We start from the raw sequence: 229715 nt of genomic DNA on the forward strand, positions 1-229715 counted from the left end.
GCCAAATTCGCTTGGCGCGGGGTGGAGCAGCCCGGTAGCTCGTCAGGCTCATAACCTGAAGGCCGCAGGTTCAAATCCTGCCCCCGCAACCAAATCATCATTATCGAAAAACACCCGTAGCCATAAGCTGCGGGTGTTTTGCGTTTGTGGCTTAACCGAACCGCATCGACGGCCGATACGCCGTGTCTGCCAAGACGGGTGACGCCGGATGGGATCGGTTTGTTACCAGCGTTCCGGCTGTCTCGATTGATGCCTTGCACGGCTGGGGCGTGTTGTGGCCGCCAGTCCCGCCCCTTAGACCGTATTCCCGGCACGTGTATCCCGTGTCTTCACCAAGCTCCAGATAACGCCCGAGGCGATGATGGTGAAGGTGATACCGAGCGAGAGTGAAGCGGGAAACTTTTCGAGACCCAGGAGGTCAGCGATGAAGATTTTCGAGCCGATGAAGATCAGCACGACTGCGAGCGCCGGCTTCAGATATCGAAAGCGATGGATCATCGCGGCGAGTGCGAAATACAGTGCGCGCAGACCAAGGATCGCGAACACATTCGACGTGTAGACGATGAACGGATCGGTCGTGATCGCAAAGATCGCAGGGACGGAGTCGACCGCGAAGATCACGTCGGCGATTTCGACCATGACGAGCGCCATGAACAGCGGCGTCATAAACCAGACCAGTTTGCCGGTCGTGGGATGGGGCTTCTTGACGAAGAAATCCTGACCGTGATGCTCTTCCGTGACGTTAAACCTGCGCCGCATGAAGCCGACAATGGGATTGTTGCCGATCTCGGGTTCCTTGTCGCCGATCAACAGCATCTTGATGCCGGTGATGACGAGGAAGGCGGCAAAGAGATAGAGGACCCAGGAAAAGTTCGACACCAGCGTCGCGCCAAGTCCGATCATGATGGCGCGCAGAACGATCACACCTAGCACGCCCCAAAAGAGGACGCGGTGCTGGTATTTGCGCGGCACTGCGAAGAAAGAGAAGATGAGCGCGATGACGAAGACGTTGTCCAGCGCCAGCGTTTTCTCGACTACGAAGCCCGTTAGGTAGTTCATCCCCTGCTCACCGCCGAGCTGCCACCAGATCCAGCCGCCGAACGCAAGACCGAGCGCGATATACATCGAAGACAGGATCAGGCTCTCGCGGACACCAATCTCGCGGTTGTCGCGGTGAAGAACGCCGAGGTCCAAGGCCAAAAGGGAAACCACGATCGACAGGAAACCGAGCCACATCCAGACGGGCTTGCCCAGCCAGTCTGCGAAGAAGAATGCAAAGTCCATGTGAACACTCCAGCCGGTCGTTCACGGTGGATGCGGCGTCCGACATCGCGAGAGGACCGGCAGCTCTCGCCAGAGGGGCCCGGACAGGGGCACAAGGAGTAAACCGCGGGCGCAGGACCCGCGGCAGCGGATGGAACTGGATCGTGATCAAGAGGGCTTGCGCGTTTCAGTCGGAGCGCCGCGATGGCCTTTCGAGGTCAAAGCCAGTTCCTTCTTCGACCTCCTCTTTGATCAAAGACTGAACTGGCGATCCCATCGTCATTGCGCCAATTGATTGTTGAAATCGTCTCGATAGTGATCGACTATTGAGCATGCCGTTTCGCCCCAGTCTTCGCCAACTCGAATACGTCGTCGCGCTTGCTGAATGCGGTCATTTCGGAAAGGCCGCGAAGCAATGCCATGTCTCGCAACCAACACTCTCCGTCCAAGTGGGGATCGTGGAAGAAAATCTGGGAGTCCAGCTGTTCGAGCGGACGTCGGCAACGGTTATCCTCACGCCGGTCGGGGAACGTTTTGTGCATGGTGCCCGCGTGGCGCTTGCCGCTATGGGCGATCTGCTCGAGACCGTCGCAAAGCACAGCGCAGCGCTTGGCGGCGTCATCAGGCTGGGCACGCCGCCGACTTTCGGGCCGTATTTCCTGCCCAGGTTCCTACCGTCCCTGCATAAACAATACCCCGATCTGAAGATCTACATCGTCGAAGATCGTCCTGCTGCGATCGAAACCGCTGTCGCGGAAGGAACGCTCGACTGTGGCCTCGGCCCCTTGTTCGGCGAGCGGTCCCTGATGTTCGTGCCGATCGGCAGGGAGCGGCTGCTGCTGGGCGTTCCCGCTGACCATCGGCTTGCAAAACGTCGGGCTGTCTCCGTTCAAGAGCTGAAAGGCGAGCGTCTGCTGGCGCTTGGAAGCGGACACCAGTTGCTCGAGAGCGTTCAGCGACTGGCGAAGGCGTCCGGCGCGACTGTCATTGACGACTATGCCGGTACCAGCCTGGACGCGATCCGACAAATGGTGTCGATCGGCATGGGCTGCTCGCTGTTTCCCGAACTCTACGCGCAGGCGGAGTTCCGCAACGCAGAAGACGTTCATCTCCTGGAAATCGAGGGCTGGAGTGAGACCCGTCAGGTCGGCCTTTGTTTCAGGTCAACCAACGGCCGGGTGGCGCATTTTCAGGAACTCGCCAGAAGGGCGACAGACGCTGCATTGGAGCTCGGGATCGGCTGACGTGCCGGCGGTCCCTCTCTGCTCAGCAAGTCATTCCATTGGAAACGAACCTTGCCGCAGGCCAGTCTGAGCTCAGGCGGAACTGCGCGCGACCAGTCGGCACTCCACCTTCAGCTGGTCGTGATTGCTGGTCAGCCCGCCAGCCATATCGGAAAGCAGCTCGACGGCCATTACGCCCATCTCGAACATCGGAAGATGGAAGGTTGTCAGCGGCGGCATCGTGAACTGGGCAATGTCTCTGTTGTCGAAGCCGACGACGGAGACATCCTCCGGGACAGACTTGCCGAGTTCGTTCAGCGCTTCGATACAGCCAAGCGCCATGAGGTCGTTCGCGCAGAATATCCCGTCCGGGGGATCCTTCAGCTTCATCAGCGCATGCGTCTTTTCGTATCCGGACGGCGGTTCCCAGTTGCCATAGTGCACGAGGTCGGGGTCGTAGGAGAGATCGTTGCTGGCAAGAGCCTGCTTGTATCCGCGCAAGCGGTCGCGCGGATTGTCGAGACCTTCCTGGCCGTTGATCAGGGCTATCCGCTTGCGCCCGGCGCTGATCAGCCGTTCCGTCGCCGCCCGGCCGCCGGCGACGTCTCCCGGCAGGATGGACGGAAGCCGACGCTCTTGATCGTAGCAGTTGACCAGCACAGAGGGGACCTTCAGAAGCGGTTCCGGCGGATCGATCTTGCGGGTCAAAATAGTGCCGAAAATGTAGCCGATAAGTGCCTGTCCGTCACAGATCGAAAAGATGCCGCCATCCGGGTCCTCGCCTTTGCGGAAGACGCCAAGTGTGACGATAATCCCGAGTTCGAGTGCCTTTTCGCGGGCACCTTCGTAGGCAAGGGCCATCCATGGATCGGTGGTCAGTTCGTCGACGGCAAAAACGATTACCTTGTTGGCGGGCGCACTGCCGGGTCCGGAACTGGCTGATGACTTGTTCGCGAGACGATAGCCCAACTGATCCGCCGCGTCGAAGACCCGCTTGCGGGTGGCTTCGGTGAACCGGGCGCCGGAACTGCCATTGAGAATGAGGGAAACGGTCGCCTGAGATACGCCTGCCAGCGCGGCCACGTCCATCATCGTCGGTTTCAAGGCATTCTCCATGTCGGACACCGTGGTTTCCGGGGTATGGTGCCGTGTCAGGATCGAAAGTGCCGGACACGGTCGAAGGCTACGGCAACCACAATGAAGGTACCTATGAACATTCCTTGCCAGAATGTCGAGATGCCGAGCAGGATCAGAGAGTTGCGAATAACTTCTATCAACAGTGCTCCAACGACCGCACCGAGCGCATTGCCTTCGCCACCGGCCAGATTGGCACCACCGATGACGGCCGCGGCAATCACCGTCAGCTCCATGCCTTGGCCGAGATTGGTGGTCACGCTGCCGAGCCATCCAGCCATCAGAACGCCGGCGAGCCCGGCGGTGAGAGCCGACACGCCATAGATACTCACCTTCATGCGCCGCACGGGGATGCCGGTCAGGATGGCGGCGTTCTCATTGCTGCCGATCGCAAGCAGATGCTGCCCCCATCGGGTCCACCTGAAGACCAGCGACATTACAAGGGCTAGCGCAGCGAGGACGTACAGGGGGTGGGGTATGCCCAGCGTCGAGCCGCCGCCGACCCAGATCAGCAGGTCGTGGTCGGGGCCGAAATTCCAGATCATCTTGTTGTCCGACAGGACCATGGCCAGGGACCGAGCGGCCGAAAGAGTGCCCAAGGTGACGACGAAGGGTGGCATTCCGGCATAGGCGACAAGCACGCCGTTCAGTACGCCCACAAGGAGGGCTGCAAGCAGCGCAAGAGGAAATGCGAGGAGGAAGGGCATGCCACCCTCCATGGTGACGCTGATCACCATGGCACTCAACACGACGGTTGAGCCGACCGACAGATCGATGCCGCCCGAGGCGATTACGGTCGTCATTCCGATCGCGATGATGCCGACGAAGGCGAAGTTGCGCGCAACATTGAAGAGATTGCGCTCCGTTGCAAAGCTGTCCGTTAGAATGCTGAGCGCGAGGCAGGCAAGGACCGCAGCGATAAAGACCCAGAACAGCTGCCGGCTCGATACGCGTGAGATCCAGCTTCGATGCTCGCTGCGGGCAATCACGTCATCCAATGTGGTCATGGCGATCTCCTTTCAAGCGGCTTCGATGGCGCCGGTGATCAATCCTGTCACTTCTTCGGGCGACGACTGATCGGCGCGTTTGCTGGCGACGAGTTCGCCGCGCCGCAGCACCGCAATCTTGTCCGAAACACCGAAGACGTCGGGCATGCGGTGGCTGATGAGAATGACGCTGATGCCGTGATCACGCAGCCTGCGAATGACATCGAGAACCTCGGCCACCTGGCGGACGGAGATTGCGGCGGTCGGCTCGTCCATGATGACGATCTTGGGTTCGGACAGCAGCGTGCGGGCGATCGCAACCGCCTGGCGCTGGCCACCGGACATGCGGCGCACCAAATCGCGTGGTCTCGTTTCCGATTTCAGTTGCCGGAACAGCTCCGCTGCGACGCGGTTCATCTTGGCATAGTCGATGTAGCGCAGCGGCCCGAGGCTGCGCATGGGCTCTCGCCCCAGGAAGACATTGGAGGCAGCGGAGAGATTGTCGCACAGCGCAAGGTCCTGATAGACGACCTCGATGCCGTGTCGCTGTGCGTCGCGTGGGTTGTGAAAGGTCACCGGTTGGTCATCGACGCGGATCTCTCCTGTCGATGGTGGGAAGTTGCCGGCGATAATTTTGACAAGCGTCGTCTTACCGGCGCCGTTGTCCCCCATCAGTCCCAGAACCTCCCCTGGTTCGACGGTGACACTGACACGCGACAGCGCGTGTATTGCGCCGTAACTCTTTGAAATTGAATGCAATGAAAGCCGTGACACGCTCCGCCCTCCCTCGGCTGATCCCACGATGGCATTCTGTCGGCACCATAGCCTGCACGTTGCCCGCCCGTAAACAGGTATCAATAATGCTTGACTTAATATTATAACCAAATATTAATTATTCAACCTGAAAGCGAAAAGGGGGCGGTGATGCGGTTGCTCGTGACGGGCGCCACCGGAAAGGTGGGCCAAGCCTTCCTTCCCGCCTTCCTTTCCAATCCGCGCTTTGCGAAATGGAATGTCGTCGCGCTCTGCAACAACCGCGCCCTGGAACCCGGTCCCCGTGTCTCCGTCGTGAAGGGGTCCATGGCAGATCCGCAGATTGTCGGGAAGGCGCTCGAAGGTGTGACGCATGTGCTGCACTTGGCTGCCGTGAAAGAGACGCCCGATCAGGCCATCGATGTTGCTCTCAAGGGGCTCTACCTCCTGCTGGAGGGTTTCAGCCGTTCGGCTGCGAAACAGCAATTCATGCTGCTGAGCGGTGATTGTGTCGTTGGGCACATTTTTCATGGTTACAGCGCACCGATCACGGAGCAGTCGCCGAGGCGAGCCTATCGCGGTGTCTATGCCCTGACCAAGGTGCTGGAAGAGGCCATGGTGGAACAGTTCGGGATCCAGGAGGGTCTCAACTGGACCACGCTTCGCGCGCCGTGGATCATGGAAAAGGACGACTTCCGCTACGCCCTAGAGGTCGGTCCTGATCAGTTCGGCGGGCCGCCCTGGTCGGCGATGATGGGAGCGGACGACCTCGACGCGATTAGGAAAAGCCGGGCCGTACCTGCCATGCGGGATGGTCGCGGCGCCTATCTCAAGCGCAGCTTTCTTCATGTCGATGATCTCGTCAATGCGATGATCGCCGCGCTGGACAATCCGGCTGCGTATGGAGAACTGTTCAACGTCGCCATGGACCAGCCGGTCGATTACGGCGCGCTGGCCGGTATCCTGGAGGCTTCCGGCGATCGGCAGCGCCGCGACATCCCGACACCGTTTCACAGCAACTGGCTCGACAATTCAAAGGCCCGGATGGTTCTCGGCTGGCAACCGGAAATCGATGTCGAAGGACTTGTCGAGCGTGCCTGGAGCTACAGGCGTGCAGGAAATGATCCGCGCATCATTTGGTATCCCGGCTGAGCAGGAGGGTTTTGCCGGCGATTTGGAGGAGGAGAAAGGCAATGAAAACAAGATATTTGGCATTCACTGCAATACCTATTCTCATGTTGCTGGCCGGCGAGAGCGCTGCGGAGAGCAAAAAGACACTCGCCATCGTCGTCAAAGGGCTCGACAATCCGTTCTTCGAACAGATCAATCTGGGCTGCAAGAAGTGGCTGTCGGAAAATCCGAAGAGCGAATACGAGTGCCTCTATACGGGACCGGCCTCTTCGGCCGACGAAGCGGGTGAGGTCCAAATTGTCGACGATCTGCTGACGCGCGGTGTTGCAGCGATTGCAATCTCGCCGTCGAACGCGCCGGCCATGGCGAACCGCGTGCGCCAGATCGCGCCGCAAATTCCCGTCATGACCGTCGATGCGGACTTCCTCGAGAAAGACCATGATCTGCGCAAGACCTATCTCGGCACCGACAACTATCTGATGGGTGTGAAGATGGCTGAGCAGACGAAGAAGCTGAAGGCGAAGGGTGGCACGGTGTGTCTGCAACTCGGCAATGTTGGTGCCGCCAACATCAATGCGCGTGCCCAGGGTTTCCGTGACACGATTGCGGGAGCCAAGGACGTGAAGCGGCTGAGCGGACAGAACGGCTGGACTGAAATCGAGGGATGCCCCGTCTATACCAACGACCAGGCGGACCTCGCCAATCAGCAGATGTCGGATGTCTTTACAGCCCATCCCAAGCTCGATGCCTTCATCCTGATCGGCGGGTGGGCACAGTTCGCGCCACAGGCCTATACCCAGGTCACCGACCAGGTCATGAGCAAGCTGAAGTCGAAGGAACTGGTGATCGTGGCGGGGGATACGCTGCCACCGCAGACCCAAGCCTTTCGTGAGGGCCGCAGCCATGCGCAGGTCGGTCAGCGGCCCTTCGAGATGGGCTACAAGGCACCCGACGTGATGATCAAGCTGATCAAAGGCGAGAAGGTGGATGATCCGCTGTTTACCGGCCTCGACATCTGCAACGCCGAAGATCCCGGTTTCTGCAAGACCAACTGACGGCGCCGTGGCGCCCATGGCGCAGACGCTGAAACGGACCCGATAACCGGGCTGAGGCTTTGCATCGCTCGGTTGTCGCCCTTCAACCTGGAGCAGCCCTGGAGGAGTGGGTTGCGGGAGGACAAGATGAAAAGGATTACGATCACGGCCCTCGTGGCCATGGCGACCATGGTGGCTATGCCAGCGGTCGCTGCAGAGAAAAAGGCTCTCGCCTTCGTTGTCAATGCCGCTTCCGATTTCTGGAAGCTGGCTGAGGCAGGGGTCAAGGCGGCGCAGACCGAGCTTCCGGATTTCGAGTTGCAGTTCCGTTATCCCACGCAGGGCACGGCTGCACTTCAGAACGCCCTGATGGATGACCTCGTGGCTGCGGGGACCGACGCAATCATGATCTCGTCGGCTGACCCGAAGAATTCCGTCGATGCCTTCAACCGCATCGCAGCGCAGGTTCCGCTCTTCACGACGGACAGCGATGCGCCGCAGTCGAAGCGCATCGCCTATCTGGGTTCGTCCAATACCCAGGCCGGCATCCAGGCGGGGGAAATCGCGGTCAAGGCGCTCCCCAAGGGTGGTAAATGTATGGGATTTGTCGGCTTTCTTGGCGCTGATAACGCCAGGGAGCGGATCGACGGTTTTCGCCAGGCCGTGAAGGGCAAGTCAATCGAACTCGTCGATGTGCGGGGCGATGACGTCGATTTCGCCCGCGCGCGGTCCAATGTCGACGATGTCCTCGCGGCAAATCCGGACATCACCTGCATGGTGGGCTTTTATTCCTACAATCCACCAAAGATCTACGAAGCGTTGAAAGCGGCTGGAAAGCTCGGGAACATCACGGTGATCGCTTTCGATGAAGATCCGATCACGCTCGGAGCCGTGCGGCAAGGCGAGTTTGCAGGCACGGTCGTTCAGGACCCCTATCAATGGGGCTACCAGGGGATGAAGCTGATGGCGGCGTACCTGAAGGGCGACAAGTCGAAAGTGCCGGCAGATGGATTGATCATCGTGCCGACCAAAGTCATCGACAAGGCGAATGTCGATGCGTTCGAGAAGCAGCTCAAGGCGCGGATGGGCGGGTAATACGCGCCTTGATGCGGCCAGCGCGGATCTTTCGGGCTGCGCGCTGGCCCTCAACGCATTCGAGGTTCACGCCAGATGACAGCTGCCGCCCGCATATCTCTTGATCTCATCGGCATCACCAAGGTCTATCCAAGCGCTGTGGCGCTCAATCAGGTGTCGCTCGGCATCCGGGGCGGTGAAGTTGTCGGGTTGATCGGCGAAAACGGTGCTGGAAAATCCACGCTCATGAAGGTGCTTGGGGGCACGATCGTGCCCGATGAAGGTGAGATCGTCATCGATGGGAAGACGGCGTCCCATCTGACACCCGCCGAGGCCTTGGCCCGTGGCATCGCGTTCGTGCACCAGGAGCTCAACCCATTTTTCAATCTCGATGTGGCGGGCAACGTTCTCCTGGGCCGTGAGCCGCGCAGCCGCCGCTTCGGTTTTATCGACCATGCGGCCATGGCCGAGCGGGTGAAACCACTGCTCGATATGCTGGGCGCTCGTTTTCAGCCATCCACCCAGGCTTCGGAACTTTCGCTGGCGGACCAGCAGCTGATGGAAATCGCCAAAGCGCTCTCGACCAATGTCCGCCTTTTGATCCTCGACGAACCGACATCGAGCCTCACGCTTGCGGAAACCCAACGGTTGCTCGATGTGGTGCGCCGGTTGCGGGCAGATGGAGTGGCCATCCTGTTTATTACCCATCGCCTCGCTGAAGTCGAAGCCGTCGCAGACCGGGTGGTCGGGCTCAGGGACGGTCGAAATGCCGGGGAGCTGCAAAGCGGCAGCATCAATCGAGATGCCATGGTGCGATTGATGATCGGCCGCGATGTGACGCAATTCTACACGCCCCCGCATGTAAGGCAGGGGCCGGTAGTGCTTCGGACACGAAATCTCAGAACCGAAGCCTATCCGCAGGCCCCTGTCGATCTCGAGGTTCGAGGCGGTGAAATTCTCGGGCTTGCCGGTTTGGTCGGCGCAGGCCGGACGGAACTTGCGCGTGCGATCTTTGGCATCGATCCCGTCCAGGGCGGCCGTGTCGAGATGAACGACAAGCCGGTCGCATCCGGATCGGTGCCTGCAGCAATCGCCGCCGGCATCTGTTTGGTGCCGGAAGACCGCAAGGGTGAGGGACTGTTCCTCGACTTCTCTCTTTCTGAAAACGTGGTGATGCCGAACCTTTCGGCGATCGCGACCGCTGGCTTCGTCGATCGCGGGGCCGAAATGAAGATCGCCGATCGATCCCGCAGCCGGCTATCGATCCGTGCGCCGCGGCTCGACCGTGCAGTCAGCGAATTGTCGGGCGGCAACCAGCAGAAGGTCGTGCTGGCAAAGTGGCTCGGGCTCGATCCCAGGTTGATCATTCTCGACGAGCCGACGAGAGGCATCGATGTCGGAGCGAAGGCTGAGGTTTACCGGCTCATGCGCGATCTCGCGGAGGGCGGAGCCGCGGTGCTGATGATCTCGTCCGATATGGAAGAAGTCATCGGCGTCTCGACGCGCGTGGCGGTGATGCGGCGCGGGGCCATTGCCGGCATCCTGTCGCGGGCGGATCTGTCCGAAGAAGCGATCCTCAGTCTGGCGGTCGGATAGGAGATTGGCATGCACAAGAAAGACATCGGCCTTGCCGTCCTCGTTCTGACCGTGGGCGCCATCGTGACACTGGTCAATCCGCGTTTCATTTCACCGGTCAATCTTGCCAACACAGCCAATCTGATTGGACTGTTCGGGCTGTTTTCGATTGCCGAGGCCTTCGTCATCGTCACCGCAGGGATCGAGCTTTCGATCGGCTCCGTCATCGCCCTTCTCGGCGTCATCTTCATCGACCTTATCGCCTCGCATGGCGTTCCCTGGCCTGTCGCCTTTGCGATCGTGCTGGTCCTGTCGGTTGTGATCGGATTGCTGCATGGCTGGCTCATTACACGGCTCAAGCTGCAGCCCTTCGTCGTCACACTCTGCGGTCTGCTGATCTACCGAGGCATAGCGCGCTTCTATACGAGGGACGGGACGGCCGGTTTTACCTTCGGGACGGATCTTCCCATGCTCGAATATCTGTTCGTCGGACGAACAGCGGGCGTTCCCCATTCCGTCATGGCTTTTGCCGTGTTTGCGGTGCTTGCATGGTTTCTCCTGCATCGAACCGTTTTCGGACGTCATCTTCTGGCCGTCGGAAAGAACGAGGAGGCGGCTCGTTATTGCGGGATCAATACAAAGCGCGTGATCGTCACGGCTTATGTTCTCTGTTCCTTCCTGACGGGCGTCTCGGCCATTTTCTTCGCCATGTACACCAAGTCCGTCCAGCCCTCGTCGCATGGGAATTTCTACGAGCTCTATGCCATCGCGGCTGCGGTCCTCGGCGGATTTTCCCTGCGCGGTGGGGAAGGCTCGATCGTCGGGGTGGTGCTCGGGGTCGTGTTGCTTCAGGTCCTCCAGAACCTCGTCAACCTGCTCGGCATTCCCTCATCGCTCAATTTTGCGGTGATGGGTGCGGTCATTCTGGTGGGTGTTATTGCCGATACGCAGTTCCATGCCTATCGGCAAAGGCGACATCATCAGGCGACCCGCTCTGCCTTGGCCGAGGTTTCCCGCATCCCGTCGGCAAACGGATGACGGATAGGTCGTCGACGATCGACACAGAGCTGGTCCCGGATGCTGGAAATGATCAGGGTGGCAGGAGCCTGAAGTCCGCGCCTTCGGGCAGGAGTTGCCCGCCATCGACGACGATGGTGGTGCCGGTCACATAGCTCGCATCGTCGGAGGCGAGAAACAGGAAGGCATTGGCAACGTCGCGCGGCGAGCCGAGGCGGGCGAGCGGAATTGCGTCCTCCATGTTCTTGATGAAGGCGGCGCTACGATGCAGCTGGATCGCTTCCGTCAATATGTTGCCGGGCTCGACGCCATTGACATTGATGCCGTAGGACGAGAACTCCAGCGCCGCTGAGCGAATGAAGCCGTTGATGCCAGCCTTGCTCGCCGCGTAGTGGCCGTGGCCCGGGCTTGTAACATGCGGGCCGGTGATGGATGACGTAAACAGGATACGCCCCGAGCCCTGCTTTTTCATCGGCGTCAGCGCGGCGCGTGCGGCGTTGAAGCATCCGCGCAGATTGACCCCCATCACGCTGTCCCAGTCTTCCGGAGACGTATTCTCGATGAGCTGCCACGGATAGATGCCGGCGTTCTGGACGATGATGTCGAGCCGCCCGTGACGTTCGAGTGTGAACTCGACCGCGGCAACGGCGTCTTCCATCTTCGAGATGTCGGTGTGGACGAAGTCGATGCCGAGATCATCAGCTGCCGCCTTGCCGTCGTCGGCCTCGGAATCAGCCAGCACCAGCTTTGCGCCTTCCTCCTGGAAGCGGACGGCGATTGCCTTGCCGATGCCGCGCGATGCGCCGATGACCAGCGCCACCTTGTCTTTCAATCTGTCTGTCATGCGAGCCTCTGGCGGAGCCTTTGTTTGAACGTATCGAGAAGAACCGCTGCAAGCACCAGGAAGCCGTGGATGACCTGGGTATAGTTTGCCGGCAGGCCCATCAGGTTGATGGCGGTGTTGATGGACGAGAGGAGCAGCACTCCGGCGTAGACGCCGGGCAGCGCACCGACACCGCCCTTGAGGCTGACACCACCGATGACGACTGCCGCAAAGGCGTTGAACAGCAGCCCAACGCCGAGGTTTGCCGTGGCGCCTGATGTGCGTATGGCAAGCAGCCATCCAGCCAGGCCGGCGATGGCGCCTGCCAGTACAAAGGCGATGATCAGGTTGCGGGTGACGCGAATGCCGGCGCGGTAAGCGGCGGTCTCGTTCCCGCCGATCATTACCAGGTGCCGGCCGAATGGCGTCCTGGCCATCAGCACCGAAAAGACCACGAAACAGGCAATCGCAATCCAGGCTGACAGCGGAATGCCAGCCACACGCTCAATAGCGAACCAGCGGATGGCCGGATCCAGATCCTGGGCGGAGCGTCCGCCGGAAACCGCCAGCACGATGCCGCGCACCCAAATGAAGGAGGCAAGCGTGATGATGAAGGCGCTCATCTTCAGTTTCACGACAAGGAAGCCGTTGAAGAGACCGATCAATGCGCCGATCCCGCAGGCAACGAGCAGTGACGCTGGGATCATCAGCCATTGCGGTGAGAGCTTCATCCCCATGCCGATCCCTGCCGAGCAGAAAAGGATGCCGACCGCCATGGCGGCCAAAGCGGCAACGGATTCTACCGAAAGGTCCATATGGCCGGCGATGATCACCAAAGCCAGGCCGATCGACATCACGCCCAGCACGCTCGACGCTCCGATGATGTTTGTGAAAATGCCGATCTGGAAATAGTTCGGGATCAGGGCCGAAAACAGGACAAGCACAACGATGAGCATGAACCAGACGAGGTTATCGAGTACAGATTCTAGACTTTTGCGCGTACGGGGCGTCATGCTGCAAATCCGGACTTGAGGGAAGGAGTCCGGGGTCTTTCAACCCCGGATGAAGGGTTGTTATTCGACGGATTTGATCGAGGCTGTCGGCGCTTTCATGTTGCCCCAGAAGGCCGGGTTGTCGACATTCTCCTTGGTGATCGCGGCACCCGGGATCTTGATGTTCGGCCCCCAGGCTTCCTTCGTCACGACCCCTTTCAGGCCAAGCACATCATAGTCGCCGGCCTTGATTTCCTGCTTGCCGACGATCTTGTCCATGAACATGGCAATGGCTGCCGCCTGGGCATAAAGCGGTTGCTCGACTTCGGTATTGAGCCAGCCCTTGCGGATCAGATCGAGGCCGACGGGAGCGCCGTTCGAGCTCATCATCATGACGTCACCTGGTTTCTTGCCAGCGGACTCAAGCGAGGCGACGGCTGCAACCGAAAGATGGGCTGCATGCAGGAAGATCAGGTTGATATCGGGATTGGCCAGCATCTGATCGGAGACGATCGTCCCTGCATTGCTGGCTTCCCACTGCATGGCGGGCACAGAGATGATGGTCACCTTCGGGAAGGCCTTCATCTTCTCTTCGAAGCCCTTCTGGATATCGAGCGTGTAGGGATCGCCAGGGTCGCCCAGAACCTGCAGGATCTTCCCCTTCACGTCGCCATTCTTGGCCTTGAGCATCGCTTCAGCCTGTTGCGCGGCAACATGGCCGATCTCGATCGTCCCGGCGACCGAGGTGAAGTCTGACACGGTCGAGGTGACCTGACGGTCGAACTCGACGACCGGAATACCGGCCGCACGGGCTGCCTCGATGGATGGTTTCAATGCGTTGAAGTCGACAGCGGCGAGGATGATCGCCGCCGGCTTCAAGGCGATGACGTCGTTCATCTGCGACTGCTGTGCGTCTGTCTTGTTGTCGGCGTTAAGGGTTTTCATCTCGTAGCCGGTCTGCTTCAGAAACATTTCCAAGGCGCTGACCGAGCCTGTCTGGAATTCGTCGAGCAGTGTCGGCACAAGATAATAGACCGTACCCTTGGACTGTGCGGCCGCCGTTGTGAGCATTGAAAGGCCGAGCACCAAAACGCTCAGCAAGCTTAGCATTATTCGTCTCATGATCGTTCTCTCCAGTTTTACGCCGGACCCCTTGTCATTGTTTGCCCACCGGTCCGGCGCCGGTGAGGGTTTGCCCTGTGATCATTTCGATCACTGCATCCGGGCTTGTCTTGGTTCTGTCGACATCGCCGGCGACGACGCCGTGGCGGATGACGACGATGCGGTCTGCGACCTGAAAGGCCTGCTGCATGATGTGGGTGATGATGACGACACCGATGCCCTGGCTGGCGACGTGGCGGATCATGTCCAGCCCTCGACGGGTCTGTTCGACCCCGAGCGCGGCGAACGGCTCGTCAAGCAAGAGGAGCTTGCCACCCCAATGGGCAAAACGGTTGAGCTCGATCGCCTGCCGCTGGCCGCCGGACAGATGCTCGACCTTGGTGCGCATGGAGGGAATGCGGGTGCCGGCACTGGTCAGTGCCTTGGTCGTGATTTCCTCCATCGCACGCTCATCGAGGAAGGGGATGCCCGCGATCTTGCGGGTGATCTCGCGGCCCAGGAAGAAATTGGCGACGACGTCCACATTGGTGCAGAGAGACAGGTCCTGGTAGACCGTCTCGATGCCGGCTGCCTTGGCCTCGGCAGGCGTCTTTGCCTCGAACTCTTCGCCTTCGAAGAGCATCTGACCTGACGTGGGTTGCAGACCACCCGAGATGATCTTCACAAGCGTGGACTTGCCTGCGCCGTTGTCGCCAAGAAGGGCGACCACTTCTCCCTTTCCGATCGAGAAACTGATGCCCTTGAGCGCTTCGATCGCGCCGAAATTCTTGCGGATATCATTCAGGACAAGCAGTTTTTCGGTCATTCGACAGTCCCCTTCTCTGAAGTCTCGAACATCTGGCCGAAGCGCGGCGACAGGACGCCGAAAACGGCTAGCGCGGCTGCGCCTCGGAGTGCCGAATGCTGGCAGTCACTGGCGACGACGACACGTGGATGCGGGCGGCTGGTGCGGGCGGAAACCGAATTGCTCAGGCCGTCGGCCAGTGCGGCAAGCCGCTCGATCAAAGACTGCGGCGCCAGGCCACCGAGCACGACAGTCTCTGGATCGAAAAGGTTTTCGATCGTGCGGATGGCATTGCGAAAGATCGGCGCGATCTCGCGGACCCATTCGGCCTCGGGCAGGCCGCGCCGAGTGAAGGCCTCGAGCGAAAGATAGCGCTCAAGGCAGCCATTGTTGCCGCAGGGGCAGGGCTCGCCATCCGGAACGGCGGGGATATGGCCGATTTCACCGGCATTGCCCCAGGCGCCGCGCATCACTGTCCCGTCATGCATCATCGCGCCGCCAAGGCCGACGCCGAAGAACAGGTAATAGTAATCCGAAATCTGTTGGCCGAGACCGTAGAGCTGCTCGCCGAGCGCCGCTGCCGCCATGTCGTTTTCCATAAAGGCCGGCAGACCTGTCGCCTCTGTGAGGCGGGAATTGATGTCGACGTCTTTCCAGCCGGTCATCGTTGTCGGACCAACGAAGCTGATGGATTCCACGTCGAACGGCCCGGGCAAAGCCAGTCCGGCGCCCAGCAGGCGGCCGCGGCATGGGCTTGCCTTGAGTTCGTCCACCATCTCGCCAATCAGAGCGAAGGCTTCGTCCGGTTTCGGGTTGGACGCGCTGCGGTGGCGGCTCTCGACGACATCACCGCGCAGATTGACCAAGGCAACGTCGATGCCAAGCGGCGTCAGGTGAATGCCGACCGCATGCCCACCCTCCGGATTGACGGTCAGCTTCGAGGGCGGAATACCGCGGCCCCGAGGCTTTTCGCGCACCGAGACGATGAGCTCTTGTTCTTCGAGTTCCCGGACAATGGTAGAGACAGTCTGTACGGTGAGGTGAACCCGTTCGGCAATTTCGCCACGCGTCGTCGGACCAGTCAGGCGGATCGCTTCCAAGACGATCCGTCTGTTGTAGGGCCTTCCGGATTCCTGGTTGGTACCGCGCAGCGCCATTTCGAATGTCTCCGAATGACGAAAGTGTGTCAGCGGTCACGTATTTAGTCAAATGGTTTTCAAAAAAGAAAAATGTGCGCGCGAAGGGCCCGATCGCGCTGACGTTGCAAAGGCTGACCTGACGGTTCGCGCGCTTTCCGCGAAAGAGTTCGCCTCACCCTCGGAGCCAGGAATCATGACCAGCGCCTGATCAACATGAGCACGAAAGCGTCATCCTCCGCCGGTAGGTCGCGCTATGTCACGGGGGTCGTACCCGCAAGGCGGCCGGGTGGGCACGCCAAACGGGAGGCGTTTGGCAAAAGCTATGCCGTCGCCTTCAACGGTTGAGCGAGGGGCGAGAATATCGCCCGGCTGCGATCGACCATGTATGACGCCGTATGCGAAGGGGCATCCCGGGCGAGTTGGATCACCGCTTCCAGGATGAACCTGACTTTTTCCTCGGAATGGAGAACGCTCAGATTGAGCCGGGTGAAACCCGGTTTCTCGATTTCGTTGCCGTTCCGGATCGATTGCCTGATCTGCTCCGAATGCTCGTCATCGATCGACAGGAGGCGGTGGACATAGGGCCCGGCGCAGGCGCAGCCGCCGCGTGCCTGTATACCGAAGCGATCGGAAAGCATGCGGGTGATCAGCTGCTGATGCACATAGCCACCCTTTCCATCCCTGATGCGAAACGAAAAGATCGGCAGTCTCGACATGCTCATCGAGCCCAACAGCTCGATCTGGGGAATGCCCTGCCAAGCCTCGAATGCGCGCGCGGTGAAATTCTCGTTCAGGCTCGCAATTCTCTCGAGGCCGATTGCGTGCTTGACCAAGAAGGCGAGTGCAGCGCGGATATCGCCGATGACGTTGGGGGTTCCGGCTTCTTCGCGCGCTTCGATATTGTCGCTGTAATCGTGGCCCGTCGGGGAGACGAATTTGACGGTGCCGCCGCCTGGCCAAGAGGGTTTTGTAGTGACGACTGCATCGCGTCTGACCACGAGGATACCGGAGGCACCGGGGCCACCAAGGAATTTATGGGGCGATACGACGATGGCGTCGATCTCGGCGCCTTCAGCCGGTGTCATCGTGATTGGGATATAGGGACCTGCGCCGGCGAAATCCCAGAGGATCTTTGCGCCTGCCGATTTTGCGAGCCGGGTGACCGCTTCGATATCCGTCAGGATACCGGTGATGTTCGATGCGGCCGAAAACGAGCAGATCGTCAGAACGTCCCTGCTGTCCTCAAGAGCCTTTTCCAGGAGGATGAGGTCAGGGCCACCACCGCAACCTTCCTGAATTTCGATGATCTCAGCGCCGCTTTCCCGCCAGGGGAGGATGTTCGAATGATGCTCGTAGGGGCCGATGATGACCCGGGCGGGTTTGCCGGTAGTGACTGCATCCTCGACGCCGAGCAACTTGACCAGGCGGTTGATGCCGGCCGTTGCGCCGGATCCGGCAAAGATCACCGCATGGCGGCTGTCGGCGCCACAGCATTCGGCGATAGTGGCACGCGCTTCACGGCGCATGCGGGTCATCATCGCTCCGCAAAAGGACGCTTCCGTATGGCTGTTGGCATAATAAGGCAGGACCTCTTCAAGAACGAAGGTTTCCACCTGCCGGAGCGCCCGTCCTGACGCCACATAATCGGCATAGACGAGATCCTTCAGGCCGTATGGCCCGTCCACCTTGGCGGACGCGCCAATCATTCCCGAGGTCAGTGCTGCAATCGGATCGGCGCCAGCCAGACTGCGACGAAATCCCTGAAGAGCAGTTTCGGGTTCGGTTCGTGGCATGCAGTCAGCCAGCTGGCGCATTGTCGATCTCCTTGACGAGTTGACTGCGATTATAAACTGAAGCAGGGTCTGAATTCTTCACCGTATTTGCGCTGATTTTGCCAGGAACTGTGTCACATGATCGAGAAAGACCTGAATTTCGATGAAATCGATCTACGGATCCTCACGAGCCTGCAACGCAACTCGGCCTTGTCGCAGCGTGATTTGGCAGAGCATGTCGGACTTTCGCAAAATGCATGCTGGCGCAGGCTGCAGCGTCTGCAGGCAAGCGGGATCATCGGCAATGCCCGATCCGAGATCGATCTCGACCTCCTGGGCTTCGATCTGACGGTCATTGTGATGATTCGCACACGCCACCATTCCAAGGAATGGGCTGACGATTTTCGCAGGCATGTCGATCGCCTGCCGGAGGTGATCGACTTTTACAGGATCGGGGGAGATTGGGATTATCTGATCAAGGTCGTGACCCGCGGAATATCCGGGTATGACGCATTTTATCAGAAGCTCATCACGAATTTCGATCTCGCGACGGTGACGGGCTTTTTCGCGATGGAGGCGATCATTCGCAACCGTGCACTGGATCTCAGCCGAATGAACCGGTGAGACCTGGTTCGGTTTCCAGCCATATTTGGCGGCACAACCGATGGATTAACCCGCAGAATGTGCCTAGCCCACCCTAAAGCAGGCTAGGCGCTTTTTATCGTCGCTTAGAGAACCGAGACGTTTTCAGCCTTCGATTTACCGGTCTTGCGATCCTGTCCGACTTCGAAGCTGACCTTGTCACCTTCGCGAAGCGAGCCGCCGCGCTGCAGAGCAGAAACGTGAACGAACACGTCCTGGCCGCCATTCTCAGGCGTGATGAAGCCGAAGCCCTTGTCGTCGTTGAAGAATTTAACCGTACCTGTCGCCATGAGAAACCTGTTTCCTATGTAATCCGCGAAATTGCGATGGGCAAACTATAGCGCCACCGCTTCACTATCAACCCCAGCACCATGAACACCGTGATGCCCGGCCCGTATCAACGCCAAATTTTCTTGCCACCGACTACGCAAAGTATCTTAAGCATTGATATCTCTGGCGAGCAAGCCTGCCGCGACACCTAACTCCGTTATCTTGATCGGATATTGGTCGGATAGCGGGCAATAAGCCGTATAAACCAGGGGGTTGCCCCCGACCCGACGCTGTAAACGATGCTAGAATTTGAGGAAGCCCATGATCAAAAGCACGACGGTTTTCACCAATGCCAGGCTGGCGGACGGCATTCTGCGCGATATTCACGTCGAGTCGGGCCGGATATCTGCGATTGAAGCAGCAGGCTCGGTTACTCCTTCTGCCGAGGTCATCGACATCGGCGGCGAGTTGCTGGTTCCGGGTTTTGTCGAAGGGCACATCCATTTGGATACGAGCTTCTACGGCGATAAATGGATGCCGCATCGGCCCTGCACCAACGGTTTCGATGTGCAGGAGCGGGTCACCTTCCAGGCGGAGAACATGGCCGCCGCGGCGCCGATGGACAAGCGGGCCCGCGATCAGCTCGATCTCTGCATCGCCAATGGCACGCTTTCCATGCGCAGCCACGTGATGGTCGATGGTTCGGTCGGGTTGAAATCGCTGGAGACGATCCTGGCGGTTCGCGAGGACTATAGGGATGTGATCGATATCCAGCTGGTGGCTTTCCCGCAGAGCGGCATCCTCAGGAGCCCCGGCACACCGGCGCTGCTGGACGAGGCCATCGGGCTGGGTGCCGATCTGGTCGGCGGTCTCGATCCAGCCAGTTTCGATCGTGACGTCACCGGCCATCTCGATGTGGTCTTCGGCGTTGCCGAAAAGCACGGCGTCGATATCGACATTCACCTCCACGATGCCGGCAGCATGGGCGCGTTTACCATCGAGGAAATCTGCGCCCGCACGGTGGCGCTCGGCATGCAGGGCCATGTCGCGATCAGCCATGCCTATGGGCTTGGGGATCTCGGCGCTGACGCGGCGCGCAAAATTGCCGCAACGATTGCGAAAAGCGGCGTTTCGATCATGACCAATGCGCCGGGCAACCACAATTTCCCGCCGGTCGCTCTGTTGCGGCGAGAAGGCGTCACCGTGTTCAGCGGCAGCGACAATATTCGCGACAGCTGGTGGCCCTATGGCGATGGCGACATGCTGCACCGGGCGGAAATCATCGGCTATCGCTCGGGCTTTTATACCGATGAGGACCTGAAGGCGGCTTTCGATATCGTCACGTCGGAAAGCGCCAAGGCGCTTTGGATCGAGTCCTATGGCATCGAGGTCGGCGGACAAGCGGATTTCGTGACGCTTTCGGCCGCCAATATTCCGGAAGCGGTGGTCGCGTTCCCCGGCAACAGGCGTGTGTTCAAGGGTGGACGTCTCGTTGCCCAGGGTGGCAAACGGGTCTGATTCGCTTTGAGATCGGTGACGGAGGGCGGCTTGAAACCGTAACTCCGCCGATCGGGATGGCGGGCATGGTGTTCTTCGTCCACATCATGATACCGGTCGAACAGCCGGAGTCGGACAGGCCTTTGCTATTACCGGAGGTCCTGACGCGAATTACCCTGCAGCTCGTTTGATACTGAGAGGAGATTTCATGACATTCAATGCCGAAACCAAGGGCGTTTACGCCATTGCCGCGACGCCGTTTAACGACGATGGTTCGATCGATTTCAATTCCGTCGATCGGCTGACCGATTTCTATGAGGAGAGCGGCTGCACCGGCATTACCATTCTCGGCATCATGGGAGAGGCGCCGAAGCTGGAGGCGGATGAAAGCCGGGCGATCATCAAGCGGGTGGTTTCCCGTGCGAAGGTGCCGATCATCGTCGGCGTGTCGGCGCCCGGTTTCGCGGCCATGCGGTCGCTCGCTCGCTCCTCCATGGACATGGGTGCCGCAGGCGTGATGATCGCGCCGGGGCAGGGCGCCAAGACCGACGACCAGACCATAAATTATTTTGCAGGCGCCGTGGAAGCGGTTGGTGAAGACGTGCCATGGGTGCTGCAGGACTATCCGCTGACGCTCAACACGGTGATCGCAACCAGCGTGGTCGCCAAGATCATCACCAACCATCCCTCCTGCCTGATGCTGAAGCATGAGGACTGGCCGGGTCTTGAAAAGATTTCCAGGCTGCGCGCGATGCAGAAGGCCGGAGAGTTGCGGCCGTTCTCCATTCTCTGCGGCAATGGCGGCATGTTCCTCGATTTCGAGCCGGAGCGTGGCGCCGATGGGGCAATGACCGGCTACGGTTTCCCGGACATGCTGACCGAGCTGGTCGGGCTTTTTGCCGCCGGCAAACGCGACGAGGCGCATGACCTGTTCGACGCGCATCTTCCACTGATCCGCTATGAGCAGCAGCTCGGAATCGGTCTTGCCGTGCGCAAGCACGTGCTCAAGCGCCGCGGCGTGATTGCCTCCGATGCGCAGCGCAAGCCCGCCCAGATGCTGACGCCGGCCGCCAAGTCAGAGGTGGACTATCTGCTTGCACGCCTTGCCCGCCACGACAAGCGCGCAGCACTATGAGATCAGAGGGAGTGGGATACGAGGTCCCACTCCTTTCTCCGCCCATTTTTCGAGGATGAGGCTGGCTGCTGCCTATTGGCCGCATTCCGTGATAGGTCTTGAGCCCCCGAGATTCGATCAGCGACGGAAAAACAGCATGCATTGCAAACTCATCGGCGTTCCCCTTCAGGATGGAGCATCCCAGCTCGGTTGCGAGATGGGGCCGAGTGCGTTGCGCACGGCAGGCCTTGCAGGCGCGCTCGCCGATCTCGGCCATCAGGTCAGCGATCTCGGCAATCTGGCGCTGCCGGCGGTATCGGAGATTACGCATCCCAACACGGCGGTTCGCCGCCTGCCTGAGATCGTCGCCTGGGTCGAACTGCTGACCAAGATCGCCCACCGTGAAAGTGCCGAGGGCATGCCGATCTTTCTCGGCGGCGATCATGCGATGTCGGCCGGTATCGTCGCGGGCCTGGCACGCACCGCGGCGGAAAAGCAGCGCCCGCTCTTCGTTCTCTGGGTCGATGCGCATACGGATTTCCACACGCTGGAAACGACCGGCAGCGGCAATCTGCATGGCGTTCCCGTCGCCTATTTCACGGGTCAGCCGGGTTTCGAGGGTTATTTCCCGCCCCTTACGCATCCGGTCGATCCGGCCAATGTCTGCATGATCGGCATCCGCAGCGTCGATCCGCAGGAGCGCTCGGCGATCAACAAAAGCGACATCACCGTGCATGACATGCGGGCGATCGATGAACACGGCGTCGGTGCGGTGTTGCGTTCGTTTATCGAAAAGGTCGAGGCCGCCGGCGGTCTGCTGCATGTCAGCCTCGACGTGGATTTCCTCGATCCTTCGGTTGCCCCTGCCGTCGGCACCACGGTGCCGGGTGGTGCGACATTCCGCGAAGCGCATCTGGTGATGGAGATGCTGCATGACAGCGGTCTCGTCACCAGCCTCGATCTGGTCGAGCTCAACCCATTCCTCGATGAACGCGGCCGCACCGCCACCCTGCTGGTGGACCTGACCGCCAGCCTGATGGGCCGTACCGTGCTCGACCGCCCGACGCGGCGGTTCTAACGGCTCGTCAGATCAGCATGCTGGCGCCGCGGTCCAGATAGGTATCGAGGAACTGGTCGAGACGCGGATGGCGCGGCTTGGCAAAGACCTCCGAGGGCGGGCCTGAGAACAGCAGCTTGCCATGGTCGAGGAACGAGATCTGCTGGCCGACGGTCGCGGCAAAACCAATTTCGTGGGTCACGACGACCATGGTCATGCCTTCATCGGCCAGATCCCGCATCACTTTCAGCACTTCGCCCGTCAGTTCCGGATCAAGCGCTGATGTCGCCTCGTCGAACAGCATGATCTTCGGCTCGAGTGCCAGGGCGCGTGCGATGGCGACGCGCTGCTGCTGGCCACCGGACAATTGCGACGGGTAATGGCCGGCGCGGTTTTCCAGGCCAACCTTGCGCAGCTGTGCCATGGCCTTTTCCTCGGCGTCGGCCTTCGGCAGCTTCCGAACGATCTTCAGGGCTTCGCTGACATTGCCGAGCGCCGTCATGTGCGGCCAGAGATTGAACTGCTGGAAGACCATGCCGGTTTGCGCGCGCACAGCGCGGATCTGCGCGGCGGACAGGCGTTCGCGCTTGCCATCGGGCTTTTCGAAAAAGCCCAGCGCCTCGCCGTCGATGGTGATCATGCCGCTGGTTGATTCCTCCAGGAAGGCCAGGCATCGCAAAAGCGTGCTCTTGCCCGAGCCGGAAGGGCCGATCAGGCAGGAGACCTTCCCCTCTGGTATTTCGAGGTTGATATCCTGCAGAACGGTCGTCTCTCCGAAACGCTTGACCAGATTGCGGATGATTATGGCGGGTAGGGTCATGCTTTCGAAAACCTCAAACGGGAAAGCCGGTATTCGGCGGCGCGGCCAAGCCGGTCTGTCAGCTCGACAAGTGCCCAGTAGACGACAGCGAGAATGAAGATCGCCTCGAGATAGGCATATTGCTGCGAGCCGATGGCGCTGACGGTGGCCGTCAGTTCCGGCACGGTGATGATCGACAGAACGGCGGATTCCTTCAGCAGGATGACCGAAAGGTTGACCGCCGGCGGCAACACGATCAGCGCCATTTCCGGGATCTGGATGCGGCGGATCGTCTGCAGGCGCGTCATGCCAAGGCAGCCGGCGGCTTCCACATGGCCAACAGGCACGGCGGCAAAGCCGGCGCGGAAGATCTCGCTGTAATAGGCGGCGCTGTAGACGGTCAAACCGATCAGGCCGCAGGGGATCGGGTCCAGCATCAGGCCGACGAACGGACCACCGTAATAGAGAAGAAAGATCTGGATCAGGAAGGGCGTGCCGCGCAGCACTTCGACAACGGAGCCGAGGACTGCGTTGGTCGCAAACCCACCGAAGCGGCGGGCGGTTGCCACGAGAAAGCCGATAACGACGCCACCGGCAATGCCGGCGATCCAGAGCAGAAGCGTGACAAACAGCCCGCTCCCGAGTTCGGGCAGCTTTTCGATGATGACCTGAGGACTGAACATCATGCGGAAGTCCTCGCCATCGATCTTTCCGCGTACCGACCGAGAAGCGCGATCGTCGAGCAGATCACGAAATAGACCAGTCCGGCACTGAGAAAGATCGGGATCGGCTGGTAAGTGCTGGATGCCAGATCCTGCGCCATCTTTGTCAGCTCGATGATCCCGACGACAGACACAAGCGACGATGCCTTGAGGATCATGATCGATTCGTTGACAAGCGTCGGGAGCGTCAGCCGCAGAGCGATCGGGACCTGGATACGCGCAAAGATCTGCAGCGGATTGAAGCCCGTCACCTCAGCTGCCTCGATCAGGCCTTTCGGCACGCTGGAGAAGCCGCCGCGCAGGTTTTCCGCCTGATAGGCGGCGGTGCAGAGCGACAATCCGATGATTGCCGCGACGATGCTCGGCACGTTGAGACCGATCGCCGGCAGCAGCGTGTAGATCAGCAGCAGCTGGACGAGCAGCGGCACGCCGCGGAAGAAGCTGACGAATAGTCGTGCGGGTGCCGAATAAATCGTCTTGCCAGACAGGGTCGCAGCCGAAAGCAGGATCGCGATCACGAATCCGATCGCAATCGAAACCAGGCTGATGCCGATGGTCGACACCGCCGCCTGCAGAAGAAGCGTGAATAGTTTGAACGTCATCTGTCGTCACGTCTCGCCCGGAGGAATGCGGCGGGCGGATGGAGCAGTGGGTGAAGCGGGCAGGACAGGAGCTGTCCTATCCTGCCCGTTCGCAAGGTGTCTTAGAACGCAGGTTCTTTCACTTCGTCCGGTGTATCGAACGTTGTGCCGAACCACTTTTCCTGCAGCTTAGCAAGGCGCCCGTCCTTCTTCATCTTGATGACTTCGGAATTGACGTATTCGACGAGGCTCGCGCTATCGGCGTCCTTCTTGCCGATGAAGCCGAAATAGGCCTTCTTGCCGAAGGCGGGCGTGACAACTTCGAAGACGCCGGCCCGCTGCTTTGCGACGAAGGCGATGTTCGGCAGCGAATTTGCGACGGCAACGATCCGGCCGGCAGCCAGATCCGCATAGGCGTCGTTGAAGGAAACGTATTCGCGGGCGGTCACCTTTGTCGGCAGCGTCTCGGAATATTGCTGCAGCTGAGCAAGCTGCGCGGTCGCCTTGCCGGCGCCGACGGCCTTGCCGGCAATGTCTTCAGGCTTGGTGATCGATGTATCGCCGGCTTTCTTCAAGATGGCGACGGTTGCCTCGGCAATCGGCGCAGTCATCTTGAAGCGTTCCAGGCGTGCCTTGGTGATGGTGGCAGGGCCCGCGACGAAATCGAACTTGCCGGCTTCCAGTGCCGGGAAGACGCCATCCCATGGCAGCTCCACCCATTCGATCTTGACGCCGAGATCCTTGCCGAGTTCTGCGAAGAAATCGACGTTCAGGCCCGTATGCGTACCGGCATCGATAAAGTCGAAAGGAGCAAAGGCGGTTTCCGTGCCGACCTTCATGACGCCGGCCGCCTTGATGCGGGCAAGCGCGTCATCTGCGGCATGGGCGGAAAGTGCCGTGGTTACGAGAAGCGCGGCGCCGACGGCGGCCTTCAGCAGGTGTCTCTTCAGCATTGGTGATGTCTCCACGTTATCGGCAACGCGTGCCGATGGCTGTTCCCGTTTATTGGCTCGGCGGCGTGAACCGGCAAAGCATGGAACAAATAGACAGAGCTTCCGAAACAGAGTCAACGCGGTTTCGCACTGCAATATAGGCTAGGTAAGTGCGAAGATAGCGATCGATCAGCCGATCGCGAGCGCGTCTTTCAAGCCGAGACCCTGCTTCTCCTGGAGGTCGAGATCAGCCTCGATATGATCGATATGGTGCAGCATCAGAGCGGCTGCCCGGTCGCCATCGCCGTCCTTGAGCGCGTCGAGGATCGCGAAGTGCTCGCTGTGGCCGCAGCTCGACACACCTGATCGGCCGTAAAGCGCGATCACCAGTGAAGAGCGGGCTATCAATTCGTCCATGAAGCGCTGGAGAATGGCATTTCCGGCGACCGAAGCCAGCATCAGGTGGAAATCTCCCGAAGCCTTGATCTCGGCGCGTCGTGCAGCCGGACCGCGCTCGGTCATATAGCGCTCCTCTTCCTGAAGCTGTCGGCGGAACTGCTCGATGTCGTCTGTTGTGATACGCTCGAGCGCGGCCGCGACGATGCCGGGCTCGATCAGCCTACGCGAAGCAAAGATCTGCCGCGCTTCGTCGGGAGACGGATTGGAGACGAAGGCGCCGCGGTTTCTCTCCGTTTTCACCAGGCCTTCGAAGGTCAGCATCTGCAGTGCGGCGCGGGCGACGGTGCGGCTGACATCGAACAGCGATCCGACTTCGGCTTCCGAAAGCTTGGTTCCGGGCGCGAGGCGACGGTCGATGATCGCGTTGCGCAGCGCTTCGCGTATCGCCATAGACCGGTCTTCCGGCGTCGTCTCGCTGAGAATGATCTGCTCGCTGATACTCATCACCACATCCCGTTAATCTCCCTTACTCCAGCCACATCGAGATTGCCAGATCGGATGTCTGCGATCCACGGCAAGGATTGCATACGATTTGCGCATGGGATCGGCATCGATCGCATGATTTTTGCGCATTGCACTCAAACGGTTTCATCAGCGCAAACCGATGTTCTCGTGCGGTCAAAGGGTTACCGGAACTGGCACGGCGGATGCATCTCATTTCCCAAGCAGGGAGCACCGCATGAGCAAAGCCGCCGAAATCGATATCGCCTCCGTCACCAAGACCTATGGGACGACGACGGCGGTCCATGCGATCAGTCTCAAGATCCCGGCCGGCACCTATTGCTGCCTGCTTGGCCCGTCCGGCTGCGGCAAGACGTCGACGCTGAGAATGATCGCCGGCCACGAAAGCATCACGTCGGGCGACGTGCGGCTCGGCAACACGGTGGTGACGGACCTTCCGCCCGCCAAACGCGGCACGGCGATGATGTTCCAGTCCTACGCGCTGTTTCCGCATCTCGATCTGGTCGATAACGTCGCCTTCTCCCTGAAGATGAAGGGCGTCGACAAGGATGTCCGCCGTGCCAAGGCGATGGACCTGCTGCGGCTGATGCAGATGGAAGGCTATGCAACGCGCCGTCCGGCCCAGCTTTCCGGCGGTCAGCAGCAGCGCGTGGCGCTTGCCCGCGCGCTGATCACCGATCCGGAAGCGCTGCTGCTCGATGAGCCGCTTTCCGCGCTCGATCCGTTCTTGAAGATCCGCATGCGCGCGGAGTTAAAGAAACTGCAGACCTCGCTCGGCATAACGTTCGTGCATGTGACCCACAGCCAGGAAGAGGCGATGGCGCTGGCCGATATCATCGTCATCATGAATGACGGTCGCATTGAGCAGGCGGCTCATCCGCGCGTCGTGTTCGAAAAGCCGGCGACGGCCTTCGTTGCGAAGTTCATGGGCGATCACAACGTCATTTCCGGTCGCGTCACCAAGAGCGATGGCCGGGAGCTGATGCTGTCCGTGCCGGCCGGTGCCGATTTTCTCGCCGTCGGCGACAATGGCGAATTGACCGATCAGGCCGATATCGCCATTCGCACCGATCATGTCCGGATCGGCCAGCCATCCGAGACGGGCCTCGGTTTTACCGGCTCGATCACCAATATCGAATATCGCGGTTCCTCGGTGAAGCTGTCGGTCAACGGCGCCGGCATCGAGGATTTTACCGCGATCCTCTCCGACACCGATTTCTTCGCCAATCCGGTCAAGGTCGGAGAGGCGATCCCCCTATGCTGGGGCCGGGAGGACGCGATTGTCCTCGGGCGCCTCAAGCACTGATCCCACTCACAATAATCAACTAGAGGAGAACATGGGAATGACTGAAATTCAAAAGACCGCAAAGGGACTTTCGCGCCGCTCGCTGCTGAAGACCGCATCCGCTGCTGCCGGCCTTGCCGCCGGTTCGGGCGCCATTACCGGCTTCCCGACCATCTGGGCGCAGAACCCGATCACGATCCGCCAGTTCGGTACCGGCGTTTCGAACCTCAATGCGATTGCCGAAAAGTGCAAGGCCGATCTCGGCATCACGCTTGAGATGACCGCAACCGACTCCGATGCGGCTGCCCAGCGCGCCGTCACGCAGCCGAACTCCTACGACATTGCCGACATCGAATACTGGATCCTCAAGAAGGTCTATCCGGCAGGCGTCATCCAGCCGATGGATGTGAAGAAGCTGAAATATTACGACAAAGTCGTGCCGCTGTTCAAGAACGGCAAGCTGAAGCCGGACAGCGTGATCGCCCAGGGCACGGCGCCGCATACGGTCGGCTTCGTCGAAAAGGCGGGCGACAAGAAGTTCGCCAAGGAAGAGACCCAGTGGTTCACCATGATGCCTACGATCTACAATGCCGATACGCTCGGCATTCGTCCGGATCTGGTCGGCCGTGAAATCTCCACCTGGGCCGATATCATGGACCCGAAGTTCAAGGGCAAGACGTCGATCCTGAACATCCCGTCGATTGGCATCATGGATGCCGCGATGATCATGGAAGCCATGGGCAACATCAAGTATGCCGACAAGGGCAACATGACCAAGGCCGAGATCGATGCGACCATCGATTTCCTGATTAAGGCCAAGCAGGCGGGCCAGTTCCGCGCCTTCTGGAAGTCGTTCGACGAGAGCGTCAACCTGATGTCGTCGGGCGAAGTCATCATCCAGTCGATGTGGTCGCCAGCCGTTGCCGCTGTCCGCTCCAAGGGCATCGCCTGCAAGTATCAGCCGCTCAAGGAAGGCTATCGCTCGTGGGGCGGCGGTCTCGGTCTTGCCGCCCATCTTTCCGGCGCAAAGCTCGATGCGGTCTATGAATATATCAACTGGTACACATCCGGTTGGGTCGGCGCCTACCTCAACCGCCAGGGTTACTATTCCGCTGCCATGGACACGGCCAAGGAACACATGTCGGCCGACGAGTGGGGCTACTGGATCGAAGGCAAGGCAGCCCAGGGCGATATCGTCGCGCCCGATGGCAAGGTCATGGAAAAGGCCGGTGCCGTGCGCGATGGCGGTTCCTTTGAGGAACGCATGGGTCACGTCGCCTGCTGGAATTCGGTGATGGACGAGGACCGCTACATGGTTCGCCGCTGGAACGAATTCATCGCGGCTTGATCGACATCTTCCTTCCCTCATTCCTGTGCTCGTCACAGGAATCCAGCCAGCCCAAGCCCTTGGGCTGAAGAGGGTCTCTAACCGCGCAGACGCGCGGTTGCTGGATCCCTGTGACGAGCACAGGGATGAGGGTGGGGCACCAACCTTGCCACAGATCCCTTCTCCCCGCCCGCGGGGAGAAGGTGGCGGCAGCCGGATGAGGGGCACCTTTCCGGACCGCTCTTTTTCGAAACGACAGGAGCCTTTTGGTGATGGTGGCAGTGCGATTCCTAGGTGTTGGCGAACCGAAGCCGAAGCGGCAGATCCGCATCCCGCTCGGCCTCGTCTCCTATCTGCAGGCGACGCCGCTGACGCTGATCCTTGGGTTTTTCCTGGCGCTTCCGATCCTGATGATCGTGATCGTCAGTTTCTGGGATTACGATTTCGCCCAGATGTATCCCGACTTTCTGACCATGAACTATGTGGAGACGCTCGGATCCTGGGTCACCTGGAAGACCTATCTCAACACGCTGAAATTTGCGGCGATCGTCTGGGCGATCACGCTGTTCGTCGGATTCTGGGTCGCCTATTTTCTCGCCTTCCACATTCGCACCTCGGCGATGCAGATGGTGCTGTTTCTGGTCTGCACCGTGCCGTTCCTGACATCCAACATCATCAGGATGATTTCGTGGATCCCGGTTCTCGGGCGAAACGGTTTGATCAACAGCGCGCTCGTCAGCGCCGGCATCGTGCCGGAGCCGATCCAGTGGCTGCTCTATTCGGATTTCGCCGTCGTGCTTGCCATGGTGCATCTCTACACGCTGTTCATGGTGACGCCGATCTTCAACACGCTGATGCGGATCGACAAGTCGTTGGTCGAAGCGGCGCGTGATGCCGGTGCCACATCCTTTCAGATCCTCACCAATGTCATCATTCCGCTTGCCAAGCCCGGCATGGCGATCGGCACGATCTTCGTGGTGACGCTGGTGATGGCCGACTTTTCCACCGTGCAGGTCATGTCCGGCGGCCAGAGCGCTTCGGTGGCGTTGATGATGAAGAACCAGATGTCGCTGCTGCAATACCCGGCTGCCGCTGCCAACGCGGTGGTTCTTCTCGTCCTCGTTCTCTTGATGGTCGCGGGCATCCTGCGCATCGTCGATATCCGCAAAGAACTGTGAAGATGGGGGAGCTTTGAGATGCACAGCGACAAGCGCGGCCGCGAATTCTATTTCCTCGCTATTTTCTTCGCCATCTTCGTGCTGTTTCTCTACGGGCCGCTGTCGGCGGTGCTGATCCTGTCGTTCCAGGGACCGAACGGTGGCCTGACATTTCCGTTGAACGGCGTCTCCACCCGCTGGTTCGTCAACCTGTTCGAGACGCAAGCGGTCGGCGATTTCGGCGGTTCGTTCCGCCGTTCCACAGCACTCGGGGTGATGGTGATGATCGTCACCGTCGTCGTGGCACTTCTGGCGGGCCTTGCCTTCCGCCGCAAGTTTGCCGGTGCGACTGCCCTCTTTTATCTGGCGGTGGCCAGTCTCGTCGTGCCGTCGATCATCGTCTCGCTCGGCATTGGTGTCGTCTTCCAGCAGTTCGGGTTCGAACCGTCCTGGTACACGTCTGCCTTCGGCGCGCATCTGACATGGACGTTGCCGTTCGGCGTGCTGATCATGTTTGCCGTGTTCAACCGCTTTTCGCCCTCCTATGAAGAGGCTGCGCGCGATCTCGGCGCCTCGTCCTGGCAGACGTTTTCCAATGTCGTGCTGCCGATGATCGCGCCCAGCCTGATCGGTGTCGGGCTGTTCGGGTTCACGCTTTCCTATGACGAGTTTGCCCGCACGCTGATGACGGCGGGCACGTACAATACGCTGCCACTCGAAATCTACGGCATGACCACCAATGTCACGACGCCGGTACTTTATGCGCTGGGGACGGTGACGACGGTGTTCTCGTTCCTGGTCATTGCCGGAACGCTCGGCTTGATCGTCTATATCAACCGTCGCCGCCTGCGGAGCTGATCCCACACGATGCGCATTCTGATCGTCAACCCCAATACCACCGCCAGCATGACGGCGACCGTCGCCGACAGCGCCGCCCGCGTTGCGAATTCGGCCACGCAAATCCACGCCGTCACATCGTCCATGGGGCCGGTGTCGATCGAGGGCTATTATGATGAGGTGTTTGCGGTGCCTGGCCTTTTGGTCGAGCTTGCCAAGGGTGAAAAGGCTGGTGCCGACGCGGCGATCATCGCCTGTTTCGATGATACGGGGCTCGATGCCGCCCGGGCTCTCGCCCATATCCCTGTTATCGGCATCTGCGAAGCGGCAGTCTCTGCCACCGCTTTCATCGCGCAACGGTTCACGATCGTGACGACCATGGAACGCTCACGCCTCCCGCTCGAACATCTCGTCCATCGCTACGGCATGTCGGGCCGCTGCAAGGTGCGGGCCGCCGATATCCCGGTCCTGTCGCTGGAAGATCCGACATCCAATGCGCGCGAGCGCCTCCGCTTAGAAATCGCGCTAGCCTTGAAGGAAGACAAGGCCGAGGCGATCGTGCTCGGTTGCGCCGGCATGGCCGACCTTACCGCAGAGCTGCGGGCCGAATTCGGGGTGCCGGTCGTGGATGGTGTCGCGGCTGCCGTCAAACAGGCGGAAATGCTGGTGGCACTCGGCCTGTCGACAGCTAAAAACGGCGGCTATGCGACGCCGGTCAACAAGCCGTATGTCGGGCTTCTCGAAGGTTTTGCACCGGGCAGGCTTGCCGCGCGATGACAGGCGCAGCCATCGTCCGGACGTTGACGCTTGTGGAAGTCGAACGCCTTCTCGACTGGGCGGGAGACGAAGGCTGGAACCCCGGGCTTGCCGATGCGGCGGCGTTCCATGCGGCAGATCCCGATGGTTTCTTCGGCTGTTTCGTCGATGGCGTGCTGGCTGCGGGCATTTCCGCTGTGCGGTACGGCAGCGACTACGGGTTTATCGGTCTCTATATCGCGCATCCCGATTCCCGCGGGCTGGGGATGGGCCGGCGCGTATGGGATGCCGGCATGGCCTATCTCGAGGGACGGACGATCGGTCTCGATGGCGTTGCGGAGCAACAGCAGAATTATCGGAGCATGGGGTTCGCGCCGGTCTATGAAACCGCCCGCTGGAGCGGCCGGCTGGAGGGCGCTGCCGTTGCCGGGGTGACCGATGTCACAGCTGATATTTTGCCGGCTATCATCCGCTACGATGGCAGCGTCTTCCCGCAGGTCCGCGAGGCGTTTCTTGCCGAGTGGCTGAAGTCGCCGAGGACTGCAAAGGTCCTGATCGAGGATGAAGAGATCAGAGGCTACGGCGTCTGCCGAAAATGTCGCGACGGGTTCAAGATCGGTCCGCTTTTTGCCGAAGGTCTGAGCGAAGCCGTATCGTTGCTGCGAGGCCTTGCCGTGGAAACCGGAGGCGAGACCATTCACATTGATGTGCCGGCGCCGCAGCAGGCATTTGCCGACTATCTGGCAGAAGCCGGATTCCAAAAAGGTTTTACGACAGCCCGAATGTATCGCGGCTTGCCGCCGTCAGCGCAGACATCCGATGTCTTCGGGGTCACGACGTTGGAACTCGGGTAGAATCCGGGAAGCGAAGCTCGGCGGTCTTGTTGCCTGGCACGTTCTCCGCAGCATCCAGCGACGTGCGGATTCGGATTTTGCCGACGTCGATCACATGACGCATCGCCGACATCGCCTTTTGCGGATCGCGGGACGCGATGGCATGGGCGATGCGCAGATGGTTGGAGGCGACTTCGTCGATCATTTCCGGCGACGCGGCCGGTGACGACAGCTGGAAGGAAATCGCCAGTGCCGCCTCGATCAAAGCGCTTGCCGAACGCATGAACGGATTGCCGGACATGCGGGCGATGGCCAGGTGGAATTCGAGATCCACGTTGGCGATAGATTCCGGCGTGTGGTTGAGATTGTCGAATTTGGCAGCGATCGCGTAAAGCGAAACGATGTCATCGCTCGTTGCCCTCAAAGCCGCCGCTGCCGCCGCTGCCGGCTCAAGCGCGGTGCGCATTTCGGCCAGATGCTCGATGAACTCGTAGTCGAGACTCGTCTCGAAACGCCAACTTAAGACATCCGCGTCGAAGAAATTCCAGCTCGAACTGTCGAGGACGCGGGTACCGACCTTCGCCTTGGCTTCGACCAGCCGCTTGGCGGACAGCGTCTTCATCGCCTCGCGTAACACCGTGCGCGATACGCCGAACCGTGCGGAAAGCTCGGTGTCGCCGGGCAGGAGAGAGCCTTCGGGGAACGTGCCGGAAACGATCCCGCGGCCAAGCCCAGCGACCACCGTTGCGTGGTTGCTACGGCGCTTTCGCCCGTTAATCGTCGTTTCCAGCAAACTCAAACTAGATCTCCTTAAGCCGACTCTCGGCCAATCGCCGGTTTGAATACCAGATGATACCGCGCTGCAACACAATGAACACGAAAAGGAGGATGCCGATGACGATCTTCGTCCACCAGGACGACAGGGTTCCGTCGAATACGATGTAGGTCTGGATCAGTCCCTGGATAAGAATGCCGACGAATGTGCCGGCCACAAGTCCGACGCCGCCGGTCAAAAGCGTTCCGCCAATCACGACAGCTGCAATCGCATCGAGTTCGACGCCGACGGTCGCCAGCGAATAACCGGACGAGGTATAAAGCGTGTATGCGATGCCGGCCAAGCCCGACAGGAAGCCGGACAGAGCATAGATGCCGATCGTCGTGGAGCCAACCGGAACCCCCATCAGTTCCGCCGACTGGATATTGCCGCCGATCGCATAGACATTCGCGCCGAACCGCGTCCTTCCGGCAATGAACCCGCCAATGATGAAGACGAGCAGCATCAAGATCGCAAGCGCCGTCAGTCGCCCGCCGCCGGGAAAGCGGAAGTAGAAGCCCTGGATCGCGTCGATCATCTCGTGGCTGATCGGTACCGACGCCGTGGAAATCAGGTAGGCGGCGCCGCGTGCCAGAAACATGCCGGCCAACGTCACGACGAAAGGCGGAATGCCGAGATAGCGGATCATCGCCCCCATCAGACTGCCGAACAGGGTGGAGATGACGAGAACGGCTAAGAAGGCAGTCAGCGGGTGCAGGCCGAGCGAGCCGACGGCGACGGCCACGAACACGCTTGTGAAGGCGATGACCGAGCCGATCGAGAGATCGATGCCTCCCGACAGAATGACGAAGGTCATGCCGACAGCGGCGATGCCGAGAAACGCGTTGTCCGTCAGCAGATTACCGATCACCCTCGTCGACAGCATGTTCGGAAACTGCAGGATGCAGAGACCGTAGGCTATAACGAAGATGGCAAGCGTCGTGACGAAGGGAAGGTTGCGGGTGTGGATCATCTTGCCGCTCCTTCAACCTTGGAAACCGGGTTCTTGCTGCCTTTCGGCTGCGACCTCAAGAAGCCAAGCATGGTGATGACGGCGGGTGATTGCAGTGTCAGCACGATGATGATGATGCCGGCCTTGATGATGAGGTTGAATTCCGGCGGGAAGCCGGAAACGAGAATGCCGGTGTTGATCGACTGGATGATCAGCGCGCCGATCAGCGACGCTGTGATCGAGAAGCGACCGCCGTTCAGCGACGTGCCGCCGATCACGACCGCGAGGATCGCATCGAGTTCAAGCCAGAGGCCCGCATTGTTGGCATCGGCGCCACGGATATCGGCGGTCACGATCAGGCCCGCGACGGCGGCACAAAGGCCCGAGATCGCATAGACGAAGAACAGCAGGAAGCGGGCCTTCACACCGGCAAGCGTTGCGGCACGGCGGTTGATGCCGGTTGCTTCGATCAGAAAGCCGAGCGCCGAGCGGCGGACCAGCAGGCCGACGAGAAGGCCGGTGCCGAGCCAGAGAAAGATCGGGATCGGAATGCCGGCGAAGGAACCGGATCCGAGCGATGAAAACGTATCGTCATTGAAGGTGAGGATGACGCCCTCTGTGATCAGCTGGGCAATCCCGCGTCCCGCTACCATCAGGATCAGCGTTGCGATGATCGGCTGGATATCGAGGAGGGCAACCAGAATGCCATTCCAGAGCCCGCAGACGAGGCCGATGCCGAGCGATACGACGATGACGACCGGGATCGGATATCCATCGGCAATCAGCGTTGCGGCAACGGCACCGCAGATGGCGATCACGGCGCCGATCGACAGATCGATCCCGCGCGTCGCGATGACCAGCGTCATGCCGATGGTCAAAAGTGCGACCGGTGCGGCGCGCACCAGAATGTCGATCAGGCTGCCGTAGACGCGGCCGTTCTGGACCGAGATCGTCAGGAAGCCAGGCGCAATCGCCGTGATCATCCCAAGAATGATCACAAGCGCGATCAGCTGCGGCGCAAGTCGCTTGAGGCGACGGGTTATCGGGTTCATCAGGCGGCCTCCGTCCGGTTCGGTGCGGCAATCGCCTGCATGATATTGTCGGCGTTGACGTCGCTGCCGGTGAGTTCCGCCACGTGGCGGCGGTCGGAGAGTACAATGACCCGATGGGCGATCGCTGTGAGTTCCTCCAGTTCGGAGGAAATCACAACAAGCGACATGCCTTCGGCACACAGCCGCTCGATCATTTTCAGGATTTCCGCGTGAGCGCCGATATCGATGCCGCGGGTCGGTTCGTCGAGGATCAGAAGCCGTGGTTCCGTCGCCAGCCAGCGCGCGAGGATAGCCTTCTGCTGGTTGCCGCCGGAGAGGAATTTGATCGGGCGCTGGGCATCCGCAGGGCGAATGTCCAGAGATTTGATGAACCCTTCGGCCAGCGCGTGGCGTTCGCGTGACGAGATCGGCTTTGCCCAGCCCTGACGGGCCTGCAGTGCCAGGGCGATGTTGTCGGCCACGGAAAGGTCGCCGATGATTCCATCCGTCTTGCGTTCTTCCGGACAGAAGCCAAAACCGTTGGAGATTGCCGCGACCGGCGAGGAGAGGGCGATCTCCTTGCCGTCGATGCTGGCTGTGCCGCTGTCTGCGCGGTCGATGCCGAAAAGGAGGAAGGCCGTTTCGCTGCGGCCAGACCCGAGAAGTCCAGCGACGCCGACGACTTCACCGGGGCGGATGTCGAGATCGAACGGGGCGACGCTGCCGCGTTTTCCGTAGCCGGCGAAACGGATGGGCGCCTCGCCGGTTGGGGCGACGGTTTCTTCGTGGGCCTGATGCTCGCGGGTGATGTCCTGCAGCTCGCGGCCGAGCATCATAGAGATGAGTTCAAGACGCGGCAGGTCGGCCAGCTCGCGGCTTCCCACCAGTTTGCCATTGCGCAACACGGTGACCCGGTCGGCCACCGCATAGACCTGGTTCAGAAAGTGCGTGATGATGATGATGCCGAGACCTTGTTCGCGCAGCCTGCGCAGCACGACGAACAGCATTTCGACTTCCTGGCTGTCGAGACTTGCGGTTGGTTCGTCGAGAACAAGCACCTTGCCGGAAAGATCGACGGCACGGGCAATCGCGACGATCTGGCGGATCGCGACGGAATAGGAGGAGAGAAGCGCATCGACGTCGATATCGAGGCCGTATCTTGCGAGAAGCGCTTTCGCGCGCCGACGCATCTCGCGTCGGTCGATGAACCCGAAGCGGCTTGGTTGGCGACCGAGGAACAGGTTTTCGGCCACCGTGAGGTTTTCAAGAAGATTGACTTCCTGATAGACGGTGCCGATGCCGAGTGCCTGCGCTTCCGCGACGTTGGCCGGCGTCACGTCATGGCCATCCAGCCGCATCTCGCCGCGGTCACGCGTGTAGACACCTGTCAGGATCTTGATCAACGTGGATTTGCCGGCGCCATTTTCTCCAAGCAGCGCGTGGATTTCACCCCGCTGCAGCGTGAAGTCCACGCCCTCAAGCGCGGTGACGCCGAGAAAGGATTTGCCGACGCCCCTTGCTTCCATGAGCGGGTCATCGAGACGTTCTCGGTCTGTGGCGGAGAACGAATTTTCTGAGGAAGTCTGTATGTCTGTCATGCTCCAGCCCGCATAAGTGGAGGCCGGGACAGCTCTTGAAAAAGCTGCCCCGGTTGAAAACTGCCCGGCTCGGTCGAGAGCTAGATCGGGCGGCGGGAGATCAGTAGCCGAGGCCCTTCTTGGCTTCGTACACCTTCATCGGGTCATCAGAAGCCGTGTACAGCTTCGATTCTGTCTGGATCCACTTTGGTGGTTCCTTCTTGTCCTTCAGGTAGGCTTCGAGTGCGTCGAGCGCGGGGCCTGCCATGTTCGGCGTGAGCTCCACAGTTGCGTTTGCTTCACCCTTCGACATAGCCTGGAAAATATCCGGAACGGCGTCGATCGAGACGACCTTGATGTCGGTGCCCGGCTTCAGCCCGGCTTCCTTGATGGCCTGGATCGCGCCGACGGCCATGTCGTCATTATGAGCGTAAACGGCGCAGATGCCCTTGCCGCCGCCTTCTGCCTTGATGAAGCTTTCCATGACTTCCTTACCCTTGGTGCGGGTAAAGTCACCGGTCTGCGAACGCGCGATCTTGATGTTCGAATGCGAGGCAATAGCCTGTTCGAAACCCTTCTTGCGGTTGATGGCAGGTGAGGAACCGGTGGTTCCCTGCAGTTCCACGACCTTGCAGTCCTTGGAGCCGACATCCTTCACCAGCCAGTCGCCTGCAACCTTGCCTTCAAAGGTCTGGTCAGAGGTGACGGCCGTCAGGTAGAGATCTTTCGGTGCATCGATTTCGCGGTCGAGAAGGATGACAGGGATCTTTTCTTCCTTGGCTTCCTTCAGGACTGCGTCCCAGCCGGTGGCAACGACAGGTGCGATCAGGATCGCATCGACGCCCTGGGCGATAAAGCCGCGGATTGCCTTGATCTGGTTTTCCTGCTTCTGCTGCGCATCGGCAAACTTGAGGGTGATGCCGCGCTTTTCGGCCTGCTGCTTCGTCACTGTCGTTTCGGCAGCGCGCCAGCCGGATTCAGATCCGATCTGCGAGAAGCCGATTGTCAGGGATTTTGCGGAAACGCTCGACGCTAGGCATGCGGTAACAACGGCGGTAGCCGCCCATAGTGCTCTCTTCATCTTAAATCCTCCCAGAGATGATAAGAAAACTGACGGTCGAAGGTTTGGCATATAATCATACTTTTGCAAGACGCAAAATTGCGAAAAATCACGCTTTCGAAACGCGATTTTGCGAGATCCTCATTTATCTATATGATTCCACTCGCTATTTAGAATTCTCCCTTGTTTACGATGATGGCACTCTGAAGCCATCTCGTTCTTGACAGTACGTCCCGTTATCCAATAGTCGTATTAATGACGCATCGGATCGTGATCTGATGGGAGGGGTTGGCGCGGTTTCGGGAGACACTGCGCTTCAATATTATCAGACTTATCGGATGGCAGGGCATATGTTGCGAATTCTTCAGGTTGCGAGCTTGTCTGGCGATGTTCAGGTTGTCGCCTGGAGCGGAGATACTCCGCGCGTCGTCAATGGCGTTTCCTCAACCTACGAGCTTGCCCAGAAGGCCATTGCAGCAGGCCTGAGTCTGGCGCAGCAGATCGAAGCACTCGGGCTTGGTGATGAAGTCGACCTCGACGTTGCCGCGCAGAGCGGACGTCTTGGTCTGCCGGTCTCGCATCCCGATCCAGCCCATTTCATCGTTGCCGGCACCGGCCTCACGCATCTCGGTTCCGCCGATGGTCGCGACAAGATGCACAAGGCAGCGCAGTCGGAAGAAAAGCCGACCGATTCCATGCGCATGTTCCTGATGGGCGTCGAGGGCGGCAAGCCGAAGGACGGCGAAGTCGGTGCTCAGCCGGAATGGTTCTACAAGGGCAATGGAACGCAGCTGCGCGCAACCGGCGAAGATCTCGTTTCTCCCTCGTTCGCGCTCGATGGTGGCGAGGAGCCGGAACTGGCGGCGATCTATCTGATCGGTCCCGACGGCACGCCGTTCCGCCTCGGCTTCTGTCTCTCCAACGAATTTTCCGATCACGTGACCGAGAAGGGCAACTATCTCTGGCTTGCCCATTCCAAGCTGCGCCAGGCAGCGCTCGGACCGGAACTTCTGGTCGGCGAGCTGCCTGATCATGTCGAAGGCACGTCGCGCATCCGTCGCGGTGACGAGGTGATCTTCGAAAAGCCGTTCCTGTCGGGCGAAGCGAACATGTCGCACTCGATCGCCAACCTCGAATACCACAATTTCAAATACGACCTGTTCCGCCAGCCGGGCGATCTGCATGTCCATTTCTTCGGCACGGCGACGCTGTCGGTCTCGCATGGCATCAAGACCGAAGTCGGCGATGTGTTCGAGATCGATGCGGCGCCGTTCAAGCTGCCGCTCGTGAACCGTCTGGGTGTGGCAGCGGAAACGCCTGTCGCGATCAAGGCGCTCTGAGGTGGCCATGACCCCCATTCGTCTCGCTATCGTCGGACTTGGCAAGATTGCCAGGGACCAGCATCTCGGCGCAATCGAAGCGACCGACGGGATCGATCTCGTCGCAGTCGCCAGCCGCAACGCCTCGCTCGAGAATGTCGCGTGCTTTGCCGATATTCACGAGCTGCTGGCCTCCGGCGTCGAAATCGACGCCGTCTCTCTCTGTACGCCGCCCCAGGGCCGGTTCGAGCAGGCAAAGGCAGCGCTTGAAGCCGGCAAGCATGTAATGCTCGAAAAGCCCCCGGGTGCGACGCTTTCGGAGGTCTTTGCGCTGGAAACGCTGGCGAGAGAAAAAGGCCTCAGCCTGTTTGCAACATGGCATTCCCGCGCTGCCGCGGCTGTCGAGCCTGCAAGGGCGTTGATCGCCGAGCGGACGTTGAAAAGCGTTTCGGTCGAGTGGAAGGAAGATGTTCGCCACTGGCATCCGGGTCAGGCGTGGATCTGGGAGCCGGGCGGTCTCGGCGTTTTCGATCCCGGCATTAATGCTCTGTCGATCGTCACGCGGATCATGCCCGAAACGTTTCATCTCGTGCGCTCCGAACTGACCTTCCCGGCCAATCGTGCAGCGCCGATCGCTGCAAGCCTTGCCTTCGAAACGAAAAGCGGCTTGCCTGTGGCGGCCGAATTCGACTGGCGTCAGACGGGGCCGCAGACCTGGGACATCCGGGTCGAGACCGAAGAGGGCACGATCGTCCTCACCCACGGCGGCAGCCGCCTGATCGTCGACGGCGAGGCGCAGATCGTCGAGGAAGATCGCGAATATCGCAATCTGTATCGGGATTTCGTGGCGCTCGTCACCAAGGGTGACAGCGATACGGATTTCTCACCGCTGGTGCATGTGGCGGATGCCTTCATGCTTGGCCGGCGCATTGAAACTGAAGCATTCGAGGACTGAAGATGAGCAATTCGGAAAACGCGCCCTCAAGTGAAATCGCCGAAACCGGAGAGCGCCGCCAGGACGCGCGTAAGCTGCGGTCGCGCGCCTGGTTCGACAATCCTGACAATGTCGACATGACCGCGCTCTATCTCGAGCGCTACATGAACTTCGGTCTCAGCCAGGCCGAACTTCAGTCAGACCGGCCGATCATCGGCATCGCCCAGACCGGTTCGGACCTGTCGCCGTGCAACCGCCACCACCTCGAGCTTGCCAACCGTCTGCGCGAAGGTATTCGCGAAGCGGGCGGCATCGCCATCGAATTTCCGGTGCATCCGATCCAGGAAACCGGCAAGCGCCCGACCGCGGGCCTTGACCGCAACCTAGCCTATCTCGGCCTTGTCGAAGTTCTCTACGGTTACCCGCTCGATGGCGTCGTGCTGACGATCGGCTGCGACAAGACCACGCCAGCCTGTCTTATGGCTGCTGCCACCGTCAACATTCCAGCCATCGCCCTGTCGGTCGGCCCGATGCTGAACGGCTGGTTCCGCGGTGAACGCACCGGTTCCGGGACGATCGTCTGGAAGGCACGCGAACTTCTGGCCAAGGGCGAGATCGATTACGCGGGCTTCGTGAAGCTTGTCGCGTCTTCGGCACCATCCACCGGCTATTGCAACACGATGGGTACGGCAACGACGATGAACTCGCTGGCCGAAGCGCTGGGCATGCAGTTGCCGGGTTCGGCCGCCATCCCGGCGCCTTACCGTGACCGCCAGGAAGTTTCGTATCTCACCGGCCTTCGCATCGTCGAAATGGTCAAGGAAGACCTGAAGCCTTCCGACATCCTGACCAAGGACGCTTTCATCAACGCCATCCGCGTCAATTCCGCGATCGGCGGCTCGACCAATGCGCCGATCCACTTGAACGCGCTCGCCCGCCATACCGGCGTGGAACTGACGGTCGACGACTGGCAGACCTATGGCGAGGAAGTGCCTCTCCTGGTCAACCTGCAGCCAGCCGGCGAATATCTCGGTGAAGACTATTACCATGCCGGCGGTGTTCCGGCTGTTGTCAACCAGCTGATGACGCAGGGCCTCATCAACGAAGATGCGATGACGGTGAACGGTAAGACGATCGGCGACAACTGTCGCGGTGCGATTATCGAGGACGACAAGGTCATCAAGCGTTACGACGAACCGCTGAAGGCACGCGCCGGCTTCCGCGTTCTGCGCGGCAACCTGTTCTCTTCCGCAATCATGAAGACCAGCGTTATCTCGCCTGAGTTCCGCGAGCGTTACCTCTCCAATCCGAACGATCCGGAAGCCTTCGAAGGCCGTGCGATCGTGTTCGACGGTCCGGAAGATTATCACCACCGCATCGACGATCCATCGCTCGAGATCGACGAGCATTCGGTTCTCTTCATGCGCGGTGCCGGTCCGATCGGTTATCCGGGCGCTGCCGAAGTGGTCAACATGCGCGCTCCCGATTACCTTCTGAAGCGGGGTATCAGCTCGCTCGCCTGCATCGGTGATGGACGCCAGTCCGGCACGTCGGGCAGCCCGTCGATCCTCAACGCGTCTCCGGAAGCGGCAGCAGGTGGTGGTCTTGCACTTTTGAAGACCGGCGACCGTGTGCGCATCGATCTCGGTCGCGGCGAAGCCAACATCCTGATTTCGGATGATGAGCTTGCACAACGTCGAAGCACTCTGGACGCCGAGGGCGGCTATCGCTATCCGAAGCACCAGACGCCGTGGCAGGAAATCCAGCGCGGCATCGTCGGGCAGATGGAAACCGGCGCGGTTCTCGAACCGGCTGTCAAATACCAGCGCATTGCGCAGACCGAAGGTCTGCCGCGCGACAATCACTGACCTGAAAAAGGTCGTGAGGGGAGGCGGGGAGCCTCTCCCGGATAATACGGCAGCTTAATTGTGAGCTGCTTGAAACGGAGGAGTTACTTATGAAAATTTTGAAACTCATGACCACGGTTGCAATTTTCGCAGGTGTCGCGCTCGCGTCGCCTGTGTTTGCTGCAGACAAGGGTCTCGTCGGCGTCGCGATGCCGACCAAGTCTTCTGCCCGCTGGATCGCCGATGGCGACAACATGGTCAAGGTTCTGAAAGAACGTGGCTATGACGTGGACCTTCAGTACGCTGAAGACGATATCCCGAACCAGCTGTCGCAGATTGAAAACATGGTCACCAAGGGTGCCAAGGTTCTCGTGATTGCATCGATCGACGGCACGACACTGTCCGACGTTCTGCAGCAGGCTGCCGATCAGAAGATCAAGGTCATTGCCTATGACCGCCTGATCCGCGAAACACCGAATGTCGACTATTACGCGACCTTCGACAACTTCCAGGTCGGCGTTCAGCAGGCAACCTCGCTGGTAAAGGGTCTCAAGGCCGATACCGAAAAGGGCCCGTTCAACATCGAACTGTTCGGCGGTTCGCCGGACGACAACAACGCCTTCTTCTTCTATAACGGTGCGATGAGCGTCCTTCAGCCGCTGATCGACAAGGGCACGCTCAAGGTCGGCTCCGGCCAGACCGGCATGGACAAGGTCGCGACCCTTCGTTGGGATCCGGCAACTGCCCAGTCTCGCATGGACGCCATCCTGTCCTCGACCTATTCCGACAAGAAGCTGAACGGCGTTCTGTCTCCCTATGACGGTATCTCGCTCGGCATCATCTCGTCGCTGAAGGGCGTAGGCTACGGTTCCGGCGACATGCCGATGCCGATCGTCTCCGGTCAGGACGCGGAAGTGCCTTCGGTCAAGTCGATCATCGCCGGCGAACAGTATTCGACGATCTACAAGGACACGCGCGAACTCGCGAAGGTCACCGTAGACATGGTCGATGCTGCCATGAACGGCAAGGAACCGGTTGTCACCGACACCAAGACCTATGACAACGGCAAGAAGGTCGTTCCGTCCTACCTGCTCAAGCCAGTTGTCGTCGACAAGACGAACTGGAAGGTCCTCGTCGATACCGGCTACTACCAGGAATCGCAGCTCAAGTAAGTCTCTGGCCGCGCGGCGCAAGCGTCGCGCGGCTTCCTATTCCAGGAGTTCTCATGCTTGATCCTGTATTGTCGGCGGATAAACCGCCTATTTTGGAAATGCGCGGCATTTCAAAAAGTTTTGGCGCCGTTAAGGCGCTTTCGGACGTGAGCTTTACCGTCAAGGAAGGCGAGATTCACGCCCTTGTCGGCGAAAACGGTGCCGGCAAGTCGACGCTGATGAAGGTGCTTTCGGGCGTGTACCCGCATGGTTCCTACGAAGGCTCGATCCTGTTCGACGGCGAGGAACGCCACTTCCGCGACATCAACGATTCCGAAAAGCTCGGTATCATCATCATTCACCAGGAGCTCGCGCTCATCCCGCTGATGTCGATTGCCGAGAACATCTTTCTCGCGAACGCGCCATCCAAGTACGGAGTGATCGACCGCGATGCTCGCTACATCCGCACGAAGGCCCTGCTCGCCAAGGTCGGTCTCGTTGCCGAGGTGCCCGAAACCCTCATCACCAACCTCGGTGTCGGCAAGCAGCAGCTGGTCGAGATCGCCAAGGCACTCTCCAAGGACGTGCGCCTGCTGATCCTCGACGAGCCGACCGCTTCGCTCAACGAAACCGACAGCGCAGCCCTGCTCGAACTCCTCAAGGAATTCCGCCGCAACGGCATTACCTCGATCATGATCAGCCACAAGCTGAACGAGATCTCGGAAGTTGCGGACCGCATCACCGTGCTGCGCGACGGTCGTACGGTCGGCACGCTTGACTGTCACGAAGGTCCGGTCGACGAGGACGAGATCGTCCGTCGCATGGTCGATCGCGATCTCGAAAGCCGTTACCCGAAGCGCGAGCCGAAGATCGGCGAGGTGATCTTCGAGGTCGACGACTGGTCCGTCCATCATCCGCAGCATTCGCACCGCAAGGTGGTCAAGAACGTGTCCATGAAGGTTCGGGCCGGCGAAGTCGTCGGCATTTCCGGCCTGATGGGATCCGGCCGCACCGAATTCGCGATGAGCGTGTTCGGTCGCGCCTATGGCCGCGATATTTCCGGCACCGTGAAGATCCATGGCAAGCCAGCGGATACCTCGGACGTGCACCGGGCGATCAAGGCGGGCCTTGCCTATGTCACCGAAGACCGCAAACATCTCGGGCTGATCCTGTCTGAGGACATCCGCAAGAATGTCTCGCTCGCGCACCTGGGCGGCGTTTCGTCACGCGGCGTGATCGACGACATCCGCGAAATGAAGGTTGCCCAGGAATTCCGCGACCGTATGCGGATCCGCAGCCATAACGTCTACCAGGAAACCGGCAAGCTTTCCGGCGGCAACCAGCAAAAGGTCGTGCTGTCGAAATGGCTGTTCACCAACCCGGACATCCTGATCCTGGACGAACCCACACGCGGCATCGACGTCGGCGCCAAGTACGAAATCTATTCCATCATCAACGAACTTGCGGATGCCGGTAAGGCAGTCATCGTGATCTCGTCCGAAATGCCCGAGCTCATCGGCATCTGCGACAGGATCATGGTCATGCACGAGGGCGAATTTGTCGGCGAAGTCGCCGGCGAAGAGGCAACGCAGGAAAATATCATGCGCGCTATCATGCGCCGCAAGGGGAGATAATTATGAGCACTCCGCAGGAAGCAATTACCGCTCCCAAGGCGGCGACAGGTTTCTGGAAGGAAAATCTTCGTGACTACGGGATGCTGATCTCGCTGGTCGTGATCGTCATCTTCTTCCAGGTCGCAACGGGGGGCGTTCTGCTGAAGCCGCTCAACATCACCAACATCGTTCTCCAGAACAGCTATATCGTCATCATGGCGCTCGGCATGCTGATGGTGATCGTGACCGGCCACATCGACCTTTCGGTCGGTTCGGTCGCCGGTTTCGTCGGCGCGGTCGCGGCGATGCTGATGGTGCAGTACAGCTTCGACTTTGTCACGGCGAGCATCATCTGCCTCGTACTCGGTGGCGTGATCGGCGCAATGCAGGGCTATTTCGTCGCCTATTTCAGGATTCCGTCCTTCATCGTGACGCTTGCCGGCATGCTGGTCTTCCGCGGGTTCATGATCGCGGTCCTTAGCGGCCGGTCGATCGGTCCCTTCGATCCGACCTTCCAGAAGCTGTCATCCGGCTTCATCCCGGAACTGATCTCCTCGACGGGCGGCCTTTATCTGACGTCCTTCATCATCGGCCTGGTACTGGCCGCCCTGATGGTCTGGCAGAACTTCAGAAGCCGCGCACGGCGTGTCGAGCATGGCGTCGAATCCGAGCCGATGGCTTTCTTCATCGGAAAGAACATCCTTGTCATGGCTGCCATCGGCTATGTCGCCTACCTGATCTCGTCGCACCGCGGCCTGCCCAACGTGCTGATCATCATGGCCGTGCTGATCGTCGCCTACGGCTTCTTCACCAACCGCACGATCATCGGACGGCAGATCTATGCGGTCGGTGGCAATGCCCGCGCAGCCGAACTGTCCGGCATCAAGACCGTGCGTCTGGTGTTCTGGACCTTCGTCAACATGGGTGTGCTGGCAGCGCTTGGCGGCCTCGTCGTTGCCGCTCGCCTCAACAGCGCGACCCCGAAGGCCGGCACAGGCTTCGAGCTCGACGTCATCGCGGCCTGCTTCATCGGCGGCGCCTCGGCTTACGGCGGCGTTGGCAAGGTCACGGGTGCCGTCATCGGCGCCTTCCTGATGGGCGTGATGAACAACGGCATGTCGATCCTCGGCATCGGCATCGACTATCAGCAGGTCATCAAGGGTCTGGTTCTGCTCGGCGCCGTCTGCGTCGACGTCTACAACCAGCGCCGTTGAACCCTCATCACAGAGAGACAGCGAAAGGCGGGAGCTTCAGCTTCCGCCTTTTTTATTGCGACGCCGATGCGCTAAACCCTTATTGAAAGTAGGCGAGCGCCTACGTAATGAGGGCGGCAACACAGACATATTATTGCCGCGATCGGGTCGCCTTAGCTGCCCGGCTCGTTCGGGGAGAAATCCCCGGCAATGCTTCAACAACCGGCATGACCATTGATGTCCACAGATCAGCAGAAGACCGGCCTCCGCGAGACGTTTGAAAACTATCGCGGCTATCTCGTTCCCTTCATCATCCTCGTGGTCTTCGGCTTCACGACGTTTGCGATCTACGATCTGACTACCGAAGTCAGTTATGACGACGTGCTTGCAGCGCTTGCGGCCACGAAGGCATCGTCCATCCTTCTCGCGATCTTCTTCACCGCGCTGAGTTTTGTTGCCCTGACCGGATACGACCTCAACGCACTCTCCTATATCGGCAAGAAGCTGCCACCGGTGCCGGTCGCGATGACCGCGTTCAGCGCCTACGCGGTTGGCAACACAGCCGGGTTCGGTGCCTTGAGCGGCGGCGCGATCCGGTTTCGCGGTTACTCGCGGCTGGGCCTCAGCCCCGACGACATCGGCCGCGTGATCGCCTTTGTCACGCTCGCCTTCGGGATCGGCCTGCTAGGGGTGACTGCGATCGCATCGCTTGTCACGGCGCCTCGGATCGGCAGCCTGCTCGGCATCGGCGAGGGCTGGGTGCGCGGCATTGCGGTTGCGATCATCGTGGTGCTCTCAGCGCTTGTCGTTGCCGGCTGGAATGGCCGCGAAGTGGCATTGGGCAGGCTGAAGCTGCGGCTTCCCGATACGAAAACCTCGTCGCAGCAGTTCCTGATCACGGCGCTCGATATCGCAGCCTCAGCGTCGGTTCTTTACGTGCTTCTGCCGCAGACGGATATCGGCTGGCCGTCGTTCCTGGCGATCTATGCCACAGCTGTCGGAGCCGGCGTTCTCAGCCACGTTCCGGCGGGGCTGGGCGTGTTCGAGACGATCATCGTTGCGGCGCTCGGAAGCACTGTCGATATCGATCAGGTTCTCGGCAGCCTTGTTCTCTATCGGGTCATCTATCACGTGCTGCCGCTTCTGGTCGCGACGCTGTTCGTGATCGGCATGGAGGTGCAGCAGCTTTCCAACCATCCGGTCGCCTCGACGCTGCGCAAGCTGGAATTCCGTCTGGCGCCGCTTCTGCTTGCCGCATTCGCGATGATCGCCGGTGCCATGCTGGTATTTTCGGGCGTCACGCCAACGCCGGATTCGGATCTCGATTTCCTCTATAACTATCTGCCGCTGCCGGTCGTCGAAGGTGCGCATTTTCTGTCCAGCATTCTCGGCATCGTTCTTTTTGCTTCGGCCCGCGGTGTTAGCCAGAGGCTCGACGGGGCGTGGTGGACGGCAACGGCTTGTACCGCGCTGGCTTTGCTGCTCGCCTTCGTGCGTGCGGTCGCGGTGTTTGAAGCGATCTTTCTGGTCATTCTGCTCGCCGGCCTGTTGCTCAGCGCCCGGCAGTTCACCCGTCCGGCGTCACTCCTCCGGCAGGTGCTGACGCCTGCATGGGTCGTGGCGATGCTGGTGCTGGTGGCGGCAGCGATAACAGTTCTTCTGTTCGTCTATCGCGAGGTGGATTACAGCCGCGAGCTCTGGTGGCAGTTCGAGTTTTCGGCAGAAGCGCCGCGTGGGCTTCGCGCGATCCTGGGTGTGGCGATCGTTGCGGGCACGATCGCGATTGCCAGCCTGTTGCGCCCGGCTGCGACCCGCACGGCGCACTCCACGCCGGAGGAGCTGGAGCGGGCGGTCTCGATCGTTCGGCAGCAGGACGTCGCGGACGCGAATGTCGTACGCATGGCCGACAAGCGGTTGATGTTTTCCGCAAACGGCAAGGCCTTCATCATGTACGGCATTCAGGGTCGTTCCTGGATCGCCTTGTTCGATCCGGTCGGCCCGGCGGAGGAAATCCCCGAACTGGTCTGGAGCTTCGTGGAAGAAGCGCGGGCCCAGGGCGGACGGGCGGTGTTTTACCAGATCTCGCCGGCGCTTCTGCCTTACTGCGCCGATGCCGGCATGCGAGCCGTCAAGCTCGGAGAACTGGCGATCGTCGATCTGGAGCGCTTCGATCTCAAGGGAAGTCGTCTCGCCGGTCTGCGCCAGGCAGTCAACAAGGGGCTTCGCGAGGGGCTCGAATTCGACGTTATCGAGCAGGCGGATGTGATGGGCTCGATCAAGGATCTGCGCCGGGTGTCCGATACCTGGCTCGCCGCCCACGAGACACGCGAGAAGACGTTTTCGCTCGGTGCCTTCCAGGATGCCTATGTGGCATCCCAGCCGGTGGCGGTGCTGCGCACGCAGGGAAAGATCGTTGCCTTTGCGACGCTGTCGCTGACCGAAACGAAGCAGGAGGCAACCGTCGACCTTATGCGGTTTGCGCCGGATGCGCCGAGAGGCTCGATGGATTTCCTGTTCGTCCGCTGCATGGAATATCTGCAGGCCGCCGGCTACCGGACCTTCAACCTCGGCATGGCGCCGCTTTCCGGCATGGCACAGAGGGAAGCCGCCCCTGTCTGGGACCGGATCGGCAGCGTGATCTTCGAACACGGCGAGCGCTTCTACAATTTCAAAGGCCTGAAGGCATTCAAAACCAAGTTTCACCCGCACTGGGAACCCCGCTATCTGGCGGTGGCAAGCGTCAGTCCTGCCATTGCGATGGTCGATGCGACGCTGCTGATTGGTGGGGGCTTGAGAGGAGTGGTCGGAAAATGATGATGCTGTCCCGAATTCTCGCCGTCGGCATTCTGCTGGCCGGTGCCGGTTTCGCCTCCGCTCAGCAGCCTGCTTCCGAGCAAACCGGTTCGCAGACGGATGACTACAAGACCGGCATGATCGTCTCGCCGCATATCACTCTGCCCGCCGACAAGGATCTGAAGGCGATGGTCTTCCTGATCTCGAAGGGCGCAGGCTGGGGTGCCGAGGAAGAAAGCCAGGCCAAGGCGCTTGTCGATCAGGGGGCGGCGGTGGTCGGTATCGATTATCCCTCCTACATCGCGTCGCTCGCCAAGGATGACGGCGACTGTATCTACATGGTTTCCGATATCGAAGACCTGTCGCAGCAGGTGCAGCGCCGGATCGGCAATGCCAGTTACCGGCATCCGATCATTGCCGGCATCGGGGATGGCGCAGCGCTTGCGCTCGGCATGATCGCGCAGAGCCCGTTTGCGACGATCTCGAAAGCCATCGCAGTCGATCCGACGGCCGGCATTCCGCTCGAAAAGGTTCTCTGCACCCCCGCGACCAAGGAAAAGGCCGGCGACCGGACGATCTACGGCTTTACCGATGGAAAGCTGCCGGCCGACGTGACGATCGGCTTGACCGATGCGGCCGATGCCGCCGGCAAGGACCACGCCACCAGCCTCAAGGCTGGATGGCCGGATCTTGAGCTTAAGGATGTATCCGCGCCTGCAACTGAAGCGCTCGCTGATCTTCTCGATACTGCGATTGAAGGCGACGGCAATAGCGATCAACTCGATCTGCCAGTAACGGTCCTGGAGACGAAACCGACACTCGACACGATGGCGGTTGTCTATTCCGGCGATGGCGGATGGCGTGATATCGACAGCGAGCTCGGCGGTTATCTGCAGGCCCAAGGAGTACCTGTGGTCGGGGTGGATTCGCTGCGGTATTTCTGGAAGGAACGCACGCCGCAGGAAACGGCGGATGATCTCGTCAAGATCATCGACACGTACCGGCGCCAGTGGAACGTGAAAAACGTGGTGCTGATCGGCTATTCCTTCGGAGCCGACATCCTGCCGGCGACCTTCAACGTTCTGCCGGCTGCGACCAAAGCGAGGGTGAAACAGATTTCGCTGCTGGCGCTGTCGAAAGAGGTCGATTTCGAGATCTCCGTTACCGGTTGGCTTGGTGTTGCCGGTGAGGGCAAGAACGGCGACAGCATTTCCGATATCGCCAAGATCGATCCGCATGTCGTGCAGTGCCTTTATGGTACCGACGAAGACGACGATCCGTGCCCGACGCTGAAACCGCAGGGTATCGAGACGGTCGGCATCGAAGGCGGACACCATTTCGATGAAGATTACGAGGGGCTTGGAAAGCTCATTCTTGATAGCCTCCACAAGCGGCTGACCAAGTAGAAGCCGTTTTCCCGCGAAGAAATCACCTTCCCGTGAGCTGGTTCGTGAGTTGGGGCTTGATTTCTGCGGCTCTCAAGATAAATCTCAGCGCACCAGGACCGGGCCCCTCTGGCAGTTCGCAGGAACTGTGATGTCGGACTGGATTGTTCAACTTCAGGTGCCTGGTGTTTGTGGGGGTCGTCACTCGACCTTGACGGCAATCGAATGGATAGCGGTGAATTTCCGCCCGTAATTCGTCGCCCCTCTCCACGACATGGGTGCTCCGTATTGAAAGATCGGGTACCAAATGATGGAATTCTTTACGCCGGAGGCACTGTCCGCCCTCGCGCAAGTAATCATGATCGACCTTGTTCTGGCGGGTGACAACGCAATCGTCATCGGCCTCGCCGCCGCCGGCCTGCCCAAGGATCAGCGCGCCAAGGCGATCCTGATCGGTATCATTGCCGCCACCGTGCTGCGTATCGGTTTTGCGCTTGCCACGACCCAGCTTCTGCAGATCGTCGGCCTGCTTCTTGCCGGTGGTGTCCTGCTTCTGTGGGTCTGCTGGAAGATGTGGCGCGAGCTGCGCACCCCGCACAGCCATGAGGACGATGCCGAAAATGTCGTCTCGAAGGCCGTCGAGGAAGGCGAGAACGCGTCCGTCAGCGGTGCGCCACGCAAGACCTTCGCCCAGGCTGCCTGGCAGATCGTCATCGCCGACGTTTCCATGTCGCTCGACAACGTTCTGGCCGTTGCCGGTGCCGCACACGAACATCCCGAAGTGCTGATCTTCGGCCTCATTCTTTCGATCGCCTTGATGGGTATCGCGGCAAGCTTCATCGCCCGCCTGCTCAACAAGCATCGCTGGATTGCCTATGTCGGTCTGGTCGTCATCCTCTACGTTTCGCTGGAGATGATCTACCGCGGCGTTCTGGAAGTCATGCCTTACATCAACGGCTGAGTGCACAAGACCCTGCGGCGGTTTTTCCGCCGCGGGGTCCCTCAGGCAAAGCGGGCGCGCAGTCGCGTCAGGCTGGCCTGAACGGGCTTTGAAAGCCCAATGATCGCCCGTCTCGCGGCAGGCTCAACTGTTCTTGCGATGATCATCGCGACAGCCAACAATCCCCCAATCAACAAAGCCAGAATGGCGAAGCGATTGTCCGACGTGCCGAAATTGGCAAAGGCGGCATAGCCGATATTCTGATGCAGAAGGTAAAGCGGATAGGTCAGCCCGCCGAGCGAGATCGCGAGCCCTCTCTTGATCGGCAGTGTCGGCGCGTAGATCGCGATCGTCACGGCCGCAAGCGCCAGCGGCCCCATCGCGGCCAGGCCCGCGGTATTTCTCCCGAAACCGTACAGGGAAATGAATTCCGGCTCCGTTATGAACGGTGCAGCAATGGCCCAGCTGGCTGCGAGGCTGAGCACTGCAAAGCTTGCCCGGGAGTTTTCCAGTCGCGTCCGAAACAGCGCCAATCCGAAGGCAAAATAGCCTGAATACTGGGTGATCAGCAGTTTCTGCAGCACGACGCTTTGCAGCGCTGTCTCGTTCAGCACCGAAATGGCAAGCCAGACCGTGACGATGAGACGCCAGTGCGACTTCAACAGGCCTGTTGCGAGAGCGACGAAGATCCAGCCGTAGAAGATGATCTCGTAGGCGATCGTCCAGTATGCTCCGTCGAGGAAGGGTTGGCCGAATACGCGCGACAGGATCACGAGATGGGCCAGCCATTGCCGCACCGTCGGGGCACTGAGCGCCGGGACCGGCCAGATCGACAGGACGACGGCGGTGATGGTGGCGCAGACGACGAATGTCGGCCAGAGCCTTGCAAACCGTCCAGCGGCAAAATCAAAGGCCGATCGACCTTCTGCCGACATCATGATGACGTAGCCGGAGATGGCAAAGAAGATCAGCAGGCCGATATCGAACCACTTGGCTATCGGCGCGAGCTCCGGAAAGCCGATCCCGGCGCCTTCTCCGGTGATCCGCATGCGAAAACCGTAGTGGAAGAACAGGACGAGCAGGGCCGAGACCAGCCGGAGCAGATCGAGGTTCAAGAGCCGCACAGGCTTTGCTTCCGTCATCACAGCCTCCCGGCAACCGCAACATCGCTACAGCGTATCGCGGCCGCGTTGGGAAAGCGTGAATGAGGCCGGCTACTCTTGCCGCTTTACCGGAATGTGGCTCCCAGCCTCTATCGGGAAGTCCGTTCTCGTCTATAACCGATTGATCGCGGTTATCCGGAGCGGGAGGCTCATGACGGTTTTTCTTTGCAATGCCTGTAGCACATCCTATCCCGATCGTGCCGAATCACCCGCTTCTTGCCCGATCTGCCTCGACGACCGGCAATATGTCCCGGCTTCCGGCCAGGCGTGGGTTTCCGCTGAAAAGCTTGCGCAGGGGCATGCCAATAGCTGGCTCGAACTCGAGCCTGGCCTCCTTTCCATCCGTACCGTTCCCGCGTTTGCTATCGGCCAGCGGGCGCTTCTGGTGCAGACACCGTCCGGAAACATCCTCTGGGATTGTATCGCGCTCCTCGACGACGCGACGAAGACGCTGGTCAAATCGCTGGGCGGGTTGAGCGCCATCGCGATCTCCCATCCGCACTATTACTCAACCATGCAAGATTGGGCCGAGGCCTTCGATTGCCCGATCTATATCCACGCTCTGGACAGCCAGTGGATCCAGCGTCCGTCCGATCACGTCCGCCTGTGGGACGAGGATGCGCTCGTCCTGTCTTCTTCCGCGACGCTTGTCCATGCCGGCGGTCATTTCGCTGGCGGAACTGTGATGCACTGGACAGCGCCGGATGGAACAGGCGTGCTCTTGGCCGGTGACATTGTGCAGGTGACGCCGGGGGCCGACCGGGTTTCCTTTATGTGGAGCTATCCCAACATGATGCCGCTCAGCGCAGCTGAGGTGGCGGATGTCGCGGAACGGCTGGCGGCCTGGCCGTTCGAGCGGATCTACGGAGCCTTCGCCAAACAGGATATCCGCGGCAACGGCCAGGCGATCGTCGCGCGCTCGGCAAAAGACTATATCGCGCGGATTTCAGCCAGCGCAGGTTGACGCTCGTTCATCCATTCCGCGCTGGCTCTGATACCACCCAGCGGGAAGACGTGGATCTGCTCGATCAAGCTTTGCGGGTTGCGAGCCTTGTAGTCGGCGATTTCAGTCAGGAATTCGGTCGGCTCGTAGGGTACCAGGAGTTTGGAGATGTCCATGGCCCGCTTCTGGATGACGCTGATCGACGGGCCGACACCACAGGTGAGGGCGAATTTGATCAGCGTCTGAAGCTTGGTCGGTCCCGCGACGCCGAGATGGATCGGCATGCGGACGCCGGTTGCGGCGATGCGCTCCGCCCACAGGATCACCGGCCGCGAATCGAAGGCGAACTGGGTGACGATGGCAAGCTTCGCATCGGTGCTTTCGGAATAGATCTGCTTGAACTTCAAGGCTTCGTCGACAAGCTTGGTCGTGCCGTCGAGGTCGATATCCCTGTTGCCTTCGGGATGGCCGGCGACATGCAGGCGCTTGAAGCCGTGACGGTCGAAGATGCCGGTTTCGATCAGCTGCAGCGAACTGTTGAGAGCGCCAGCAGGACGCGACAGACCGCCGCCGAGGACGAGCGCCTGGTCCACACCTGCCTCGGTGTGATATCGGCTTACCCAGTCGTCGAGCATGGCGCGGCTCTCGATGCTGCGGGCCGGAATGTGCGGCATGACCTCGAAGCCATCTTCACGCAGCCGTCTCGCCGTCTTCACCATATCGTCGATTGGTGTGCCGTCGATATGGGCGATATAGACCCGAGTGTTTGCGGGCAGCAGCGTCGTGAAGTCGTCGATCTTGGCCGCGGTGCGCGGCATCACCTCGATCGAGTATCCCTCGACCAGGGACTTGAGCGAGGCGGGCTCCGGCGCTTTGTCCTGCTGCCTGCCTCTGAACAAGTTCAACAATGCCATGCCGCTACTCCCACCCTGCCACAATGGCGCTCGCCGCTTTCCGGCGAGCTGACAGAGGTTTCTTCTTGCATGACTTCTGATGCGAGAGATTTCTCTCTGCGTCAACTTCAAGCTCAATTCCGTGATAATGCCGACAGCTGCCGGCATTATCAGTGCATCTTAGGCGTTCAAGCGGCCGAGGCAGCCTTCTTCTTAGCAATACGAGCGCGGATCGATTCGACATCGGCGCGCGGCGTCGCCTTGAACAGGGTCTGGGTGTATTCGTGCTTCGGCGCGGAGAACACCTCTTCGCGGGTGCCGTATTCGACCGCCTCGCCGAAATACATCACCATCACCTCGTCGGCGATGTAGCGCACGACGGAAAGGTCGTGGCTGATGAAGACGTAGGTGAGGTTGAACTCGTCCTGCAGGTCGGCCAGCAGGTTCAGAACCTGTGCCTGAACCGAAAGATCGAGCGCCGAGACGGGTTCGTCGAGCACGAGAAGCTTCGGGTTCATCATCAGCGCACGGGCGATCGCGATGCGCTGGCGCTGGCCGCCGGAGAACATGTGCGGATAGCGGTTGTAGTGTTCCGGACCCAAGCCGACCTTGATCAGCATCTCGGTTGCGCGATCGCGCCGCTCGGATGCCGGCATCGAGGTGTTGATCGCCAGCGGTTCGCCGAGAACGTCGCCAATCTTCTGGCGCGGGTTGAGCGAACCATAGGGGTTCTGGAACACGATCTGCACCTTCTGGCGCATTTCTGATGTCAGGTGGCCGGGACGCGTATCCATCTTCTGGCCGTCGATGATCAGTTCGCCGGCCGTCGGTTCGTCGATGAAGGTGATCATGCGGGCAAGCGTGGACTTGCCGCAGCCGCTTTCGCCGACGATTGCCAGCGTCTTGCCGCGTTCAAGCTTGAAGGAAACGCCCTTGACCGCATGCACGGTCTTTTTCGGCTTCATGAAGCCAGCCGGCAGTTCGTAGTCGCGCTTGATGTCGCGCACTTCCAGCATGATGTCGGTGTTGGTCATATCGGTCATGCATTCACTCCCGAAGGCTGGTCCGGATTGCCGTCGAAAAAGGCGGAGACGGTGGTCAGTCGGTCACCCGTCGCGTTTTCCGGCAGGGCTGCGAGAAGCGCCTTGGTATAGTTGCTCTGCGGGTTCTCAAACAGCGAAAGCACGTCGGCTTCCTCCATCTTGCGGCCCTTGTACTGCACCACGACCCGGTCGGCCGTTTCGGCAACCACGCCCATGTCGTGGGTGATCATGATCAGGCCCATGCCGGTGCGGGTCTGCAGGTCCATGATCAGGTCGAGGATCTGCTTCTGGATGGTGACGTCGAGTGCCGTCGTCGGTTCGTCGGCGATCAACAGCTTCGGGTCGCAGGCAATCGCGATGGCGATCATCACGCGCTGACACTGGCCGCCCGACATCTGGTGCGGAAAGCTGTTCAGCCGTTCCGCTGGGTCCGGCAAGCCGACCAGCTTGAACAGTTCGATGGCGCGGGCGCGGCGGGCTTGTCTGTCGAGGCCGAGGTGGATGCGCAGCACTTCCTCGATCTGGAAGCCGACCGTGAAGCAAGGGTTGAGGCTTGCCACCGGCTCCTGGAAGATCATCGCGATATCCTTGCCGATCAGCTTGCGACGATCGGCAGGGCTCAGTTTCTGGAAGTCCTTGCCTTCAAACAGCATGCGGTCGGCGGTGATCTTCGCCGTCCACGGCAGAAGCCCCATGACGGCCAGCATCGAAACGGACTTGCCGGAGCCGCTTTCGCCGACGATGGCGAGCACTTCGCCCTTTTCGACCGTGATCGAGACGCCGTCGACGGCCCGGAACCAGCCGGTCGCGGTTTCGAACTCAACGGTGAGATTGTCGATTTGCAGAAGCGCCATGATCAGGACCTCTTCAGTTTCGGGTCAAGCGCATCGCGCAGGCCGTCGCCCATCAGGTTGATGGCAAGAACGGTGATGAGAATTGCAAGGCCGGGGAAGGTGACGACCCACCAGGCGCGCAGGATGAACTCGCGTGCTTCGGCCAGCATCGTGCCCCATTCGGGCGCCGGCGGCTGTGCGCCCATGCCGAGGAAGCCCAGCGCTGCTGCATCGAGGATCGCGTTCGAGAAGGACAAGGTCGCCTGGACGATGAGCGGTCCGGTGCAGTTCGGCAGGATGGTGCGGAACATCAGACGGATCGGACCGGCGCCGGCGATGCGGGCAGCGGTGACGTAATCCTTCGTCTTCTCTTCCATGACGGCGGCGCGGGTCAGTCGCACGAAATGCGGCTGCAGGGTGAGCGCGATCGCGATCATGCCGTTGGTGAGGCTGGGCCCCAGGATTGCGACCAGAACCAGCGCCAGAAGCAACGACGGAAACGCCAGGATGATGTCCATCAGGCGCATGATCACCGTATCGATCCAGCCGCGATAGTAGCCCGCGATCAGGCCGACGAGAATGCCGCCGAGCAGCGACAGCGTCGTCACGAACAGGCCGATGAACAGCGAATACTGTGCGCCGTAGATCAGGCGCGAAAGAATGTCGCGACCGACAGGGTCTGTTCCGAGAAGAAAGCTCCAGCTGCCGCCTTCGGCCCATACCGGCGGCCGCAGCACGGCGTCACGATACTGTTCGAACGGTGAATGCGGGGCAATCACCGGAGCGAGGACGGCTACGACGACGAGAGCGATGAAAACGAACAGGCCGATGACGGCACCGCGGTTTTCGGAAAAGTAGAACCAGAACTCCTTGAGCATCTGGCGGCGCATCTGCCCGGTCGTGACGATCTCTGGCGTCTTGGCGGTTATTGCATCTGCCATGGGATTTTTCTCCTTCTTATCTCGGCGGATCAGTGGCGGATACGGGGATTGATGAGGCCGTACATGAGGTCGACGATGAGGTTGACCGTCATGATGATCGCCGCGATCAGAAGCAGGCCACCCTGGATGACCGGGTAGTCGCGACGGAAGACGCTATCGACCATCCACTTGCCGATGCCCGGCCAGGAGAAGATCGTCTCGGTCAGGATCGCGCCCGCAAGCATGACGCCGATCTGCAGGCCGATGGTGGTGATGACCGGGATCATCGCGTTGCGCAGCGCATGCACGCCGACGACGCGGAACGGCGACAGGCCCTTGGCGCGGGCGGTACGCACGTAGTCTTCGGACAGCACTTCCAGCATGGCCGAGCGGGTCTGGCGGGCGATGACGGCAAGCGGGATGGTGGCAAGCACGATCGACGGCAGCGCCAGATGGCTGATGGCCGAGGAGAAGGCACCCTTTTGCCCGGACAGCAGCGAGTCGATCAGCATGAAGCCGGTGACCTGCGGGAAGTAGAACATAAGCGAGATGCGACCCGAAACCGGGAACCACTGCAACGTGCCGGAAAACAGAATGATCAGAAGCAGGCCCCACCAGAAGATCGGCATCGAATAGCCGACCAGCGCGATGCCCATCAGACCCTGGTCAAAGATCGAACCCCGCTTCATGGCGGCGATGACGCCGGCGGGAATGCCGAGCGCAACGGCGATGATCATTGCGCAGATGGACAGCTCGACGGTCGCTGGAAACAGCGCCCAGAACTGGTCGAGGATCGGCTTCTTGGAGACGATCGAGGAGCCGAAGTCACCCGTCAGCACGCCGCCGAGATAATCGAAATACTGGATGACCATCGGGCGGTCCATGCCAAGCTGGGCGCTGATCTGCGCATGCCGCTCGGGCGACATGACGCGCTCGCCGGACAACAGCATGACCGGATCGCCCGGCAGGAGCCGGATGAAGGAAAAGGCGATGATCGAGACCCCGAGGAAGGTCGGGATCAGCACGGCGAGGCGCCGCAGTAGCAAACCAAACATTGTAAGCCTTTGTGGAAGGGGCTCCGGTCGATTTCAGACCGTGTCAAGCCACGAACCGAGCCATTTCGGCGTCGCGCCGCATTTTTGGGCGTCTCATAAGAAAATGCCGCGGGAAACGCAACGCTCCCCGCGGCAAAAAGTTGTGATTAGGCTGGATTACTCAGCGATATCGACGGTCTCGAACGTAAAGTCGCCAAGCGGGCTCTGGGTAAAGCCGGTCACACCCTTTGCCATCGGGACGATAGCAAGCGAGTGATCGAGGGTTGCCCAAGGTGCTTCCTTCTTGAAGACGACCTGCGCCTGCTCATAGAGCTTGGTGCGCTCGGCCATGTCGGACGTGACCTTGGCCTTCTTCACCAGTTCGTCGAACTCCTTGTTGCACCACTGAGCGCGGTTGTTGCCGCCGACGGCGTCACAACCCAGCAGGGTGTCGAGGAAGTTGTCCGGGTCACCGTTGTCGCCGGTCCAGCCGAGCATGGCAGCACCGTCGCGGTCCTTTGCCTTCGAACGCTGCAGGTATTCTGCCCATTCGTAGGAAACGATCTCGACCTTGACGCCGATCTTGGCGAAATCGTCCTGGATGATTTCAGCAGCGCGGCGCGCGTTCAGCATGTAGGGACGCGAAACCGGCATCGCCCAGACCTTCATGGAGAGGTCCTTGACGCCAGCATCGGCCAGCATCTTCTTGGCGGCTTCGAGATCGTATGTGTCGTCCTTGACGGAGTTGTTGTAGGACCACATTGTCGGCGGGATCGGGTTGGTCGCAGGCGTTGCCATGCCCTGGAAGACGGCGTCGACGATCGCGTTCTTGTTGATCGCCTTGTTGAGCGCGATGCGCACTTCCGGCTTGTCGAACGGAGCCTGGGTCGTGTTGTAGGCGAGGTAGGCGATGTTGAGGCCTTCCTGCTCCAGAACCTGGAGGTTCGGGTCCGACTTCATCGACTGGACGTCAGCGGCGTTCGGGAAAGGCATCAGGTGGCATTCGCCGGCCTTGAGCTTCTGGTAACGAACGGCAGCGTCGCTGGTGATCGCGAAGACGAGGTCGTCGATCTTCGGAGCGGTGCCCCAGTAATCGGCGTTCTTCTTGAAGCGGATGATGGCATCCTGCTGGTAGGCGACGAAGGTGAACGGACCAGTGCCAACCGGGTTCTGGTTCAGCTGTTCCTTCTTGCCGTCCTTGTCGAGGCTGTCTGCGTATTCCTTCGACAGGATCGAAGCGAAAGGCATGGCCAGGTTGGCGAGGAAAGGTGCTTCCGGACGGTTCAGCGTCATCTTCACGGTCAGGTCATCGACCTTTTCGATCGACTTGATAAGCTTCGGGAAGCCCATGCCGTCGGCATATTCCCAGGAAGCGCCGTTGATGTACTTGTTCCAGGCGTTCTTCTCGTCGATCTGACGACCAATGGAGAAGATCACGTCATCGGCATTCAGCGCGCGCGTCGGGGTGAAGAATTCCGTGGTCTGGAACTTCACGTTCGGGCGCAGCTTGAATGTGTAGACGGTGCCGTCGGACGAAATGTCCCAGCTCTCGGCAAGACCGGCTTCCGGCTGCGTCGTGCCAGGCTTGAATTCGAGCAGGCGGTTGTAGATCGGGTGGGCCGAAGCGTCGAACGTCGTGCCGGCGGTGTACATGCCGGGGTCGAAGCCTTCTGGCGAGCCTTCGGAGCAATACACGAAGGTCTTGGCGTTCGCAGCGCCTGCGAAAATTGTTGCCGACAGCAGGGCTGTGGCAAGGGCGAGCTTGTATTTCATATCGGTCTCCCAATGACCTTGAGCCGGCTAACTGCCAGGCTAGGCCGTGTTTTGAATTTGATGATACGCTTACGTGCGCGTCAATCCTGCTTGTGTGTCTCACCTCCTGGTCGCAAATCTTTTGTTTGCTGACCGTATTCTTCAGTCTTCGACGGATCTCCGATACCTTTTCGGCACTCAACCCACGTTTTCTCGAATTGACGACGGATTTCCAAGTATTCGGCTTTCATGAGCATGAACTCACGGCGTCGGCCTTATTTACGCAAAATTGTTATCGTCTTCTGCGGTATCCTTGGTCTTCCTGTGACGTCGGGCGCGAGCATAGCGATTATGATGCACTTGTCGAGATACCAAGTTTCACGCGTTGCGTTGCCGAGCGCGGCGTGTTGATTTTTTCAGCCGCGCTTATTTTTTAAGCTGCCGGTCCATTGTCATTGGGCGGGAAACGGTTAGGGTTTGGCGCCTTCAGGACCGAATGCTTGATCGAGGCGCATATTATGACGACCGTAAATTCCAATCTTCCCCACATCTTAACTCTTATCGACCGCAAGACCGAGGTTTTCCGGGAGCTGTCCGACCGCGTCTGGGAGACGCCGGAAACCTGCTACATGGAAACCCTGTCCGCGGCAGCGCATCGGGAAATGCTGGAAACGCAAGGGTTCCGGATCACCGATAACGTGGCCGGCATTCCGACCGCGCTGATCGGCGAGGCTGGGGAAGGTGGACCGGTGATTGCCTTTCTCGGGGAGTTCGACGCTCTTGCAGGGTTGAGCCAGAAGGCGGGCGAAACCGCTTACGATCCGATCACTGCCGGCGCAAACGGCCATGGCTGCGGCCATAATCTTCTCGGTTCCGCCTCGCTTCTTGCCGCAACGGCTCTCAAGGATTGGCTCGAAGCCAACGGAACGCCGGGCCGCGTGCGCTATTACGGCTGCCCGGCGGAAGAGGGCGGGGCTGCCAAAGCGTTCATGGTGCAGTCCGGTGCGTTTGAAGATGTCGATATCGCCATCAGCTGGCACCCCAGCAATTTCGCGGGCGTGCAGCGCGAGACCTCGCTTGCCAATTGCCGGGTCGATTTCACCTTTACCGGGCGTGCGGCGCATGCCGCGGCGGTTCCGGAACTTGGCCGCAGTGCGCTCGATGCCGTCGAGTTGATGAGTGTCGGCGTCAACTATATGCGCGAGCACATGCCATCCGATTGCCGCATCCACTACGCGGTTCTCGACAGCGGCGGCATTTCGCCGAACGTCGTCCAGGCGCATGCCAAGGTCCGCTATGTCATTCGCGCACCCGAACTGCCAGGCCTGCTGCCTCTGATCGAGCGGGTCAAGAAGGTCGCGGAAGGTGCGGCGCTGATGACCGAAACGAAGGTGGAAAGCACGATCCTTGCCGGCGTTTCCAACCTCGTCGTCAACACACCGCTGATGGACGCGATGCAGGATGTCTGGGAAAGCCTCGGCCCGCCGCCTTTTGATGCCGCCGACCAGGAATTTGCGGCCAAGATCCGTGCAACGCTGACGCCGGAGGATATTGCGGCGAGCTGGCGCCAGGAGCGGCTTGACGAACGCGATGTTCCCCTGGCGGATTTCGTGCTTCCGGCGCATGGCGAGCTTCGTCAGATGGGCGGCTCGACCGATGTCGGCGATGTCAGCTGGGTGGTGCCGACCGTTCAGGCCTATGGCGCAACGCTTGCCATCGGAACCCAGCTTCATACCTGGCAGGTCGTCGCGCAAGGCAAGAGCGAGCTTGCCCACAAGGGCATGGTGTCCGTTGCCAAGGCAATGGCCGCCACGGGTCTTGCAGCGCTGGAAAGCGAGCAGCTGCGCGAGGCCGCCTGGGCGGACCTGAAAAAGCGGCTGAAAGGCCAGGCCTATATCAGCCCGATGCCTGCCGGTACCGAGCCGCCGGTCGCCGCAATGACGGTGAAGTGAACATGTAAGCCGTCGTGTCAACTATTTCGAACGGAGAAGTTCTTGGACAGTGTTTTGCGCTGTCCAAGATCGGCGTTTCGCCGTAAGAATGACGCCAAAATCAGTCAGGTGCAGAGGAGGCCCTTCGTGACGGTACAGCCCAATTCCATGGAAGCCCGCGACAAGGCTTATCACATGCACTCCTACACGAACGCCCGCGCTCTGGAGCGCGACGGTGCGCTCGTGATGGAACGCGGCGAAGGCATCTACGTCTACGACAACAACGGCAAGAAATATATCGAAGGCATGTCCGGCCTCTGGAGCGTCGCTGTCGGCTTTGGTGAAAACCGGCTGGTCGAGGCCGCCACGCGGCAGATGAGCAAGCTGCCCTATTACCATACGTTCACATCGCGGGCGAACGGCCCGTCGATCGAGCTTGCCGAAAAGCTGGTGCAGATGGCGCCGGTGCCGATGTCGAAGGCGTTTTTCACGAATTCGGGTTCGGAAGCCAACGATACGGCCATCAAGATGATCTGGTACCGGTCGAACGCCATGGGCAAGCCGGAGAAGAAGAAGATCATCTCCCGGATCAAGGGCTATCACGGCGTGACCGCCGTTTCCGCGAGCCTGACCGGTCTGCCGAACAACCACCGGTCGTTCGATCTGCCGCTGCCCGGCATCTTCCACACATCCTGCCCGCATTACCGCGCCTTCAAGCTTGAGGGCGAGAGCGAGGCTGCCTTCGTCGAACGGTGTGCCAAAGAACTCGAGGACCTGATCCTGCGCGAAGGCCCCGAAACCGTCGCAGCCTTTATCGGCGAGCCGGTGATGGGTGCTGGCGGCGTGATCGTGCCGCCTGCCGGTTATTGGCCGGCCATCCAGGCCATCCTCAAGAAATACGACATCCTGTTCATCGCCGACGAGGTGATCTGCGGCTTTGGCCGCACCGGCAATATGTTCGGAACGCAAACCTTCGATCTGCAACCGGATTTCATGACGCTGTCGAAGCAGATCTCCTCGTCCTACCAGCCGATCTCGGCGCTTCTCATCAACGAGAACGTCTACGCCCCGATCGCGGACGAATCCGCGAAGATCGGCACGTTCGGACACGGCGTCACCGCCGCCGGCCACCCGGTCGCGGCAGCCGTCGCGCTTGAGAATATCGCGATCATCGAAGAGCGCGATCTGGTCGGAAACGTCCGGGCGCTTGCGCCAAAATTCCAGTCGCGCCTGAAGGAACTCGAAGGTCATCCGCTGGCGATCGAAGCGCGCGGCATCGGTCTCATCGGTGCACTCGAACTTGCTCCGCGCGAAGGGTTTGCCACCGGTCAGCTCGGCCCGAAACTGTTTTCGATCATGGTCGAGAAGGGGCTGATCAGCCGTGCGATCGGCGACTCGCTGGCGCTTTGCCCACCTCTCATCATCAACGAGTCTCAGCTGGATGTGCTGTTCGACACATTCGAAGCGTCGCTCGACGTGCTGAAAAAGCAGCTCGACGCCTGATGTCATCAGGAGCCGGGCTAACCTTTGTCCGGCTCCGATTGCCCAAAGCGATGGGGCGCATATATTCGCCTCATGCTTGACCTCTTCCATACCTACTGGCCGCACATCCTGTTCGTGTTTTCGCTCGTTGCCGGCACGGCAGCCGCTATCCATGCGGCCATGACGAAGGAAGAGGTGCGCTCGGCGATTGGCTGGGTCGGCATCATCGTCCTGTCGCCCATCATCGGCGCGTCGCTCTATATGCTTGCCGGCGTCAATCGCATCCGCCGAACGGTCATCAGTGACCGCCGCGCGCTGCTGCAGGGCCGCGAGTGGGCGCATTTTGCCTCCTACGACGCGACAGATGCACTGATCATCAAGGATTTTGGTCACCGGTTCCGCGCGATGAAGACGCTCGGAGACCGGGTTACTTCCCATCACCTCACATCCGGAAATTCCATTCTTTCGCTGGATACCGGCGACGCCGCCTATGCCGCCATGCTGGGTGCGATCCGCAAGGCGAAGAAGAGCGTCATTCTGGAAACCTACATCTTCGATCGGGACAGGATCGGACGTCAGTTTGTCGAGGCCCTGACCGCGGCGGTAAAGCGTGGTGTGGAAGTGCGTGTGCTGATCGATGCGGTCGGCGCCCGCTACTCGGTTCCAAGCGTACTCGGCATGCTGCGCGATGGCGGCGTCGGGGTCAGCGTCTTCAACGGCAACGTCATCGTCGGCTTGCGGCTGCCTTACGCAAACCTTCGAACCCACCGCAAGATCCTGGTCGTGGATGGCCGCGTCGCGTTTACCGGCGGCATCAACATTCGCGAAAGTTTCTCGAGCGAATTCAATGGCGATGGGTTTTCGCTCGATACGCATTTCAAGGTTACCGGGCCATTGGTGGCCGACCTTTTTGCCGTTGCCGCAGCCGACTGGCAGTTCACCACGGGCGAGACATTGGAAGATGATGCGTGGGAGCTTGTCGCGCCCGCGGCGGAACCCGGCAAGGCGGTCATTGCCCGGGTCGTTTCGACCGGACCGGACCGTAGTGTCGAGACCAACCACAAGATGCTGATGGGCGCATTTTCCGTCGCCCGGTCATCGATCCGCATCGTGTCGCCCTATTTTCTGCCGGACCGGGAGCTGATTACCGCGCTGGTTACGGCGGCAAGGCGCGGTGTGCGGGTTGATATCGTCGTGCCCGGCGCGAACAACCTGACGCTTGTCGATCGTGCGATGACGGCGCAGTTCGACCAGATGCTGAAGAACTACTGCCGTATCTGGCGGGCAAGCGGCGCTTTCAATCATTCCAAGCTTCTGACCGTCGACAGCCGCTGGTCCTATGTGGGGTCTTCCAATCTCGACCCGCGTTCGCTGCGGCTGAATTTCGAGGTGGATCTGGAAGTGCTGGACGAGGCTTTTGCGCGAACTTTGGAACGAAGGATAGACTTGATGATTTCCTCTTCGACCGAGGTGACGCTTCACAGCCTGAGATCACGGCCGTTTCCCGTTCGCCTGATCGAGAAAGTTCTTTGGTTGGGATCGCCCTATCTTTAAACCGGCAAGACCGAAGCGCGATATCATGCATCAGAAACGTCCCAACCTTCCGGCCAGCATCCTGGCATCGATCAAGGCCCGCAAGAACCGGGGCGAAGGCGTTCATTCCGTGCATGACAGAGACAGCGGCATGCTGATCGCCTCCTACAACGTGCATAAATGCGTCGGCATCGACCGCAAGTTCGATCCGGCCCGTATCGCTCACGTGATCCGCGAAATCGGCGCGGATGTGATTGCTCTGCAGGAGGCGGACAGCCGGTTTGGCGAACGTCGGGGACTGCTTGATCTTGGCTGGATGGAGCGTGAAACGGGGCTGCTTCCGGTGCCGATCTCCGGCGTCGCCAAGGCGCATGGCTGGCACGGCAATGTGATCTTTTTCCGCGAAGGTCTCGTCCGCGACGTGCATCAGGTCAAACTGCCGGGGCTGGAGCCGCGCGGGGCGCTGATCACCGAACTCGAGATGAAGGATGGCAGCACACTTCGCGTGATTGCGGCGCATCTTGGTCTTCTCAACCGGTCGCGTCAGCAGCAGGCGCGCATGCTGCTCGACATCGTCGGCTCCCGCGACGAGCATCCGACAGTGCTGATGGGCGATCTCAACGAGTGGCGGCTGGGTGACCGCTCGGCGCTCAACACACTCGCTACCGTATTCGGCCTGCCGCCGGCGGTTCCAAGCTTTCCGTCGCGCCTGCCGGTGCTGGCACTCGATCGGATCATGGCGAACCGGCCGGGCCTGATCGAGAGGGTCGTGACCCATGACACGCCGCTTGCGCGGCTCGCGTCCGACCATCTTCCAATCAAGACGGTGGTGAAACTCGGTTCAACGGCTGAAGGATAGCGGCACTTGTCGGTCCTCGGCATCTTTACGCCTGCAGTATCGGCGAATAGGTTCGGTGTCTCGCCTGTTCGTCCCCAAGGATTTCCCGATGACCGATATTGCTATGATCGAAGCCGCGCGCGGCCGTCTTTCCGGCCATGCCCGCCGCACGCCGCTTCTGTCCTCGTCATTTCTGGATGACATCGCCGGGCGGCGCATCTTCGTGAAACCCGAATGCCTGCAGCAGACCGGCTCGTTCAAGTTCCGTGGCGCGTGGTCGGCAATTTCGTATCTTCCGGCGGACGTTCGCGCGAAGGGCGTTATCGCCTTTTCGTCCGGGAACCATGCGCAGGGCGTGGCGCTGGCGGCCAGGATGCATGGCATTCCGGCCGTCATCATCATGCCCGCCGATGCGCCGCGCATCAAAATTGAAAACACGCGGGCCTACGGCGCCGAAGTGGTGCTCTACGATCGCGCCAGGGAGGATCGTGACGAGATCGGCCGGCAGCTTTCCAGCGAAAGAGGCCTGACCCTCATCAAGCCATTCGACGAACCGCTTGTCATCGCCGGGCAGGGGACGGCAGGTCTGGAAATCGCCGAACAGGCTGCGGAAGAGGGGATCACGCAGGCCAGTGTTCTGGTGCCGACCGGCGGGGGCGGCTTCATATCCGGGATTTCGCTGGCGCTCGAAGCACGTGCACCGGGCTTTACCGTGCATCCCTGCGAACCTGAAGGCTTTGACGATGTGACCCGTTCGCTTGCGAGCGGAACGATCCAGAAGAACGCCACACAATCAGGTTCGCTCTGCGACGCGATCGTCACGCCGCAGCCTGGCACGATTACCTTTCCGATCATGTCGCGTCTCTGCGGCCCGGGCATAGTGGTGACGGAAGATGAAGCGCTGCATGCGGTGGCGCTTGCCTTCAACCGTCTGAAGATCGTCGTTGAACCGGGCGGCGCGGTTGCGCTGGCGGCGGCGCTTTTCTATGGCGAGAGCCTTGGCGAGACGGTGATTGCGGTCTGCTCGGGCGGCAATATCGACCCGGACGTTTTCCGCCTGGCGCTCGACAGGTTTGCCGCCTGAGGTCTCGTTTTAGGCCGCAGGCATAATAAACCGTTAACCGGCACGTTGGGGCGTTAAGAAAAAAGTATTTTCCAAGGAACGTGGTGCTCAGGAGAAAGTTATCTCTATCAGCTTGGTAGAGTTAAGCTAAACTACATGGGAAGAGACACAAAACCGGGAGGTTCGCATGCAGCCGATCCAGCATCATACTCGGGCATTCCCTCACCGCGCCGCGGGCGTCGTCAGCAGGTGGCAGTGGGTAGCATATGCAGGCCTTGTGACTGCCGCCTTCGTGTTCATCGGGGCAGTCACGCTCGGTATTCTCGCCTGACACGTATCCGAAATTCAAGGTTTCAATAGCAACGAAGCCTTCCGATCCGCGCCCGGATCGGAAGGCTTATTGTTTCAGCCCTGTGTCGTCGGCAGATAGGCTTCGGCCAGTTCCACCCAGAAATTCGTCCCGATCGGCAAGGCGTCGTCGTTAAAGTCAAATTTCGGATGATGGAGCGGGGGATCGTTCTTGGTTCTTGCGGTGCCTAAGAAGAAATAGGTGCCTGGCCTCTCTGCAAGGAAATAACCGAAGTCCTCGGCGCCCATCATCGGCCGTTCGATTTCTGCAAGGTTTTCCGGGCCGACTACCTTCTTCGCCAGGTCCCTGACAAAGTCCGTCTCCGCTTTGTGGTTGACGGTCGCATCGTAGCCGCGGGTATATTCGATCGTCGCTGTCATGCCGTAGCTTTCCGCCTGGCCAACTGCTACACCGCGGATCCGTTCCTCCAGCTTGTCTCGCACGGCAGGGTCGAAGGACCGGATGGTGATAACCATTTCTGCCCGCTCCGGAATGACATTGCTGGCGATGCCGGCGTTGAAGGCGCCGACCGTGACGACGGCCGGATCGAGTGGATGGATGTTGCGAGAAACGACAGTCTGCAGCGCCATGATGATGCTGGCGCCGGCGACGATCGGGTCTGCGGCATCCTGAGGTTCGGCGCCATGGCCGCCGCGGCCGTTGACGACGATACGGCATTCGTCGACCGCCGCCATGATAGGCCCTTCCTTGACGAAGATCTTGCCGAAGGGCAGGCTCGGGTCATTGTGCAGGCCGAAGACGGCGTCGCAGGGAAAGCGATCGAACAGTCCGTCCTCCATCATAAGCCTGGCGCCGCCGAAATTTTCTTCTGCCGGCTGGAAGATCAGATTGAGTGTGCCGTCGAAGTTTTTGCGCTGTGCGAGTATCTTTGCGGCACCCAGAAGCATGGCGGTATGGCCATCGTGACCGCAGGCATGCATGACGCCCTTGTTGAGGCTGGCATAGTCCGCGCCGGTTTCTTCCTCGATCGGAAGCGCGTCGATATCGGCGCGAATGCCGACCGATCGATCGCTCGATCCGTTCTTCAGGGTCGCAACGATGCCGGTCTTGCCGAGGCCGCGGGTGACGGCGTAACCGAATTCCTCAAGCTTTGCCGCGATATAGTCCGAAGTGGTGAATTCTGAGAGGCCAAGTTCGGGATGCTGATGCAGAAAGCGGCGGGTTGCCACAACTTCGCTCATGTCGTTGGTAAACTTGATCGTCATCGTTCCATCACCCTATCTGCCTGCAAACGCGTCCAAGCTGCTCACTCGTATCGTTCACGTTTAGCAGTGCCATCATCGTTCAGGCAAATGAACAGCCTCGCATTCAGCATTTATTCAGGCTGTTGGCCCTAGAGCCGACAATGTCTTACTGCGTGAGCAGATGCGATAGCGATTGATCCACGATTTGCAATATAAGGATCGCTCTCTATCTCATGCTTCGCATCTTAGTTCGTGAAACGAAATTCATTCAGAAGTTCATCCATGTCCCCTGATATTCAGCCTTCGGCTTCTACCCGCGAAACGGAAAGCAAGCAGATCGATCATAACGATTCGATCCGCGCGACGTATTTTACGGCTGATGATCTTCGGCAATGTGGAGAAACGCTGGGTCGGCAAGGTGCAGCCGATCTGCCGGGCTTCATGAAATTCGAGTTTTTCACGCGCCACGCGGAAAACGAGAAGGAAATTCTGAGGGTCTATCGCGCCGCCGCGCAGGATGTCGATGCGGGTGCTTCGATCACGCCTGCCGCGGAATGGCTGCTCGACAACTATTACATTGTCGAGGAAGCGATCCAGGAAGTCCGCCGCGACTTCCCGAAGAAATTCTTCAAGCAATTGCCGACGACCAAGATCGGCAGCCAGGAAATCCCGCGCGTTCTCTCGCTGGCATGGCTTTATGTGGCGCACACCCACAGCAGCATTTCGCGCGAAACGCTGGCCGAGATGGTCGAGGGTTACCAGACCGACGAGCCGCTCGAGATCGGCGAACTCTGGGCGCTGCCATCGTTCATCCGCTTCGTTCTCATTGAGAACCTGCGTCGTATCGCCAGCCGCGTTGATCGCTCGCGCAACATGCGTCGCCGCGCCAACGATGCCGCCGACGAGATCATTCGTCTCAACGACGAGACTGCCGGTGCCGAGCTCCTGAAGAGCCTCGAAGGCCTTACCGACGACAACACGTTTACCAGCCAGTTCCTCTATCGCCTGCGCAATGCCTCGCAGAATTCCGGCTTTGCCATCGAATGGCTGGAGAAGCGGCTGGTCGCGTCCGGCAAGGCTGTCGAAACCGTGATGCAGGCGGAACAGAGCCGCTTGTCGTCCGGCAACGTGACGATGGGCAACATCATCAAGAGCCTGCGCCTGATCGACGATACGGAATGGAGTGTCTGGTTCGAAGAGGTCTCGCAGATCGACAAGATCTTCCGCGAGCATACGGATTACGAAGCGCTCGATTTCGGCTCGCGCAATGCTTTCCGCAGCCGCATCGAAAAGATCGCCCGCGTTTCCAAGCGCAGCGAAGCCGAGGTGACCCAGGCTGCCGTTGATCTTGCGATCGCGGCTAGGGCGCAAAATCCGGACGAGCGCGAAACCAATATCGGCGCCTTCATCGTCGGGCGCCGCCGCAAGGAGCTGGAGACGGCCGTCGGCTACCAGCCGCCGCTTCTGCAGCGGGCTGTGCGCGCCTACCGCAAGCTCGGCTGGTTCGCCATCGGCGGCCCGGTTATGCTTCTCACCTTTCTGGCGCTCGCCGTTACCGGCTATTTCCTCGTGGCGGCTGCCATTCCGCTGGTGGTCGTCTTCTTCCTGCTTCTGATGTTCGCGCTGCCCGCGTCGGAAGGCGCGACCGGTCTGTTCAATACGGTCGTGACCTATTTCGTCAAACCGGCCCGGCTTGTCGGATACGAATACAAGGAAGGCATTCCGGAGGAGGCGCGCACGCTGGTTGTTGTGCCTTGCCTGATCGCTGACCGCGACACGGTCGATGAACTCGTTCGCAATCTGGAAGTCCATTATTTGGCCAACCCGAAGGGCGAGATCTATTTCGCGCTCCTCAGCGACTGGCGCGATGCCAAGTTCGAGGAACAGGAAGCTGATCTTGAAATCCTCGAATATGCCAAGCGCGAGATTGCAGCGCTGAACACCCGCTACATGGAAGAGGCGGGGACGCGCTTTTACCTCCTGCACCGCCGACGCCTGTTCAACCCGAACGAAGGCGCCTGGATGGGTTGGGAGCGCAAGCGCGGCAAGCTGCACGAACTCAACCTGCTTCTGCGCGGCGACCGCGACACGACCTATCTCCAGGGCGCCAACATGGTGCCGGAGAATGTCCAGTATGTGATGACGCTCGATGCCGACACCCGCCTGATCCGCGATGCGGTGACCAAGCTGGTCGGCAAGATGCATCACCCGATCAACCGTCCCGTCATCGATCCTGATACGCACCAGGTCGTGCGCGGCTACGGTCTGATGCAGCCGCGCGTGACGCCGTCATTGACGACCGGCAAGGAAGCCTCGGTCTTCCAGCGCGTGTTTTCGGTCGGCCGCGGTCTCGATCCCTATGTCTTTGCGGTCTCCGATGTCTATCAGGACCTGACGGCCGAAGGCTCGTTCACGGGCAAGGGCCTCTATCACGTCGACGCGTTCGAGACGTCCCTCAAGGGCCGTATCGAAGAAAACGCCGTTCTCTCGCACGACCTTCTCGAAGGCTCGTTCTCGCGCTGCGCGCTCATCACCGATGTCGAGCTGGTCGAGGATTTCCCGGTTCGCTACGAGGTCGAGGTCTCGCGCCAGCATCGCTGGGCGCGTGGCGACTGGCAGCTCCTGCCTTACATTCTTGAAGCCAAGCGGGGCGTCAGCGCTCTTGGCCGCTGGAAGATGCTCGATAACCTGCGCCGGTCGCTCACCCCGATCGCATGGTTCTTCGCCTCCATTCTCGGCTGGTACTTCATGGATCCGCTCGGTGCGCTGATCTGGCAGATCCTGCTGATCTTCTCGCTGTTCGTGGCACCCACCATCTCGCTTCTCACCAACCTTCTTCCGCGCTCCAGCGACAATGTCACGAGCGCCCATTTCTATTCGGTCTGGTCGGATGTGCGTTCCACCAATGCGCAAGTCGCATTGCGCATCGTGTTCATCGCGGATTCCGCCTGCATCATGACCGATGCGATCGCCCGTTCGCTCTATCGCCTGCTCGTCAGCCGCAAGCTGATGCTGGAATGGAAGACCGCGGCCTCGATCCAGTCGGGCGCCCAGGGCAGCCCCACCGATTACTACCGTGCCATGTGGCATGCGCCGGCGATTGCCGTTCTCTCGGTAATCCTTGCGGCACTTCCGGGCGACAACGCGTTCCTGGTCGGCATTCCGTTCGCCATCCTGTGGATCTTCTCGCCGCTGGTTGCCTGGTATGTCAGCCAGTCCGCTGAGACTGAAGACAAGCTGTTCGTACCGGAAAACGTCTCGGTCGAGTTGCGCAAGATCGCGCGGCGGACCTGGCGCTATTTTGAAACCTTCGTCACGGCCGAGCAGAACTACCTGCCGCCTGACAACTACCAGGAAAAGCCCAATCCCTCGATCGCCAAGCGGACGTCACCGACCAATATCGGCGTCTATCTTCTGTCGATCGTCTCGGCGCGGCATTTCGGCTGGATCTCGTTTACCGAAACGATCGAACGGATCGAGCAGACGCTTGCGACCGTCGAGCGTGCGGACAAGTTCCGCGGCCACATGTATAACTGGTATCACACGGATACCCTGAAGCCTCTGATGCCGCGCTATGTGTCGTCGGTCGATAGCGGCAACTTCGCTGGCCATCTGATTGCCATCTCGTCGGCCTGCCGTGTCTGGGCGGAAGCGCCTTCTGCGCATCTGCAGGGCAATCTCGATGGTCTCGGCGATGTCGTCGGCATTCTCGAAGAAACGCTGAAGTCGCTGCCGGACGATCGCAAGACCGTCCGTCCGCTGCGCCGCCGTCTTGAGGAGCGTATCATCGGCTTCTCAAACGCGCTCGCCGCCGTCAAGCGCGAGCACGAGTTTGCCTCGATCCGCATCATCAACCTGTCGGTGCTTGCCCGCGACATCCAGAAGCTGTCGCACAATCTCGATCATGAGGTGCGTTCCGCGCAGAGCGAGGAAGTGACCAAGTGGGCAGCGTCGCTGGTTGCCGTCTGCGAAGCGCATATCGGCGACAGCACGTTCGACAACGGCAATATCGAGGAACTGCGCGACCGTCTCGCCGTGTTGCGTGACCGTACCCGCAAGATCGCCTTCGGAATGGACTTCAAGTTCCTGTTCCGCAAGGACCGCCGCCTTCTGTCGATCGGCTACCGGGTCGAAAGCAACGAGGTCGACGAGGCCTGCTACGACCTTCTCGCGTCCGAAGCGCGTCTCACCAGCCTGTTCGGGATTGCCAAGGGTGATCTGCCCACGGAACACTGGTACAAGCTTGGCCGTCACGTCGTGCCGATCGGCGCGCGCGGTGCGCTCGTCTCTTGGTCGGGTTCAATGTTCGAATACCTGATGCCGCCGCTCGTCATGCAGGAGCGTCAGGGTGGTATCCTCAACCAGACCAACAATCTGATCGTCAAGGAACAGATGAACCACGGCCGCCGTCTCGGCACGCCATGGGGCATTTCGGAAGCCGCGTTCAACGCGCTCGATCACCAGATGCACTATCAGTACACCAACTTCGGTGTGCCGACGCTGGGTCTGAAGCGCGGTCTCGGCCAGAATGCCGTTATCGCACCCTATGCCTCGATCCTCGCCAGCCAGTACGATCCGATCGCGGCCGTCGAAAACCTGAACGAATTGCGCAAGCTCGGCGCACTCGGCATCTACGGCTTCCACGATGCGGTCGACTTCACGCCGACCCGCGTGCCGGAAGGCAAGCGCTGCGCGGTCGTCTACAACTACTATGCCCACCACCATGGCATGTCGATTGCAGCCGTTGCCAACGTCGTCATGAACGGCCTGCTGCGCGAACTCTTCCACGCCGATCCTGTGATCGAAGCGGCGGAACTGTTGCTGCAGGAAAAGGCTCCGCGCGACATTCCAGTGATGAGCGCCAAGCACGAGGAAAAGCCAGGTACCGGCGGCGGCGAACTGCTGCGTCCGGAAATCCGCACGGTCACCAACCCGGCCACCAAGGACCGCGAACTAGTTCTGCTCTCCAACGGCCATTACTCGCTGATGCTGACGGCGACCGGTTCCGGTTATTCGCGCTGGAACAACCTTTCGGTTTCCCGCTGGAAGGCGGATCCGACCGAAGACCGCTGGGGCCAGTTCATCTTCCTGCGCGACACGACATCCGGCGAGTGGTGGTCCACCACGGCCGAGCCGCGCCGCGCCGAGGGCGAGCAGACCAAGACGGTGTTCGGTGACGAAAAGGCCGAATTCCACAAGACGGTCGGCGAGCTGACCAGCACGGTCGAAGTTATCGTCGGCACCGAACACGATGCCGAGGGACGCCGCGTCACATTGCTCAACATGGGAGATGAGGATCGCTTCATCGAGGTGACCTCCTACATGGAGCCGGTGATTGCCGGCGACGATGGCGATAGCGGCCATCCCGTGTTCTCGCGCATGTTTATCCGCACCGAGATCGGCAAGCGGGGTGACGTCATCCGTGCGTGGCGCAACAAGCGCGATCTCAGCGATCCCGACATGATCGTGGCACATCTTGCCGCCGACAATGCCGGGTCTTCGCGACCGACCGAATACGAGACCGACCGTCGCAAGTTCCTCGGCCGGGGGCGCACGCTGTCGGAAGCAGCCGCTTTCGATCCGGGTGCGTCGCTGTCGAATACCGACGGCTTTACGCTCGATCCGATCCTGTCGCTGCGCCGCACGGTTCGTGTGCCGGCGGGCAAGAAGGTCAGCGTTATCTTCTGGACGATCGCTGCGCCCCGGCGCGAGGATCTCGACAAGGCGATCGAACATTATCGTCATGCCGAAACCTTCCAGAACGAACTGACCCAGGCCTGGACCCGGACGCAGGTGCAGATGCGCCATCTCGGCGTCACTTCGCAGGATGCCGCGGCCTTCCAGCATCTCGCCCGCTATCTGGTCTATCCGGACATGCAGCTTCGGGCCGATCAGCCGACGCTGAAGGCCGGCATGCAGGCACAGTCGGGGCTGTGGCCGTCGGCGGTGTCCGGCGACCTGCCGATCTTCACGCTGCGCATTAATGACGAAAACGACATGCCGGTTGCCAAGGAAGCTATCCTTGCCCAGCAGTACCTGCGCTCGCGCGGCGTTGTGTCTGATCTCGTCATCTTTAACGAGCGGGCAACCGAGGGTGCCCAGGAAGTACAGACGTCGATCGAACACATGTCTGCCCGCATGGGTCAGGAAGGTGGACGCCAGCACGTCTTCACGCTGCGCCGCGACCTGATCGAAGGTGCCGGCGCCGATGGTCTGATTGCCGCGTCCCGCGTCGTGCTTCATGCGCGCAACGGCCGCATCAGCGATCAGTTGAACCGGACCAGCACGATCTTCGCCCCGCCGAAGGATCAGGAGATCGAGGTCGATCGCCGTCCGCTGCTGAATGGCGAGATCTATTCCGCTCCCGTCGAGACCAGCGAAGGTCCGGCCGGAGTTGAGTTCTGGAACGGTTTTGGCGGCTTCTCCGCAGATGGCAGCGAATATGTCGTGCGCCTCAACGGCGGCCAGTCGACGCCGCATCCGTGGATCAACGTCATCTCCAACGACAATTTCGGCTTCCACGTTTCCGCGGAAGGCGCAGGCTTTACCTGGGCGCAGAACTCGCGCGACTATCAGATGACGCCGTGGACCAACGATCTCGTCATCAACCGTCCCGGTGAAGGCTTCTACGTGGCCGATATCGACAAGGGCACCGTGGTCACGCCGTTCGCTGCTCTGTCGCGTCGTCCGGAAACCGTGTTCGAAACCCGTCACGGCCTCGGCTATTCGGTGTTCTCGACCGAGGAAGATGGCGTCAAGCTGTCGCTGACCCAGACGGTGGACCGCAACCGGTCCGCGAAGCTTTCACATATGAAGCTTCGCAACACTGGTTCGGAAACGAAGAAGCTGCGCATCTACGGCTATGTCGAATGGCTGCTGGGCACCAATCCTGCCAAGACCTCGCCATTCATCCTGTCCAGCCGTGACGAGGCGACGGGCACGCTGTTTGCGACCAACCCGTTCAGCATCAACTTCTCGCGCTTTGCCTTCCTCGGCATGCACGAGACACCGTCGGGCTTCACGGCAAGCCGTCGGGAGTTTGTCGGCAAATTCGGTTCGGTTCAGTTGCCGGCAACGGTCGTTTCCGGTTCAAGCCTCAGCGGCTCGCTCGATCTCGACGGCGACCCGTGCGGAGCACTTGCCTACGACGTCGAACTGGCTCCGGGTGAAGAAACCGAAGTCACCTTCTTCCTTGGCGATGCTGCCACGAAGCAGGAGGCGGAAAGCCTTGCACTGGCGCTTCGCGGCGACCGGTTCGAGGATATCCTTGCGGAGAACCGCAGCTTCTGGAGCGGTTTCACCGGCCGCCTGAAGATTTCGACGCCGGACAAGTCGCTCGACAACATGGTCAATCACTGGCTGCCCTATCAGGCACTCGGTTGCCGCATCATGGCCCGTACCGCCTTCTACCAGGCATCGGGTGCCTTCGGCTTCCGCGACCAGTTGCAGGATACGCTCGCGTTCCTGCTGCATGAGCCGTCGCTTGCCCGCAAGCAGATCCTCAATGCGGCGTCGCGGCAGTTCCGCGAAGGCGATGTCATGCACTGGTGGCTTCCCAACACCGGCGCCGGCGTTCGAACGACGATCTCCGACGACGTGGTGTGGCTTGCCTACGCTGTTCACCAGTATGTGTCGGTGACCGGCGATCTCTCGATGCTCGATGAGAAGCTGCCGTTCCTCACCGGACCGATGCTGGAAAAGAACAAGCACGACGCCTTTATCCAGCCGGAGATCTCCAACGAGGTAGCCGATCTGTACGAACACGCAGCACGCGCGCTCGATCTCGCGGTTGAGCGGACCGGAGACCTGGATCTTCCGCTCATTCTCGGTGGCGACTGGAACGACGGGATGAACCGTGTCGGCATTGCCGGTCGTGGTCAGAGCGTCTGGCTCGGTTGGTTCCTGGCGGCTGCGCTTCGAAACTTCCTGCCCTATGCGGAAGCCCGCAAGGATCGTTCGCGTGCCGATCGTTGGAGCAAGCATATCGATACGCTGAAGGCTGCGCTGGAATCGGATGGCTGGGACGGTGCGTATTACCGCCGCGGTTATTTCGACGACGGTTCTCCGCTCGGCTCGGCCAAGAGCGACGAATGCCGCATCGATTCGCTCGGCCAGTCCTGGAGTGTGCTGTCTGGCGAAGGCAGGCCGGATCGTTCCGAGCAGGCTATGAACGCGGTCATGGACAAGCTCGTGGACGAGGATGCGGGTATCATCCGCCTCTTCACCCCGCCGTTCCAGGACACGCGCAGGGATCCGGGCTACATCAAGGCCTATCCACCCGGCGTGCGTGAAAACGGTGGCCAGTATACCCATGGTGCAATCTGGGTCGTGCTCGCGCTCGCCCGGCTGAAGCGCGGCGACGATGCCTGGAAGTGCTTCCAGATGCTCAACCCGATCAACCATGCGCTTGACCGGGATGCCGCCGAAACCTACCGCGTCGAACCTTACGTGGTTGCAGCCGACGTCTATGGTGCCGGCGACTATCAGAGCCGCGGCGGCTGGACCTGGTACACGGGTTCCGCCGGCTGGCTCTACCGTGCCGCGGTCGAAGGCATTCTCGGCATTCGCCGTGCCGGCGACACGCTGTATGTCGATCCGGTTCTGCCGAGCGGCTGGGACGGCTTTACCGCCGAACTTACCCTCGATGGCGTCACCCACGAGATTGTGGTCAAGGACGGCAAGGCGTCGATCGGTGGCGTCGCTGTCGATCCGGTCAACGGCTTGAACCTTGCGGCGCCGACGACCAGCGCATTGCCGGCTCCGCCCGCAGAAAGCTGATCCCGCCGGGCGTCGAACGTCCTGATGGTATCCCAAACAGAAACCCCGCTTCCAGCAATGGCCGCGGGGTTTTTTGTTGGTTTGTGCCCGGTGAGGAGAAGTGTCGGCCGATCCGGGGGAGGGGCGATGTCCTGCTCTGATGTCCACGTATCGTGCCAGCCGATCGGGATGCCGCTCACACTGCGCGGCATGAACAGGTCGGGACGCAACCGCCGCTCACGCGCTTGGTATGGCAAGCACCTGCAAAGCCGCGTACGCAGAAGATCACGCGAAAAAGCGGTGCTCCCGCATTACCTCACAAAAAAACCCCCGCCTCCATTTCTGGAGGCGAGGAGTCTGATGTTCGATCGGTATAAGTGGTCGAGAGCTTAGGCGTGCTCGGCGGGTACCGGGAGCTTGTGGCCTTCCTCGTCCTCGTCGATGACGATGCCGCTGGCGGTGAGGAGCGACGTAAAGCGGCCGCCGCTGCGGCTCAGCTGGTCGTAGGTGCCCATTTCGGCAATCCGCCCACCCTCGAGGAAGATGACCTTGTTGGCGTCGCGGATGGTGGAGAGCCGGTGCGCGATGATGAACGTGGTGCGGTTCTGACGCAGCTTGTCGATCGCCGCCTTCACGCGCTGTTCCGTCTCCACATCAAGCGCCGAGGTTGCTTCGTCGAGAACGAGGATCGGTGCGTTTTTGAGGATCGCACGGGCGATGGCAATACGCTGGCGCTCTCCGCCCGACAGGCGGTTGCCACGCTCGCCGACCGTCGTGTCGTAGCCATTGAGACGCGTTTCGATGAATTCGGCCGCAGCGGCCGCTTCTGCCGCCCGGACGATGTCTTCCCGCGTTGCACCTTCTCGTCCCAGCTGGATGTTGTCGCTGATCGAGCGGTTGAGCAGGCCCGCGTCTTGGAACACGGTCGCGATGGAATGGCGCAGTGACTTGCGAGTGATGGTGCCGATATCGACGCCGTCGATCAGAATCTTCCCCTGCTGCGGATCATAGACCCGCTGGAGGAGATTGATCAGCGTCGTCTTGCCGGCACCGGTCGGGCCGACGATCGCAATCGTTTCCCCCGCTTGCGCGATGAACGATACGTCGTGAACGCCCTGGCTCGTGTTGGAGAAGCCGAAGGAGACGTCGCGGAACTCCACTTCGCCCCGGACCGTATCTCCCAGATCGCGTGCATCCGTCGGTTCGGCGCGCTCCTCGACGGAATCTTCCAGAACGAAGAAATCCTCGAGCTTGGCGCGGGCTTCGAAAATCTGGGTTGCGAACTGGCGCAGAAGATCAAGGCGGCCGATCAGAAGGTTGGCGAAGCCGATAAAGGCGACGACGTCACCGACGCGGATCTTGCCCTGTTGCACCAGCATGGTACCGATCACAAGGATCACGCCCATCGAGACCGTCGATGCCGTGCGGTTGAGGCCGCCGGCCAAAGCCCACCAGTCCAGCACCGGATACTGCGCCTTCAGCAGATCCTTGGTGTAGTTCTTGAGGGCCGAAGTTTCGGCTTCGATGCGGTTGTAGCTGTGAATCACAGAGACGTTGCTGATCGAATCGCTGACATGGCTGAAAACCTGGTGGTAATGGGTTTCGACCGCGGCCTGGCCTTCCTTCGTGCGCTTCATCACGGCAACGCCAATGATCCAGTAGAAGATGCTGAGGATCAGAAGCACGATGCTGAGGCGCCAATCCATCGAGATGGCGGTCGGGATCAGCAGCAGGATTGCAACGGCGGTCGCGAGATGCGTTCGCATGAATTCCAGCCACAGACCGAACAGGCTTTCGGAGGCACGCAGCAGCGTGTGCAGGGCGTTCGACGTGCCGCGCTGGTGGTGCCAGGACAGCGGCATCGAAATGATGCGTCCGAAGGCTTCCGTCAGCAGCGACGCGCGGCGCCCGTGGGCCAGACGGTCGGCCTCGCGTGCAACGAGCACGAATGCGACGGTATTGAAGACCCCGAAGCCCGCCCACAGAAGTAGAACGTTGGTGACGTCACTCTTGGAGGAGATCGCGTCGATGATTCGACCGAACAGAATCGGTTCGGCAATCGTGATGATGGCCAGAATAATGTTGGCGACGACGACCGCGGCGACCCGCCAGCGGTTCTTCGTCAGATATTGCAAAGCTCGGGCGTAAACTTGGAAGAGCGTCAACGGGCGCAACTCCTATTGAAGTGCAGGCATGAAACGATTGGCAGCATAGTTATGGCAAGGACAGGGCGAATCCGAGACGAACCTAGCCGGTGAACTTCTTTTCCGAAAATAATCCAGTGAGAGCAAGGGTTCGCCCGTAGTTAGGTTACCGATGCGGTATGCTGATGCCGATCCTGATCGCTGCGTCAATCACAAGATTTCGGCATGTACGTGGTATAAATGATAACTATGTTAAGCGGGCGGTCGGGTTCTATGCCGGCGTCGGTGTTTTATAAGAATAAAGCCGATCGTCGGGGAGACGGTCTGGGGGCGAATTTGAGCATCCAATTTGTTGTGCAGTTGCTTGTATTGGTTGAAGAGGCACGAACGACGAAAGAAGTGGCGAACAATCTTGCGTCACTCCTCAAAACCTACGGTTTCGAATTCTATGCAATCGTCCTGAGAAAAGGGCAAACGGATCCCGAGGGAATGACCTTGATCTCCCGCTGGCCGGACAGCTGGGTCGAGGTCTATCGCGCGCGCAAATATACCGTCATCGACCCTGTCATGCGGATGCTGAATGCGGCCCATCGCCCGTTCCGCTGGCGCGATTCGATCCTTGCCCTGAAGTCCGATCCGCATCGTTCGCGGATGGACCGGATGATGCAGGAAGCGGGCCGCCATGGTCTCGACGACGGCTACGTGTTTCCGATCCATGGACGCAACGGATTTCTCGGCAACATGATCATCGGCGGCAAACCGATCGATCTATCGCCGACCGAGATCTCACTGTTCGACACGGCCGCCAAGCGCATTTTCTGGAGACTGCTGGAGATCGCCGGCGACGCGACGGCGCTCGAGGCCTCGGCCAGACTGGATACCCAGCTCACCCGTCGCGAGATGGAAGTCATGGCGCTCCTTGCCGACGGCATGACATCGCACGAGATCGCACGGTCGCTCGACATCTCCAACCACACGGTCGATTGGTATATTAACGGCCTCCAGGAAAAGCTGAAAGCGAAGAATCGCCAGCATGTCGTTGCCATGGCATTTCGCCACGGGCTGGTGACCTGAAGCGTCCGTGACGCCGGCTATCGACCAAATAGCCCTTGCCTAATGCGGGAGATGTTGATCTCTTGCGGTGCACCATTCGAGGCACCTGGGGAGGCTTGTCTTGCCGATATCGAAAATTCTCGTCGCCAATCGCTCCGAAATCGCCATCCGCGTCTTTCGTGCCGCCAATGAGCTCGGCATCAAGACGGTGGCGATCTGGGCGGAAGAAGACAAGCTCTCGCTGCACCGGTTCAAGGCGGACGAAAGCTATCAGGTCGGTCGCGGTCCGCATCTGGACAAGGATCTGGGGCCTATCGAGAGCTACCTTTCGATCCCGGAAGTGATCCGGGTTGCCAAGCTTTCGGGCGCCGATGCGATCCATCCAGGTTACGGCCTTCTGTCGGAAAGCCCTGAATTCGTCGATGCCTGCGACGAGGCCGGCATCATCTTCATCGGCCCGCGTCCCGATACGATGCGCCAGCTCGGCAACAAGGTGGCGGCGCGCAATCTTGCCATTTCGGTCGGCGTGCCCGTAGTTCCTGCCACCGAACCGCTGCCTGATGATATGGATGTCGTGGCGAAGATGGCCGAGGAGATCGGTTATCCGGTCATGCTCAAGGCGTCCTGGGGCGGCGGCGGTCGCGGCATGCGTGCCATCCGCGATCCGAAGGACCTCGCCAGGGAAGTCGTCGAGGCCAAGCGCGAAGCAAAAGCGGCCTTCGGCAAGGACGAGGTCTATCTCGAAAAGCTGGTCGAGCGGGCCCGCCATGTGGAAAGCCAGATCCTTGGCGATACCCATGGCAACGTCGTGCATCTGTTCGAGCGTGACTGCTCGATCCAGCGGCGCAACCAGAAGGTCGTGGAACGCGCCCCGGCGCCTTATCTTTCCGAGGAGCAGCGGGCCGAACTCGCTGCCTATTCGCTGAAGATCGCTGGCGCCACCAATTATGTCGGCGCCGGCACGGTCGAATATCTGATGGATAGCGATACCGGCAAATTCTACTTCATCGAGGTCAATCCGCGCATCCAGGTGGAACACACGGTGACCGAAGTCGTCACCGGCATCGATATCGTCAAGGCGCAGATCCACATCCTCGACGGCTTTGCGATCGGCACGCCGGAATCGGGCGTTCCGGCCCAGGAGAACATCCGGCTGAACGGCCATGCGCTGCAGTGCCGCATCACCACTGAGGATCCGGAGCACAATTTCATACCCGATTACGGCCGCATCACCGCCTATCGCTCGGCGTCGGGTTTCGGCATCCGTCTCGATGGCGGAACGTCCTATTCGGGCGCGATCATCACCCGCTTCTACGATCCGCTGCTGGTCAAGGTCACGGCCTGGGCGCCGCAGCCGCTGGAAGCGATCGCCCGCATGGACCGGGCGCTTCGCGAGTTCCGCATCCGCGGCGTCGCGACGAACCTCACTTTCCTCGAAGCGATCATCACCCACCCGAAATTCCGCGACAATTCTTATACGACGCGGTTTATCGACACGACGCCGGAACTGTTCGAACAGGTCAAGCGCGCCGACCGCGCCACCAAGCTTCTGACCTATCTCGCCGACGTCACCGTCAACGGTCATCCGGAAACCAAGGGTCGTCCGGCCCCGTCGGAAAAGGCTGCAAAGCCTGTTCTGCCGTATATCAATGGCGATATTCCCGCTGGAACCAAGCAGAAGCTGGATGAACTCGGCCCGAAGAAATTCGCCGAGTGGATGCGGGGCGAAAGCCGGGCGCTGATCACCGACACGACGATGCGCGACGGCCACCAGTCGCTGCTCGCTACCCGCATGCGGACCTATGACATCGCCCGCGTGGCCGGGGTCTATGCACGCGCGCTGCCGAACCTGTTCTCGCTGGAATGCTGGGGTGGTGCCACCTTCGACGTGTCGATGCGGTTCCTGACCGAGGACCCGTGGGAACGGCTGGCGTTGATCCGCGAGGCGGCGCCCAACATCCTCCTGCAGATGCTGCTGCGCGGCGCAAACGGCGTCGGCTACAAGAACTATCCCGACAATGTCGTGAAATACTTCGTCCAACAGGCCGCCAAGGGCGGCATCGATGTCTTCCGCGTGTTCGATTGCCTGAACTGGGTCGACAACATGCGCGTCTCGATGGATGCGGTGAACGAGGAGAACCGGCTCTGCGAAGCCGCGATCTGCTATACCGGCGATCTCTTGAATTCGGCGCGCCCGAAATACGATCTCAAATATTACGTCGCACTGGCGGAAGAACTCGAAAAGGCCGGCGCTCATATCATCGCGCTGAAGGATATGGCGGGCCTGCTGAAACCCGCGGCTGCCCGCGTCCTTTTCAAGGCACTACGCGAAGCGACCTCGCTGCCGATCCACTTCCACACGCATGACACGTCGGGCATCTCGGCTGCGACCGTGCTTGCGGCTGTCGATGCCGGCGTCGACGTCGTCGATGCGGCGATGGATGCGCTGTCGGGCAACACGTCGCAGCCCTGCCTCGGTTCGATCGTCGAAGCGCTGTCGCGAACAGACCGCGATACCGGGCTTGATCCGGAATGGATCCGCAAGATCTCGTTCTACTGGGAAGCGGTGCGCGGCCAGTATGCGGCGTTCGAGAGCGATCTCAAGGGTCCGGCCTCGGAAGTCTACCTGCATGAAATGCCGGGTGGCCAGTTTACCAACCTCAAGGAACAGGCCCGTTCGCTCGGTCTCGAGAGCAAGTGGCACAAGGTCGCGCAGACCTATGCCGATGTGAACCGGATGTTCGGCGATATCGTCAAGGTCACGCCGTCGTCCAAGGTGGTGGGCGACATGGCGCTGATGATGGTCAGCCAGGATCTGAACGTGGCCGACGTTGAAAACCCGGCCAAGGACATCGCCTTCCCGGATTCGGTCGTGTCGATGCTGAAGGGCGATCTCGGCCAGCCTCCGGGCGGATGGCCGCAGGCGCTCCAGAAAAAAGCGCTGAAGGGCGATCAGCCCTATACGGACGTTCCCGGTTCGCTGCTGGCGCCGGCTGATCTCGATGCCGAGCGCAAGACGATCGAGGACAAGCTGGAGCGCAAGGTCGACGACTTCGAGTTCGCCTCGTATCTGATGTACCCGAAAGTGTTCACCGACTTCGCCCTGGCGTCGGAGACCTACGGTCCGGTCTCCGTGTTGCCGACGCATGCCTATTTCTACGGGATCGCGGATGGCGAAGAGCTGTTTGCCGATATCGAACGCGGCAAGACGCTTGTTATCGTCAACCAGGCGACGAGTGCGCCGGATGCGCAGGGCATGGTCACCGCCTTTTTCGAACTGAACGGCCAGCCGCGCCGCATCAAGGTGCCGGACCGGGCCCATGGCGGAAGCGGTTCGGCTGTGCGGGCCAAAGCGGATATCGCCAATCCCCTGCATTTGGGCGCGCCGATGCCGGGCGTGATTTCCCGCGTCTTCGTGGCGGCGGGTCAGGCGGTCAAGGCCGGCGACGTGCTGGTGTCCATCGAAGCGATGAAGATGGAAACCGCGCTGCACGCCGAAAAAGACGGCACGCTTGCCGAAGTGCTGGTCAAGGCCGGCGACCAGATCGACGCCAAGGATCTGCTCGTCGTCTACGGGGCCTGACGGGTCAAACTGTTGACGGCTCAGGTGCCCGCCGGTCCGTCCGATCCGTCCGCAGGTTGAGCGAGGCGATAGCGCCTCGCCGCCAGCCGCTCGCTGGCGACGATCAGCAGTCCGGCGCAGAAGATCAGTGCGGCACCGGCGGCGACATTGCTTGCGGGAATGTCCTGCCAGATGGCGTAGCCCAGCACGAACGCCCATATCAGCGAGGAATATTCGAACGGGGCAAGCACCGAGACCGGCGCCCGTCGCATCGCCTCGAACAGCGTCGCCTGGGCGGTGCCGCCGAGAATGCCGACGAGCGCCAGAAGCGCACCGCTTTTCAGATCGACCGGCTGCCATGTCAGCACGGCCATGACGAAGGTCATCACCACGAAGAAGAAGTTGGTGAGCGTCATCTGGACAAGGGTCTTCTCGTTCATCGCCGTCTTGCGCAAGAGAACGCTGCCGATGGCCCAGAGGATTGCCGCGAGGAGCGCGAGACCGACCGGGAGCGAAAGTGTCAACCCGGCCGGATTTGCGGCAATCACCACGCCGACGAAGCCGAGGATGATCGCCACCCAGCGGACCGCGGGCACCTTTTCGCGCAGAACCGGAATAGCAAGCAGGGTGGCGACGATCGGATTGGCGTAATAGATCGTCGTCAGTTCGGCCAATTGCAGGGACTTGGCTGCGGTGTAGAAAGAAACCCATGCGGCGAGAAGGATAACGCTGCGCACCATCATCGGCCGCACGATCGGCGAGCGGACAACGCGCGGGATGAAACCGCGTCCCCCGATGACGAGGCAGGCGATCAGAACCGTCAGGCTTCGGAAGAAAATGATCTGCCAGACGCCGACATCGACCACCAGCAGCTTGATCACCGCATCATGAAGCGTGAACACGAAGTAGGAGGTACTGACGAGAAGAATGCCGCTGCCGATGCTGGATTTCAAGAAAGTCACACGCCGGATACCGACGCCTCATATCATTGCATATCCGAATGCTTAAGGCGTTCTGCAGCGATTGCAATCAGCTTCGTCGCGCTACATCCGTCGTTGCTAAGGGGTGACAAGCGTGAACCGGAGACATAAATCGTGAAACTCATGCTGAGCGCGGAAGATTGCAATCTAAATCGATTTAAATAAATCTCAGCGCCTGGAGGAAGCAACCTGATGAACGATTTGTCTTCGCCGGCGGAAGCCAAGACCCGACGTGCTTTCATCACACCGGAGCGGATCGGCGTATCGCTGCTGTTTCTGATGAACGGCTTCATGATCGGTGCCTGGGCGCCAAAGATCCCTGAATTTGCGGCACGTCTGGAGCTGAGCGAAAAGTCGCTCGGCATGATGATCCTGATCTTCGGGCTAGGCTCCATCGTGATGATGCCGATCGCCGGCAGCCAGATCGCAAGGTTCGGATCGAGCATCGTCTCCAAGGTCACCGCGGTCCTGCTGACGCCGACGCTTCTTCTCCTGTCGCTGATTGGCAGCATCTGGAGCGGAGCGGTTGCGTTGTTTCTGTTCGGCGGCCTGATCGGCGCAATGGATGTGGCAATGAATGCCAATGCCGTTGCGACTGAAAAAGGCATGCGCCGCGCGATCATGTCATCCTGCCACGCGTTCTGGAGCCTCGGCGGTCTGCTCGGCGCCTCGACCGGTGGCTTTCTTCTTGAACGGATCGGCGTTCTTCCGCATGCGCTTTTCGTAACCGTCGTCGCCGCCGTCATGATCGCCGTCGCCTGGAAAATGGTGCTTCAGGATGCGCCGCATCCGGAGGAGAGGGCGGCCGGTGCCGGACGCCGCCTGCCGTCGTCACCGCTTCCCTGGCTGCTCGGAATCATGGCGCTGTTCTGCATGATCCCCGAGGGATCCATTCTTGATTGGGGCGCTCTCTACATGCGCAACGAGCTTTCGGCGTCGCTGACACTGTCCGGCTTTGCGTTTGCGGCTTTCTCGTTCACGATGGCGGCAATGCGTTTTGCAGGCGATCTCATCCGCGACCGGTTCGGTGCCGTCAATACGCTTCGGGTCTGCGGCGTCATCGCCATGCTGGGCATGCTGACGATCGGTTTTGCGACCAGTTCGACAATGGCCATTGCAGGCTTTGCTCTCGCCGGCATCGGCATTTCGAACATCGTGCCGATCCTGTTTTCCGCGGCCGGCAATCTGCCGGGCATGGCAGCGGGCGTCAGTTTGTCCGTGGTCACCACCATGGGCTATTCCGGAATTCTCGTTGCACCTTCGGCAATCGGCTTTATCGCTGAGCATACGGGACTTGGCAGCATTTTCGCGGGATTGTCGGTGCTGATCCTGGTGACGCTGCTTCTCTCAAGCCTCGCCCGGCACGCGGACGGAGCGCATCACTAACCCAACTATTCATGGCCGCTGGTTGACAAGCCGGCGGTCATACGCCACCTGAAAGACGGTTTATGCCCCCAGTTAGCCCCAGGGCAAAGGCAACGAGACGATCCCATGAACGCACCGATTGACTATAATCCGAAGCCCCGCCGCGCCACGGTTGCCGTCGATGTCGGCGGTGTGATCGTCGGTGGTGGTGCGCCTGTCGTCGTCCAGTCGATGACCAATACAGATACGGCGGATGTGGATGCGACCGTCGCCCAGGTCGCGGCCCTCTACAAGGCAGGCTCCGAGATCGTCCGCATCACCGTCGATCGCGACGAAAGCGCTGCCGCTGTGCCGAAGGTGCGCGAGCGTCTGCTGCGCCTCGGCCTCGACGTGCCGCTGATCGGCGATTTCCATTATATCGGCCACAAGCTTCTGGCCGATCATCCGGCCTGCGCCGAAGCGCTGGCAAAATACCGCATCAACCCGGGCAATGTCGGTTTCAAGGACAAGAAGGACAAGCAGTTCGGCGACATCATCGAGATGGCGATCCGCTACGACAAGCCTGTCCGCATCGGCGTCAACTGGGGTTCGCTCGACCAGGATCTTCTGACGACGCTGATGGACCGCAATTCCGAAGCCGGTTCGCCGCTATCGGCCCGCCAGGTGATGCATGAGGCGATCGTCCAGTCGGCGCTGATTTCGGCCGAGCTTGCAGAAAACATCGGCCTGCCGCGCAACCGGATCATTCTCTCCGCAAAAGTCAGCCAGGTGCAGGATCTCATTGCCTGCTATTCGATGCTGGCCGAGCGCTCCAACCACGCGCTGCATCTTGGCCTGACAGAGGCTGGCATGGGCACCAAGGGCATCGTCGCTTCGTCGGCTGCCATGGGTTATGTCCTGCAGCACGGGATCGGCGATACGATCCGTGTCTCGCTGACGCCGGAACCGAACGGTGACCGCACCCGCGAAGTGCAGGTTGCGCAGGAAATGCTGCAGGTCATGGGGTTCCGCCAGTTCATTCCGGTGGTCGCCGCCTGTCCCGGTTGCGGGCGCACCACGTCGACGGTGTTCCAGGAGCTTGCCCAGAACATCCAGAACGATATCCGCAAGAACATGCCGATCTGGCGCGAAAAGTATCCGGGCGTCGAAGCCCTGAACGTCGCCGTCATGGGCTGCATCGTCAACGGCCCCGGCGAAAGCAAGCATGCCGATATCGGCATCTCGCTGCCCGGCACTGGCGAGACGCCTGCCGCCCCGATCTTTATCGACGGTCAGAAGGCGATGACGCTGCGCGGCCCCAATATCGCTCAGGATTTCGAAAAGCTGGTGATCGATTACATCGAGAACCGCTTCGGCCAGAAAACCGCCGCCGAGTAAGCGTCATTCCCGGATAGGGATAATTCCTTATCCAGGCTGCCGCTGCCTCTCCTCGCTATTGCCGTATTTCATGGTAAATGAGGGGTACTACGGACGACGGGGAAACTGATTCATATGTTGAAAAAAATTGCTATCGTCGCAGCTTGCGCGACGTATCTCTCTGCCTGCACGACGACCGATCCCTATACGGGTCAGCAGAAAATGTCGAACACGGCTGGTGGCGCTGCCATCGGTGCCGGTCTCGGCGCGGTCGGCGGTCTGTTGATCGGCGGCGGCAACAAGGGCCGCAATGCGCTGATCGGCGCTGCGATCGGTGGCCTCGCCGGTGGCGCCATCGGCAATTACATGGACCGCCAGGAAGCCGAACTGCGCCAGCAGCTGCAGGGAACCGGCGTATCGGTGACCCGCAACGGCGACCGCATCATTCTAAACATGCCGTCGAACATCACCTTTGCCACCGATCAGGATCAGGTGATCCCGCCGTTCTATGCCACGCTCGATTCGGTTGCGATCGTGCTCAACAAGTTCGGCAAGACCTATATCGACGTCAACGGTCACACGGATTCGACCGGCAGCCTGCAGCACAACCAGGCGCTTTCGGAACGCCGTGCCGTCTCGGTCGCCAACTATCTCGGTGGTCGCGGCGTCGATCAGCGCCGTGTCTCGACCATGGGCTACGGCCCGTCGCAGCCGGTCGCTTCCAACGCCTCGCCGGATGGTCGCGCCCAGAACCGCCGCGTCGAAGTCGCGATCGCGCCGATCGAGCAGGGCTGAGTTCGGACAGATGTCGACGAGCCGGTCAGATCCGGCTCGTCAGCAGTTTCACGCCGGCAATGCTGTAGAAGACGGCCATCGTGCCTTCGATCCAGCGCCGCGCGGCCTTGTAGCCGCGAAGCGCGTGGCGGGTCGAAAACAGAACCGCATATCCGGTGAAGATGACCAGGCTCGAGCTCGAGCAGATGCCGACGATCAGCAGGATTGCCGAAGGCGGTGCATCCGCGGGCAGGCCGAGCGAAATGATCGCCAGCCAGCCGAAGATCGCTTTCGGATTGGTGACGTGGATGGCATAGCCGCGCAGCCAGAGTTGCCTTGCCGTATAGGATGTCCTGCTCTCGCTCGATGCGGTCTCGATATCCGGGGTCCGCGCCGAGCGGTATGCCTTCCAGGCGAGATAGATCAGATAGAGCCCGCCGAGAACCTTCATGATTTCGAGCGCGATCGCGTAGGTGCGCAGGACTGCGGCAAGCCCGAGTGCGGCAGCGCAGGCCCAGGTCAGCGAGCCGCAGAAGACGCCGAGTGCCAGGATCACCCCGTTGCGACGGCCATGCGAAATCGCCATCCCGATAATGGCGAAATTGGCAGGTCCGGGGCTTAGGACGGCGATGAGATAGGCGAGATAGGCTGGCCAGATATAGGGCAGGTAGGCGAATACATCCGGCACGCTTTACTCCTCGGGTCTGATCCGGGAGGCTTGCCTTTGTCCCGTCTCGTCAGTTCTGACGGCTGGCGATAAAGCGCGCCGTCTGCTGCAGAATAAATGCCTTTCCACCGTAGGGCGCAAGCAGGTCGACGGCCTCTGCCGTCAGCGCATCGAGCTTCTCTTCCGCCCAGTCTGTGCCATGCATGGCAACCAGCGTGCCCTTGCCGCGGGCGGCGTCCTTCCCGGTCGCCTTGCCCATGGTCTCGGCATCGGACGTGATGTCGAGAAGATCGTCGGCAAGCTGGAAGGCAAGACCGATGACCTGGCCGAATTTTCTGAGGCGCTGACGGTGTTCCACGTCTGCACCGGCGATGATCGCACCTGCCTCGCAGGCGAAACGGATCAGCGCGCCGGTCTTCATCGCCTGCAGCGTGGTGATGCCTGCCTCATCAGGTGCCGATTTCTCCGCAGCCAGATCGAGGGCCTGGCCACCCACCATGCCGCCGGAACCGGCGGCGCGGGCAAGGGCCAGAACAAGTTCCGTCTTTGCCCGGTCCGGAAGTTCCGTCTCCGGTGCGGCGATGATGTCGAAGGCGTAGGTCAGCAGGCTGTCGCCGGCAAGGATCGCGGTCGCCTCGTCGAATGCCCTGTGCACCGTCGGCTGGCCACGGCGAAGGTCGTCGTCGTCCATAGCGGGAAGGTCGTCGTGGATCAGCGAATAACAGTGGAGACATTCGAGCGCCGCGCCGATGCGCATGGCAGCCTGTTCGTTGCCATCAAGCAGAAGCGCACTTTCGCGCAGCAGAAACGGCCGCAGCCGCTTTCCGCCATTGAGCGAGCCGTGGCGCATCGCGGCCATCAGATGGGCCGGGCGCGTGACTTCGTCGGGCAACGTTTGATCCGAAAGAAGCGACACAAGCAGCGCCTCGGTGGCGACTGCGCTGTCTTTCAACCGGCTTTCGAATGCAGGATCGGTCGTGTTCATGCCGGGCTGTTTGGCATGAGGCGACGATACAGGCAATGTCGATTTACCAGCATTGCCGAAGTTTCAGCCGGTGGACTGGCCTTCGAAAGCGCCACCGGCTATGAAACTTTAAACGGGCGGGTAGAAGCACCTTGGATATCGCACCTGAACAGCATGCCGAAGAAGACGAACCCGTGAGGCCGGCGCGCCGTTTTCGCCTGCCTGCCACCACGTGGCTTCGCCGCGCCATCCTGTTCGTCATTGCGCTGGTCGTGCTGCCCTATCTCCTGATCCCGGTCTATGCGCTGCCGTTTACCCGGCCGGTGTCCACTCTCATGCTGTCGGAACTGTTTCTGCTGCGCGGCTATGACCGCCGCTGGGTTGATATCGAGGATATCTCGCCCAATCTCGTGCGGGCCGTGATGATGTCGGAGGACGGCCAGTACTGTTTCCATGGCGGTGTCGACTGGCGCCAGATGCGCGGCGTCGTGCAGGATGCGCTGGATGGCGAGGCAACGCGTGGCGCGAGCACCATTCCGATGCAGACGGCCAAGAACCTGTTCCTCTGGAACGGTCGCTCCTTCATCCGCAAGGGGCTGGAGCTTCCATTGGCGCTCACCCAAGATTTCCTCTGGCCAAAATGGCGGCTGATGGAGATCTATCTCAACGTCGCGGAATGGGGGCCCGGCATCTACGGGGCCGAAGCGGCCGCGCAGTATCATTTCAAAGTGCCAGCCGCCAAGCTGAGTGCCCGTCAGGCCGCGTTGCTCGCCGTCGCACTTCCCAATCCGCATACGCGGGTCGCCAGCAAGCCCGGCCGCGGAATGCAGCGGCTGGCGGGTGTCGTGGAACGGCGCGCCCGCGCATCCAGCGATTACATCAAATGCATTTATGGGTGACGTCAAAACTAAGCGTTAAACGTCCCTCATGTCATCTGTCAGTATCGACGCTGGCGTAAGAGCGCGTCGAGCACGCTTTGTGAGTGCGTTTACGCAGAAAGTGGACCGCCGATGGATGCCAGACTGATTTCGCCCGATCTCCTCAAATACTCGGCGACGCACAATCCAAAACCGCCGCCGCGGCTCGGAACGCGTTACGGACGGCGAGGCGGCTTTCTGCCCGAGCCCGGCAACACGATCGTCTGCCATCTGGAAAAAGGATCGGCAACGCAGGCGCTGCTTGTGTCGGCACGCGCGCGCTATCTCGAGATGCCGGAAGCTGAGCGTTTTCTTTTCACGCCGATCACCAGCCTGCACATGACGCTGTTCCAGGGTGTCATCGAGCATCGCCGCAAGCCTCGCTTCTGGCCGGACGATATGCCGCTCGAAACGCCGATCGAGGACATGACGGAAATCATGGCGGCTCGGCTCGAAGGTTTCTCGACGCTGGATCCGTTCCAGGTCACCGTGAAAAGCGCCAAGCCGTCGGGTCTCGTGGTCGAGGGGAGGTCCGAGAATGATTGCAGGGCGATGAAGGCCTGGCGCGATGCGCTGGCGCGGCTCCTCGGTTATCGCCATCCGGATCACGACGACTATGCGTTTCACATTACCTTTGCCTATGTGATCGAGCGCCTGTCGGATGCAGCGCTGCCGGCCTGGCAGGCGATGCTCGACGAGGTGACTGCTGAGATCAAGCGCGCGGTTCCTGTTCTGGAATTGCGGCCGCCGGCATTCTGCTCGTTCGAGGACATGAACCATTTCCACGAACTGATGATTTTCGATTCCGAGACCTGATGGAAATTGCGCCGATGGAAAAATTCGTCCTCTATATCGCAAATAAGAACTATTCGTCCTGGTCCTTCCGGCCCTGGATTGCGCTGACCGCGGCCGGCGTTCCTTTCGAGGAAGTGCTAATCCCGTTCGATTATCCGGCAGGCAATCCACGCTACAAGACGATCTCGCCCAATGCCCAGGTGCCGGTTCTGCATCATGGCGACGTGCGCGTCTGGCAGTCGCTGTCGATCATCGAATACGCAGCCGAGCTGTTTCCGGAAAGCGGGATCTGGCCGACGTCAGCTGCGGATCGTGCCGTCGCTCGCTCCATCTCGATGGAGATGCTGTCTGGCTTTCGGGCGCTGCGCAATGCCTGCCCGATGAATTTTCGCCGGCCGAAGCGCCGCATCGATCTCCCCGACGGGGTGATGGACGACGTCGCGCGGATCGAAACCATCTGGCGGGAACTGCGGGCAAAATCCGGCGGTCCGTTCCTGTTTGGCGACTTTACCGCAGCGGACGCGATGTTCGCGCCGGTCGTCAATCGCGTTGCGGTCTATGATCTGGTAGACGACGCCGAAACGCTTGCGTATATGGAAGCCATGACGTCGCATCCGGCCTGGCTTTCATGGCAGGAAGCGGCCCTTCAGGAGACAGCAATCGTCGAAGAAGACGAGGCCTGAGGTGTTTCGGCGGGGTTTGCGAAAAAATCCCGCCAATATCCCTGCAGGGACTGGTCAAGCGCCCGGTTGGCATGTATAAGCGCGCCAAATTTCCGAGATCGAGACATGGAATGTTCGGCCTCAGTTCCGGCCGGAAATCCCTGTTTTGCACGAAGTGGAGTAACGAAAATGGCTGTACCTAAAAGAAAAACGAGCCCGTCGAAGCGCGGTATGCGCCGCTCTGCTGACGCTCTCAAGACCCCGACATTTGTCGAGGACAAGAACTCCGGCGAACTGCGCCGTCCGCACCATATCGATCTCAAGACCGGTATGTACCGCGGCCGTCAGGTTCTGACGCCGAAGGAAAGCGCGTAAGCTTTTCTGATGATTGCTTGAAAGGCCGGCTTTGCCGGCCTTTTTTGTTGCGCGCTCGGTAAGGCGCCTTTCTTCCCGCAGCAGGTGCCGTTCAGGTGCTCATGCTGTCGAGACGACCCTGAAGCGCGCGGAGCTGCTCCTTCAGTTCGTCGATGTCCTTGGCTTCCGCCTTCTTGCCCGATGGTGGGGCGGACTGGTGCTGAGGCGGCGTCGCGGCACCGGCAAAGGGCGCGAACATCTGCATGGCCTGACGGAACATGTCCGTATTGCGCCGCACCTGTTCTTCCATCATCTGCATCGGAAGATGCAGGTTCTTGGCGATCGAGTTGTCACCGAACGCACTCGTCATCTGCTCACGCATCTGCAACTGCTGGTCCGTAAACGTCTTCATCGAGTGTTCGAGGAAGGTCGGCACCACCATCTGCATCTGATCACCGTAATAGGAAATCAGCTGTCGCAAGAAGGACACCGGCAGAAGCGTGTTTCCCGTCTTGGACTCCTGCTCGAAAATGATCTGGGTCAGAACCGAGTGCGTGATGTCCTCGCCCGTCTTGGCATCCTGAACCGTAAATACCTCGCCCTTCTTGACCATTTTCGCCAAGTCTTCGAGCGTCACGTAAGTGCTTGTTCCGGTGTTGTAGAGACGCCGGTTAGCGTATTTCTTGATCGTCACGTCACCTTCGGCCTTTGCCATGATTTCCCTCCACTTCGCCATTCGCGCGATTATTAGTGCTTGGCATCTTCTCCCGCCTCGAATGTAAGCTTAAATTGGCGCAACTGACAATCGATTTGTGCGCCGCGATGGATCACCATGCTGCGCAGCAAATCGATGAAAAACCGGGTTTTTCGGGCGAAAACCGGGCGTTTGACAGGGCGCTCAGGCTTTGCCAGTCTCGGTGCCAAGAAACGGAAAGAGGAGACATCATGTTCAATCCATCCATCGTTATCGCAGCCGCAGCACGAACGGCCGTCGGCTCGTTCAATGGCGCATTTGCGAACGTCCCCGCACACGAACTCGGTGGCGCGGTGATCAAGGAGGTGCTGGCGCGCGGTGGCGTGGAGGCGGGTGAAGTGGACGAGGTCATCATGGGCCAGGTCCTTCCTGCCGGCGAGGGACAGAACCCCGCCCGCCAGGCGGCGATGAAGGCCGGGGTGCCGCAGGAGGCGACGGCCTGGGGCGTCAACCAGCTCTGCGGTTCCGGTCTTCGTGCGGTCGCACTGGGCATGCAGCAGATCGCGCTCGGCGACGCCAAAATCATCGTCGCGGGAGGCCAGGAATCCATGTCGATGGCCCCGCATTGCGCGCACTTACGCGGCGGCGTGAAGATGGGTGATTTCAAGATGATCGATACGATGATCAAGGATGGCCTGACCGACGCGTTCTACGGCTATCACATGGGTATCACCGCTGAAAACATCGCCCGCCAGTGGCAGTTGTCGCGTGAGGAGCAGGATCAGTTCGCGGTGTCCTCGCAAAACAAAGCGGAGGCAGCGCAGGTTGCTGGCCGCTTCAGGGACGAGATCGTTCCGTTCCTGATCCAGACCCGAAAGGGCGATGTTCGCGTCGAGAACGACGAATACATCCGTGCCGGTGCGACTTTGGAGGGGATGGCGAAGCTTCGGCCGGCCTTCGACAAGGAAGGCACAGTGACTGCCGCCAACGCATCCGGCCTTAACGATGGCGCCGCCGCAGCGTTGCTGATGACGGAGGAAGAAGCCGGTCGTCGTGGCATTGCGCCGCTCGCGCGCATCGTCTCCTGGGCCACCGCCGGCGTCGATCCGCAGATCATGGGAACCGGCCCCATCCCGGCTTCGCGTCGCGCGCTGGAAAAAGCCGGTTGGAAAATCGGCGATGTGGATCTGATCGAAGCGAATGAGGCGTTTGCCGCACAGTCCTGCGCGGTCACGCGGGATCTGGGCCTCGATCCGTCGCTCGTCAACGTCAACGGCGGAGCGATCGCCATCGGTCACCCGATCGGTGCGTCGGGTGCGCGAATTCTCAATACGCTGCTGTTCGAAATGAAGCGCCGTGGCGCGAAAAAGGGGCTTGCGACGCTCTGCATCGGGGGCGGTATGGGCGTCGCCATGTGTCTGGAAGCGCTCTAGCACTGGGTGGCAGCTGCCCACGTTATCGGCGTGAGCAGCTCCGTTACGCTGACGGCGGCGACGGTATGAAAGGAAGTTTACATGGCGCGTATCGCGTTGATTTCAGGAGGCACGCGCGGCATCGGGGCTGCGATCAGCACTGCCATGAAAGCGGCAGGCTATTCGGTCGCCGCAAATTTTGCGGGCAATACCGAAAAGGCCGCTGAGTTCCACGAGGCGACGGGCATTCCGGTGTTCCAGTGGGACGTGTCGGATTACGATGCCTGCGTAAAGGGCATCGCTGAAGTCGAAACGCAGCTCGGGCCGATCGACGTCCTCGTCAACAATGCCGGCATCACCCGCGACGGCATGTTTCACAAGATCACGCCACAGCAGTGGAAGGAGGTCATTGATACCAACCTTTCCGGCCTGTTCAACATGACCCATCCGGTCTGGCCCGGCATGCGCGAGCGCGGCTTCGGCCGCATCATCAACATCTCCTCGATCAATGGCCAGAGGGGCCAGATGGGGCAGGTGAACTATTCCGCCGCCAAGGCGGGCGATCTCGGCTTTACCAAGGCACTGGCTCAAGAAGGGGCCTCGAAGAACATCACCGTCAATGCGATCTGCCCCGGCTATATCGGAACAGACATGGTGCGTGCCATCCCGCAAAAGGTGATGGACGAAAAGATCATCCCGCAGATCCCTGTCGGACGGTTGGGAGAGCCGGAAGAAATCGCCCGCTGCGTGCTGTTTCTAGCCTCTGAAGAAGCCGGATTCATTACCGGGTCTACGCTCAGCGCAAATGGCGGTCAGTATTTCGCCGGGTAAGCGGATACAAAAAAACCGGCGCCCATGGGACGCCGGTTTCTATTCTGCGACTAAACGCAGGACTTAGCGGCAACGCGCTTCGTATGTGCGGCCGTAACGATCGCGGTAGACGCAGTAACCGTTGCGCTTCTGCGATTCGCCGATAGCGGCGCCAACCAGACCACCGCCGACAGCGCCGACTGCAGCGCCACCCCAGCTGTTGGTCACAGCGCCACCGATAACGGCGCCGGAAGCAGCACCGATTGCGGTGCCCTTTTCAGTGGATGTGCAAGATGCGAGCATTCCGACGAGAGCGCCAACGAGCAAAACTTTTTTCATGTCAATTCCCTTCCCTTGATAACGTGCGGCTTCGCCGCTTTTAGATCCTGCCCATCAGCAGGAGGATGATGATAATCAGTACAACGAGGCCGAGACCGCCGGAAGGACCATAACCCCAGTTCCGGCTATGCCCCCAATTCGGCAGCGCGCCGATCAAAAGCAAAATCAGTACGATAAGTAGGATGGTTCCGAGCATAGGCTTGTACTCCGCTGACCTACCGGCTCGACATGTCCGGTTGGGATTGCCGAGAAAACGTAGCATGGGAACTTTTGTTCCACTCACCACTTGCTTGCCCGTGGGGTGTGGTTAACGGGTTACACTTTCGCCATGCGTCGAAAAGCCGGGTAATGTTCGAAACAGATCGGGAACGCTCCGGAATCTGCAATCGTCGCCGATTCGTTCACGTTTGTTCGAACGAAACTGGCTTGCGTATCGTACGCATGTTGATCCTGGAAATCGTGGTCTCGCCTTGTCGAGGATAACATATCGGCTTGCGTTTATCGTCGAGCATGGCCATCTGATAATGCGATTGCGTTTCCGTGGAGGATCGCATCGGCGGATAAGCAGGAACTGGCTTTGCATTCTCAGCCCATGATTCTCAGCGGCCGCGGCGTCACGGCCGTGCTAGGCCCCACCAATACCGGCAAGACCCATTATGCCATCGAGCGCATGGTTGCGCACGGTTCCGGCGTGATCGGTCTGCCCCTTCGCCTGCTTGCACGCGAGGTCTATACGCGTGTCGTGGAGAAGGTCGGTTATCACAATGTCGCGCTGATCACGGGCGAGGAAAAGATCACGCCGCATATGGCGCGCTTTTCCGTCTGCACCGTCGAGGCGATGCCGCGCGAGACAAAGGCCGCCTTCGTCGCCATCGACGAGGTACAGCTGGCCGGCGATCTCGAGCGCGGGCACATCTTCACCGACCGCATCCTGCATCTTCGCGGACGCGAGGAGACGTTGCTGCTGGGCGCCGGCACCATGCGGCCGATCCTCGAACGGCTGCTTCCCGGGATCACCGTGGTCGAACGGCCGCGTCTGTCGCAGTTGTTTTATGCCGGCCAGAAAAAGATCACCCGCCTGCCGCAGCGTTCCGCCATTGTCGCCTTCTCCGCTGAGGAGGTCTATGCGATCGCCGAACTGATCCGCCGCCAGCGCGGTGGTGCGGCCGTGGTGCTTGGCGCCTTGAGCCCGCGGACACGCAATGCACAGGTCGCTCTCTATCAGGAAGGCGATGTGGAATATCTGGTCGCAACCGATGCGATCGGCATGGGCCTCAATCTCGATGTGGATCACGTTGCCTTCGCTCAGGATCGCAAGTTCGACGGCTATCAGTTCCGCAACCTTAATCCGTCCGAACTGGCGCAGATTGCCGGGCGTGCCGGCCGCCATGTGCGCGACGGAACCTTCGGCGTGACCGGACAGGTCCAGCCTTTCGACGACGAACTGGTCGAGCGGATCGAGGGTCATCATTTCGAGCCGGTGAAAGTGCTGCAGTGGCGCACGAAAAGCGTCGACTATTCCTCGCTTGCCGCTTTGCGTGCCAGTCTCGACCGACCGCCGACCGTGGCAGGCCTTGCCCGCGCGCTTCCGGCAATCGATATCCAGGCGCTCGACTATCTTTCGCGCTACGCAGAAATCCGCGATACGGCGACAACGCCGGAGCGGGTCGAAAAACTGTGGGAGGCCTGCGCTCTGCCGGACTATCGGCGGATTGCCCCTGCGCAACACGCAGACCTCATTTCGACTCTTTTCTCGGATCTTGTGCGCTTCGGCACGGTGAACGAGCAATTCATGGCAGAACAGGTTCGCCGCGCCGACCGGACCGACGGAGAAATCGACACCCTGTCGGCCCGAATCGCGCAGATTCGTACCTGGACCTATGTTTCGAACCGCCCTGGCTGGCTTGCCGATCCGACACACTGGCAAGAAAAGACACGGGAAATCGAGGATAGGTTGTCGGACGCGTTACATGAACGGTTGACGAAACGCTTTGTTGATCGCAGGACATCTGTGCTCATGAAGCGCCTAAGAGAGAATGCGATGCTGGAAGCTGAAATCAGTGTGAATGGGGATGTCTTCGTCGAAGGCCATCATGTGGGGCAATTGGCTGGATTCCGATTCACGCCTATAGCCGGCACGGAGGGTCCAGATGCGAAGGCCGTCCAGGGTGCCGCGCAAAAGGCGCTTGCGCTGGAGTTCGAGGCACGCGCCGCGCGGCTTTATGCATCCGGCAACAACGACCTTGCTGTCGGCTCGGACGGTTCCGTGCGCTGGCTCGGCGAACCTGTCGGCCGGCTTGCGTCGAGCGACCATATCATGCGCCCGCGCCTGATCCTGCTTGCCGACGAGCAGTTGACCGGCAATGCCCGCGAACACGTCGTTGCGCGCATCGAGCGTTTCGTGAACCACCATATCGCGACCGTGCTGAAGCCGCTGGACGATCTGTCGCGCGCTGAAGACCTGCAGGGTCTCGCCAAGGGCCTGGCCTTCCAGCTGGTCGAAAACCTCGGCGTCATGTTCCGGCGCGATGTTGCCGAAGACGTGAAGACGCTCGATCAGGATGCGCGCGCTTCGATGCGCCGCTACGGCATCCGCTTCGGCGCCTACCATGTGTTCATGCCGGCGCTGCTGAAGCCTGCTCCGGCCGAGCTTATCACGCTTCTCTGGGCGCTGAAGAACGACGGCATCGACAAGCCGGGTTACGGCGATCTCATTCCGGCGCTTGCTGCCGGCCGCACATCGGTCGTCGCGGATCCTGCTTTCGAGCGTACCTTCTACAAGCTCGCCGGTTTCCGTTTCCTCGGCAAGCGTGCCGTTCGTATCGACATTCTCGAGCGTCTGGCTGATCTCATCCGTCCGCTGCTGCAGTGGAAGCCGGGCTCCAGCCCGCGTCCGGAAGGCGCCTATGACGGTCGCCGCTTCGTGACGACGACAGCCATGCTGTCGATCCTCGGCGCAACGCCTGACGATATGGAAGAAATTCTGAAAGGCCTCGGCTATCGCGCCGATGCCGTGAAGCCTGAAGAGGCGCAGGCATTCCTGGCTGGCCAGGAGCCAGCTGCGGCTGCCCCTGCCACGCCAACGGCTGCAGCAGACGAGGCCGCACCGACTGCCGAAGGCGATCAGGTCGAAGCAACTGAAGCAACCGAAGCTTCCGCTGAGGTTGCGGCGCCTGCCGAGGCTGCTGCTCCTGCAGAAGACGCTGCGAGTGAAGAAGCTGCGGCGCCTGACGTCGCCGCTTCCATGGAAGCTGAAACCGTTGAGGCACCTGCAACGGCCGAGCCGGACGCTCAGGCCGAGACAGCCGCCTCGACTGAATCTGCCGCTGCCGTCGAACCCGAAGAAGCAAAGCCTGTTCTCCTGTGGCGCCCGGGTGGCGGTCGCGAGAACAGCCAGCGCCAGGGTGGTCGGCCACAGCAGGGTGATCGCCGTGGTAACGGCCAGGGTCAGCGCAATGCCGGTGCTGCCTCAGCAGGCCGCACCCAGGAAGCCCGCCCCCAGGGCGAAGCCGCTCCCAAGGAAGGCCGTCGCGATGGTCGTCGGGATGGCGAGCGCCGTGACGGTGGTCGTCCGAACCGCGACAACAACAACCGTCGGCCTGAAAACCGGGGCGATCGTCCCGAGCGCGGAGATCGTAACGATCGTCCGGACCGTAACAAGGGACCGCAGCCCGCTCGCTTTGAGGCCAAGCCACCGCGCAAGGAAAAGCCGATCGATCCGGATTCGCCCTTTGCCAAGCTTGCTGCTCTCAAGGAGCAGATGAAGAAGTAGGCGAATGGTTGAAAAAGAGCTGCATGCAGGTTCGCGACAGCGCATCGACAAGTGGCTCTTTTTCGCGCGCATGGCAAAGTCACGCTCCATCGCGCAGTCGCTGATCCAGTCCAACTGCATCCGCATAAACGGTGCGCTGGTTTCTCAACCGAGCTATCAGGTCAAGACCGGGGACCGCCTCGACATCAAGCTGGAACGGCGCGATGTGGTTCTGGTCGTCAAGTCCGGTGGTGATCGGCGGGGTCCATTTGAAGAGGCGCGGCTTCTCTACGAAGATCTGACGCCGCCTCCGGAGGAACGCCAGAAGTTGACGGCGTTCGAGCAGGCGCAACGCCTGCCGGGCTCCGGGCGTCCGACGAAGAAGGAAAGGCGTGAGACCGAACGCCTGTTTCCCGAAGCGGGCGAAAACTAGGTTTAGAAAATCCGCCCCCAAGACCCGGTTTTTACGCACGGTTTATTCTTGCGCAGTTGCAGCAAAGGCATTAGGTGACACTCGAAAAGCATGACTTCCTTTAGTGCTGAAGTCTGCCGGCTTTTCGCCTGCCGCACCTTTCGTCGGCAGCATGCCGCAATCTGCGATATTCGGAGTTTCGCATGACATTCGTCGTGACAGACAATTGCATCCGCTGCAAATACACAGACTGTGTCGAAGTGTGCCCGGTCGATTGCTTCTACGAAGGTGAGAACTTTCTGGTCATTCACCCGGACGAATGCATCGATTGCGGCGTCTGCGAGCCTGAATGTCCGGCTGAGGCCATCAAGCCTGACACGGAACCAGGTCTCGACAAGTGGCTGAAGGTGAACTCCGACTTCGCGCAGATCTGGCCGAACATTACCGTGAAGCGGGATCCGCTTCCGGAGGCCAAGGAAATGGACGGCGAAGAAGGCAAGTATGAAAAGTACTTCTCGGCGGAGCCAGGTTCCGGCGATTAAACCTGGATGGTGACGGTGCGCCCGTCACCCGCTCGAATCAGCTGTCTTTTGGTTGGGCACTGTCCGACTGTCACGCGGCTTGCAAGAATAAAAGCAAATTATTGATTTCCGCACTTTTTTGTGGTAGAGCTTACTCACTGTTCCACAAGGTGGCACTCGCGTGCCCGAAAAACATCACGAAAGAAACAGATCGCTCCCCGCGTTCCCCGTGACATTGCAACACTTTGATGTTGTCGTCGCCGTTTCGCGAGTTGGTCTGTTTTTGCGCGCGTTGTCGGATCAGTATGGAGTGACCCGACGGTTTCCCCCGTCTCATCCGGGCCTGACAGACCCGGTTTCCCCAGACCCGATAAAACGGGTGAGTCAAAGGGAGTTTGTGAATCGAATGACGACCCAACTGAAAAAGAATTCTCCCGCACGCCAGGGCTTTAGAACTGGTGAATCGATTGTTTATCCTGCGCATGGCGTCGGCACGATCACCTCTATCGAAGAACAGGAAGTCGCGGGCATGAAGCTCGAGCTTTTCGTGATCGATTTTGAAAAGGACAAAATGCGCCTGAAGGTTCCGGTCGCCAAGGCCTTGAGCATCGGCATGCGCAAGCTCTCCGAGACGGATTTCGTCGAACGTGCATTGAAGGTGGTCCAGGGCAAGGCCCGCGTGAAGCGCACGATGTGGTCGCGTCGCGCACAGGAATATGATGCCAAGATCAATTCCGGTGATCTGATCTCCATTGCAGAAGTGGTGCGCGATCTTTTCCGCGCCGAAAACCAGCCCGAGCAGTCTTATTCCGAGCGTCAGCTGTATGAAGCGGCGCTGGATCGCATGGCGCGCGAAATTGCCGCCGTCAACAAGATGTCCGATACGGAAGCCGTTCGCCTGATCGAGGTCAACCTTGCCAAGGGTCCCAAGCGCGGCAAGACAGTCGAGGAAGATGAAGCTCAGGAAGAAGAAGCAGCCTGATTTGTCTCTGAAAGACAACACCAAAAACCCGGCCTAGTGCCGGGTTTTTTGTTGGAACCTTTACAACACAAGCGCGTTAACCCGCCGGAACGGCGAATTTAATGCTGCATCGTGCTGCGTGTTCTCCGTCCTAACCAATAGCGGGGCGATTGCCTAACCGGTCCAAGACCTCCGCGAGACACTTGAGGGACATCGGCAGAAATTCGCAAAAATCAAGGCTGAAATATCGGTAATCCCGCAATTCAGCGTTTTTTTTGGTTCTGCCCTTTGTCGATCACGGCACCACGGAGAACACTATGACAGCCATGTCCGCAGACCGCACAATGATCAAGATAGCGATGTCGGCTCCGTATCTCGCCCGCGAGGAAGAGCGTGATCTGGCAATCCGTTGGAAAGACCGCCAGGATCAGGGCGCTCGAAACCAGATTGCACTCGCCCACATGCGTCTCGTCATCGCGATGGCGTCGAAATTCCGTGGGTTCGGTCTACCCATGAGCGATCTCGTTCAGGAAGGTTATGTGGGATTGCTCGAGGCTGCGGCAAGGTTCGAACCGGCCCGCGATGTCCGCTTTTCCACATACGCCAGCTGGTGGATCCGTGCCTCCATGCAGGACTATATCCTGCGCAACTGGTCGATCGTTCGCGGTGGTACGAGTTCAGCCCAGAAGGCGCTGTTCTTCAATCTGCGCCGCCTGCGCGCAAAACTTGCCCGCGGCGACTCCAACCTCACGGCCCAGGCCATCCATGAGGAAATTGCCGTCGCACTCGGCGTCAGCGTTTCCGACGTGCAGACAATGGATGCCCGTCTCTCCGGCAATGACTCGTCGCTCCAGGCTCCAACGATTTCCGGTGATGCCGACAGTGGCGAACGCCTCGACATGCTGGCCAGCGGCGAACCACTGCCGGACGAACAGGTTTCGGGCATGATTGATGGCGAGCGTCGCCTGAAATGGCTGCAGGGTGCCCTCACCAAGCTCAACGACCGCGAAAAGATGATCATCCGCGCCCGCAGGCTGACGGATGACGGTGCGACGCTGGAAGCGCTGGGTGCCAAGCTCGGAATTTCCAAGGAGCGTGTGCGGCAGATCGAAAGCCGCGCGATCGAGAAGCTGAAGTCGGCACTCGTCACCGCAAATCCGCAGATGGCGCTTGTGTCCTAAACACACTGTGCCCGCGCCGCTCTGGCGGTCGCGACATCTCGATACGATGCTTTAAAGCGCGCAGGCCCTTGAAACGGCCTTCGCGCTTTGAAGCTTTTATACAAGCCTCATTCGGAAATGATTTTGACCTTTTGGCCCGGTGACAATGTCGCGCCGACCGGAATGGCGTTGATCAGCTTGAACAGGTCCAGCTTGCGGTCGGTGCCCATCATCCGGCTCGACAGCGATGCCATCGTGTCCTGCGGCCCAACGCTCACGACGCGAACGCGGAGCGGCTTCAGCGACGCGATTTCAGGCTGTGTCATGCGGCGGAAACTGTTGCGCAGGATCTGTGCGGTCGTGTCGAGCGCGGGACTGCCCTTCGGAACCGCGGTCAGGAACCGGAAGATCTGGTCGTTGACCTTGATCACGGTCACGTCGAAATCCCAGCGTTCGGCGGATGCGCGTGCGGTCGCGGCCGGGAGGCCGTTGACGGTCGTCTCGCGCACGGTTTCCGGCTGAAGCCCGGCCACCCAGCCGCTGGTCAGATAGTTGGGCAAGCTGCTGGTGTCGCCAGCGGCGACGCCGTCGAAACGGATCGCGGTTTCGCCAGGTCCTGTCGCGAGAACCGCTTCCACCTTGTTGTCGATGCGGAAGTCCGGCGGAACGTCGAAGCGTATTCCAAGGCCCCCGTGCAGGAAGGTCTGGCCGCGGACATAACCCTCCTGGGGGCTGTCGCCATAGAGAAGACCATCGATGCCGGCGAGGAAATAGTCGCGACCCTTATCGCCAACGCCTTCCTGGCCGAAATTGCGGGCATGCCGGCGGGCCAGATCGACGCGCTGCGCGGAATTCGGGTGGCTGGACAGGAAGTCCAGGCTCTGGTCGCTGTCGGGATCAACCGCCGAGTAGCGCGCATAGGCCGCCATCGAATCGAGGAAGCGCGCAGCGGCGTAAGGGTCGTAGCCAGCTTCGCCCAGCATCCGCACACCGATCACGTCCGCCTGCAGTTCCTGCTGGCGCGAAAACGCTGCAAGTCTCAGCTTGCCGCGGGCAAGCGCCTGCTTGCCGGCGATGTCGCTCGACAGAACTTCGGCGACGACCCGGCTGGCGATCACCTCGGCTTCTTCGCGCCGCTGGCGTTCGATGCCGTGGTTGGCGGTGACGTGGCCCATCTCGTGCGACAGCACGGCCGCGACTTCCGAAGCGTCGTTGGCGAGCGCCAGCAATCCGCGGGTGACATAGAGATAGCCACCGGGCAGGGCGAAGGCGTTGATCGCCGGGGAATTGAGGATAGTGATCCGGAAGGACTGCGTCGGATTTTCCGAAACGGCGGTCAGGGCGCCGGCAATCCGGGCGACCAGCCGTTCGGTCTTGGCGTCACGATATTCGCCGCCATAGCTTGCCACGATACGGGGATGCTCGCGTGCACCCATCTGCGCCCGCGGATCGTTCTTCTGAACCTCGTCGACGATCTGCGGCGAGTCTGATGGAGAAACATTCGGCGTGTAGGCCTGATCGAACACGGACTGGCAGCCTGCGAGTGCTGCACTTGCGAGCAACACGACGGCAAAGCGTCTCCAACGGCGCGGTGCGCTGGTCTGCCCGGTCCTGCCGGGTGTCGCGTCCTCGCGTGTTTTGATCCGTGTCTTCTGCACCGTCAGTCCTGTTCACCTTCGCTTCGTACCGATTTTCGCATCGCATGCACAGATAAAAGAGATAGGTTCAGCCGGCGCGTTTGCAATTGACTTCTGATAAACCAAGGCGATGACATCGCCGCAAGACCAAATTGTGGCACTGCGATAACGTTGGTTTTCGCCTGTCTCTATTCGTGACGACGCTCCGTCGACTGGCCTCTATCGGGCGTAGGGAATAGCCGTGTTTGCGGCGGAGTTGACGATGGTACCATCGCCGACGGCGACCACCACGTCGGCAAGCTTCTGAACCTCGGCGCGGTCGTGGCTGACGATCACCACCGTATTGCCGGTTTCGCGGTGCAGGTCCAGAAGCAGCGACGCCATCGACGACCTAAGTTCAGGATCAAGCGCCGCAAACGGCTCGTCCATCAAAAGGACGGTTCTCTTTCGCACCAGCACCCGCGCGAAGGCAGCGCGCTGCCTCTCGCCGCCGGACAGCGTTCCCGGTTTGCGCGTCTCGAATCCTGCAAGCCCGACACGCTCGAGTGACTGCGAAATTCTCGCCCTGTCCTCACGCGAAAGCTTGAGGGACGGATCGACGCCGAGGCCGATATTGGTGACGAGGTCGAGATGGGCGAAGAGATTGTTGTCCTGGAACACCAGCGAGATCGGCCGCTGCGAGGGGTGTGCGCGGGTCACGTCCTCGCCCGCGATCAGGATGCGGCCGGACGCCGGTATCTCGAAGCCCGCGATGAGGTTCAAGAGGGTCGATTTTCCGGAGCCCGACGGCCCGGTCACGGCGGTAATCGCGCCGTCGCTCATGGCGATATCGAAGCTGAACCGTTTGCTGCCGAGTTGCAACGCAGTCTTTTCCAGGCGAATGCCATCAGCCATCGTATCCCTTTCGCCGGCTCAGACTTCCAAGCATCGTCAGCGCCAGACATATCATCCCGAGAAGCAGGGCAAGCCCATCGGCGTCGTTGGTTCGGTAGCTCGACAGCCTGCTGTAGACGAGCCAAGGCAGGGTCGTTAGTTCCGAGGATCCGAACAGTGCCACAGCACCAAGGTCGCCGAGCGAGAGCGCCATGGCAAACGACAGTGCCGTAAGGATTGGACCGATCAGGAAGGGCAGGTCGATCCGCCGCAGTCTCGAAAAGCCTGAAATGCCGAGGCTCGCTGCCAGCCGTGCCGTCTGCCGCCGATGATCCTCGATCGCCGGTTCCAGCACCCGCATCACGAAGGGCAGCGCCATCAGCATGTTGATGACGGCGACCAGTGCCGGGGCAAACCGCGAGACATCGCCAAACGGGCGAAGCAGCAGGAACCAGCCGGTCCCGATCACGACCGGCGGCACCAGTAGCACCAGCGACGACGTTGCGCCAAGCATTGCCGCCAGTCCACGTGCCAGCATGCCGGGATGACGGAGGTCTCTCATGGCAATGCGCGCATGGATGATCGCCAGAGCCACGCTGACGGCCAGCAGCCCTGACAAGAGCGCGATCGACAGGCTTGTATAGGCGGCGTTGAGGAAGGCGGGGCTGGAGGCCAGCCGCCAGAGATCGGCCTTGATGCCGGCTAGGAAGATCGAGGCAAGCGGCAGGACGAGAAACAGCGTCGTGGCAAGGATGGTCGAGCCGTCCCACAGCCTTGCGCCCCATGTGCGTCCATCGAAGCGGCGGGTGGCGCGGCCGGCAGTTACATGCGTGCCGTCGGGGGCGGGGAGAAACGCGAGTGCGGCGAGGATCAGGCCCGTCACGGCGATCTGCAGTACCGCCAGTCCGATGGCACGCGGCGGATCGAAATCGAAGCGCAGCGACTGGTAGATCGCCACTTCCAGCGTCGTCGCCGCCGGCCCGCCGCCCAGAATCAGGACCAGCGTGAAACTGGTGGCGCAGAGCATGAAGATCAGCCCGGCAATGCCCGGCACGACCCGGATGAGAGCGGGCCCCTCGATGAAACGGAAGATCGACAACGGCTTCATGCCGAGGCTGGTGGAGAGCAGCCAGTATTCCGCAGGCTGCCGCTCGAGCGCCACGAGAAACAGGCGGGCGGCCAGCGGCAGGTTGAAGAAGACATGGGCGAGGAGAATACCGGTCAGGCCGTAAATGCTGATCGGCTGCTCAAGCCCCAATGTCGAGAGGAAACTATTGACCGCGCCCTGGCGCCCCCAGATGCCGATCAGACCCAGCGCACCGATCAGAACCGGCAGACCCATCGGCAACGCCATCAGCCGCACGATCCAGATACGGCCGATGAAATGCGGCCGTCTTGCCAGTGACAGCGCCACGGGAAGGGCAAGGCATACGGAGAACAAGGTCGATAGCGCCGCTTGCCACAGAGTGAACTGCAGGATGCGGCCGGTATAGGCCGAGAACAATCGCCCCTGCGTTTCAGGGGCGTCCCAGGACAGCAGGGCCGAGACCGCGATGCCGACGAAAAGCGCGATCGCGCCGAGGCTTATCACCCCGCCCGAAATCCCCCGTCTTCGCTCGGCAGCGGTCAGCAGCATGCCCGGTTCAGCCGATCAGTTCATGCTCATGGCGTTGAGCCATTCGTCGATCCATGCCTGGCGGTTCTTCGCGACTTCGTCAGATCCCATCAGGAATGTCTTTTCCGGCTGAACCAGCTTGCCGAAAGCGTCTGGCAGCGGTTGCGACGTCTTCGTCACCGGCATCATCCAGTTGGTAGTGGGGATCACGTCCTGAAAACCCTGCGACACCATGAATTTGAGGAAGTCACGGGCGAGATCCTTGTCACGGGAGCCCTTCAGCATGCCGGCCACTTCGATCTGCACGTAATGGCCCTCGGAAAACGCGGCCGCCTGGTAACGGTTCTCGTTCTCCTCCACCATGTGATAGGCAGGCGAGGTCGTATAGGACAGCACCATCGGCACTTCGCCCTTGGTAAACAGGCCGTAGGCTTCCGACCAACCGGGCGTGACGGTCAGGATGCGGCCCTTCAGCTTTGCCCAGGCTTCCGGCGCCTTGTCGCCATAGACTGATTTCATCCACAAAAGCAGGCCGAGGCCGGGTGTCGAGGTGCGCGGATCTTCGATCGCGATCTTCTGCGAAGGATCGCCCTCCACCAGTTCCTTCAGGCTCCTCGGCGGGTTCTTGATGGTTTTCGTGTCGTAGACGACGGCGAAATGACCGTAGTCATAGGGCAGGAACGTATCGTCGGCGTAATTGCCGGGAACGCTGATCCCGCCATTGCCGGAGGATGCCTGCAGTCCATGCGGTTCGAATAGGCCGGTCGCCTTCGCCTCCGAAATCAGGTTGGTGTCGAGCCCGAGCGCGATATCGGCCTTGGTCGTCTCACCCTCCAGCTTCAGCCGGGTCAGAAGTGCGACGCCATCGGCGACAGCCACGAATTCGACCTTGCAGGCGCAGGTCTTTTCGAAAGCCGCCTTCACCTTGGGGCCGGGGCCCCAGTCGGCGGTGAAGCTTTCATAGGTGTAGATGGTCAGCACCTTGTCCTCGGCCCTTGCGGCCGGCGACAGGATGATGGTGGCCGAAGCCACGGTGAGCGATAGCAAGAGTTTGCGCATCAACGCCTCCTTCAAAATCAATCTACAAGGGGAATAGGCGCTGAGCGTGAGCCGTCTAATCCCTCCGCCGGTGTTAGCCGGATCAGGTTCCGCGGGTTGGCTGAAAGCCTCTCAGCCGCACGTTACCGCGCAGCACCCCGTTAGAGCGGGACTAGATGTACCGGTGAAGGAATTGTCTGGCAAGTGGTGTCGAACCGCTGCCGTCTTGCGTTCATGGCCAAGGACCGAGGGGCATCGTGCGATAGCAGTCGCGATAGCAAGAAAGCCGCCCGGGGTGCCGGACGGCTTTCTTGCTAGTAGTTCTTTGGCAACAAGGTTCACGCGTTGAGCGCGTAGCCTGACTGGGAGTCGTTGCGGAATATCTTGAGGTCACGCGGCACGATCGCCATGCCGCCGAGACGGTTGGCGATCGCATAGTCGATCGTCTGCTCTACCACATGCGGCATGACGGGCTTGGTCAGAACGCCGAGCGATCCCTCGACGCCGTCTTTCACGTCTTCCGGATTGGCCGTCATGAAGATGACCGTCAGGCCGTATTCGGCAGCGAGTTCGCGCCCGATTTCCGGACCGGTCCGGCCGTCGGAGAGATTGACGTCGACCAGCGCGATATCGGCGTATGCACCGAGCGACAGGGCGTGCTTGCGGGCGCTGGCAAAGCCTGCAACCTTGAGACCCATGCTCTCGACAGTCTCGGCAACATCAAGCGCGATCAGGAATTCGTCCTCAACGATCAGAACGCGCTGTTCCATTGCATCACTCGCCAGCCGACGACGCATCACATTAGTCAGCATTGGACATTCCTAACCGTTTTGTTTCCATCTGGTCGGCATGTCGGCATTCATACCGCACTACGCATTTCGACCACTTGATGGATGCCGAACGTCACCGGGGAATGTTTGTTCCGGCTCGCGACAAATAAAACGGTGGATATTTATTTGTTAAGTATAGGAATTCTTTAACTATCCTTCAATCTGTTCTCGGAGCATCTCAAGCTCCAGCCATTCTTCTTCCATTTTGGCGACACGATCGCGTAGTTTTGCCGTCTCTGCGGCAAGCTTTGAAAACGCCGACGGGTCTTTGGCGAAGAGTTTGGGATCGGCCATCTTCCGTTCGGATGTAGCGATCTCGTCCTGCGCCTTGGCCATGTCCTTGGGGAGGTTTTCCAGCGCGAACTTCTGCTTGAAGGAGAGCTTGCCCTTTGACTTGGTGGCAGCCGGAGCAGTGCTGTCCGTTTTCGCCTTTTCCGCCTTATCGGCGCGGCGCTTTTCGTCGGCCATGCCTTTGCGCTGCTGCAGCATGTCGGTATAGCCGCCCGCATATTCGATCCAGCGGCCATCAGGGGCATCCGGGTCTGTCGGGGCGATCGTCGAAGTCACGGTCCGATCGAGAAAGTCGCGGTCATGGCTGACGAGAATGACGGTGCCGGCATAGCCCGCGACGATTTCCTGCAAGAGGTCCAGCGTCTCGATGTCGAGGTCGTTGGTCGGTTCGTCGAGGATCAGAAGATTCGAGGGTTTGGCCAGCATGCGGGCCAGCATCAGTCGCGCGCGCTCGCCCCCGGAGAGGTTCTTGATCGGCGTGCGGATCTGTTCCGGCTGGAACAGGAAATCCTTCATGTAGCCCGCCACATGCCGCTGTTCGCCGTTGACCAGCAGCGTCTCGCCGCGGCCGTCTGTCAGATAGTGAGACAGCGTATCTGCGGGGTCGAGGTCCTCGCGCTTCTGGTCAAGCGTGGCAATTTCGAGATTGGTGCCGAGCTTGATCCAGCCGCTGTCGGGAGCAAGCTGACCCGTCAGCATCTTGAGAAGCGTCGTCTTACCAGCGCCATTCGGACCAACCAGGCCGATCCGGTCGCCGCGATGAATGCGGGTCGAGAATGGCGCAACGATCGGCTTGTCATAGGTCTTGGTGATGTTTTCCGCTTCCACCACCAGCTTGCCGGACTCGCGCCCTTCGGCGACGGAGGCCTGAACGGAGCCCTGCGGTCCCTTGTGGCCGCGGTAGTCGGCCCGCATGGACTGCAGCTCGCCGACGCGGCGCATGTTGCGCTTTCGCCTTGCGGTCACGCCGTAGCGCATCCAGTGTTCTTCGCGCTCGATCGCCTTGCCGAGCTTGTGCTGCTCGATCTCTTCCTCCTCGAGAACCTGATCCCGCCAGGCTTCGAAATGGCCGAAACCGCGCGACAGGCGGCGGGACGTGCCGCGGTCCAGCCAGACTGTGGCGTTGGACACCTTTTCGAGAAAGCGACGGTCATGGCTGATGACGACGAGCGCGCTGCGGGTCTTGCGCAGCTCGTCTTCCAGCCATTCGATGGTCGGCAGATCCAGATGGTTGGTCGGCTCGTCCAGCATCAGGATATCCGGTTCCGGCGCCATGACGCGGACAAGTGCTGCGCGTCGCGCCTCGCCACCGGAAAGCCTGACCGGGTCTTCCTCTCCTGTCAGGCCGAGATGCTCCAGCAGATAGGTGACGCGGTAGGGATCGTCGCCAGGTCCAAGCCCCGCTTCCGCATAGGCCTGCACGGTTTTGTAACCAGCAAAATCCGGCGCCTGTTCGAGATAGCGGATCGTCGCATTGGGGTGCCGGAAAACCTCACCCGACTGCGCTTCCACCATGCCAGCGGCGATCTTCATCAGCGTCGATTTGCCCGAGCCGTTGCGGCCGACGAGAGAGATGCGGTCGCCGGGCTCCACCTGCAGGGCAGCTCCGTTGAGAAGCGGCGTGCCGCCGAAGGTTAGAACGATATCGTCGAGTTTCAGAATTGGCGGTGCCATGCGGCGTCTATGCTCCGGAAAAATCGTTTGGACGGGCAAGGATCATCGCCCTCCCGTCACGTAAATGGAATTGGACGGGCCCTTCTGCAACGTTGGACACGGTGCGGGAGGAACCGAAGGGCAGCGTGTAATCCTTGAGTGGATAGCGCGCGCCAAGAATGTCGAGGCCTGCAAGGCCTGTGAAACCGATGACGGAAAACAACGTGCCCTTGGGCAGGTCGAGCGTCATCGTGCCGGTGAGAAAGGGCACGGCCTCTTCCTCACCGGATGTCAGGAGAACGTCATGCCCGCGCTCGGCAAGGCTCATCGCATGCAGAAAATGCTGGAGCGCGTGGTCGGACCGTTCGCCGCCCAGCGCGCCGATCAGAATGAGCCGCGTCGCGCCGCGTTCGATCGCTTCGGCCGTCGCGATCTCGCCGTCCGTCTCGTTCTTTTCCGGCGGATAGGTCCGGCGCTCGACATCGGGATAGCGCTCGATCAGGTCTGCGTCGGAGGAATCGAAATCGCCCACCCAGAGCTCCGGCATCACACCCAGCGCCTCTGCATGGCGCATGCCGCTGTCTGCCGCGATGAAGCGGCTTGCGGCAACTGCCTTTTGCAGTCGGTCTGTTACGGTGAGGTCACCGCCGAGCAGGATCGTGAAGGTCGAGTTGGCCATTGCCCATGCCCATATCCTAAAGCGGCTCGCAAGGGAAAGGCGCGTGTCGCACTGTTCGTGCGAAAGCGGTCATTTTTGCTGCCATTGACGGCGGGCGTGGCAGGGATTATTTGAAAAGTCGAAATTCCGTGGTGATTTGGCCGGCCGGCTTGCAGCCACGTAAAAAAAGTCGCTAAAGGGCCGCGAGAAGAGTTTCAAAAACTTCCCACGGGCCGGCTGCGATTCTTCGTGCCGGCTTTTTGTTTTTGGGTTGAAGAGATGCCGATCAAGATCCCCGATACGCTGCCTGCCTTCAACACGCTCGTTTCCGAGGGCGTGCGCGTGATGACCGAAACGATGGCGGTCAGGCAGGACATCCGGCCACTGCAGATCGGGCTTCTCAATCTCATGCCCAACAAGATCAAGACCGAGGTGCAGATGGCGCGCCTTGTCGGCGCCTCGCCGCTGCAGGTCGAATTCTCCCTGGTTCGCATCGGCGGCCACAAGGCCAAGAACACGTCGGAAGACCATCTCCTGTCGTTCTACGAAACGTGGGAAGAGGTGAAGCACCGCAAGTTCGATGGTTTCATCATCACCGGCGCGCCGGTGGAAACCCTGCCATACGAGGACGTCACCTATTGGCAGGAAATGAAGGAAATCTTCGACTGGACCACTACCAACGTGCATTCCACCATGAATGTCTGCTGGGGGGCGATGGCCGCCATCTATCATTTCCACGGCGTTCCAAAGCACGGGCTGAAGGAAAAGGCATTCGGGGTCTATCGCCACCGCAACCTGTCGCCGGCGTCGGTCTATCTCAACGGTTTTTCCGACGATTTCCAGGTACCGGTGTCGCGCTGGACGGAAGTGCGCCGGCAGGACGTCGAAAAGGCCGGCAGTGACCTCGAGATCCTGATGGAATCCGACGAAATGGGCCTCTGCCTTGTGCATGAGAGGGCCGGCCGACGGCTGTTCATGTTCAACCACGTCGAATACGATTCCACCTCGCTCGCCGACGAGTATTTCCGCGATGTCAAGGCCGGCATCCCGATCAAGATGCCGCACGACTATTTTCCGCACAACGACGATACGCTGGCCCCGCTCAACCGCTGGCGCGGTCATGCGCATCTCCTGTTCGGAAACTGGATCAACGAGATCTACCAGACGACGCCCTACGACCTCGAAAAAATCGGCACCGAGTGATCGAGAGAGCCTGACCGATTTTTCTCCTGGCGTCGTTGCGGCTTTGATCGAAATCACGCAGGTTGCCGCAAACATTTGGGAGGTGCGTTATGACGGATCATGAGTTCGAGATTTTCGGGACGACGAAGGCCGGCGAGGCGGTTCACCGAATCACGCTCTCAGGCGGCGGGCTGACAGCCCAGGTTCTCACCTGGGGCTCGGTCATCCAGGATCTGCGGCTTGCCGGCCACGAGCCGCCGCTGGTGCTGGGGTTCGACAATTTCGCAGACTATGAGGCCTATTCGCCCTATTTCGGTGCCACGCCTGGTCGCTGTGCTAATCGCATCGGCGATGGCCGCTTCTCGATCGACGGCACCGAGTATCAGGTGGAGCTCAACGAAGACGGCATTACCCATCTGCATGGCGGATCCGACGGCATTGCCCGGCGCATCTGGTCGATCGTCGATCATGCGGCAGACCGGGTCGTGCTGCAGATCACCGATCCGGACGGACGCGCCGGATATCCCGGCAATTGCACCGTCACCGCGACCTACCAGCTGATGGAAGACGGGGTGCTTTCGGTGATCTACGACACGGTGACCGACCAGCCGACGCCCGCCAACGTCTGCCAGCACTCCTATTTCAATCTCGACGGTCGCCCCGACATTTTCGGCCACGACATGATGATCGCCGCGGCTGAGTTGACGGCGGTGGATGAAAGGATGGTGCCGACCGGCGTCCTGATGCCGCTTGCCGGCACCACGTTCGACCTGAGCGAGATGGGTCCGATCCAGCGGACTGGTGCCGATGGCGAACAGGTGAAGTTCGATCATAACTACTGCCTCTCTGAGGAGAGGACTGCCAAGCGCTCGGTCGCGCTTGCCCGCAGCCTGTATTCCGGCGTGCAGCTCGAAGTGCGCACCACGGAGCCGGGGATCCAGTTCTACGCGGGCTTCAAGCTCGCCTTGCCGGTGCCCGGCATGGAAGGCCGTCCCTACGCGCCTTACGCCGGCTTCTGCCTGGAAACCCAGGTCTGGCCCGATGCAATCAACCACGAGACTTTCCCCAATGCAGTGCTTCGCCCGGGCGAAACCCTGCGCCAGGAAACCGACTACGTGTTTTCGAAGAGCTGAGGCGATGAGGGCTGAGGCTGCCGAAAGGCGGCCTCAGTCTGGCTGCGAGGATGCAGGCAGCCAGCGAATGACGATAATAGACGAGGTACCCTACTGGGTACCAATACCGTTATTCGTTTTTTCGTCTGAAGGGAGAATTTGGAGCGGGCGAAGGGATTCGAACCCTCGACCCCAACCTTGGCAAGGTTGTGCTCTACCACTGAGCTACACCCGCTCATAAACCGTCGACCCGGTGGTAGTCTGGATCGTCGGTGCCGCTCGTTGCCGGCGACGGGCGGTATATGGCCCAGACTTTTTTCAAATGCAACAGGGAAATGACGATCTCGATGAAGAATTTTTCAGGAGCTTCGAAAGCCCCTGCGAAACAAGGGTTTGCGCCAAAGCGTGCATCTTGGCCGGTCCGAACAATCTGTCTATAGTCCGCCATCCTTACCCCGCCGGCCGGGGCCAACACCTCAAGAGCAGCCAAGATCGATCATGCCAAAAACTGCAGAAGACCTGTTCGCCTTTCTCGATAGCCTCGATATTGCCCACAAGACGAAAGCGCATGCACCGGTGTTTACGGTATCGGAATCAGCCAGCCTGCGTGACGAGATCCCGGGCGGGCATACCAAGAACCTGTTCGTCAAAGACAAGAAGGACCAGTTCTTCGTCATCACGGTCGAAGAAAACGCCAGCGTCGATCTAAAGACCGTCCACAAGGTGATCGGTGCGTCCAGTCGCGTCTCGTTCGGCAATCCTGAAAAGATGCTGGAATTTCTCGGCGTCGTGCCGGGCTCCGTCACCGTGTTCGGCGCGCTGAACGACACGGATAACAACGTCACGTTCGTGCTCGACGAAGACCTCATGCGCGAAGAGGTGATCAATGGCCATCCACTCTCAAACGATGCGACGACGTCGATCGGTCGCGACGATCTTATCCGCTTTCTGGAGGCGACGGGCCATACGCCGCTTGTCTTGAAAGTGACGGGCTGACATACGATCTTTGCAATTCAGAGTAAGACATAATGCGCATCGGCCGTGTGCCGATTGGACTTTTTCCGGGAGAACACTTTCATGAGCGGCACGAACAATCCTTATGGTGGCTCCTACGGCGCCGGTAACTACGGTGGCCAGAACGCGACGGTGAACTTCGGTTCGACGCCTGCTGCGGCCCCAGCGCCCGCGGCTTCCTCTGTCCCTGCTGCTGCCGGTAGCTATATCTCGGACACGACGACCGCAGGCTTCGGCAAGGACGTGATCGAGGCATCGCGCAGCCAGCCGGTTCTCGTCGATTTCTGGGCGCCCTGGTGCGGTCCGTGCAAGCAGCTGACGCCCGTCATCGAAAAGGTCGTCAACGAAGCCCAGGGTCGCGTCAGGCTCGTCAAGATGAACATTGACGACCATCCCTCGATCGCGGGACAGCTCGGGATCCAGTCGATCCCGGCCGTGATCGCCTTTGCCGATGGCCGTCCGGTCGACGGGTTCATGGGTGCCATTCCGGAAAGCCAGATCCGCGAGTTCATCGAAAAGGTCGCAGGTCCAGAGGGCATGGACCAGGCGGCCGAGATCGAGGCGGTGCTCGGCGATGCGGAAACCCTGCTCGGACAGGACGATATCCAGGGTGCCGCACAGCTCTACGGCGCCGTTCTGCAGGCCGACCCGGAAAACCCCAAGGCTGCGGCCGGCATGATGCAGTGCCTGATCGGCATGGGCGAAACGGCCCGCGCCGGCGAGATGCTCGCCTCCCTGCCCGAAGAGATGGCTGCCGATCCCGCAATACAGGCGGTCGCCAAGAAGCTGGAGCAGATCGAGGAAGCCCGCAAGCTGGGTGACCCTGTCGCACTCGAGCAGCAGCTTGCCGCCAACCCCGACGATCACGAGGCCCGCGTGAGCCTCGCCAAGATCCTCAACGTCCAGGGCGAACGCGAAAAGGCGGCCGATCACCTGCTGACCATCATGCGCAAGGACCGCACGTTCGACGACGATGGCGCGCGCCGCCAGCTGCTGCAATTCTTCGAGGTCTGGGGCCCGAAAGATCCGGCTACGATTTCCGGGCGCCGCCGCCTTTCGTCGATCCTGTTCTCCTGATTGTGTTGCCGATTGATCGCTAAGCCGGATCGCAGCCTTGCGTTCCGGCGACGATGCCCCACATTAGTTTTATAGGTTTGGCTGAACGGCCAGGTTTGGACAACGGCCAGATTCGGACAGACATTTTTGTCCGGTGAATGTGGTCTGGGAGGTATCGGACCAATGCATGTGGGAAACGCGCGCTATCTGAAGCGGGAGGATCTTCCGGAAACGATCCCGGTCTTTCCGCTGACTGGGGCTTTGCTCCTGCCGGGAGGCCAGCTTCCTCTCAATATCTTCGAGCCGCGTTATCTGTCCCTGTTCGATGCAGCGCTTGCGGGCGACAGGTTGATCGGCATCGTGCAGCCATCATTGATGGAACCGGACGAGCCGCTCGGCGGCGGGCGCTCGGCGCTGTCGTCGATCGGTTGCGCCGGCCGGATCACGTCCTTTGCCGAAACCGGCGATGGCCGCTACATCATTTCGCTCAGCGGGATCTGCCGCTTCAGGCTGCTCGATGAGATCGGTGGCGGCCATCCGTTCCGCAAATTCAGACACGCGCCTTTCCTGTCCGATCTGACCGACGAGGATGACGAAAAAGCCGTCAACCGGCCGGAACTGCTGCGGGTCTTCAAGGCCTATCTCGACGCCAACAAGCTGGAGGCGGACTGGGAAAGCATCGAGCGGGCCGGAAACCGGACGCTGGTGAATTCGCTGTCGATGATGTCGCCCTTCGGTCCTGCCGAGAAGCAGGCGCTTCTGGAGGCACCGGATCTGAAGAGCCGGGCTGATACGTTGATCGCAATCACCGAGATCCTGCTTGCGCAGGGATCCGGGACAGCGAACGTGCTGCAGTAGGGCAAAGGCCGGTCATGGACGAAAAACTCAGCAAGGTGGATCCGAAACTGCTCGATCTTCTCGTCTGTCCGCTGACCAAGGGCAGGCTGTCACTCGATCGCGAAAACAACGAGCTCGTGTCGCAAGGCGCGCGCCTTGCCTATCCGATCCGCGACGGGATCCCGATCATGCTCATGTCGGAAGCCCGCAAGCTCGAGGACTAGCCTTCAGATCGAGCCGTGAGCAACCTTCAGATCGATCGGCCGCTCAGCAGTTTCGGGTTGTCCTTCACCGTCGTTCCGGCGGCCTGACCGATGAAGAAATCCTTGATCTTCGGAAGCCGCTCCACGACGCCCAAGCCGAAATCGCGGGCGATGCGGATCGGCGTGACGTCGTTTGAAAACAGCCGGTTCAGCACATCCGTCGTCACACCCATCCGGAACGTATCGAAACGCCGCCACGACTGGTAGCGCTCGAGCACATTGAGCGAGCCGATGTCGAGGCCGAGGCGATCCGCCTCGACGACGGTCTCGGCAAGCGCTGCCACATCCTTGAAGCCGAGGTTGAGGCCCTGGCCGGAGATCGGATGAATGCCGTGGGCGGCATCGCCGGCAAGCGCGAAGCGCGGTGCGACGAAGGCGCGCGACAGGGTCAGGCTAAGCGGATAGGCCTTGCGACCACCGACCAGCCGGATCTCGCCCAGCTTGTGGCCGAAGCGCCGCTGCAGCTCTTCCTCGAAGATCAGGTCGTCCGATGCCATCAGGCGCTCGGCGGCATCGGTGCGCTCCGTCCAGACCAGCGACGAGCGATTGTTGGTGAGCGGCAGGATGGCGAACGGGCCGGACGGCAGGAAATGCTCTTCCGCCACGCCTTCGTGGTCGCGTTCATGGGCAACCGTCGCGACGATGCCGGACTGGTCGTATGTCCAGTTGACAGTGCGGATACCGGCCATGTCGCGCAGCTTTGAGCGCACGCCGTCGCACGCAACGAGAAGGCGGGTTTCCTCGGTCGAGTCATCGGAAAATTTCACGGTCGTATGCGTTGCGGTCGTCTCGAAGCCGGTGGCGGAAAGGCTGTGACGGATCGATACGCCGAGCCGTTCGGCGGCACCGCGCAGGGCGCGCACCATCGCGACGTTCGGCACCATATGGGCAAACGGCCTGCCTGCCTGGATCGTGCCGTCGAAGGTGAGAAAGACCGGGCGGACCGGATCGGATGTCCGGCTGTCGGTGACGATCATCCGGTTGATCGGCTGGGCGTGCGGCAAGATTTCGTCCCAGGTGCCGAGGATGTCGAGCATCTGGCTGGCGGCCGCGATGATCGCGGAGGCGCGCTCGTCCTTTTCCCAGACACCGGCCGGTGCGGCCTCGACGACCTGGACCTCCAGATGCGGCGTCGCCTGCTTGACCGCGACCGCCGCCGCAAGGCCCACATAACCACCACCCACAACCAGCATGTCCAGCATTGCAAAACTCCCGAGCACGTCAAACACTTCGTGGCGTTTCCATTTGAGCTCGAAACGCTTAGCCTTAGATATAGATCATCAAGTGCCCGCTTCCTACCGCCGGAGTCCGTCTTAATGTCGAGTTCTTCTACCCCAATCGATCCCATCAGCGCACTGCTGACCGTACTCGACCTCGAAAAGCTGGAGGAGAACCTGTTTCGCGGCAGGACCGGCCCCGACACGGGATGGCAGAGAGTGTTCGGCGGACAGGTGATCGGCCAGGCGCTGGTTGCGGCACAGCGGACGGTCGCCAGCGATCGCTTCGTGCACTCGCTGCATGCCTATTTCCTGCGGCCTGGAGATCCGCTGGTGCCGATCATATACCAAGTGGAGCGAATCAGGGACGGGTCGAGCTTCACCACGCGACGGATTGTCGCCATCCAGCATGGGCATGCCATCTTTTCGATGTCCGCTTCGTTCCAGATCGACGAAGGCGGTTACGACCATCAGATGTCGATGCCGCCCGTCGCCATGCCGGAAGAGCTGATGCCGGAAAGCGAATTCAAGAAGATGTTCCTGAAGCACGGCTCCGAAGCCGTGCGCCGCTACTGGTCTCGCGAGCGTCCGATCGAGATGCGGCCGACATCGCTTGCGCATTATCTGTCCAAGGAGAAGCTGGAGCCGCGCCAGGATATCTGGGTGAGGACCACCGGCCCGGTGCCGGACGACCGGACGATCCAGGCGGCGTTGCTTGCCTATCTCTCCGACATGACGCTTCTCGATGCCTCTCTCTATCCGCACGGCACCTCGATCTTCGATCCAACCATCCAGGCCGCGAGTATCGACCATGCGATGTGGTTCCACCGTCCGATCCGTTTCGACGACTGGCTGCTCTATTCGCAGGACAGTCCCAGCGCATCCGGCGCGCGCGGCATGACCCGCGGCGCAATCTACAGTCGATCCGGCGAGCTCGTCGCATCCGTCGCGCAAGAAGGTTTGATTCGTAAAAGAGCAAATGAATAATATTTGGGCATTTTGAGAAAACTGCACAAGTTTTCGCCGAAATTTGGCCGGCGCGTTGCCCGTTATTTGGCGACGTTCTGAAAGGGTCATTCTTATCAATAGCTTAATCTGGCTTCTCAAACTGGCATGACCCTTGAATGTGTCATGTCAGTCGCTGCTCTTGATCAGGCAGTGATCCAGGAGAATCGGCCCCGAGCCGAGCAACAAAGGATGGGAAGCCAGATGAAAATTGTAATGGCCATTATCAAGCCATTCAAGCTGGATGAGGTGCGCGAAGCCCTCACCGCTGTCGGTATCCAGGGCCTTACCGTGACCGAAGTAAAGGGCTACGGACGCCAGAAGGGACACACGGAAATCTACCGTGGGACGGAATATGCGGTCAGCTTCCTGCCGAAGCTGAAAATCGAGATCGCGGTTCCGACCGACCTCGTCGAAAAAGCCGTTGAAGCAATCGCCTCTTCCGCCAAGACCGGCCAGATCGGCGACGGCAAGATCTTTGTCTATTCGATCGAGCAGGCCGTGCGCATCCGCACCGGCGAAACCAATACTGAAGCGCTGTAAGAACGGCTGACAGGGGAGTCTTCAAGCTATGCAATTCACCAAATTTTCCACTCTCGGGCGCCTCGGTGCCGCGGCTGCGGCCTTCGCCGCGCCCGCCGTCGCCTTTGCGCAGGACGCTGCCGCACCGGCAGTCGCTGCCGCGGCCGCGGCCCCGGTTGCCGACAAGGGCGACACCGCGTTCATGTTCATCTGCACGCTTCTCGTGCTGTTCATGCTGATGCCGGGCATCGCCCTATTTTACGGCGGCCTCGTCCGCACCAAGAACATGCTGTCGGTCCTGATGCAGTGCACCGTTGCCGGCGCCGCCATCATGATCATCTGGGTCACCTACGGCTATTCCTTTGCCTTCGGCGGCAGCACCTCCGCCTTCTGGGGTGGTACGGCGAAAATGTTCCTGTCGGGTGTCAACATGGACTCGACGGCTGCAACCTTCTCCGACGGCGTGGTCATTCCGGAATTCATCTTCGTGATGTTCCAGATGACCTTTGCGGCTCTGACGCCTGCACTGATCATTGGCGCCTTCGCCGAGCGCATCAAGTTCTCGGCTTCGATCCTGTTCTGCATCCTGTGGGTTACCTTCGTCTACTTCCCGATCGCCCACATGGTCTGGGACGCAAACGGCCTGATCTTCGGCTGGGGCGCGCTTGACTTTGCCGGCGGCACCGTCGTTCACATCAATGCAGGTCTTGCAGGTCTGATCGGTGCGATCATGGTCGGCAAGCGCACCGGCTACGGCAAGGACATGATGGCTCCGCATTCGATGACGCTGACGCTGGTCGGCGCTGCAATGCTCTGGGTCGGCTGGTTCGGCTTCAACGCAGGCTCCAACCTCGAAGCTTCGGGCGGCGCAATGCTCGCAACGGTCAACACCTTTGTTGCAACCGCTGCAGCCGTCCTCTCCTGGTGCGTCGTCGAAACCTTCACCCGCGGCAAGGCTTCGCTGCTCGGTGCTGTCTCGGGCATGATCGCCGGTCTCGTCGCCATCACGCCGGCTGCCGGCATTGCCGGTCCGATGGGCGCCATCGTCATGGGCCTGATCGTCTCGCCGCTGTGCTACTTCTTCGTTGCCGTCATCAAGAACAAGTTCGGCTATGACGACACGGCAGACGTGTTCGGCGTCCACGGCATCGGCGGCCTGTTCGGCGCTCTTGCCACGGGCATCTTCGCATCCGCCTCGCTCGGCGGTATCGGCTATGCCGAAGGCGTCACGATGGGCGGTCAGTTCATGACCCAGGTCTATGCCGTTCTCGTCACCATCGCATGGTGCGGTATCGGCTCGCTGGTCATCTACAAGATCGTCGATCTCGTCGTCGGCCTGCGCGTCACCGTGGAAGCAGAACGCGAAGGTCTCGATCTCGCGTCGCACGGCGAAGCTGCCTACCACTCGTAAGAGGCTGCAACTGCCTCTCGAAGGCAGCGTCAATCTCTGATGACCATCACTCAAGCCCGGGCCTCTGGTCCGGGCTTTTGCGTTTTGCCAAGCGAATTCCAGCCGATCAATCTTGGTTAAAGTCGCGTTAACCATCGCGGGGGTATTCTGCCTGGAATTGCGTGACCGGCCGAAACCTGCCGGTTCATGAAACAGGCGGTTTTTCAGGACGGCGGGCAGACAAGATGGGCAGAAGCAGTTCGGCGGCTATGGCAAATCGATCCACCCGCCTGGTACTCACGGCCTTTGTCTGGCGACAGGCGCTCGCGCTGACAGGCTTTGGCATTTTCACGCTGCTGGCGCTGGCGGTGGCAGCCCTTGCCACGTGGAATGTCGCAGATCCGAGTTTCTCCTACGCCACCGACAACCCGCCTGCCAATATCCTCGGCTTTTCGGGCGCAGCCTTCGCCGACCTGATGATGCAGTTCCTCGGACTTGCGAGCATCTTTGCGCTGCTTCCAATCCTTGCCCTGGCGCTCGCTCTGATTTCCGGGCGTCGTTACGATCGCATTCCGGCGCGGCTTGCAGCATGGGGCGGCGGTACGCTTCTCGCCTCGGCGACGCTCGGCTGCTTTCCGGCGCCGGCGACCTGGCCGATCCCGAACGGCATCGGCGGCGTCATTGGCGACATGATCCTGCGCTTCCCGGCTCTCTTCGTCGGCGCCTATCCGACGGGCATGGTCGCAACCGTACTCGGCTGCATCTTTACCATTCCCTGCATCTGGCTGATGCTGTTTGCGTCCGGCTTTGTCGGCGAAGCCGTCGAGACGGAAAGCGATGACGACGATGCGCCCGTGGCCGCCGTCTCCGCGCGCAACCGTCAGGAAGAGGATGAGGACGGCGACGACAATGGCCTCTTCGGGGGCTTCCTGGCGTTCGGCGCGCTGGCACATTACTGGTATATCGCTCAGGCACGCCTGCGCCGGTTGACCGGTGCCAAGCCGCGGTCGCGCGTCGGTTTCGACCAGCCCTACGATTTCAACGACGATGAATTCGGCACTCTCAACGAGCCGGTGCGTGCAAAGCAGGACTCTGCCGGTGGCAGAGGCCGGATGGAGCCGTCGCTCGATGGCGCACCGGAGCGGGTCCTGTCGCCGCGCCGGATCGTCTCGGCACCGCCGATGTCCTCCAATGACGAGGATGACGACGATGATTCGTCGCTCGATACGGCAGACAATCCACGTCGCCCGGCCGGGATCCTTGCCGACCACGATGAGGATTTCGCGGCCGCGCGCGGGTCGAAATCTGCTGGCAACGGCTCTCCGCGCGTCGTCCCGGCGGCACCGCCTCCCAAGCCCAGCGCCCGCGTCGGTCGCGATGCGCAGGGCTCGTTCATCTCTGCCGACGGGTTCCAACTGCCCTCCGTGCACCTGCTTGCCGAACCAAAGGCGATTGCCCGCGATGCTTCGCTGTCGGCTGACGCGCTGGAGCAGAACGCCCGCATGCTGGAAGGCGTGCTGGAGGATTTCGGCGTCAAGGGCGAGATCATCCACGTCCGCCCGGGCCCTGTCGTGACACTCTACGAACTGGAACCTGCGCCGGGCATCAAGTCGTCCCGCGTGATCGGACTTGCCGACGATATAGCCCGCTCCATGAGCGCCATTGCTGCCCGTGTCGCGGTCGTTCCCGGCCGCAACGCGATCGGGATCGAGCTGCCGAACCGAATTCGCGAAACCGTCTATCTGCGCGAAATGATCGGCTCGAAGGATTTCGAAACCAGCAAGGCAAAGCTTGCCATGGCACTCGGCAAGACGATCGGGGGCGAGCCTGTTGTCGCCGATCTCGCCAAGATGCCGCATCTTCTCGTGGCCGGTACCACCGGTTCGGGTAAGTCGGTTGCGATCAACACGATGATCCTCTCGCTTCTCTACCGCTACACGCCGGAGAAGTGCCGCCTGATCATGATCGACCCGAAGATGCTCGAACTTTCCGTCTATGACGGCATCCCGCATCTCCTGTCTCCGGTTGTCACCGATCCGAAGAAGGCTGTCGTTGCGCTCAAATGGACCGTCCGCGAGATGGAAGAGCGCTACAAGAAAATGTCGAAGATCGGCGTGCGCAATATCGACGGGTTCAATTCGCGCGTCGAGCAGGCGATGGAACGCGGCGAGGTTCTGACCCGTACCGTCCAGACTGGTTTCGATCGCCAGACCGGCGAGGCGGTTTACGAGACGGAAGAGTTCGACCTGCAGCCGATCCCATATATCGTCGTCATCATCGACGAAATGGCCGACCTGATGATGGTAGCGGGCAAGGATATCGAAGGCGCTGTCCAGCGTCTGGCGCAGATGGCGCGTGCGGCCGGCATCCATGTGATCATGGCGACGCAGCGCCCCTCGGTCGATGTCATTACCGGCACGATCAAGGCCAACTTCCCGACCCGTATCTCTTTCCAGGTCACGTCGAAGATTGACAGCCGTACCATTCTCGGCGAACAGGGTGCCGAACAGCTGCTGGGTCAGGGCGATATGCTCTATATGGCGGGCGGCGGTCGGATTCAGCGTGTCCACGGGCCTTTCGTCTCCGATACCGAGGTCGAAGAGATCGTCGCCTACTTGAAAACTCAAGGGTCGCCCCAATATCTCGAAGCTATCACGGCTGATGACGACGAGGATGGCGAGGGCGCAGGACCTGCCGGCACTTCCAACCTCTCGGACTCGGACGATCCTTACGACCAGGCGGTGGCGGTGGTGCTCAAAGACGGCAAGGCCTCCACATCCTACATCCAGCGCCGTCTCGGCATCGGCTACAACCGTGCGGCATCGCTGATCGAGCGGATGGAGCAGGAGGGCCTGATCGGCCCGGCCAACCACGCCGGAAAGCGCGAGATCCTCGTGCCGACCGAAGCGGATGTACTGGATCGGTAAGGCCGGTAAAGCGGTCTTCAGGGGTTCGTGATCCGGCGCAAGCGGCCATCAAGACGCCGTGTTTCCACAACAGAAACACGGAAGGAGACCAGAATGACAGAACAAAAGACCACTCTTTCCAAAAGCGTGACCGGACTGCTCGGCCGTCGCCAGTTCTCGCTCGGCCTTGCCGGCGGTGTTGCCGGGCTGCTGGTTGCGGGAGCGGCAAAGCCCGTTCTGGCGCAGGCCGCAGCCGGTGCCTCGGCTCAGCGGATCGCCGACCATTTCTCGTCGGTGAAGACGATGATGGGCGAGTTCGTTCAGTTCGGGCCACGCGGCGAACAGACCGGCGGCAAGTTCTTTATCGAGCGCCCCGGCAAGCTGCGCTTCAACTTCGAGGATCCGTCGCCGCTGCGCGTGATTGCCGATGGCCGCAACGTGGTCGTGGGCAACGTCAAGCTCAAGACCTGGGATATCTACCCGCTGTCGAAGACGCCGCTCAGCCTGCTCTTGTCCGAGCGCATCGATTTGACATCCGCGACCGTGCGCAGCGTGCGTGAAGAGACCGACCTGACGACGATCGTGCTCGGCAACAAGTCGATCTTCGGCGATTCGACCATCACCATGATGTTCGACACCAAGACCTTCGACCTTCGCCAGTGGACGATCACCGACGCCCAGAACAAGGATACGTCCGTGATGGTCTATAACGTCCGCAACGGCGTGGCGATGGACGAGAGAGTGTTCACCATCCCCTACGATCAGGTGAAGTAAGACCCATCCGCCGAGACAGATCGCTTTTTGAGGGCTGCGGAAACGCGGCCCTTTTTGCTTTTCCTGCTTTGCGAAATTGCCTAGAGGTGATGCCCATCAGCGAGGGCAGGCATGACATTCTCCATCACCACCTGGAACATCAACTCGGTCCGGCTTCGCATGCCGATCGTGCAGCAGTTCATTACCCGCAACCAGCCGGACATTCTCTGCCTGCAGGAGATCAAGTGCCAGGAGCCTGAGTTTCCCTACCAGCCGCTGAGAGACCTCGGCTACGAGCATATCATCGTGCATGGCCAGAAGGGCTATCACGGCGTCGCCATCGCCTCGAGGATCCCGCTGTCGGAAGATCACCGCCAGAATTACTGCAATGTCGGCGATGCCCGGCACATCTCGGCGCTTTTCGGGACGGGTACCCGGCGCATCCGGGTGCATAATTTCTACGTGCCTGCGGGAGGCGACGAGCCGGACCGGACGATCAATCCGAAATTCGGCCACAAGCTGGATTTCGTCGAAGAGATGAAGGTTTTGCAGGCCGATGCGACGCCCGGCATTTCGTCGATCCTCGTCGGCGATCTGAATATCGCGCCGCTGGAGCACGATGTGTGGTCGCACAAGCAGCTTCTGAAGATCGTCAGTCACACGCCGGTCGAGACTGAGGGCATGAAGGAGATCATCTCCAAGGGCGGCTGGCTCGACCTGATGCGCCAGTACACGCCGGAGCCGGAAAAGATCTACACCTGGTGGAGCTACCGCGCCAAGGACTGGGAAGCCGCCAACAAGGGTCGCCGTCTCGATCATATCTGGTCATCGCCGGACCTTGGCCCGTTTCTCGACCGGATCGAGGTGCTGAAGGAAGCCCGAGGCTGGACCCAGCCATCGGACCACGTTCCGGTGACGGCAGTGTTCAAGTTCTAAGGAGCAGTCATCTCAGCGGAACCGGTGCTGCATGGCGAGTGCTGCCTTGGCGAGGCTGACGATGTTGTCGCGGATGCGGTTTTCGATGAGACGACCGACCTGGGGATATTCTTCCAGCAGGCGCTCGAACAGGGATCTGCCGATCCTGAGCGTTTCGGAATCTTCGGCCGCGATTGCCGTGAACTTGCGCTCGACCATGGTCACCAGCGCGAGCTCGGATAGAAGCGTGCCGGGCCCGACCGTCTTGTCGAGACGAACGGTGCCGTCGCGGGTGGTCGAGTAGAGGTCGAAACTGCCTTTGTAGACGATGAAGGCGGATTCGGCGGGGGAACGCTCGCGAAACAGCTCCTGGCCGCCGGATGTCGAGCGTCGTTCCGCCCCGAACGCAATCAGCCGCAGCTGGTCGCCATCCAGTTCCCTGAAAAGCGGCACTTGCGACAGAAGCCGGATATCGTCGGACAGTGCCATTTTACGGGTTTGCGGTCTTCGGGGTTAAGGTACGATCTTGTATCCACCGTTTTCCGTCACCAGAATCTCAGCATTCGAGGGGTCGCGCTCGATCTTCTGTCTCAGACGATAGACATGGGTTTCCAGTGTATGCGTTGTAACGCCGGAATTATAGCCCCATACTTCTTCCAGAAGAATATCGCGTGTGACGACCTTCAGCCCTGCGCGATAGAGATAGCGGATGATCGCCGCTTCCTTTTCGGTCAGACGGATCTTCTTGCCATCGTCCGTGGTCAGAAGCTTCTGGCTCGGCTTGAACAGGTAGGGGCCGACGGTGAACGTGGCGTCCTCGCTCTGTTCGTACTGGCGAAGCTGGGCGCGGATACGCGCAAGCAGAACCGCAAAGCGGAACGGCTTCGTCACATAATCGTTGGCGCCGGCTTCGAGGCCGAGGATCGTGTCGGAATCGGTGTCGTGGCCGGTCAGCATGATGATCGGGGCCTTGAAGCCGTTCTTGCGCAGAACCTTGACCGCCTCGCGGCCGTCCATATCCGGCAAGCCGACATCCATGATCAGCAGATCGACCTGGGTCGCCTTGGCGGTATTGACCGCCTTGGTTGCATTGGCTTCCTGCAGGATCGAGAATTCGTCGTAGAAGCCGAGCTGCTCCACAAGGGTCTCGCGCAGATCATCGTCGTCATCGACCAGCAGTATCGTTCTCGCCATGCAGTTCTTGCCTTCCGTAGCGCCTATTGCGTTTGTAAGACGTATCTAGGGATCTTCGATGTAAAACCCAACCCGCTATGAATTCAAACGAAATCATATTCAAAGCAAAACCTTGTGAGTGAAATGCATCGTTTTCTCGAGAAAGATCACAAAACCGGACCCGTCGTCGTGGTTCGTACCGCGCCGCGTGACCGCCGGCGTGCCATCGTGACATGCGGCGGGATCACCGTTCAGGCAGCGCTGGGGCGATCCGGGACGACGGCGTTCAAGCGGGAAGGCGACGGGGGAACGCCGATTGCCGCGATGCGGATCATCAGCGGCTTCATCCGCGGCGACCGTCTTTCGGTGCCGGCCACGCGGCTTCCGCTTCGCCGCATCGGCCGCGACATGCTCTGGTGCGACGAGCCGAAGCACCCGGCCTACAACCGCCTGGTGAAGGCCCCGTTCAAACCCTCTCACGAGGAGATGCAACGGGCAGACGAACTCTACGATATCTGCCTCGTGCTCGACTGGAACATCACCTCGCGCAAGCGCCACGGCGGCTCGGCCATCTTCTTCCACCTGATCCGCCCGGGTTACAAGCCCACCGCCGGCTGCGTCGCGGTTCACCCGCGCGACATGAAGCGGCTGCTGCCGTTTCTGCGCAAGGGGACGCTTGTGCGGGTGCTGGGGTGAGGGTGCTGGGATAGGCTACCGGCCGATGGCAATCGCACCGGCCGCTACGATGAGCCCGGCCACGATGCGCTTCGGTGTGAGTGTCTCGCCGAGGAACAGCCTGCCGATGATCATCGCGAAGACCACGCTCGTTTCGCGGATTGCGGTGATGGGACCGGCAGGTCCCATGGAGTAGGCGATGATGACGACGCCATAGGCGATCAGCACGAAGATGCCGGCCAGCAGGGCCTTGCGGGTTTCCCGCTCGCGGATGTCCAGGCGCAAGCGGCCCCGCATCAGCGTATACGCGACAATCAGAAGCACGCCATAGGTGAACAGCACCCAGGCGGCATAGGCACCCGGATCGGCCAGATAGCGTACGCCGATGGAATCAACCGTCGCGTAGGTGGCGATGATTAGGCCGGTCAGCAGCGCCCACAAAATGGACGTGGTCGGCGCGCGCTGGCTGCCGGTCGAGAGGCTCATGATGCCAGCCGCTACCAGGATGACGCCGAGAATCTGGGAAGAGGTGAGCGTTTGTCCCATCATCAGGAAGCCGCCGAGTGACACCAGAAGCGGCACGGAGCCGCGCACGATCGGGTAGACCTGTCCGAGGTCGCCCAGCCGGTAGGCGAAGACGAGGAAGATGCTGTAGGCCACCTGCAGCATCGATGAGGCGAGGATAAACCCGAGGCCTGCGGCCGTCGGCCATGGAAACCACAGCATGACCGGGAGAGCGGCGAGAATGCCCGTGATGCCCATCACGGTGATCGACCATAGCCTGTCGGCGCCCGAGCGCAGGAATGCATTCCAGCTGGCATGCATGACGGCGGCGGTAAGCGCCAGCGCGATGACAGTCGGGCTCATTGCTTGGCGATCCTTCAGGCGCGCGGCAAAGGACGGAGCGGGCAGACAGGCATTGCCGTACCGTTCTCCTCAAAAAATCTACCGTATTGGCGCGTCCCGAAAGGTCAAACGTGTTTTCCTGAACCGGCTGTGAGCGTTGTTCATCGCAGCAAAAAGCCGCCGGATGCTTTCACATCGAGCGGCTTTGCTGATCGGGTGTCAAAGGCTCTCGGCCTATTTCCAGTCGCGGATGTCCACGAATCTACCGGCGACGGCGGCTGCTGCGGCCATGGCGGGGGAAACGAGGTGGGTGCGGCCCTTGGAGCCCTGACGGCCCTCGAAATTGCGGTTCGAGGTCGAAGCGCAACGTTCATAGGGGTTCAGGCGGTCGTCGTTCATGGCAAGGCACATGGAGCAGCCAGGCTCGCGCCAATCGAAACCGGCAGCCTTGAAGATCCGGTCGAGACCTTCGGCTTCCGCCTGTTCCTTGACGAGGCCGGAGCCCGGAACGACCATGGCCGACACCGTCGACGCAACGGTCTTGCCTTCGACCATCTTTGCCGCAGCGCGCAGATCCTCGATGCGGCCGTTGGTGCAGGAGCCGATAAAGACGCGATCGATGGTGATGTCGGTCATCTTCGTGCCCGGCGTCAGGCCCATATACTCGAGCGCGCGCCATTTGGAGGTGCGCTTGTTTTCGTCCTTGATCTGGTCGGGATCGGGAACCGTGCCTTCGATCGTAGTCACGTCCTCGGGCGAGGAGCCCCAGGAAACGATCGGGGGCAGGGCGGCTGCGTCCAGCACCACGACCTTGTCGTAATGAGCGCCTTCGTCCGTATGCAGCGTCTTCCAGTAGTCGACGGCCATATCCCACGCCGTGCCCTTCGGCGCGCGCGGCTTACCCTTGATATACTCGAACGTCGTCTCGTCAGGCGCGATCAGGCCGGCACGAGCGCCACCTTCGATCGTCATGTTGCAGACGGTCATGCGGCCTTCCATGGAGAGCGACCGGATCGCCTCGCCGGCAAACTCGATGACGTGTCCGGTGCCGCCGGCGGTGCCGATTTCGCCGATGATCGACAGGATGACGTCCTTTGCCGTGACGCCCGCCGGCAGTTTGCCGTCGACGCGGACCAGCATGTTCTTCGCCTTGGTCTGCAGCAGCGTCTGGGTGGCGAGAACATGCTCCACTTCCGACGTGCCGATGCCGTGCGCCAGCGAACCGAAGGCGCCGTGCGTCGAGGTATGGCTGTCACCGCAGACGATCGTCATGCCTGGCAGGGTAAAACCCTGTTCCGGCCCGACGATATGGACGATACCCTGGCGGACATCGCTTTCGGAAAAGTATTCGACGCCGAAATCCCTGGCGTTTTCGGCCAGCGCCTCGACCTGGATGCGGCTTTCCTCGTTCTTGATGCCGAGGTGACGGTCAGGCGAGGTCGGCACGTTGTGATCGACGACGGCGAGCGTGCGCTGCGGCGAGCGCACCTTGCGTCCGGCAAGGCGCAGGCCCTCGAAGGCCTGCGGGCTCGTCACCTCATGCACCAGGTGACGGTCGATATAGAGAAGACAGGTATCGTTTTCATCGCGGGAGACGACGTGGTCGTCCCAGATCTTGTCATACAAAGTACGAGGTGCGCTCATGGCTGCGGTCCAATAAGATTGAGAATGGGTGGGGAAATAGAGGCGGCATCTTAGGCCGCGCCGGACATGTCTGCCCGGTCAGCTAAGTCGGCTGCATAGAGCGCCGGATACGCGCGCAAAAAAGCGTGACGGCAGACGCTTGTGGTCCTGCAGCACGATCATGCGGTTCGCGAGACATCCGAATTTCGATCCCATGGCAAAGGGTGTAGCAGTTTTTTGAATTCTCGGCAATTGCCTCCAGAAAACGTACATGCGAGAACGCTACTAAAGGAACCCCCTCATGGGGGGCCGGTCTGCAGCGCCTCCCGGGCCTGAAAGAGGAGACGAGAATGGCTTTGCCAGCCCAGCTTCCCGACAACGAGGCTGAACGCCTGCTCTCTGTGCGGGCCCTGATTTCCGCCGACGGACCCTCCACGCCGGAGCTCGAGGCGCTTGTGAAGCTTGCCAAGGATGTGTTCACGACGCCTTATGCGGCCGTCAACATCGTCGACGCCGATTGGCATCGGGTGGCCTGCCAAGTTGGCATTCGAACGAGCGAATGCCCGCGCGACATCTCGATCTGCTCCCGTGTCGTGTTCGACAACGAGGTCGTGGTGGTTCCCGATCTTGCCCGCCATCCGGAACTGCGCGATCTTCCTTATGTGCTGGGCGAGCCGGGTTTCAGGTCCTATGCCGGTGCGCCGGTCGCGCTGGAGCCGGGTCTTCCCGTTGGTGCCTTCTGCCTTCTCGATACCGAGCCGCGCGAATTCAGCGACCGGGAGATCGCCAATCTCATGCATTTCGCCGAGGTGGCGAGCGGTCTTTTGCGGCTGCAGAAGGCAAATCATGTGATGGGTTTTGCCGAGGAAAAGCTCCGGCTGGCCGCAATCACCGATCCGATGACCGGGTTCTACAATCGCGCGGCGCTGGTCTCGATCGTCGACGGCATGCTGGCCGATGCATTTTCGGCGCAGCAGACGGTCGGCGTTCTCTACATGGATATGGACGGGTTCAAGACGATCAACGACACGCTCGGCCATCCCGCGGGCGATGAAGTGCTGAAGCAGGCGGCGCAACGCATTACCGAATGCCTCGGTGTCCAGGAAATTGCCGTCCGGATGGGTGGCGACGAGTTCGCCGTCTTCGTTCCGAACCTTGCCAATGCCGATGCGCTGGCCGGTCTTTCGGAACGCCTCGTGAAACGGTTCCGCAGCCCGTTTGCCGTGGGCAGGCATATCGTCAATGCACGTCTGAGCGTGGGTGCTGCCCTTGCGCCGCATGCAGGGTCGGATCGCCTCAGCCTGTTGCAGGCCGTGGATGAAGCGCTGTACGAGGCGAAGGCCTCCGGCCGCGACAGGTTCGTCCTCAGGTCATCCTGACGGCGGCGAATGCGGGCGATGCCTTCTATAGACGGCTTGCCTTTCTGATCCCCTGTTCCCGCATCTTCTTTTCGACCTGCCGCAAGGCGATCGACAGGCCGATCGTCAGGATCAGGTAGATATAGGCGACGATCGAATAGGTCTCGAAAAACCGGAACGAGCCGGACGCATAGATCTTGCCGGCCTGGCTGATATCGGCGACGCCGAGAACCGAGACGAGGGAACTGTCCTTCACCATGGCAACGAAGTCGTTCGAGAGCGGCGGGAAGATCACCCGTATCGCTTGCGGAAAGATGACGAGGCGAAAGCGCTGACCCCGCGTCAACCCGAGCGCCATGGCCGCTTCGACCTGGCCGCGATCGATGGACTGGAAACCGGCGCGAAAGATCTCGGCGATAAAGGCCGAATAGCCGATCGTCAGCGCAATGATCGCACGCCACATCAAAGAGAGATCACGGACCTGCATCGGCTCGAGAAAGCCGCCGTCGACCAGCGGCGCGATCAGGACATTGTAAAAACCGACGATCGCCGGTGCGCCGGCAAAGGCAATGTAGAACAAAAGAACCAGGATCGGGATGCCGCGCACGACTTCCACATAGAAGCGCGCCGCCTGCCTCAGCGCGAGGCGATCGGAAAGACCGGCAAGCGCGATCGCCAGGCCTAGCGCGGTGGCAAGCACGAAGGCGGTGACCGTCACGAACACAGTCACCCAGATGCCGCGCGAGACGGTGGCGAAAACCTGGGCATAGAGATCGTTGACGACGATCACGGCTGCGAGCGCGAGGCCTATGACGACGACGGCTGCGAGCCACCACGGACGATCACCATCGCCGCCCGATGTCGGCAGGGTCTGAAAGGTCATCAGGTTTCGACCCTGTCCGCGAAGCCTGCCATCCTGATGGTCACTGGCCCATCTTGTAGTCGAGGAACCACTTTTTGTTCAGGGCATCCAGCGTGCCGTCGGCTTTCAGCGCGGCGATCGCGGCGTTGACGGGCGCTGCGAGATCCGATCCCTTCTTGAAGATGAAGCCGAAATCTTCGGCTCCGAGCGGGCCGCCGATCACCTTCAACCCACCGCTCGACGCGTCGACATAGCCTTTGGCCGCGACGCTGTCGGTCAGCACGAGATCGACGTCGCCGCCTTTCAACGCCTGCACGGTTGCGCCGAAGGTCTCGAACAGCTTGATGCGCGGGTTCTGCTCGTTGCCGTCGAGGATGCTGTAGACTGACGTGTAGAAGGGCGATGTGCCCGGCTGGGCGCCGATCAGTGCGCCGTCTACGGCCGCAAAGGCCTTTTCATCGGCAAAGCGGGTTTCGTCGCCACGCACCAGCATGAACTGTTCGGAGCGCAGGTAGGGATCGGAGAAGTCGACCTGTGCCTTGCGTTCATCCTTGATGGTGATGCCGGTCATGCCGATGTCGTACTGGCCATCGGACACGGCCTGGATCATCGCGTCCCAGCTGACGTTCTGGTACTCGACCTTGAAATTCAACCGCTTGGCGATCTCGTTCATCGCATCATACTCCCAGCCGATCGCCTTGCCCGTCTTCGGATCGACGAACTGCAGGGGCGGGTAGGCGTTTTCGGTGACGACGACGACCGATCGGGCCTTCAGGTCCGGCAGGTTTTGCGCAAAAGCAGTGACCGGTGCCAGGCTTGCAACTGCGAGGGCGGCAATGACAAAACGTCTTTTCAGCATGGGGCGATCCTCAAGAGAAATATCTCAGCCAAATCTCACCAATTTCTGCGGGAAGACAAGCACAACCATTCCCTCAGACGAAGATCGCTGGGTTTGGCTTTGCAGACGCAACTGCATGGGATCGATATCAATGCCCAAGGGCAATCGCAGGCAATAAAAAAGGCGGCCAACCGGCCGCCTTTTCTCATCCCATGAAGGGAAATCTTATTCAGCAGATGCTGCTTCTGCAGCCTTTGCTTCTTCCGCAGCCTTCGCTTCAGCGGCTTCTGCTGCTGCCTTGTCGGCGGCGAGAGCCTGTGCTGCTGCGATCTTTTCAGCTTCGATGCGTGCCTTTTCTTCGACAACTGCAGCGCGCTCGGCTTCGTTCAGCTTGCGTGCACGCGTGCCGGTGTTCTCGACGATACGAGCCGACTTACCGCGACGATCGCGCAAGTAGTACAGCTTGGCGCGACGGACGCGACCGCGGCGAACGATTTCGACGCCTTCGACGAGCGGCGAGTAGACCGGGAATACGCGCTCGACGCCTTCGCCGTAGGAGATCTTGCGAACGGTGAAGCTTTCGTTGATGCCACCGCCGGAACGGGCGATGCAAACGCCTTCATAGGCCTGTACGCGGGTACGGGTGCCTTCCGTCACGCGGACGTTGACGCGGACGGTGTCGCCCGGGGAAAATTCTGGAAGCGAGCGCTTGGCTTCGATCTTGGCGACCTGTTCGGCCTCAAGCTGCTGGATGATGTTCATGTGTCAAACCTCAGGTTTTTCTGAAACAGCCAGAGCGCTCTTAGGATCCGTTGGTCAAAGCCTCTGGATCTGCCTTGCGGCAGAGCGTTTCGCCATTCTTTGTTGCTGGCAGACGGGACAGTTTTCCCATTTCCGTTCGCGCCATTACACGAAAGGCATGCGCTTGTCATCGGGCATGCCGCAATTTTGTGGCGATCGGTGGCGTTTTCGCCGCTTGCTGGCTCTCCATAGCAGGTCTAAAGGCTGACCGAAAAGAATTCGGGAGGATTGATGTCGATCACCATGGTGGTGCTGCTGGCCGCGGCCGGCTTTTTCTCGGGCGCCGCCAACGCGATTGCCGGCGGCGGAACGTTTCTCGTCTTCGGCGCCATGACGCTTGCCGGCGTGCCGCCGATCTCGGCCAATGCAACGTCGTCGATCGTGCAGTTTCCGGGCTATGTCACCTCGACGCTCGCCTATCGCCGCGAGATTGCCAGGCACTGGCGAAGTGCTTTGGCGCTCGCAATCGTCTCCGTCATCGGCTCGATTTTGGGAGCGTTGATCCTGCTGGCGCTCGACAATGACGCGTTTCGCCAGGTCGTGCCGTGGCTCCTGGGCGCTGCTACCGCCGTGTTTGCCGCAGGCCCGTGGCTGAAGCCGAAAGCCTCGTCCGAGCGCCCTGCCAACTCGCCGCTTTCGGTCATCGGTCAGTTCCTGACATCGATCTATGGTGGGTTCTTCGGGGCCGGAATGGGGATCATGATGTTGGCGGTGCTGGGGCTGACGACCGGCGGCAGCTATCACCATCTCAATGCGCTGAAGAACATGCTGGCGGCGCTGATTGCCGGCGTCGCGATCGTCGTCTTCGTCGGCGGCGGCGTGATTGCCTGGCCGGAAACGATCATCATGATGCCGGCCGGCGCGCTCGGCGGCTATTGCGGCGTGTGGCTCGCACGACGCGTTCCGCAGGCAGTGCTGCGCTGGTGCGTGGTGGCGGTCGGCGCAGGCCTGACCGTCTACTATTTCGTCACCGGCTAGCTTTCGTTCAGCAGGTCCGGGCGGCGTTCCCGAGTAAGCCGCAGCGACTGTTCGAGCCGCCATTTCTCGATCGCGGCATGGTTGCCGGAGGTCAGAATAGCGGGGATTTCCCGGTCTTCGAAGACCTGTGGGCGGGTATAATGCGGATGTTCGAGCAGGCCGTGCTCGAAGCTTTCGTGGGTGCCGGACAGGGCATTGCCCATCACGCCCGGCAGAATGCGCACGACGCTATCGAGCAGGGTCAGGGCTGCCGGCTCGCCGCCCGAAAGGATATAGTCGCCGATCGACACTTCCTCGAGCTGGCGTGCATCGATCACCCGCTGGTCGACGCCTTCGAAACGTCCGCAGACGATCACCACGCCCTCGCCATCGCCAAGCTCGCGAACGCGCTTCTGGCTGAGCGGCTTTCCGCGCGGGCTCATCAGCAGGCGGGGGCGGCTGTCGTCCGCGAGGGAATCGATCGCCTTTGCCAGAATATCCGCCCTCAGCACCATGCCGGCGCCGCCGCCGGCCGGCGTGTCATCGACGGTGCGATGCTTGTCCTCGGCGAAATCACGGATCTGCATCGCTTCCAGCGACCACTGCCCGCGTTCCATTGCCTTGCCGGAGAGGGAAAAGCCGAGATGGCCGGGAAACATTTCCGGATAGAGGGTGAGCACCGTGGCGCGAAACGGCATCGCGGTCACTTGTCCTTGCGGGGAAAATTCGAGTTCGCGCCGTCTTCGTCCGGGTTTTCGATGAGGCCTGCGGCTTCGGGATCAATCAGGATCTTGCCGCCTTCGAGATCGATCTCCAGAACGGCTGCCTCGGTAAACGGAATGAGCGACGGCCGACGGCCGGGGCCTTTCAGCTCCAGAAGGTCGCCGGCGCCGAAATCGAAAACGGCGCTGACCGTGCCGAAGCTCTTGCCGTCCTTGTCGACCGCTTCCAGGCCCTCGAGGTCGGCGTAATAGAATTCGTCGTCGTCCAGTTCCTCGTCCGGAAGGTTGTCACGGTCGACGAACAGCTCGATGCCGTTCAGCGCTTCTGCATCCTCGCGGCTGTTGATGCCGCGGAAGCGGACGATGACGACGGTTTTCGCCTCGCGGATATCGAGGATCTCGAAGACCCGGCCGTCCGCGGTGTAAAGATTGCCGTAGTCGCCGAGTGCGGTCGGATCCTCGGTAAAGGATTTCACCCGCACCTCGCCCCGCAGGCCCTGGGCAGCGCCGATCGTTGCCATCAGAACTGGGTTTTCGAGCTTGGTCATGCGGGAAGGCTCCGGTTTCTTCGCGCCCATTTAAGCGCAACACAGTGAAATGAAAACAGTCTCGGCGGAATGAAAACAGCAAAACGGGCGGTGCGTTGCCGCACCACCCGTCGAAGCAAAAGAAGCAGATCTTATTCCGCGGCAGCAGCTGCCTTGGCGTCTTCGATCTTCTTTGCGCGCTCGGCAGTGCGTTCCTGAGCCTTCTTGCCCGGCTTCGCCTTTTCCGGGTTGCTCTTGGCATCGCGCTGGCCAACGCCGGCTTCTGCCAGGAAGCGCAGAACGCGGTCGGTCGGCTGTGCGCCGTTGTCGAGCCAATGCTGAACGCGCTCTACGTTGACTTCAACGCGCTTTGCGTCGTCCTTGGCAAGCATCGGGTTCCACGAACCGACCTTTTCCAGGAAGCGGCCGTCACGCGGCGAACGGGCGTCAGCGACGACGATCGTGTAGTAAGGACGCTTCTTCGAGCCACCACGGGCAAGACGGATCTTCAAGGGCATTGTATTCACTCCTAGGTTTGTCTGGGCCGCCGTCCCGGCGGGCCGTGTCGTTATTGGTTTAAGCTGTTTCCTTACCGCCGTGTTCGGCGGCGATGGCTTCATGATGCCGGATGACTTCCTTGATGACGAAGTTCAGGAACTTCTCGGCGAAATCCGGATCCAGATGAGCGTCGTCCGCCAGACGGCGAAGGCGTTCGATCTGGTATTCCTCGCGCGCCGGGTCTGCCGGCGGCAAATCGTATTGGGCTTTGAGGACGCCCACTTCCTTGGTGCAGCGAAAGCGTTCCGCCAGCATATGCACCAGTGCCGCATCGATATTGTCGATCGATTGGCGGTAGCTTGAAAGCTTTGCCTTGATCTCAGGGTCAACCATCGCGTCCTCCCCTCACTTCTTCTTGCCAGGCAGGCCGGGAAGACCCGGGAAGCCGCCGAGGCCGGGGAGCTTTCCGCCGCCAAGACCCGGCATTCCACCGCCGAGACCCGGCATCGAGCCAGGCTTCATGCCGGCAGCTTCAGCCTGCTTCTGCAGGGCTTCCAGCTGCTTCGGATCGAGCTTGGAAAGATCGGGCATGCCGCCCATTCCACCCATGCCACCAAGACCCATCTTGCCGGCAAGGCCGCCCATCATCTGCTTCATCATGCCGCCCTTGCCCTTGCCGCCCATCATTTTCATCATGTCGGCCATCTGGCGGTGCATTTTCAGCAGCTTGTTGATTTCGGACGCGTCCGTGCCGGAGCCGGCTGCGATGCGTTTCTTGCGGGAGTGCTTCAGCATATCCGGGTTGGCGCGTTCGGCCTTCGTCATCGAGCCGATGATGGCGATCTGGCGGTCGAACATCTTGTCGCTCATGCCGGATGCGGCAAGCTTGTCCTTCATGCCGGCCATGCCGGGCATCATTCCCATGATGCCGCCCATGCCGCCGAGCGATTTCATCTGGCGCAGCTGGTCGGCAAGGTCGTTCAGGTCGAACTTGCCCGACTGCATCTTCTTGGCCATCGCCGCGGCTTTTTCCGCATCGATGTTTTCGGCTGCCTTTTCGACGAGGCTGACGATGTCACCCATGCCGAGAATACGGTCGGCGATACGGCGGGGATGGAACTCTTCGAGTTCGTTCATCCGTTCGCCGACACCGATCAGCTTGATCGGCTTGCCGGTGACGGCGCGCATCGAAAGTGCTGCACCGCCGCGGCCATCGCCATCCATGCGGGTCAGAACAAGGCCGGTAATGCCGACGCGTTCGTCGAAATTGCGGGCCAGATTGACGGCGTCCTGGCCGGTCAGGCTGTCGGCGACCAGCAGGATTTCATGCGGATTGGACTTCCGCTTGATTTCCGCCATTTCTGCCATCAGCGGTTCGTCGATATGCGTGCGGCCGGCGGTGTCGAGGATGACGACGTCGTGGCCACCGAGCTTTGCCGCCTGTACGGCGCGCGCGGCAATATCGGTCGGCGACTGGCCGGCAATGATCGGCAGCGTATCGACGCCGGTCTGGACGCCGAGCTGGCGCAACTGTTCCTGAGCTGCCGGACGTCGCGTATCGAGCGACGCCATCAGCACCTTTTTCTTCTCGCGGTCGGTCAACCGCTTGGCGATCTTGCCTGTGGTCGTGGTTTTACCCGAACCCTGCAGACCGACCATCATGATGACAACAGGGGCCGCGGCATGCAGGCTGATGCCGACGCCTTCGGACCCGAGCATTTCGACCAGTTCGTCATGGACGATCTTGACGACCATCTGGCCGGGCTTGATCGACTTCAGAACCTCGGCGCCGACGGCCTTTTCACGAACCTTGTCGGTAAAGGCGCGCACCACTTCCAGCGCCACGTCGGCTTCCAGAAGCGCACGGCGAACCTCGCGCAGGGCGGCGGACACATCCGCTTCGCTCAATGCGCCACGGCCGGTCAGTCCATTCAGAATGGAGCCAAGACGGTCCTGGAGGTTTTCGAACATCGTGTATTCCTTCTTCGTTTCCGGGTGCCCAAAAACGTCGGTTCTTTTGCCGGCAAATACAAGGCGCCAAAGAGTACGCAAAGCCAAATAGCACCCGAGGGCGCCACGCGCTGTCGGGTGTTGACCTCCGGGTTTCCGAATAGTTCGGCTCCCGGTCGGCGGCTCCAAGTTCTCGGACTTGTCAGCAGATTGCCGGGCTTAAACAGGAAATGGGGTTGGAAGTCAAGGCGCGCCGGGGTTTTGCCGCGGGCGAGGGCGTCCGCTGACGAGATGCCGGAGATCTGATGTTGCCGCAAGCTTCCGCCCGTGCGCGAATTGCCGTATTCTATAGGGGATACATGCGAACCTAGATAGAGGTGGCCTTGATGGCGCAGCTCTTGCAAACCGTGGTGATCGAACAGACCTCATGAAACGTCGCAATTTTCTCAAATGGTCCGGGATCGGCGCAGTGGTGGCCCTTGCCGGCGGGTTGACCGCACGAGGTGCCATGGCAGCCAACAGCTATTATTCCGGGCCGGTGTCCGATCACTTCGACGGAACGCATTTCTTCAATCCCGGTGGCGAGGAACCGCGTGGAACTCTCGACCTCCTGCGCTGGAAGTTCGGCAACGGCAATATTCCCTGGCCGGACACGTTTGCTAGCCCGTTTCCGCAGGCCGTGCCGGAGACGCGCGTGACCGGCAATCGTCTTGTCGTCACCATGGTCGGCCATGCGTCGCTGCTGATCCAGGTCGCGGGCGTCAACATCCTGACCGATCCGGTCTGGTCGGAGCGCGCAAGCCCTGTCACCTTTGCTGGGCCGAAGCGAGTCAATCCTCCGGGTATCCGCATCGGTGATCTGCCGCCGATTGATATCGTGCTCGTTACCCACAATCACTACGACCACATGGATCTGGAGACGCTGTGGGTGCTTGAGGGACGCGACAAGCCGCATTTCATCACCCCGCTCGGCAATGATGCGATCATCCGCTCGAAGGTTCCGGATGCGAAGATCACGGTCATGGACTGGGGCGGCAGCGAGACAGTCGCGCCCGGCGTCGTGTTTCACTGCGAGCCCTGCCATCACTGGTCGGCGCGGGGGCTCGGCGACAGGCGCAAGGCATTGTGGGCGGCCTTCGTGTTTGAAACGCCGGCCGGCAAGGTCTATCATGTGGGCGATACCGGATTTCACGAGGGCGTCAACTATCGCGCCGCGGGCAGTAAGCATGGTCCTTTCCGCCTCGCGAACCTGCCGTTCGGCGCCTATGAGCCGCGCTGGTTCATGAAGGCGCAGCATCAGAATCCGCAGGAAGCCGTCGAAGGGATGCAGCTTTGCGGAGCCTCCTTTGTTGCCGGGCATCACTGGGGCACGGTCAAGCTGACGGACGAGGGCATCGACCAGCCGGTCGAGGCGCTGTTTGCGGCGCTCGACAGTCGTGGTATTGCGCGTGAACGATTCCGGCCGATGCGGGCAGGTGAGGTTTTCGACGTTCCGGCGTGATGGAGCTTGACGAGCCGCTCCACAGTTTGCTTGATGCGGAAACATGAGTGAATGGGGCAACATATGCAGATCGAACTGGACCGCCTGACGGACGCTACTCGCATCCAGCGCCTCAAGGCGCAGACAGCGGGTACGCATGATACGCTCGACAAGCGGATCATGCGTGCGGAGCCATTCGCCAATCGCGAGCGCTATGCCTTGTTTCTCGACGTCCAGCATCGGTTTCACGCCGATGTCGCGCCGCTTTACGCGGCCGCCGAACTCAACCGGCTGCTTCCCGGCCTTGCCGAGCGTTGCCGGCTGGAAGCGCTTCGCCACGACATCGCGGATCTCGGCGGCGTGCCGGAACAGCTGGGATCGACGACCGGCCCCCTGAACCCTGCGACCGCGCTTGGCTGGCTCTACGTCGCCGAGGGCTCCAATCTCGGGGCAGCCTTCCTGCGCAAGGAAGCGGCCAAGCTCGGGTTGTCGGACGATTTCGGTGCGCGGCATCTGGCCGGCCACACGGACGGCCGCGGCCTGCACTGGCGCAATTTCGTTTCGGCCTATAACGAGCTTCTGCTGACCGAGGCGGAGGAACTCGAGGCGGCCGAGGGTGCCAGGGCGGCGTTCCGCCGGGTGCATGCGCTGGTCGACCAGATCTTCGGATGACACTATCGGAGAATGGCGCTCGCCGCACAAGTTGCGCGCGCTACTGGCAATTCGTGGCGATTTCCGCCATATACGGCCGATGACCGGTAATTTACCGCACGGGTTGGCAATCATGGCAGAACAGGTCGAATTTGCGCGCATGAACGGGCTTGGCAACAAGATCCTGGTCATCGACATGCGCGGTCGCGCCGACAAGGTCACGCCGGAAGCAGCCGTTGCGCTCAACGCTGATGCTGCGACCCAGTTCGACCAGATCATGGCGATCCACGATCCGAAGATAGCGGGTACCGACGCGTTTATCGACATCCTGAACTGCGACGGCAGCAAGGCCCAGGCCTGCGGCAACGGCACGCGCTGCGTCGTGCAGGCCTTGAGCTCCGAGACTGGCCGCAAGGTTTTCACCTTCCAGACGGTTGCCGGCATTCTCAATGCGCGTGAGCACGAGGATGGCACGATCTCGGTCGATATGGGCAAGCCGGCCTTTGCCTGGGACAAGATCCCGTTGTCTGAAGAATTCTACGATACCAGCCGGATCGAGCTGCAGATCGGCCCGATCGATGCGCCGATCCTGCATTCGCCGTCCGCAATGGCGATCGGCAATCCGCATGCGATCTTCTGGGTTGATCGCGATCCCATGAACTTCGATCTGGAACGGTTCGGACCGCTTCTCGAAAACCATCCGATCTTTCCTGAAAAGGCAAATATCACGCTGGCGCAGGTGACATCGGAAACATCGCTGCGCACCCGCACGTGGGAACGCGGCGCGGGTCTGACGCTTGCCTGCGGCTCTGCCGCCTGTGCCGCCGGCGTCTCCGCTGCACGCACCGGCCGCACGGGTCGCACCGTGACCATCGATGTTGCCTCGGCGCCCACCCGGCAGCCGCTCGTCATCGAGTGGCGTGAAGACGATCACGTGGTGATGACCGGCCCTGCGGAATGGGAATGGTCCGGCAAGGTCGATCCGGTCACCGGTGAATTTTCGCGTGACGAGGAATTGGGGCAGGGCGCTTACCAAGGGGCGCAGGTCCATTGAGTGGCGTCGAGGTCATCACCTTTGGCTGTCGGCTGAACACCTACGAATCGGAAGTGATGCGGGCGGAGGCCGAAAAGGCCGGGCTCAACAATGCCGTGCTGGTGAATACCTGTGCTGTGACCTCCGAAGCCGTGCGCCAGGCCCGCCAGACGATCCGCCGTGTACGTCGTGACAATCCTCACGCCCGGATCGTCGTCACGGGTTGTGCCGCCCAGACCGAAAAGCAGACCTTTGCCGACATGCCCGAAGTGGACATGGTGCTCGGCAATGAGGAAAAGCTGAACAGCCAGTCCTACCGCGCGCTTCCGGATTTCGGCGTTTCGTCGGAAGAAAAGCTGCGCGTCAACGACATCATGAGCATCAAGGCGACGGCGCCGCAGATGATCCGCCATATCGATGGTCACGTGCGTGCCTTTATCCAGGTCCAAAACGGCTGCGACCATCGCTGCACCTTCTGCATCATTCCCTACGGTCGCGGCAATTCCCGCTCGGTGCCGATGGGTGCCGTCGTCGAACAGGCGCGCAGGCTTGCCGAAAGCGGATATCGCGAGATCGTGCTGACCGGCGTCGATGCCACCAGCTACGGCAGCGATCTTCCCGGCCAGCCGACGCTCGGGCTTCTTGCGAAGACGCTTTTGAAGCAGGTGCCTGACATCCTGCGGCTGCGGCTGTCGTCTATCGACAGTATCGAGGCGGATAATCATCTCTGGGATCTGATCGCCGACGAGCCGCGCTTCATGCCGCATCTGCACCTCTCGCTGCAGCATGGCGACGACATGATCCTCAAGCGGATGAAACGCCGGCACAGCCGCGCCGAAGCTTTCGCCTTTGTCGAACAGGCACGGCGCTTACGGCCCGAGATCGCATTCGGTGCTGACATGATCGCCGGGTTTCCGACCGAGACGGAAGAGATGTTTGAAAATTCGGCGACGCTTGCGCGAGACGCCGGCATTTCCTTCCTGCATGTTTTCCCCTATAGCCCGCGTCCCGGAACGCCGGCCGCGCGGATGCCGCAGCTCGACCGGGCACTGGTCAAGGAGCGCGCAGCACGGCTTCGCGCAACGGGTGAGGCGTTGCATAAAGCCCATCTCGACCGCATGGTGGGGACCGAACAGATCGTCATCGTTGAAAACAACGGCCTGGCGCATACCGAAAACTTTTCGCTGGTCGCCGTGCCGGGGCTGGTTCCCCGGAACGTCCAGCGCATTATGATAACTGGCCATAACGGCAAACATCTCGACATGCGGGTCATGGCCGCTCCCGCCACAGAGCGGGCGGCCTGACCGGAACGGATTTCTTATGGCACTGAGTTTCATCAAACGCGTCTTCACCTTCGGCGACGTCCCCCCCGAACAGCAGGTCGAAGATCGTGCTCCGGCACCGATCAGCGAAGCGGATGCCGTTCAGGCGGAGCTTGAACCCAAGACGCGCTCGGAAGACCTGCCCGTTGCAGCTGTCGATCCGGTTGCCGCGATCGAGATCGAGACCGCCGGCGGTCCGGTGTCGGATGCGCCGGCCGACATGGCTGACGTCGACGAGCCGGTTTCCGAGGCTGCCACCGAGAACGACGCTGCCATTCTCCCGGGTGTCGAGGAAACCTCCGAACTCGGCATCGTGCCGTTGTCCTTGCTCGAAGCCGAAGCGGCGGCAGACGTCACGTCCGCCCCGATCGAGGCGCCGGTTCTGCCCAGGGGCTTTTCCACCGCCAGTGCGGCACCGGAGACGGTCACCATCGTGCCGCCTGCCAAACTCACCTGGTTCCAGCGTCTGCGCGAAGGCCTGTCGCGGACCTCGTCGCAGCTGACCGGCCAGATCGCGGCGCTGTTTACCAAGCGCAAGCTGGACGACCAGACGCTCGAGGATCTCGAGGATCTGTTGATCCAGGCCGATCTCGGCGTCGAGACCGCAATGCGGATCACCGGCACGCTGTCTTCCGAACGCTACGGCAAGGACGTGACTGGCGAGGATGTGTCGCGCATCATGTCGGCGGAGATCACCAAGGTGCTGACGCCGGTCGCCAAGCCGTTGCAGCTCGATCTCAGCCACAAGCCGCATGTCATTCTCGTCGTCGGCGTCAACGGCACCGGCAAGACGACGACGATCGGCAAGCTTGCGGCGAAACTTTCGGGCTCCGGGCTGAAGGTGATGCTGGCCGCCGGGGATACGTTCCGTGCCGCTGCCATCGAGCAGCTGAAGATCTGGGCCGATCGGACGGGATCGCAGTTTATCGGCACCAAGCTCGGCGCCGATGCGGCAGGCCTTGCCTATGACGCTTTCGAGCAGGCGCGCGCCAACAAGTCGGATGTGCTGATCATCGACACCGCAGGCCGGTTGCAGAACAAGACCGAGTTGATGGCGGAACTCGAAAAGATCGTGCGGGTGCTGAACAAGCTCGATCCGGACGCGCCGCATACGGTGCTGCAGACGCTCGATGCGACGACCGGCCAGAACGCGATGAACCAGGTCGAGATCTTCCGCAATATCGCCGGCGTCAGCGGTCTGATCATGACCAAGCTCGACGGCACTGCGCGCGGCGGTATCCTTGTCGCGATCGCCGCCAAGCACAAGCTGCCGGTCTATTTCGTCGGTGTCGGCGAAGGGGTCGACGATCTTGAGCCTTTCGAGGCCAAGGATTTCGCCGAAGCGATCGCCGGGCTGGCGCCCGCGCCCCATTGATGACACACAGAAACGAATTTGCTCCAGGCAATTACTGGCTTTAAAGTTGGACCCCATGCAGACGATTGAAAGCGACACCAAGCCGACCAAGGAAGAAAAGCAGCATCCGGGCCTGAAAATGGCGCTGGAGCTCGGGCCGCTCCTGGTTTTCTTCTTCGGCAACCTGCGCGGCGAATGGCTGGTGCAGAAATTCCCGGCGCTTTCGGCCGTCGGCGGCCCGCTTCTGGTGGCAACCGCGCTGTTCATGGTCGCCACGGTGATCTCGCTGGTGATCTCCAAGATCGTCTTCAAGCATCTGCCGGTCATGCCCTTCGTGTCGGGCGTGGTCGTCATGGTGTTCGGGTCGCTGTCGATCTGGCTGCAGGACGAAACCTTCATCAAGATGAAGCCGACCATCGTCAACACGCTGTTCGGCGTGGTGCTGCTCGGCGGGCTTTTCTTCGGCAAGTCGCTGCTCGGCTATGTCTTCAATGCCGCCTTCAGCCTGAATGAAGAGGGCTGGAGAAAGCTCACCCTGCGCTGGGGGATCTTCTTCCTGTTTCTCGCCGTGCTCAACGAAGTGGTCTGGCGCAATTTCTCCGACGAGGCCTGGGTCAACTTCAAGGTCTGGGGCACGATGCCGATCACCATCCTGTTCACGCTGTCGCAGATGCCGCTGATCATGCGGCACTCCGTCGAAGAGCCGAAATCAGGTTCCGAGGTGTGACTGCCGGGGTGCTGTCCTCAAGCGGTTCATCCGGACGGCGCTGGCTTGTCGCGGCGCTGGTCCTGTTTGTGGCGCAGATCGCCATTCTCTATGCGATGGGCCGCGTTCCGATCTGCGAATGCGGCTATATCAAACTGTTCGAGCCCGAGGTGAATTCGTCGGGCAATTCGCAGCATCTGGGCGACTGGTATGTGCCGTCCCACATCATCCACGGTTTTCTGTTCTACGGGCTCGGCTGGCTGATCCTGCGCCGAGCGTCGGTGCCGGCCCGGCTCTCGCTTGCCGTCCTCCTCGAGGCCGCGTGGGAGATCGCCGAAAATTCTCCCGTTATCATCGATCGCTACCGGACCGCGACGATGGCGCTCGGCTATTCAGGCGACAGCATCATCAACTCGGCGATGGATACGGTGTTCATGGCGCTCGGCTTCGTAGTTGCCGCACGCGCGCCCGTCTGGCTCACGGTGTGCATCGCCGTGTTCTTCGAGCTCTTCACCGGCTGGCTGATCCGCGACAACCTCGTCCTCAACGTGCTGATGCTGGTCTGGCCCGTGGATGCCATCAAGGTCTGGCAAAACGCGGTTTAGGCGTTGAGCGAGGTTCAGAATCAGCAAGTGCCAGCTCAGCCTTTACCTGCGGCCGCTTTTTCGATTGCCGGTAGCAGATCCTGGGTGACGCTGCGGGTGTCGAAGGGGCCGACCTTCTTGTAGAGGATCGTGCCGTCAGGGCCGACCAGATAGCTTTCCGGAATGCCGTAGACGCCCCAGTCGATCGCGGACTTGCCGGTCGGGTCGATGCCGATCGCCTTGTAGGGGTTGCCGAGCTCGCCGAGGAAGCGCAGCGCGTTGTCGTTGCGGTCCTTGTAGTTGATGCCGACGATGGTGAGCCGGCTGTCTTCTGCCAGTTGCTTCAGGATCGGATGTTCCTGCCGGCAGGGGACGCACCAGGACGCGAAAACATTGACCAGCGTCAGCTTGCCTGAAATGGCAGAGGAGGTCAGCGCTTGCGTCCGGGACCCTTCGAGAGGCGGCAGCGCCAGGGACGGCGCTTTTTTGCCGATCAGGGCTGACGGAATGGCGGAAATGTCGCGTCCGTTGACATCCTGGTCGTAGAGCATCTTGCCGGCGATTGCGGCAAAGCCTGCGAAAGCAAGAAGCGGGATCAGCGCGAATGCGTAACGGGCAAGACCGCGACGTTTCGGCTGGATGTCCTGCGAGGACGAGGGTTCGGCGCTCATGCCTTGCCGCCTTCCGGCGCCGGCGACGTTGCCGAGCGGCGGCGGATGCCGGCGGCTTCGAGCTGCGCAAGCTCCCTTCGGCGGGCGCGGCCATCGAGCCAGACCCAGCCGATCAGACAGAGCGAGACGAGGCCGGCAATTCCATAGGACATGGCGATATAGAATGTGTGGCTCATGTCACGTGCTCATCTCAGTCGTCAGGCCGGGTTTGTCGCCGGCCATTCTTGCTGCCATCCGGCGCTGCGCCGACACGCGGCGGCGCCAGATCTCGTTGCGCATGGCGGCGATGTGCAGGGTGAAGAACAACATCGTGAAGGCCAGTGCCATCACAAGCAGCGGCCGCAGGAAAGACCCGTCGATGCTCGATCCGCCCATGCGAATGACGCTTGCCGGCTGATGCAGCGTGTTCCACCAATCCACCGAGAACTTGATGATCGGAATGTTGACGAAGCCGACCAGGATGAGGATGGCGCAAAGGCGTGCGGCCTTGCCGGGATCATCCATGGCGCGGTTGAGCGCGATCAGGCCGAGATACATCAGGAACAGCACGAAGACGGAGGTGAGGCGCGCATCCCAGACCCACCAGGTTCCCCACATCGGCTTGCCCCAGAGAGAGCCTGTGGCGAGTGCGATCAGGGTAAACGCGGCGCCGAGCGGGGCGGCGGTCTTGTGGGCAACGTCTGCCAGCGGATGGCGCCAGACCAGCGTGCCGATCGCCGAAAGCGCCATCACCGTGTAGCACATCATCGACAGCCATGCCGCGGGCACGTGCACATACATGATGCGAACCGTCAGCCCCTGCTGATAGTCGCCTTCGCCGGCAAAGCTCAGATAGAGGCCTGCTGCAAACAGGATCGCGGTGACCGCTGCAAGCCAGGGCAGGACGCGCGAGGCCAGGCCGAGAAACCGGGTCGGGTTGGCGAGATCGCTGAATTTGGTGATGGCAAGGCTTTCGGACATCTGGGTTTTCTACTTCAGGACGAGAAGAGGTTCCATCTAATCAATCGTCGGCGTTTCGCAAAGCGAGTGCCGCGCCAAGGGGCCCAAGCACTGCAAAAAACATCGTGATTGCCACCAGTATCAGAAAAGGTGGCAGGAATGGAGCGGGATCCTCCACCGCCGCATAGGAGGCGCTGACCCCGAAGATAAGCACCGGTACGGCAAGCGGCAGGACGAGGATCGCGACGAGCAGCCCGCCGCGGGGAAGGGTCACCGCAACAGCTGCGCCGACGGCACCGATGAAGGTGAGCGCCGGCGTGCCGACCAGAAGTGTCAGCATGGTGGCGCCGATCGCCACTTCGTCCATGTTCATGAACAGACCAAGCAGCGGCGAGGCGATGACCAGCGGCAGGCCGTTGCCGATCCAGTGGGCGAGGCATTTGACGAGCACGGTCAGAACAAGCGGATGCTCCTGCATCAGCATCAGGTCCAGCGATCCATCCTCGCGGTCGGTCTGGAACATCCGGTCGAGGCCGAGCAGGGCGGAGAGAAGCGCTCCGATCCAGACGATCGCCGGACCGATTCGCGACAGGAGGTTGAGATCGGGACCGACGCCGAAGGGAATGACGGCGACAACCGTGATGAAGAACAGGACGCCGATCAACGCGCCACCGCCGGCACGGACGGAAAGCTTCAGGTCGCGCAGAAGGAGAGCGGTCATCACCAGACCTCCTCGGCGATACCGGTAAAGCCGGCCATCTTCAGTTCCTGCGCGTTCTCCAGTCCGAGCGGTTGGTGGGTGGCGCCGATCAGGATGCCGCCGTTTCGGAGATGTGATTCGATCAGCCCGGTGAACACGCGTTCCGCACTCACGTCGAGTGCCGCGGTCGGTTCATCGAGGATCCAGACCGGCCGGAAGGAGACGAGAAGCTTGGCAAATGCCATGCGCCGCTGCTGGCCGGCGGAAAGATATCCGAACGGCAGATGGGTGATGTCGGAAAGGCCGACCGCGTCGGCCGCTTCGTCGACCGGAAGAGATTTGCCCTGCGGCGAGGCTCCGAAAAACTTCTGCCAGAATGTCAGGTTCTCATGCACGGAAAGCTCGGCTTTCATGGCGTTGCGGTGGCCGAGGTAATGACAGGCTTCGGCGGCCCGCATGCCCTTGTCAGCCGTGTCCGCCTGCCAGGTGACGGTGCCGCTTTCGGGGCGCAGGAGGCCTGCGACGACGCGCAGCAGCGTGGATTTTCCTGATCCGTTTTTCCCCGTCAGAACAAGGCTTTCGCCGCCAGACAGTGCGAAGGAGACGCCCTGGAAGATCAGATCTTCGCCGCGCCGGGCGCTCAGATTTTCGGCAATCAGCCGCATATGGTCTATGCCTTTTCGGGCCGGATTAAGCCTTCGATCACACCGCTGCCAAAAAATGTTTGGCGACCTGCGTCAAAGTGTCTGGAACGCTTCTTAGAAATTATCTATAAGCATCGCAACACGCCAGCGGCCGGCGTGATTTTCATCTAGCGCCGAACTTGAGGATCTTCAAAAGTCCTTTCGTGCGGACAGCGGAAATGGTCGTACCCGCATCCTGATGTGCATGAAGTGCATAGGCGTCCGCACGCGCGTGTTGGCTCTTACATCAGCGGGGTTTATCCGTGGCTAAATCTGTCGACAGTTTCAATTGTCGCTCCGTCCTTACCGTAGGCGGTAAGGACTATGTCTATTACAGCCTTCCGAAAGCCGAGCAGAATGGTCTGCCGGACGTTTCCAAGCTGCCCTTCTCGATGAAGGTTCTGCTTGAAAACCTGTTGCGCTTCGAAGACGGAAAGTCCGTTACCAAGGACCAGATCCTGTCGGTTGCCGAATGGCTCAACAACAAGGGTCTGGCCGAGGCTGAGATCGCTTATCGTCCAGCCCGCGTGCTGATGCAGGACTTCACCGGCGTTCCGGCAGTCGTCGATCTCGCAGCCATGCGCGACGGCATCAAGGCACTCGGCGGCGATCCTGAAAAGATCAACCCGCTGGTTCCGGTCGATCTCGTCATCGACCACTCGGTCATCGTCGACGAATTCGGCACACCGACTGCTTTTGCCCGCAACGTCGAGCTCGAATACGAGCGCAACGGCGAGCGTTACCGCTTCCTCAAGTGGGGACAGCAGGCGTTCAAGAATTTCCGCGTCGTTCCGCCCGGCACCGGCATCTGCCACCAGGTGAACTTCGAATATCTCGGCCAGACGGTCTGGACCAGTGAAGAAGACGGCGAAACCGTCGCTTATCCGGACACCTGCGTTGGCACCGATTCGCACACGACCATGATCAATGGTCTCGGCGTTCTCGGTTGGGGCGTCGGCGGTATCGAAGCGGAAGCCTCGATGCTCGGCCAGCCTGTCTCCATGCTTCTGCCAGAAGTCATCGGCTTCAAGCTGACCGGCAAGCTCAAGGAAGGCGTCACCGCGACCGACCTCGTGCTGACAGTCGTGCAGATGCTGCGCAAGAAGGGCGTGGTTTCCAAGTTCGTCGAATTCTTCGGCCCAGGCATGGACAACATGCCGGTCGCAGACCGTGCGACGATCGGTAACATGGGTCCGGAATACGGAGCGACTTGCGGCTTCTTCCCGGTCGATGCCGAAACCGTCAGCTACCTCCACATGTCCGGCCGCACCAAGGAGCGCATCGCGCTCGTCGAAGCCTATTCGAAGGCTCAGGGCATGTGGCGCGACACCGACGGTGCCGAGCTGGTCTTCACCGACACGCTGGAACTCGACCTCAACGACGTCGTGCCGTCGATGGCCGGCCCGAAGCGTCCGGAAGGTCGCATCTCGCTCGAGAACATCGCCTCCGGTTTCGCTGGCTCGATGGACACCGACTACAAGAAGCCGGGCCAGCTTGAAAACCGCTACCCGGTTGAAGGCACGGATTACGATCTCGGTCATGGCGATGTGGCGATTGCCGCCATCACGTCCTGCACCAACACATCCAACCCGTCGGTGCTGATCGCGGCTGGCCTTCTCGCCCGCAACGCAGTCGCCAAGGGTCTGACGTCCAAGCCGTGGGTAAAGACGTCGCTTGCACCGGGATCGCAGGTTGTTGGCGAATATCTCGCCAAGTCCGGCCTGCAGGATTCGCTCGATGCGATCGGCTTTAACCTCGTCGGCTTCGGCTGCACGACCTGCATCGGCAATTCCGGTCCTCTGCCGGCGCCGATCTCCAAGACGATCAACGACAAGGGTCTGATTGCTGCCGGCGTTCTTTCCGGCAACCGCAATTTCGAAGGCCGTATTTCGCCTGACGTCCAGGCCAACTACCTGGCTTCGCCGCCGCTCGTCGTCGCTTATGCGCTGGCCGGCTCGGTGCGCAAGGACCTGACCACGGAACCGCTCGGCATCGGCAGCGATGGCCAGCCGGTATTCCTCAAGGATGTCTGGCCGACCTCCAAGGAAGTTCAGGAGTTCATCCAGAAATACGTCACCCGCGAACTGTTCGAGAGCAAGTATGCGGACGTGTTCAAGGGCGACGAGAACTGGCAGGCAGTCCAGATCCCTGACGGCGACACCTATGCATGGGACGACAAGTCGACCTATGTGCAGAACCCGCCGTATTTCGTCGGCATGGGCAAGACGGGAACCGGTCTCAAGAACATCCACGGCGCACGCGTCCTTGGCCTGTTCGGCGACAAGATCACCACCGACCACATCTCGCCGGCCGGTTCGATCAAGGCTGCTTCGCCAGCCGGTGCTTACCTTTCGGAAAACGGCGTCGCCGTTGCCGACTTCAACCAGTACGGCACGCGTCGCGGCAATCATGAAGTCATGATGCGCGGCACGTTCGCCAACATCCGCATCCGCAACCACATGCTCGGCCCGAACGGCAAGGAAGGTGGCTACACCATCCACTACCCGTCCAAGGAAGAGATGTCGATTTACGATGCGGCCATGAAGTACAAGGATGAAGGCACGCCGCTGGTCATCTTTGCCGGCGTCGAATACGGCAACGGTTCCTCGCGTGACTGGGCTGCAAAGGGCACCAACCTGCTCGGCGTCAAGGCCGTCATCGCCCAGTCGTTCGAGCGTATCCACCGCTCCAACCTGGTCGGCATGGGCGTCGTTCCCTTCGTCTTCGAAGAGGGCGTGACCTGGGCTTCGCTCGACCTCAAGGGTGACGAGACGGTCGAGATCGTCGGTCTCGAAGGCGATATCAAGCCGCGCGAATGGAAGATCGCAAAGATCACCTATGGCGACGGTTCGGTGAAGGAAATCAACATCCTCTGCCGCATCGATACGCTGGACGAGGTGATCTACATGAACAACGGCGGCATTCTGCAGACCGTTCTTCGCGATCTGGTCGCTTAATAAAAAATCCTCCACCCGCCGGTCAGACCGGCGGGTGGAAATTCTTTGACGGCGATCGGCTCACCCGCCTGGATGTGCTTTTCGCAAGACTTCGTCAGCCCAAACCCCTGGGCTGGAGAACCGGTTTGCCGACCCTGCATGTGCCGGGTCGCTCAATTCCCCTGACCAGCACGGGGATGCGGTGGTGAGCATTTCGCCTTGGCCACCGACGTTAAGGTCTTCATTCCTTGTCCCTCATCATTTTCATCGGCATGGCCGTTACGGTTTTCCTGACGTCGCTTCTGTCTGGGATTTTCGGCATGGCGGGCGGGCTGATCCTCTTGTGGGTGCTGCTGTTTCTCTATCCGGTCGGCACCGCCATCGCGATCCAGGGTGTCATCCAGATGGTCTCCAACGGATCCCGCGCCTGGTTCTCCCGTGCCTATATCGACTGGAAGATCCTCTCGATCCTGTGCTCTGGTGTGGCGGTTTCCGCCCTCATCCTGTTTCTGACGAGCTATACGCCAAGCCTGATCGTGGTTCTGATCGGTGTCGGCCTGATGCCTGTTCTCGTCTGGATACCGGTCAACAGGCTGCAGCTCGATGCGTCGCGTCCCTCGCATGCGTTTTTGGCTGGACTGCTGTCGGGTGGGATGACGATCAGCGTCGGCGTGGCAGGTCCGACGGTCGATATCTTCTTCATTCGCACCGAGATGGACCGGCGCAAGGTCATCGCCACCAAGGCGTCGATTCAAACGATCTCGCATCTGGCAAAGATCGCCTTCTACTGGGATGCCGCTTCGAACCTTCCGACCGTCGACATGGTGGCGGTGCTGATCGCCGCGCCGATCGCCATCCTCGGCGCTCGGGCGGGCAACGGTATCCTGCAAAAGATGACGGACGCCAATTTTCGGAGCTGGACCCGATGGGTGGTGACCGGCGTCGGCGCGGTCTACCTGACCCAGGGATTGCTGAGCTTTTTCTAACAGGCGGAACGGGCCGGACACGCGATCGCAGAGAGCGATCACATGTCGGATCCTCACCCGTTCGTGACTTCCTCTTGAACCGGTGCCGCGGTTACTTATCCGGCGTCCCACCGTTATGGCCTTGATTGCCCCTCGCAATCGTGGATAACAAACAACCTATCAAAGGGTTTGCCATTCATGCTGCTTCGTTTTCGCTCCATGGTCCTCGTTGCCGGTCTGCTGATAGCAGGCTCGGCTTCGGCAGGGGAATCGAAGGCCCCGAAGGGCGTCGTGGAACTGTTCACCTCGCAGGGCTGTGCCTCCTGTCCGCCTGCGGACACCACGTTCAGCCAGCTTGTGGCCCAGGGCGACGTCGTGGCGCTGTCCTATCACGTCGACTACTGGAACTATCTCGGCTGGACCGATACGCTTGCCTCCAAAGAGAATACCGAGCGTCAGTACGGCTATGCCAAGACGATGGGCCGCAGCGGCGTGTACACGCCGCAGGCCATCATCAACGGTCGCGACCATGTCAAAGGTACGGACCTGGTCGGCATCAACTCCAAGGTCGATGGTATGCGCAGCAAGGGAGAGGGGCTGGTTGTTCCCGTCTCGGCTGCCATGCACGGAGACGAGATCGAGATCGAGATCGGCGCCGGCAATGCACAGATACCGGCCGAGGCCGAAGTCGTCGTCGCCTACTTCACGAAGAAGCAGCAGGTCGAGGTGACGAAGGGCGAAAACAGCGGCAAGAACATGGATTACTGGCATAGCGTCTACGACGTGCAGTCCGTTGGCATGTGGAACGGCCAGACCATGTCGCTGAAGCTGCCAGGCAAGCTGATGGGCAAGTCCAAGAAGGACGGTTGCGCAATCCTGCTTCAGGCATCGGGCCCGAACGGCGAGCCGGCCGAAATCATCGGCGCAACAATCCTGATGGCCGGGCGCAAGAAGCTGGACGACTGACAGGGCATACCAACACCGCTCACCAGCAAGCTGGTCGCGGAGCGCCGCGCGCTCATTCTTTTCGACGGGAAGTTTGTTGGCGGCCCGGTCCAAATCCACTGGGGGGCTGGGGGTAAGGGTCAGCGAACCGAACCGGGCCAAATGGCGCTAAAGAACGCGCCAAACCAACATCTACAATCTCGCTTGCAATTCGGGCGCTGTTTTGACCGAAATACGGCTTTCTCAGAAAACATCGCGGCAGCCGGTAACCGGGTATGCCAGCGTTGCAATTTCTAAAATGTCGGGGCACACTGTCACTGCTTTGACATCTATGATTGGGAGTCTTGATGACCGATCAGCCTGAATTTCCGAGGGGCCACCGGCCTCACGATGCTGCCGTCGTCGTCAATCTCAGCGAATACCGACAGAGCCTCGATCCTGCGCCCGTGACGTTTCACCGTCGAGAGCTCGACTCCATCCTGTGGATCTATGGTCGGATGGTGGGCGAGGGCGAGTGGAAGGATTACGCGATCGATCACCTGAAGGACAAGGCCGTCTTTTCGATCTTCAAGCGATCGGGCGAGCTGCCGCTGTTCAGGATCGAGAAGAACCCCAAGCTTGCCAACAAGCAGGGTGCCTATTCCGTCATCAACACAAACGGCGTGATCCTGAAGCGTGGTCACGAGCTGCCACAGGTGTTGAAAGTGTTCGACAAGGCGCTGAAGCTCATCGACTGAACTGGTTCACTCGGTGAACAGCGAACCGGGATAGACCGTCGGGTCAGGCGGTGTATCCTTAGCCTCTCCGAGTGCGATCTGCATCAGGACCGTGTCCAGCCACTGACCGTGCTTGAAGCCGGTGCCTTTCAGCGTACCGGTCATTTCGAAGCCTAGGCTCTTGTGGACCGCGACGGATGCGGGGCTTGCGCCACCGATCACGGCCACCATCTGGCGAAAGCCGAGCGCTGTGCAGCGGCTGAGCAGTTCCTGCAGCAGTGCCTTCCCGGCACCCTTTCCACGCGCTTCAGGAGCCAGATAGACCGAATCCTCCACCAGCCAGCGATATGCCGGCCGGGTGCGGAAGGCGGATGCATAGGCATAGCCGATGAGGACGCCGGCGTCGTCGATGGCTGCGATGTAAGGATAGCCCTTCTCGCGGATGGCGTGGAAGCGCGCGGTCATCTCTTTCAGATCAGGCGGGGTGATCTCGTAGCTTGCGGTGCCGTTCAGCACACTGTCCCGGTAGATGGCCGTGATGGCGGGCAGGTCGTCGGTTGTGACGTCGCGAAGGTGCTGGGGCATGGCAGGACTTGGGGCTTGAGGTGAGGCAGCAAGCCTATGACGCAGCCTCCCGGCGGGCAACAAAAAAGGCGACCTTGCGGCCGCCTTCTTGTGTGTCGTCTGGTCTGTCTTCCACTCCGTGGATCAGTTGTTACGGTTGCCCATGAACTGAAGCAGGAAGGTGAACAGGTTGATGAAGTCGAGGTAGAGCGTCAGGGCGCCCATGATCGCCTTGCGGCCCATGACCGTCGCATCATCCGCGTCGTAGTACATTTCCTTGATCTTCTGCGTGTCGTAGGCGGTAAGGCCTGCGAAGATCAGCACGCCGATCGCGGAGATCGCGAAGCCGAGTGCCGAAGACGCCAGGAAGATGTTGACGATCGAGGCGATGATCAGGCCGAACAGGCCCATGATCAGGAACGAGCCCATTGCCGACAGGCTTCTCTTCGTCGTGTAGCCGTAGAGCGACAGAGCGCCGAACGAAGCTGCGGTCACGAAGAACGTCTGCACGATGCTCTGGCCGGTAAAGACCAGGAATATCGACGACAGCGAAAGACCCATCAGGGCAGCGTAGCCCCAGAAGGTTGCCTGGGCGGCGCTCACGCTCATCTTGTTGATCCTGAAGCTCAGGAAGAACACGACGGCGAGCGGCGACAGCATCACGACCCAGCGCAGCGGGCTTGCAAACAGCAGCTGGCCGAAGGGGGTCAGCTGGCCATCGGCGACGGCCATCTGCCAGGTCGCGAATGCCGCGATGCCGGTGATTGCCAGGCCGAGTGCCATCAGGTTGTAGACCTTGAGCATATAGGCGCGCAGGCCTTCATCGATCATCGCACCGGACTGCGCACCCGTCTGGGCGGCTCGGTTTTGATAGTTGTTGAAGTCAGCCATAGTATCCTCTTCAAGCTCCGGAATTTGTCACGGTGTCGGGCCCTAACGGTCAGACCCAGGCGCCGCTGCGGAGCCCAGCAAGCCTACCATCAAATATGAGGCGATAACCACGCCTATACAAGGGGGAAGGAACGCAATGGATCCCAAAGCTCCCGATCACAATTCCCGGAGGACCGGCGCCGCCTTCTGGCCCAGCACCCGCCACGTGCCGATAAGCCCGATGCCGACGGTCAGCACCAGCGAGGCCACAACCGTGATGATCGCCACATCTGGCAGGAAGGTCGAGGGAAGGCGCATGATGCGCGACACGATGAACCAAGCGGATACGCCGCCGGCCAGAAGCGCAAACACGGCGGTGGCGAAGCCGAGGATCATGTATTCGTAGCTAAAGGCACGAATGAGCATGGATCTCGTTCCCCCCAACGTCTTCAGGATCACGGCATCGTGGGTACGGGCGCGGTTTCCGGCCGCAAGCGCCCCGGCAAGCACCAGCACCGAAGCGATCAGCGCCACGGCGGCCGCTGCCCGGATCGCGGTTGCCAGCTGGCCGATCAACTGATCGACGATATCGATCGCATCCTTGACCCTAACACTCGTGATGGTCGGATAGGCATTGCTGACGGAGCGCAGGATTGTCGCTTCCTGCTGCGCCGTTGCCGATGGATCGGTGAGGGTCGCAAGCCAGGCATGCGGCGCGCCGCGGAACGTGTTGGGCGAGAAGACCATGACGAAGTTGATGGACAGCGATTCCCATTCGACGTTGCGGAAACTGGAGATCTTGGCGGTGATGTTGCGGCCGAGCACGTTGACGGTGACCGTATCACCGAGTTTCAGTCCGAGTTCGCCTGCCTCTTCCGCCGAAAATGAAACGAGAGGCTCGCCGTCATAGTCGGCCGGCCACCATTCACCCTGCGTCAGGGTCGAGCTTTCCGGCTTGTTCTTGGCGTAAGTGATGCCGCGATCGCCGCGCAGAACCCAACGGCCCTTTGCCGGAACATTCATCTGACTGACATCCTGACCGTTGAAGGCGAGGATGCGACCCCGCAGCATCGGCACCTCGAACAGCTTGGCGCCGGGTGCCTGCTCCTGCAGCAGCTTGCGGAAACCATCGACTTCGGCGCTCTGGACATCGACGAAGAAGAAGTTCGGCGCGTTGCGGGCGATGTTGCCGGTCAGCTGGTTGCGCATGTTGCCGTCGATCAGCGCCAGCGTCACCAGGAGTGCCAGACCGAGGCCGAGCGAGAGCACGACCGAGGGCGTCAGGGCGCCGGGACGGTGGATATTGCCGAGTGCCAGCCTCAAGGCCGGCGAACTGACGCGCGGGGCACGACGGGCAAGCCACGCAATGAGCGCCGCCACAAGCCGCAGCAGCACGAACGCGCAGGCGACCGCGCCGAGGAAGACCGAGGCGACGAAGTGATTTTCGGACGAGAAGATCGCAAGGATTGCGAGAGCGGCGAGTGCTGCGCCTGCGGCTGCCAGATACGGCCAGGATGGAAGCCGGCCCGTGTCGAAACTCTGTTCTCTGAACAAAGCTGTGGCAGGGACCTCGCGCGCATGTCCAAGCGGCAGAATGGCGAAGGCAAAGGTGATCAGCAGACCGAACAGGGCGGCAAGCCCAAGCGCCGACGGATAGATGTTGATGCCATCCGGTACCGGAAGCACGCCTTCGAGAAAGCGCAGTGCCACGATGGGCGAAACGGCGCCGATGACGAGGCCGGCCAGAATGCCGATCACTGCCAGAACCATGATCTGGAACAGGTAGATCAGCGTGACAACAGTTGCGGGTGCGCCGAGGCATTTGAACGTGGCGATCGTGGTGCGTTTGGCATCGAGGAAGGCCCGCACGGCGTTCGCCACGCCGACACCGCCGACGATCAGCGCGGTGAGGCCGACCAGCGTCAGAAACTGCGAGAAGCGCTCGACGTTTTCGGTAAGCGAGGGGGCTGCGCGGTCGCTGCTTCGGATCGACCAGCCGGCTGCCGGGAATTCGCGGTTGGCGCGATCGGCCAACCCGGTCCGGCTGGCAGGATCACGCAGCTTGATCTTGTAGGCGTGTTCGACAAGGCTGCCGTTTGCCATCAGGCCCGACGCCTGCAGCGCTTCCCGGCTGACCATCAGGCGGGGCGCAAAGCCGAAGCCATCGGACACCGCGTCCGGTTCCGACGCGATCGTGCCGCGCAGGACGAGCCTGATATTGCCGAGCAACAGTTCGTCGCCGGTCTTGATGCCGAGGCGCTCGAGCAGAAGCGGAGCGGCCAGTGCGCCGAAGGTCTCGCCCTGTTTGGCGACGAGTTCCTGCAGGGGCGCGGCCGGCTCGGCCTTAAACTCTCCGTAGAGTGGATAGGCGCCGTCGACGGCCTTGACCTCGACCAGCGCCTGTTCGGATCCATCCGGCTTGCGGGCCATGGAGCGCAGGCCGGTTGAGACAGACATTTCGCCGAGCCCGCTCAAGAAGGCGCGTTCCTGTTCGGTCGCTTCGCGGTTGTTCAGCTCAAAACGAATATCGCCGGCAAGCAGTTGCTGGCCCTGGCCGGCAATGGCTTCGGTAATGGCGCGCGAAACGGAATTGACGGCGGCAATCGAGCCGGTGCCAAGCGCGATACAGGCGAGGAAGATGTAGAAGCCGCTAAGGCCACCGCGCATTTCCCGCAATGCCAGGCGCAGTGCAATTTTCAGCCGAGGGACCGCGACCATCATACGGATGCGACCTGAACGGCTGGAGCGCCTGCTCCGTCGTCGATGATTTCGCCGGAGCGGACGCGGATCTGGCGCGAGCAGCGGGCAGCGAGCGAAATGTCATGGGTGACGAGGATCATCGTCATGCCGCGCTCGGCCTGCTTGGAAAACAGAAGGTCGGCGATCTGGCGCCCGGTCTCGGTATCGAGATTGCCGGTCGGTTCGTCCGCGATCAGCACGGCAGGCGAGGGGGCGAGTGCGCGGGCAATCGCTACGCGCTGCTGCTCGCCGCCTGAGAGTTGGCCGGGATAGTGGTGCAGCCGTTCACCCAGGCCAACCGCTGTCAGCTCGCGGCGGGCGATCTCGAACGGATCTTTCGCGTTTGCAAGCTCCAGCGGGACTGCGACGTTTTCGAGCGCGGTCATGTTGGCGATGAGGTGAAACGACTGGAAGACGATGCCGATATTGCGGCCGCGGAAATCCGCCAGCGCATCTTCGGAAAAGTTGTGAAGCGCCTGCCCGTTAATGACGATCTCGCCGCTGTCGAGGCGTTCGAGGCCGGCCAGCACCATCAGCAGTGTCGATTTGCCGGAACCGGAGGGACCAACGATGCCGACCGCTTCTCCTGTGTCGACGTCAAGATCCATGCTCTTCAAAACGTGAACGGATGCCGCCGCGCTGCCGAGGGTGAGATCGGCTTTTCGCAGCGTGATGATGGTTTTAGTCAATGCAGACCGTCCTATATAGGCTTCAAGAGCAATTCATGCCGCGCTGCGGTTAAGCCCAAATCTAGGAGACCGATCGTGCGTTTTAAAGCAAGACCGCTTCAATTCCTCGTCATGATACTGGCAGCACTGACCGCAGCCCCGGCTTTTGCCCAGGACAAGACCCTCCAGATCGTCGGTTTTGGAGACAGTCTGATGGCCGGTTACCAACTGGCGCCGGCAGAATCCTACACCGCCCAGCTCGAGGCAGCGCTGAAGGCGAAGGGCCTCAATGTGGCGATCAACAATGCCGGCGTGTCCGGCGATACCAGTTCCGGCGGGCTTGGACGCATCGACTGGTCGGTTCCAGATGGCACTGATGGCGTGATCCTTGAGCTTGGCGCCAATGATGCGCTGCGCGGCATCGCACCCGAGCAGACGGAAAAGAACCTCGATGCGATGATCACGCGGCTGAAGGCGCGCAACATTGCGATCTATCTGGTTGGCATCATGGCGCCGCCGAACATGGGCAGCGACTATGCGCAGAAGTTCAACCCGATCTACGAAAGGCTCGCCAAGAAACACGCGCTGCCGCTCTATCCGTTCTTCCTCGATGGCGTGACCACTGTTGCCGGAATGCAGCTCGAAGACGGCATGCATCCAAACGCAAAGGGTGTCGCGGCCATGGTCGAAAAGAGCCTTCCTTCGGTCGAAGCCTTCCTTGGGGACATCGGTAGTCAGCAAAAATAATATCTTGCGCGGAAGCGAGTTGCATGTTCCGCTGTTAGCATCTGCAAAAGATTCGAGGAGGTCCCTATGCCGAGACTTTTCATCGCCCTCGAAGTTCCACGCAATGTAGCGATGAGCCTGTCGCTGCTCCGTGGCGGCATCCCCGGCGCACGGTGGATCGATGTGGAGAACTATCACATCACCCTTCGCTTCATCGGCGACATCGACGGACGGACCGCAGACGAGATCGTCGACCGGCTGGACCGGATCGACCGTCCGGAATTCCAGCTAAAGCTGACAGGTATCGGTTCGTTCGGGTCCAAGAAGCCGCATTCGATCTTTGCCGGTGTCTCCCCGTCGCCCGAACTTCACGCGCTGCAGGGGGAAACCGAGCGGATCTGCCAGCGTCTCGGACTGGCGCCTGATCCGCGGAAATTCACGCCGCATGTCACTCTGGCACGTCTCAAACACTGCCGACTCGATGAAGTCGTACATTACCTTTCAGGGCGCGGGAATTTTCACACCGCGCCCTTTGTCGTTCCGCGTTTCGTGCTGATGTCTTCCAAGGAATCCTGCGGTGGCGGGCCCTACCTGACGGAGGAAATCTTCCCGCTGCGCGAGCTCAGCTACGGCTATGCCCAGGACGAGATGGAAACAGCCGAGCACCGTTTCTAGTCTCTGGCGAAGGTATGCTGATGGCTTATGAGGTGCTGGACAGAGAAGCGATCGAGCGCGAGATCGCCACTCTCGATGGCTGGACGATGGGCCCTGATGGCGACGCGATCACGAGGAGCTTTGTCTTTGCGTCGTTTCGCCAAGCCTTCGGGTTCATGGCGGAATGCGCGTTGGCGGCTGAAAAACTCGACCATCATCCGGACTGGTCCAACAGCTATTCGCGTGTCGAGGTGCAACTCACCACCCATGCGAAGAAGGGGCTGACAGATCGTGATTTTAAGCTGGCGCGAGCCATGGACGAGGCATTTCGCGCACGGATCGTCACGCCCCGGAATTGAACTTCACACCGGCATTCCCATATGCTGATGCATTGAAGCGAGCATCTGGAGTGACGGAATGAGCGTGGATGACGTCAAGATCGGCGAGATCCTTCTGCCCGGCGACGAAAAAACGCAGGATCGCCGGGAAAAGCAGGTGCGTGCCAGGTTCTGGCCGACGATGCGGCGAGCCGCGCGGCAAATTCCATTCAGCCGCGATCTGGTCGCCGCCTATTACTGCGCCGTGGACCGAAAAACACCCTTGCGCGTTCGCGGGACCTTGCTGGCAGCGCTTGCCTATTTCATTCTCCCCATCGACATCGTCCCAGATTTCTTTGCGGTCGTCGGGTTCAGCGATGATATCGCGGTTCTTGCTGCGGCTCTGCGCATGATCCAGGGCCATATCAACGACGGACATTACGACGCAGCAGACAGCGCGCTTGCCGATCACCCCGATATTGCAGCCGGAATGAAGACGAGCGGCTGATCCGGCCGCCCCGCCGCTTCAGTTCGGTGAAGTCTCTTCCAGTGCTCGCCGCAGGCGCTCGAACGCCAGCCTGATGCGCGACTTTACGGTGCCCAGCGGAAGCCCAGTCGAAGCGGCGATTTCGGAATGGGACTGACCCAGGAAAAAGGCGGCCCGCACCAGCTTCATTTGCTCGTCCGGAATCTGAGAAAGGGCATCACGGACCCGCTCGTCGCGCTCCTTGCTTTCAAACAGGGTGTCGACGCCCGGTACCTCCGCCAAGGCAAGAAATGTCTCCTGGCCGTCAAACTTGCGGTTTCGGGCGCGGCGCTTTGCATCGATGTGGCGGTTTCGTGCGACCCGGAACAGCCAGGTCGACAGGCTTGATCTTGCGGGATCATAGAGGCTGGCACGATGCCAAAGGATGGTCATGACATCCTGGACGAGTTCTTCTGCCTCGTCCGAATTCATGCCGCGCTTCATCAGCCAGGATTTCAGGCGTGGCGCGAAATGATCAAAAAGCGCAGTGAACGCGTCTTGATCACGCGTTGCAGCCACTGCCCTGACCAGGCGGGCGAAGCGGTCTCTCTCGTCCCCTAGCATCTAACCGGCAGTAGGCTTTCTTTGTGAGTAGGCGTCAGCTTTGCGACTATCCTACCGTATCGGTAGAAAAACGGGTAGCGGTTTTAAGCAGGATTTATACGTAGTTTCAAAGTGCTGCGGCCTGCGTCATCGGACGGACAAACTCTTGCCCAAATCGTTGTTGAGTGATGCGCCCAGAAAACTCGACGTCTGGAACGGGCATCATCAAACGCAACCCTGCGCCGCATTCGACCACATCCCGGTTCACTACATATTCAGCATCCAACCGATAGTGTTGACTCTTTGGTAACCGGAATGAAGTCAAAATGGGACCCGACCGTTGGGACGCCGCATATGACGCCCAGGCATGACGCCGAGAAGGCATGTCCGTACTGGCCCGGCTCGGGCCCTTGAAATTACGAAAATTGGCAGGAGATCATGGCCGCTAGAACCGTCGCAATCGCATTGGCGCTTACTCTCGCCGGAATTGGCGCAGGACTTGGCGCCGGCACGGGTACCGCTTCCGCCCAGACGCCGAACCGCATCCAGCAGTTCAAGGCGTGGGGTGCGTATTCCTACAAGCAGGGCGCGGCTACGGTCTGCTACGTCTTGTCCGTCCCGACGACCAAGGAGCCTGCAAGCGTCGATCACGGCGATATCTTCTTCATCGTGTCGCAGCGTCCAGGCCAGAACATCTCCTACGAGCCACAGGCGATGATGGGCTACACGATGCAGACCAATTCCAAGGTCACCGTGACGATCGACAACAAGAACTTCACGATGTTCACCAAGGACAAGGCCGCCTGGGTCGAGAACGCTGCCGAAGAACCGGCTCTCGTTGCTGCGATGCGGACCGGTCAGAAGATGAGCGTCAGCGCCGTATCCGGTCGCGGTACCAAGACGTCCTACGCCTATTCGCTGCAGGGCATTTCAGCAGCTCTGAAGCAGGTCGAATCCTGCAAGTAAGCAGAGATTGCCACCACCGCATTGGAAGGCCGGTCATCGACCGGCCTTTTGCGTTTGACGAAGAATAGTGACGTGGCGTCGTTTTGATGATAAAGCGCCCGTCAAGATTAGTCCTGCGCGACCGTTCCTCGGAACGTCGCTTACCCGGGACGCCATGATTTCACAGAAAGACATGCCACGGCGATGCGCGAAACCTGCGCTGGGCGAAGGCATGTTATTCGAACGGGATATGAAGAAATGTCGGTCTCCGAGGCCTTTGCGCCTGTCGCCATCAAGAAGCCGCTCGTCGCCAATCCGGACCTCTATAGCGAAAAGCCGTCGCTGATCGGCCTGTCGCGCGAGGATATGGACGCGGCGCTGCGAGAAAAGGGCATACCGGAAAAGCAGGCACGCATGCGCGTCAGCCAGCTCTGGCACTGGCTCTACATTCGCGGCGTGTCGGATTTCGACGCGATGACGAATGTCGCCAAGGACATGCGCGAAATGCTGAAGACGCATTTCACCATTGCGCGCCCAGAAGTGGTGGAAGAGCAGATTTCCAACGACGGCACGCGCAAGTGGCTGCTGCGCTTCCCGCCGCGCGGTGCCGGTCGTCCGGTCGAGGTCGAAACGGTTTACATTCCCGAAGAGGGCCGCGGCACGCTCTGCATATCGAGCCAGGTCGGTTGTTCACTGACCTGTTCCTTTTGCCATACCGGCACCCAGCGCCTCGTGCGCAACCTGACGGCCGAGGAAATTCTGAGCCAGTTGCTTCTGGCGCGCGACCGGCTGGGTGATTTTCCGGGTGCCGACACGCCGCCAGGCGCTTTCGTGCCGACCGGCGACCGCAAGGTTACGAACGTCGTCATGATGGGCATGGGCGAGCCGCTCTACAATTTCGAAAGCGTCAAGACGGCGCTGTTGATCGCGACAGACGGCGACGGGCTTTCGCTGTCGAAGCGTCGTGTCACGCTGTCGACGTCGGGCGTCGTGCCGGAAATCTATCGGACCGGCACGGAAATCGGCGTGATGCTGGCGATCTCGCTGCATGCGGTGCGCGACGAACTGCGCGACATGCTGGTGCCGATCAACAAGAAGTATCCGCTGAAGGAATTGCTGGAAGCCTGCCGCCAGTATCCGAGCCTGTCCAACGCCCGTCGCATCACATTCGAATATGTGATGCTGAAGGACGTCAACGACAGCCTCGAGGATGCCAAGCTGCTGACCCAGATGCTGAAGGGCATTCCGGCGAAGATCAATCTCATCCCGTTCAACCCGTGGCCCGGTACCAATTACCAGTGCTCGGACTGGGAGACGATCACCAAGTTTGCCGACTTCATCAACCAGGCAGGCTATGCCTCGCCGATCCGCACACCACGCGGCCGCGACATTCTCGCCGCCTGTGGTCAGCTGAAGTCGGAATCGGAGCGCATGCGCAAGACGGAGCGTCTCGCCTTCGAAGCGATGATGATCGCCGGCCATGGCGAAGACGACTGACGCCGGGAGGGCTTCGATTGCTGGCTGAACCGGCTCGAAGCCTGGAAACTCTCATCAGTCCTTTCGTTTCTGACACCGAGCGCTCGAGGGGCGGCAAAAATGCCGCCTAGCGCGCCGCAAATGCGCTTGATTCCGTTGTAGGGGTCATATGCAGACTGCAATAATCTGATATCGATGTGGCTCATCCAGGTGCAACCGGAAGATGCCGCCATGTTTCAGCATCCCATTAGGAAGTCTGCATTTTATGTCTCACTAACAGGCGGAGCGATAGTTGCTGCCTTAATTTCCACAACCGCAGAAGCGCATGTGAAATGGTTCGCACCCTACATCGTGGGTGCGCCTCTCCAGCCGGTCGAAACTGTTCTGCGCGATATCTGGTTCTGGGTGGCGATCGTACTCGTTCTCGTTTGTTTCGCCGCAGCCCGGGCGATCGAAACCAGCCGTTTTGGACCGTTGATCTTCGAAGCGCTTGATCGCTTTACCTCGCCGCTCTGGTCGAGGATCGACGATTATGTCCGCGTCGTCATTGGCTCGTTCTTCGTCGCGATCTTTGCCACGGGTGGCGTTTACCTGACACCGGACCTGAAGACGCCTGCCGAATGGGTGTCCTGGCTGCAGTTGCTGATCGCTGCCCTGATCTTCTCGCGGCGGACCATGCCTTTCGCCGGCCTTGGAATTGTTGCCCTATGGCTGCTCGCGGCGCGGGACTACGATCTCTTCCACTTGTTCGACTATTTGGCGCTCGGGCTCGGCGTTGCCGCCTACCTGATCATCGAGCCGATGAAAGACGACTGGCGTGTCCACCGTTTTGAAGTGCTGCGCTGGGGCCTAGCCATCGCGCTGATGTGGTCGAGCCTCGAAAAATTTGCCTATCCCGAATGGTTCTATCCGCTGGTGCTGGAAAAGCCCTTCCTCACGATGGGCATGCCTCGCGATGTCTTTATTCCCATGGCCGGTATCGCCGAATTCACCATGGGCTTCGGTCTTCTCTGGACCGCGCTTATCCGCCGCCTTTCGGCCATCGCAATGATCGTCATCTTCACCTCGGCCGTCTTGCCGTTTGGGCGTATCGACCTGATCGGCCACGGATTGATCACCGCCATCCTGGTGGCGGTTGCCTGCGACCAGAACGGGGCAGACGGGCTGCTGCCCGGACTGAAGCAGAAGCTTTCGGCCATCCCTGCCGGGCTGGCTGTCGCCATCGTGGTTTTCATGAGTGGCTATTGGGGCCTGCATCTCGCCTTCTATGGTGCCGGAGGCTTTTCCGGGCCGGTGGCGGCCGAAAAGACCACCCATTCCCACAGCGTCGAATACCCGCATGGCCCGCAGTCCGACATCGGAATTGGTGCCCCGCCCACCCGCGGCCAGGGGGAGTAACAGAAGAGTTGTCCTTCGACGCGAAGCGAAGGTAGTTTGAAACGAAGGGGCGACCTTATCTCGACTGCGTCATGAAGATCTTCACGGCGAAGACCGAGAACACGCCGGCGAAGGTGTAGTCGAGGCCGCGCAGGACTTTCGGATTTCTTTGCAGCCAGTTCGCAAGCCGATCGGCGGCAAGCACGACGATCAGGTTCACCGGCATGCCGATGGCGATAAAGAAGATCCCGAAGAAGACCAGCTTGCCCGTCACATGCGGATCTGTCGCCGTCACGAACTGCGGAAGAAAGGTCATGAAGAAGATGATCACCTTCGGATTGAGGATATTCACCCAGAAGCCGATCGAGATATTTGCGAGCGGGCTTGCCGTTGCGCGCTCCACGGTTTCGACGGAGAAGCTGGAGCCGAAGCGGATCGCCTGGATCGCCAGCCACAGCAGATAGGCGGCGCCGCCTGTTTTCAGGATGAAGAAGGCGGTGGGCGACGCGGTAATCAGCGCCGAGATGCCGAAGGCGACCAGAAGCGTGTGGCAGACGACGCCGAGACTGGTGCCGAGCACCACGAACAGTGCCGATCTGCGCCCCTGCGCAAGCGCCCGGCTGATCGACAGCGTCATATCAGGCCCAGGCGTCAGAGCCAGAAGCAAGCCGGCTGCGGTGAAGGCCAGAAGCGATGCAAGGCTTGGCAGGAATTCCATTAAGTGTCCTCGAAAGCCGGATGACGGTTGTCGCTTTTTATCCGGCTTTCGAAGTCCTGCCAAACCTGTTGATCAACTGCCGCTGATGAATTTTTTTGATGCATCCGTGAAGTCCGGATGCCAGCGCGACAGAGGCGGACGGTTTTCGATGATGTCGCCGATTGCCCATGCCATGCGCCGTTCGTCCGTCTTGCGGTCGACGTCGTTGTCCGGGCAGAGAATGTAGAAATCACCGCGTTCGAGACTTTCCAGCATGAACTGCACTGTCTGTTCGGACGTCCAGGCGGCATCGGGCTTTTCGGTTCGGTCCCCCTTTGTCAGGCCGGTATAGACGAAGCCCGGAATGAGAAGGTGGGCACTGACCTTGCATTCGGGCATATTGCGCAATTCGTGCTGCAGGGCTTCGGTGAAGGCCTTCACGCCGGCCTTGGAGACATTGTAGGCGGGATCGCCGGGCGGCGTGGTGATGCCCTGTTTCGACCCGGTGTTGATGATGAGGCCAGGTTCGCCATGGGCGATCATGCGGGGGCCGAATGTCCTGCTGCCATTGACGACACCCATCAGGTTGACGGCGAGAACGTTCTCCCAGTTGACCTGCGGGCCGAACAGGCTGCTGCCGGGCTGGATGCCGGCATTGTTCATCAGCACGTGAACCCGGCCGAAGCGCTGCAGAACGGCGCGTTCCAGAGCTTCGATCTCCGTCGGTTTCGAGACGTCGGTGCCGATTGCCACGACATCGGCCTCGCCATCGTCGGCAAGGGCGGCAACCTCGCGACACGCCTCTGAAAGCCGGTCGCCCTCGAGATCCGCCAGGACGACGCACATGCCGAGTTTCGCAAATTCCTTGGCAGCGGCAAGGCCGATACCGGAGGCGGCGCCGGTGACGACGGCGACATTGTCTTTCTTCAGAGCAGGGTGAGTGATGGACATGGGAAGTCTCCTCTTTGATGCTTCTGTTGAAAGGTTTTGGCGTTCGAAGGTTTGGGCTGTTCTGAGACCAAAGGTGTTCAACGGCTCGGCGCGATATGGTATCCTCCGCGGGATCCGTCAACATGACGCGAGATCAAACCGGAGCCGGCATGATGGGCGAACTTAGATCTATCAGAGTTGACGAAAAACTGGCCGCCTTTGTTGAAAAGCAGGTCGAGGACGGACGTTATGGCTCCGCCAGCGAAGTGATCGAGGACGCGTTGCGCCTGATGCAGGAAAGCGACGCGGCCTCGCTGGAGGCCATCCGCGCGGCAATCCAAGAAGGTGAAGACTCTGGTGAGCCGCAGCCGTTTGATTCCGATGAATTTCTGGAAGAAATGCATCGCAAACATGTCCGGTGAAGCCAAGGGCTACAAGCTTGCGCCGCGCGCGAGACGGGACCTTGCGGAGATCTGGCGATACACTTTCGAAACCTGGTCTCTTGCCCAAGCGGACGCCTATTACGGCGACATCATCTCTACTGTGCAAGCCATTGCGAGTGGTCGCAAGCGCGGCAAGCCGATCGACCAAATTCACCAAGGCTATTTGACGTGCTCGTGTGGCTCCCACTGGATCGTCTACCGACAGAGAGGCGCCCAGGTCGTGATCATCCGCATCCTGCATCAACGCATGAACCTGTCGCGCCATCTCTGACGGGATCCCTTCCGGGTTTTTCTTGCGCGGCTTTTGAAACTCGCTAAAAGTGCGCCATCCCAGACACGACGGTTGATCCAACCGCCACCACCCGCAGACGGACAATTCGACATGGCACTTCCGAAAGACGTAAAAAAGGTCGTTCTCGCCTATTCCGGCGGTCTCGACACCTCGATCATCCTGAAATGGCTGCAGACCGAACTCAATGCTGAAGTGGTGACCTTCACCGCCGATCTCGGTCAGGGCGAAGAGCTGGAACCGGCGCGCAAGAAGGCCGAGATGCTCGGGATCAAGGAGATCTATATCGAGGACGTCCGCGAGGAATTCGTCCGCGACTTCGTCTTCCCGATGTTCCGTGCCAATGCCGTCTATGAAGGCGTCTACCTGCTCGGCACATCGATTGCCCGGCCGCTGATCTCCAAGCATCTGATCGAGATCGCCCGCAAGACCGGCGCCGATGCGATCGCGCATGGCGCCACCGGCAAGGGCAACGACCAGGTCCGCTTCGAGCTGTCGGCCTATGCGCTCAACCCGGATATCAAGGTCATCGCGCCTTGGCGCGACTGGGCGTTCAAGAGCCGCACCGACCTTCTGACGTTTGCCGAACAGAACCAGATCCCGGTTGCCAAGGACAAGAAGGGCGAGGCACCGTTCTCGGTCGATGCCAACCTGCTGCACTCGTCTTCCGAGGGCAAGGTTCTGGAAGACCCGGCGGTCGAGGCTCCCGAATACGTGCATATGCGCACGATTTCGCCGGAATCTGCACCGGATCAGGCGACTACCATCAAGGTCGGCTTCCGCAAGGGCGATGCCTGCTCGATCAACGGCGTCGAGATGTCTCCGGCAACGCTGCTTGCCGCCCTCAACACCTATGGACGCGACAACGGTATCGGTCGTCTCGATCTGGTCGAGAACCGGTTCGTCGGCATGAAGTCGCGCGGCATCTACGAAACCCCCGGCGGCACGATCCTGCTCACCGCTCACCGTGCCATCGAATCCATCACGCTCGACCGGGGTGCAGCGCACCTCAAGGACGAGCTGATGCCGAAATATGCCGAGCTCATCTATTACGGCTTCTGGTACTCGCCGGAGCGCGAGATGCTGCAGGCCATGATCGACAAGAGCCAGGAGCATGTGGAAGGCGAAGTGACGCTGAAGCTCTACAAGGGCAACGTCATGGTCATCGGCCGCGAGAGCGCGAAGTCGCTCTATTCCGACCAGCTGGTCACGTTCGAGGACGATCAGGGCGCCTACGATCAGAAGGATGCAGCCGGCTTTATCAAGCTCAATGCCCTGCGCCTGCGCACGCTCGCCAAGCGCAACCAGCTCCGCTAAGCGCTTTTGCACCGATCGATATTGAAGCCCGCTTCTGGAAACGGAGGCGGGCTTTTTTTATTGCCGACGGCTGATGATCCGGTAGGCGATGTAACTGCCGACGGCGACATATTCCATGGCGGGAATGATGGTGCCGATAGCCGTTAAAGGGTCGCCGAAGACAGCGGCGAGTAGGCCGCCGACAAAGCCGCCGCCCATCTGGATGAAACCCATCAGTGCGGAAGCGGAGCCTGCCGTCTTTGGGAAGGGCGCAAGGCCGACCGTCACCGTGTAGGGTGAGATGAAGGCGATGCCGAAGGTGGAGACGCCGACCGGTAGCATGATCGATAGGAAGGACGGTGGCAGCAGATGAACGGAGAGGGCCATCATCGTGCCCCCGATACCGCTGAACATGAGCCCGATCACCACCGTCGTCGGCCCGCTGATGCGCCCGGACACAAGCCGCAGTGCAATCGACCCGCTGAGAAAAGCGCCGGTCTGGATGAGCATGCCGAGGCCGAACTGCGTCGGGGTCAGCCCCACTTCACCGATCAGCACGAAGGGAAGCATCGTTCCCTGGGCGTAGAGCGCGCCGATCGCGCCGCCGAGGACAAGAGATGGAAGAAGGAAGCGCAGGTCGGTGAGAAGGGAGAAGTAGGTCGAAACCAGGATCGAGGGTCTGAGCCGGCTGCGGTCGGGAACCGTTGTTTCCTTGAGGAACAGCAGGCAGCTTGTCAGCACGATAACCCCGAAGATGACCATCAGCACGAAGACGGATTTCCAGCCGAATACCGACAGCGACAGGCCGCCGATGGTGGGGCCGATTGCTGGACCCACCGCCAGCATGATGCCGATCATGTTCATGATGCGGGTGGCTTCGAAACCGACGAACTGGTCGCGAACCGCGGCACGGGCAACCGTCATGCCGACGGAAGCGCCGACCCCCTGCACCAGCCGCCCAGCCAGGATCCAGTCGACCGAGGGTGCAAAGACCGCCATCAGCGAGCCGACGAGATAGATCAGCAGGAACGCAATGCTGGCGGACCGGCGGCCGAATGCGTCTGAGGCCGGTCCTGCCAGAAGCTGCGCGACGGCAAAGCCGCCGAAGTAAAGCGTCAGACTGAGCTTGATTGCGGCTTCCGACGTGCCGAAGGCTTTCACGAGTTCCGGCATCGCCGGCGTGTAGATTGCCATCGAGACAGGGCCGATCGCCGTCAGCAGGGCGCCGAGCAGCGTGGTTCGCAGAGCTGTCATCCGCTCGGGCGGTGTCACTAAGGAAGCTGCCTGCGTATCAGCCTTCATCAATTTCGGCCTGAGACGAATTGAAGCTCTGCAGGTTGCCGTTGAAATGTTTCATGGCTTGCCCGAGGAGGTTTGCGGTTTGGGCATCGAACCCTTCGGTGGCGCAGGTGATGATGGCGCGCAGTTCCTGCTGGATTGACGCCAGCATGTCGGCAGAGGTCGGCGTCAGCATGATGCGCTTTGCCCGTCGGTCGGCGCAGCATTGCTGCCGCTCAATGAGGCCAAGCGACTGAAGCCTGTCGAGATAGGCGCAGAGCGTCATCGGTTCGACGCCCATGCGCGACGCGATGTCGAGCTGGCGGCTGCCATCGACTTGGGCGATATGGATCAGTGCTCGTGCTTCGCCGGCGGTAAGGCCGAGGCCCGCCTGGGCGATGCGCCGCTCGAAAGCCGTGCGCAGAAGCCTCGCGGCATCGGCGATCAGGAAGCCGAGGGTTTCACCCTGGGCGACCAAGCCTGGCGTTTCCGGGCGATGTTCGTTCGCGAGCTTCATAAGGCAGCCTTACTATCTTTCCCCGACGACGCAAATCGAAATGCCTGGAAACCGTGTGCCGGGCGATTTCGCAACGATGTGCGTTCCAAAAATCTGCATCAGCGGATGAAGCTCTTGCCGTGCCTGCCTATATATGGTCGCTCTACGCAATTAGACGGTATCGAAGCAGCACAGTGAAGGACGACCCAATGGCAACTTTCTCAGCGAATTCCGCGCTTGTCGACTGGAACGGGCATCATGGCATGCCGCGCTTCGATCAGGTCAAGGACGAGGATTTCGCGCCGGCCTTCGATGCCGCCATCGCCTTGCACGAGGCGGAAATCGCTGAGATCGCGGGAAATTCCGCTGAGCCCACATTCGAAAACACGATCGTTGCACTGGAAATCGCCGGTGACGAGCTGTCGCGCGTTTCGTCGATCTTCTGGGGCAAGGCGGGTGCGCATACCAACGATACGATCCAGGCGCTGGAACGCGAAATCGCGCCAAAAATGTCGCGCCACTATTCGAAGATCGGCACCAATGCCGAACTGTTCGCACGCATTGATGCACTCTGGCAGAAGCGGGACGACCTTGATCTGACCGTCGAGCAGCAGCGCGTTCTCGAGCGTCACTGGAAGGGGTTCGTCAAATCCGGTGCCAATCTGCCCGAGGACCAGCAGAAGCGGCTGTCAACGATCAACGAGACGCTTGCCGGTCTCGGGGCAAGCTTCGGCCAGAATGTTCTCGGCGACGAAAAAGGCTGGTCGTTGAAACTGACCGAAGAAGCCGATCTCGAGGGCCTGCCGGTTTTTGTGAAAGAAGCGATGGCGGAAGCTGCCAAGGAGCGCGGCGAGGGCTCAGGCTATCTCGTCACGCTGTCGCGCTCGATCATCGAGCCTTTTTTGACCTTCTCGACCCGCCGGGATCTGCGCGAACAGGCGTTCAAGGCCTGGGTGGCGCGCGGCGAAAATGGCGGCGAGCGGGACAATGTCGCGATCGTTCGCGAAACGCTGGCGCTGAGGGCCGAAAAGGCCAAGCTGCTCGGCTATGAGAATTACGCCGCGTTGAAGCTCGACAACACGATGGCGAAGACACCGAAGGCGGTGAACGGTCTGCTCGGCCAGGTCTGGCAGAAGGCCATCACCAAAGCGCTGGAGGAAGAGGCAAGTCTTTCAGGTCTGATCTCGGAAGCGGGCGGCAATCATCCGGTCATGCCCTGGGACTGGCGCCACTACGCCGAAAAGCTGCGCGAGCGGACGTTCTCTTTCTCCGAGAGTGAGCTGAAGCCCTATCTCCAGATCGAGAAGATCATCGAGGCGTCCTTCGATGTGGCCGAGCGCCTGTTCGGCATCAAGGCTGTCGAGGTGAAGGGTTTGCCCGTCTATCATCCTGACGTCCGGGTATTCGAAATCCATGACGAGGAAGGCAATCTAAAAGCGCTTTTCCTCGGCGATTATTTTGCTCGCTCGTCGAAGCGCTCCGGCGCCTGGATGAGTTCGTTCCAGTCGCAGCACAAGCTGACGCTGAAGAACGGCATGCAAGGTGAGCTGCCGATCATCTACAATGTCTGCAATTTCGCAAAGCCTGCCGAAGGCAAGCCGGCGCTTCTGTCGCTCGACGATGCGCGCACGTTGTTTCATGAATTCGGCCATGCGCTGCACGGCATGCTGTCCAACGTGACCTATCCCTCGGTTTCGGGCACTGGCGTCTCGCGCGATTTCGTGGAGTTGCCGTCGCAGCTTTACGAACACTGGCTGACGGTGCCGGAAATCTTCGAGAAATATGCCGTCCACTACAAGACCGGCGAGCCGATGCCGAAGGCGCTGCTCGACAAGGTTCTTGCCGCGCAGACATTCAATGCCGGTTTCTCAACGGTGGAATTCACCTCGTCGGCACTGGTCGATATGGCTTTCCACACCCAGGAAAGCACGGTCGAAGACCCGATGGCGGTGCAGGCCAAGGTGCTGGCCGAGCTCGACATGCCGGCCTCGATCGTCATGCGCCACGCCACGCCGCACTTCCAGCACGTGTTTGCCGGTGACGGATACTCGGCCGGCTACTATTCCTACATGTGGTCGGAAGTCCTTGATGCGGATGCATTTGCCGCGTTCGAGGAGGTCGGCAATGCTTTCGATCCGGTGACGGCGCGCAAGCTCAAGAACAATATCTATTCGGTCGGCGGCTCGATCGATCCGGAAGAAGCTTATGCAGCCTTCCGCGGCAAACTGCCGGATCCGACCGCAATGTTGAAGAAGCGGGGGCTCTCCATCATGGCCGAGCTTTCGGGCGGAGACGGCTGACAAAAGCCATTATCTTTAAAAGATGAAGAGCGGGCGTTGATCGCAGATCGCGCTCGCCCCCTTTCGCATTTGCGAAAAACAGGGTATGAGCGCGCCAACGAAATAGGCGCGGTCCGTCGATCTGCGCCCCGAAACATCCGAGATCTAAAAATGGCTATGCGGAATATCGCGATTATCGCGCACGTCGACCACGGCAAAACGACCCTTGTCGATGAACTTCTGAAGCAGTCCGGCTCGTTCCGCGACAATCAGCGCACCGTCGAGCGCATGATGGACTCGAACGACCTCGAAAAAGAACGCGGCATCACCATTCTCGCCAAGGCAACTTCGGTCGAGTGGAAGGGTGTTCGCATCAACATCGTCGACACCCCCGGCCACGCCGACTTCGGTGGCGAAGTCGAGCGCATCCTGTCGATGGTGGATGGCGCCATCGTTCTGGTCGATAGCTCGGAAGGCCCGATGCCGCAGACCAAGTTCGTGGTCGGTAAGGCGCTGAAGGTCGGTCTTCGCCCGATCGTCGCGATCAACAAGATCGACCGTCCGGACGGTCGCCACGAAGAAGTCATCAACGAAGTCTTCGACCTGTTCGCGAACCTCGACGCCACCGACGAGCAGCTCGACTTCCCGATCCTCTACGGTTCGGGTCGCGATGGCTGGATGAACGTCAACCCAGAAGGTCCGAAGGATGAAGGTCTTGCACCACTGCTCGATCTGGTCCTGAAGCACGTTCCGGAGCCGAATGTCGGCGAAGGCCCGTTCCGCATGATCGGTACGCTTCTCGAAGCCAACCCCTTCCTCGGTCGTCTCATCACGGGCCGCATCGCATCCGGCTCGATCAAGCCGAACCAGGCCGTCAAGGTTCTGTCGCAGGACGGCAAGACCGTCGAAACCGGCCGTATCTCCAAGATCCTCGCATTCCGCGGCATCGAGCGTCAGCCAATCGAAGAAGCCCATGCTGGTGACATCGTAGCGATCGCTGGCCTTTCCAAGGGTACGGTTGCCGACACGTTCTGCGATCCTGCGGTCACCGAAGCGATGACAGCGCAGCCGATCGATCCGCCGACCGTTACCATGTCCTTCCTCGTTAACGACAGCCCGCTTGCCGGCACCGAAGGCGACAAGGTTACCAGCCGCGTCATTCGTGACCGTCTGTTCAAGGAAGCCGAAGGCAACGTTGCGCTGAAGATCGAAGAGTCTGACGGCAAGGATTCGTTCTTCGTGTCCGGCCGCGGCGAATTGCAGCTTGCCGTTCTGATCGAGACCATGCGTCGCGAAGGCTTCGAGCTTGCCGTTTCGCGTCCGCGCGTCGTCATGCACAAGGACGAAGCAACCGGCCAGACGCTGGAGCCGATCGAAGAAGTCGTGATCGACGTCGACGAAGAGCATTCCGGTATCGTCGTGCAGAAGATGTCCGAGCGCAAGGCCGAGATGGTCGAGCTTCGTCCGTCCGGCGGCAGCCGCGTTCGCCTGGTATTCTACGCGCCGACCCGCGGCCTGATCGGCTACCAGTCGGAACTTCTGACAGACACGCGCGGCACGGCGATCATGAACCGCCTGTTCCACGACTATCAGCCTTACAAGGGTGCGATCGTCGGTCGCGTCAACGGTGTTCTCCTGTCGAACCAGTCCGGTGAAGCCGTCGCCTACGCGATGTTCAACCTGGAAGACCGTGGCCCGATGATCATCGAGCCAGGCGAAAAGGTTTATGCCGGTATGATCATCGGCATCCATACCCGCGACAACGACCTCGAAGTCAACGTTCTCAAGGGCAAGCAGCTGACCAACATCCGCTCGGCCGGCAAGGACGAAGCTGTTCGCCTGACGCCGCCGATCCGCATGACGCTCGACCGCGCGCTGTCCTGGATCCAGGACGACGAACTGATGGAAGTCACGCCGAAGTCGATCCGCCTGCGCAAGATCTATCTCGACGCAAACGACCGCAAGCGCTTCGACAAGTCGAAGGCCGCTCTCTAACAGCGCGCCTCCCAAGACCATCCAAGACCCCGGCAGAAATGCCGGGGTTTTTTTGTGGCTTGGTCTGGGCCACGCTTGTGGCGAAGGTAAAAAATGCGTTAACCTCCTTGCCATCGTCCACATGAGAAGCTTGTGGGCAATCCACTTTACCCGGGTCTCGGGAATGGCGGAGAGCCCATGGCAGGACCTAGAATCGCGTTATGAAAACGTTATCGATCGATGTCAGGCGTGCGGAGCCGCAAGACGCCCCGGCTATCTCCGAGGTGCACCGCCAGGCATGGTCGCAAGCCTATGCCGGCCTCATTCCGCACAAGCCGCTGATCCAGATGCTGGAGCGCCGCGGCGAGGGGTGGTGGCGCAAGGCCGTCCGCGGGCCGGCGACGCTTCTGGTTCTGGATATCGGTGGCGTTATCGCGGGTTATGCGACGATCGGCCTCAACCGCGCCCGTGCGCTTCCCTATGACGGCGAGATCTACGAGATCTACCTGCGCCCGGAATATCAGGGCGTCGGCCTCGGCCGCCGCCTGTTCGGCGAAAGCCGCAGGCTGCTGAAATCGCTTGGCTGCAAGGGCTTGGTCGTCTGGTGCCTGGAAGACAGCGAGCATGCTGTCCGCTTTTTGCGATCCCATGGCGGGGCGGATTTGGCAGAGGGCATGGAGGACTTCGACGGAAAGTCCCTAAAGAAGATTGGTTTCGTCTGGCACTGACTTCGGGGCCGAAAGGTGCGCCACGACTTAACCTTGGCGGCAAACCTGTGTTGCCTTGCCAGCCAATTCCCGCTATCGACGGTTCACAAGTTCGTAAACCTCATCGGGGAAGACTATGCGCATCGATGCAATTTCTGTTGGCAAGAATCCGCCTGAAGACGTCAACGTAATCGTTGAAGTACCTGTCGGCGGCCAGCCCATCAAGTACGAGATGGACAAGGAAGCCGGCGCCCTGATCGTCGACCGTTTCCTGTACACACCGATGACCTATCCGGGCAATTACGGCTTCGTGCCGCATACGCTGTCCGAGGATGGTGATCCGATCGACGTTCTGATCTGCAACACCCGCCCGCTGGTTCCCGGTTGCGTCATCAATGTCCGCCCGATCGGCGTGATGGTGATGGAAGACGACGGCGGCAAGGACGAGAAGATCATTGCCGTGCCGGTTCCGAAGCTGACCCAGCGCTACGACAAGATCAAGAACTACACCGATATGCCAGAAATCACGCTGAAGCAGATCGAGCACTTCTTCACGCATTACAAGGATCTGGAGCCCGGCAAGTGGGTGAAGATCGAAGGCTGGAAGGACGTTGACGTCGCCAAGAAAATGATCGTCGCGGCGATCGAACGCTTCAACGCTCAGAAATAATCTTTACCGCTGACCGCTTCCAAAATCCTCCGGTTCGTCTCGAGCCGGGGGATTTTTTGTTTCAGCTCGTAAGCCAAAACAAAAACGGCCCGCGCGGGAAATTTCCCACCGCGGGCCGACCGTGTCCGTGCTGAAAGTCTTTGGCTTCAGCCTGCGAGAGCAGGATAGATCGAGGTCCACATCAGCGAGCGAATGAAGAAGATGATCAGAAGCACGATGATGGGCGAAATGTCGATACCACCTAGGTTCGGCATGACCCGGCGGATCGGCGCGAGAACGGGCTCGGTGACATTGAAGAGAAACCGGCCGATCGCATCGACAAACTGGTTGCTCGAATTGATCACGTTGAAGGCGAACAGCCATGAAAAGATGGCGCTGGCGATCAGGATCCAGGTGTAAAGGTTCAAGGCCAAGTCAATGGTCTGAAACAGGGCGAGCATTCACGTCTCCATTTCTTTGTTGACAGACATGTAGACATTGGCGAACTAACGGGCAAGTGCCGTCTATGGCCCGCGTCGCAGGATGTTTAACGGCGGCGTGTGCATATCGTGGGTTTCCGGCTTCGCTGAAAGTACAGGTTCCATGTCCATACCCACATCGGGTGATCGCTTCGCCGCCTTTCGTCACGCAGCTTATACGCGTTTCTTTCTCAGCCGGTTCTTCGCAGCCTTCGCGATCCAGATTGTCAGCGTCTCCGTCGGCTGGCAGATGTATGACGAGACGCGCAATCCTCTCTATCTCGGTCTGATCGGGCTCTTCCAGTTTCTGCCGTCGCTGCTTTTGATCCTGGTGACGGGATCGGTCGCCGATCGCTACAACCGACGCATGATCATGGCGATCTGCATGGTCGTCGGCGGACTGTGTTCGGCGGCGCTTCTGGCGCTCACCATCACCGACTCATTCACGCCGTGGCTGGTGTTTTCGATCCTTGTCGTCTTCGGCATCGAGCGCGCCTTCATGGGGCCGGCGGTGCAGTCGTTGGGACCCAACCTCGTGCCGGAAGAAGACCTCCCCAACGCCATCGCCTGGAACTCGTCGTCCTGGCAGACGGCATCGATCCTCGGGCCGGTGTTCGGCGGGCTACTCTACGGCGCCAGCTCGATTGCGGCCTATTCGGTCGCCTGTTTTCTGATGACGGTTGCCGCCATCCTTGTGTTTATGATCCCCAAGCCGGCGCAGCGCACGCCTGCCTCGAAAGTCAGCTGGGATGAGATGCTGGCCGGTTTCCGCTTCATCGCCGGCGAGAAGATCGTGCTCGGTGCGATCTCGCTCGATCTGTTTGCTGTGCTGCTCGGTGGCGCCGTGGCGCTGATGCCGATCTTTGCCCGCGACGTGCTGGAGCTTGGCCCCTGGGGTCTCGGCCTGTTGCGCGCAGCGCCCGGCATCGGCGCGATCGGCGTTGCGGTCTGGCTTGCCATCCATCCGATCCGGCACCATGCGGGTACGGCGATGTTCATCGGCGTGGCGCTGTTCGGTCTCGGAACGCTCATCTTCGGCCTCTCGGCCACCCCGTGGATCTCGATTGCGGCCTTGATGCTGATGGGTGCGGCTGACATGATCTCCGTCTATGTCCGCGAGACGCTGATCGCGCTCTGGACGCCGGACGAGGTGCGCGGCCGGGTGAATGCGGTCAACATGGTGTTCGTTGGCGCATCCAACGAGCTGGGCGAGTTCCGTGCCGGCACCATGGCGCATGCGATCGGCGCGGTCCCTGCCGTCGTCATCGGCGGTATCGGCACACTGGCCGTCGCCGTCATCTGGTCGATCGGCTTTCCGAAGCTGCGCAAGATCGACAATCTGGAAGCACCGCAGCGCTGAGTTATCCGTTCCCCTGGGCGGGGTAGGCAGGTGCTGCCGGTCGGTTCGCATCGGCGGCGGGTCGATCGAAGACGATGTCGAGGAAGGTCCACAGCCAGTCCTTCAATGCGTGGTCGAAGATCATCCGTCCTTCCAAGTGCTGGTTTCCCTGCTGGGCATTTGGCATGCCGAAGCGTTCGGCGCCGTGCACCACCCATCGATGCATCATGGCGCGGGTGAGTTCCGCATGGAACTGTACGCCCCAGGCATTCTCGCCGTATCGGATCGCCTGATGCGGATAGGCGTCGCCTTCTGCCAGAAGCTTCGCGCCACGCGGCACGTCGAAGCCTTCGCGGTGGAAGTGGTAGACCATTTTCGGCCAGTGCATGAGAAGCCGGCCGTGCTCGGTGGCGCGTAGCGGATACCAGCCGATTTCGGTTACCTCGCCTTTCTGCGGCCCAACGCGGCCGCCGAGATTGCGCACCAGCATCTGGGCACCGAGGCAGATGCCAAGATACGGCTTGTTCTCCTTCAACGGCACGTCGATCCAGTCAATTTCCGTCTTGATGAACGGGTCCGGGTCGTTGGCACTCATCGGACCGCCGAAGACGACGGCGCCTGCGTGGCCGGACATCGTGTCGGGGAGGGGATCGCCGAGAGCGGGCCTGCGGATATCCAGCGCAAAGCCCTTGTCGACGAGCATCTGGCCGACGCGTCCGGCGGAGGAGGTTTCCTGATGCAGGATCGCGAGGATCGGGAGTTTAGAGGATGGGCGGGAAGGGGTTCTCATGACGTCACGTCCTGGAGCGTTCCTGGCTAAACCTTTTCTTCCTCTTCCCCTGCGACCGGATGAGACGAGGTGCGCGCGGCCGCTTCCTGCCGCTGTAGAACCCGGTCTCGGGCGGAAACGCCCAGGAGATCGGCGATACGCCAGATCACGTGGTCCTCGATCTCGCTGCGCTGCCCATCCGCGTAGACGATATCCCAGAGGATACCGAGAAGCTCGATCCGGTCCTCTTCGTCAACCAGATGCTTTCTGAGATCCGAGGTGAACCGGTAATAGTCGACAGCTTCGCTTCCAGCCTGCCGGCCCGCCTCGATCAGCGACTGCAACCCTTCCGGGCTCAGATCGTAACGATCGCGCATGAGGTCGCGGAATTTCTGCTGCTCTTCCTCGGACATGTTGCCATCGGCTTCCATGACCTGGAAACAGAGCGCCACGAAGGCTACGCGCGGGTCGTCGGGCGCAAATTCATCCGTATGGTGCGGGGCTGTCAGCGTGTGGAGGAAGGCCTGGATGCGATCGAGCATATGTAATCTGGGCCTTCTCCGGTTTTTCTAGTAAAGCCTCAGCCTCGTGGGAGACTTCTCGGCGCTTGCGTCCTTGACACCGGGATCATCGGGCGGACGACCGAAAAAGGGAACGGGCTCGTCCTGCTTTTCTGCCTCCGGGGGCTGCTCCGGTGTCACATTCGTGGCCGTAGGTGTTTTTGCTGCAACAGCTAAGTCTTCCTGAGGCACTACAACGGGCTGCATGTCGGCAGCAACCTGATTGGTGCTCTCGTTTTCCGGTGTTTCGACAGTCGGCGTGACGTCTTCGCGAAGCGTGATTGCCGGAAGCGTTGCGATCGCCTCGTCTGCGGCCAGGGTGCCGTCTTCGACGGGTCCTTCGATCTGGCCGAACGGGACTTTCCATTCGAAGGCATCAAGACGTCCGGTGACCGGCGAGAGCGGCAACCATTTGTCCGAAACGATACCGTCGGCAACCCAGGCAGGATCACGGCCAGCACGCAGCGCTTGCGCCATCCAGTGACGGACACGGCCCTGATCGCCGGTATCCGCTTCCTCGATATCGGCCAGCAGGAGATAGGCGGCCTCACGCGACTGCATGCGGGCTGCAGCTTCTGCCTTGGCGCGCGCCTTGGGGAACTGCTGGGCATCGAGAGCTGCCTGCGCGACGACCAGCAGCGATTCGATGTTGTTGGGACGCAGCGCTTCGAGCTTTTCGGCACGCTTCAGACGGTCAAGCGTGCTATCGCCGCTGCGGGCGCGGACATAGGTGCGGCCGAGATCCGGATGCGGCTCGATCTTCCAGGCGCTTTCGAGGATGCTTGCTGCCTTGCGGATATTGTCTTCGCGCAGATAGGCCTTGGCTGCAATGATCGCGGCCGGCACGAGGCCCTTGGCGAGCTTCAGAGCGGCCTTTGCATCTTCGCGGGCACCGTTCGGGTCGCTTTCCAGGCGTTCGCTCGCCTTGGCGGTCAGAAGAACGGCTTTCAAGCGCTCGGCTTCGCCGCGTTCGAGCACACTTGCCGCCCGCTGTTGATCGAGTAGCTGGATGGCCTCGTCCCAACGGCCGGACTGGCTGCGCGATTCGAGCGTCGCCTGGGCTGCCCAGGGTAGGTAGGGCGCATGTTCGACGGCTTTTTCGGCATACTGGCGAGCAGCTTCGTTGGCGCCGAGACGGCGTGCTTCCATGTAAAGGCCGCGAAGACCGAGTTCACGGGTTTCCGGGTCTTCGGCCATCTGTTCGAACTTGGCGCGTGCGTCGGCATGGCGCCCCTCGATCAGGGCGGCCTGGGCTTCCAGAAGGTGAATGAGCGGTTCCTGATCGGCGCTGAGCAGGCCACGCGTGCGGATGCTCATCTTGCGGGCAAGAACGGCATTGCCGGCACCGGCTGCGATCAGGCCGGTCGAGAGCGCCTGATAGCCGCGGTCACGCTTGCGGGTGCGGAAATAGCGACGCACCGAGAGCGGCGACGTCCAGATGACGCCGATGATCCACCAGACGATCATGACGGCCGCAATCAGCGCCACGACCATGGTGGCGGCTACCATGATGCTGGTTTCGATCAGGTGGTCCTGCCAGGTGATCGAGATCAGCCCTGGGCGATCCGCAATCCAAGAAAAGCCCCAGCCGAGGCCCAGAACCACGAGAAGAAAAATGAAGAGCCTGATGATCATCCGTTTCTTTCTTCTTCAGCCTTAAGAGCCTGATTTCGTGCCAGCAAGCGCGCGCGAAAGAGTTCCGCTCACGAGATTTTCAACCTGTACCCGCGCATCCAGCTTCCGCTTGAACTCGGTAGACGCGGATTTTGCGGCTTCCGGCAGCGTATCCCACTGCTGGGCCGCCGCCTGAAGGTCGCCGCTGCGCAACCGGTCCTCGATGCGCGATACGATCGCGTCGACCGTGTCACCCTCGACATCGCCGACGCGGCGAACCTTCACCACCGACATGGCGGAGGACAGAAGCCGGGCGGCAATGCCCTGATCCGGATCTGAAGGCACAGACGCCTGGATGATCGCATCGGCGACAGCGGGAAACTCGCTCTGCAGCTGTTCACGCGACGGCGCGCCGTCTGCGGCGAATGTCTTGAGCTCGGCGATCGCGGGATCGTCGCCGGCAATGTTCGTATAGGCCTGAAGCTCTGCCTCGAACGAGCCGCCACGATCGATGGCGGCCTTCAGTCCGGCAGCAGCGACGGCGCGGGCAACCTGCTGTTCCGGGCCGCGATCGTTGATCTGGGCCTCTGCCGCTTCGAGGCGGCGGGAAAGCTCGGCCGTCTGCGTGGCTGCCGCAGCTTTGGTGTCTGCCAGCTGCTGCTGGATGGCATTCAAGCTTTCTTCGGTCGGACCGCCGGAATTCTGCGCGACAGAACTTTCCAGCGCCTGAACGCGGCTTGCGAGTTCCGTATCGGGAGACGCCGGCTGGCTGCGCAGCGTCTGGATATCCTGGCGAAGAGCTTCGATTTCGTCCGACAGTTCGGTCGAGCCGGATGCCGCCGGAGACGATGACGGAAGATAACCGGCATACTGCATGCTGCCCGCCAGCAGAAGCGCTACGATGCCGCCGAAAATGCCGGCAGCAATCAGCGTGGACGCCGAGGTCCCACCGGAGCGGGTGGCTGGCTGGGCGTCCGATGCCTTGTCAAAGGTTTCATGCTTAGCGGCAGGTTCGTCAAAACCGGGCGTGGGCGACGGGGTGAATTCCTCGGTCGGCGAGGGGGCAGCGTCACGAGCAGCGTCTGTCGCAATCGGCGCGTCCGGCTCGGTCACAACCGGATCGGATGTTCCCGTCACACCTGGCTCGTCTCGCCCATGGGAGCTATCCGGCTGGCCGATCACGTGGGACGTGTCGGTCTTTTCAGGCACGGTCGATGTCACCGGCTCGCCGGCCAGCGGGATGGCATCCGCCGTCTCAGAAGCTTCGACTTTTTCCGAAGCGCTTTCCGGGATGTCGCTGTCATTGCTGCGCACGGGCTCGGCCACCACGCCAGCGCCATCGGCCGTCAGGTCGATCGTGACCGGTTCTTTCTCCGCCATCGATCGGCGGGGTGGTTTTTCCGTTACCATCTCGACCTCTTTTCGCATCTGCTCAGGGAAAGTAGTTGGTGGGGCAGGGTAAGGAAAGGGGAGCGAGAGAATTTGGCTTGGCACTATGGTGAAAGAAACGCGAAAAGTGCATCTTCGTCGGGTGTTTCAGCGACGAAGATAGCAGAATGAAATTTTTCAGGCACCGCGGTAGCGACGTTTTTGCTGAGGCAGATGACCTGCAAATGTTCGATCGAGGCTGCAAACGGCTGCACGAGTTCGAATAACAGCGCGGCATTGTGGCGCGAATAGAGAAGAACTGCGTCGGCCGGCGGGCGGGTCAGAAGCGGTTCGATGATCTCGGTCCGGTAGCCGACCTTGACCATCCGGTAGATCTCGATCGTTTTGCAGGCGATGCCGCGGGCGTGTAACCCGTCCTCCAGATCCGGCGAACGCGGATTGCCGGCGAGATAGAGGAGACTGGATGTTTCGCCGACATCCTGGGCGATCCTCTCCACCAGATCATGCCCGGTGCCATCGCCGCAGCGGATATCGGTAAAGCCGAGGGCGCGTGCTGCCTCGCCGGTCGCGTCGCCGACGGCGTATATCTGCGTGGATAGGTGAGGGCGGATTTCGTGTCCAAGTTCGCCAAGCACGCGAACGGCTTCGGCGCTGGTCACGACAAGCGCGGAATGGGGTTCAGACAGCGCTTCTCGGGCGATCTCCAGGTGATGCTCGGCGCGGGTGAGCGGCAGGAAGACAGGCTGATGGCCGAGGGCCTCGAGCCGTGCTGCGGTTCGCCGGGCGGAATGGTCAGGGCGGGTAACGATGACCCGCATGGCGTCAGACCCAGCCTTCGAAGAAGCCCGGTCCGGCGGCGGCACGGACCGTTTCTCCGGCCTGGCGACCAAGCGTTTCCGCATCCGCCCGTCGGCCGCTGATTTCGACCGCATGTTCGATCGATCCGTCCGGCGTCAGGATCAGGCCTGAAAATTTCAGGTGATCTCCGTCGCAGATCGCGTAGCCGCCGATCGGTGTCCGACATGAGCCATCGAGGGCTGCCAGAAATGCGCGCTCGCAACTGACCGCGTCAAAGGTGGGACAGTCGTTGACGGCTTTCAGCAGGTCATCGATGGCCGTGTCGCCGATGCGGCTCTCGAGGCAGATCGCGCCCTGTGCAGGCGCTGGCGGAAAATCGACGGGGTCGAGCAGTTCGGTCGCAACTTCCTCGCGGGCCAGCCGCTTCAGCCCGGCATACGCCAAAAGCGTCGCGTCCACATGGCCTTCATTGAGCTTGCGAAGGCGCGTGCCGACCGATCCGCGAAAAATCGCGACCTGGATATCGGGACGAAGACGGCGCACCAGCGCCTGACGCCTCAGAGATGCGGTTCCGACCGTCGCGCCGTCGGGCAGAGCTTTGAGGCTCGGCGCCGTGCGGCCGATGACGGCATCGCGGATATCCTCGCGGGGCAAGTAGGCGGAGATGTAAAGGTCTTCCGGAAGCTTGGTCGGCATGTCCTTGGAGGAATGCACCGCGAAGTCGAGATCTCCCGAGGAGAGCTTTTCTTCGAGCTCCAGCGTGAACATGCCCTTGCCGCCGATCTCGCTCAGGGCGCGGTCGGTGATGCGGTCGCCGGTCGTGGACAGGACGACAATTTCGAACATTTCCTCCGGAAGGTCATGGGCTGCCATCAACCGTGCACGGGTTTCGGCCGCCTGGGCGAGCGCCAGCGGGCTGCCCCGCGTTCCTATCCGGAAAGGTTTTGTTTGCATCCGCGTCATTCCATTGTTACCGGAAGCCCTCGTAAACCTGTTTTCCTCTTCAATCAACGATAGGTCATGGCGGCATTTCTTCGCATCCTCGGCATTGAAACAAGCTGCGACGAAACCGCGGCCGCAATCGTCGTGCGCCACGAGGACGGTCGCGGCGAGATTCTCTCTGATGTCGTGTTCTCGCAGCTCGACGAGCACAGTGCCTATGGCGGCGTCGTGCCCGAGATTGCGGCGCGAGCCCATGTGGAGGCGCTGGACGGTCTGATCGAGGAAGCCCTGTCGCGAGCTGGCGTCTCGCTGGATGAGATCGACGCGGTGGCGGCGACCTCCGGTCCCGGCCTGATCGGCGGATTGATCGTCGGGCTGATGACGGCAAAGGCAATTGCACGCGCCACCGGCAAGCCGCTGATGGCGATCAACCATCTCGAGGGACATGCGCTGACGGCGCGGCTGACGGACGGATTGTCGTTCCCTTATCTTATGCTGCTGGTCTCCGGCGGCCATACGCAGCTGGTTCTGGTGCGTGGCGTCGGCGACTATGAGCGCTGGGGCACCACGATCGACGATGCGCTGGGCGAAGCCTTCGACAAGACGGCAAAGCTTCTCGGCCTGCCATACCCGGGCGGACCCGCCGTCGAGAAGGCGGCGCTGACGGGCAATCCCGATCGTTTTCAATTGCCGCGGCCGCTGATTGGTGAAGCCCGGCTGGACTTCTCGTTCTCCGGTCTCAAGACCGCCGTGCGTCAGGCCGCGACCGAGATCGCGCCGCTGTCCGAGCAGGATATCGCCGATATCTGCGCGTCGTTCCAGAAGGCGATCTCTCGAACGCTGCGCGACCGGATCGGGCGTGGACTTGCGCGCTTTTCCAAGGAATTCGGCCATCTGGATGTCGGTCCTGCGCTGGTGGTTGCGGGCGGCGTTGCCGCCAACCAGGAGATCCGCCGCACGCTGCAGGCGCTCTGCATCGAACACGGATTTCGCTTTATTGCGCCGCCGATGAAGCTTTGCACCGACAATGCCGCGATGATTGCCTGGGCAGGGCTTGAACGTCTCGCCGAAGACATGCCGTTCGACGGGATGGATGTGGCGCCGCGCTCGCGCTGGCCGCTGGATGCAAATGCGCAGACGCTGCTTGGTTCCGGCAAACGGGGTGCCAAGGCATGAACGGGGCAGGGACGGCGCAAGAACGGATCGTCGTGATCGGGGCCGGGGCCTTCGGTACGGCACTCGCAGCCGTCATCGCGCTCGAAGGTCGTCACCCGGTAACGCTGATCGGCCGCAATACCGGCCTGATGGCCGATCTCAGAAACGACCGCGTCCATGACGCAGCACTTCCCGGCGTGACATTGCCGGATGCGCTCGAATTCTCCGCTGAACCCGACGCCATCTCGGATGCGAGCATTGTGCTGTTTGCCATGCCTTCGCAGGCGCAGAGCGATGCGGCGCGGTATTACGGTCCGTATCTCGCAAAGGATGCGGCGGTCGTTACCTGTGCCAAAGGCATAGACCGCGTGTCAGGGCTTTTGCTGACGGACGTTCTGGAGGCATCGCTTCCGAGCCACCCGATCGCGGTTCTCTCCGGCCCCGGTTTTGCATTCGACATTGCGCGCGGGCTTCCGACGGCGATGGCGCTTGCGGCGGAGGACCAACTGCTCGCGGAGCGTCTGGCGACCGTGCTGTCCAGCCGGACCTTCCGGCTTTACGCCTCGTCCGACCGGATCGGCGTGCAGCTCGGCGGGGCGATGAAGAACGTGCTGGCGATTGCCTGCGGCATCGTCGAGGGCGCAGGCCTTGGTGATTCGGCCCGTGCCGCGCTCATTTCGCGCGGACTTGCGGAAATGTCGCGTCTGGTCGAGGCGATGGGCGGCAAGGCGGATACGGTGCGGGGCCTGTCCGGTCTCGGCGATCTGGTGCTTACCGGTACCAGCCACCAGTCCCGCAATCTGCGCTTCGGCATTTCGCTCGGGCAGGGGCAGCCGGCATCGGCGTCCAGCGGACCGCTGGTCGAAGGCGCCTTTGCCGCGTCGGTCGCTGCCCAGCTCGCGCAGACCCACTCCGTCGATCTGCCGGTGACGGAGGCCGTTGCCGCGATCATCGACGGACGGCTTGGCGTGGCTGACGCGATGGAACGCCTGATGACCCGCCCGATCACGACGGAATAGATCAACCCAAGGAGAGAACGATGCTGTTTGCCTTCCTCTGCACCGACAAGCCCGGCCATCTCAACGTCCGGATGGAAACCCGTCCGGTCCATCTCGAACATCTCAACAAGCTGAATGCCGACGGCACGCTGAAGTTTGCCGGTCCTTTCCTGGACGATGAAGGCAAGCCGAATGGCAGCCTGGTCGTGGTTGAAGCCGCCGATATGGCGGCTGCCCGCACGCTTGCCGAGGCCGATCCCTATTACCTCGCCGGCCTGTTCGAAAAGGTCGATGTGAAGCCGTGGAACTGGACGATCAACAAGCCTGCGGAGTGAGATAACCATGGCCTATTGGCTCTATAAATCCGAACCGGATGTCTGGTCCTGGGAGCAGCAGAAGGCCAAGGGAAAAGCTGGCGAGGAATGGACCGGCGTGCGCAACTATCAGGCCCGCAACAACATGCGGGCCATGAAGATTGGCGACAAGGGGTTCTTCTACCACTCCAACGAGGGGCTGGAGATCGTCGGCATCGTCGAGGTCTGCGCGCTGTCGCATCCGGATTCCTCGGCCAAGGGCGATCCGAAGTGGGACTGCGTCGATATTCGCGCCGTCGAGGATGTGCCGAAGCCGATCACGCTGAAGGACATCAAGGCCAATCCGCAGTTCGAAAAGATGGCGCTGGTCACCTCGATGCGGCTTTCCGTACAGCCGGTGACGGAAGAGGAATATCTCGAGATCTGCCGCTTGGGTGGTGTCAAGAACCCGCCCCGTTCGCCGGACTGACGCGTCCTTGAAAACCGACCCTGCGACCTTCATCCTCGCCAACACGGATGTGACCGCGCCGCCGCATGTTCCGGAGATCCGGCTTCATCTGGCGACCGAGGCGCATGACCTCTGGCTGAAGACGGAGGAAGAGTTGCAGGCGATCGGTCTGCCGCCGCCGTTCTGGGCCTTCGCCTGGGCCGGCGGGCAGGGGCTCGCCCGCTATATCCTCGATCATCCCGATACGGTTGCGGGCAAGCGGGTGCTGGATTTCGCCTCAGGATCCGGGCTGGTGGCGATTGCGGCAAAACAGGCTGCTGCAGCCCACGTGCTCGCCGCCGATATCGATCCCTGGACGGAAGCTGCGGTGAGGCTCAACGCCGCAGAAAACCACGTTGAGATATCCTTCACGTCGCAAGATCTGATCGGGCGAGAGATCGAGGCGGATGTGCTGCTCGCCGGCGACGTGTTCTACGATCGCGGCATGGCCGATCTGTTGATACCGTGGTTTACCCGGTTATCGGGAGAGGGAAAGGTCGTTCTGGTCGGCGATCCCGGCAGGAGCTACTGCCCCAAGGATCGGCTTACCGAGGTGGCCGTCTACCAGGTACCCGTCACCCGGGCACTTGAAGACAGCGAGGTCAAAAAGACGACCGTGTGGCGGTTCGCCTGAGACGACTATCGGCCGCCTCGAATGACGCAGACGCCGGCTTCAAACGAGCAGGATTTGTTCGAGGCCACCGCGTTGCCGCCCATCTCCTGCGCTACATCGATCACCTTGGCTTTCGGGGCGAGTGCCAGACTGCGGCGTTCCTGCTGCGGCCAGTAGATATCGTCGCGCACAAAATAGGTCCCATTGCCAGGGACCGAGTAGGCCTGGATCGAACCTGCATAGGTATCAATCCCGCGCGTGAAGGATGACGAGCCCCGATCAAAGCGACCCGATGCATAAGTACGGGTCATCCGGTTGATCTCGGCAGGACGGTTGCGTCGTCCGTCACCCTGGCGATCCCAGCGATTGTTTTCGACGAACTGGTGGCGATGGCCTCTGTCGTATCCACGGTCGGCATAGCCCTGATGGTGATGCCTGCGATCTGCCGCAGAAGCGACTGATGCGAAGGCTGCAAGCACTGCTGCGGCGATGACAAGGGGCTTGATCCGGTGACTGATCATGACGAACTCCGCGACACACAGGTTAACGAAACATTAACATGGAGCGAAAGCGGGTTTCTGGCAAGAAACCAATTGTTCGGGTTTGCCAGATATCGTGCCGCGATCTGGCAAACCCGAGACCTTGAGAAAAACACAATCGATTAAATTCTCGATCGTTTAGAATTGTTCTTGTCGTTGGGGAATTCCAAGATTAAACCACGCGAATGATGCAATGCACATTTTCTCGGCAGCGTGCATTGCCAAGGGCTCCCGCTCTTTGACGCATTACGACGCCGCGAGGTTCTGATGGCGAATGTGACTAACAACCGGCCTCTGTCGCCGCATCTCTCAATCTACAAGCCAATCCCCACAATGGTCATGTCGATCGTTCACCGTATCACCGGTGGCGCTCTGTATTTCGGCACGATCCTCGTCGCGTGGTGGCTGATCGCTGCAGCAAGCGGCCCGGCTTACTACGACTGGGCCAACTGGGCGCTTGGCAGCATTCCCGGCAAGCTGGTTCTTCTCGGCTATACATGGGCGCTGATCCACCACATGCTCGGCGGCTTCCGCCACTTCATGTGGGACTTGGGCCGTGGCTTCGAGAAGGAATTTTCGACCAAGCTCGCCATCGCCAACATCATCGCATCGCTCTGTCTGACCGTGCTGGTCTGGGTGGTCGGCTTCATCGTTCGCTAAGGAACAGCTTCCATGGATATGCGCACCCCGCTCGGTAAGGTCCGCGGACTGGGCTCCGCCAAAGACGGCACCGAACATTTCTGGCGCCAGCGGATGACCGCCGTCGCCAACGTGCCGTTGATGACCTTTTTCGTGATCTTCATGATCATCTATGCCGGCAAGCCGTTTGCCGAAGTGGTCGAGGCGCTGTCGAACCCGTTCGTCGCTGTTGTCATGGGCCTTGTCGTGATCTCGGGCATCATCCACATGAAGCTCGGCATGCAGGTCATCATCGAGGACTACGTGCACAGCGAGTTCGCGAAGGTCCTGTTCGTCATGCTCAACACATTCTTCTCGATCCTGATCGCCGGGCTTTGTCTGTTCGCCGTTCTGAAGATCGCTTTCGTAGGATAATCCGTCATGGCATCCGTCACCCCCATCGCTTCAGGCGCCTCTCAGACCGGCAAGGCCTATACCTATGTCGACCATTCCTACGACGTGATCGTCGTGGGTGCCGGCGGTGCAGGATTGCGCGCCACGCTCGGCATGGCCGAACAGGGCTTCAAGACGGCCTGCATCACCAAGGTCTTCCCGACCCGTTCGCACACGGTCGCAGCGCAGGGCGGCATTGCCGCCTCGCTGCAGAACATGACGCCCGATTCGTGGCAGTGGCATCTCTATGACACCGTCAAGGGTTCCGACTGGCTTGGCGACGTTGACGCCATGCAGTACATGGTCATGGAAGCACCCAAGGCCGTTTACGAACTCGAACATTACGGCGTGCCTTTCTCGCGCAACGAAGAAGGCAAGATCTACCAGCGCCCGTTCGGCGGCCACATGCAGAATTTCGGTGCAGGCCCGCCGGTGCAGCGCACCTGCGCTGCCGCTGACCGCACCGGCCACGCCATCCTGCACACGCTCTACGGCCAGTCGCTGAAGCACAACGCGGAATTCTTCATCGAGTATTTCGCGCTCGACCTGATCATGTCGGATGATGGTCGCTGCACAGGCGTCGTTGCCTGGAACCTCGACGACGGCACGATCCATCGCTTTACCGCCAAGATGGTGGTTCTGGCGACCGGCGGTTACGGCCGCGCCTATTTCTCGGCAACCTCCGCCCATACCTGCACCGGCGACGGCGGCGGCATGGTGGCGCGTGCCGGCATGCCTCTTCAGGACATGGAATTCGTCCAGTTCCACCCGACCGGCATCTATGGTTCGGGCTGTCTCATCACCGAGGGTGCACGCGGCGAAGGCGGGTACCTCGTGAATTCCGAGGGCGAACGCTTCATGGAGCGCTATGCGCCATCCGCGAAGGATCTTGCCTCGCGCGACGTGGTCTCACGTTGCATGACGCTGGAAATCCGCGAAGGCCGCGGCGTCGGCAAGAACAAGGACCACATCTTCCTGCATCTCGACCACCTCGATCCGGCCGTGCTGCACGAACGCCTTCCCGGCATTTCCGAAAGCGCCAAGATCTTTGCGGGTGTCGATGTGACGCGCGAGCCGATCCCGGTTCTGCCGACCGTGCATTACAACATGGGCGGCATCCCCACCAATTACTGGGGCGAAGTGCTGAATGCAGACGCCAACAACCCGGAACGCATCCTGCCTGGCCTTATGGCCGTGGGTGAAGCCGGTTGCGCTTCGGTGCACGGTGCAAACCGTCTCGGCTCCAACTCGCTGATCGATCTCGTCGTGTTCGGCCGTGCCGCCGCCATCCGCGCCGGCCAGGTGATCGACCGCGAAGGACCGATCCCGGCACTGAACACGGCCGCCTGCGACAAGATCATGGACCGCTTCGACAGCCTTCGCCACGCCAGCGGCTCGACGCCGACGGCGATCCTGCGCGACAAGATGCAGCGCACCATGCAGGATGATGCCGCCGTGTTCCGCACACAGGAGTCGCTGGAATCCGGTTGCAAGCGCATGTCGGCAATCTGGGGCGAAATGCGCGACGTGAAGGTCACCGACCATTCGATGATCTGGAACTCGGATCTCGTCGAAACGCTCGAACTGCATAACCTGATGGCGAACGCGATCACCACGGTCTACGGCGCCGAAGCGCGCAAGGAAAGCCGCGGTTCTCACGCACGCGAGGACTATACGGACGGCGCGTTTTCCGGCCGCGACGACGTGACCTGGCGCAAGCATACGCTTGCCTGGGTCAACGACGCGGGCGACGTGAAGCTCGACTATCGCCCGGTCCACACGGACCTGATCGCCGACGGCATCGATCCTTACAAGATCGAGCCGAAAGCGCGCGTGTATTGATCTGAGGAAACTGGAACATGGTTGAACTCGCTCTGCCCAAGAATTCCCAGATGACCGAAGGCAAGGTCTGGCCAAAGCCGGATGGTGCCACGAACGTCCGAGAATACCGCGTCTACCGCTGGAGCCCGGATGACGGCCAGAACCCGCGCATCGATACGTTCTACATCGATATCGACGATTGCGGCCCGATGGTTCTCGATGGTCTTCTCTACATCAAGAACAATATCGACCCGACGCTGACACTGCGCCGTTCGTGCCGCGAAGGCATTTGCGGTTCCTGCGCGATGAACATCGACGGCACCAACACGCTTGCCTGCACCAAGGGCATGGATGACGTGAAGGGAACGGTCAAAGTCTATCCGCTGCCGCATATGCCTGTGGTCAAGGACCTGGTTCCGGATCTGACAAACTTCTACGCCCAGCACCGCTCGATCGAGCCCTGGCTGAAGACCGTCTCGCCGACGCCTGCCAAGGAATGGAAGCAGAGCCACGACGACCGTCAGAAACTCGACGGTCTCTACGAGTGCATTCTCTGCGCCTGCTGCTCGGCATCCTGTCCCAGCTACTGGTGGAACGGCGACCGCTATCTCGGTCCGGCTGTTCTGCTTCAGGCCTATCGCTGGCTGATCGACTCCAGAGACGAAGCCAAGGGCGAGCGCCTCGACAACCTCGAGGATCCGTTCCGGCTCTATCGCTGCCACACGATCATGAACTGCGCGCAGACCTGCCCGAAGGGTCTGAACCCTGCCAAGGCGATTGCCGAAATCAAGAAGATGATGGTCGAGCGCCGCGTCTAGTAAAACCTTACAGTATCCCGACCCTGCAGACGCACGGTCGGGATTTTTCGATTAAAACAGCTCGCGTAATCGTGACAGTTGTCGTGCCTTCGCCAAATAGCGCCGGTATGACTTGATTAACTAAGTCCTTTTACGGTAATTCCGTCTCAATTGAATGGATCAGTTCCATGCAGAGATGCGGCTGAAAGCAGGAGTTTTGCGATGCAGTTCAGATATGTGGCGACAGGCGTTGTTCTTGCGCTGGCTCTTGCCGGTTGCCAGAGGACGTCCAATACCTCCCCTTATGCTGATCTGCCAGCACAGCCCTCCCGGCCCGCGCCGCTTCAGGCACAGCCTGTTCAGGGTGTGCAGGGCGGCCAGCTTCCACCTCCGGGTGGTGCAGCCCAATATCCGACGGCGCCTCAGGGAGGCCAGCAGATGGCATCAGTCGATCCGAATGCTGCGGCGCCTGCCAATGCTCTCGATATTACCAAGCAGCAGATGGTCGGCAACTGGCGCGTTGCCAATGGCGGCTCGTCCTGCGACATGTTCCTGACGCTCACCAATCTCGGCAGCGGATCGCGCGGCGGCACTCGTGGCTGCTCCGGCGAACTGACGACGATGGGTTCGTGGGAAGTGTCGGGCAAGATGGTTCAGTTCAAGAACCGCGCCGGCGACGTCATCGGCCGCGTCTACAAGAGCGGCGATACCCGTTTCGACGGCACCACCAATTCGGGCCAGCCTCTCGGTCTCAGCCGGTAAACGGTCTGCGGAGGCGGCAGGGTGGAGCCGATCCCGGACTACACATCGAGCGTCGGTGAAGAGCTCAAGGCACTGGCGGCGTCCGGGGTGCTGACTCCGGACACTGCGCAGATGCAGGTGGCCGCCAAGCTCGACCACATTCTCAAATGCTTCAGAGACACGAAGCCAGCCAAGAAGACGAGTGCACTCGGCTGGCTGTTTGCCCGCGGTGGCGGCAAGCCGCGGGAAATCCGCGGACTTTATGTGCATGGCAGCGTCGGTCGCGGCAAGACCATGCTGATGGACATGTTCTTCAAGAAGGCATCCATCGCAAAAAAGCGGCGTCTGCACTTTCACGAATTCATGGCCGACGTGCATGGACGTATCCACGAGCACCGTCAAAAGCTGAAACGCGGAGAGACGAAACAGGCAGATCCGGTGCCGCCGATCGCTGCGGCCCTGTTCGCAGAAGCGGAACTTCTCTGCTTCGACGAATTCTCGGTGACCGATATCACCGATGCCATGATCCTTGCACGTCTGTTCACGGAATTGTTCGGCCTTGGATGCGTTCTCGTCGCGACCTCGAACGTAGCCCCCGACGATCTTTACAGGGATGGCCTCAACCGCGGTCTGTTCACGCCGTTCATCGCGTTGCTCGGCCGCTACGTGGATGTCGTCACGCTGGACTCGCCAACCGACTACCGGATGCAGAAGCTGGCGAGCCTGCCCGTCTATATGACGCCTCTCAGCCCCCAAGCGGATCTCGCGATCGAAAACACCTGGCATCAGGTGATCGACGGCGAGAAGGCGAGCCCTGTCGAGTTGCCGATGAAAGGTCGCACCATCAAAGTGCCGCTGGCGTCCGGCCGGGCTGCACGGTTCAGCTTTTCGGACTTGTGTGAAAAACCGCTAGGCGCGTCGGACTATCTGGCGATCGCCGATCGCTTTGACGCTGTCTTCATTGAGCACGTCCCGCAGCTCGGACCCGAAAAGCGCAACGCAACCAAGCGCTTCATCAATCTCGTCGATGCGTTCTACGACCATTCGGTCAGACTCTACGTCTCCGCCGCGAGCGAACCGGATCAGCTTTTGTTGGAGAAGCGCGGCACCGAGGGGTTCGAGTTCGATCGAACAATCTCCCGTCTCTGGGAGATGCGGAGCGCCGATTACCTCGCTCTGCACAACGCAAAGCGTCAAGAAGCCTGACACTTTCATGACAGAAGTTCTTACGTTTACGTAAGGTAATTGATATCTAACCGATTGAAAAATATCACTCCGAAATAATCGATTGCGATTTTTCCGATATGGCGTTATCGGTGGCGCCGCACGTGAACCTGCTATGACTTGACGCAGGTAAAGTCTTGAGAGGAAGCTTTTCGATGGCGCGCAAGAAAATTGCACTTATTGGTTCGGGCATGATCGGTGGCACGCTGGCACATCTTGCCAGCCTGAAGGAGCTGGGCGACATCGTCCTGTTCGACATTGCCGACGGCATCCCGCAGGGCAAGGGCCTCGATATTGCCCAGTCCGGTCCCGTCGAAGGCTTCAACGCCAAGCTTTCCGGTGCTAGCGACTATTCCGCCATCGAAGGCGCTGACGTCTGCATCGTCACGGCCGGCGTTGCCCGCAAGCCCGGCATGAGCCGCGACGATCTGCTCGGCATCAACCTGAAGGTGATGGAACAGGTCGGCGCCGGCATCAAGAAATATGCCCCGAACGCATTCGTCATCTGCATCACCAACCCGCTCGACGCGATGGTCTGGGCGCTGCAGAAGTTCTCCGGCCTGCCAAAGAACATGGTCGTCGGCATGGCCGGCGTGCTCGACTCGGCTCGCTTCCGCCTGTTCCTGTCGGAAGAGTTCAACGTTTCCGTCCAGGACGTCACGGCCTTCGTTCTTGGCGGCCATGGCGACACGATGGTGCCGCTCGCCCGCTACTCGACTGTCGGCGGCGTTCCGCTGACCGATCTCGTCAAGATGGGCTGGGTCACTGCCGAGCGTCTCGAAGAAATCATCCAGCGCACCCGTGACGGTGGCGCAGAAATCGTCGGCCTGTTGAAGACCGGTTCTGCCTACTACGCTCCGGCTGCTTCGGCGATCGAGATGGCCGAATCCTTCCTCAAGGACAAGAAGCGCGTTCTGCCTGCCGCTGCTTACCTGTCCGGCCAGTACGGCGTGAAGGACATGTATGTCGGCGTTCCCACGATCATCGGTGCCGGTGGTATCGAGCGGATCATCGAAGTCGAATTCAACAAAGACGAAGAAGCTGCCTTCGCGAAGTCGGTCGGCGCTGTTTCGGCTCTCTGCGAAGCCTGCATCAATATCGCGCCTGCGCTGAAGTAATCGCCTTCGGGCGCACGGATTTAAGGATACGTCGATGAACATTCATGAATATCAGGCCAAGGCCCTCCTGAAGGGTTATGGCGCACCGGTTGCGGAAGGTGTTGCAATCTTCTCCGCAGAAGAAGCCGAAGCTGCTGCAAAGCAGCTGCCGGGTCCGCTTTACGTGGTCAAGAGCCAGATCCACGCAGGTGGCCGCGGCAAGGGCAAGTTCAAGGAACTCGGACCGGAAGCCAAGGGCGGCGTTCGCCTGGCTTTCTCGATCGATGAAGCTAAGAGCCATGCCAAGGAAATGTTCGGCAACACGCTGGTAACCGCGCAGACCGGTGATGCCGGCAAGCAGGTCAACCGCCTCTACATCGAAGACGGTGCCGACATTGCCCGCGAACTCTATTGCTCGCTGCTCGTCGACCGTTCGGTCGGTCGCGTTGCCTTCGTCGTTTCGACCGAAGGCGGCATGGACATCGAAGCTGTCGCTCACGACACGCCCGAGAAGATCCACACGATCGCGATCGATCCGGAAGCCGGCGTGACTGAAGCAGACATCGCTGCGATCTCTTCGGCGCTTGAACTGTCGGGTGCTGCTGCGGAAGATGCAAAGTCGCTGTTCCCGCTGCTCTACAAGGCCTTCAACGAGAAGGACATGGCGCTCCTCGAGATCAACCCGCTGATCGTCATGAAGGACGATCATCTGCGCGTTCTCGATGCCAAGATGTCGTTCGACGGCAACGCGATCTTCCGCCATGACGACGTCAAGGCGCTGCGCGACGAGTCGGAAGAAGACGCCAAGGAAATCGAAGCGTCCAAGTGGGACCTCGCTTACGTGGCGCTCGACGGCAACATCGGCTGCATGGTCAACGGTGCCGGTCTCGCGATGGCGACGATGGACATCATCAAGCTGTACGGCAAAGAGCCTGCAAACTTCTGCGACGTTGGCGGTGGCGCCGGCAAGGAGAAGGTCGCGGCTGCCTTCAAGATCATCACGGCTGACCCGAAGGTCGAGGGCATCCTCGTCAACATCTTCGGCGGCATCATGAAGTGCGACGTCATCGCCGAAGGCGTTGTCGCAGCGGTTCAGGAAGTCGGCCTCAAAGTTCCGCTCGTCGTGCGCCTCGAAGGCACCAATGTCGAGCTGGGCAAGAAGATCCTCAACGAATCGGGTCTTGCGATCACGGCTGCTGACGATCTCGACGACGCTGCCAAGAAGATCGTCGCGGCGATCAAAGCCTAATTTGGGGACCTGATAATGTCTATTCTCGTTAACAAGAATACCAAGGTCCTGGTTCAGGGCCTGACCGGCAAGACCGGCACGTTCCACACCGAACAGGCGCTTGCTTACTACGGCACGCAGATGGTCGGCGGTATCCATCCGAAGAAGGGTGGCGAAACCTGGACCGGTTCGAAGGGCGAAAGCCTGCCGATCTATGCGACTGTCGCCGAAGCCAAGGAAAAGACCGGCGCCGATGCGTCCGTGATCTACGTTCCGCCGGCCGGTGCAGCTGACGCGATCATCGAGGCGATCGAAGCCGAGATCCCGTTCATCACCTGTATCACCGAAGGCATTCCGGTCATGGACATGGTTCGCGTCAAGGCCCGCCTCGACCGTTCCAGCTCGCGCCTGCTCGGCCCGAACTGCCCGGGCGTACTGACGCCGGAAGAATGCAAGATCGGCATCATGCCGGGCTCGATCTTCCGCAAGGGTTCGGTCGGTATCGTGTCGCGCTCCGGCACGCTTACTTACGAAGCCGTATTCCAGACATCCAACGAAGGCCTCGGCCAGACGACGGCTGTCGGCATCGGCGGCGACCCGGTCAAGGGCACCGAGTTCATCGACATTCTGGAAATGTTCCTCGCGGACGAAGCCACGCAGTCGATCATCATGATCGGCGAAATCGGCGGCTCGGCTGAAGAAGAAGCGGCACAGTTCCTCATCGACGAAGCCAAGAAGGGCCGCAAGAAGCCGATGGCAGGCTTCATCGCCGGCCGGACCGCTCCGAAGGGCCGCACCATGGGCCATGCCGGCGCTGTCGTTTCCGGCGGCAAGGGCGATGCGGAATCCAAGATCGCTGCCATGGAAGCAGCGGGCATCAAGGTTTCGCCTTCGCCAGCACGTCTCGGCACGACGCTGGTTGAAGTCCTCAAGGGCTAACGCCACATAAAGGTCACCCATCGCCGATAGATAGACGGCGATGGACCAGACATCAAATGACCCGCGGGTTGCTGCATGCGACCTGCGGGTAAGTCGCTCAAGGGTAGGTCTACCCGAGGTAGGTCTACCCGAGGTAGGTCTACTAAAGAGCGGCGCCGCTCGCAGCGGTATCGAGCCATACGTCAGAGAATGCGGTTTCCGGTCAATTCATCCGGTGCCGATCAGGTCAGGAGGCGGGCGCGGCGCCCGCGGGAAGCAATGGCACGGCAAGAAGCCAACGAACAGTTCCTCATCACGTCTTTCCTCGATGGTGCGAACGCTGCCTATATCGAGCAGCTCTATGGGCGCTACGAAAGTGATCCAACGTCGCTTTCCGAGGAATGGCAGGCCTTCTTCAAGGCGCTGGCAGACAGCCCCGAAGATGTCAGGAAGGCCGCGCAGGGCGCCTCCTGGAAACGTTCGAACTGGCCGATCCCCGCCAATGGCGATCTGATCTCGGCACTCGACGGCAACTGGCCGATCGTCGAAAAGGCGATCAAGACCAAGGTCAAGGCGAAGGCGGAAGCATCCGCTGCAGTGACCGGCCAGCCGGTGCAGCAGACCGACGTTCTGCAGGCGACCCGCGACAGCGTTCGCGCCATCATGATGATCCGCGCCTACCGCATGCGCGGCCACCTTCATGCCAAGCTCGATCCGCTCGGGATCGCGAGCCCGGTCGACGATTACAACGAGCTGTCGCCGAAGTCCTACGGCTTCGAAGAGAGCGATTACGATCGCAAGATCTTCATCGACAACGTTCTCGGCCTTGAATACGCGTCCGTTCGCGAAATGATCGAGATCCTCGAGCGCACCTATTGCTCGACCATCGGCGTCGAATTCATGCACATGTCCAACCCCGAGGAAAAGGGCTGGATCCAGGAGCGTATCGAAGGTCCCGCCAAGGGCGTCACGTTCACGCCTGAAGGCAAGAAGGCAATCCTTTCGAAGCTGGTCGAAGCCGAAGGCTACGAGCAGTTCCTCGACGTGCGCTTCAAGGGCACCAAGCGTTTCGGCCTGGATGGCGGTGAATCGCTTATCCCGGCGTTGGAGCAGATCATCAAGCGCGGCGGTCAGGAAGGCCTCGAGGAAGTCATCCTCGGCATGGCCCACCGCGGTCGTCTGAACGTCTTGACCAACGTCCTCGGCAAGCCGCATCGCGCCGTGTTCCACGAGTTCAAGGGCGGTTCGTTCAAGCCCGACGAAGTCGAGGGTTCGGGCGACGTGAAATACCATCTGGGTGCTTCGTCGGACCGTGAATTTGACGGCAACAAGGTTCACCTGTCGCTGACCGCCAACCCGTCTCACCTGGAAATCGTCAACCCTGTCGTCATGGGCAAGGCCCGCGCCAAGCAGGACATGTTGACCAAGGTCTGGGACAAGGACAACATCATTCCGCTGTCCGAGCGCGCCAAGGTTCTGCCGCTGCTGCTGCACGGCGATGCGGCCTTTGCCGGCCAGGGCGTCACTGCCGAAATCCTCGGCCTGTCGGGTCTGCGCGGCCACCGCGTGGCCGGCACGATGCATGTCATCATCAACAACCAGATCGGCTTTACCACCAACCCTGGATTCTCGCGTTCGTCGCCTTATCCGTCGGACGTTGCCAAGATGATCGAGGCACCGATCTTCCACGTCAACGGCGACGATCCGGAAGCGGTCGTCTACGCGGCCAAGATCGCCATCGAATACCGGATGAAGTTCCACAAGCCGGTCGTGGTCGACATGTTCTGCTACCGCCGGTTCGGCCATAACGAAGGCGACGAGCCTGCGTTCACGCAGCCGAAGATGTACAAGGTCATCCGCGCGCACAAGGCCGTGGCGGAGATCTATGCCGAACGTCTGATCGGCGAAGGTGTCATCACCGAAGGCGAATTCGAGAAGATGAAGGCCGACTGGCGCGCCAATCTCGAAACAGAGTTCGAGGCCGGCCAGAGCTACAAGCCGAACAAGGCCGACTGGCTTGACGGCCAGTGGTCCGGCCTGCGTTCCGCCGACAATGCCGACGAGCAGCGTCGTGGCAAGACCGCGATGCCGATCAAGGATCTGAGAGAGATCGGTCGCAAGCTTTCGACCATTCCGGAAGGTTTTAACGCCCACCGCACGATCAAGCGTTTCATGGATAACCGTGCGCAGATGATCGAGACCGGTGAAGGCATCGACTGGGCAATGGCGGAAGCGCTGGCGTTCGGTTCGCTGACCGTCGAAGGCACCAAGATCCGTCTTTCGGGTCAGGATTGCGAACGCGGCACGTTCTCGCAGCGTCACTCGGTTCTCTACGATCAGGAAACCGAAGAGCGCTACATCCCGCTTTCCAACCTGCAGGCTGGCCAGGGCAAGTACGAAGTCATCAACTCGATGCTGTCGGAAGAGGCCGTGCTCGGGTTCGAATATGGCTACTCGCTGGCGCGTCCAAACGCGCTGACGCTATGGGAAGCCCAGTTCGGCGACTTCGCCAACGGTGCGCAGGTCGTGTTCGACCAGTTCATCTCGTCGGGCGAACGCAAGTGGTTGCGCATGTCCGGTCTCGTCTGCCTTCTGCCGCATGGCTATGAAGGGCAGGGCCCGGAGCACTCCTCCGCCCGCCTGGAACGCTGGCTCCAGATGTGCGCCGAAGACAACATGCAGGTCGCAAACGTCACGACGCCGTCCAACTACTTCCACATCCTGCGCCGTCAGGTGAAGCGCGACTTCCGCAAGCCGCTGATCCTGATGACGCCGAAGTCGCTGCTGCGCCACAAGCGCGCGACCTCGACGCTGGCGGAAATGGCGGGCGAAAGCTCGTTCCACCGTCTGCTGTGGGACGACGCGGAGATGATTAAGGACGGTCCGATCAAGCTGCAGAAGGATGCGAAGATCCGTCGCGTCGTGATGTGCTCGGGCAAGGTCTATTACGATCTGCTGGAAGAGCGCGAAAAGCGCGGCATCGACGACATCTACCTGCTGCGCATCGAACAGCTCTATCCGTTCCCGGCCAAGGCGCTCATCAACGAGCTCAGCCGCTTCCGCAATGCGGAAATGGTCTGGTGCCAGGAAGAGCCGAAGAACATGGGGTCGTGGTCGTTCATCGATCCGTATCTGGAATGGGTTCTGGCGCATATCGATGCCAAGTATCAGCGCGTCCGTTACACGGGCCGTCCGGCAGCAGCATCGCCTGCAACCGGCCTGATGTCCAAGCATCTGGCACAGCTGGAAGCCTTCCTCGAAGACGCTCTCGGCGGCTGATTTTTCAGCCGTCTCCACCAATTGCTCCGAAACGATATCTGACAAACACGGAAAATAGATCATGGCCACCGAAATCCGCGTCCCTACCCTCGGCGAGTCCGTCAGCGAGGCAACCGTCGGCACCTGGTTCAAGAAGGTCGGCGACACGGTCAAGGCCGATGAGCCGCTGGTCGAACTGGAAACCGACAAGGTTACCGTCGAAGTCCCAGCTCCAGCATCCGGCGTTCTGACAGAGATCGTCGCCCAGAACGGCGAGACCGTCGGCCTCGACGCGCTGCTCGGCCAGATCTCGGCTGGCGGTGCTGCTGCCGGCACTGCAGCTCCTGCTGCACAGCCGGCCGAAGCTGCTCCGGCGAAGGCTGCCGAACCCGCAGCTGCTGCCCCGGCACCTGCTGCAGCGCCTGCCGGCGGATCGTCCATGCCGCCAGCACCGGCTGCCGCCAAGGTTGCTGCCGACAACAACATCTCCACTTCGGATGTCGACGGTTCCGGCAAGCGCGGTCAGGTGCTGAAGGGCGATGTGATCGCTGCCATTTCCAAGGGCCCGGCGGCTCCTGCCGCACCGGCTTCGGTTCCGGCTGCTCCCCGCCCGGTCTCGTCGGCTGACGATGCATCGCGCGAAGAGCGCGTGAAGATGACGCGTCTGCGCCAGACCATCGCCAAGCGCCTCAAGGATGCCCAGAACACCGCCGCCATGCTCACCACCTATAACGAGGTGGACATGAAGGCCGTGATGGATCTTCGCAACCGCTACAAGGACGTGTTCGAGAAGAAGCACGGCGTGAAGCTGGGCTTCATGGGCTTCTTCACCAAGGCGGTCACGCACGCGCTGAAGGAACTGCCGGCCGTCAACGCCGAGATCGACGGCACTGACCTCATCTACAAGAACTACTGCCACGTCGGCATGGCCGTCGGTACCGACAAGGGCCTCGTCGTTCCTGTCATCCGCGATGCCGACCAGCGCTCGATCGCCGGCGTCGAAAAGGAACTCGGTCGTCTCGCCAAGGCTGCCCGCGACGGTACGCTGTCGATGGCAGACATGCAGGGCGGCACGTTCACCATCACCAATGGTGGCGTCTACGGTTCGCTGATGTCGTCGCCGATCCTCAACGCGCCGCAGTCGGGTATCCTCGGCATGCACAAGATCCAGGAGCGTCCGGTCGCGATCGGCGGTCAGGTCGTGATCCGTCCGATGATGTATCTGGCACTGTCCTACGATCACCGCATCGTCGATGGCAAGGAAGCGGTCACCTTCCTCGTTCGCGTCAAGGAAAGCCTGGAAGATCCGGAACGTCTGGTTCTTGATCTGTAATTTGCGGAGAGCAAAATGGACGCCGCTTCAGCCAATGCGACCTATCTCTTGGTACTTCTGTGCCTGAGTGTCGTCCTGCTTCTCGTGCATATTCTGCTGCAGGGGAATTTCGCCACCAAGGATCGCGGCACGGCATGGAATGCCGGTCCGCGGGACGGCGACAACGAACCCAAGAGCGTGATGGCCGGTCGTGCGGCCCGCGCTTCGCGAAACTACCAGGAAACCTATCCCGCCTTTATCGGCCTTCTGCTGGCGATGATCCTTACCGGGGATTCGTCGGGCTTTGGCCTGTTCGGAGCTGCGGTCTGGCTGGTGGCGCGGATCGTCTACATTCCACTTTATCTCAAGGGCATTCCGTATGTCCGCTCGCTTGTATGGCTGGTCAGCCTCGTCGGCCTCGCGCTGATGATGATCGCACTGTTCGTGTGACCGCCTCCTGCTCAATCAAAAGGATAGTCTGATGGCTTATGATGTTGTCGTAATCGGATCCGGCCCGGGCGGCTATGTCTGCGCAATCAAGGCGGCCCAGCTCGGCCTCAAGGTCGCTGTCGTCGAAAAGCGTTCCACCTACGGCGGTACCTGCCTCAACATCGGCTGCATTCCCTCCAAGGCGCTGCTGCATGCTTCGGAAATGTTTGCGCATGTGGCGCATGGCGTGGAAGAACTGGGCGTCGAGGTTCCGGCACCGACGCTGAACCTTTCGAAGATGATGGCCCACAAGGATGCGACGGTAAAGTCGAACACCGATGGCGTCGCCTTCCTGTTCAAGAAGAACAAGATTGACGGTTTCATCGGCACCGGCAAGATCGTTTCGGCCGGCAAGGTTTCGGTCACCGGTGAAGACGGCAAGGTGCAGGAAATCGAGACGAAGAACATCGTCATCGCCACCGGCTCCGACATCGCTGGAATTCCGGGCGTCAATGTCGACATCGACGAGAAGGTCATCGTCTCTTCGACGGGCGGTCTCACGCTAGACAAGGTCCCGGCCAACATGATCGTCGTCGGCGGCGGTGTGATCGGCATGGAACTCGGTTCGGTCTGGTCGCGTCTCGGCGCGAAGGTCACCGTGATCGAGTATCTCGACAAGCTGCTCGGCTCGATGGACGCGGACGTTTCCAAGCAGTTCCAGCGCATGATGGCCAAGCAGGGCATGGACATCCGTACCGAAGCCAAGGTTACCGGCGTCGAGAAGACTGAAACCGGCGCCAAGGTCACCTATGAGCCGGTCAAGGGTGGCGATGCCGTCAGCCTCGAAGCCGATGTCGTGCTGATCTCCACCGGCCGCAAGCCATACACAGCAGGCCTTGGCCTCGAAGAAGCAGGCGTTGCGCTCGACAATCGCGGTCGCGTCGAAATCGACGGCGGCTACAAGACCAATGTCGCCGGCATCTACGCGATCGGCGACGTGGTGAAGGGCCCGATGCTGGCTCACAAGGCCGAAGACGAGGGCGTCGCTCTCGCAGAAATCCTGTCCGGCCAGCACGGACACGTGAACTACGACGTCATTCCGTCTGTGGTCTACACCCAGCCGGAAGTGGCATCGGTCGGCCGCACGGAAGAAGAGCTGAAGGCCGCAGGCATCGCCTACAAGGTCGGCAAGTTCCCGTTCACGGCGAACGGTCGCGCCCGCGCGATGCTCGCCACCGACGGCTTCGTCAAGATCCTCGCCGACAAGGAAACCGATCGTGTTCTCGGCGGCCATATCGTCAGCTTCGGCGCCGGCGACATGATCCACGAGATTGCCGTGCTGATGGAATTCAGCGGTTCGTCCGAAGATCTCGGCCGCACCTGCCACGCTCACCCGACCCTGTCGGAAGCCGTGAAGGAAGCCGCACTCGCGACCTTTGCCAAGCCGATCCATATGTGATCGGCAACAATATCGCATCGGAAAACCGGCCCCGTAACAGGGCCGGTTTTTTTGTGTCCGGTTGACGGGCGTACGTCCCTCGCCAGAGGGCTCAGTTCACAGCGGTGACTGTGAAACCCTGTTTGCGCAAGAGCTCGACCAGGCCGTCATCGCCCGGCAGGTGCAGTGCGCCGACGGCGATGAAGGCGCCGCCTTCTGAGAGGATGGGTGCCGCGCGTTCGGCCATCAGCAGGTTGCGCTTGCGCACCACCAGTTCCTCGAATTCGGCATAACCGCTTTCATCATCCTCGCCCTCGGGCACGACGGTCTTGAGGAAGGGGATGGTCATGCCTACGTCGCCGGAGAGATAAAGGCCGGTCATCGTCTCGAACACGTCGTCCAGCTTGGGACCGAGTTTGATCGCTTCGATCAGCGATTTCATGTGGATATCGACCGGAATGGCAGCCAACGTCGAAAGCTGCTCGGCAAAGGTTTCGAGCCCCTTCACCGACTTGCCGGCTTTCGCCGCATCCAGCGCCAGCTGCTTGTCTAGGAAAGGGGTGTTCTGGGTCTTGCGGGCCATCTCGCAGGCGGACATCGAGACCAGACCCATCAGCAGCCAGGGCTTCATGCGTGAGACGGCAGCGAGCGGCACGCCGCGCTGTTTCAGGGCATCGGTGAGAAGTGCGAGATCGTCCTTCGTCAGCAGGCTCTCGATCGAGCTGCCATCGGTAAACATGGTCAGCTCAGGCTTGGACAGCATGCCCGCCATCGCCTTCTGCTCGTCGAGCACTTCGTCCGATTCGACGACGATGGTCTTTGCTTCCTTGCGCGCGGCATCGGCGCCCTCAGGCATTTTCAGAACGCGTGGATCGGTCACATGCATGGTGCCGAGAAGGTAGGACGCGGGGAGGCCGGCTTTCTCGATTTTCCAGAAGATGCCGCGGCCGTTGGGGATTTTTTCGCCCTCTGCGACAACCTGCCGATAGGCGGCCGGATCGTTGGCCTTCATCTCCGCGATCAGGTCCCGCCCGGTGCAGGCCGGCGTCTCCGCGCGGGCGGCAAGCGAGGTGATCACGAGGCAGACCGAGGCCAGCAGCAGAACGTGCAGGGCGGCAAGCAACCAAAGCGCAGCCGTCTGAGCGCGTTGAAGGATTGTGCCGGCGAAAATGCTGCGGATCATGTCATCAGTTCCAATTGTTGGGCTCACCCTAGCGGGACTGCTCGAACAGCGGCTTAACCGATGTGGTTAAGGATGGGTTCATGCCCTTGGATGGGCGCGGTCGTAGACTTCGAGCAGTCTCGACGTATCGACGCCCGTATAGACCTGCGTGGTGGAAAGGCTGGCATGTCCCAGCAGTTCCTGGATCGTGCGCAGATCGCCGCCTCCGGCCAGAAGATGGGTCGCGAAGGAATGGCGCAGCGCATGCGGGGTGGCGCTGTCGGGCAGGTTGAACGCGCTTCTGAGCTTCTGCATCTCGCGCTGGATGATCGCCGGCTGCAGAGTCTTGCCGCGCGCACCACGGAACATCGGGGCATCGGCGGACAGATGGTAGGGGCAGAGTTTCCTATAGGTTTCGACAGCTTCGAGAATGACGGGAAGCAGCGGCACGATCCGCGTCTTGCCGCCTTTGCCAAGAATGCGAAGCGAGGTGGCGCCTGCATCGATATCGGCGGGCGTCAGGCCAAGCGCTTCCGAAATGCGAAGTCCGCAGCCATAGAGCAGCGTCAGGATGGCCGCGTCGCGTGCCGCGATCCACGGCTCCTCGTGCAGTTGCGCCTCTGAGGTAACGATGTTGAGGGCTTGGGCGTCGGTCAGCGGCTTCGGCAGCGATTTCGGTTGACGCGGGGCACGGATAGCGCCGGCGGCTGCCGCATTCACCAGTCCCTTGCGCTCCAGGTACCGCAGGAACGAGCGCAGCCCCGCGAGATGACGGCCGAGAGAACGCGCACCGGAGCCTTCGCGCCGCCGTGCTGCCAGAAAACTTCTCAAGTCTGCCGGACGCAGCGTATGGATATCCGAAATCGTCGGCGGTCCGGCGAGGTGCGTGGTCAGAAAAGTCAGGAATTGCCGGGTGTCGCGCTCATAGGCGTCAAGCGTGTTGGGCGACAGCCGGCGCTCGCCACTCAGGCTTTCCAGCCATTCGCGGCGCCTCTCGAGAAGATCGGGGGCGGCGATAATGAGCAGTTCGTTCATGAGGGCGACGTTGATTTCCGTGGCATGCCGCCCCAGATTGCACCCAGCATCGTTACGGAATCCCTAAAGGCGCGGTAACCCTGCCACCGTAATATCACGCGGGCACTGCTCAAGTGCAGGCCCGCTTCAAGGAGTTTGCATGGACCGCCGTGATTCCATGACGAGCTTCGGCCAGTTCGCCGAAGCCATCGCACGCGTATCTCAAGGGCGTCCGGGCCACATCGTCGATACGCTGATCGCCGAGCGGGGCAAGCGGATCGTCGGCAGTCCGTTCTGGCCGGTCATGCGTCCGTTTCTCTACACGCTGCTGCGCTACGGCCGGGCGATCGAGTTCGCCGACGACATTGCGCCGAAATCCGGTTACCAGTGTTTCGAATATTTGAGCGACCATCTGAAGCTGAAGCTTTCGGTCAAAAACGAGGAGCGGATCCCCGACAAGGGAGGTTTCATCCTCGTCAGCAACCATCCGACCGGGATTGCCGACGGCGTCGCCGTGTTCGACCTGTTGAAATCGCGCCGACCGGACCTGATGGTGTTTGCCAACCGCGATGCGGTGCGGGTCAATCCGCGTTTTGCCGAAATGATCATTCCCGTCGAATGGCGCGACGATCACAAGAGCAAGCTCAAGACCCGCGAGACGCTGGTTCTCACCAACAAGGCGGTTGAGGAGGGCAAGGTCATGATCCTGTTCCCCTCCGGCCGCATCGCCTATTGGGAGAATGGCCGGCTGAACGAGCGTCCGTGGAAGACCTCGGCCGTCGGACTTGCCCGCAAATACAATCTGCCGATCCTGCCGACCCACATGACGGCGCGCAATTCCGGGCTGTTCTACTGGCTTGCCAAATGGTCGACCGAGCTGCGCGACATGACGGTGTTCCATGAGCTCCTCAACAAGAAGGGCAACCAGTTCGATTTCACCATCGGACACATGATCCAACCGGACCAGCTGGAAGGTGACGTCGTCGAGGTCACCAAGGCGCTGGAGCGGCATACGGTGTTCGGACTTGCCGCCGACGGCGATGCGCAGTTTGCGCCACAATCAGTAGTCCTCGAGGAAGCGCTCCAGGCCCCGGTTCAGGCGTAGATACTGCTGGCGATCGAGCTCTTTGATTGCCCGCTCTTCGGTCGCAGACACTGCCGATGTCGCAGACACTGCCGATGTCGCAGGCTGTTGCCTCGGCCGCGCGGGCGCCGTCGGCGTCATCTTCTGCGGCTTCGGTTTTTGTCTCAATTTCTCTTTCTCTTCCGTCAGCGTCGGCATGGAGAGTGCAAACAGCAGCCGGTGCTTGTGGATGCGCGACGCGGAATTCGTCATGCCGAGGCTCGATATCGTGACACCTGAGGTCACCGGGTTGAGCTCGATCTTCGGATCGATATTTCCCTTCAGCGTGGTCGTGAATTCCAGCGTATCAGCCATGGTGATCACGTCGGTGCCGCTCGGGGCTTTGAGATTGCCTTTCTCGTTGAGCCACACGAATGTCTCGAGCGTTTCCTTCAAGCCGATCCGTCCGACGATCGGGTAGATGAGGTTGCCGCCTCTCGCTTTCGGGGCACAGTATAGGTCGTTAACCTCAGTCGCCAGCTTCGCGAATTCATCCGTGACGCGAAAGCTGCGGTTGTTCTGGCGGGACAGATCGACGCTGCTGCCCAGTCCGAGACTGCGGGTGCCGTTCGAGAACGGGTTGAGCAGGCCCAACGAAAACCCGTGGCTGTCCATTTCCGTCATGTTGAGCTGAAAGTCGTACGCGATGAACGACTTGGCATAGCGGTCGAAATAGAGACTGATGTCCGGGCTGTAGCGGCGTGTGAAAGCATCGGCATAGGTTACCGTCCCGGCTAGAAGCTCTGCGGAGAGCTGCTTCTCCGCCGGGGATCCGTATTCGCGCAGTAGCTCCGTGGCGATCTCGCGGATGGCATCGCGCGCCTCGCAGCGCACCTTGGCGACAATCTGGTAGGTCGTATCCGGCTTGGAGAAATCCTCTGGCAGAGGATGAATATTGCAGCCGGCCAGCAGAATAGCAGGCACGACAAGCGTCGTCATCGACTTGCAGAACATCCGTAGCCCCCACTCCGGTTAGGACTCTACCTATAGTTAATTTTTATTTACGATACAACCTAAATTTCACGCCGCGATGTGTGTCGTCAACGGCGGGGAGCGCCAAACAGCGGTTCCCTTTCGTTCCGGTTTTGGGCATGGTCCCGCCATGGACACAGATTCGTCCGACCTGTTCGGTCCGCTCCTCGATAAGCCCGTCGCGGCCGTCGTGCCGGTCCTGGTGCCACTGCCGGTGCCGGGCCCGTATAGCTATGCCGTGCCGGAGGGACTGGTCGTGGTGCCCGGTTCGGTCGTGCAGGTGCCGGTCGGTCCGCGCCAGATGATCGGCGTCGTGTGGGATGGCGCAGACGACAGCACGCTCGACCCGAAGAAGCTGCGTCCGATCACGCTCGCCTTCGATTGCCCGCCGCTTTCCAAGGAGATGCGCGATTTCGTCGACTGGGTCTCGGCCTACACGCTGTCGCCGCCGGGTTTCGTGGCCCGCATGGCGATCAGGGCTCCGGCAGCGCTCGATCCAGAGCCGATGGTCGAGGGTCTGCGCTTTATCGGCGGCGAGCCGGCTCGACTGACGCCGGCCAGAACCCGCGTGCTCGACCTTGCGAAAGAGCAGGAAGCGCCCTGGACCCGCAGCGGCCTTGCGCATGCGGCCGGCGTGTCCCTGAGCGTCGTCGACGGATTGATCAAGCAGGGTGTCTTCGACACGATCTTCCTGCCGCCGCCGCCGGTCGTGGCACGGCCTGACCCCGATTACACGGCACCCCGTATCGAGGGACCTCAGAAGGGTGCGGCCGAAGAGATCGTCGCATCTGTCCGCGCCGGCGGGTTTGCCGCCTCGCTGATCGATGGCGTCACGGGGTCCGGCAAGACGGAAGTCTATTTCGAGGCGATCGCCCAGGCGCTCCGACAAGACAAGCAGGTTCTGATCCTGTTGCCGGAAATCGCACTCACCTCGAGCTTTCTCGATCGGTTCGAGCAGCGGTTCGGGGCAAAGCCTGCCGAATGGCATTCGGATCTTTCCCCCCGTATCCGTGAGAAAGTCTGGCGCGGCGTCGTGACGGGAGAGGTGAGGGTGGTCGCCGGTGCCCGTTCGGCCCTGTTCCTGCCGTTCGAGGATCTCGGGCTGATCGTCATCGACGAAGAACACGACCCTGCCTACAAGCAGGAGGACCGCGTCTTCTACAATGCCCGCGACATGGCGGTGGTGCGGGCCCGCATCGGCGATTTTCCGATCGTGCTGGTGTCGGCGACGCCTTCCGTGGAAAGCCAGGTCAACGGGTTGTCGGGGCGCTATACCACGGTCCATCTGCCGACCCGCTTTGGCGACGCAGCACTGCCGGACCTGCATCTGGTCGACATGCGCCGCCATCCGCCGGAACGCGGTGGGTTCCTCTCGCCCATTCTCCTGCGCGGCATGAAGAAGGCGCTGGAGCGTGGCGAGCAGTCGCTGCTGTTCCTCAACCGTCGCGGCTATGCGCCGCTGACGCTCTGCCGGGTCTGTGGCCACCGCTTCCAGTGCCCGCAATGTTCAAGCTGGCTGGTGGAGCATCGCTTCAGAAACCAGATCCAGTGCCATCAATGCGGCTATCACGAACATACGCCGGAAGCCTGCCCGGAATGCGGGACGTTCGACCACCTCGTCGCCTGCGGGCCGGGCGTGGAGCGTATCGCGGAAGAGGTGGAGAAGCATTTTCCGGAAGCGCGCACGATCGTCATGTCGTCGGACCTGCTCGGCGGCGTCAAGCGACTGCGGATGGAGCTCGATGCGATCGCCAAGGGCGATGTGGATATAGTGATCGGCACGCAGCTGGTGGCGAAGGGCCACAACTTTCCGCTGATGACGCTGGTCGGCATCGTCGATGCAGATCTCGGCCTGTCGAACGGCGACCCGCGGGCCGCCGAGAGGACGTTCCAGTTGCTCAGCCAGGTAACGGGCCGCGCCGGGCGAACAGGGTTGAAGAGCCATGGCCTGATCCAGACGTTCCAGCCGCAGCATCCCGTCATGCAGGCAATCGTCTCAGGCGATGCGGGCGCGTTCTACGAGCGTGAGATCGCAGAGCGCGAAAAGGCGATCCTGCCGCCGTTCGGGCGGCTTGCGTCGCTGATCGTCTCGGCCGATACGCGCGCCGATGCGGAAACCCATGCACGGGGATTGCGCGCGGCCGCACCAAGGGTGACCGGGATTTCCGTGCTTGGTCCAGCTGAAGCGCCGCTCGCGCTGGTACGCGGCCGCCATCGATTCCGGCTTTTGGTGCACGGACGGCGCAATTCCGACATGCAGGCTTTTCTGAAGGCGATGATGTCTGCCGGCCCGAAGGTCCGTGGTACGGTGCAGATCCAGCTCGATATCGATCCGCAGAGTTTTCTCTGATCCTATCTTTGCGAGTTGTTTACCGCTTTCGATAAAATCGCCGCACAAGAACGATTCGAGGATTCCATGGAACTCTATTTCCCCACCGAGACCGGCGAGCAGCTGGCGTTTGTCTGCGCTGCCGCGACGGCTCTCATCGGGCTCCTCATCCTCCTGTTTCCCGGCCCCTGCCTGCGGCTTTCGGCGTTCCGTGTCGGCGATGTCCGGCCGGAGGGTTACGGATCGGTGCGGGCCGCCGGCGCTCAGTATGTCGGCCTCGGCGTCGTGCCGATCATCTTTGCCCAGGACTGGTTCTATATGGTGCTCGGCATCGTGCTCGGTCTGGGGGCATTCGGAAGGCTGGTCTCGTTTGCTTTCGATCGTGGCGCAACTGTGAAAAACACGCTGATTTTCCTACTACAAGTTGTCCTTTCAGCCGGCCCGCTCGCCTATGTCTTCGGCTATCTCTGAGCTTTCCAATCAAGAGTGTTCATCTCAGACGCGGTCAATTCCAGCGGTGTCCGACATAAAAACGACTCAAGCTCTAGTCCCAGGGGCGTTTTCCCGCCTCTCCCGTGTTGCGAGTCCCTACATCCTATGCTAGACGGACCGCGAAAGTCGGAAAGGGTGGGGTGGAGGCCCCGCTGGTTCTGATTAAAAATCAAATATTTTCAAGGTCTTGCTGATCCTCTAAAAAAGGGCGCAGCGCTTGGATGGCAATTCAGGGAAACTGTGCCCGTGGCTGACACGTCCCCGCTTATTTCCGGTGTCGCAGAGCGTTACGCTTCTTCGCTTTTTGAGCTCGCGCTCGAAACCGGTTCCATCGATAAAGTCAGCGCCGATCTCGATCGGTTTCAGGCGTTGCTGGATGAGAGCGAAGACCTTCGGCGTCTGGTTGCAAGCCCGGTGTTTTCCGCCCACGATCAGCAGAACGCGGTGACAGCCGTTGCCGAAAAGGCTGGCATCACCGGTGCCGTTCTCAACTTCATCAAGGTCGTTGCCGGCAACCGCCGTCTGTTTGCTCTGCCGGGCATGATCCGTAGCTTCCGTCAAATCGCTGCCGAGCATCGTGGCGAGGTTACCGCAGAGGTAACGTCTGCCCACGCGCTCACCCCAGCGCAGGAAACTGAACTTAAGTCGGCGCTGAAGGGCGTCACCGGCAAGGATGTGACAATCGCCGTTACGATCGATCCGTCGATCCTCGGTGGCCTGATCGTCAAGGTCGGGTCGCGTCAGATCGATACGTCCCTTCGCACCAAACTTTCCACCCTTAAGCTTGCATTGAAAGAGGTCGGCTGATGGATATCCGTGCAGCGGAAATTTCCGCAATTCTCAAGGACCAGATCAAGAACTTCGGCCAGGAAGCCGAAGTCTCTGAAGTCGGCCAGGTTCTGTCCGTCGGTGACGGTATCGCTCGCGTTTACGGCCTCGACAATGTCCAGGCTGGTGAAATGGTCGAGTTCCCGGGCGGTGTCCGCGGTATGGCGCTGAACCTCGAATCCGACAATGTCGGCGTGGTTATCTTCGGCTCCGACCGTAACATCAAGGAAGGCGACACCGTCAAGCGGACCGGCGCCATCGTTGACGTTCCTGTCGGTCCGGAACTGCTCGGCCGCGTCGTTGACGCGCTCGGCAACCCGATCGACGGCAAGGGCCCGATCAACGCGACCCGCCGTTCGCGCGTCGACGTCAAGGCTCCAGGCATCATTCCACGCAAGTCGGTTCATGAGCCGATGTCGACCGGCCTCAAGGCCATCGATGCTCTGATCCCGGTTGGCCGCGGCCAGCGCGAGCTCGTCATCGGCGACCGTCAGACCGGCAAGACCGCGATCATTCTCGACGCGTTCCTGAACCAGAAGGCGATCCACGAGACCGGCCCGGAAAACGACAAGCTGTTCTGCGTGTACGTGGCCATCGGCCAGAAGCGCTCGACGGTTGCCCAGTTCGTCAAGGTTCTCGAAGAACGCGGCGCACTGCCTTACTCGATTATCGTTGCTGCGACCGCATCCGACGCTGCTCCGATGCAGTATCTAGCTCCGTTCGCCGGTTGCGCGATGGGCGAGTACTTCCGCGACAACGGTCAGCACGCGCTGATCGCTTATGACGACCTTTCCAAGCAGGCCGTCGCTTATCGTCAGATGTCCCTTCTGCTACGTCGTCCTCCGGGCCGCGAAGCTTACCCGGGCGACGTCTTTTACCTGCATTCGCGTCTTCTTGAGCGCGCTGCGAAGCTCTCCGACGAGCGTGGCTCCGGTTCGCTGACGGCTCTGCCTGTCATCGAAACCCAGGGTAACGACGTTTCGGCGTTTATTCCGACCAACGTGATCTCGATCACCGATGGCCAGATCTTCCTTGAAACCGACCTGTTCTACCAGGGTATCCGTCCGGCCGTTAACGTCGGTCTGTCGGTGTCCCGCGTTGGCTCGGCCGCGCAGATCAAGGCGATGAAGCAGGTTGCCGGCTCGATCAAGGGCGAGCTTGCCCAGTATCGTGAAATGGCTGCGTTCGCGCAGTTCGGTTCCGACCTCGACGCCTCGACTCAGCGCCTGCTTAACCGCGGTGCACGCCTGACCGAACTTCTGAAGCAGCCGCAGTTCTCGCCGCTGAAGACCGAAGAACAGGTTGCGGTGATCTTTGCAGGCGTCAACGGCTACCTCGACAAGATCGCGGTTTCCGATGTCGGCAAGTTCGAGCAGGGTCTGCTTTCCTACCTTCGTTCCGAAGGCAAGGCGGTTCTCGAAACGATCCGCAGCGAGAAGCAGGTTTCCGACGACACGAAGGCAAAGCTCAAGGCAGCTCTCGACAGCTTCGCCAAGTCTTTCGCCTAAAACGGATCTAGATCGAGGACCGATAACGGATGCCTTCACTTAAGGATCTGAAAAACCGGATCGCCTCCGTCAAGGCGACGCAGAAGATCACCAGGGCGATGAAAATGGTCGCCGCTGCGAAACTGCGCCGTGCACAGGAGGCGGCCGAGGCTGCCCGTCCTTATGCGGAGCGTATGACCAAGGTATTGGCCAGCCTGACGGCTGCCAATGCCGGCAATGCCGAAGCACCGCTTCTCTTGTCCGGGACTGGCAAGGATCAGGTTCATCTCCTGATCGTTGCGACGGGCGAGCGCGGTCTGGCGGGGGGCTTCAACTCCTCGATCGTCCGTCTGGCACGCGAGCATGCGCTGAAGCTGATTGCACAGGGCAAGACGGTCAAGATCCTGACCGTCGGCCGCAAGGGCAACGACGTGCTTCGCCGTACGTTCAAGGACAACATCGTCCACTACGTGACCTTCCGCGAAGTCAAGCAGCTTGGTTTCGTCCAGGCCGACGAAGTGGCCCACAAGGTGCTCGAGCTGTTCAACGCTGGCGAATTCGACGTTGCGACGCTGTTTTTCGCGCGCTTCCAGTCGGTTATCGCACAGGTGGCAACTGCCCAGCAGATCATCCCCGCAAAGTTCGACGTTCGGGATGCAGCACAGCCGGATGCCGGTTCTGCCGCACTTTACGAATACGAGCCGAGCGAACAGGAAATCCTGGAAGACCTGCTGCCGAAGAACATCGCAGTGCAGATCTTCCGTGCACTTCTTGAAAACAACGCTTCCTTCTATGGCGCGCAGATGTCTGCAATGGACAACGCGACGCGCAATGCCGGTGACATGATCAACAAGCTGACGCTCTCCTACAACCGTCAGCGCCAGGCACAGATCACCAAGGAACTCATCGAAATCATTTCGGGCGCGGAAGCGCTCTGAGGTAAAGAAAGAGGGTAATAATCATGGCTACCGCAACGGGCACGTCCCTCGGCAAAGTGACCCAGGTTATCGGCGCTGTCGTCGACGTGGCGTTCGACGGCGAACTGCCGGCGATCCTCAACGCGCTTGAAACAGAGAACAACGGCAACCGCCTCGTTCTTGAAGTCGCGCAGCATCTTGGTGAAAACCAGGTTCGCACCATCGCCATGGACTCGACCGAAGGTCTGGTTCGCGGTCAGCGCGTTACCGATACCGGCGCTCCGATCACCGTTCCGGTTGGTCCTGAGACGCTCGGCCGCATCATGAACGTCATCGGCGAGCCGGTCGACGAAGCTGGTCCGCTGATCACGTCGGGCAAGCGCTCGATCCACCAGGAAGCACCGTCCTACGTCGAGCAGTCGACCGAAGGCCAGATCCTGGTAACCGGCATCAAGGTCGTCGATCTGCTGGCTCCCTATTCCAAGGGCGGTAAGGTTGGCCTGTTCGGCGGCGCCGGCGTTGGCAAGACCGTTCTCATCATGGAACTGATCAACAACGTCGCCAAGGCGCACGGTGGTTACTCGGTATTTGCTGGCGTGGGTGAACGTACCCGCGAAGGCAACGACCTTTACCACGAAATGATCGAATCCGGCGTGAACAAGCACGGCGGCGGCGAAGGCTCGAAGGCAGCCCTCGTTTACGGCCAGATGAACGAACCGCCGGGTGCGCGCGCTCGCGTCGCTCTGACGGGTCTGACCATCGCTGAAGACTTCCGTGACAAGGGCCAGGACGTTCTGTTCTTCGTGGACAACATCTTCCGCTTTACCCAGGCAGGTTCCGAAGTGTCGGCTCTTCTCGGCCGTATTCCTTCGGCCGTTGGCTATCAGCCGACGCTCGCGACCGACATGGGTCAGATGCAGGAACGCATCACCACCACGACCAAGGGTTCGATCACCTCGGTTCAGGCCATCTACGTTCCCGCCGACGACTTGACCGACCCGGCTCCTGCAACTTCGTTCGCCCACTTGGATGCAACGACGGTTCTGTCGCGCTCGATCGCTGAAAAGGGTATCTACCCGGCTGTTGACCCGCTCGACTCGACCTCGCGCATGCTCGACCCGCTGGTTGTCGGCGAAGAGCACTACGAGATTGCTCGTAAGGTTCAGACGACGCTTCAGCGCTACAAGGCTCTGCAGGACATCATCGCCATCCTCGGCATGGACGAACTGTCCGAAGAGGACAAGATGACCGTTCAGCGCGCCCGCAAGATCGAGCGCTTCCTGTCGCAGCCATTCTTCGTCGCCGAAGTCTTCACCGGTGCGCCGGGCAAGCTGGTCGCTCTCGAAGACACGATCAAGGGCTTCAAGGGCCTCGTTGCCGGCGAATACGATCACCTGCCGGAAGCTGCCTTCTACATGGTCGGCTCGATCGAAGAAGCGATTGAAAAGGCCAAGAAGCTTTCCGAAGCTGCTTGATCCTATAAGACGGCGCGCGGGACATGATCCGGCGCGCCATTCCTGCTTGAAACACTCGAGGGAAGTGGACCTTGATGGCCGACGCTTTCAAATTTGAACTGGTATCGCCCGAGCGCCTGCTCGTGTCGGAGAATGTCTCCGAAGTGGTGATCCCGGCAACGCTTGGCGAAATGACGGTGCTTGCCAACCATGCGCCGACGATGACGACGATCAAGCCGGGCGTCGTGTCCGTGAAGCTTGCCTCGGGTCAGGTCACCAAATACGTCGTTTTCGGTGGTTTTGCCGATATCGTTCAGGACAGCTGCACGCTGCTCGCGGAATCCGCTGTGCCGGTGACCGAACTGAACCAGGACACGCTGCAGAAGCGCATCGAGGCAACCCAGGCTGCCATCGACAACTCCAACAGCGACGAGCACAAGACCAAGCTCGAACAGTTCCTGTCCGAACTGACGCATCTGAACGGCATCGTCGTTCCGGCCTGATTTTTCAGAGGTCGATATAATTTACGAAGGGCGGTCCATCGGGCCGCCTTTCGCGTTTTAGCGCTTTCGGTGCCTATGGGTTTCCGAGCAGGTGCTGGTGGAGACGTGCGGCGCCCGGGGTGAGCGAGCGGTAGCGCGGCATGCCGAGATAGTAGCCATAGCCCGTATCGAGCTGGGCGGTTCCGAGCTCCACCAGTGTTCCGGACGCAAGCTCCTCGGCAATCAATCCCATGCTGCCAAGCGTCACGCCCTCGCCGCGCAGGGCGGCATCGATGGCCAGCGAATAGGTCGAGAACGATAGCCGCGGCTTGATCGCAGCCTTCGGTGGCTTCGGCAACCGCGCGAACCATTGCCTGAGCGAGATCCAGTGGGCGTTGAAGCGCTCGTAATCGATCAGGTCCAACTGGGTCAAAGCGTCTGCCGTCAGCGAGGCTGCATCGAGCCCCCGTCTTTCCACGTAGGCGGGGGAGGCGACGGGCACGAGGCTTTCTCGGATCAACAAAGTGAGGTTCCACCGTGGGTGTTCGCCGGCGGCATAGAGGATGACGAGGTCGTTGGCTTCCGATGCCAGTTCCGACGGCACGTCGGTTGTTAGCAAACGGACGGAGACCGATGGGCTTTCATTGTCGAAATCCTTCAGGCGCTTGCCGAGCCACAGGTGCGAGACCGAGCTGCTGGCCGCAATCGAGATGGTTTCCCGGCCTCCACCCCGGAACGGCTCCAGACTTTCCTCCAGATATTCCAGCGTGGCGCGAATTCTCTGGGCAAGACGGTCTCCCTCCGGCGTCAGGCTGAGATTGCGTCCGCGGCGGGTGAAAAGTTTCGAGCCAAGCTGTTCTTCCAGGCCCTGAATGCGGCGGCTGACGGCGGCCTGCGTGATATGGAGCTCACGGCCGGCGCGGGAGAAATTCATGAACCGGCATGCGGCATCGAAGACACGGAAGGCTTCGAGCGGAATTCTGTCCAGCATTTCACCCTCCATGATCTCAAGTCATCAGTAAGCCCGAAAAACCGATGGATTTGAAGATGTGAAATTGTGATGCACACTCACGGCAAGCGATCCTGTCAGGGTGTTTCCGTCATGCAGTTCCAGACGTCATCAGTACCAGATATCCGTTTCGGCTCCGGCCTGTTTGGCGATCTCGGATCCGCGGCCAAAAGCTTCGAGAACGTGGCGATCGCGACCGTTGTCATGGACGGGTTCCTGGCCTCGACGGGTCTGGCTGCGACCCTTGCGAATGAGTTGGCGGCGGCGGGCATCGAGGTGCGGCTATACTCGGATTTCTCGGGCGAACCCAAACTCGCGCATCTTCGCGCCGCAAGCGAACTCGCCCGCGGTTCCGATCTCGTCATCGGTATCGGCGGCGGGTCGGCGCTGGATATCGCCAAGATCGCTGCCTGCTGCGCCGCGTCCGACGAGGATCCGATGCATTATGCACTGGCGGCCAATCCGCTTCCCCGCAACCCCCTGAAGAAGATCATGGTGCCGACGACGGCGGGCACCGGCTCGGAAACGTCTGCGACCAATATCTTCGCCGGGCCGGAAGGCAAGAAGCTGTGGATCTGGGGAGCGGAGACCAAGGCGGATCTCGTGATCCTCGACCCGGAGCTCACCATTTCGCTTCCGCCGCACCTCACGGCATGGTGCGGCCTTGATGCCTTTATTCACGCGTTCGAGGCGGCGACCAACCGCAACTCGCATGCCGGCGCGAAACTCTATGCCCATGAGGCCATGCGGCTGGTGGCAGGTTCGCTGGAAACGGCCGTCAAAGCTCCAGGCAATCTCGACGCCCGCGGCAAGGTGCTGCTCGGCTCCTGCTATGCCGGTATCGCGATCGACAACTGCGGCACGGCTGTCGCCCACAATATCAGTCATGCGCTGGCCGGGCTTGCGCCGGTTCATCACGGGCTTGCCACGGCGCTCGGCTTCGAGGCGACGCTTTCGTGGCTCTGCGATACGGACACGCCGGACTTGAATGACGCAGCCCATGTGCTGGGTCTTGCCGATGCGCAGGCGCTGCCCGGGTTCGTTACCGATCTCATGGATCGCTGCGGGGTACAGCGCGCGCTGCCGAGGGCATTCGACGCCTTTTCAGCGTCAGACCTCTCCTCCGAAATGCGGGCGCCAGAAAACCAGCCGATGCGCCGCTCGACCGTGCGCGAGGTATCCGACGCCGATATCGACGCCTTCGCGAACACGATCATGGCGCTGCCGAAGACGCTTTAGGAACAGGGACACTCCGATGACCACGACCTATACCCGCGATTACTGGGAAAGCGCGCTTTCCTCGCTCAAGCTCGAAGGCCGCCTTTTTATCGAGGGCGACTATCGCCCGGCGCTATCAGGCGAGACGTTTACCCGTCCGCGCCCGATGGACGGCAAGCCGGGCGTCGCACTCGCGCGTGGCGTCGGTGCGGATATCGATGCGGCTGTGGTGTCTGCCCGCGCTGCCTTCGAGAGTGGTGTCTGGCGCAGACGAGAGCCGCTTGAGAAAAAGAAGATCATGCTTCGATGGGCCGAACTGATCCGGGCCAACGCCGAAGAGCTTGCGATGCTGGAAACGCTCGATGTCGGCAAGCCGGTTCTGGCCTCGCTCAATGTCGATGTCCGCCTCTGCGCCGACGGCATCCAGTATTACGGCGAAATGATCGACAAGCAGTATGACGAGATTGCACCGACCGGGCCGAATGCCCGCGCACTGGTGCGAAAAGTGCCGCTCGGCGTGGTCGGGGTCATCACGCCCTGGAACTACCCGATGATCATCGATGCCTGGAAGCTCGGTCCCGCAATCGCGGCCGGCAATAGCGTCGTCCTCAAACCGGCCGAACAATCGTCTCTTTCGGCTCTCCGGCTTGCGGCACTGGCGGTGGAAGCCGGTCTTCCGGCCGGCGTGTTCAATGTCGTCACCGGCTACGGCGAAGAGGCGGGCAAGCCGCTGGCGCTGCATATGGATGTGGACATGATTGCCTTCACCGGTTCGACCGAAGTCGGCAAGCTGATCATGGGGTATGCAGCCCAATCCAACGTCAAGCGCGTGGCGCTTGAGCTCGGTGGCAAGTCGCCCATCGTCGTGTTCGAGGATGCTGACCTTGATGCCGCAGCATCTGCCGCCGCCTGGGGCTGCTTCTACAATGCCGGCGAAACCTGCCATGCCTCGACCCGCCTTCTGGTGCAGCGCTCGGTTCAGGAGAAGCTGATTGCCAAGATCGAGGCGGTGACGGCAAGCGACATCGCGCTCGCGCATCCGTTCGAGCCTTCCTCCCAGATCGGCGCCCTGATCGACGAAGCGCATATGGAAAAGGTGCTCGGCATGATCGCTGCCGGCGAGACGGAGGGTGCCAAACGTGTCTTCGGAGCCGAGCGGGTGCTTTCCGAAACGGGGGGCTTCTACATCTCGCCCGGCGTCTTTATCGACATGACCAACGACATGAGCCTGGCGCGGCAGGAAATATTCGGCCCGGTGCTTGCCGTCATCCCCTTCGATACGGAGGAGGAGGCGCTGCGGCTTGCCAATGATACGATCTATGGTCTGGCTGGCGCGGTGTTTACCAAAGACATGGACCGCGCCCACCGCGTTTCGGAAGCGATCCATGCGGGCACCGTGTGGATCAACACCTATGACATGGCGAATTTCTCGACGCCGTTCGGTGGGTTCAAGCAATCCGGTTTCGGACGCGACCGTTCGGTGCATGCGATCGACAAATACTGCGACTACAAGACCATCTGGCAGCAGTTCGGGTGAAAATCTCGCCTCCTGATGACGGGAGGCTGTTCATACATAGCAAAGGCCCCTCTGGCCTGCCGGCCATCTCCCCCACAAGGGGGGAGATACAGCGCGGCACTCGCTCACTTGGAATTGATCCTCGGGGGTGCCGCGGGGTTAAAGCCCTCCTTTTGTGGGGAGGGTGGGGAGGGGTCTTCGTCAGTCCGGCAACATCAGCGGAGGAAAGCCATGAGCCGTATCGCATCGATCGAGATCACCCATCATCGCCTGCCGCTCGATCCAGCCTTCAAGGCGAGCTGGGATGGCAGGCCGCGGCATCATTTCGACGCCACGATCGTGCGCGTCAGGGACGATGAGGGCCGGGAGGGGATCGGCTCGGGCGACCTGATGAAGGGTTTCGAGGGTCACGAGGACCTGTTCATCGGCCAGGACCCACGTCATCTGGAGCGGCACTACGAGGTGCTCTCACATATCAACTTTCACTATGGCCGCTGCTGGCCGCTGGATCTGGCGCTTTGGGATCTGTCGGGCAAGATCAATGGAGAGCCTGTCTGGCGGATGCTCGGAGGGCGGTCGGACAAGGTGCGCCTCTACGCATCCTCGGGCGTGCTGCGCGATCCACAGGCGATGGCGGATCAGGCGGAGCGTTACGTCGAGGAGGGGTTTCCGGCCATGAAGGTGCGCTTCTCGTCCTCTGCCGGCGGACGGTCGAGCTGGCGGGATGACATCAAGGCGCTGGGAGCGATCCGTGCCCGCGTCGGCGATCGCCTGGAACTGATGGTCGACTGCAATCAGGGCTGGCGCATGCCCTGGGATACGACACTGCCATGGACGTTCAAGGATGCACTTGCGGTTGCGAAGGAACTGGAAAGGCTCGACATCTACTGGATGGAAGAACCGCTGTTCCGGTCCGACCGCAAGGGCATGCGAGCGTTGAAGGAGGCGACGTCGGTGAGGATCGCGGGCGGCGAGATGACCCGCGAGCTCTCGGAATTCCGCGATATCATCGAGGAGCGTGCGCTTGACGTGATCCAGCCGGATGTTGCGCTGGTGGGCGGCATTACCGGTTGCCGGCGGCTCGTCTATCAGGCGCGGGAGGCGGGGGTGACGTTTACGCCGCACAGCTGGACCAACGGAATCGGCGTGCTCGCCAACGCGCATCTGACTGCCGGCGTGGGGGATGCGCCTTTCCTCGAATACCCTTACGACAATCCGGAATGGAGCGGGGCGCGGCGGGATTATCCGATGGCTTCGCCGCTGAAGCACAGTCACGGCTGGCTGGCACTCGGCGATGCACCGGGTCTCGGCATCGTGCTGGACGAGGATCGTCTCACGGCAACCCGGATCGCCTGATCCCAGGCCGTCTGCACCCTGAGTTCGCAGAGCCTGCGGTCTACCAGCGTCGACCAACGAAGAGGTGATTGACGACGCCGAAATCTCCTGCGCATTCGATTTCTTTTGCCGCTATAAGTTGCCGGCAGAGTGATTTGATAGGATGTGGCGCCGGAAGTTCCGGCAAGTCAAAGCCATATCGTGTGGGAGCGGGCTTTGATCGACAAGCTGGAATTCTTCATTGCGCTGGCACGGGAAGGCCATTTCGGTCGCGCGGCCGAGGAATGCGGCATTGCCCAACCTTCCCTGTCGGCGGCGATCCGGCACCTCGAAGACAGTCTCGGCGTCCAGCTCGTGGTGCGCGGTTCGCGCTATCAGGGCCTGACGCCCGAGGGACAGCGCGTGCTGGAATGGGCAAAACGCATTGTGGGCGATGCCCGCACGATGCGCGAGGAAATGCGCGCCGCCCGCAAGGGTCTTGCGGGCCACATCCGTCTTGCCGTCATCCCGACGGCGCTTGCCATGGTGCCCAGCCTGACTGGGCCCTTCCAGACCCGGTATCCGGATGTGACGTTTTCGGTCGTGTCCCGCACATCGTTGCAGATCCTGACGCAGCTCGACAATTTCGAGATCGATGCGGGCATTACCTATCTCGACAACGAGCCGCTCGGTCGTGTCGTCAGCATTCCGCTCTATTCAGAAAGCTACAATCTCGTCACGGCCGACGGCACGCAGCTTTCCGATCGTAAACAGGTGACCTGGACCGAAATGGCCGGGTTGCAGCTCTGCCTTTTGACGCCGGATATGCAGAACCGCCGGATTATAAGCCAGCACCTCGCGGAAGCCGGCGTGACGGCGAGGCCGATGCTTGAATCCAATTCGATGGTCACGCTGCTGGCGCATGTCGGTACCGGTCGCTGGGCCAGCATCATGCCGCAGAACGTGGCCGAGTCCTTCGGTTTCTCGCAGAATATCCGCACCATTCCGATCGTGGAGCCGCATGTCAGCCATACGGTTGGTCTTGTCGCTCCGCATCGCGAACCCAATACGCCACTGGTTTCAGCGCTGCTCCACGAGGCGCGCCTGCTCGGAAAGTCCTGATGTCCACGTTGAATGATGAACACAAGGGCGGCATCGCGCCGACCGTTTCGCTGGCTGAAACGTCCTATCGCGATGGGCTCGTCAAGGAAACGAGCCGGTTCGTACCCGAGGAGGTGCCGATCGCCTTTTCCTACGGTGGCTCAACCCAGGCGGTGATGATGGGCACGCCTGCCGATCTCGAGGACTTCGCGGCCGGTTTCACGCTGACGGAAGGCATCATTGCCTCCATCGCCGAGATTGAAGGGATCGAGGTGCTCCAGGAGGGCGACGGTCTCGATGTTCAGGTCACGCTTGCCGAAGACAAGGAAGATGCTCTGCGCGCCAGACGACGCCATATGGCAGGACCCGTCGGCTGCGGTCTTTGCGGCATCGAATCGATCGAGCAGGCCATGCGTCCGGTGCCTGATGTCTCCGGTGTCGACATGCTTCTGTCAGCCGCCGACATTGCGCGTGCCAGCAACGCGCTCAACTCCGCCCAGCCGTTGCATGCCCAGACTCGCGCGGTTCACGGAGCCGGTTTCTATGTCCTCGGCGAGGGACTGGTTGCGGTGCGCGAGGATGTCGGCCGGCACAATGCGCTCGACAAGCTTGCGGGCGCCGTGATGCGCGCAGGCCGCACGGGCGCCGAAGGCGTCGTCGTCGTTACCAGCCGCATCTCGGTAGAAATGGTGCAGAAGGCCGCCATTCTCGGTGCCCCAGTCTTGATCGCCATATCGGCGCCGACCGCACTGGCCATCCGCACGGCGGACGCCGCAGGCATGACCCTTGTCGCACTCTCACGCGGCGAGGATTTCGAGATCTTCACGCATCCGCACCGGATCCGTTTCGAGCCAGCCGAGGTTGCCTGAACGCCGCCCCGGCTGCTCTTGAGGGTGTCTCAGAAATCTTCCCAGCCACCGGCGGCTTTCAGATTGCCTTGAACCATGCGCAGCGGCGCCACGTTGGCTGCTGCCGGCATATAGTTCGACTCCGGCCTGCGGACCTGTGAGGTGACGGAGCCGATATCGAATTGGCTGAGCAGAGCCTTCAGGCTATCGGCCTCGTTGGCCAGTGAATAGCTGGCAGCGGTGGTTTCCTCCACCATCGCGGCGTTCTTCTGGGTCGCCTGGTCCATGTGATTGACCGCGCTGCTGATCTCTCGCAGGCTGGTTGCCTGCTCGCGGGATGCCTCGACGATCGCGCCGACATTTTCATGGATGCTTGCCACCTGCACGAGGATTTCCTGCAGTGATCGGCCGGTACGCCCGACCAGTTCGACACCGCTGGAGACCTGATGTGCCGAGGTGTTGATCAGAGTCTTGATTTCCTTGGCGGCCTTGGCCGAACGCTGAGCGAGTTCGCGCACTTCCTGAGCAACCACGGCAAATCCCTTGCCCGCTTCACCCGCGCGCGCCGCCTCGACACCGGCGTTCAGGGCTAGGAGGTTGGTCTGGAAGGCGATGTCGTCGATTACACCGATAATGTTGTTGATCTCGTTCGACGATGCGGCGATCTCGTCCATCGCCGAAATGGCACTGCGCACGACAAGGCCGGATTGCTCGGCATTTTCCTTGGTGGCCCTGACCTGCTTGCCGGCCTCGTCGGCGCGGCTGCTGGAATCGGTGACGGTGCGAGTCACTTCCTCAAGGGCTGCTGCGGCCTGCTCAAGTGCGGCTGCCGCCTGCTCGGTGCGCTTTGCGAGCTCTCCAGATGCGTCACGGACTTCGGTTGAAGCCGCGGCAATACCGGCTGCATTCTGCGCCACGGTGCGCATGGCATCGGTCAGCTTGGCGGCGACCTCGTTGAAGTCGCTTCGGGTGGTTTCCATGCTCGGCACGAAGGGCGTATCGAGCGACTGGTCAAGCTTGCCGTCCGCGAGATTGCGCAGGCCTTTGCTCAGCATGCCGATTGCGTTCATGCGCGGCGTCACGTCGGTTGCAAACTTGACGACTTTCGTGACCTTGCCGTTGAGATCGCGGATCGGGTTATAGGCGGCCTGGATCCAGATCTCGCGGCCACCCCTTCCGTAGCGGACAAACTCGTCGGCAATGAACTCGCCTTCCGACAGCTTCTTCCAGAATTCCGCATAGGCAGGTGACGCCGCATAGCCAGGCTCGCAGAACATCCGGTGGTGGCGTCCCTTGATCTCGGCCAGATCGTAGCCGACAGCGTTGCAGAGATTTTCGTTGGCGTCGAGGATTTCGCCCTGTGGTGTGAATTCGATGACGGCCTGCGACCGGCTGATTGCCGAAAGCTTGCTCGCGTCGTCGGCTGCCTTCAGCTTCGTGGCCGTGATATCGGTCGCGAACTTGATGACCTTGTATGGCTTGCCGTTGCGCATGACCGGGTTGTAGGAGGCCTGGATCCAGATTTCCCCGCCTGATTTGGTGATACGCTTGTACTCCCGCGCCTCGAACTTGCCGGCAGCGAGGTCTTTCCAGAAAGAGCGGTATTCGTCGGACGCAACGAAAGCGGGCTCGCAGAACATGCGGTGATGCTTGCCTTTTATTTCTGCGAGCGTGTACCCCAGCGCCTGGCAGAAATTCTCGTTGGCATCCAGGATGGTGCCGGTCAGATCAAATTCAATAACGGCCTGCGAACGCGATATGGCGTCGAAGATCCGCGCCACATCCCCGGCTTTACCCAATCCCAGCATGATTATCCCCTTGCCGCGCCGCGTCGGACACTTGGCTGCGTACTTTTGACGCCTTTTCCCAACAGCGGGATGGTCGTCGCCCCGGGATAATATTAGAAAGCATAAATATTAAAAAGTGATGGATGAAACCTGATTGTGAGCAAGTATTACGAAGCAAACGACAAAGGCCGCATGACTAAGTCATGCGGCCTTTGTTCAAATCGCGGGGATGGTTTAGGCAGCGAGTTCTTCTACTTCGGTGCCCTTGAACATCTTCGACAGGTTGAGGAAGCAGATCATGCCGTTTTCGTTGGCGATGATACCTTCCGAGAATGACTTGTCGAACGAAGCGGAGACTTCCGGAACCGGCTGAACCGTGTTTGCGGGAATGGTCAGGATGTCGGACACGCGATCGACCAGCATGCCGATGACCATGTTATGCACCTCGGCGACGACGATCGCACTCCGCTCGTTGGCGACAGTGCTCTTCATGCCCAGCTTGAAGGCCAGATCGATGATCGGGATGACGGATCCGCGCAGGTTCATGACGCCGATGACGTCGGCCGGTGCATGCGGGAGCGGTGTCGACGGGGCCCAACCGCGGATTTCGCGGATGGTGGTTGTCTTCACGCAGAACTCCTGATCGTGAAGGCGGAAGGCGATGATCTCAAGCGTATCGCCACTGTAAGTCTTCGAGTTGATCGTCGCGGACATCAAAGTTCTTCCCGGTTCGTGCAGGCCTTTACGGCGACAGCGGCAGGTCCGGTTCAAGGCTTTCAGCTGGCGCTGCTGACCTTTCCGCAACGGTGCTGCAAACCGTATGGCAAGTTTCAATTCGCTAACTGTATGCGAAGAGTATTTCGCAATTCTAAACTTGCTCACCAGTTCGCTAATGTTCTGGCATGTCTCCGCAGGCAGGGCAGCTCTTGCTGCGCCCGGTTTCCGGTTACGTTCAGGGCAGTCGGATGTTTCCCGTCTGGTGGGCTGTGGGTGGCTCTACGTCACCTGGTCAGTATTCTTTTTCGTAGAATACGCCTGCGGTGCCGCCTTCGCTGCCGGCGCCGGCCTTCAGCTTGACGCCACGCCCGACATCCAGATTGATGGTGGCCTGAGCGCCGTTCTGGCCGCCCTGCTCGACCTGGAAGTAGGTGCGCTTGTTGATGTAGCGCCCCACCGATACCGTCGTCTGGCCCGTATCGTCTGTGCTGATGTCGAGGTCATCGACGCCGAGGTTGCTGCGCAGCTTTTCGAGCAGCGACGTCGAGCCCCCGCCGGCAAGCTGGGTCACGGCATCGGCCAGCTGTGCAATCTGCAGCGGCGACAGACGCGACATCGACTGGTTGAAGATCAGTCGTGCCAGAACCTCGTCCTGCGGCAGGGCAGGGGCGGAGGAGAAGGAAATCGTCGGATCGTTGGCAACGCCGGTAATGTTCACCGTGATCGTCGTCTGGCCGGAGCTCGTGTTTGCTTCCATGTCGAGGATCGGTACCAGACCGCCGCCGAAGGTGATCTTGCCTTCGGTAAAGTCCAGCCGCTTTGACAGGATGACAATGCGGCCTCTACGCATGTCGAAGCCACCGGAAATGACAGGGGTGACTGCGTCGCCCCTGATCGTCAGGTCGCCGCCGAGCTCGGCGTCGATACCGCGGCCTCGCACGAAGATACCGTTCGGTGCCAGGATCTGCAGGTCGAGCGCGATCGGTTCGCTGGCGCCTTTTGCGCTTTTCGGCCGGATTTCCTCCATCTGGCGCACAACGTCGCGTGGGGCGTTGCGGTGGCGGATATCGATCGATGACAGTGATGACGGAAGCCGGGCAGGCACGGTGATCGCAGCCTTGGTCAGCGACACCTTGCCCTTCAGCGCCGGGCCCGACAGCAGCGGGCCGTTGATCGTGAGGTCTCCGTCAGCGGTGACCGCAAACAGGTTTCCGTCCGCATAGCTCGCCTTGTTGAGGACGATGCGCAGATCGGCCGGAAAGCCCTCGGTCGTCTCTAGGGAGCCTGTCACGGCGACGGTGCCGCCGCTTGCAAGCGTTCCGCCCAGCCGCTCGATCGTGGCGCGGGTGCCGTCGAGCCGAACGTTGAGAGCGAGATTGTTGATGGCGAGATTGCGCCTGGCATCGACGAACTTCGCCCCTGAGGAGGTGACGCTGCCTGAGAGAAGCGGTGCCTTGGCCGTTCCGCGAATGCCGAGATCGACATTGCCGGTGCCTGTCAGCACGAAGCCCTGGGCGGCAAGTTGGCCCGCGAGTATGGAAAACGGAAAGCGCCCATCGAATTTAAGGTTCAGCGCCTTGTCGCCTTCGAGCGAGACAGCGCCGCCACCGGTGAGCGAAATACCGCCGCCGCCGGTGAGACCGAGGTCGACGGTTACGCGCGTACCCTCATAGGTACCCTTGGCAGTCACATCCACCGAAGCAACGCCTGCGGATGTCGACTGGCTGACGGAGGCGTTCGCCCAACGCAGATCGTAACGAACGGCCGGCGCCTGGGGACTTCCGGTTGCCACCACGGTCCCGGAGATCGCGCCTTTTGCGCCGAGGCCCGGTACGAAGGCATTTGCGAGACTGGCCGGGACAGATCTGGCCCTTGCATTGATGTCGAGCGCCGGCGCGCCGTCGGCGTTGAGGATCACGCGTCCGTCGGCGGTCAATTCGAGACCATCGGATCCCGTGAGACGGGTGCGGTCTAGTGTGACTGTACGGTCGGCGAAGCTTCCGGCAGCCTGGAGTCGAAAGGGTGCGATGCCAGCGTCGCGCATCTGGCGAAGCTGTGCATCACTCCATTCCAAATCATATTTGATCGCCGGGGCAGAGGTCGTGCCCGTTGCATTGATCGTGCCGGAAATGACGCCGGCTGCATTGATCGAGGGTACGAACGTGTTGATCAGGCTGGCCGGCAGGGACGTGATCTTGGCGGAAAGATCAAGCGCCGTGCCGGCGATCCCGTTCAGAGACAGACGGCCGTTGCCGGTGGCAATGGTAAAGTCGGTAAACCGCGCGTTGCCGTTCTCGACAACGATCCGGGTTGGGGCAGCGAGGCGTACGGGGATCTTGCGCGGAGTCGCATTGAAGCTGTTGATCTCGACAGCAAGCCCGTCCGCGGTCTGGATCGCGCCGGCACCCTCGAGTGGCGCATTGTCGTAGGTCGCGGACAGCTTGAAGTCCGTCGTCGTACCACCGTGGGTGATACCCAACTGCATGTTATCGATGACGTTGGTGCCGCTGCCGATGCGCGCCGCACTGATCGAACCGGCAGCCGCAATCGCCTTCAGGTCCGGGATCGTCAGGTCGACCTTGGGTTGGGCGATCTCGATAGCACCTCGCTTCAGCAAGGAACCTTCGGCCTTCACGACAGCGCTCGCCTTGCCGTCGACATTGGCAAAGGTCGCCGAACCGCGCAGGTCGCCTTGCGCCTGCTGGGCTGCGAGTGCGGCAAGAAGTGCCACATCGGGGAAGTTGAAGGTGACTTCGCCGGTGGGAAGGAATTCCGGCGAGAAGGTCAGTGCGCCGTTCAGGCGGTTTGGGCCGATTTCGGCGACGATATTGGGGGCAGACGTCTGGCCGTTCGCCGACTGCACATCGGCATTGATGCGGATCGGCTGGCTGTCCAGAGTGCCCTTGGCGACGATCGTGCCCTGCGGCGCCTGTGGATTGGCGGTGCCATTGATCGTGAAGCTCAGATCTTCGAGCTTGCGGCCGACGAGCCTTGCCTCGGCGGAGTTGACGACGGCCTTGACGGCCAGTGCCGTGGTGGGGCCGCTGGTGGTGATGTCAAAGCCTGCGGCGCCTTCGGCATCCGGCAGCCAGCGCTTGATGTCCGGAAGGCGTCCGGCAAGGTGGCTGACCAGCGTGCCGTTTTCATAGAGCACGTTGCCGCGGGCTTCGAGTGCGTTCGATTTCAGCGTGACGTTTTCCAGGCTGATGCGGTTTGCCGAGGAGGCGTCGACATAGCCTTCGGCGGCAATTGCGCCTTCAAACTTCGGTGCCAGCGACGGCGGCAGGACCGAGGCATTGGTCGAAATGCGGAAATTGCCAGTGACTGTCTGCTTCGACGTATCGAATGCGCCGCTGACCGTACCGCTGATGCCGGCGCTTTCGAGCGTCGCTGCATCCAGGCCGATGGCCGGTGGTGCCAGCCGAAGTGGTGCGTCGAGCGTCAGCGGCCCGCGGATCACACGGTTGAGGTCGGGATTGACGAAGCTCATCTGACCAATCGTGAGGCGGCTGCGGATGCTGCCGGCCCGCTGGATCAGGTCGAGATCCTCGCTTTCAGCCTGTAGCCTCACCTGGCCGAACCGGCCTTGCGGAAGCTCTGCCGAATTCAGCGCTGCCGTCGCATTGAAACGGGCAGAGGCTGCGGCACCGGTCAGGGTGAAATTGATCGTATCAATGGAGAAGCGGCTCTCCTGGCCGTTGATCGGCCACGCGATCGAGACCGGGCCCTTGGTGCCGGAAACGCCGGCCGTCAGGCTGTTGTCGCCGTTCGGGTCCCATGCGCCCTTTGCGGTAATCTTCACGGCGCCGGAGGTGAGGTCGCCGCGCTGGATGTCGACGCGACCCGAAGGCGCGTAGATGGCGGCGACGTTGATGTCCGTTGTACCTTCGACCAGCGACCGGAAGGCTGGCGGCATCAGCGTTGCAAGCTGGCCGCCACCGATGATTTCCACGCGGTGGGCGCCGTTGTCGACCAGGACATGTTTGCCGTCCACGGAGATGACAGGTGCGCCATCGACATTGCCGACAAGACGGCCGGCCCAGTTCGAGAGAGGTCCTTCGCCATCCAGCCCCAATGCGACGGCAGGAGCGCCGGGAAGGCGCAACAGGCGGGCGAGCAGCCCGCCCTGCGGTTCGGAGACCGAGGCCTTCAGCTGCAGGCGGTTTTCCGACGGTGCGTAGACGATATCTGCGGATGCCTTCGCATCCATCTCGTCCTTGCGGGTTGCTTCCAGCTTGAGCGAGATGTTGGGGCCGGTCGCATCGATCGAGCCCTTCACCGACAGCGCAAAATCGCGTCCGGAGAGGGCCTGCGACAGGTTGATATCCGGCAGATCT

205 protein-coding genes, 2 tRNA genes, 1 pseudogene and 2 riboswitches (1 of these 210 running past the window's edge) are annotated in these 229715 nt (G+C 60.7%); of the genes and pseudogenes, 121 read left to right on the plus strand and 87 right to left on the minus strand.

Annotation, left to right across the window (positions count from 1 at the left end):
• The first annotated feature begins 15 nt into the window (after window positions 1–15).
• A tRNA-Met gene (locus tag BLW69_RS00005) sits at window positions 16–92 on the plus strand.
• A 202-nt stretch (window positions 93–294) separates the two neighbouring features.
• On the opposite strand, the gene BLW69_RS00010 is transcribed toward BLW69_RS00005, so the two are convergent.
• Window positions 295–1284 (minus strand): TerC family protein, encoded by a 990-nt coding sequence (locus BLW69_RS00010; protein ID WP_092659130.1) that lies wholly within the window; start codon window positions 1282–1284, stop codon window positions 295–297.
• Between the two features lie 311 nt (window positions 1285–1595).
• On the opposite strand from BLW69_RS00010, the gene BLW69_RS00015 reads away from it, so the two are divergent.
• On the plus strand, window positions 1596–2507 hold the full coding sequence (locus BLW69_RS00015; protein ID WP_092659132.1) for a LysR substrate-binding domain-containing protein: 912 nt from the start codon (window positions 1596–1598) through the stop codon (window positions 2505–2507).
• Between the two features lie 72 nt (window positions 2508–2579).
• On the opposite strand, the gene BLW69_RS00020 is transcribed toward BLW69_RS00015, so the two are convergent.
• Genes BLW69_RS00020 through BLW69_RS00030 form a run of 3 tightly spaced genes read right to left on the minus strand, consistent with a single transcriptional unit; the run spans window position 2580 to window position 5278 of the window.
• On the minus strand, window positions 2580–3602 hold the full coding sequence (locus BLW69_RS00020) for a LacI family DNA-binding transcriptional regulator (protein ID WP_244474108.1): 1023 nt from the start codon (window positions 3600–3602) through the stop codon (window positions 2580–2582).
• Window positions 3603–3637: 35 nt separating this feature from the next.
• Window positions 3638–4627 (minus strand): ABC transporter permease, encoded by a 990-nt coding sequence (locus tag BLW69_RS00025; protein WP_092659134.1) that lies wholly within the window; start codon window positions 4625–4627, stop codon window positions 3638–3640.
• 12 nt (window positions 4628–4639) lie between these two features.
• On the minus strand, window positions 4640–5278 hold the full coding sequence (locus tag BLW69_RS00030) for an ATP-binding cassette domain-containing protein (RefSeq protein ID WP_244508711.1): 639 nt from the start codon (window positions 5276–5278) through the stop codon (window positions 4640–4642).
• Window positions 5279–5530: 252 nt separating this feature from the next.
• On the opposite strand from BLW69_RS00030, the gene BLW69_RS00035 reads away from it, so the two are divergent.
• From BLW69_RS00035 to BLW69_RS00055, 5 genes are all read left to right on the plus strand, one after another.
• The gene (locus tag BLW69_RS00035) at window positions 5531–6511 is read left to right on the plus strand and encodes an NAD-dependent epimerase/dehydratase family protein (protein WP_092659138.1); all 981 of its coding nucleotides are present in this window, start codon (window positions 5531–5533) and stop codon (window positions 6509–6511) included.
• Between the two features lie 41 nt (window positions 6512–6552).
• Window positions 6553–7545 (plus strand): sugar-binding protein, encoded by a 993-nt coding sequence (locus BLW69_RS00040; protein WP_092659140.1) that lies wholly within the window; start codon window positions 6553–6555, stop codon window positions 7543–7545.
• A gap of 126 nt (window positions 7546–7671) precedes the next feature.
• Window positions 7672–8619, plus strand: a complete 948-nt coding sequence (locus tag BLW69_RS00045; protein ID WP_092660899.1) for a sugar-binding protein — start codon at window positions 7672–7674, stop codon at window positions 8617–8619.
• 75 nt (window positions 8620–8694) lie between these two features.
• Window positions 8695–10194 carry a sugar ABC transporter ATP-binding protein gene (locus tag BLW69_RS00050; protein ID WP_092659142.1) on the plus strand — a complete coding sequence of 500 codons (1500 nt, stop codon included), beginning with the start codon at window positions 8695–8697 and terminating at the stop codon, window positions 10192–10194.
• Between the two features lie 9 nt (window positions 10195–10203).
• A complete protein-coding gene (locus BLW69_RS00055; protein ID WP_092659144.1) occupies window positions 10204–11211 on the plus strand; it encodes an ABC transporter permease in 1008 nt (335 codons plus the stop codon).
• Between the two features lie 52 nt (window positions 11212–11263).
• On the opposite strand, the gene BLW69_RS00060 is transcribed toward BLW69_RS00055, so the two are convergent.
• The 6 genes from BLW69_RS00060 to BLW69_RS00085 all read right to left on the minus strand — a co-directional run bounded on the left by BLW69_RS00060 (window position 11264) and on the right by BLW69_RS00085 (window position 17864).
• Window positions 11264–12034, minus strand: coding sequence for an SDR family oxidoreductase (locus BLW69_RS00060; RefSeq protein WP_092659146.1), 771 nt, complete (start codon window positions 12032–12034; stop codon window positions 11264–11266).
• Window positions 12031–13026: an ABC transporter permease gene (locus BLW69_RS00065; protein WP_092659148.1), complete on the minus strand. Its 996-nt coding sequence runs from the start codon at window positions 13024–13026 to the stop codon at window positions 12031–12033. Before BLW69_RS00065 ends, BLW69_RS00060 begins: the two co-directional genes overlap by 4 nt.
• Before the next feature lie 60 nt (window positions 13027–13086).
• Window positions 13087–14127 (minus strand): sugar ABC transporter substrate-binding protein, encoded by a 1041-nt coding sequence (locus BLW69_RS00070; RefSeq protein ID WP_062581491.1) that lies wholly within the window; start codon window positions 14125–14127, stop codon window positions 13087–13089.
• Window positions 14128–14161: 34 nt separating this feature from the next.
• Window positions 14162–14932, minus strand: a complete 771-nt coding sequence (locus tag BLW69_RS00075; protein ID WP_092659150.1) for an ATP-binding cassette domain-containing protein — start codon at window positions 14930–14932, stop codon at window positions 14162–14164.
• Entirely contained in the window at window positions 14929–16068 is a 1140-nt protein-coding gene (locus BLW69_RS00080) for an ROK family transcriptional regulator (protein WP_092659152.1), read from the minus strand. The genes BLW69_RS00075 and BLW69_RS00080 overlap by 4 nt, the downstream gene beginning before the upstream one ends.
• 302 nt (window positions 16069–16370) lie before the next feature.
• Complete coding sequence (locus BLW69_RS00085; RefSeq protein ID WP_092659154.1) at window positions 16371–17864, minus strand: aminotransferase class V-fold PLP-dependent enzyme; 1494 nt, start codon at window positions 17862–17864, stop codon at window positions 16371–16373.
• A 96-nt stretch (window positions 17865–17960) separates the two neighbouring features.
• Between BLW69_RS00085 and BLW69_RS00090 the strand changes: the two genes are divergently transcribed.
• Window positions 17961–18446, plus strand: a complete 486-nt coding sequence (locus BLW69_RS00090) for an Lrp/AsnC family transcriptional regulator (RefSeq protein ID WP_062462056.1) — start codon at window positions 17961–17963, stop codon at window positions 18444–18446.
• Between the two features lie 104 nt (window positions 18447–18550).
• Here the strand turns inward: BLW69_RS00090 and BLW69_RS00095 are convergent, their stop codons facing one another.
• The gene (locus tag BLW69_RS00095) at window positions 18551–18754 is read right to left on the minus strand and encodes a cold-shock protein (RefSeq protein ID WP_012760580.1); all 204 of its coding nucleotides are present in this window, start codon (window positions 18752–18754) and stop codon (window positions 18551–18553) included.
• A 301-nt stretch (window positions 18755–19055) separates the two neighbouring features.
• Here BLW69_RS00095 and BLW69_RS00100 point away from each other — a divergent pair, with 301 nt between their 5' ends.
• The 3 genes from BLW69_RS00100 to rocF all read left to right on the plus strand — a co-directional run bounded on the left by BLW69_RS00100 (window position 19056) and on the right by rocF (window position 22423).
• The gene (locus BLW69_RS00100) at window positions 19056–20252 is read left to right on the plus strand and encodes an amidohydrolase family protein (protein WP_092659156.1); all 1197 of its coding nucleotides are present in this window, start codon (window positions 19056–19058) and stop codon (window positions 20250–20252) included.
• 187 nt (window positions 20253–20439) lie between these two features.
• Window positions 20440–21366 (plus strand): dihydrodipicolinate synthase family protein, encoded by a 927-nt coding sequence (locus tag BLW69_RS00105; RefSeq protein WP_092659158.1) that lies wholly within the window; start codon window positions 20440–20442, stop codon window positions 21364–21366.
• Window positions 21367–21502: 136 nt separating this feature from the next.
• Window positions 21503–22423: an arginase gene (gene rocF, locus BLW69_RS00110; RefSeq protein WP_092659160.1), complete on the plus strand. Its 921-nt coding sequence runs from the start codon at window positions 21503–21505 to the stop codon at window positions 22421–22423.
• Window positions 22424–22430: 7 nt separating this feature from the next.
• Here rocF and BLW69_RS00115 read toward each other — a convergent pair whose 3' ends face one another.
• The 5 genes from BLW69_RS00115 to BLW69_RS00135 form a co-directional block, all read right to left on the minus strand.
• Complete coding sequence (locus BLW69_RS00115) at window positions 22431–23222, minus strand: amino acid ABC transporter ATP-binding protein (protein WP_092659162.1); 792 nt, start codon at window positions 23220–23222, stop codon at window positions 22431–22433.
• Entirely contained in the window at window positions 23219–23887 is a 669-nt protein-coding gene (locus BLW69_RS00120) for an amino acid ABC transporter permease (protein ID WP_092659164.1), read from the minus strand. The genes BLW69_RS00115 and BLW69_RS00120 overlap by 4 nt, the downstream gene beginning before the upstream one ends.
• On the minus strand, window positions 23884–24525 hold the full coding sequence (locus BLW69_RS00125) for an amino acid ABC transporter permease (RefSeq protein WP_062462075.1): 642 nt from the start codon (window positions 24523–24525) through the stop codon (window positions 23884–23886). The genes BLW69_RS00120 and BLW69_RS00125 overlap by 4 nt, the downstream gene beginning before the upstream one ends.
• 101 nt (window positions 24526–24626) lie before the next feature.
• The gene (locus BLW69_RS00130; protein WP_092659166.1) at window positions 24627–25457 is read right to left on the minus strand and encodes a transporter substrate-binding domain-containing protein; all 831 of its coding nucleotides are present in this window, start codon (window positions 25455–25457) and stop codon (window positions 24627–24629) included.
• A gap of 168 nt (window positions 25458–25625) precedes the next feature.
• Complete coding sequence (locus tag BLW69_RS00135) at window positions 25626–26339, minus strand: GntR family transcriptional regulator (protein WP_092659168.1); 714 nt, start codon at window positions 26337–26339, stop codon at window positions 25626–25628.
• A gap of 235 nt (window positions 26340–26574) precedes the next feature.
• Here BLW69_RS00135 and BLW69_RS00140 point away from each other — a divergent pair, with 235 nt between their 5' ends.
• The 6 genes from BLW69_RS00140 (at window position 26575) to BLW69_RS00170 (ending at window position 32573) form a co-directional block, all read left to right on the plus strand.
• Window positions 26575–27663, plus strand: coding sequence for an ABC transporter ATP-binding protein (locus BLW69_RS00140; protein ID WP_092659170.1), 1089 nt, complete (start codon window positions 26575–26577; stop codon window positions 27661–27663).
• A gap of 37 nt (window positions 27664–27700) precedes the next feature.
• Window positions 27701–28990, plus strand: coding sequence for an ABC transporter substrate-binding protein (locus BLW69_RS00145; RefSeq protein ID WP_092659172.1), 1290 nt, complete (start codon window positions 27701–27703; stop codon window positions 28988–28990).
• Between the two features lie 251 nt (window positions 28991–29241).
• The gene (locus BLW69_RS00155; protein ID WP_092659174.1) at window positions 29242–30147 is read left to right on the plus strand and encodes an ABC transporter permease; all 906 of its coding nucleotides are present in this window, start codon (window positions 29242–29244) and stop codon (window positions 30145–30147) included.
• Between the two features lie 18 nt (window positions 30148–30165).
• Complete coding sequence (locus BLW69_RS00160) at window positions 30166–30984, plus strand: ABC transporter permease (protein ID WP_092659176.1); 819 nt, start codon at window positions 30166–30168, stop codon at window positions 30982–30984.
• A 9-nt stretch (window positions 30985–30993) separates the two neighbouring features.
• Window positions 30994–31740, plus strand: a complete 747-nt coding sequence (locus tag BLW69_RS00165) for an aspartate/glutamate racemase family protein (protein WP_092659178.1) — start codon at window positions 30994–30996, stop codon at window positions 31738–31740.
• Window positions 31737–32573 carry a GNAT family N-acetyltransferase gene (locus tag BLW69_RS00170; protein WP_092659180.1) on the plus strand — a complete coding sequence of 279 codons (837 nt, stop codon included), beginning with the start codon at window positions 31737–31739 and terminating at the stop codon, window positions 32571–32573. Before BLW69_RS00165 ends, BLW69_RS00170 begins: the two co-directional genes overlap by 4 nt.
• Here the strand turns inward: BLW69_RS00170 and BLW69_RS00175 are convergent.
• The 5 genes from BLW69_RS00175 to ytfQ form a co-directional block, all read right to left on the minus strand.
• Window positions 32551–33351 carry a FadR/GntR family transcriptional regulator gene (locus tag BLW69_RS00175; protein ID WP_082471960.1) on the minus strand — a complete coding sequence of 267 codons (801 nt, stop codon included), beginning with the start codon at window positions 33349–33351 and terminating at the stop codon, window positions 32551–32553. The two genes, BLW69_RS00170 and BLW69_RS00175, sit on opposite strands and share 23 nt — an antisense overlap.
• A 1-nt stretch (window position 33352) precedes the next feature.
• The gene (gene yjfF / locus BLW69_RS00180) at window positions 33353–34339 is read right to left on the minus strand and encodes a galactofuranose ABC transporter, permease protein YjfF (RefSeq protein ID WP_082471961.1); all 987 of its coding nucleotides are present in this window, start codon (window positions 34337–34339) and stop codon (window positions 33353–33355) included.
• A complete protein-coding gene (locus BLW69_RS00185; protein ID WP_162759423.1) occupies window positions 34336–35370 on the minus strand; it encodes an ABC transporter permease in 1035 nt (344 codons plus the stop codon). The genes yjfF and BLW69_RS00185 overlap by 4 nt, the downstream gene beginning before the upstream one ends.
• Window positions 35370–36875, minus strand: a complete 1506-nt coding sequence (locus tag BLW69_RS00190) for a sugar ABC transporter ATP-binding protein (protein WP_244508712.1) — start codon at window positions 36873–36875, stop codon at window positions 35370–35372. The genes BLW69_RS00185 and BLW69_RS00190 overlap by 1 nt, the downstream gene beginning before the upstream one ends.
• A gap of 172 nt (window positions 36876–37047) precedes the next feature.
• Window positions 37048–38007, minus strand: a complete 960-nt coding sequence (ytfQ, locus tag BLW69_RS00195) for a galactofuranose ABC transporter, galactofuranose-binding protein YtfQ (RefSeq protein WP_062581523.1) — start codon at window positions 38005–38007, stop codon at window positions 37048–37050.
• A gap of 329 nt (window positions 38008–38336) precedes the next feature.
• Between ytfQ and araD1 the strand changes: the two genes are divergently transcribed.
• From araD1 to BLW69_RS00240, 9 genes are all read left to right on the plus strand, one after another.
• Entirely contained in the window at window positions 38337–39326 is a 990-nt protein-coding gene (araD1, locus tag BLW69_RS00200; protein ID WP_092660905.1) for an AraD1 family protein, read from the plus strand.
• Window position 39327: 1 nt separating this feature from the next.
• The gene (locus BLW69_RS00205; protein WP_092659184.1) at window positions 39328–40260 is read left to right on the plus strand and encodes a Gfo/Idh/MocA family protein; all 933 of its coding nucleotides are present in this window, start codon (window positions 39328–39330) and stop codon (window positions 40258–40260) included.
• Between the two features lie 2 nt (window positions 40261–40262).
• Window positions 40263–42107, plus strand: a complete 1845-nt coding sequence (locus BLW69_RS00210; protein WP_092659186.1) for an IlvD/Edd family dehydratase — start codon at window positions 40263–40265, stop codon at window positions 42105–42107.
• A gap of 107 nt (window positions 42108–42214) precedes the next feature.
• Window positions 42215–43258: a multiple monosaccharide ABC transporter substrate-binding protein gene (gene chvE / locus BLW69_RS00215; protein WP_244474109.1), complete on the plus strand. Its 1044-nt coding sequence runs from the start codon at window positions 42215–42217 to the stop codon at window positions 43256–43258.
• A gap of 53 nt (window positions 43259–43311) precedes the next feature.
• Window positions 43312–44871: a multiple monosaccharide ABC transporter ATP-binding protein gene (gene mmsA, locus BLW69_RS00220; RefSeq protein WP_062462117.1), complete on the plus strand. Its 1560-nt coding sequence runs from the start codon at window positions 43312–43314 to the stop codon at window positions 44869–44871.
• Between the two features lie 2 nt (window positions 44872–44873).
• Complete coding sequence (gene mmsB / locus BLW69_RS00225; protein ID WP_062462120.1) at window positions 44874–46064, plus strand: multiple monosaccharide ABC transporter permease; 1191 nt, start codon at window positions 44874–44876, stop codon at window positions 46062–46064.
• A 216-nt stretch (window positions 46065–46280) separates the two neighbouring features.
• Window positions 46281–48857, plus strand: coding sequence for a bifunctional lysylphosphatidylglycerol flippase/synthetase MprF (gene mprF, locus BLW69_RS00230; protein ID WP_092660907.1), 2577 nt, complete (start codon window positions 46281–46283; stop codon window positions 48855–48857).
• Window positions 48854–50242: a virulence factor family protein gene (locus BLW69_RS00235; RefSeq protein ID WP_175487233.1), complete on the plus strand. Its 1389-nt coding sequence runs from the start codon at window positions 48854–48856 to the stop codon at window positions 50240–50242. Before mprF ends, BLW69_RS00235 begins: the two co-directional genes overlap by 4 nt.
• A gap of 286 nt (window positions 50243–50528) precedes the next feature.
• Window positions 50529–51182: a TerC family protein gene (locus tag BLW69_RS00240; protein WP_062462125.1), complete on the plus strand. Its 654-nt coding sequence runs from the start codon at window positions 50529–50531 to the stop codon at window positions 51180–51182.
• A 41-nt stretch (window positions 51183–51223) separates the two neighbouring features.
• Here BLW69_RS00240 and BLW69_RS00245 read toward each other — a convergent pair whose 3' ends face one another.
• On the minus strand, window positions 51224–52303 hold the full coding sequence (locus tag BLW69_RS00245; protein ID WP_092659190.1) for an acyltransferase family protein: 1080 nt from the start codon (window positions 52301–52303) through the stop codon (window positions 51224–51226).
• Between the two features lie 172 nt (window positions 52304–52475).
• Between BLW69_RS00245 and BLW69_RS00250 the strand changes: the two genes are divergently transcribed.
• Window positions 52476–53288: an MBL fold metallo-hydrolase gene (locus BLW69_RS00250; protein WP_092659192.1), complete on the plus strand. Its 813-nt coding sequence runs from the start codon at window positions 52476–52478 to the stop codon at window positions 53286–53288.
• Here the strand turns inward: BLW69_RS00250 and BLW69_RS00255 are convergent.
• From BLW69_RS00255 to BLW69_RS00280, 6 genes are all read right to left on the minus strand, one after another.
• Window positions 53255–54181 carry a methylenetetrahydrofolate reductase gene (locus BLW69_RS00255; RefSeq protein WP_092659194.1) on the minus strand — a complete coding sequence of 309 codons (927 nt, stop codon included), beginning with the start codon at window positions 54179–54181 and terminating at the stop codon, window positions 53255–53257. The two genes, BLW69_RS00250 and BLW69_RS00255, sit on opposite strands and share 34 nt — an antisense overlap.
• Window positions 54182–54348: 167 nt before the next feature.
• Window positions 54349–55194: a dipeptide ABC transporter ATP-binding protein gene (locus BLW69_RS00260; RefSeq protein ID WP_062462611.1), complete on the minus strand. Its 846-nt coding sequence runs from the start codon at window positions 55192–55194 to the stop codon at window positions 54349–54351.
• 5 nt (window positions 55195–55199) lie between these two features.
• Complete coding sequence (locus BLW69_RS00265; RefSeq protein ID WP_082471963.1) at window positions 55200–56057, minus strand: ABC transporter ATP-binding protein; 858 nt, start codon at window positions 56055–56057, stop codon at window positions 55200–55202.
• A gap of 2 nt (window positions 56058–56059) precedes the next feature.
• Complete coding sequence (locus tag BLW69_RS00270; protein WP_062462138.1) at window positions 56060–56977, minus strand: ABC transporter permease subunit; 918 nt, start codon at window positions 56975–56977, stop codon at window positions 56060–56062.
• Between the two features lie 29 nt (window positions 56978–57006).
• Window positions 57007–58011, minus strand: coding sequence for an ABC transporter permease subunit (locus BLW69_RS00275; protein WP_062462141.1), 1005 nt, complete (start codon window positions 58009–58011; stop codon window positions 57007–57009).
• 156 nt (window positions 58012–58167) lie between these two features.
• Entirely contained in the window at window positions 58168–59763 is a 1596-nt protein-coding gene (locus BLW69_RS00280; RefSeq protein ID WP_062581538.1) for an ABC transporter substrate-binding protein, read from the minus strand.
• Between the two features lie 497 nt (window positions 59764–60260).
• Here BLW69_RS00280 and BLW69_RS00285 point away from each other — a divergent pair, with 497 nt between their 5' ends.
• The 5 genes from BLW69_RS00285 (at window position 60261) to BLW69_RS00305 (ending at window position 66610) form a co-directional block, all read left to right on the plus strand.
• Window positions 60261–61694 (plus strand): M20 family metallopeptidase, encoded by a 1434-nt coding sequence (locus tag BLW69_RS00285; RefSeq protein WP_092660909.1) that lies wholly within the window; start codon window positions 60261–60263, stop codon window positions 61692–61694.
• 126 nt (window positions 61695–61820) lie between these two features.
• The gene (locus BLW69_RS00290) at window positions 61821–63176 is read left to right on the plus strand and encodes an aspartate aminotransferase family protein (protein ID WP_092659196.1); all 1356 of its coding nucleotides are present in this window, start codon (window positions 61821–61823) and stop codon (window positions 63174–63176) included.
• A gap of 72 nt (window positions 63177–63248) precedes the next feature.
• Window positions 63249–64709 (plus strand): phospholipase D-like domain-containing protein, encoded by a 1461-nt coding sequence (locus BLW69_RS00295; RefSeq protein WP_092659198.1) that lies wholly within the window; start codon window positions 63249–63251, stop codon window positions 64707–64709.
• Between the two features lie 25 nt (window positions 64710–64734).
• Window positions 64735–65547, plus strand: a complete 813-nt coding sequence (locus tag BLW69_RS00300; RefSeq protein ID WP_092659200.1) for an endonuclease/exonuclease/phosphatase family protein — start codon at window positions 64735–64737, stop codon at window positions 65545–65547.
• Window positions 65548–65635: 88 nt separating this feature from the next.
• The gene (locus BLW69_RS00305; RefSeq protein ID WP_092660911.1) at window positions 65636–66610 is read left to right on the plus strand and encodes a threonine ammonia-lyase; all 975 of its coding nucleotides are present in this window, start codon (window positions 65636–65638) and stop codon (window positions 66608–66610) included.
• 384 nt (window positions 66611–66994) lie between these two features.
• Here BLW69_RS00305 and BLW69_RS00310 read toward each other — a convergent pair whose 3' ends face one another.
• The gene (locus BLW69_RS00310; protein ID WP_244508713.1) at window positions 66995–68164 is read right to left on the minus strand and encodes a M20 aminoacylase family protein; all 1170 of its coding nucleotides are present in this window, start codon (window positions 68162–68164) and stop codon (window positions 66995–66997) included.
• A 261-nt stretch (window positions 68165–68425) separates the two neighbouring features.
• On the opposite strand from BLW69_RS00310, the gene BLW69_RS00315 reads away from it, so the two are divergent.
• Entirely contained in the window at window positions 68426–76921 is an 8496-nt protein-coding gene (locus tag BLW69_RS00315) for a glycoside hydrolase family 94 protein (protein ID WP_092659202.1), read from the plus strand.
• 368 nt (window positions 76922–77289) lie between these two features.
• Here the strand turns inward: BLW69_RS00315 and BLW69_RS00320 are convergent, their stop codons facing one another.
• Window positions 77290–79065, minus strand: a complete 1776-nt coding sequence (locus BLW69_RS00320) for a glucan ABC transporter ATP-binding protein/ permease (protein ID WP_062581549.1) — start codon at window positions 79063–79065, stop codon at window positions 77290–77292.
• A gap of 315 nt (window positions 79066–79380) precedes the next feature.
• Between BLW69_RS00320 and BLW69_RS00325 the strand changes: the two genes are divergently transcribed.
• Window positions 79381–80118 (plus strand): helix-turn-helix transcriptional regulator, encoded by a 738-nt coding sequence (locus BLW69_RS00325; RefSeq protein WP_062462620.1) that lies wholly within the window; start codon window positions 79381–79383, stop codon window positions 80116–80118.
• Between the two features lie 100 nt (window positions 80119–80218).
• Window positions 80219–83680 (plus strand): pyruvate carboxylase, encoded by a 3462-nt coding sequence (gene pyc, locus BLW69_RS00330; RefSeq protein WP_092659204.1) that lies wholly within the window; start codon window positions 80219–80221, stop codon window positions 83678–83680.
• A gap of 20 nt (window positions 83681–83700) precedes the next feature.
• Here pyc and BLW69_RS00335 read toward each other — a convergent pair whose 3' ends face one another.
• Window positions 83701–84612, minus strand: coding sequence for a DMT family transporter (locus BLW69_RS00335; RefSeq protein WP_092659206.1), 912 nt, complete (start codon window positions 84610–84612; stop codon window positions 83701–83703).
• 219 nt (window positions 84613–84831) lie between these two features.
• On the opposite strand from BLW69_RS00335, the gene BLW69_RS00340 reads away from it, so the two are divergent.
• The 3 genes from BLW69_RS00340 (at window position 84832) to BLW69_RS00350 (ending at window position 88155) form a co-directional block, all read left to right on the plus strand.
• Complete coding sequence (locus BLW69_RS00340; protein WP_092659208.1) at window positions 84832–86025, plus strand: MFS transporter; 1194 nt, start codon at window positions 84832–84834, stop codon at window positions 86023–86025.
• Window positions 86026–86130: 105 nt separating this feature from the next.
• Window positions 86131–87381, plus strand: a complete 1251-nt coding sequence (gene ispG, locus BLW69_RS00345; protein ID WP_092659210.1) for a flavodoxin-dependent (E)-4-hydroxy-3-methylbut-2-enyl-diphosphate synthase — start codon at window positions 86131–86133, stop codon at window positions 87379–87381.
• Between the two features lie 114 nt (window positions 87382–87495).
• Window positions 87496–88155, plus strand: a complete 660-nt coding sequence (locus tag BLW69_RS00350; protein WP_062462176.1) for a YiaD family glycine zipper/OmpA-like lipoprotein — start codon at window positions 87496–87498, stop codon at window positions 88153–88155.
• Window positions 88156–88180: 25 nt separating this feature from the next.
• On the opposite strand, the gene BLW69_RS00355 is transcribed toward BLW69_RS00350, so the two are convergent.
• Entirely contained in the window at window positions 88181–88822 is a 642-nt protein-coding gene (locus tag BLW69_RS00355; RefSeq protein WP_092659212.1) for a LysE family translocator, read from the minus strand.
• 49 nt (window positions 88823–88871) lie between these two features.
• Window positions 88872–89786, minus strand: coding sequence for a polyprenyl synthetase family protein (locus tag BLW69_RS00360; RefSeq protein ID WP_092659214.1), 915 nt, complete (start codon window positions 89784–89786; stop codon window positions 88872–88874).
• 215 nt (window positions 89787–90001) lie between these two features.
• On the opposite strand from BLW69_RS00360, the pseudogene mtgA reads away from it, so the two are divergent.
• From mtgA to rpmF, 4 genes and pseudogenes are all read left to right on the plus strand, one after another.
• Window positions 90002–90664: pseudogene (gene mtgA, locus BLW69_RS00365) on the plus strand (monofunctional biosynthetic peptidoglycan transglycosylase); the annotation flags it as partial.
• 111 nt (window positions 90665–90775) lie between these two features.
• Window positions 90776–91498 carry a DUF1868 domain-containing protein gene (locus BLW69_RS00370; protein WP_092659218.1) on the plus strand — a complete coding sequence of 241 codons (723 nt, stop codon included), beginning with the start codon at window positions 90776–90778 and terminating at the stop codon, window positions 91496–91498.
• A gap of 14 nt (window positions 91499–91512) precedes the next feature.
• Entirely contained in the window at window positions 91513–92160 is a 648-nt protein-coding gene (locus BLW69_RS00375; RefSeq protein WP_092660915.1) for a glutathione S-transferase family protein, read from the plus strand.
• A gap of 168 nt (window positions 92161–92328) precedes the next feature.
• Window positions 92329–92514 (plus strand): 50S ribosomal protein L32, encoded by a 186-nt coding sequence (gene rpmF / locus BLW69_RS00380; RefSeq protein WP_062462189.1) that lies wholly within the window; start codon window positions 92329–92331, stop codon window positions 92512–92514.
• 91 nt (window positions 92515–92605) lie between these two features.
• Here the strand turns inward: rpmF and phaR are convergent, their stop codons facing one another.
• Entirely contained in the window at window positions 92606–93208 is a 603-nt protein-coding gene (phaR, locus tag BLW69_RS00385; RefSeq protein WP_092660917.1) for a polyhydroxyalkanoate synthesis repressor PhaR, read from the minus strand.
• 230 nt (window positions 93209–93438) lie between these two features.
• Here phaR and BLW69_RS00390 point away from each other — a divergent pair, with 230 nt between their 5' ends.
• Both BLW69_RS00390 and BLW69_RS00395 read left to right on the plus strand, forming a co-directional pair.
• The gene (locus BLW69_RS00390; RefSeq protein WP_092659220.1) at window positions 93439–94620 is read left to right on the plus strand and encodes an acetyl-CoA C-acetyltransferase; all 1182 of its coding nucleotides are present in this window, start codon (window positions 93439–93441) and stop codon (window positions 94618–94620) included.
• Window positions 94621–94701: 81 nt separating this feature from the next.
• Entirely contained in the window at window positions 94702–95430 is a 729-nt protein-coding gene (locus BLW69_RS00395) for a beta-ketoacyl-ACP reductase (RefSeq protein ID WP_092659222.1), read from the plus strand.
• 63 nt (window positions 95431–95493) lie between these two features.
• Here BLW69_RS00395 and BLW69_RS00400 read toward each other — a convergent pair whose 3' ends face one another.
• Window positions 95494–95748 (minus strand): YMGG-like glycine zipper-containing protein, encoded by a 255-nt coding sequence (locus tag BLW69_RS00400; protein ID WP_062462199.1) that lies wholly within the window; start codon window positions 95746–95748, stop codon window positions 95494–95496.
• Between the two features lie 40 nt (window positions 95749–95788).
• Window positions 95789–95944 carry a DUF3309 family protein gene (locus BLW69_RS00405; protein WP_082471964.1) on the minus strand — a complete coding sequence of 52 codons (156 nt, stop codon included), beginning with the start codon at window positions 95942–95944 and terminating at the stop codon, window positions 95789–95791.
• Between the two features lie 375 nt (window positions 95945–96319).
• On the opposite strand from BLW69_RS00405, the gene BLW69_RS00410 reads away from it, so the two are divergent.
• The 5 genes from BLW69_RS00410 to BLW69_RS00430 all read left to right on the plus strand — a co-directional run bounded on the left by BLW69_RS00410 (window position 96320) and on the right by BLW69_RS00430 (window position 102574).
• The gene (locus BLW69_RS00410) at window positions 96320–99520 is read left to right on the plus strand and encodes a helicase-related protein (RefSeq protein WP_092659224.1); all 3201 of its coding nucleotides are present in this window, start codon (window positions 96320–96322) and stop codon (window positions 99518–99520) included.
• Window positions 99521–99524: 4 nt separating this feature from the next.
• The gene (locus BLW69_RS00415; RefSeq protein WP_062462206.1) at window positions 99525–99932 is read left to right on the plus strand and encodes an RNA-binding S4 domain-containing protein; all 408 of its coding nucleotides are present in this window, start codon (window positions 99525–99527) and stop codon (window positions 99930–99932) included.
• 182 nt (window positions 99933–100114) lie between these two features.
• Window positions 100115–100453 (plus strand): ferredoxin FdxA, encoded by a 339-nt coding sequence (gene fdxA / locus BLW69_RS00420; protein ID WP_062462209.1) that lies wholly within the window; start codon window positions 100115–100117, stop codon window positions 100451–100453.
• A gap of 385 nt (window positions 100454–100838) precedes the next feature.
• Complete coding sequence (locus BLW69_RS00425; RefSeq protein WP_062462212.1) at window positions 100839–101414, plus strand: CarD family transcriptional regulator; 576 nt, start codon at window positions 100839–100841, stop codon at window positions 101412–101414.
• Between the two features lie 296 nt (window positions 101415–101710).
• The gene (locus BLW69_RS00430; protein WP_062462213.1) at window positions 101711–102574 is read left to right on the plus strand and encodes an RNA polymerase factor sigma-32; all 864 of its coding nucleotides are present in this window, start codon (window positions 101711–101713) and stop codon (window positions 102572–102574) included.
• A 107-nt stretch (window positions 102575–102681) separates the two neighbouring features.
• Here the strand turns inward: BLW69_RS00430 and BLW69_RS00435 are convergent, their stop codons facing one another.
• The 7 genes from BLW69_RS00435 to BLW69_RS00465 all read right to left on the minus strand — a co-directional run bounded on the left by BLW69_RS00435 (window position 102682) and on the right by BLW69_RS00465 (window position 111169).
• Complete coding sequence (locus BLW69_RS00435; RefSeq protein WP_244508760.1) at window positions 102682–104118, minus strand: M48 family metalloprotease; 1437 nt, start codon at window positions 104116–104118, stop codon at window positions 102682–102684.
• A 291-nt stretch (window positions 104119–104409) separates the two neighbouring features.
• Window positions 104410–105084, minus strand: a complete 675-nt coding sequence (locus BLW69_RS00440; protein WP_092659226.1) for a thiamine ABC transporter ATP-binding protein — start codon at window positions 105082–105084, stop codon at window positions 104410–104412.
• Complete coding sequence (gene thiP, locus BLW69_RS00445) at window positions 105077–106699, minus strand: thiamine/thiamine pyrophosphate ABC transporter permease ThiP (RefSeq protein WP_092659227.1); 1623 nt, start codon at window positions 106697–106699, stop codon at window positions 105077–105079. The genes BLW69_RS00440 and thiP overlap by 8 nt, the downstream gene beginning before the upstream one ends.
• A gap of 15 nt (window positions 106700–106714) precedes the next feature.
• On the minus strand, window positions 106715–107752 hold the full coding sequence (thiB, locus tag BLW69_RS00450; RefSeq protein ID WP_175487234.1) for a thiamine ABC transporter substrate binding subunit: 1038 nt from the start codon (window positions 107750–107752) through the stop codon (window positions 106715–106717).
• A 27-nt stretch (window positions 107753–107779) separates the two neighbouring features.
• Window positions 107780–107887, minus strand: a riboswitch (TPP riboswitch).
• A 167-nt stretch (window positions 107888–108054) separates the two neighbouring features.
• A complete protein-coding gene (locus BLW69_RS00455) occupies window positions 108055–108528 on the minus strand; it encodes a response regulator (RefSeq protein ID WP_062462225.1) in 474 nt (157 codons plus the stop codon).
• A gap of 168 nt (window positions 108529–108696) precedes the next feature.
• A complete protein-coding gene (locus BLW69_RS00460; RefSeq protein ID WP_092659231.1) occupies window positions 108697–110511 on the minus strand; it encodes an ABC-F family ATP-binding cassette domain-containing protein in 1815 nt (604 codons plus the stop codon).
• A 7-nt stretch (window positions 110512–110518) separates the two neighbouring features.
• Window positions 110519–111169, minus strand: a complete 651-nt coding sequence (locus BLW69_RS00465; RefSeq protein WP_092659233.1) for a thiamine diphosphokinase — start codon at window positions 111167–111169, stop codon at window positions 110519–110521.
• 118 nt (window positions 111170–111287) lie between these two features.
• A riboswitch (SAM riboswitch) is annotated at window positions 111288–111365 on the plus strand.
• Between the two features lie 62 nt (window positions 111366–111427).
• On the opposite strand from BLW69_RS00465, the gene metA reads away from it, so the two are divergent.
• Window positions 111428–112351 carry a homoserine O-acetyltransferase MetA gene (metA, locus tag BLW69_RS00470; RefSeq protein WP_092659235.1) on the plus strand — a complete coding sequence of 308 codons (924 nt, stop codon included), beginning with the start codon at window positions 111428–111430 and terminating at the stop codon, window positions 112349–112351.
• Window positions 112352–112440: 89 nt separating this feature from the next.
• The gene (locus BLW69_RS00475) at window positions 112441–113463 is read left to right on the plus strand and encodes an aldose epimerase family protein (RefSeq protein ID WP_092659237.1); all 1023 of its coding nucleotides are present in this window, start codon (window positions 112441–112443) and stop codon (window positions 113461–113463) included.
• A 139-nt stretch (window positions 113464–113602) separates the two neighbouring features.
• Here BLW69_RS00475 and BLW69_RS00480 read toward each other — a convergent pair.
• A tRNA-Gly gene (locus BLW69_RS00480) sits at window positions 113603–113677 on the minus strand.
• Entirely contained in the window at window positions 113678–113890 is a 213-nt protein-coding gene (locus tag BLW69_RS00485; protein ID WP_139283769.1) for a hypothetical protein, read from the minus strand.
• Between the two features lie 50 nt (window positions 113891–113940).
• Between BLW69_RS00485 and BLW69_RS00490 the strand changes: the two genes are divergently transcribed.
• The 4 genes from BLW69_RS00490 to BLW69_RS00505 all read left to right on the plus strand — a co-directional run bounded on the left by BLW69_RS00490 (window position 113941) and on the right by BLW69_RS00505 (window position 116573).
• Window positions 113941–114438, plus strand: coding sequence for a prolyl-tRNA synthetase associated domain-containing protein (locus tag BLW69_RS00490; protein WP_062462247.1), 498 nt, complete (start codon window positions 113941–113943; stop codon window positions 114436–114438).
• An 81-nt stretch (window positions 114439–114519) separates the two neighbouring features.
• Window positions 114520–115533 carry a thioredoxin gene (gene trxA / locus BLW69_RS00495; RefSeq protein ID WP_062581583.1) on the plus strand — a complete coding sequence of 338 codons (1014 nt, stop codon included), beginning with the start codon at window positions 114520–114522 and terminating at the stop codon, window positions 115531–115533.
• A 162-nt stretch (window positions 115534–115695) separates the two neighbouring features.
• Window positions 115696–116370 (plus strand): LON peptidase substrate-binding domain-containing protein, encoded by a 675-nt coding sequence (locus BLW69_RS00500; protein WP_062462253.1) that lies wholly within the window; start codon window positions 115696–115698, stop codon window positions 116368–116370.
• A 14-nt stretch (window positions 116371–116384) separates the two neighbouring features.
• On the plus strand, window positions 116385–116573 hold the full coding sequence (locus tag BLW69_RS00505; RefSeq protein WP_062581585.1) for a Trm112 family protein: 189 nt from the start codon (window positions 116385–116387) through the stop codon (window positions 116571–116573).
• Between the two features lie 26 nt (window positions 116574–116599).
• Here the strand turns inward: BLW69_RS00505 and BLW69_RS00510 are convergent, their stop codons facing one another.
• Window positions 116600–117814, minus strand: coding sequence for a ubiquinone biosynthesis hydroxylase (locus BLW69_RS00510; protein ID WP_092659239.1), 1215 nt, complete (start codon window positions 117812–117814; stop codon window positions 116600–116602).
• A gap of 114 nt (window positions 117815–117928) precedes the next feature.
• On the opposite strand from BLW69_RS00510, the gene tesB reads away from it, so the two are divergent.
• The 6 genes from tesB (at window position 117929) to BLW69_RS00540 (ending at window position 125341) form a co-directional block, all read left to right on the plus strand.
• On the plus strand, window positions 117929–118816 hold the full coding sequence (tesB, locus tag BLW69_RS00515) for an acyl-CoA thioesterase II (protein ID WP_092659241.1): 888 nt from the start codon (window positions 117929–117931) through the stop codon (window positions 118814–118816).
• A gap of 210 nt (window positions 118817–119026) precedes the next feature.
• The gene (locus tag BLW69_RS00520) at window positions 119027–119377 is read left to right on the plus strand and encodes a P-II family nitrogen regulator (RefSeq protein ID WP_062462263.1); all 351 of its coding nucleotides are present in this window, start codon (window positions 119027–119029) and stop codon (window positions 119375–119377) included.
• A 28-nt stretch (window positions 119378–119405) separates the two neighbouring features.
• Window positions 119406–120767, plus strand: a complete 1362-nt coding sequence (locus BLW69_RS00525; protein WP_062462266.1) for an ammonium transporter — start codon at window positions 119406–119408, stop codon at window positions 120765–120767.
• A 224-nt stretch (window positions 120768–120991) separates the two neighbouring features.
• A complete protein-coding gene (locus BLW69_RS00530) occupies window positions 120992–123673 on the plus strand; it encodes an FtsK/SpoIIIE family DNA translocase (protein WP_092659243.1) in 2682 nt (893 codons plus the stop codon).
• Window positions 123674–123766: 93 nt separating this feature from the next.
• The gene (locus tag BLW69_RS00535) at window positions 123767–124426 is read left to right on the plus strand and encodes an outer membrane lipoprotein carrier protein LolA (protein ID WP_092659245.1); all 660 of its coding nucleotides are present in this window, start codon (window positions 123767–123769) and stop codon (window positions 124424–124426) included.
• A gap of 111 nt (window positions 124427–124537) precedes the next feature.
• On the plus strand, window positions 124538–125341 hold the full coding sequence (locus tag BLW69_RS00540; RefSeq protein WP_092659247.1) for an exodeoxyribonuclease III: 804 nt from the start codon (window positions 124538–124540) through the stop codon (window positions 125339–125341).
• A 12-nt stretch (window positions 125342–125353) separates the two neighbouring features.
• Here the strand turns inward: BLW69_RS00540 and BLW69_RS00545 are convergent, their stop codons facing one another.
• Window positions 125354–125809, minus strand: a complete 456-nt coding sequence (locus tag BLW69_RS00545) for a cyclic nucleotide-binding domain-containing protein (protein WP_092659249.1) — start codon at window positions 125807–125809, stop codon at window positions 125354–125356.
• A 24-nt stretch (window positions 125810–125833) separates the two neighbouring features.
• Complete coding sequence (locus BLW69_RS00550; RefSeq protein ID WP_062462280.1) at window positions 125834–126514, minus strand: response regulator transcription factor; 681 nt, start codon at window positions 126512–126514, stop codon at window positions 125834–125836.
• A gap of 123 nt (window positions 126515–126637) precedes the next feature.
• On the opposite strand from BLW69_RS00550, the gene BLW69_RS00555 reads away from it, so the two are divergent.
• The gene (locus tag BLW69_RS00555; RefSeq protein ID WP_092659251.1) at window positions 126638–127189 is read left to right on the plus strand and encodes a L,D-transpeptidase family protein; all 552 of its coding nucleotides are present in this window, start codon (window positions 126638–126640) and stop codon (window positions 127187–127189) included.
• 15 nt (window positions 127190–127204) lie between these two features.
• Here the strand turns inward: BLW69_RS00555 and BLW69_RS00560 are convergent, their stop codons facing one another.
• Both BLW69_RS00560 and leuC read right to left on the minus strand, forming a co-directional pair.
• Complete coding sequence (locus BLW69_RS00560; protein ID WP_092659253.1) at window positions 127205–128035, minus strand: EamA family transporter; 831 nt, start codon at window positions 128033–128035, stop codon at window positions 127205–127207.
• A gap of 213 nt (window positions 128036–128248) precedes the next feature.
• Complete coding sequence (gene leuC / locus BLW69_RS00565; RefSeq protein WP_062462289.1) at window positions 128249–129658, minus strand: 3-isopropylmalate dehydratase large subunit; 1410 nt, start codon at window positions 129656–129658, stop codon at window positions 128249–128251.
• 329 nt (window positions 129659–129987) lie between these two features.
• Between leuC and BLW69_RS00575 the strand changes: the two genes are divergently transcribed.
• Complete coding sequence (locus BLW69_RS00575; protein ID WP_092659257.1) at window positions 129988–131016, plus strand: sensor domain-containing diguanylate cyclase; 1029 nt, start codon at window positions 129988–129990, stop codon at window positions 131014–131016.
• Window positions 131017–131041: 25 nt separating this feature from the next.
• Here the strand turns inward: BLW69_RS00575 and BLW69_RS00580 are convergent, their stop codons facing one another.
• From BLW69_RS00580 to rplS, 3 genes are all read right to left on the minus strand, one after another.
• On the minus strand, window positions 131042–131878 hold the full coding sequence (locus BLW69_RS00580) for an amino acid ABC transporter permease (RefSeq protein ID WP_092659259.1): 837 nt from the start codon (window positions 131876–131878) through the stop codon (window positions 131042–131044).
• A gap of 40 nt (window positions 131879–131918) precedes the next feature.
• Window positions 131919–132716 carry a transporter substrate-binding domain-containing protein gene (locus BLW69_RS00585; protein WP_092659261.1) on the minus strand — a complete coding sequence of 266 codons (798 nt, stop codon included), beginning with the start codon at window positions 132714–132716 and terminating at the stop codon, window positions 131919–131921.
• 204 nt (window positions 132717–132920) lie between these two features.
• Window positions 132921–133457, minus strand: coding sequence for a 50S ribosomal protein L19 (gene rplS, locus BLW69_RS00590; RefSeq protein ID WP_062462300.1), 537 nt, complete (start codon window positions 133455–133457; stop codon window positions 132921–132923).
• 270 nt (window positions 133458–133727) lie between these two features.
• On the opposite strand from rplS, the gene BLW69_RS00595 reads away from it, so the two are divergent.
• Window positions 133728–134474 carry a sulfite exporter TauE/SafE family protein gene (locus BLW69_RS00595; RefSeq protein WP_092659263.1) on the plus strand — a complete coding sequence of 249 codons (747 nt, stop codon included), beginning with the start codon at window positions 133728–133730 and terminating at the stop codon, window positions 134472–134474.
• Here BLW69_RS00595 and trmD read toward each other — a convergent pair.
• The 5 genes from trmD to ffh form a co-directional block, all read right to left on the minus strand.
• Window positions 134471–135151: a tRNA (guanosine(37)-N1)-methyltransferase TrmD gene (gene trmD, locus BLW69_RS00600; protein ID WP_092660922.1), complete on the minus strand. Its 681-nt coding sequence runs from the start codon at window positions 135149–135151 to the stop codon at window positions 134471–134473. The two genes, BLW69_RS00595 and trmD, sit on opposite strands and share 4 nt — an antisense overlap.
• A 5-nt stretch (window positions 135152–135156) precedes the next feature.
• Window positions 135157–135723 carry a ribosome maturation factor RimM gene (gene rimM / locus BLW69_RS00605; RefSeq protein WP_092660924.1) on the minus strand — a complete coding sequence of 189 codons (567 nt, stop codon included), beginning with the start codon at window positions 135721–135723 and terminating at the stop codon, window positions 135157–135159.
• 131 nt (window positions 135724–135854) lie between these two features.
• Window positions 135855–136220 (minus strand): 30S ribosomal protein S16, encoded by a 366-nt coding sequence (gene rpsP, locus BLW69_RS00610; protein ID WP_062462306.1) that lies wholly within the window; start codon window positions 136218–136220, stop codon window positions 135855–135857.
• A gap of 58 nt (window positions 136221–136278) precedes the next feature.
• Window positions 136279–136593 carry a chorismate mutase gene (locus BLW69_RS00615; protein ID WP_062462309.1) on the minus strand — a complete coding sequence of 105 codons (315 nt, stop codon included), beginning with the start codon at window positions 136591–136593 and terminating at the stop codon, window positions 136279–136281.
• 12 nt (window positions 136594–136605) lie between these two features.
• Entirely contained in the window at window positions 136606–138171 is a 1566-nt protein-coding gene (gene ffh / locus BLW69_RS00620; RefSeq protein ID WP_092659265.1) for a signal recognition particle protein, read from the minus strand.
• Between the two features lie 406 nt (window positions 138172–138577).
• Here ffh and BLW69_RS00630 point away from each other — a divergent pair, with 406 nt between their 5' ends.
• From BLW69_RS00630 to BLW69_RS00660, 7 genes are all read left to right on the plus strand, one after another.
• On the plus strand, window positions 138578–139651 hold the full coding sequence (locus tag BLW69_RS00630; RefSeq protein WP_092659267.1) for an MBL fold metallo-hydrolase: 1074 nt from the start codon (window positions 138578–138580) through the stop codon (window positions 139649–139651).
• Between the two features lie 63 nt (window positions 139652–139714).
• Window positions 139715–140302 (plus strand): biliverdin-producing heme oxygenase, encoded by a 588-nt coding sequence (locus BLW69_RS00635; protein ID WP_092659269.1) that lies wholly within the window; start codon window positions 139715–139717, stop codon window positions 140300–140302.
• 112 nt (window positions 140303–140414) lie between these two features.
• Window positions 140415–141335 carry a diaminopimelate epimerase gene (gene dapF, locus BLW69_RS00640; protein WP_092659271.1) on the plus strand — a complete coding sequence of 307 codons (921 nt, stop codon included), beginning with the start codon at window positions 140415–140417 and terminating at the stop codon, window positions 141333–141335.
• Entirely contained in the window at window positions 141332–142618 is a 1287-nt protein-coding gene (mtaB, locus tag BLW69_RS00645) for a tRNA (N(6)-L-threonylcarbamoyladenosine(37)-C(2))-methylthiotransferase MtaB (RefSeq protein ID WP_092659273.1), read from the plus strand. Before dapF ends, mtaB begins: the two co-directional genes overlap by 4 nt.
• Window positions 142619–142634: 16 nt before the next feature.
• The gene (gene ftsY / locus BLW69_RS00650) at window positions 142635–144011 is read left to right on the plus strand and encodes a signal recognition particle-docking protein FtsY (RefSeq protein WP_092659275.1); all 1377 of its coding nucleotides are present in this window, start codon (window positions 142635–142637) and stop codon (window positions 144009–144011) included.
• Between the two features lie 55 nt (window positions 144012–144066).
• Window positions 144067–144717: a septation protein A gene (locus tag BLW69_RS00655; protein ID WP_062462334.1), complete on the plus strand. Its 651-nt coding sequence runs from the start codon at window positions 144067–144069 to the stop codon at window positions 144715–144717.
• Window positions 144714–145301, plus strand: coding sequence for a DUF2585 domain-containing protein (locus BLW69_RS00660; protein ID WP_092659277.1), 588 nt, complete (start codon window positions 144714–144716; stop codon window positions 145299–145301). The genes BLW69_RS00655 and BLW69_RS00660 overlap by 4 nt, the downstream gene beginning before the upstream one ends.
• A gap of 35 nt (window positions 145302–145336) precedes the next feature.
• Here BLW69_RS00660 and BLW69_RS00665 read toward each other — a convergent pair whose 3' ends face one another.
• Genes BLW69_RS00665 through ccmA form a run of 5 tightly spaced genes read right to left on the minus strand, consistent with a single transcriptional unit; the run spans window position 145337 to window position 148255 of the window.
• Window positions 145337–145951, minus strand: coding sequence for a DsbE family thiol:disulfide interchange protein (locus BLW69_RS00665; RefSeq protein WP_092659279.1), 615 nt, complete (start codon window positions 145949–145951; stop codon window positions 145337–145339).
• Window positions 145948–146127: a heme exporter protein CcmD gene (gene ccmD, locus BLW69_RS00670; protein ID WP_062462343.1), complete on the minus strand. Its 180-nt coding sequence runs from the start codon at window positions 146125–146127 to the stop codon at window positions 145948–145950. The genes BLW69_RS00665 and ccmD overlap by 4 nt, the downstream gene beginning before the upstream one ends.
• A gap of 1 nt (window position 146128) precedes the next feature.
• Window positions 146129–146911 (minus strand): heme ABC transporter permease, encoded by a 783-nt coding sequence (locus BLW69_RS00675; RefSeq protein WP_062581625.1) that lies wholly within the window; start codon window positions 146909–146911, stop codon window positions 146129–146131.
• 40 nt (window positions 146912–146951) lie between these two features.
• Window positions 146952–147611, minus strand: a complete 660-nt coding sequence (gene ccmB, locus BLW69_RS00680; protein WP_092659281.1) for a heme exporter protein CcmB — start codon at window positions 147609–147611, stop codon at window positions 146952–146954.
• Window positions 147611–148255: a heme ABC exporter ATP-binding protein CcmA gene (gene ccmA / locus BLW69_RS00685; RefSeq protein ID WP_092659283.1), complete on the minus strand. Its 645-nt coding sequence runs from the start codon at window positions 148253–148255 to the stop codon at window positions 147611–147613. The genes ccmB and ccmA overlap by 1 nt, the downstream gene beginning before the upstream one ends.
• Window positions 148256–148536: 281 nt before the next feature.
• Between ccmA and acnA the strand changes: the two genes are divergently transcribed.
• The 4 genes from acnA (at window position 148537) to BLW69_RS00705 (ending at window position 153856) form a co-directional block, all read left to right on the plus strand.
• Window positions 148537–151230 carry an aconitate hydratase AcnA gene (gene acnA / locus BLW69_RS00690; RefSeq protein WP_062462356.1) on the plus strand — a complete coding sequence of 898 codons (2694 nt, stop codon included), beginning with the start codon at window positions 148537–148539 and terminating at the stop codon, window positions 151228–151230.
• Between the two features lie 227 nt (window positions 151231–151457).
• The gene (locus tag BLW69_RS00695; RefSeq protein WP_209902338.1) at window positions 151458–152195 is read left to right on the plus strand and encodes a sulfite exporter TauE/SafE family protein; all 738 of its coding nucleotides are present in this window, start codon (window positions 151458–151460) and stop codon (window positions 152193–152195) included.
• A gap of 177 nt (window positions 152196–152372) precedes the next feature.
• The gene (locus BLW69_RS00700) at window positions 152373–153140 is read left to right on the plus strand and encodes a DUF1223 domain-containing protein (protein WP_062462362.1); all 768 of its coding nucleotides are present in this window, start codon (window positions 152373–152375) and stop codon (window positions 153138–153140) included.
• Window positions 153141–153466: 326 nt separating this feature from the next.
• Window positions 153467–153856, plus strand: coding sequence for a DUF2794 domain-containing protein (locus tag BLW69_RS00705; RefSeq protein ID WP_062462366.1), 390 nt, complete (start codon window positions 153467–153469; stop codon window positions 153854–153856).
• Window positions 153857–153862: 6 nt separating this feature from the next.
• Here BLW69_RS00705 and BLW69_RS00710 read toward each other — a convergent pair whose 3' ends face one another.
• The 4 genes from BLW69_RS00710 to BLW69_RS00725 all read right to left on the minus strand — a co-directional run bounded on the left by BLW69_RS00710 (window position 153863) and on the right by BLW69_RS00725 (window position 158697).
• Entirely contained in the window at window positions 153863–154420 is a 558-nt protein-coding gene (locus BLW69_RS00710) for a GNAT family N-acetyltransferase (protein ID WP_092659285.1), read from the minus strand.
• Window positions 154421–154543: 123 nt separating this feature from the next.
• Entirely contained in the window at window positions 154544–155290 is a 747-nt protein-coding gene (locus BLW69_RS00715; protein ID WP_062581634.1) for a Bax inhibitor-1/YccA family protein, read from the minus strand.
• Between the two features lie 156 nt (window positions 155291–155446).
• Window positions 155447–157990, minus strand: coding sequence for an ABC transporter permease (locus tag BLW69_RS00720; protein WP_092659287.1), 2544 nt, complete (start codon window positions 157988–157990; stop codon window positions 155447–155449).
• Window positions 157987–158697 (minus strand): ABC transporter ATP-binding protein, encoded by a 711-nt coding sequence (locus BLW69_RS00725; RefSeq protein ID WP_092659289.1) that lies wholly within the window; start codon window positions 158695–158697, stop codon window positions 157987–157989. Before BLW69_RS00725 ends, BLW69_RS00720 begins: the two co-directional genes overlap by 4 nt.
• Before the next feature lie 75 nt (window positions 158698–158772).
• On the opposite strand from BLW69_RS00725, the gene BLW69_RS00730 reads away from it, so the two are divergent.
• The 4 genes from BLW69_RS00730 (at window position 158773) to BLW69_RS00745 (ending at window position 160881) form a co-directional block, all read left to right on the plus strand.
• Window positions 158773–159423: an arylesterase gene (locus tag BLW69_RS00730; protein ID WP_092659291.1), complete on the plus strand. Its 651-nt coding sequence runs from the start codon at window positions 158773–158775 to the stop codon at window positions 159421–159423.
• A gap of 66 nt (window positions 159424–159489) precedes the next feature.
• Window positions 159490–160077, plus strand: a complete 588-nt coding sequence (gene thpR, locus BLW69_RS00735; RefSeq protein ID WP_092659293.1) for an RNA 2',3'-cyclic phosphodiesterase — start codon at window positions 159490–159492, stop codon at window positions 160075–160077.
• Window positions 160078–160097: 20 nt separating this feature from the next.
• A complete protein-coding gene (locus BLW69_RS00740) occupies window positions 160098–160415 on the plus strand; it encodes a 4a-hydroxytetrahydrobiopterin dehydratase (RefSeq protein WP_092660928.1) in 318 nt (105 codons plus the stop codon).
• Between the two features lie 64 nt (window positions 160416–160479).
• Window positions 160480–160881 carry a YkvA family protein gene (locus BLW69_RS00745; RefSeq protein WP_062462639.1) on the plus strand — a complete coding sequence of 134 codons (402 nt, stop codon included), beginning with the start codon at window positions 160480–160482 and terminating at the stop codon, window positions 160879–160881.
• Between the two features lie 18 nt (window positions 160882–160899).
• On the opposite strand, the gene BLW69_RS00750 is transcribed toward BLW69_RS00745, so the two are convergent.
• On the minus strand, window positions 160900–161463 hold the full coding sequence (locus tag BLW69_RS00750; RefSeq protein ID WP_062462388.1) for a sigma-70 family RNA polymerase sigma factor: 564 nt from the start codon (window positions 161461–161463) through the stop codon (window positions 160900–160902).
• A 417-nt stretch (window positions 161464–161880) separates the two neighbouring features.
• Here BLW69_RS00750 and BLW69_RS00755 point away from each other — a divergent pair, with 417 nt between their 5' ends.
• The 3 genes from BLW69_RS00755 (at window position 161881) to BLW69_RS00765 (ending at window position 165261) form a co-directional block, all read left to right on the plus strand.
• Window positions 161881–162408 (plus strand): invasion associated locus B family protein, encoded by a 528-nt coding sequence (locus BLW69_RS00755; RefSeq protein ID WP_062462391.1) that lies wholly within the window; start codon window positions 161881–161883, stop codon window positions 162406–162408.
• 237 nt (window positions 162409–162645) lie between these two features.
• Window positions 162646–163884, plus strand: a complete 1239-nt coding sequence (gene rlmN / locus BLW69_RS00760; RefSeq protein ID WP_092659295.1) for a dual-specificity RNA methyltransferase RlmN — start codon at window positions 162646–162648, stop codon at window positions 163882–163884.
• A 306-nt stretch (window positions 163885–164190) separates the two neighbouring features.
• Window positions 164191–165261, plus strand: coding sequence for a hypothetical protein (locus BLW69_RS00765; RefSeq protein WP_244508714.1), 1071 nt, complete (start codon window positions 164191–164193; stop codon window positions 165259–165261).
• 55 nt (window positions 165262–165316) lie between these two features.
• Here the strand turns inward: BLW69_RS00765 and BLW69_RS00770 are convergent, their stop codons facing one another.
• Entirely contained in the window at window positions 165317–165958 is a 642-nt protein-coding gene (locus BLW69_RS00770) for a LysE family translocator (RefSeq protein ID WP_062462396.1), read from the minus strand.
• 72 nt (window positions 165959–166030) lie between these two features.
• Window positions 166031–166888, minus strand: coding sequence for an SDR family NAD(P)-dependent oxidoreductase (locus tag BLW69_RS00775; RefSeq protein ID WP_092659297.1), 858 nt, complete (start codon window positions 166886–166888; stop codon window positions 166031–166033).
• A 149-nt stretch (window positions 166889–167037) separates the two neighbouring features.
• Here BLW69_RS00775 and BLW69_RS00780 point away from each other — a divergent pair, with 149 nt between their 5' ends.
• The 3 genes from BLW69_RS00780 (at window position 167038) to BLW69_RS00790 (ending at window position 168916) form a co-directional block, all read left to right on the plus strand.
• The gene (locus BLW69_RS00780; RefSeq protein ID WP_244508715.1) at window positions 167038–167289 is read left to right on the plus strand and encodes a type II toxin-antitoxin system ParD family antitoxin; all 252 of its coding nucleotides are present in this window, start codon (window positions 167038–167040) and stop codon (window positions 167287–167289) included.
• Window positions 167279–167581, plus strand: a complete 303-nt coding sequence (locus BLW69_RS00785; protein WP_162759424.1) for a type II toxin-antitoxin system RelE/ParE family toxin — start codon at window positions 167279–167281, stop codon at window positions 167579–167581. The genes BLW69_RS00780 and BLW69_RS00785 overlap by 11 nt, the downstream gene beginning before the upstream one ends.
• Before the next feature lie 111 nt (window positions 167582–167692).
• The gene (locus tag BLW69_RS00790; protein ID WP_092659300.1) at window positions 167693–168916 is read left to right on the plus strand and encodes an argininosuccinate synthase; all 1224 of its coding nucleotides are present in this window, start codon (window positions 167693–167695) and stop codon (window positions 168914–168916) included.
• Window positions 168917–168973: 57 nt separating this feature from the next.
• Here the strand turns inward: BLW69_RS00790 and BLW69_RS00795 are convergent, their stop codons facing one another.
• Complete coding sequence (locus tag BLW69_RS00795; protein WP_092660934.1) at window positions 168974–170149, minus strand: multidrug effflux MFS transporter; 1176 nt, start codon at window positions 170147–170149, stop codon at window positions 168974–168976.
• Between the two features lie 37 nt (window positions 170150–170186).
• A complete protein-coding gene (locus BLW69_RS00800) occupies window positions 170187–170690 on the minus strand; it encodes a MarR family winged helix-turn-helix transcriptional regulator (RefSeq protein ID WP_092659301.1) in 504 nt (167 codons plus the stop codon).
• A gap of 188 nt (window positions 170691–170878) precedes the next feature.
• Here BLW69_RS00800 and BLW69_RS00805 point away from each other — a divergent pair, with 188 nt between their 5' ends.
• From BLW69_RS00805 to ppa, 4 genes are all read left to right on the plus strand, one after another.
• The gene (locus BLW69_RS00805) at window positions 170879–172969 is read left to right on the plus strand and encodes a M3 family metallopeptidase (protein ID WP_092659302.1); all 2091 of its coding nucleotides are present in this window, start codon (window positions 170879–170881) and stop codon (window positions 172967–172969) included.
• Between the two features lie 150 nt (window positions 172970–173119).
• A complete protein-coding gene (gene typA, locus BLW69_RS00810; protein ID WP_062581654.1) occupies window positions 173120–174943 on the plus strand; it encodes a translational GTPase TypA in 1824 nt (607 codons plus the stop codon).
• Between the two features lie 200 nt (window positions 174944–175143).
• Window positions 175144–175650, plus strand: a complete 507-nt coding sequence (locus BLW69_RS00815; RefSeq protein WP_062462422.1) for a GNAT family N-acetyltransferase — start codon at window positions 175144–175146, stop codon at window positions 175648–175650.
• 115 nt (window positions 175651–175765) lie between these two features.
• The gene (ppa, locus tag BLW69_RS00820; RefSeq protein ID WP_062462425.1) at window positions 175766–176299 is read left to right on the plus strand and encodes an inorganic diphosphatase; all 534 of its coding nucleotides are present in this window, start codon (window positions 175766–175768) and stop codon (window positions 176297–176299) included.
• Between the two features lie 146 nt (window positions 176300–176445).
• Here ppa and BLW69_RS00825 read toward each other — a convergent pair whose 3' ends face one another.
• The gene (locus BLW69_RS00825; protein WP_062462428.1) at window positions 176446–176739 is read right to left on the minus strand and encodes a YggT family protein; all 294 of its coding nucleotides are present in this window, start codon (window positions 176737–176739) and stop codon (window positions 176446–176448) included.
• Between the two features lie 142 nt (window positions 176740–176881).
• Between BLW69_RS00825 and BLW69_RS00830 the strand changes: the two genes are divergently transcribed.
• A complete protein-coding gene (locus BLW69_RS00830) occupies window positions 176882–178117 on the plus strand; it encodes an MFS transporter (RefSeq protein ID WP_062462443.1) in 1236 nt (411 codons plus the stop codon).
• Window position 178118: 1 nt separating this feature from the next.
• On the opposite strand, the gene BLW69_RS00835 is transcribed toward BLW69_RS00830, so the two are convergent.
• From BLW69_RS00835 to hemC, 6 genes are all read right to left on the minus strand, one after another.
• On the minus strand, window positions 178119–178886 hold the full coding sequence (locus BLW69_RS00835) for a glutamine amidotransferase (RefSeq protein ID WP_092659304.1): 768 nt from the start codon (window positions 178884–178886) through the stop codon (window positions 178119–178121).
• Between the two features lie 26 nt (window positions 178887–178912).
• Complete coding sequence (locus BLW69_RS00840; protein ID WP_092659306.1) at window positions 178913–179407, minus strand: tellurite resistance TerB family protein; 495 nt, start codon at window positions 179405–179407, stop codon at window positions 178913–178915.
• A gap of 27 nt (window positions 179408–179434) precedes the next feature.
• Window positions 179435–181060 carry a heme biosynthesis protein HemY gene (locus BLW69_RS00845; RefSeq protein ID WP_162759425.1) on the minus strand — a complete coding sequence of 542 codons (1626 nt, stop codon included), beginning with the start codon at window positions 181058–181060 and terminating at the stop codon, window positions 179435–179437.
• A gap of 21 nt (window positions 181061–181081) precedes the next feature.
• A complete protein-coding gene (locus tag BLW69_RS00850; protein WP_244508716.1) occupies window positions 181082–182449 on the minus strand; it encodes a COG4223 family protein in 1368 nt (455 codons plus the stop codon).
• Window positions 182450–182532: 83 nt separating this feature from the next.
• On the minus strand, window positions 182533–183246 hold the full coding sequence (locus BLW69_RS00855; RefSeq protein WP_162759426.1) for a uroporphyrinogen-III synthase: 714 nt from the start codon (window positions 183244–183246) through the stop codon (window positions 182533–182535).
• A gap of 4 nt (window positions 183247–183250) precedes the next feature.
• Window positions 183251–184180: a hydroxymethylbilane synthase gene (gene hemC / locus BLW69_RS00860; RefSeq protein ID WP_092660938.1), complete on the minus strand. Its 930-nt coding sequence runs from the start codon at window positions 184178–184180 to the stop codon at window positions 183251–183253.
• A gap of 66 nt (window positions 184181–184246) precedes the next feature.
• Here hemC and tsaD point away from each other — a divergent pair, with 66 nt between their 5' ends.
• Genes tsaD through BLW69_RS00885 form a run of 5 tightly spaced genes read left to right on the plus strand, consistent with a single transcriptional unit; the run spans window position 184247 to window position 187756 of the window.
• Window positions 184247–185344 (plus strand): tRNA (adenosine(37)-N6)-threonylcarbamoyltransferase complex transferase subunit TsaD, encoded by a 1098-nt coding sequence (tsaD, locus tag BLW69_RS00865; RefSeq protein WP_092659312.1) that lies wholly within the window; start codon window positions 184247–184249, stop codon window positions 185342–185344.
• Window positions 185341–186342: an NAD(P)H-dependent glycerol-3-phosphate dehydrogenase gene (locus BLW69_RS00870; RefSeq protein ID WP_092659314.1), complete on the plus strand. Its 1002-nt coding sequence runs from the start codon at window positions 185341–185343 to the stop codon at window positions 186340–186342. Before tsaD ends, BLW69_RS00870 begins: the two co-directional genes overlap by 4 nt.
• Before the next feature lie 20 nt (window positions 186343–186362).
• Entirely contained in the window at window positions 186363–186656 is a 294-nt protein-coding gene (locus tag BLW69_RS00875; protein ID WP_062581670.1) for a YciI-like protein, read from the plus strand.
• A gap of 7 nt (window positions 186657–186663) precedes the next feature.
• A complete protein-coding gene (locus BLW69_RS00880; protein WP_062462467.1) occupies window positions 186664–187104 on the plus strand; it encodes an EVE domain-containing protein in 441 nt (146 codons plus the stop codon).
• Window positions 187105–187111: 7 nt separating this feature from the next.
• Window positions 187112–187756: a class I SAM-dependent methyltransferase gene (locus BLW69_RS00885; protein ID WP_092659316.1), complete on the plus strand. Its 645-nt coding sequence runs from the start codon at window positions 187112–187114 to the stop codon at window positions 187754–187756.
• A gap of 5 nt (window positions 187757–187761) precedes the next feature.
• Here BLW69_RS00885 and BLW69_RS00890 read toward each other — a convergent pair whose 3' ends face one another.
• Window positions 187762–188256 carry a hypothetical protein gene (locus BLW69_RS00890; protein ID WP_062462473.1) on the minus strand — a complete coding sequence of 165 codons (495 nt, stop codon included), beginning with the start codon at window positions 188254–188256 and terminating at the stop codon, window positions 187762–187764.
• 285 nt (window positions 188257–188541) lie between these two features.
• Between BLW69_RS00890 and sdhC the strand changes: the two genes are divergently transcribed.
• The 13 genes from sdhC (at window position 188542) to lpdA (ending at window position 203629) form a co-directional block, all read left to right on the plus strand.
• Window positions 188542–188934, plus strand: coding sequence for a succinate dehydrogenase, cytochrome b556 subunit (sdhC, locus tag BLW69_RS00895; protein WP_062462475.1), 393 nt, complete (start codon window positions 188542–188544; stop codon window positions 188932–188934).
• A gap of 12 nt (window positions 188935–188946) precedes the next feature.
• On the plus strand, window positions 188947–189327 hold the full coding sequence (sdhD, locus tag BLW69_RS00900; RefSeq protein WP_062462477.1) for a succinate dehydrogenase, hydrophobic membrane anchor protein: 381 nt from the start codon (window positions 188947–188949) through the stop codon (window positions 189325–189327).
• A 6-nt stretch (window positions 189328–189333) separates the two neighbouring features.
• Complete coding sequence (gene sdhA, locus BLW69_RS00905; RefSeq protein WP_092659318.1) at window positions 189334–191187, plus strand: succinate dehydrogenase flavoprotein subunit; 1854 nt, start codon at window positions 189334–189336, stop codon at window positions 191185–191187.
• Between the two features lie 17 nt (window positions 191188–191204).
• Window positions 191205–191984, plus strand: coding sequence for a succinate dehydrogenase iron-sulfur subunit (locus BLW69_RS00910; protein ID WP_062462483.1), 780 nt, complete (start codon window positions 191205–191207; stop codon window positions 191982–191984).
• Window positions 191985–192185: 201 nt separating this feature from the next.
• A complete protein-coding gene (locus BLW69_RS00915) occupies window positions 192186–192725 on the plus strand; it encodes a protease inhibitor Inh/omp19 family protein (RefSeq protein WP_062462486.1) in 540 nt (179 codons plus the stop codon).
• A 21-nt stretch (window positions 192726–192746) separates the two neighbouring features.
• Entirely contained in the window at window positions 192747–193910 is a 1164-nt protein-coding gene (zapE, locus tag BLW69_RS00920; protein WP_092659320.1) for a cell division protein ZapE, read from the plus strand.
• 173 nt (window positions 193911–194083) lie between these two features.
• The gene (gene mdh / locus BLW69_RS00925) at window positions 194084–195046 is read left to right on the plus strand and encodes a malate dehydrogenase (RefSeq protein WP_092659322.1); all 963 of its coding nucleotides are present in this window, start codon (window positions 194084–194086) and stop codon (window positions 195044–195046) included.
• A 34-nt stretch (window positions 195047–195080) separates the two neighbouring features.
• Window positions 195081–196274, plus strand: coding sequence for an ADP-forming succinate--CoA ligase subunit beta (gene sucC, locus BLW69_RS00930; protein ID WP_062581685.1), 1194 nt, complete (start codon window positions 195081–195083; stop codon window positions 196272–196274).
• A gap of 15 nt (window positions 196275–196289) precedes the next feature.
• Complete coding sequence (gene sucD, locus BLW69_RS00935) at window positions 196290–197192, plus strand: succinate--CoA ligase subunit alpha (protein WP_062581687.1); 903 nt, start codon at window positions 196290–196292, stop codon at window positions 197190–197192.
• A 258-nt stretch (window positions 197193–197450) separates the two neighbouring features.
• On the plus strand, window positions 197451–200450 hold the full coding sequence (locus tag BLW69_RS00940; RefSeq protein ID WP_092659324.1) for a 2-oxoglutarate dehydrogenase E1 component: 3000 nt from the start codon (window positions 197451–197453) through the stop codon (window positions 200448–200450).
• A 61-nt stretch (window positions 200451–200511) separates the two neighbouring features.
• Complete coding sequence (gene odhB / locus BLW69_RS00945) at window positions 200512–201762, plus strand: 2-oxoglutarate dehydrogenase complex dihydrolipoyllysine-residue succinyltransferase (protein ID WP_092659326.1); 1251 nt, start codon at window positions 200512–200514, stop codon at window positions 201760–201762.
• A 15-nt stretch (window positions 201763–201777) separates the two neighbouring features.
• On the plus strand, window positions 201778–202191 hold the full coding sequence (locus BLW69_RS00950; RefSeq protein ID WP_062462506.1) for an MAPEG family protein: 414 nt from the start codon (window positions 201778–201780) through the stop codon (window positions 202189–202191).
• A gap of 31 nt (window positions 202192–202222) precedes the next feature.
• Window positions 202223–203629, plus strand: coding sequence for a dihydrolipoyl dehydrogenase (gene lpdA, locus BLW69_RS00955; RefSeq protein ID WP_092659328.1), 1407 nt, complete (start codon window positions 202223–202225; stop codon window positions 203627–203629).
• 91 nt (window positions 203630–203720) lie between these two features.
• On the opposite strand, the gene BLW69_RS00960 is transcribed toward lpdA, so the two are convergent.
• Entirely contained in the window at window positions 203721–204791 is a 1071-nt protein-coding gene (locus tag BLW69_RS00960) for a TraB/GumN family protein (RefSeq protein WP_092659330.1), read from the minus strand.
• A gap of 78 nt (window positions 204792–204869) precedes the next feature.
• Window positions 204870–205805: a tyrosine recombinase XerC gene (locus BLW69_RS00965; RefSeq protein WP_062581699.1), complete on the minus strand. Its 936-nt coding sequence runs from the start codon at window positions 205803–205805 to the stop codon at window positions 204870–204872.
• A gap of 139 nt (window positions 205806–205944) precedes the next feature.
• On the opposite strand from BLW69_RS00965, the gene BLW69_RS00970 reads away from it, so the two are divergent.
• Window positions 205945–206889: a GNAT family N-acetyltransferase gene (locus BLW69_RS00970; protein WP_092659332.1), complete on the plus strand. Its 945-nt coding sequence runs from the start codon at window positions 205945–205947 to the stop codon at window positions 206887–206889.
• Here BLW69_RS00970 and BLW69_RS00975 read toward each other — a convergent pair.
• The gene (locus tag BLW69_RS00975; RefSeq protein WP_092659334.1) at window positions 206845–207861 is read right to left on the minus strand and encodes a hypothetical protein; all 1017 of its coding nucleotides are present in this window, start codon (window positions 207859–207861) and stop codon (window positions 206845–206847) included. The two genes, BLW69_RS00970 and BLW69_RS00975, sit on opposite strands and share 45 nt — an antisense overlap.
• Before the next feature lie 148 nt (window positions 207862–208009).
• Here BLW69_RS00975 and BLW69_RS00980 point away from each other — a divergent pair, with 148 nt between their 5' ends.
• The 7 genes from BLW69_RS00980 (at window position 208010) to BLW69_RS01010 (ending at window position 215889) form a co-directional block, all read left to right on the plus strand.
• The gene (locus BLW69_RS00980) at window positions 208010–210229 is read left to right on the plus strand and encodes a primosomal protein N' (RefSeq protein ID WP_092659336.1); all 2220 of its coding nucleotides are present in this window, start codon (window positions 208010–208012) and stop codon (window positions 210227–210229) included.
• A 66-nt stretch (window positions 210230–210295) separates the two neighbouring features.
• On the plus strand, window positions 210296–210679 hold the full coding sequence (locus BLW69_RS00985; protein ID WP_062462528.1) for an AGROH133_08824 family phage infection protein: 384 nt from the start codon (window positions 210296–210298) through the stop codon (window positions 210677–210679).
• A gap of 261 nt (window positions 210680–210940) precedes the next feature.
• A complete protein-coding gene (locus tag BLW69_RS00990; RefSeq protein ID WP_062581709.1) occupies window positions 210941–211507 on the plus strand; it encodes a F0F1 ATP synthase subunit delta in 567 nt (188 codons plus the stop codon).
• Window positions 211507–213036 (plus strand): F0F1 ATP synthase subunit alpha, encoded by a 1530-nt coding sequence (gene atpA / locus BLW69_RS00995; protein ID WP_062462534.1) that lies wholly within the window; start codon window positions 211507–211509, stop codon window positions 213034–213036. Before BLW69_RS00990 ends, atpA begins: the two co-directional genes overlap by 1 nt.
• A 29-nt stretch (window positions 213037–213065) precedes the next feature.
• Entirely contained in the window at window positions 213066–213953 is an 888-nt protein-coding gene (locus BLW69_RS01000; RefSeq protein WP_062581712.1) for a F0F1 ATP synthase subunit gamma, read from the plus strand.
• A gap of 23 nt (window positions 213954–213976) precedes the next feature.
• On the plus strand, window positions 213977–215407 hold the full coding sequence (gene atpD / locus BLW69_RS01005) for a F0F1 ATP synthase subunit beta (RefSeq protein WP_062581713.1): 1431 nt from the start codon (window positions 213977–213979) through the stop codon (window positions 215405–215407).
• Window positions 215408–215481: 74 nt separating this feature from the next.
• A complete protein-coding gene (locus tag BLW69_RS01010; protein ID WP_092659338.1) occupies window positions 215482–215889 on the plus strand; it encodes a F0F1 ATP synthase subunit epsilon in 408 nt (135 codons plus the stop codon).
• Between the two features lie 73 nt (window positions 215890–215962).
• Here the strand turns inward: BLW69_RS01010 and BLW69_RS01015 are convergent, their stop codons facing one another.
• On the minus strand, window positions 215963–216859 hold the full coding sequence (locus tag BLW69_RS01015; protein WP_092659340.1) for a LysR substrate-binding domain-containing protein: 897 nt from the start codon (window positions 216857–216859) through the stop codon (window positions 215963–215965).
• Between the two features lie 111 nt (window positions 216860–216970).
• Here BLW69_RS01015 and BLW69_RS01020 point away from each other — a divergent pair, with 111 nt between their 5' ends.
• The 5 genes from BLW69_RS01020 (at window position 216971) to fdhD (ending at window position 222895) form a co-directional block, all read left to right on the plus strand.
• Window positions 216971–218116 (plus strand): iron-containing alcohol dehydrogenase, encoded by a 1146-nt coding sequence (locus BLW69_RS01020; RefSeq protein WP_092660940.1) that lies wholly within the window; start codon window positions 216971–216973, stop codon window positions 218114–218116.
• A gap of 16 nt (window positions 218117–218132) precedes the next feature.
• Window positions 218133–219632, plus strand: coding sequence for an aldehyde dehydrogenase family protein (locus BLW69_RS01025; RefSeq protein ID WP_092659342.1), 1500 nt, complete (start codon window positions 218133–218135; stop codon window positions 219630–219632).
• A gap of 210 nt (window positions 219633–219842) precedes the next feature.
• A complete protein-coding gene (locus BLW69_RS01030) occupies window positions 219843–220967 on the plus strand; it encodes a mandelate racemase/muconate lactonizing enzyme family protein (RefSeq protein ID WP_092659344.1) in 1125 nt (374 codons plus the stop codon).
• 195 nt (window positions 220968–221162) lie between these two features.
• Window positions 221163–222047 (plus strand): LysR family transcriptional regulator, encoded by an 885-nt coding sequence (locus BLW69_RS01035; RefSeq protein ID WP_092659346.1) that lies wholly within the window; start codon window positions 221163–221165, stop codon window positions 222045–222047.
• Window positions 222047–222895: a formate dehydrogenase accessory sulfurtransferase FdhD gene (fdhD, locus tag BLW69_RS01040; RefSeq protein WP_092659348.1), complete on the plus strand. Its 849-nt coding sequence runs from the start codon at window positions 222047–222049 to the stop codon at window positions 222893–222895. Before BLW69_RS01035 ends, fdhD begins: the two co-directional genes overlap by 1 nt.
• Window positions 222896–222924: 29 nt before the next feature.
• Here the strand turns inward: fdhD and BLW69_RS01045 are convergent, their stop codons facing one another.
• From BLW69_RS01045 to BLW69_RS01055, 3 genes are all read right to left on the minus strand, one after another.
• Window positions 222925–224682, minus strand: coding sequence for a methyl-accepting chemotaxis protein (locus BLW69_RS01045; protein ID WP_092659350.1), 1758 nt, complete (start codon window positions 224680–224682; stop codon window positions 222925–222927).
• A 213-nt stretch (window positions 224683–224895) separates the two neighbouring features.
• On the minus strand, window positions 224896–225375 hold the full coding sequence (locus tag BLW69_RS01050) for a chemotaxis protein CheW (protein ID WP_062462566.1): 480 nt from the start codon (window positions 225373–225375) through the stop codon (window positions 224896–224898).
• 295 nt (window positions 225376–225670) lie between these two features.
• On the minus strand, window positions 225671–229715 hold the 3' portion of the coding sequence (locus BLW69_RS01055; RefSeq protein WP_092659352.1) for a translocation/assembly module TamB domain-containing protein. The gene runs 446 nt beyond the window's last position; the window shows 4045 of its 4491 coding nt (coding positions 447–4491); its start codon lies off the right edge, out of view — the gene reads right to left on this strand; it ends in the stop codon at window positions 225671–225673.

It is taken from the genome of Rhizobium sp. NFR12, from assembly GCF_900108545.1.
Taxonomy (GTDB): Bacteria; Pseudomonadota; Alphaproteobacteria; order Rhizobiales; family Rhizobiaceae; genus Neorhizobium; species Neorhizobium soli.

What these genes read in the sequence shown, in the direction of transcription:
- BLW69_RS00520 (WP_062462263.1), top strand. Translation starts at nt 119,027, where the DNA reads ATGGGAAGCCAGATGAAAATTGTAATGGCCATTATCAAGCCATTCAAG.
- BLW69_RS01010 (WP_092659338.1), top strand. Translation starts at nt 215,482, where the DNA reads ATGGCCGACGCTTTCAAATTTGAACTGGTATCGCCCGAGCGCCTGCTC.
- BLW69_RS01030 (WP_092659344.1), top strand. Translation starts at nt 219,843, where the DNA reads ATGAGCCGTATCGCATCGATCGAGATCACCCATCATCGCCTGCCGCTC.
- BLW69_RS00425 (WP_062462212.1), top strand. Translation starts at nt 100,839, where the DNA reads ATGACGACCCAACTGAAAAAGAATTCTCCCGCACGCCAGGGCTTTAGA.
- BLW69_RS00500 (WP_062462253.1), top strand. Translation starts at nt 115,696, where the DNA reads ATGCATGTGGGAAACGCGCGCTATCTGAAGCGGGAGGATCTTCCGGAA.
- metA (WP_092659235.1), top strand. Translation starts at nt 111,428, where the DNA reads ATGCCGATCAAGATCCCCGATACGCTGCCTGCCTTCAACACGCTCGTT.
- hemC (WP_092660938.1), bottom strand. Translation starts at nt 184,180, where the DNA reads ATGCAAACAAAACCTTTCCGGATAGGAACGCGGGGCAGCCCGCTGGCG.
- BLW69_RS00430 (WP_062462213.1), top strand. Translation starts at nt 101,711, where the DNA reads ATGACAGCCATGTCCGCAGACCGCACAATGATCAAGATAGCGATGTCG.
- BLW69_RS00055 (WP_092659144.1), top strand. Translation starts at nt 10,204, where the DNA reads ATGCACAAGAAAGACATCGGCCTTGCCGTCCTCGTTCTGACCGTGGGC.
- BLW69_RS00065 (WP_092659148.1), bottom strand. Translation starts at nt 13,026, where the DNA reads ATGACGCCCCGTACGCGCAAAAGTCTAGAATCTGTACTCGATAACCTC.
- BLW69_RS00455 (WP_062462225.1), bottom strand. Translation starts at nt 108,528, where the DNA reads ATGCTGACTAATGTGATGCGTCGTCGGCTGGCGAGTGATGCAATGGAA.
- BLW69_RS00190 (WP_244508712.1), bottom strand. Translation starts at nt 36,875, where the DNA reads ATGGAAGCAAGGGGCGTCGGCAAATCCTTTCTCGGCGTCACCGCGCTT.
- trmD (WP_092660922.1), bottom strand. Translation starts at nt 135,151, where the DNA reads ATGCCGTTTCGCGCCACGGTGCTCACCCTCTATCCGGAAATGTTTCCC.
- BLW69_RS00825 (WP_062462428.1), bottom strand. Translation starts at nt 176,739, where the DNA reads ATGCTCGCCCTGTTTCAGACCATTGACTTGGCCTTGAACCTTTACACC.
- BLW69_RS00165 (WP_092659178.1), top strand. Translation starts at nt 30,994, where the DNA reads ATGCGCATTCTGATCGTCAACCCCAATACCACCGCCAGCATGACGGCG.
- BLW69_RS00105 (WP_092659158.1), top strand. Translation starts at nt 20,440, where the DNA reads ATGACATTCAATGCCGAAACCAAGGGCGTTTACGCCATTGCCGCGACG.
- BLW69_RS00210 (WP_092659186.1), top strand. Translation starts at nt 40,263, where the DNA reads ATGAGCAATTCGGAAAACGCGCCCTCAAGTGAAATCGCCGAAACCGGA.
- BLW69_RS00405 (WP_082471964.1), bottom strand. Translation starts at nt 95,944, where the DNA reads ATGCTCGGAACCATCCTACTTATCGTACTGATTTTGCTTTTGATCGGC.
- BLW69_RS00060 (WP_092659146.1), bottom strand. Translation starts at nt 12,034, where the DNA reads ATGACAGACAGATTGAAAGACAAGGTGGCGCTGGTCATCGGCGCATCG.
- BLW69_RS00245 (WP_092659190.1), bottom strand. Translation starts at nt 52,303, where the DNA reads ATGACGGAAGCAAAGCCTGTGCGGCTCTTGAACCTCGATCTGCTCCGG.
- BLW69_RS00635 (WP_092659269.1), top strand. Translation starts at nt 139,715, where the DNA reads ATGCAGATCGAACTGGACCGCCTGACGGACGCTACTCGCATCCAGCGC.
- BLW69_RS00710 (WP_092659285.1), bottom strand. Translation starts at nt 154,420, where the DNA reads ATGCCCCAGCACCTTCGCGACGTCACAACCGACGACCTGCCCGCCATC.
- BLW69_RS00870 (WP_092659314.1), top strand. Translation starts at nt 185,341, where the DNA reads ATGAACGGGGCAGGGACGGCGCAAGAACGGATCGTCGTGATCGGGGCC.
- BLW69_RS01020 (WP_092660940.1), top strand. Translation starts at nt 216,971, where the DNA reads ATGCAGTTCCAGACGTCATCAGTACCAGATATCCGTTTCGGCTCCGGC.
- fdxA (WP_062462209.1), top strand. Translation starts at nt 100,115, where the DNA reads ATGACATTCGTCGTGACAGACAATTGCATCCGCTGCAAATACACAGAC.
- BLW69_RS00595 (WP_092659263.1), top strand. Translation starts at nt 133,728, where the DNA reads ATGTCGATCACCATGGTGGTGCTGCTGGCCGCGGCCGGCTTTTTCTCG.
- BLW69_RS00075 (WP_092659150.1), bottom strand. Translation starts at nt 14,932, where the DNA reads ATGACCGAAAAACTGCTTGTCCTGAATGATATCCGCAAGAATTTCGGC.
- BLW69_RS00020 (WP_244474108.1), bottom strand. Translation starts at nt 3,602, where the DNA reads ATGGAGAATGCCTTGAAACCGACGATGATGGACGTGGCCGCGCTGGCA.
- BLW69_RS00575 (WP_092659257.1), top strand. Translation starts at nt 129,988, where the DNA reads ATGGCTTTGCCAGCCCAGCTTCCCGACAACGAGGCTGAACGCCTGCTC.
- ffh (WP_092659265.1), bottom strand. Translation starts at nt 138,171, where the DNA reads ATGTTCGAAAACCTCCAGGACCGTCTTGGCTCCATTCTGAATGGACTG.
- BLW69_RS00140 (WP_092659170.1), top strand. Translation starts at nt 26,575, where the DNA reads ATGAGCAAAGCCGCCGAAATCGATATCGCCTCCGTCACCAAGACCTAT.
- BLW69_RS00715 (WP_062581634.1), bottom strand. Translation starts at nt 155,290, where the DNA reads ATGGCTGACTTCAACAACTATCAAAACCGAGCCGCCCAGACGGGTGCG.
- BLW69_RS00585 (WP_092659261.1), bottom strand. Translation starts at nt 132,716, where the DNA reads ATGCTGAAAAGACGTTTTGTCATTGCCGCCCTCGCAGTTGCAAGCCTG.
- BLW69_RS00030 (WP_244508711.1), bottom strand. Translation starts at nt 5,278, where the DNA reads ATGGGGGACAACGGCGCCGGTAAGACGACGCTTGTCAAAATTATCGCC.
- mmsB (WP_062462120.1), top strand. Translation starts at nt 44,874, where the DNA reads ATGAGCACTCCGCAGGAAGCAATTACCGCTCCCAAGGCGGCGACAGGT.
- BLW69_RS00555 (WP_092659251.1), top strand. Translation starts at nt 126,638, where the DNA reads ATGCATCGTTTTCTCGAGAAAGATCACAAAACCGGACCCGTCGTCGTG.
- BLW69_RS00855 (WP_162759426.1), bottom strand. Translation starts at nt 183,246, where the DNA reads ATGCGGGTCATCGTTACCCGCCCTGACCATTCCGCCCGGCGAACCGCA.
- sucD (WP_062581687.1), top strand. Translation starts at nt 196,290, where the DNA reads ATGTCTATTCTCGTTAACAAGAATACCAAGGTCCTGGTTCAGGGCCTG.
- BLW69_RS00790 (WP_092659300.1), top strand. Translation starts at nt 167,693, where the DNA reads ATGGCACTTCCGAAAGACGTAAAAAAGGTCGTTCTCGCCTATTCCGGC.
- ccmD (WP_062462343.1), bottom strand. Translation starts at nt 146,127, where the DNA reads ATGAGCCACACATTCTATATCGCCATGTCCTATGGAATTGCCGGCCTC.
- BLW69_RS00775 (WP_092659297.1), bottom strand. Translation starts at nt 166,888, where the DNA reads ATGTCCATCACTCACCCTGCTCTGAAGAAAGACAATGTCGCCGTCGTC.
- BLW69_RS00655 (WP_062462334.1), top strand. Translation starts at nt 144,067, where the DNA reads ATGCAGACGATTGAAAGCGACACCAAGCCGACCAAGGAAGAAAAGCAG.
- fdhD (WP_092659348.1), top strand. Translation starts at nt 222,047, where the DNA reads ATGTCCACGTTGAATGATGAACACAAGGGCGGCATCGCGCCGACCGTT.
- BLW69_RS00875 (WP_062581670.1), top strand. Translation starts at nt 186,363, where the DNA reads ATGCTGTTTGCCTTCCTCTGCACCGACAAGCCCGGCCATCTCAACGTC.
- sdhD (WP_062462477.1), top strand. Translation starts at nt 188,947, where the DNA reads ATGGATATGCGCACCCCGCTCGGTAAGGTCCGCGGACTGGGCTCCGCC.
- trxA (WP_062581583.1), top strand. Translation starts at nt 114,520, where the DNA reads ATGAGCGGCACGAACAATCCTTATGGTGGCTCCTACGGCGCCGGTAAC.
- ytfQ (WP_062581523.1), bottom strand. Translation starts at nt 38,007, where the DNA reads ATGAAGAGAGCACTATGGGCGGCTACCGCCGTTGTTACCGCATGCCTA.
- BLW69_RS00305 (WP_092660911.1), top strand. Translation starts at nt 65,636, where the DNA reads ATGACCGATATTGCTATGATCGAAGCCGCGCGCGGCCGTCTTTCCGGC.
- BLW69_RS01025 (WP_092659342.1), top strand. Translation starts at nt 218,133, where the DNA reads ATGACCACGACCTATACCCGCGATTACTGGGAAAGCGCGCTTTCCTCG.
- BLW69_RS00630 (WP_092659267.1), top strand. Translation starts at nt 138,578, where the DNA reads ATGAAACGTCGCAATTTTCTCAAATGGTCCGGGATCGGCGCAGTGGTG.
- BLW69_RS00550 (WP_062462280.1), bottom strand. Translation starts at nt 126,514, where the DNA reads ATGGCGAGAACGATACTGCTGGTCGATGACGACGATGATCTGCGCGAG.
- BLW69_RS00045 (WP_092660899.1), top strand. Translation starts at nt 7,672, where the DNA reads ATGAAAAGGATTACGATCACGGCCCTCGTGGCCATGGCGACCATGGTG.
- BLW69_RS00970 (WP_092659332.1), top strand. Translation starts at nt 205,945, where the DNA reads ATGGACCGCCGTGATTCCATGACGAGCTTCGGCCAGTTCGCCGAAGCC.
- BLW69_RS00120 (WP_092659164.1), bottom strand. Translation starts at nt 23,887, where the DNA reads ATGATGTTCAGTCCTCAGGTCATCATCGAAAAGCTGCCCGAACTCGGG.
- BLW69_RS00155 (WP_092659174.1), top strand. Translation starts at nt 29,242, where the DNA reads ATGGTGGCAGTGCGATTCCTAGGTGTTGGCGAACCGAAGCCGAAGCGG.
- BLW69_RS00270 (WP_062462138.1), bottom strand. Translation starts at nt 56,977, where the DNA reads ATGGCAGATGCAATAACCGCCAAGACGCCAGAGATCGTCACGACCGGG.
- BLW69_RS00740 (WP_092660928.1), top strand. Translation starts at nt 160,098, where the DNA reads ATGGCTTATGAGGTGCTGGACAGAGAAGCGATCGAGCGCGAGATCGCC.
- ispG (WP_092659210.1), top strand. Translation starts at nt 86,131, where the DNA reads ATGAACGCACCGATTGACTATAATCCGAAGCCCCGCCGCGCCACGGTT.
- BLW69_RS00160 (WP_092659176.1), top strand. Translation starts at nt 30,166, where the DNA reads ATGCACAGCGACAAGCGCGGCCGCGAATTCTATTTCCTCGCTATTTTC.
- BLW69_RS00705 (WP_062462366.1), top strand. Translation starts at nt 153,467, where the DNA reads ATGACCGATCAGCCTGAATTTCCGAGGGGCCACCGGCCTCACGATGCT.
- BLW69_RS00035 (WP_092659138.1), top strand. Translation starts at nt 5,531, where the DNA reads ATGCGGTTGCTCGTGACGGGCGCCACCGGAAAGGTGGGCCAAGCCTTC.
- BLW69_RS00310 (WP_244508713.1), bottom strand. Translation starts at nt 68,164, where the DNA reads ATGACGATCAAGTTTACCAACGACATGAGCGAAGTTGTGGCAACCCGC.
- BLW69_RS00360 (WP_092659214.1), bottom strand. Translation starts at nt 89,786, where the DNA reads ATGAACACGACCGATCCTGCATTCGAAAGCCGGTTGAAAGACAGCGCA.
- BLW69_RS00295 (WP_092659198.1), top strand. Translation starts at nt 63,249, where the DNA reads ATGCTTGACCTCTTCCATACCTACTGGCCGCACATCCTGTTCGTGTTT.
- atpA (WP_062462534.1), top strand. Translation starts at nt 211,507, where the DNA reads ATGGATATCCGTGCAGCGGAAATTTCCGCAATTCTCAAGGACCAGATC.
- BLW69_RS00260 (WP_062462611.1), bottom strand. Translation starts at nt 55,194, where the DNA reads ATGACCAACACCGACATCATGCTGGAAGTGCGCGACATCAAGCGCGAC.
- BLW69_RS00785 (WP_162759424.1), top strand. Translation starts at nt 167,279, where the DNA reads ATGTCCGGTGAAGCCAAGGGCTACAAGCTTGCGCCGCGCGCGAGACGG.
- BLW69_RS00535 (WP_092659245.1), top strand. Translation starts at nt 123,767, where the DNA reads ATGACAGAACAAAAGACCACTCTTTCCAAAAGCGTGACCGGACTGCTC.
- BLW69_RS00800 (WP_092659301.1), bottom strand. Translation starts at nt 170,690, where the DNA reads ATGAAGCTCGCGAACGAACATCGCCCGGAAACGCCAGGCTTGGTCGCC.
- BLW69_RS00040 (WP_092659140.1), top strand. Translation starts at nt 6,553, where the DNA reads ATGAAAACAAGATATTTGGCATTCACTGCAATACCTATTCTCATGTTG.
- BLW69_RS00115 (WP_092659162.1), bottom strand. Translation starts at nt 23,222, where the DNA reads ATGACCCTACCCGCCATAATCATCCGCAATCTGGTCAAGCGTTTCGGA.
- BLW69_RS00285 (WP_092660909.1), top strand. Translation starts at nt 60,261, where the DNA reads ATGACGACCGTAAATTCCAATCTTCCCCACATCTTAACTCTTATCGAC.
- BLW69_RS00280 (WP_062581538.1), bottom strand. Translation starts at nt 59,763, where the DNA reads ATGAAATACAAGCTCGCCCTTGCCACAGCCCTGCTGTCGGCAACAATT.
- BLW69_RS00240 (WP_062462125.1), top strand. Translation starts at nt 50,529, where the DNA reads ATGATGGAATTCTTTACGCCGGAGGCACTGTCCGCCCTCGCGCAAGTA.
- BLW69_RS00235 (WP_175487233.1), top strand. Translation starts at nt 48,854, where the DNA reads ATGATGATGCTGTCCCGAATTCTCGCCGTCGGCATTCTGCTGGCCGGT.
- BLW69_RS00100 (WP_092659156.1), top strand. Translation starts at nt 19,056, where the DNA reads ATGATCAAAAGCACGACGGTTTTCACCAATGCCAGGCTGGCGGACGGC.
- BLW69_RS00490 (WP_062462247.1), top strand. Translation starts at nt 113,941, where the DNA reads ATGCCAAAAACTGCAGAAGACCTGTTCGCCTTTCTCGATAGCCTCGAT.
- BLW69_RS00415 (WP_062462206.1), top strand. Translation starts at nt 99,525, where the DNA reads ATGGTTGAAAAAGAGCTGCATGCAGGTTCGCGACAGCGCATCGACAAG.
- BLW69_RS00985 (WP_062462528.1), top strand. Translation starts at nt 210,296, where the DNA reads ATGGAACTCTATTTCCCCACCGAGACCGGCGAGCAGCTGGCGTTTGTC.
- BLW69_RS00720 (WP_092659287.1), bottom strand. Translation starts at nt 157,990, where the DNA reads ATGATGGTCGCGGTCCCTCGGCTGAAAATTGCACTGCGCCTGGCATTG.
- BLW69_RS00400 (WP_062462199.1), bottom strand. Translation starts at nt 95,748, where the DNA reads ATGAAAAAAGTTTTGCTCGTTGGCGCTCTCGTCGGAATGCTCGCATCT.
- ccmB (WP_092659281.1), bottom strand. Translation starts at nt 147,611, where the DNA reads ATGACCGCTCTCCTTCTGCGCGACCTGAAGCTTTCCGTCCGTGCCGGC.
- BLW69_RS00485 (WP_139283769.1), bottom strand. Translation starts at nt 113,890, where the DNA reads ATGGCGGACTATAGACAGATTGTTCGGACCGGCCAAGATGCACGCTTT.
- ppa (WP_062462425.1), top strand. Translation starts at nt 175,766, where the DNA reads ATGCGCATCGATGCAATTTCTGTTGGCAAGAATCCGCCTGAAGACGTC.
- BLW69_RS00940 (WP_092659324.1), top strand. Translation starts at nt 197,451, where the DNA reads ATGGCACGGCAAGAAGCCAACGAACAGTTCCTCATCACGTCTTTCCTC.
- odhB (WP_092659326.1), top strand. Translation starts at nt 200,512, where the DNA reads ATGGCCACCGAAATCCGCGTCCCTACCCTCGGCGAGTCCGTCAGCGAG.
- rpsP (WP_062462306.1), bottom strand. Translation starts at nt 136,220, where the DNA reads ATGCCCTTGAAGATCCGTCTTGCCCGTGGTGGCTCGAAGAAGCGTCCT.
- BLW69_RS00805 (WP_092659302.1), top strand. Translation starts at nt 170,879, where the DNA reads ATGGCAACTTTCTCAGCGAATTCCGCGCTTGTCGACTGGAACGGGCAT.
- BLW69_RS00475 (WP_092659237.1), top strand. Translation starts at nt 112,441, where the DNA reads ATGACGGATCATGAGTTCGAGATTTTCGGGACGACGAAGGCCGGCGAG.
- BLW69_RS00950 (WP_062462506.1), top strand. Translation starts at nt 201,778, where the DNA reads ATGGACGCCGCTTCAGCCAATGCGACCTATCTCTTGGTACTTCTGTGC.
- BLW69_RS00255 (WP_092659194.1), bottom strand. Translation starts at nt 54,181, where the DNA reads ATGGCATTGTTGAACTTGTTCAGAGGCAGGCAGCAGGACAAAGCGCCG.
- BLW69_RS00390 (WP_092659220.1), top strand. Translation starts at nt 93,439, where the DNA reads ATGTTCAATCCATCCATCGTTATCGCAGCCGCAGCACGAACGGCCGTC.
- BLW69_RS00850 (WP_244508716.1), bottom strand. Translation starts at nt 182,449, where the DNA reads ATGGTAACGGAAAAACCACCCCGCCGATCGATGGCGGAGAAAGAACCG.
- BLW69_RS00750 (WP_062462388.1), bottom strand. Translation starts at nt 161,463, where the DNA reads ATGCTAGGGGACGAGAGAGACCGCTTCGCCCGCCTGGTCAGGGCAGTG.
- BLW69_RS00300 (WP_092659200.1), top strand. Translation starts at nt 64,735, where the DNA reads ATGCATCAGAAACGTCCCAACCTTCCGGCCAGCATCCTGGCATCGATC.
- rocF (WP_092659160.1), top strand. Translation starts at nt 21,503, where the DNA reads ATGCATTGCAAACTCATCGGCGTTCCCCTTCAGGATGGAGCATCCCAG.
- BLW69_RS00010 (WP_092659130.1), bottom strand. Translation starts at nt 1,284, where the DNA reads ATGGACTTTGCATTCTTCTTCGCAGACTGGCTGGGCAAGCCCGTCTGG.
- ftsY (WP_092659275.1), top strand. Translation starts at nt 142,635, where the DNA reads ATGGCACTGAGTTTCATCAAACGCGTCTTCACCTTCGGCGACGTCCCC.
- BLW69_RS00250 (WP_092659192.1), top strand. Translation starts at nt 52,476, where the DNA reads ATGACGGTTTTTCTTTGCAATGCCTGTAGCACATCCTATCCCGATCGT.
- BLW69_RS00675 (WP_062581625.1), bottom strand. Translation starts at nt 146,911, where the DNA reads ATGTCCGAAAGCCTTGCCATCACCAAATTCAGCGATCTCGCCAACCCG.
- mmsA (WP_062462117.1), top strand. Translation starts at nt 43,312, where the DNA reads ATGCTTGATCCTGTATTGTCGGCGGATAAACCGCCTATTTTGGAAATG.
- tesB (WP_092659241.1), top strand. Translation starts at nt 117,929, where the DNA reads ATGTCGAGTTCTTCTACCCCAATCGATCCCATCAGCGCACTGCTGACC.
- BLW69_RS01015 (WP_092659340.1), bottom strand. Translation starts at nt 216,859, where the DNA reads ATGCTGGACAGAATTCCGCTCGAAGCCTTCCGTGTCTTCGATGCCGCA.
- BLW69_RS00525 (WP_062462266.1), top strand. Translation starts at nt 119,406, where the DNA reads ATGCAATTCACCAAATTTTCCACTCTCGGGCGCCTCGGTGCCGCGGCT.
- BLW69_RS00170 (WP_092659180.1), top strand. Translation starts at nt 31,737, where the DNA reads ATGACAGGCGCAGCCATCGTCCGGACGTTGACGCTTGTGGAAGTCGAA.
- BLW69_RS00370 (WP_092659218.1), top strand. Translation starts at nt 90,776, where the DNA reads ATGGATGCCAGACTGATTTCGCCCGATCTCCTCAAATACTCGGCGACG.
- BLW69_RS00835 (WP_092659304.1), bottom strand. Translation starts at nt 178,886, where the DNA reads ATGAGAACCCCTTCCCGCCCATCCTCTAAACTCCCGATCCTCGCGATC.
- BLW69_RS00910 (WP_062462483.1), top strand. Translation starts at nt 191,205, where the DNA reads ATGGTTGAACTCGCTCTGCCCAAGAATTCCCAGATGACCGAAGGCAAG.
- BLW69_RS01045 (WP_092659350.1), bottom strand. Translation starts at nt 224,682, where the DNA reads ATGCTGGGATTGGGTAAAGCCGGGGATGTGGCGCGGATCTTCGACGCC.
- BLW69_RS00975 (WP_092659334.1), bottom strand. Translation starts at nt 207,861, where the DNA reads ATGTTCTGCAAGTCGATGACGACGCTTGTCGTGCCTGCTATTCTGCTG.
- BLW69_RS00795 (WP_092660934.1), bottom strand. Translation starts at nt 170,149, where the DNA reads ATGACAGCTCTGCGAACCACGCTGCTCGGCGCCCTGCTGACGGCGATC.
- BLW69_RS01050 (WP_062462566.1), bottom strand. Translation starts at nt 225,375, where the DNA reads ATGTCCGCGACGATCAACTCGAAGACTTACAGTGGCGATACGCTTGAG.
- BLW69_RS00095 (WP_012760580.1), bottom strand. Translation starts at nt 18,754, where the DNA reads ATGGCGACAGGTACGGTTAAATTCTTCAACGACGACAAGGGCTTCGGC.
- sucC (WP_062581685.1), top strand. Translation starts at nt 195,081, where the DNA reads ATGAACATTCATGAATATCAGGCCAAGGCCCTCCTGAAGGGTTATGGC.
- BLW69_RS00505 (WP_062581585.1), top strand. Translation starts at nt 116,385, where the DNA reads ATGGACGAAAAACTCAGCAAGGTGGATCCGAAACTGCTCGATCTTCTC.
- BLW69_RS00275 (WP_062462141.1), bottom strand. Translation starts at nt 58,011, where the DNA reads ATGTTTGGTTTGCTACTGCGGCGCCTCGCCGTGCTGATCCCGACCTTC.
- BLW69_RS00315 (WP_092659202.1), top strand. Translation starts at nt 68,426, where the DNA reads ATGTCCCCTGATATTCAGCCTTCGGCTTCTACCCGCGAAACGGAAAGC.
- typA (WP_062581654.1), top strand. Translation starts at nt 173,120, where the DNA reads ATGGCTATGCGGAATATCGCGATTATCGCGCACGTCGACCACGGCAAA.
- BLW69_RS00125 (WP_062462075.1), bottom strand. Translation starts at nt 24,525, where the DNA reads ATGACGTTCAAACTATTCACGCTTCTTCTGCAGGCGGCGGTGTCGACC.
- BLW69_RS00845 (WP_162759425.1), bottom strand. Translation starts at nt 181,060, where the DNA reads ATGATCATCAGGCTCTTCATTTTTCTTCTCGTGGTTCTGGGCCTCGGC.
- rplS (WP_062462300.1), bottom strand. Translation starts at nt 133,457, where the DNA reads ATGAACATCATCCAGCAGCTTGAGGCCGAACAGGTCGCCAAGATCGAA.
- BLW69_RS00135 (WP_092659168.1), bottom strand. Translation starts at nt 26,339, where the DNA reads ATGAGTATCAGCGAGCAGATCATTCTCAGCGAGACGACGCCGGAAGAC.
- BLW69_RS00465 (WP_092659233.1), bottom strand. Translation starts at nt 111,169, where the DNA reads ATGGCCAACTCGACCTTCACGATCCTGCTCGGCGGTGACCTCACCGTA.
- BLW69_RS00580 (WP_092659259.1), bottom strand. Translation starts at nt 131,878, where the DNA reads ATGACCTTTCAGACCCTGCCGACATCGGGCGGCGATGGTGATCGTCCG.
- BLW69_RS00770 (WP_062462396.1), bottom strand. Translation starts at nt 165,958, where the DNA reads ATGGAATTCCTGCCAAGCCTTGCATCGCTTCTGGCCTTCACCGCAGCC.
- thiP (WP_092659227.1), bottom strand. Translation starts at nt 106,699, where the DNA reads ATGCTGCTGACCGCTGCCGAGCGAAGACGGGGGATTTCGGGCGGGGTG.
- BLW69_RS00755 (WP_062462391.1), top strand. Translation starts at nt 161,881, where the DNA reads ATGGCCGCTAGAACCGTCGCAATCGCATTGGCGCTTACTCTCGCCGGA.
- ccmA (WP_092659283.1), bottom strand. Translation starts at nt 148,255, where the DNA reads ATGCGGCTGATTGCCGAAAATCTGAGCGCCCGGCGCGGCGAAGATCTG.
- BLW69_RS00090 (WP_062462056.1), top strand. Translation starts at nt 17,961, where the DNA reads ATGATCGAGAAAGACCTGAATTTCGATGAAATCGATCTACGGATCCTC.
- BLW69_RS00375 (WP_092660915.1), top strand. Translation starts at nt 91,513, where the DNA reads ATGGAAAAATTCGTCCTCTATATCGCAAATAAGAACTATTCGTCCTGG.
- BLW69_RS00780 (WP_244508715.1), top strand. Translation starts at nt 167,038, where the DNA reads ATGATGGGCGAACTTAGATCTATCAGAGTTGACGAAAAACTGGCCGCC.
- lpdA (WP_092659328.1), top strand. Translation starts at nt 202,223, where the DNA reads ATGGCTTATGATGTTGTCGTAATCGGATCCGGCCCGGGCGGCTATGTC.
- BLW69_RS00350 (WP_062462176.1), top strand. Translation starts at nt 87,496, where the DNA reads ATGTTGAAAAAAATTGCTATCGTCGCAGCTTGCGCGACGTATCTCTCT.
- BLW69_RS00015 (WP_092659132.1), top strand. Translation starts at nt 1,596, where the DNA reads ATGCCGTTTCGCCCCAGTCTTCGCCAACTCGAATACGTCGTCGCGCTT.
- BLW69_RS00025 (WP_092659134.1), bottom strand. Translation starts at nt 4,627, where the DNA reads ATGACCACATTGGATGACGTGATTGCCCGCAGCGAGCATCGAAGCTGG.
- sdhA (WP_092659318.1), top strand. Translation starts at nt 189,334, where the DNA reads ATGGCATCCGTCACCCCCATCGCTTCAGGCGCCTCTCAGACCGGCAAG.
- rlmN (WP_092659295.1), top strand. Translation starts at nt 162,646, where the DNA reads ATGTCGGTCTCCGAGGCCTTTGCGCCTGTCGCCATCAAGAAGCCGCTC.
- mprF (WP_092660907.1), top strand. Translation starts at nt 46,281, where the DNA reads ATGTCCACAGATCAGCAGAAGACCGGCCTCCGCGAGACGTTTGAAAAC.
- BLW69_RS00340 (WP_092659208.1), top strand. Translation starts at nt 84,832, where the DNA reads ATGAACGATTTGTCTTCGCCGGCGGAAGCCAAGACCCGACGTGCTTTC.
- phaR (WP_092660917.1), bottom strand. Translation starts at nt 93,208, where the DNA reads ATGGCAAAGGCCGAAGGTGACGTGACGATCAAGAAATACGCTAACCGG.
- thpR (WP_092659293.1), top strand. Translation starts at nt 159,490, where the DNA reads ATGCCGAGACTTTTCATCGCCCTCGAAGTTCCACGCAATGTAGCGATG.
- rimM (WP_092660924.1), bottom strand. Translation starts at nt 135,723, where the DNA reads ATGACCAAGCTCGAAAACCCAGTTCTGATGGCAACGATCGGCGCTGCC.
- BLW69_RS00395 (WP_092659222.1), top strand. Translation starts at nt 94,702, where the DNA reads ATGGCGCGTATCGCGTTGATTTCAGGAGGCACGCGCGGCATCGGGGCT.
- BLW69_RS00915 (WP_062462486.1), top strand. Translation starts at nt 192,186, where the DNA reads ATGCAGTTCAGATATGTGGCGACAGGCGTTGTTCTTGCGCTGGCTCTT.
- BLW69_RS00080 (WP_092659152.1), bottom strand. Translation starts at nt 16,068, where the DNA reads ATGGCGCTGCGCGGTACCAACCAGGAATCCGGAAGGCCCTACAACAGA.
- rpmF (WP_062462189.1), top strand. Translation starts at nt 92,329, where the DNA reads ATGGCTGTACCTAAAAGAAAAACGAGCCCGTCGAAGCGCGGTATGCGC.
- BLW69_RS00070 (WP_062581491.1), bottom strand. Translation starts at nt 14,127, where the DNA reads ATGAGACGAATAATGCTAAGCTTGCTGAGCGTTTTGGTGCTCGGCCTT.
- BLW69_RS00700 (WP_062462362.1), top strand. Translation starts at nt 152,373, where the DNA reads ATGCTGCTTCGTTTTCGCTCCATGGTCCTCGTTGCCGGTCTGCTGATA.
- BLW69_RS00050 (WP_092659142.1), top strand. Translation starts at nt 8,695, where the DNA reads ATGACAGCTGCCGCCCGCATATCTCTTGATCTCATCGGCATCACCAAG.
- BLW69_RS00665 (WP_092659279.1), bottom strand. Translation starts at nt 145,951, where the DNA reads ATGAGCGCCGAACCCTCGTCCTCGCAGGACATCCAGCCGAAACGTCGC.
- araD1 (WP_092660905.1), top strand. Translation starts at nt 38,337, where the DNA reads ATGTTGCGAATTCTTCAGGTTGCGAGCTTGTCTGGCGATGTTCAGGTT.
- atpD (WP_062581713.1), top strand. Translation starts at nt 213,977, where the DNA reads ATGGCTACCGCAACGGGCACGTCCCTCGGCAAAGTGACCCAGGTTATC.
- BLW69_RS00615 (WP_062462309.1), bottom strand. Translation starts at nt 136,593, where the DNA reads ATGGTTGACCCTGAGATCAAGGCAAAGCTTTCAAGCTACCGCCAATCG.
- BLW69_RS00265 (WP_082471963.1), bottom strand. Translation starts at nt 56,057, where the DNA reads ATGGCGCTTCTGCAAATCGACAATCTCACCGTTGAGTTCGAAACCGCG.
- BLW69_RS00815 (WP_062462422.1), top strand. Translation starts at nt 175,144, where the DNA reads ATGAAAACGTTATCGATCGATGTCAGGCGTGCGGAGCCGCAAGACGCC.
- BLW69_RS00960 (WP_092659330.1), bottom strand. Translation starts at nt 204,791, where the DNA reads ATGATCCGCAGCATTTTCGCCGGCACAATCCTTCAACGCGCTCAGACG.
- BLW69_RS00890 (WP_062462473.1), bottom strand. Translation starts at nt 188,256, where the DNA reads ATGATCAGTCACCGGATCAAGCCCCTTGTCATCGCCGCAGCAGTGCTT.
- BLW69_RS00510 (WP_092659239.1), bottom strand. Translation starts at nt 117,814, where the DNA reads ATGCTGGACATGCTGGTTGTGGGTGGTGGTTATGTGGGCCTTGCGGCG.
- BLW69_RS00460 (WP_092659231.1), bottom strand. Translation starts at nt 110,511, where the DNA reads ATGGCACCGCCAATTCTGAAACTCGACGATATCGTTCTAACCTTCGGC.
- BLW69_RS01000 (WP_062581712.1), top strand. Translation starts at nt 213,066, where the DNA reads ATGCCTTCACTTAAGGATCTGAAAAACCGGATCGCCTCCGTCAAGGCG.
- BLW69_RS00560 (WP_092659253.1), bottom strand. Translation starts at nt 128,035, where the DNA reads ATGAGCCCGACTGTCATCGCGCTGGCGCTTACCGCCGCCGTCATGCAT.
- dapF (WP_092659271.1), top strand. Translation starts at nt 140,415, where the DNA reads ATGGCAGAACAGGTCGAATTTGCGCGCATGAACGGGCTTGGCAACAAG.
- BLW69_RS00880 (WP_062462467.1), top strand. Translation starts at nt 186,664, where the DNA reads ATGGCCTATTGGCTCTATAAATCCGAACCGGATGTCTGGTCCTGGGAG.
- BLW69_RS00540 (WP_092659247.1), top strand. Translation starts at nt 124,538, where the DNA reads ATGACATTCTCCATCACCACCTGGAACATCAACTCGGTCCGGCTTCGC.
- BLW69_RS00530 (WP_092659243.1), top strand. Translation starts at nt 120,992, where the DNA reads ATGGGCAGAAGCAGTTCGGCGGCTATGGCAAATCGATCCACCCGCCTG.
- BLW69_RS00545 (WP_092659249.1), bottom strand. Translation starts at nt 125,809, where the DNA reads ATGGCACTGTCCGACGATATCCGGCTTCTGTCGCAAGTGCCGCTTTTC.
- BLW69_RS00840 (WP_092659306.1), bottom strand. Translation starts at nt 179,407, where the DNA reads ATGCTCGATCGCATCCAGGCCTTCCTCCACACGCTGACAGCCCCGCAC.
- mdh (WP_092659322.1), top strand. Translation starts at nt 194,084, where the DNA reads ATGGCGCGCAAGAAAATTGCACTTATTGGTTCGGGCATGATCGGTGGC.
- tsaD (WP_092659312.1), top strand. Translation starts at nt 184,247, where the DNA reads ATGGCGGCATTTCTTCGCATCCTCGGCATTGAAACAAGCTGCGACGAA.
- chvE (WP_244474109.1), top strand. Translation starts at nt 42,215, where the DNA reads ATGACCACGGTTGCAATTTTCGCAGGTGTCGCGCTCGCGTCGCCTGTG.
- BLW69_RS00145 (WP_092659172.1), top strand. Translation starts at nt 27,701, where the DNA reads ATGACTGAAATTCAAAAGACCGCAAAGGGACTTTCGCGCCGCTCGCTG.
- BLW69_RS00830 (WP_062462443.1), top strand. Translation starts at nt 176,882, where the DNA reads ATGTCCATACCCACATCGGGTGATCGCTTCGCCGCCTTTCGTCACGCA.
- sdhC (WP_062462475.1), top strand. Translation starts at nt 188,542, where the DNA reads ATGGCGAATGTGACTAACAACCGGCCTCTGTCGCCGCATCTCTCAATC.
- BLW69_RS00085 (WP_092659154.1), bottom strand. Translation starts at nt 17,864, where the DNA reads ATGCGCCAGCTGGCTGACTGCATGCCACGAACCGAACCCGAAACTGCT.
- BLW69_RS00130 (WP_092659166.1), bottom strand. Translation starts at nt 25,457, where the DNA reads ATGCTGAAGAGACACCTGCTGAAGGCCGCCGTCGGCGCCGCGCTTCTC.
- BLW69_RS00185 (WP_162759423.1), bottom strand. Translation starts at nt 35,370, where the DNA reads ATGAACCCGATAACCCGTCGCCTCAAGCGACTTGCGCCGCAGCTGATC.
- yjfF (WP_082471961.1), bottom strand. Translation starts at nt 34,339, where the DNA reads ATGATCCACACCCGCAACCTTCCCTTCGTCACGACGCTTGCCATCTTC.
- BLW69_RS00440 (WP_092659226.1), bottom strand. Translation starts at nt 105,084, where the DNA reads ATGGCTGATGGCATTCGCCTGGAAAAGACTGCGTTGCAACTCGGCAGC.
- leuC (WP_062462289.1), bottom strand. Translation starts at nt 129,658, where the DNA reads ATGAGCGCACCTCGTACTTTGTATGACAAGATCTGGGACGACCACGTC.
- BLW69_RS00965 (WP_062581699.1), bottom strand. Translation starts at nt 205,805, where the DNA reads ATGAACGAACTGCTCATTATCGCCGCCCCCGATCTTCTCGAGAGGCGC.
- BLW69_RS00980 (WP_092659336.1), top strand. Translation starts at nt 208,010, where the DNA reads ATGGACACAGATTCGTCCGACCTGTTCGGTCCGCTCCTCGATAAGCCC.